The organism is Micromonospora sp. NPDC049004, assembly GCF_040649315.1.
Taxonomy (GTDB): Bacteria; Actinomycetota; Actinomycetes; order Mycobacteriales; family Micromonosporaceae; genus Micromonospora.
Genome location: NZ_JBEZFG010000009.1, coordinates 1 through 228201 on the forward strand (window position 1 = coordinate 1; position 228201 = coordinate 228201).

The window sequence follows — 228201 nt, forward strand, 5'->3', positions numbered from 1 at the left end:
GGCTTGGCGTCGACGGGGTTGGCGTGCGCGGCGATCGGGCCGGCGAAGACACCACCGGCGAACGCGAGACCGGCAACAGACAGCATGCTCTTACGCAAGATCGTGTTCATGGGGGTAGCTCCTTCGGGGGTAGGAACACCACACGCACCACCAGCGGGGGTCGGTGACGTGGGGTGTGAGCACCTCGTCCGGCGCTGCACAAAACAAGGGGAAAGATGTGGGGGGGGCCTGCGGGCTGATCGCCTCGTAGCGCCCGGGGGCGGCGGCCGGCGAGCGGGGGGCTCGTGGCGCCGGGACCGTGTGTAACGACCCGCGATCCGCGGTCATTCCCGGGGCGGCCCGCGAGGGGGCTCGCCGCGCCGGACTGTGTGTAACGGCCGGCGGTCCGGGGTCATTCCCGGGGCGGCGGCTCGCGAGCGGGGCTCGCGGGGCCCGGACCGTGTGTAACGGCCGCCGGGCTGGGGTCATTCCCGGGCCCTCGGGGCCCCGGGGGGGTCACGGGTTGTTCGGGGGTCTGCAACGACCCGGCCCGACCGGCCATTTCCCACCCGGTCGAGCGGACGGGGGCGGGCCGTGGTCCTGCAATCGTCAGGGTATGCAACGACCCCCGGCCCGCCACGATTCCGGCCCACGGATGCGACCGGTCACAACCCAACCATCGCTCAGAAAGGGACATCCCGCCTATTCGACGCAGCGGACGCGGCGGGCGGGGTGTGTCTGGGTAGTGATCGACTCGGGTTCGCCGATATCGGGGTATCCGGGACCGGTTGATACCCCGACATCGGCGAACCCGAGTCGATCACGGCAACCCGACATCCCGGCACGCCGACCGGACGCCGGCACGCCGACCGGACTGCCCCGAACGCGCCTAGCCGGGATCAGGTCAGCCGAGCGTTGCCGCGTACCGGCGGCCTGGGCGGAGTGTCGGGGTGTGGCGCGGGCTTCCGATCACGCACGTCGAGTGCCCCGCCGGGCCACTCATGACGACGTGCCACCGGAGGGATGACATGGGGCTGGCGCCCGCCGGAAGATCCGACGGGCGCCAGCCTGAGGTGCGATCCGGGCACTGCCCGGTTGGTGGTGCGCCGATTAGTGCGCGGCCCCACCGAAGCGCTGGCGACGACGCCAGGCCAGCGTCAGCAGCAGCATGATCGCGCCGGCGCCGACGAGGCCGCCGCCGAGCTTGATGGGCGTACCGAGGCTGTCACCGGTGACGGGCAGCGGCTGCTTCTTGTCCAGCACCCGCAACTGGGCGGTGGCGGTCCGGCCGGACTCCCGGCCCGTGGCGGTGAAGGTCAGCAGACCGGTCACCGACGGCTTGTAGCTCTTGGTGAAGTGACCCTGGGCGTCGGTGAACGCCGTGAACTGCAGCGGCGCGCTCGCCTGGTACGCCACAGGCGCCATGGCCACTGTGGTGCCGTCGCTGCGGCGGACCGGCGCCTTGCCGGCGGCCGGGGCCCCCAGCGGGGTGAAGGTCACCGTGTGGTCGACGGTCTCGTTGGGGCCGAAGCCCGTCCCGGTCAGGATGACCGTCTCGCCGAGGAAGATCGTCGGCCGGTTGACGGTCAGGGCCGGCGGCTGCGGCGCGTACGGCGGCGGCTGGGGTGGGTCGGTGGTCGCGCTTGGCGTCGGCTGCGGCTGTGCCGCCCCCGCTGCCGTCGGCACGGCGACCACGGCCAGGCCGACCGTGAGCGCCATGATGATGCGGGATAGCCGCATGATTGGTTCCCTCCTACTGGTCACAGCTTGGTGCGGAATGAACTTGGGTGGTCCACGGGCTGGCGGTGGGGGTCAGCCACAGCTCGGCCTGCCCGACGCCGGTCTTGGCCGTCAGGACGGTGACCTCCAGCGCCCTCTCGGCGCCGGGGCCGATGTCGACGTTGGCCGTCGCGACCTGGCGGCGGCGTTCGGTGCCGCTGCCCACTGCCGTTTCGGTCCCGTCGAGCCGGGCGTCGAGCACGGAGCCGCCAGCCGGACTGAAGATCGACACCAACGTGCGAGCGGTGTACGGATCACCAGCCAGACCGAGGCCGAGGATCGACTTACTCAGCCCCGACTTCGGCGCCGTCGAGCGCAGGGTCACCCGCAGCCGGAGCTCGCGGCGGCCGTCGGGCCGGCATTCGCCGACCGTGAGGCTCGCCGTCGGCCGCAGGTAGTAGCCGAGTTTCGCGCCGCTGCCGTCGTTGAGAAACACGCCGACAGTCGGCACGGTGTCCTGTTCCGGGAGCGTCCCGGCCATCCGGCTGTCGCCGAAGGTCCGCTGTTCTTCCGGGTGGGCACTCCAGAACAATATCCGGCGTTCCGTGATAGCACGGTCGAATGCGGACAACAACACCCTTGGGTTGACATTCTTCTTGAAGAAGGCGTCAAACACCGCAGCTGCCGAGGAGGCGAAGTACTCGTCCTGCTGCCTGGTGTCCAGCCGCTGGTAGGTCTCGTTGAGCAGGGTCTGCACGACCTTCTCGCTGGCCAGCGGCACACCGCCGGGCACCAGCACCGGGCCGGTCGCCTTGAGCAGATAGGACAGCACCACCGGGTCGACGGCGAGCACGCCGTCGACAGTGGTTCCGGTCTTGCGCCGGAACATCTCCCGGTACAGGGCGGCGGCGGTCGGGAAGTGCGGTGTGAGGTTCACGTCGGCGGGATAGATGCCCGGCAGGTCTGTCCAGACCGCCCGGGTCTCGGCGGGCAGCTTCAGCGCCGGGGTGAACTGGCCGAGGGAGGCGCTGCTGCCCTGCCTGCCCATCCGGACCCGACCGTTCTCGGCCTCGATCATCGCGTACGCGCCGAACATGCCGCCGGTGGCGCGCAGCTCGGCCAAATTCTGCGAGACGAGCAGGTAGCGCCGTGGCCCACTCGCACCGAGCAGCGGCGGCAGCAGCCGAGCGCCCTGGTCGGCCGCAGCGGTGAGACTGGCCAGCCGGTCGATCTCGCCACGTAGGTCGGTCAGCGCCTGGCGCACCTGGTTGACCAGCCGGTCGACGGGCACCGCGCTCAGGTCACGGCGGGTGCCCTGCACCGCGTCGTTCGCCCGGGTCAGCTCCGCGGAGACCGAGCTGAGCCGGGCCAGGTCCAACCGGCCCTCGGCCGGCACCAGGCTGGTCAGGTCCGTCCGCAGCAGGGTCGGGAACGCCCGCCGGGCCAGGTCGTCGATCGCGATGGCGATCAGTCGGACCGCGTCGAGGTCGTCGCCGGCGATCGGGGTACGCCGACCGACCTTCCAGCTCGGGTCGGACGTGGCGGCCCGGGCGGCGTCGGCCTGCTCCTGCAAGGCGGCGAGAGTCCGCTGGGCACGTTCGGTGTCCCCGCCGACCACCTGCGCGCTCAACTCCCGGGCCAGGCCGGCGGCGTTGAGCAGGTGGGCGCGCGCCTGCCAGCCCCGGAAACCGATCCATCCCCCGGCGGCCAGCAGGAGCGATCCGACGACCAGGGCGCCGAGCAGGGCCCGGCGCAGTCGCGCCCGCCGACGACGCCGAGATCGGCTCCGCCGTCGATGCGGCCGTTCGCTCTCCGTCACACCACACTCCCGTTTGCTGGAATCGGACAGTCCGTCGGATTCCCTGACGTTCTTAGCACGCTGCGGGGGAATCTCGTACGGTTATGGCATTTCTCGTCCCTTACGCGAGGTTTCCTCGCGGCTCGCCCGCCTCCTGCGGAACCCGGCCGGCGGCCTCGTGCAGCAACCGCTCGATGCGGTCCACCCCGGCCGGCAACGACATCTCCCGCAGGTACGTCTGTCGTCCCCGGCGGCCCATCTCCGTGCGCGCCGGCGGCGGGATGGTGGCGGCCAACCAGAACCGGTCGGCCAGCGCGGCCCAGTCCTCAGGCGGGCACGACAGCCCGGCTCGGGCGCGTTCGACCAGCTCGGCGGTGTCACCACCGGCCGACGCCACCACCGGCGCGGCGCAGGAGAGCGCGGCCTGCAGCTTGCCGGGCACCATGCCGCGAAGCTCCGGCAGGTCGCGCAGCATGATCAGCTGGTAATCGGCTGCGGCGTACAACTCGGGCATGTCGACAGGTGACCGCCGCTCAAGGAAGCGGACGTTCTCCGCCTTCAGCTCGGCGGCGAGCCCCCGCACCCGACGCTCGTCCGCTCCCGACCCGACCAGGACCAGGTCCATGGTGCGGTCCAGCGCGGCCGCGGCACGGACCGCCGTCTCCAGCCCCTGGCGGGCGCCGATGGTCCCGGCGTGCATGACCACGCACCGGCGATCGCGGCGGATCATCTGCCGGGCCGCCGCGCCGGGCGTCGCCGGGTAGAAGATGCGCTCGTCGGTCCAGTTCAGCACCAGCTGGACCCGGGCCGGGTCGGCCCCGGCGGCGACCACCAGGTCCCGCATCGACGGCGCGGCCACCGCGACGCGCGCGGCCGTCCGGTAGATGCGGGTCATCGCGGCGCCCATCCGCGCCGACCAGCGGCCGTCGCCGTCCGCGTCCGCGCCGTCGCGCGCCCAGACATCCTGTACGTGCAGCACGGCCGGCACCTTCGGCAGCAGCCGGAACAGGGCGGCGGTGGCGAACGTGGTGGCCGGCAGCTGAAAGACGTAGAGCGCGTCCACGTCGCCGAGGTACCGACGCGCCGCCAGCGACGCGCTGCCCGCGAACGACAGGTAGCTGACCATTCGCCCGCCGGTGGAAGTGGCCCCGCCGGAGTAGCGCGGCACCCGCCGGACCGCCAGCCGTTGACTGTGCGTCTCGTGGTGCCAGCGCTGCCGCCACCCTGGATAGACGTGACCGCCGGGGTAGTCCGGGAAACCGGTGAGCACCCGGACCTCGTGCCCGCGCGCGGCCAGCTCCTCCGCGAGGCTGCCGGGGATGAAGGCGGGCTCGGGTGGAAAGTGGTACGACAGGATGCCGATCTTCACCGGGGCACCGCCGAGGACCACGGATCGGCCTCGGCCGGCGCGGCAGCACGTCCGGCGGGCGGTCGGCCCGCGTACGATGCCGACAACCCCTCCCCGCGCGGCCAGCGACGTCGACGCACCACCCTCGGGGTGTGGCGACCCGCGTCCGCACCCACGAGAGGGCTCCCGATGGCCGATCGCGTGTTGTTCGTCTGCCACGCCAACCTGTGCCGCTCGCCGATGGCCGAGTTCCTGGCCCGCCGGTTGCTGGCCGGCCGGCCCGTGCTGGTGTCCAGCGCCGGCACCGACGCGATGGACGGGATGGCGATGCACCCGTACGCCGCCCAGGTCGCGGCCGAGGGTGGCGGCGATCCGGCGGCCTTCGCGAGCCGGACGCTGCGTCCCGAACACCTCGCCGACGCGACGCTCGTGCTGACCGCGACACGGCGGCAGCGTTCGATCTGCACCTCGCTGGCGCCCGGCGCGCTGCACCGGACGTTCACCCTGCGCCAGTTCGGCCGACTGGCGGCGGCCGCGGAGCCGCCCGCCGAGTCGAGCGACGACCCGCTGCGGGCCGCCATCGCCGCCGCCGCCCACGCCCGGGGGCGGTTGCAACCCGCCGCCCAGGACGCGGACGACCTGCGGGACCCGATCGGCGGCACCCCCGCCGACTTCCGTCGCTGCGCTGAGGAGATCGAACGCTCGCTACGACCCCTCGCCGCGCTCATCGGGGCAACCGGGTGAGTTCCTGGGTGCGGTCGCTGACGCCGTTGACGCCGGCGCCCTCGCTGTGCCGGGGGGCGGTGGCCCGGGCGGTCGGCACCGACGCCGAGGCCGGCGAGGTCACCACCCGGTAGGCCTCGTACTGGTACGCCTCGGCCTTGGCCACCTTGGCCATGTTCAGCACGCACCCGAGCAACCGCACCGAGACCGAGTGCAGCGAGCGGGCCGCCGCGGCCACCTGGGTCCGCGACGTACGGCCCTGCTGACTCACCAGCAGCGCGCCGTCGGCCTGCACGGCCACCACGACACCGTCGGTCACCGCGAGCAGCGGCGCGGTGTCGATGATCACGATGTCGGCGGACTCGCGCAGCGCGAGCAGCAGGTCCGCCATCGCCTTGGAGCCGAGCAGTTCGCTCGGGTTCGGCGGTGCGGAGCCGCTGGGCAGTACCAGCAGGGACTTGTCGCCCCAGCGCTGCACCACGTCACCGACCTGGACGTCGCCGACCAGCACGTCGGTGAGACCGACACCCGCGTCCAGGCCCAGGTACTCGTCGACCTTCGGGCGGCGCAGGTCCGCGTCGACCAGCAGCACCCGCCAGCCCGCCTCGGCGAGCGCGATGGCCAGGTTGCAGGAGAGCGTCGTCTTGCCCTCGCCCTGCAGGGCGCTGGTCACGGCGATGACCCGGGCCGGCTCGTGCACGTCCACGAAGCGCAGGTTGGTCCGCAACTTACGGACCGCCTCCGCACGGGCCGACGTCGCGGCTTCGCCGACGATCAGCGGAGCGGTACGGGCTGCGTTCTCGAACGGGATCTCGCCGAGCAACGGACTTCCGGTGGCGCGTTGCAGGCCGGCGGCGTCGCGCAGGCGGACGTCGGCGACGCCGCGCAGGATCGCCAGGCCGACACCGAGCGCCAGACCGAGCAGACCGCCGAGCGTGAGGTTGCGCAGCGGCTGCGGGGAGACGGGGCTGGAGCTGACCCGTGGACCGCTCACCACTTCGATCTTGATCGGCGCCTTGCCCTCGGGCGGCGTCTCGACCTTCTGGACGAGCTCGACGAACTTCGCGGCGAGGGTTTCGGTCACCCGCAGCGCCCGGGCCTGGTCGGTGTCGGTGACGGAGGCGCGCAGCAGCACGGTGCCGGTCTCCGTGGAGGTGGTCACCCGGCGCTGCACCTCGTCCGCAGTGAGCCCGACCGGGGTCTCGGCCACCACGCTCTGCGCCAGGCGGTCGCTGCTGAGCAGGTCGGCGTACGACTTGACCCGCTGCTGGAGGAACAGACCACCCTGGTAGGCGTCGGTGACGCCCTGGTTGGGGGTGGTGACGAAGAAGGTCACCGAAGCGACGTACCGGGGCTGGGCCCGTACGGTCAGGAACGCCGAGACGCCCAGGGCCACCATGACGGTGACCAGCACGACCCACCAGTGCCGACGCACGTGGCGCAATTGGCGGAGCAGGTCCATCAGGAGTGCCTCCGTGCGGGTCCGGTTACGCCAAAGAACTTCACGAAAACCCCCAAGGTCGTCTGCCAACTCGTGAAACCATTAAAGCCCCTCATAGGGCTTATGTCCGGAGTTATGCATTTTCGAGGCGAACAAGTGCGCCCGCATGACCAACCCGACAAAGGGCCATTCGGCATCGGCGACATCCGGGAAAAGTCCACGGCCGATCCGTGCCGCGCCCTCGCGGCTGCCGCGATCGCCCACGATCGACCGCCGGAAGCGCACTGCCGCTCCTTGGTGCGCCCTCGCGCTGATCTCGGCAGGGACGCCGCGCGGGGTCGTACACCCGGCTGGCTGTGGTGACGCCCCGGCCCGGCGGCGGCGCTGGCACCTCGACCTGGGCCGCTGGCCGACTTCGTCCTCGTGGCGGGGCTGAGGTCAGGCGCGAGGTCGTGGCCGGCGACCCGCGGAAGCGCGAGGCGCGGCACTCGCGGCGCTGGCCGACATCGGCGGGACGCCGCCGCCCGCGCGACCTACGCGGCGATCGTCCGGACAGCGGGCGGGGCGGGTTTGCGCGGCTGGGCCACCGCGATCGCCGCCGACATCGCCCGCACGCTGGCCGTGCTGACGGTGGTCACCGCACTCGACCGGCGGTCCGGGACGAGCTGCTGCACACAGGTCGGCGGGACGAAACGACGCCGGCGGTCGCCCCTGTGGGGCGACCGCCGGCGATGCGTGCGGAGGTCAGCGGCGACGCTCGCTGGGGCGACGCTCCTCGGTCTCGTCGGCCAACGCGTCGGTCGCCGGCGCGGTGAGATCGTCGCCCGGCACCGCCACCTCCTCCGCGAGGTCCTGCTCGTCGGGCTTGCCGCCGGGCTGGGGCTCGGGAGCGGTGGCGCCACCGGCGTAGCCGTACTCGTTCGGTTCGTCGTGCCGGGCCATGTGGTTATCCTCCCGCTTTTCCCTGTTTCGCTGCTACCGCCCACGGTAAGTGGTGATCGTCGTCCGCGCAGCGCGGCGGGGATTGTCGGCGCGACCACGGCGGCGCGAGACTCAACGCCGCCGCGAGCAGTTGGCGCAGCGCGACGATCGCCGCCGCGGCAGCGAGGGCACCCCACTGCGGATCGCCGGCCAGACGGAGCAGGCCGGCCGCCGTGAGCAGATCCAGCAGGACCCGAACCGCGACCCGGACGGCACCTGTGCACAGGGCGGTGACCACACCCACGACCAGGGCCAGCGCGGTCACCACCTCGACCAGCGCACCGATCACGGCCGTGGCTGCCCGTCGGTGACCTGCCGCTGCTCCTGCCGGATCTCCCGGCCCAGGAAGTAGTTCAGCGCCGTCCGGATCGTGGCGATCGCCGCCAGCTGGCCGATCTGGGTGAACGACGGTGACACCGCCGTACGCAGGACGTCGGCGGCCAGCTGGAACTCCAGACCGAGCGTCAGAAACCGGCCCAGGGACAGTCGGATCGGAGTGAAGACGGCGGCGGTGCGGTGCCGCAGTCCTTCGACCACGAACCGCACCGCCGCCCACACGGCACCCACGAAGATCACCAGAGCCCCGGCCACCTCCACCACGGCGACCAGCACCTCGTCGCCGTGGCGCAGCAGCTCCGCCGGCTCCACCCGGAGCCGTTACCCGCCAGCGGGGCAGCTAGTCGGTGCTCAGGTCAGCTCGTTGACGGCCTCCAGGATCAGCCAGAGGCCACTGATGGCGAAGAGCACCGCGGCGCCGTACTTGATGGTCTTTTCCGGCAGGCGGCGGCCGAGCATCCGGCCCACCAGGATGGCCAGCGCGTCCGCGGCCACCATGCCGATCGTGGAACCGAGCCAGGTGCCGAACCAGCCGTACTTGGTGGCCAGGGTGATCGTCGCGAGCATCGTCTTGTCACCCAGCTCGGCCAGGAAGAACGCGACCGACACCGCCACGATCGCGGTCTTGCTGGTCTTCTCGGCCTTGCGCTTCTCCTCCTCGGTGAGCTTGTCACCGCGCAGGGTCCACGCGCCGAAGCCGAGGAACGCCACACCGGCCACCAGGGAGATCCACTCGGTGGGCAGCACGGCGCCGAGACCCGACCCGATGGCGACCGACGCCAGGTGCACCACCGCCGTGGCGACGGTGATGCCGATCAACACCGGAATCGGCTTGAACCGCGTGGCGAACGTCAGCGCCATCAACTGGGACTTGTCTCCCAGCTCGGCCACGAAAATGACACCGAAGCTGACGACCAGCGCGGCGAGGAATCCCTCCATGACATCCTTCCCGTTCACGCCGGGAGGAGGTACGGGGGCGCCCTCGACCCGGCTGCGACAGCCTGAGTCGAAGGTCTCGCCCGCCCCGGAGACCGGGGCCGCGTGGCCGGGTGCGGAACGCACCAGTATGTCGACCACGACATTGGGGGCTACTCCCCTTCGCGCGACCAGCCTAACCGATCACCGAACGGCCCGGACGCCGCGGGTGAAGAGCCTCACCGCGCCCGGGCCGGAGATCGTGGGTGCAGCCTCACCGCGCCCGGGCCAGGGTCACGCCGAAGAGCCCGTCCGGGTCGGTCCAGAAGTTCGCCGCCGCGAAGCCCGCGTCGCGCAGCTCCGCGGCCACCCCCTCCGGACGGAACTTCGCCGACACCTCCGTGCGCAGCTCCTCCCCCGCGGCGAACTGGACCGTCAGATCCAGCACCCGGACCCGCATCGGGCGCGTCGCCCGCAGCCGCATCTCGATCCACTCGTGGTCCGGATCCCAGTGGGCGACGTGCTCGAACGCCTCCGGGTCGAAATCGGCGCCCAACTCCCGGTTGATCACGTACAGCACGTTGCGGTTGAACTCGGCCGTGACGCCGGCCGCGTCGTCGTACGCGGGCACGATCACCGACGGGTCCTTCACCAGGTCGGTGCCGAGCAGTAGCCAGTCGCCGACCTCCAGCGCGGCGCGCATCGCGGCCAGGAAGTCGGCCCGCTCGGCCGGCAGCAGGTTGCCGATCGTGCCGCCCAGGAACACCACCAGCCGCCGACCGCCGGTGGGCAGCCGGTCGAGCTGACGGGTGAAGTCACCCACGATGCCCCGGACCCGCAGCCCCGGATAGTCGGCGGCGATCTGCGCGGTCGACCCCAGCAGGGCACTTACCGACACGTCCAGCGGCACGAACGTGCCCAGCCCGCCCTGACGGGTGAGCGCGTCCAGCAGCAGCCGGGTCTTCTCCGACGAGCCGGAGCCCAGCTCGATCAGGGTCTTGGCGCCGGTCAGCGCCGCCACGTCCGGCGCGCGCTCGGCCAGCACCGCCCGCTCCGCCCGGGTCGGGTAGTACTCGGGCAGCCGGGTGATCTCCTCGAACAGCTCGCTGCCCCGCGAGTCGTAGAACCACTTCGGCGGCAGCCACTTCGCCTCGGCGGTCAACCCGGCCCGGACGTCCTCCCGCAGGCCACGCTCCAGGTCCTGCGGCTCAAGGTAGATCTCCAACGGTTCCGCGGTCATCGGTCCTGCCTCTCTCCTCGGTCACACACCTCGCGTTGCCCGACCGGTGCCGCTCACCGGATCGGCAGTGGGCACATCCGCACCTCGTCCACGGTGGCCGTGACCAGGTGCCCCTCCGGCACCGGCCGCCACCCGGGATCGTCGTCGTGTGGCTCGGAGGCCAGCAGCACCGAGCCCGCCGCCGCACGTACCGACAGCGCGTGGCCGAACGTGGTGGCCACCACGCGCCGCCCGTCGGTGAGCAGCACATTCAGCCGCGACCCCGGGGCGGCCACGGCGACCTCGGCCACCGTCCGGGCCACCGCCTCCGCCGGATCGTCGCCGCCACGCAGCCGGTGCCGCACCAGCGCCCACAGCAACGCCGAGTCGGTCGCCGCGTCCAGGGTCAGCAGGTCACGGACCGGCAGGCCGGCGGCGAGCGGCACCACCGCGTCCGGCCAGCCCCGGACCACACCGTTGTGGCTGAACAGCCACCGCCCCTCGGCGAACGGCGCGGCGGCACCGTCGAGCACCGCCATCCCGACGGTCGCCGAGCGGACCGCGGCCAGCACAGCGCCGGCCCGGGTCACCGCCGCCAGGTCGGCGATCGTCGGGTCGCTCCAGATCGGCTGGGCACGCCGGTACCGCACCGGCTCGCCGTCGCTCGGATACCAGCCGACGCCGAACCCGTCGGCGTTGATCGTGCCGCCGCCGCGCATGTCACGAGGCGCCCAGGACTGGCGTACGAGTGCGTGCGCCGGCTCGAACAGCAGCTCGGCAAGCGTGACCGGCGGCCCCAGATAGGCCAGGTGACGGCACATCAGCGCAAGCCGGCCGCCGGCGCAGCCGCCCGGCGCGACGTCACGGGTGCGACTCGTCCGGCGCGGCGTCCCGGGCGCAGCGGAAGCCGCTGAAGATCTGCCGCCGGATCGGATAGTCCCAGTTGCGGAACGTCCCCCGGCAGGCCGACCGGTCCGTGCCGAACGAGCCGCCACGCAGCACCCGGTAGTCCTCGCCGAAGAACACCTCCGAGTATTCCCGGTAGGGAAACGCGGTGAAGCCGGGATGGCCGCGGAAGGTCGTCGACGTCCACTCCCAGACGTCCCCGATGAGCTGGTGCACACCCAACGGCGACGCTCCCGCCCCGTACGCGCCCACCGGCGCCGGCCGCAGGTGACGTTGGTCGAGGTTCGCGTGCGCCTCGGTCGGGTCCTCGTCGCCCCACGGGTAACGGCGCGACCGCCCCGTCGCCGGATCCCACCGGGCGGCCTTCTCCCACTCCGCCTCGGTCGGCAGACGCTTGCCCGCCCACGCGGCGTACGCCTGCGCCTCGTAGAAGCACACGTGCACCACCGGCTCGTCGGCGCGCACCGGATCCCACCTGCCGAAGCGGCGGTACGCCCAGCCGTCACCGTCGCGACGCCAGTGCATCGGCGCGACGAGCTGCTCGGAAACCCGGTGCTCCCAACCCGCCGCGCTCCACCACCGTGGGTCGGTGTAGCCGCCGTCGGCGATGAACGCCACGTACTCGCCGTTGGTGACCGGCGCGGCGTCGATGACGTACGCGGGCAGGTCGACGCGGTGCGCGGGACGTTCGTTGTCCAGCGCCCAGGGATCGGTGTCCGTGCCCATCGTGAACTCCCCGGCCGGCACCAGCACCTCACCGCCGACGCGGGCGGTCGGCTCGGGTGGTGGCGGGGCGTGCAGAACCGCCGCACCCGCGCGCAGCTGGTGGGTCGCGAGCATCGTCTCGTCGTGCTGCTGCTCGTGCTGGACGATCATGCCGAAGGCGAACCCGTCGGCGACCAGCGGCCGGTCGGTGAAACTCACGGTGTCGAGCAGGTCGTGCACCTTGTCCCGGACCGTGCCCAGGTAGGCACGCGCCTCCGCCGGTGGCAGCAGCGGCAGCGCGGGCCGGTCGCGGCGGGGCTGCTTGAACGCGTCGTACAAATCGTCGATGTCGCAGCGGACCGGCTCGCGGCCACCCACATCACGGACCAGCCAGAGTTCCTCCTGGTTGCCGACGTGCGCCAGATCCCACACCAACGGCGACATCAACGGAGAGTGCTGGCGCATCAGGTCGGCCTCGTCGACGGCCTCGGTCAGCAGGGCCGTACGGGACCGGGCACGCGCCAACTCCGCCGCGATCCGCCCCCGCAACCGCTCCCCCTCGGGATGGTCAGTCGTGCCCACAGCCACCGTCTCGCCGTTCACCGGTCTCCCTTTCGTTCGCGACTGCGGGGCTCGCAACCCCGGCTCACTCCTCGCACTCACCCAGTCCGCCTTCCGTTCGCGACTGCGGGGCTCGCAACCCCGGCTCACTCCTCGCACTCACCCAGTCCGCCTTCCGTTCGCGACTGCCGGGCTCGCAACCCCGGCTCACTCCTCGCACTCACCGGTCTCCCCGCTGTGCGGCGGCCAGCCGCCGTCGTACGCCTCGGTGGACCTCGTCGTGGGTGCCGGCCGGCAGCTCCAGCCGGGGCAGTGCGGCCAGGGCCAGGTCGAGCAGCGCGGCCGCGGCGGCGGCCAGCGTCGGGTCGGACAGACCGTGCCGCGCGGCCGCCGACCAGCGGTGCGCCACCGGCGCACCGATCGTGTACGCCGCGCGCACGGTGTCCGCGTCGGCGAACAGCGCGCTCAACACCGCCAGCGGGAGACGCCAGTCCCGGTCCGGCTGGGCGTCCAGATAGCGCAGTTCCAGGTAGCCGCGCGGACGCACGGGCGGAAAGAGGGTGCTGACGTGATAGTCAAGATCGTCGGTGGTGGGTGGGCGGGGCAGCGCCCCGTCGAGCCAGTCGGCGAAGGTGACACCCGGCGGCGGCGCCCAGTCCGGGCCGCGTCGGCGCAGGCAGAGCAGCGGCGCGGCCAGCACGTACCGGATCCAGGTGGTCGTCGGATCCTCGTCGGCGTTGCCGGGCACCCACACCGGGCGGGTGCGGGTCGGGTCGATGGCCAGCCAGGCGGCCATCCGCGCGGACGCCCACCCGGTGCGCCGCCCGGCGTGCCGGCTGGCCGAGGCGAACGCCGCCAGCAACGGCGGCCCGACCGCGTGGGCCGCCGCCCAGCGCGGCGCGACCTGGTCCGGCTCGCCGATGTCGAGGCAGACCTGCAGACCGGCGGTGCTGTACATCATCGTCCGGCCGGCCGGTCCCCGCCTGTCGAAGGCGCGGCGCATCGCGCGGTATCGGGGGGTGTCCACCACGGGGCGGGGCCGACGGTGCGGGTCGATTCCGCTGCGGCCGAGGGTCAGCCCGGCGGCGGTCAGCAGGCCGGTGACCTGGGCGATATCGGCCTCGGTGGCCTGGATCAGCGCGCCGGCCGAGGAGCGCGGCGGGGTGGAGATCTCCAACTGGCCGCCCGGTTCGAGGGTCACCGTGCCGCCGTGTCGCAGCGGCTCGGCGGGGCTCGCCGGGTCCAGCGTGACGGGGCTGTGGCGCCCCAGCGCCGCCCGCAGCCGCACCGGGTCGACCGGTCGGGCGGGGTCGGCGGCGTCGTGCACGGTCCATTCCAGTTCGACGCCGGTGTATGTCGGGGGGCCCGTCTTGAAGCAGATGCGAGCGAGATGTCGGCCGGCGGCGGCGGACTCACGCAGGATCGCGCTGCGGTCCAGCTCGGGCGACGTCACCATCGGTGCAGCCTCCTTCGTCGTGCGCCAACTCCGGAACACTGTGCCACCGTAAACCCACCCACCGACACTGTCGGCGGCGTCGAGGGTGCCACCAACCTCTGTCTAACAGACGAATTTCCCGGGGCACGGCAGAACGAACCGCGCCGGCTGGATGCTCAGTTCGCGGCCGGCCCCGCCGGGCGCGAGGGCTTGTGCTTCGCCGATCCCGGCGGCGTCGCCGCCGCGGACGGTTCGGCGGGGGGCGGCGTCCGCTCCGGAGCGGACGGCTCCGCTGACGGGGACGTTCGCGCCGGAGCGGACGGCTTCGCCTCGGGCACCAGTCGCTGGCAGTACTCCTCGACTGCGGCGACGCCACCGGCGGCCGCCACCAGCCGCTGGAAGGCCGGGGTCCGCAACTTCTTCTCCCGCTGCTCGGGCTTCCCGGCCCGCCAGGCGCGGCACAGCCCGTGCAACTGACCCCCCGGCGTCACGCCAGCCGACGGGGTGCCGGTCACCGACGGCGAGCCAGCAGGCGTCGACCGGCTCGGAGCGGCGGACGGGGTGGCCTCGGGAGCATTGGAGGGTCGCGGCGCGCTGCTCGGCACCGGAGGCGCCGGTTCCGGCGCCGGGTCCAGGTCCAGGCTGGCCGCGGCGAACGCGGCGCCCGCGGTGGCGGTGGCCGCCAGCGCGCCGATCCAGGCCAACGCGCCGGCGGTGAGCCGGCGGCCGCGTGGTCGTCGGCCCGCCGAGGGCTCCGGGGCGGCGGCCCGGGCGGCCCGGAACGCGGCCAGCGCTGCCTCCTCGCCCGCCAGCTCCCCCGGCCGGGCCGGGCCGGCGGCGGCGGCGGCGAGCAGCCGCGCCAGCGGGTCGGTCGCCGACTGCGGGGCGGCGGACGCACGGGACCGCTCGGCCGCATCGAGGTCGAAAGCGACGGCGGTGTCGACGTGCGGGGCCGCGGCGGAGGCCGACGACGTGTCCGGGCCGAAAGGCGCCTCGGGGTCGAGGGCAGCGTCGATGCGGGTGGCGTCGAGCAGCCGCTCGGTCTCGGCACGGCCGGCGTGCCGGTCCGGCCGGTACGGGTTCATCCGGAATCCCCTCACGTCAGCCGTCCGCCTGCTCGGCGTGTGACGTCCGCCGGGATCGGCCGGTCCGTCCGCGAGGTGGCGGGACCACCTCGGCGCCGACCGACGGTGTGACGCCGTCGGCGCCGTGAGCCGGCACGGCAGGCGCGGACCGCGTCATCGGAGCGTCAGGCGTCGACACCCCGCCCTGCGCGTCGGTCGTCCCGGTCGGGACCGCACCGTTGGGCGGCGCCACGGTCACCGTCTGTCGATCCAGCAGGGTGGCTAGCCGCCGCAGCCCACGGTGGGCGGCGGTCCGGACGGCCCCGGCCCGACGCCCCAGCACCCGACCGGCCGACTCGGCGTCCAACCCGATCACGGCCCGCAACAGCACCGCCTCGGCCTCGCGCGGCGGCAGCGTGGCGATCAGTGCCAGGGCCGCCTCGGTGCTGATCGTCTCGCCGGCCCGCTCGGCGGTGTCGACGTCGCCGGCCAACTCGGTGAGCGCCTGCACCGGGACGGGCAGCGACGGTCGCCGACGCAGCCGGCGCAGATGATCCATGGCCCGGTTACGGGCGATGGTGACCGTCCAGGCGCGGAACTCACCGCCGGTGAAGGTGGGCAGGTCGCGGGAGATCTGCAACCACGTCTCCGACGCCACGTCCTCGGCGTCCGCGCCGACGAGGGCGGTCAGGTAGCGCAGCAGACCCGGCTGCAGGCTGCGGTACAGGAAGCGGAAGGCGTCCTCGTCGCCGGCCTGCGCCGCGGTGACCGCCTCGGACAACTCGCCGGTCATCCGCGGCTCACGGATCGTTCGGGACGGCGGCCCGGCCCGACGCGCCATGGCGGCGCTGTCCGCGCGCGCACCGTCGACCGCACCCGCACCGCCCTCCCCCGAATCCGCTTCGCGCCCGCGTCCGGGCCGGCCGGGGGCCTCCGCCCCGGCGCGATGGCTCTCGACTCTCGAGGCGGTCGGCCGGGCGGCCCCGAGCCGGGCTAACGCTAGGAGGGGACCATCCGAGCGACAAGTCGGGATCGCGTCACGGAAGAGTGACAATTATCAAGCCGTCCGGACGGCGTGCCGCCGTAACAGCTGGGCACCAGCGGACGCTCCCGGGGCCGGGAGACGGCCCCCGGCGGTGATCCGGCAATCGTACGCCGGGATGTGTCGCCTTTTGTCACGTGCCGTCATCATGCCGTCACAGATCTGGCCGTGTCCACTGAGGTCGGACCGGTCGGACCGGTGGGTACGACCGCCTGGCCGATCAGCCGCAGCGCGCCGTTGGCCGCCACTCTGGGTACGGTAATGCTGTGTTGTCATCGGAGGTCGTGCTCAGCGGGCGGTACCGCCTGGACGAACGTGTCGCCACCGGCGGCATGGGCGACGTCTGGCGTGCCTCGGACCTGGTCCTCGGCCGGCAGGTCGCGGTCAAGGTCCTGCTGCCGGCGCTGGTCTCCGACCCGGACTTCATCGCCCGTTTCCGGGCCGAGGCACGGATCATGGCCGCTCTGCGGCACCCCGGGATCGTGCAGGTGTACGACTGCGGCGAGGACGACCTGCCCGACGGCGGTCGGGCGGACTACCTGGTCATGGAGTTCGTCGAGGGCGAGCCGCTGTCCAAGCGGATCGAGGCGGCGGGTCGGCTCGACGTGGCCGAGACGATGTCGATCGTGGCCCAGGCGGCGCACGCGCTGAGCGCGGCACACCGCGGCGGCATCGTGCACCGCGACGTCAAGCCCAGCAACCTGCTGGTCCAGGAGGACGGCACTGTCGTCCTCGTCGACTTCGGCGTCGCCCGTTCCACAAACGTGACCAGCATCACCAGCACGAACGCGGTGCCCGGCACGGCTCTCTACATGGCGCCCGAGCAGGCCGCCGGTCGTCCGGTCAGCGGCGCCACCGACATCTACGCGCTCGGCGCGGTCGCCTACTGCTGCCTGACCGGCGGTCCACCGTTCACCGGGGACAACCCCCTCCAGGTCGCCGTCCGGCATCTCGACGACGAGCCGCCGGAGCTGCCGCACGAGATCCCCGAGGCGGTCCGCGCCCTGGTGTCGCGGGCCCTCGCCAAGGATCCGCTCGACCGTTTCACCAGCGGCTCGGCCATGGCCGAGGCCGCCCGCACGGCGGTCACCGGCGGCGAGCCGCCGACGGCGATGGCGGCGTCGGTCCCGCTGCGCGAGGCCGGACCGGGCACCCGCACCGACGTGCCGGTCGGCGCGGCGGTGGCGAGCGCGGCGGATGTCGCGCGTCAGCGACGTCGCGGGCCACTTGTCGGCGCGGCAGCCGCCATGCTGGTAGCCCTGATCGGTCTCGGGGCGGCGCTGGGTGCGGCACGCAACACCGGCGACGAGGAGCCGGCGGTCAACCTGCCGACGACCTCCGCGACGCAGGCGCCCAGCCAGCAGGCGGAGCTGCCGGCGGCGAACGAGCAGAGCACCGACGACCCGGAGCGCCCGAACCGGCCGAACGTCCCGGACGCCACCACGTCGGCGTCGGTCACCGCCACGCCGAGCACGCAGCCCTCGCAGTCGTCCAGCCCGCCGTCGGCGACGCCGAACGCGACCACCGCGCCGCCGCCCAGCGACCCGCCGAAGACCGACCCGCCGAAGACCGACCCGCCCCCGACCAGCCCGCCCCCCAGCTCGGAGGCGTCGACCGGTCCGGACGATCCGGTGGGCAACTGACCAGCCGCCTCACCAGCACCGATATCACCAAAACGGACTTACGCCGCCGATAACCACTCTAGGCTCTCCGCAGGTCATTTCCACCATCTGCCGCGGGAGCCCGGGTGAGCGCTGAGAAGCTGGTCGTGATCGGTCAGGGGTACGTCGGGCTGCCGCTGGCCATGCGCGCCGTCGAGGCGGGCCTGGACGTCGTCGGCCTCGACGTCGACGCCGACCGGGTGAAGCGGCTCGCGTCCGGTGAGTCCTTCGTCGAGGACATCCCCACCGACCGGCTGGGCCGGGCGCTGGGCAGCGGTCGGTACCGCCCCAGCACGGAGTACACCGACGCCGAGGGTTTCGACATCTGCGTCATCACCGTGCCCACCCCGCTGCGCGACGGCACCCCGGACCTGAGCTTCGTCGAGCAGGCCGGCGTCGGCATCGGCCCGTACGTGCGGCCGGGTTGCACGGTGATCCTGGAGTCGACCACCTATCCCGGCACGACGGAGGAGCTGCTTCGACCGCTGCTGGAGTCGGCCAGCGGGCTGACCAGCCCCGGCGACTTCCACCTCGGCTACAGCCCCGAGCGGATCGACCCGGGCAACCCGACCTGGCGACTGGAGAACACCCCGAAGGTGGTCTCGGGTGTCGACCCGGCGTCGCTGGCCCAGGTGCAGGGGTTCTACCAGCGCCTGGTGGAGCGCACCGTAGCGGTGGACTCCACCAGGGTCGCCGAGCTGACCAAGCTGATCGAGAACACGTTCCGCCAGGTCAACATCGCGTTGATCAACGAGCTGACGATGCTCTCGCACCATCTGGACATCGACGTCTGGCAGGCGATCGACGCCGCCGAGACCAAGCCGTTCGGGTTCCTGCCGTTCCGGCCCGGCCCCGGCGTCGGCGGGCACTGCCTGCCGATCGACCCGTGCTACCTGTCCTGGCAGGTCAAACGACGCCTCGGCCGGCAGTTCCGGTTCATCGAGCTGGCCAACGACGTCAACCACGAGATGCCCGAGCACGTCGCCCAGCGGATCATGGCGGGGCTGAACCGGTCCGGTCGGGCGGTAAGCGGCGCCCGGCTGCTGCTGCTGGGGCTCGCGTACAAGAAGAACACCGGAGACATGCGGGACTCCCCCGCCGTCGACGTGGCCCGCCGTCTGCAGGCCCTCGGCGCCGAGGTCCACGCGGTCGAGCCGTACGCCCAGGCCCACCACATTCCCGCCGGGGTCACCATCGTCGGGCTCACCGAGCGGGAGGTGCGGGCCGCGGACGCGGTGGTGGTGGTCACCGACCATGACAGCTTCGACTACGACCTGGTGGTCCGGCACGCCCGCTACGTCTTCGACACCCGCAACCGGTGCGCCGGCGAGATGGTCGAGCGCCTCTAGACCCGGCACCGCTGGCCGGTCCCGCCGCCGGGGAAGACGGCGGGACCGGCCGGCGGATGTCCGCTCGACGCCCGCGAGACGGGGCAGACCGGATCACGTGTCGGCGAGCGCCTCGACGACGGGCCGGGACAACGCCCGGCGGGCCGGGAGCACCGACGCGAGCAGGGCGGCCAGCACGGCCACGCCGAGGATCAACCCGAGCTGGCCCAGCGGCAGCACCACGTGGAAGTCCCCACCGAGACGGTCCAGCAGCGCCATCGCGGAGGCGCTGACGCCGGTGCCGAGACCGACGCCGAGCACCGCGCCGACAAGTGCCATCAGGACCGCCTCCGCCGCCAGCATGGCCCGCATCCGGGCCCGGGTCAGCCCGACCGCCCGCAGCACGGCGTTCTCCCGGGTGCGTTCGACAACCGACAGGCTCAGCGTGTTGGCCACGCCGACCAGCGCGATCACCACGGCCAGGCCGAGCAGCGCGGTGACGAAGGCCAACAGCATGTCCACAGTGCCGGTGAGCATCTTCTTGTACGCGCCCTGGTCCATCAGGTTCACCGTCGGATAGCGGGCCAGGACGGTCTCGATCGCGTCGCGGGCCTCGTCGGCGCTCACGCCGGCGGCGGGGTCGATCTCGGCCAGGAAGCCCCGCTCGCGGGGGAAGAGCACGGCGAAGTCCGCGTCGTCCAGGTCGATGACGTGCCCCTTGGGCGCCGCGCCGGCGACCATGTCCGGCGCGTCGTCGGCGACCACCGCCGCCACCCGGAACGACCGGCCCGCGATGGTGACCGGGGAACCGACCTGCCAGCCGCGCGCCTGCGCCAGCTCCCGGTGCACCAGGACCTGCCCCGGCCCGAGTAGCCCGACGTCGCCGGCCAGCACGGCGGTCAGCGTCCGGCCGACCAGCGCCGGGTGGGCGGCGCGGACCTCGATGTCGCCGGTGACGGTGCTGCGCTGCTCGTGCACCACGCCCAACTCGGGGCGCGCGGCCAGCTCACCGGCGAGCGCGGCGGGCAGGTTCTGGCCGATGCCGCTCACCACGAAGTCCGTCCCGATCTCGGCGTCGACGCTGCGTTCGATGCCGTCCTTGGTGCTGCGCGCACCGACCACGAACGCCGACACGAGTCCGATTCCGATCACCAGGGCGGTCGCCGTGGCGGCGATCCGGCGCGGATTGCGCACGGCGTTGGCCACCGCGAGACCCACCGTCATCCCGAACAGCCGCCGAGCCGGCCAGCCGATCGCCCGGACCAGCGCCGGGACGAGCACCGGCCCGAACAGGACGATCCCGAAGAACGCCAACACGCCGCCGACGGCCACGAGCAGCACCTGACCGGCGCTTGCGGCGCCAGCGAGGGCCGCGACGCCGGCACCGAGCACCACCGCGCCGACGATCAGGCGCAGCCGACCGGCGCCCCGACCGGGCTGCACCGCGGCGTCGGTGAGCGCGGCCACCGGGGCGACACTGGTCCCCCGCCAGGCGGGCAGCAGGGCGGACGCCACGGTGAGCGCGGTGCCGAGCAGCAGGCTGGTCAGCACTGTCGAGCCGGCGACGGTCAGCCCACCGGAGAACGGCACGTCCAGCCGGGTCATCAGCAGCCGCATACCGGCCGCGAGAGCGATCCCGAGCAGCACCCCGAGCACGGACGCCACGAAGCCGACCAGCGCCGACTCCAGCAGGGCGGCCCGGAAGACCTGCCCCCGCGTCGCGCCCACCAGGCGCAGCAGGGCGGTGCGCCGGGTGCGTTGCGCCAGCACGATCGCGAAGGTGTTGGCGATCACGAAGCCGGCCACCACCACCGCGACCCCGACGAAGATGAGCAGCAGCATCATGAACTGGTTCAGGTCCCGGACCGCGTCGTCGACGGCCTCGTCGAGGATCTGCTGCCGGCCCTTCACGCTGGCGTCGGCGCCCCCGACGACCGCGCGCAGCCGGTCGGTCAGCACCGTCTCGGACGTTCCCGGTCGCGCCGCCACCATGATCCGGTCATAGCCGCGCGCGCCGCTGACCGCGAGCGCGTCCGGGCCGACCAGGCCGATGAACGGCCCGCCGACGTCGCGGACGCTGCCCGCCACGTCGACGGTACCGACCAGGGTGTACGGACGGGCCGCGCCGCCGGTGCCGCCGACCTGGACCGGGGCGCCGAGGGTGAAGCCCTCCTCGGCCGCGGTGGCCGCGTCGAGCACCACCTCGCCCGCGCGGTCGGGTAGGCGGCCGGACACCACGTCGTACGAGCGCAGAGCGGCCTCGGTGGGGATGCCGGCGAGCACGGCGTAGCCGAGCACCGGCCGGCCGTCGGTGCCGAGAAGCCCCGCGGTGCCGATCAGCTCCCCGGCCGCGGCGGCCACGCCGTCGACGGCGCGGACCCGGTCGGCCAGGCTCGCCGGCAGCGCCCTGTCGCCGCTCGGGTAGACGCCGAGGTCGGTGTGCCGGTCGAAGGTCCCGGCCCGCTCGTACGCGCCGGCGCGCATCCCGTCGACGAAGATCAGCGTGCCGGCGATGAACGCGACGCCGAGCACGACTGCCAGCGCGGAGAGCAGCATGCGCAGCGCCTCGGCGCGCAGCGAGCGCAGGGTCGATCGGATCATGTGCGGGCTCCCGGTGCAGGCGCGGATCGGACGCCTTCGACGCTATGGCCGGGCCGACCCGATCGATCTCCACCTGGACGCTCGAGGTGCGTACGACCGAGGTAGCGCTCGGCCCGCCGGCCGTACGACCCGGGTCGTACGACGGGTCACCGGCCGGGCGTGACCAGACCGCTCTCGTACGCCAGCACGACCGCCTGGACCCGGTCGCGCAGGTGCAGCTTCGCCAGGATGCGCCCGACGTGGGTCTTCACCGTGGCCTCGGCCACGTGCACCTTGGCGGCGATCTCGGCGTTGGACAGGCCCTGCGCGACCAGCAGCAGCACCTCCCGCTCCCGCTCGGTGAGCTGGGCCAGCCGGGGGTCGGCGGTCGGACCGGCGCCGAGCTGACCGGCGAAGCGGTCCAGCAGCCGCCGCGTGATCGACGGGGCGACCACCGAGTCGCCTCGCGCCACCACCCGGATGGCGTCCAGCAGTTCCTCCGGCGGGACGTTCTTGAGCAGGAAGCCGCTGGCACCGGCCTGGAGCGCGGCGAACGCGTCCGCCTCGGTGTCGAAGGTGGTCAGCACGAGCACCCGGGGAGGGCCCGACGGCCGGTCGGCGCAGAGCCGGCGGGTCGCCTCCACCCCGTCCATGGTGGGCATCCGGATGTCCATCACCACCACGTCGGCCTCGGTGCGGGACAGCACCCGCAGGGCATCCGCGCCGTCGATGGCCTCCCCGACCACCTCCAGGTCGGGTTGGGAGCTGAGCACCATCCGGAATCCGGCGCGCACCAGCGCCTGGTCGTCCACGATCACCACCCGGACCGTCATGCCGCGATCACCTCCGCTGAGGGTTCCGACGGTAGCGGTAGCCGGACCTGGACCTGCCAACCCCCGGTCGGCTGGGCGCCGGCGGTGAGGCTGCCGTCGTACACCGCCACCCGCTCGCGCATGCCGAGCAGGCCGTGACCGCCCGACGGCGCCGGGCTGACCACCGGGCGGCCCCGGCCGTCGTCGACGACCCGGACCACGACGGCGTCGGCGGTGTACGCCAGGGTGACGTCGACGGCGGCCCCGACACCTGCGTGTTTGAGCGCGTTGGTCAGCGCCTCCTGCACCACGCGGTAGACGGTCAGTTCCAGGCCCGGAGGCAGGGCCGGCGGCTGACCGCTGGCGGTGTCGTGGATGCGCAGCCCGGCGTCGCGGAAGCGGGCCAGCAGGTCGGGCAGCTCGGCCAGGGCCAGCCGGCGGTGCTCCGGGTCGGCGGCCACCACCGACCCGCCGACGCCGGACGGGCCCGCGTCGCGCAGCACCCCGACCAGCCGGCGCATCTCCTCCAGGGCCGAACGGCCGGTGTCGGCGACCACCTTCACTGCCGTGCGGGCCTGCTCGGGGTCGCGGTCGAGCATGAACCGGGCCCCGTCCGCCTGGACGATCATCACCGCCATGCTGTGCGCCACCACGTCGTGCAACTCGCGGGCGATGCGGGTGCGCTCCTCGGCGACCGCCACCCGGGACTCGGCCTCCCGCTCGCGTTCCAGGGTGGCGGCCCGTTCCTCGAGGCTGAGCACGTACAGGCGGCGGGTCCGTACGTTCAGCGCGACGAGCCAGACCGCGCCGGTGACCAGCGCGTACCACAGCGCGGTCACCCACCAGTCGATGACGCCGGGGGTCTGCGCGGCGGCGAGCAGCACGCCAACGGCGGCGACCGCGCCGGCCAGCACGCCGTCGCGCAGGCGTTCGCCGTACTTCACGACGCTGTAGAGCGCGATGAGAACGGCGACGTCGAAGGCGAGCGGACCCCACTGGGCGATCACCTGGACCAGGGCGAGCGCCGCCACGACGACCGTCACCGCGCCCGGGTGGGTGCGGCGGAACAGCAGCGCCACCGCCATGCCCACGCCGACGCCGGTGGCGGCCCAACCGCCGGGCTGGGCCACCGCCGAGGCGAGGCCGACGAACGCCACAACGGCCGAGACGGCCACGTCGAAGGCGACGCCGCGCAGGGGGCGGCCGAACAGCGTGCGTCTCACGGTCACCCAGCGTACGTGTCGTGGCCGGTGGCGGGCGGCCGGTGGCTGGTCAGCGCGGGGTCAGCTCGCGCAGGCGGGTGATCTCGATGGCCTGCTCGGTGGCGAGGGAGGTGGCCAGCTCGTTGAGGGTCGCATCGACGCCTACCGACAGCAGGTCGGTGGCCATGGTGACGGCGCCCTGGTGGTGGTCGGTCATCATCGCGATGAAGAGGCGGTCGAACTCGACGCCCCGGGCGGCGGTCAGCCGGTTCATCGCCTCGGGTGACTGCATTCCCCGCATTCCGGCGTGGTCGTGGCCGGGCGCCGTCTCGGGCAGCCCGCGGGTGGCGAGCCAGCCGCGCAGGACCTTGATCTCCGGGCCCTGGCCGGCGCGGATGCGGTCGGCGTAGGCGCGGATCCGGGGGTCGGCCGCCCGCTCCTGGGCCAGCGTGCTCATCTCCAGCGCCTGCTGGTGGTGCGGGATCATCATCTGGACGTAGATGGTGTCCAGGCCGTTGTAGCGGGGTGGGCTGTCGTCGCGCAGCTCGTGCGCGGACCGGGCGACCGCCGGCTCACCCGGACGGCCGGGCACGAGCACGGGCGGGGGTGGCGAACCGGTCGGGCTGGCCGTCGGAGACGGTGACGCCGGACCGCGTTCGGCTGCCGGCCGGCCGGGGGCGCCGCCGGCACGGACCGCCAGCACCCCCAGCACCACAACGATGGCCGCCGCTATGACGACGGCCAGTAACCGGCCACGTCGGACAGTCATGTCGCACCCCCCTCAGGTCGAGGTCGCAGCGATCCTATCCATTGACGAGTCGGCGTAGATGTGACCCAGCTCACATCGATGATCTCCGTGGCTCGGTAAGGTACCGACAACGTCATCCCCCCTTTCGAAGGGCGCCGCCGATGATCAAGTTGGCCACCGCACGGCTCCGACAACTCCGCATCGTCAGCCTGGCCGCAACAGGCCTGCTGCTGACCAGCGTCGCCGTGGCGACGCCGAGCAGCGCGCAGGAGGCAGCGCCGGCCGCGGCACCACCGGCCGCCGCCGCCAGCGACATCCCGGGTGTCGACGAGATCCGCAGCAGCCCCAACCTGCGGCAGATCGCCAACCTGCCGAAGCAGGCGCCGTTCGACACGACGGCCGCGCTCAACAGCGACATGGCGTTCCAGGGCAAGTACGCCTTCGCCGGCAACTACAACGGGTTCGTCGTCTACGACATCTCCCGGCCCAGCGCGCCCAAGATCACCGCGCAGGTCAACTGCCCGGGCTCGCAGAACGACATCTCCGTCTACGGCAACCTGCTCTTCGTCTCCACCGACTCGTCACGCAGCGACGACTCGTGCGCGAGCGTGGCGCAGCCGGCGTCGGTGAAGGAGTCGTGGGAGGGCATCAAGGTCTTCGACATCAGCGACAAGGCCAACCCGCGCTACATCAAGTCCGTCGAGACCGCCTGCGGCTCGCACACCCACACGCTGGTGCCGGGCAAGGACCGCAAGAACGTCTACCTGTACGTCTCGTCGTACAGCCCGCGGGCCGAGTTCCCCGACTGCCAGCCGCCGCACGACTCCATCTCCATCATCAAGGTGCCGGTGAAGAAGCCGACCCAGGCGGCAGTCATCTCGACGCCGAACCTCTTCCCGGACGGCGGTTTCCCGGGCAGCGAGACCGGCTCGGCGACCACCGGCTGCCACGACATCACCGCGTACCCGTCGAAGGACATCGCCGCCGGCGCCTGCATGGGTGACGGCGTCCTGCTCGACATCAAGAACCGCGAAGCGCCCCGGGTGATCACCCAGGTCCGCGACACGGTCAACTTCGCCTTCTGGCACTCGGCCACCTTCAACAACGCCGGCACCAAGGTCGTCTTCACCGACGAGCTGGGCGGCGGCGGGGCGGCCACCTGCAACGAGACCGTCGGCCCCAACCGCGGTGCGGACGCCGTCTACGACATCACCGGCCGCGGTGACGCCCGGAAGCTGGAGTTCCGCAGCTACTACAAGATCCCCCGGACGAACGCCGAGACCGAGAACTGCGTGGCGCACAACGGCTCGCTGATCCCGGTGCTCGGGCGGGACATCATGGTGCAGGCGTGGTACCAGGGCGGCATCTCCGTCTGGGACTTCACCGACTCGCGCCACCCCAAGGAGATCGCGTACTGGGAGCGGGGCCCGCTGTCCGACACCCAGGCCATCACGGGCGGCGCCTGGTCGACGTACTACTACAACGGCAACATCTACTCCAACGACATCCAGAAGGGCCTGGACGTCCTGGAGCTGAACGACTGGCGGACCTGGACGGCCAACCTGACCCGGTTCCCGGAGCTGAACGTGCAGACCCAGCCCGGTTACCTGAGCTGGTAGCACGCACCGCGTGACCCGGGCCCGGCCTCCTTCTCGAAGGGGCCGGGCCCGGCCATGTCACGACGTGGATCAGGCCCGGTCCGGCGGGCCGGCGCCTCGGTCGAGGGCAGCCCGGTGGGGCCCGTCACCTGGGCGGGGGTGGCCGGGCCGCTCCGGCGGGTGATGTGCCAACGTGCTCAGCTGTGAAGTCTGCCGCCGGCACGCCGCCGGCCCCGCCCGAGCCGACCGTGCGCTGGCGTCCCCACCCGCTCGACGTGGTGGCGGTCGTCCTCGCGGTGGCCGGTGCGGCCTGCGCGCTGAGCGGGCTGCTGCCCCGCGCCGAGACGACGGCGACCCTGCACCGCATCCTGCCGCTGCTGCTCTTCCTCGGCACCGTGATCGTGCTGGCCGAGCTGACCGCCGTGGCGGGGGTCTTCGACGTGCTGGCCAGCCGGCTGGCCATCGCCTCGCGGGGCCGCTGGGCGGCGCTGTTCCTGCTCTGCGGCGGCCTCGCCACGGTGACCACGCTCGTGCTCAACCTCGACACCACAGCCGTGCTGCTCACGCCGGTGCTGCTCGCGCTGGCCCGCGGCCTGCGCGTTCCGGCCGGGCCGCTCGCGGTCACCACGGTCTGGCTGGCGAACACCGCGAGCCTGCTGCTGCCGGTGTCCAACCTGACGAACCTGCTGGCCGCCGACCGGGTCGGCCTCACGCCACTGGCGTACGCCGAGCGGATGGCGCTGCCGCAGCTCGCCGCCGTGGCGGTCACGATGGTGCTGCTCTGGTACGGCTGGTGGCGGCGTGAACGGCCGGCCGGCGGCCGTTTCGTACCGCCGGCTCGGCACGTGCCGCCCGATGCGGTGCTGCACCGCACCGCGCTCGCCGGTTGCCTGCTCTTCGTCGCCGGCATCCTCGCCGGGGTGGAGATCGGGCTCGCCTCCAGCGTCGCGCTCGCGCTGGTGCTGGTGGGCTTCGTGATCCGCTCCCCGGCGACACTGCGCCCCGCGTTGGTGCCCGTACGCCTGCTGCTCTTCGTCGTCGGCCTGTTCCTGGTGGTGCAGACCCTCGGCCGGCACGGGCTGGACGACCTGGTGGCCGGCCTGGTCGGGGCCGACGGCGAGGCGGCCGGCGCGCTGCGTGCCGGCGGCACCGGGGCGCTCCTGGCCAACGCGGTGAACAACCTGCCGGCCTACCTGGCCGGCGAGTCGGTGCTGCCGACGGCCGACCACACCCGCCTGCTGGCCCTGCTGATCGGCACGAACGTCGGCCCGCTGGCCGCGCCGTGGGCGTCGCTGGCCACCCTGCTGTGGTTCGAACGGTGCCGGGCTGCCGGTGTGACGGTGCCGGTGAAGCGGTTCGTGCTGACCAGCACCCTGCTCGCCGTCGTCGGCACGCTCGCGGCGGTCGGCGCGCTGCTGCTGGTCAGCTGAGGGCCGTCACCCGGCGGCCCGCTCCACCACGAACATGAAGCAGCCGTAGACCACGTTGCGGCTGTGCAGCTGGTGCACCTGCGGGTCGGCGAACAGCTCCGCGATCACCGCCTCCGGGTCCGTGCCGTCGTGCAGCCTGCCGCCGCAGATCCGTCCCTGCCGGTCGTACGCCCGCAGGACCTGGGGACGTCCCCGCCAGGCCGGCGGGTGGCCGCCGCGGTGGTCCGGGCCGGGGCAGGCGGAGGCGTGCGCGAAGACCGGCCCGATCTCCCGGTACGCGACGGCGGCGATCGGCGGGGCGTAGCCGAAGAGCAGCAGCGCCTCCCCGGCCTCGGCGTCGCGCAGGCAACAGCGCAGCGGCTCCCCGCCGTCGGCCGGGCGCCCTTCGACGCGATGGCCCGCGGCGTCGCGGCCGGTCCGACGGACGAGGTCCAGCGCCGCGGCCGGCACGGCGTGGACGCGGAAGGTGGCGGTGATCGTCATGCGTCCAGCCTGCGCCGGCCAGGGTGCGGGTGCTGGCGGTGATCGGACCTGGCGCTGGGACCAGCCGCCGACGCGCTCGGCGCGACGGCGAAAGCGACAGTCAGGCGCGGTCGACGGCGAGCTGAAGCTCGGTGACGCCCTGCTCCGGGGAGTCCTGACAATATTCCAGGTACACCTCACGGGCGAATCCGACGGTGCGGTAGCCGTTCTCCTCGATCCACCGGGCGAGCACCTGGATGCTCTGCTCGACGTCGTCCATGGCGCCGTGGTGGACGATCGTCGCGGCCGTGCCCACCGCGGGCAGATCCCGTACCGCCAGGTCGGACCGTGCCATCACGCCGGCGCCGACGGTCACCCCGGCGTGCACGACGACAGCGTCGCCGTCGTCATCGCCGGCGGGTTCGTACCAGGCGATGGCCGGGCCAGTCGGCGTGATCCCGGCCTCGGCCAGCCGGCGGAACAGCTCCGGGTACAGCGGTTGGATCACCGGACCGATGTCCTGGGTCTCGTAGCTGGGCGCGACAGCGGTCAGCTCCGCGACGCGCACCGGCGGGATCTGCGTGAGTACGACGTCCTGGGCGGTCATCCGACCCTCCGATTCGATCATGCGGAGCCTCGCCTCGACGGCCGTGAGCCGCGCGGTGTCGGCGGCCAGTTGCGCCGTCAGCTGGCTGCGGCGCAACCGCAGCATGCCGCGCAGCTCGGCGGTGTCGACGGCGTCGTCCAGGATCGCCCGCACCTGTTCCAGGGTGAGACCCAGGTCCTTGAGGGCGAGCACCCGGTTGAGCCGGCGCAGCTGGTCCGCCCGGTAGGAGCGGTAGCCGGTGTGCGCGTCGACGCTGGCCGGGCGGAGCAGGCCGATGCTGTCGTAGTGGCGCAGCATCCGCACCGACACGCGGCCGAGGCGGGCGAAGTCTCCGATGCTGAACATGGTCCCCTCACGCTCGTCCCTGACACGGTGTCAGAGTCAAGCGTCGGGTGGGTGCTCAGCCGACGGGTGAGCGGCGGGGCGGGCGGGGCCCGACCAGCCGACGGACCATCGGCGCGGCGTTCCACCTCGCCGCCCCGACCAGGTCGCGGGCGTGTTCCAGGACTGTGTAGTCGGGCCGGTTCATCCCGTCGGCGATGGCCCGGTCCAGGTCGTTGCCACAGCGGCTGAGCACCGTGTCGAAGTCACGGCGGACCGGTTCCAGCAGGTCGTAGCCGAACGTCCGGTGCATCCGGGCGAACAGCGGCTTGTAGAGCCGGACCCGCTCGTGCAGCCCCGAGGAGTACGACATGGGGTTCTTCGGCCGCCGCAGGACGTACTCGGGCAGCACGTCGGCGAACGCCCGACGCACGATCCACTTCTCCTGGCCGTCGCGCACCTTCAGATCCATCGGCAGACGCATCGCCAACTCCACCACGCTGAGGTCGAGGAACGGCACCCGCGCCTCCACCCCGTGTCCCATGGCGGTCCGGTCGACCCGCTGCAACTCGGTACGGCACAGGTTGCGGATGCGGTGCAGGAACAGCCGACGCGACGCGATCGGGTCGACCTGGCGGTACATGGGGTACCCGCCGAACAGCTCGTCGGAGCCGTCGCCGGTGAGTACCACCTTCACGCCGAGGTCCCGCAGCCGCCGGAAGATCGGCACCGAGACGACGGCGTTGATGATGTCGCCGTACTCGGTCAGCTCGGAGATCCGGATGGCCTCGCGGACGTCGGCCAGCCGGATGTCGCGCGGGCGCAGCTCGACGACCACGTGCGGCACGTCGAGGTCGGCGGCGAGCCGCCGGGCGTACGCCACGTCGGGGCTGTCCGGCACGCCGACAGTCACCGCCACGCAGTCCGGGTGGATGTCGCGTACCTGCCGCAGCGTCAACGAGCTGTCCAGCCCGCCGGAGAGCACCACCCCGACGGTCAGGTCGGTCTCCACCCGCATCCGGATGGCGTCGGTCAGGGCGGCCCGGACGAGCAGGGTGGCCTCGTCCGGGTCGTCGATGACCGGCAGACCCTCGCCGATGGTGAGCAGGTCGACGTACGGGCGCAGCCGCACGGGCCCGTCCGGCGCCGCCCAGCCGTGGTGTCCGGGCGGCACCTCGGCGACCGGGGCGTGGTGCCCGACGAGCGCCTTCACCTCGGAGGCGAGGTGCAGGCAGCCGGGGCGCCGGGACCAGTACAGCGGTTTCACCCCGAGCGGGTCGCGGGCCAGGTACGCCCGGCCGCTGGCGCGTTCGACGACCGCGAAGGCGTACTCGCCGCGCAGCCGGGTCACCGCCGCCTCGCCCCACTGCTGGAACGCGGCCAGCAGCACCTCGGTGTCGCTGTCGGTGCGGAACACCTGCCCGAGCCGGGTGAGCTGCGCGCGCAGCTCCCGGTGGTTGAAGATCTCGCCGTTGAAGCAGAGCAGCCAACGTTCGTCGGTCGACGTCCAGGGCTGTACGGCCCGGTCGCGGTCGACGACGCGCAGCCGGCGGGTGCCGGCGAGCAGTCCGCGCTCCGAGCGGGTCTCGGTGACCTCGCCGCGTGGGGCGAGGACGGCGAGCATCCGCCGGAAGGTCGCGGGGTCGGCCTCGGGGCCGAGGCTCAACGCGATGCCGCACATGGGCTCAGACCCCCATCTCGGCCTCGTACGCCCGGCGCAGACGACGCCGGGCGGAGGGCGCGAGGCACAGGTGCCAGGCCTGCCCCTCGTCGATGACGTTCAGCTCGCCGGCGTCCTGGCGGGCCAACAGCAGCTCCGCGAGGGTGTCGCGGGCGCCGAACCGCTCGAACCAGGCCAGCTCGACGTCGGCCGAGTAGCCGAGGCAGTGCCCGCTGGGCAGCATGGCGGCGTAGCCCAGGCGGCGCAGCCGGTACTGGTGCTCGGTGCTGCGCACGAGGCTGGTCACCCACAGCGGCGGGGTGGCCGGTGGCGCGGCGGCGGCGAACTCCCGGCCGAGTTCGTTGAGCAGGGCCACCACCTCCCGGCGGGCACGCCGGAACAGCAGTCCGGCGGTGTGCGGGCTCGCGTGGGGCCGCAGTCGCCGGCGCAGTCCGCGCGCGGCGCGGCCCAGGACGGTGGCGGGTTGCTCCTGGTACCGGAAGCGCAGCAGGTCCCGGCGGCGCAGCCATTCCAGGTCGACGAGGTCGGCGCTGCCGTTGACCTGGTCGTCGGTGACGAAGATCGGGGCGTCCTGCCACCACAGCACGTCGATGCGCGAGAGCAGGTAGATCCGCACCAGCGCGGTGAGGTCCCGCGCCGAGGTGCGTTCGTTCGGCTGGTAGCGGGCCATCTCCAGCAGCAACGTCTCGCGCGCGCCGAGCAGACCCTGCGGGGTGGCGTCGAGCACGGCCGCCAGGGCCGGCTCGCGCAGTCGCTCGTCGATGAGCACCTGACGGGCGCGGGTGCTGGTGGCGTCGGCCAGGGCGCCCACCTCGACCAGCAGGTCGGCCACGGCAGCACGGTAGGCGGCGAGGTCGGGCGCGGCGGTGGGCAGCCGGTGGGCGGCGGCGCCGGGTGGGCGGCGGCGGGCGGGGGCGGTGGGCGACGCGGGCGGTCCGGGCTGCTGCCCCGGACTACGGCTGGGCACTCGCATGACGGGGTCCCTTCTCCGGTCACGGCGCGGGATGAATCGCCCTGAAACACACCGTAATCGTCCGGACCAGGCAGCTACCGAACAATCCTCCGATCTACCCCCGAACGGACGCGACCACCACCGGCAGTCGGGCGGGGACCCTCAGTCGCCGTCCGCCGGAACCAGGTCCTGCACCTCGGCGTACGACGGCAGTCCCGCCGCGCTGCCCCCTTCAGCGCGGATGGCGTCGGCAGCGGCGACCGCAGCCCCCAGCGCGGCCCGGAACAGCAGGGAGCCGGTGCTGACCCGGGCCACCCCGGCCCGACCAAGCTCGGTCAGCCCAGGGCCGCCCGGCTGGTACAGCGCGTTCACCGGCGCGTCGAGCCGCTCGGTGAGCAGGCGCAGCGTCGCCACGTCGACGGCGCCGGGCACGAAGATGCCGTCCGCGCCGGCCGCCCGGTAGGCGTGGGCGCGGCGCAGGGCCTGCGGCAGCGGGTCGGGCACGTTCAGCCACCACGTGTCGGTGCGCGCGTTCACGAACAGGTCCGGCACCGCCGCCTTGACCGCCGCGATCTTCTCCGCGACGCACTCGGGGTCGGCGAGGGTGCCGTCACAGCGCCCGTCCTCCAGGTTGATCCCGACCACACCGAGGCCGGCCAACTCCGCCACGTACCCGGCGACCTGGGCCGGGTCGTCGCTGAACCCGGCCTCCACGTCGACGGTGAGCAGCACCGGCAACCGGGCCAGCCGGCGGGCCAGGGCCAGGGTCTCGGAGGCGGTGGCCGCCGCGCCGTCGGGAAGGCCCGCGGTCGCGGCGACCCCGAGGCTCGTGGTGCCGACCGCCCGATGGCCACGCGCGGCGAGCGCCGCCGCCGAGGCGTGGTCCCAGGCGTTGGGCAACAACAGGGGACGACCGGTGTGGTGCAGGGCATGGAACGCGGCACGGCGCTCGATCATCGGACGCTCACCTCGACTGTGGTCGGGACGCGCAGGGTCGGGTGCGGCTCGTGGCGCAGCGGAGTCGCGGTGCACCGGCAGCGTTTACGCAGCACGTCGAGCACCCCGCCGGCCAGCGCGAAGGCATGCCGGTCACCGGGGCAGCCGCGCTCCCCCGCGCCGAAGGTGAGCAGACCAGCGCCCGGTCGGCCGGGGCGGAACGCCTCCGGCTCGCCGAACGCCCGCGGGTCACGGTTGGCCGCGTCGAAGCGCAGCAGCACCGCGCTGCCGGCGGGCAGGTCCCGTCCGCCCAGTCGTACCGCGTCGACGGTGACCCGTCGGGTGGCCCGGACCGGCGGGTCCAGGCGCAGCACCTCGGCCAGCAGGTCGGCGGTCGCCGCCGTGGTCGCGACGGCCGGGTTCAGCAGGTGGTGGGCGGCGGCGCCGATCAGGCCGGCGGTCGCGTCGCACGCCTGGACCAGCAGACCGATCAGGTTGGCCCGCACCTCCGGCGGGGCCGGCGGGCAGAGCGCCAGCAGCGCCGCCACCGCCCGGTCGGCCCGCGCGGCCAGCGCCGGGTCGACCCCCGGGTGGTACGCCGCGGCGACGACCGCGACCGCCGTCCCGGCGGCTGCCGGATTGACGAGACCGAGTTGACCGGCCAGGACCCGCAGTGGCACCGGCCGGGCCAGGTCACGCATCACGTCCAGGTGGCCGTCGGCCCGGTCGAGCACTGCGACGGTCAGCCGGGCCGCCTCGTTTTGCAACTCGTCCGGGTCCAGCCCGGCCAGCGCGGTCACCCCGATCGCGCGGCGCTCGGCGTGCCGCCGGGGCGGGCTGAACCTGCTCACCGAGGCACGCAGCCAGGCGAGCGTGCCGGGCGGACCGCTGTCGACGGCGGGCACCCGCAACGCCGGGTCGGTCAGCGCCGCCCGGACGTCGGCGTGCCGGGTCACACACCACCCGCCGCCCGGCTCGAAGGTGGGCGGGCCGCACGCCGGCGTTCCCGCGGCGGGCGCGATGTCCGGCCAGATGTCGATCACCGCTCGACCGTAGGACCCGAACCGTTCGCTCCTCACCGAACAGTTCCGCGCCGCACACCACAAGATCGTGCTCGATCGGCGGGCGGCGGGCGGCGGGCGGCGGGCGGCGGGCGGCGGGCGGCGGGTCAGGCTCGGCCGCTGGACGGTGCCGCGGGCGTGTCGCGGATGAGGATGTGCTCGGGCACGCCCAGGCTCCCGGCCAGGGCGGCGCGGCCGATCGGGGTGAGGCGTACCGCCCGCCCGGTGCCCTGGGTGATCCAGCCCAGCTCGGCGAAGCGGCGGCGCAGTGCCGCGCCGAGCGCTCCGGCGAGGTGCGGCCGGCGTTCGGTCCAGTCCAGGCAGTCGCGGACCACCGGTCGGCGGGCGGCGCGCAGCACGTCCACGGGTACGCCCAGCCCGGCCGCCCAGGCCCACCCGTCGGGCGTCAGCGCCAACCCACTGGATCGGTCCAGCCGGCCGTCGGCAAGCAGCGCGTCGTACAGCAGGACGCCCAGCCGCCCGGCGAGGTGGTCGTAGCAGGTCCGGGCGTACGCCAGGGCGGCGCTGGCACCCGCCGCGCGCAGTGACGTGGTCGGCGCGGGAGGGGCTGGCGCGTGCCCGGCGAGGTCCTCGATCAGCTGGGCCACCGACGGTCCGGCCAGGCGCAGGTAACGGTGCCGGCCCTGCCGCTCCTCGACCAGCAGCCCACCCCGGACCAGCCGATTGAGGTGCTCACTGGCCGTGGACGGGGCGACCCCGGCACGTCGGGCCAACTCGCCGGCGGTCCAGGCCCGCCCGTCGAGCAGCGCCAGGCAGATGCCGGCCCGGGTGCCGTCGGCCAGCAGGGCGGCCAACTCGGCCATCCCCCCGCCGCCGACGCCACCACTCATGGCCCCATCATCGCCGATCACCGGGTGTACCGATCGGACAGGCCTGGTCGAGAAGTGCCGGTCGCCGCCCGCGTCAGCAGCGGGCCGACCCTTTACAACGTTGTATCCATCGTTGTAGAAACGAGGCACACAGCGACCTTTGTCGACACTCCCCCACACCAGAGGCAGGCCCCATGCGACACCTCCGCCGGGGCGGCGCGCTCGCCGCCGCGTTCGGTCTGATCCTGGCCGCCACCGCTTCCGCTTCCGCTGCGGCGACCGCCCCCGACCGCCCGTCGGGCTATCGCAACCCGGTCTCCGCCGACATCGGCGACACCTTCGCCGACCCGGTCGTCGTGCGCGGCGACGACGGTTTCTGGTACGCCTACGGCACCACCGACCCGCTGCGCGAGGGCGAGGGCGCGTTCCACCGGGTGCCCACCGCCCGCTCGGCCGACCTGGTCGACTGGACGTCCGTCGGTGACGCGTTCGGCCCCGACCAGCGCCCGCCCTACGCGGCGCCCGGCGCGGCGTACTGGGCCCCGGACGTCCGCCGGCTCGGCGACCGGTGGGTGATGTACGTGACGGTCACCGACACCACAGTCTCCGCCGAGGGCAGTGACTACGCGATCGGGGCGGCCACCGCCCCCAGCCCCGCCGGGCCGTGGACGTTCGCCGACCAGCCGGTCGTCGCCCCGCGCCCCGGCGGCGGTGGCGGCTGGCTGTGGACCATCGACCCGAGCCAGTTCACCGACGTCGACGGTCGCAGTTACCTCTACTACGGCAGCTACTACGGCGGCATCTCGGTCACCGAACTCAGCCCGGACGGCCTGCGCGCGATCGGCGCCCCGACGCCGGTGGCCATCGAGAACAAGTTCGAGGGCAGCTACGTGCTGCGCCACGACGACTGGTACTACCTGTTCGCGTCCACCGCGAACTGCTGCGCCGGCCCGGCCACCGGCTACTCCGTCCAGGTCGGACGCGCCCGCAGCCCACGCGGCCCGTTCACCGACCGCGACGGCGTCGCGCTGACCGCGTCCCGGGCCGGTGGTACACCGGTGCTCACCCAGAACGGCAACCGCTGGATCGGCACCGGGCACAACGGGTTCCTCACCGACCTGTCCGGTCAGGACTGGATCGTCTACCACGCCATCGACCGGGCCGACCCGTACCTCGACGAGCCGTTCGGCATCAACGAGCGCCCCATGCTCCTCGACCGGCTGGACTGGATCGACGGCTGGCCGACGGTCAACGCCGGCGCGGGCCCGTCCGAGGGCACCCGACCCGCGCCGGTCACCACCGGCCGCGTCGACGAACGCTTCGACACCGCGAGCCTCGCCGGTTGGCAGCGCGCCGGCCAGTGGCGGGTCACCGACGGCCGGCTCAGCGGCAGCGGCGCGCTCACCAGCCGTACCACAGTGGGCGGGGACGTGCGCGCAGAGGCCGACCTGCGAGTCACCGGCGCGAGCAGCGCCGGGGTCACCCTCGGCGACCGGGTCGAGGTCCGGGTGGACGCCGCCGCCGGCCGCCTGGTCGCCCGCGACGGCCTCCGCCAGGCCAGCACGCCGCTGCCCGCCGGGCTCGACGTGGGCGATCGGCACAACCTGGCCATCGAGGTACGCGGACAGCAGCTCGTCGCCGAGTTGAGCCCCGCCCGTCTCGGTGACCAGCTCGCCGTGGTGTCCCTGCGGCTGGACCGCCCGGTCGCCGGCCGACCCGGGCTGACGGCCACCGGCGGCACCGCCCAGTTCGACAACGTCAGCGTGGCGCGGCTGTACCAGCCGGCCAGGCGGGCCGTGCCCGAGCCCCGGGTCGGTGCGCCGCTGCCGGCGTACTCCGACGAGTTCGACGGCGGGCTCGACGGCGACTGGCGGTGGGTACGCGCGGACCCGGCGGCCACCGTCGCCGACGGGGCGCTGCGCTGGCCCGTGCAGGCCGCCGACCTGACCGGCACCGGCAACACGGCAGGCGTGCTGCTACGCGACGCCCCGAGGGGCGACTACGTCGTCGAGACGACTGTGACGCTGGACCTGGGCGAGGAGACGGCCCGCAACTACCAGCAGGCCGGCCTGGTCGCCTACGTGGACGACGACCGGTTCGCCCGGCTGACCCAGGTGGCGATCTGGAACACCCGCCAGGTCGAGTACGGCTACGAGCTGCCCTTCGCCGGCCAGCCGGTGTACGGCGGCAGCATCGTCGGCACGCCGGCCAGCACCACCTGGCTACGCCTCGCACACCACGTCGACCGGGCCACCGGGGAGCACGAGTTCCGGGCCGGGTCCAGCCGGGACGGGCGTACCTGGACGTGGGGTGCGGTGTGGACGTTCCCCGCCGACACGACCCCCCGGATCGGGCTGGTCGCGCACGGCGGCGCCGAGCCGGCCGTCACCGCGCGGTTCGACTACCTGCGCTTCTACCGCTGACGCGTCGCCCCTGGTCGGCACTACGCGGCGATCGGTGGCAGTTCAGCAGGACGACACTCGGCGTATCGCACTGCTGAGCTGCCACCGACCGCGCTCATCCGAGCGATGTCACCGTCCGGTCCGTACCGTCGTAGCTGCGGGCGGCCACGAACGTTCCCGCCGGCCGTTGCCCACCGGTCACGGCGCGGGCCATCCGCAGGTCCGCGTCGCGGAACCGCAGCGCCAGACTCAGGTGCGGCACCCACGCCCCCGGGGCGTGCCAGGGGCGGTGCCCGTCGGCCCGGTCGAGGACGTCCCAGACGGCGGCGTGCAGCGCGGTCAACGCCGTCGTGGGCCGCACGAGCCAGACCAGCGGGGCGCTGCCGTCGAGGACGACGACCCGGTCGAGCGTCACCGGCACCGGCAGCGCGGCGTCGAACAACTCGGCCAGGCGGTGCTCGACACCGGACGGGAACCCGTCCACGGCCGCCATGGTCAGATGCGGCCGGTTCGTCGGATGGATGTTGCGGGCCAGACTCGGCAACCCGGCGGCCGCCAACCGACCCCAGGCCGTCCGGATCGCGACGTCCAACCCGGGCGAGCAGACCAGTTCCACCGTACGCACGCAGACACGCTAGCCCGAACGCGGTGACCCGAGTGCCGGCCCTGCGGGACGGGCCCGTTGATCAACGCCCTCCCCCGGGATGGGCGCGGGTCAGAGCCAGCCGTTGTCCCTGGCGGCCCGCACCGCCTCGGCCCGGTCGGTCGCGCCGAGCTTCTGCACGGCCGCGGAGAGGTGGTTGCGCACGGTGCCGGTGGACAGGTGCACCCGGCGGGCGATCACCGCGACCGGTGCGCCGAACTCGGCCAGCCGCAGCGTCTCCAACTCCCGTGGCGTCAGCGGGCACGCCGGCAGGGTCAGCGCGTCGGCGGCGAGGGACGGGTCGACGTACCGGCCGCCGGCGTGCACCCGGCGGATCACGTCGGCCAACGCGCCGCCGGGCGAGCCCTTGGGCACGAAACCCCGCGCCCCGGCGGTCAGCGCCTGGCGCAGGTGCCCCGGCCGGCCGTGCCCGGTCAACACGACCACCGCGCACTCGGGACGCGCCCGGGCCAGCTCCGCGGCGACGGCGATGCCGTCCAGGCCGGGCATCTCCAGGTCCACGACTGCCACGTCCGGGCGGTGCGCGAGCGTCGCGGTGACCGCCGTCGGCCCGTCGGCGGCCTGGGCCACCACCTCGATGTCCGGTTCGAGGCCGAGCAGCGCGGCGACCGCGACCCGGATGAGGTCCTCGTCGTCGGCCAGCAGGACGCGGATCACGACGGCACCGGCACGGTGGCCTCGATGGTGAACACCGCGTCCTGCCGACGTACCCGCAGCTCTCCCCCGGCCGCGGCGAGCCGGTCGGCCAGACCCCGCAGGCCGTGGCTGTGCGCGTCCGGGCCGCTGTCGTCGGCCCCGTCGTTGGTGACGGTCATCCTGGCCACGTTCTCCTTTCGGTCGATGCGGATCCGGCACCAGTCGGCGCGGCTGTGCCGCAGCACGTTGGTGCCCGCCTCGCGCAACACCGCCGCCAGCTCGGTCGCGGCCGGCTGCGGCAGGTCGACGGGGGGCGACGGCACCGTGCAGCGCACCCCGCAGGACCGGAGCACCTCCGCCACGGCCTGCAACTGCTCACCGAGATCGACCGCGCGGTAGCCGTGCACGCTCTCGCGGACCTCGGTGAGCGCGGACGCGGCGAGCCGCTGCACCTCGGCGGCCTCCCGGCCGGCCCGCGCCGGGTCGACCGGGGCGAGCCGCGCGGCCAGTTCGGCCTTCAACGCGATCACGGTGAGGCTGTGCCCCAGCAGGTCGTGCACGTCGCGGGCGAAGCGCAACCGCTCCTCGGCGGCGACCAGCCGGGCCTGGGCGGCCTGACCCTGGCGGGCCTCCACCAGCAGGTCCCAGAACCAGACCTGGAACCAGTTCACCGCGGCCACGGCCACGCCGATCCCGCCCGTCACGGCCAGGGACCGCCCGACCGGGCCGCCGGTCCACCAGGCCACCGCCGCCGACACCCCGAGGGTGCCGGCGGTGACCGCCAGCGCGCCGGGGAGACGGACCACCAGCGGGGCCATCCCGACCAGGGCAGCGCCGATCCAGGCCCAGGTGGGCCAGACCCCGGCCGCGACCGGGGCCACCAGCGGCACGGTCAGCGCCGCCACGACGGCCAGCGCGAGCTGGGCGCGGCGTCGCCACCGCTGGGCGAGCCAGGGGGTGACCGCCGCGTACAGCACAGCGGTCTGGGTGGCCGCGAAGGCGAGGATCCCGACCGCGCCGAGTGCGACGCGGCCGGCGTGCGGCTCCCGGGTCAGGCCGACCGCGGGCAGCAGCACGGTCGCCCACACACCGCCGGCCAGCGACAGCAACGTGACCAGCCGGGCCCGGCGCAGCCGGCGGTCCGCCCGGGGCGTCGACACCTCGCTCGTCACGCGTCGATCGTAGGACCGCCCCGCGCCCGGTCCACCCGTGCGAGTTGTCACGGTCGGACCGCGCGCTTCGCACGGATTTCCCGTGATGGACGAACCTGCCCACCGCCCCGGACCGCCGGCAGGGTCAACGCCATGGAGAAGACACGGATGTACGCGGACCACGCTCCCTCCGTACCGCAGCCCGGATCGCTGCCGGGCGACTGCCCGGCACCCGCCGACGCGACGCCCTCGGACGCGGCGTCGGTCGGCGGCACACGACGGCTGCTGTGGCATCTCGGCGAGATGGCACTGGCGATGATCGCCGGGATGGTGTTGCTCGGCCCGCTGTGGGACGCGGCCGGGGGCGCGTCGGGGGTCGCCGGGACGCTCGACCGCCCCGAGGTGGCCGCCCTGGTGATGGCCACCAACATGAGCGTCGGGATGACGGTGTGGATGCGCTACCGGGCGCACCACTGGCGTGGGATCGGCGAGATGGTCGCCGCGATGTACGTCCCGTTCCTGCTGCTGCTCCTGCCGTTCTGGGCCGGCCTGCTGGACGGCGACGCGCTGATGGTCGGCGGGCACCTGCTGATGGTGCCGGCCATGGTGCTGGTGGCGGTGCGACACCGGCACGAGACACCGGCGGCGGTACGCCGGCACCCGGCGGCGCTGGCGCTGGCCCGCCGCTGGCCGACCGGGCTGGCGCTGCTGGTGACCGTGGACATGTGGGTCGACCCGACGGTGCTCAGCCCGTGGACGTTGCTGGTGCTGCCCGGCGGGTACCTGCTGATCGGTGTGGTGCGGCGCACGCTGCGCGGGCCGGGCGTGCTCGCCAGCCAGCTGGCCGGTCTGGCCGTCTGGGTCGCCCTGATGGTGATCACGATCCTGGCCGGTGGGCGGACGGCCGCGTGGCTGGTGGCGTTCGGTTGGCTGGCGCACGCCGGCTGGGACGTGGTGCACCACCGCAGCGGCCGGGTGGTGCCCCACGGCTACGCGGAGTTCTGCGGGGTCCTGGACACGGCACTGGCCGGCATCATGATCCTCGCGATCCTCACCACCGATGTCTGACACGCCCACGTCGCTCGTGATCCACACAAGTTCGGTGAAAGTGCTGCTTCGGGCGTCGCGGAGGCAGCACTTTCCCCGAAGTTGCGCGGATCTTGAGGGGCGCACGCGCTCTTGTGCCGGTCGGCTCAGCGCCCGCTGAGTCGTGATGAAAGGCTTGACCCCATGAGTTCCGCACCTGCACAGCACGACGCACCGACCGACACCACCCCCGCCGGCGCCGACGAGGTGAACGCCTTCACGGAGTTGGGGCTCCGCGCCGAACTGCTGGGCGCGCTGTCCGCCCTCGGCTACGAGGAGCCGACCCCCATCCAGCGCGAGGCCATCCCGCCGCTGCTCGACGGCCGGGACCTGCTCGGTCAGGCAGCCACCGGCACCGGCAAGACGGCGGCGTTCGCGCTGCCGCTGCTGCACCGGATGGAGGCGCACCGCGACGGCGGGGACCCGGTGGCGCTGGTGCTGGTGCCGACGCGGGAGCTGGCGGTGCAGGTGTCCGAGGCGTTCCACCGCTACGGCAAGGACCTGGGTGCGCGGGTGCTGCCGATCTACGGCGGGCAGCCGATCGGGCGGCAGCTGCGGGCACTGGACAGCGGCGTCGATGTGGTCGTGGCCACCCCGGGTCGGGCCCTCGACCACATCGCTCGCGGCACCCTGCGCCTCGGTGGCCTGGCCACGGTGGTGCTCGACGAGGCCGACGAGATGCTCGACATGGGCTTCGCCGAGGACATCGAGGCGATCCTGGAGCACGCCCCCGCGCAGCGCCAGACGGTGCTGTTCTCGGCCACCATGCCGTCCCGGATCGACGGGATGGCCCGCCAGCACCTGCGCGAGCCGGTCCGCATCGAGATCGGCCGGGAGCCGACGGTGGCCGGCGAGGCGCCCCGGGTGCGCCAGAGCGCGTACATCGTGACGCGGGCGCACAAGCCGGCCGCGCTGGGCCGGGTCCTGGACGTGGAGTCGCCCACGGCGGCGATCGTGTTCTGCCGCAGTCGCGAGGAGGTGGACCGGCTGACCGAGACGATGAACGGCCGGGGCTACCGCTCCGAGGCGCTGCACGGCGGGATGAGCCAAGAGCAACGCGACCGGGTGATGGGCCGGCTGCGGGCCGGCATCGCCGACCTGCTGGTCGCCACCGACGTGGCCGCGCGTGGGCTGGACGTCGAGCAGCTCACCCACGTGGTCAACTACGACGTGCCGTCGGCGCCGGAGTCGTACGTGCACCGGATCGGCCGGGTGGGCCGGGCCGGTCGGGAGGGCGTGGCGATCACCCTCGCCGAGCCGCGCGAGCACCGGATGCTCAAGACGATCGAGCGGGTGACCGGCCAGCGGATCACCATCGACAAGATCCCCACGGTGGCCGACATGCGGACCCGCCGGCTGGAGCTGACCCAGGCGGCGCTGCGGGAGAGCCTGCTGGAGGACGACCTGGACCCGTTCCGGGTCATCGTGGAGACGCTCACCGACGAGTTCGACCTGATGGAGGTCGCGCTCGCCGCGGTGAAGCTGGCGCACGAGGTGACATCGCCGGGCTCGGACGACGAGGAGGAGATCCCGCAGGCGCCGGTGCGCGGCCCGCGCGAGGGTCGGCCGGAGGCCGGTGGCCGGGGCGGCGACCGGCGCGGCGGCGGTCGTCCCCGCTCGGGCGGCGGCAACACCGTCCAGGTCTTCGTCGGTCTGGGCCGGCGCGCGGGGGTGCGCCCGCAGGATCTGGTCGGCGCGATCACCGGCGAGACCGGAATCCGCGGCCGGGACATCGGCTCGATCGAGATCGCCGACCGGTTCTCCCTGGTGGAGGTGCCGCAGGGCGTCGCCGACGAGGTGATCTCGGGGTTGCGCTCCAGCACCATCAAGGGCCGCAAGGCCACGGTTCGTCGCGACCGCGGCGGCGAGGGGCGCTGAGCACGCCGCCGGCGACCGCCGGGGTACGACGGTCGCCGGCGTGTCAGCCTCAGAAGGAGTACGGCCCGAAGCGGCCCCAGGCGACGACGGCGGCGAGGACGAGCAGCACCGCGCAGGTGATCGCGCCCTGGATCTCCGTCCGACGCTCGGCCGCCGTGTCGCGCTTGTTCCGGTCGCGCAGGTGCACCAGGATGCCGCCGACCATGACGATGACCAGCCCGAGGGCGGCCAGCGGGGTGAGCACGGTGGCGATGCCGGTGAGGGCGGGCAGCACGAGCCCGACGGCGGCCAGCACCTCGACCGCGCCGAGGGCCTTGACCTGCGACGGCGGGACCGGGTCCACCCACCGCATCATGTCGCGCAGCTTGTCCTTGGGCTGGGTCAGCTTGGCCAGGCCGGCGCCGGCGAAGACGACGGCGAGCAGGATCTGGATTATCCAGAGCACCAGGTTCACGGGGGTTACCTCCGGGGGCACCGCCTCGCGGCGGAGAGGTGATTGAGGGGTTCCAGCGAGACAGTAGCCCTCGGTGCGCGTACATCAATGGCCCCCGCCGTCGGAGAGACGGCGGGGGCCATTGGTTCGGAGTGTCAGGCCGCGAAGAGCGCCGGACCGTCCAGCGCCTGGACGTCGGCCGGGCGCAGCGCCAGGGCGAGCACGTCGGCCACGTCGGCCAGGGTGTGCACGGTCAGCGCCTCGCGCACCTCGGTCGGCAGGTCGTCCAGGTCCGGCTCGTTGCGCGCCGGGATGATCACCTCGGTGAGGCCGGCCCGGTGCGCGGCGAGGAGCTTCTGCTTCACCCCGCCGATCGGCAGCACCCGACCGGAGAGCGTCACCTCACCGGTCATCCCGAACTCGGGGCGCACCGCCCGCCCGGTGACCAGGGACGCCAGGGCCGTCACCATGGTGATGCCGGCGCTCGGGCCGTCCTTGGGCACCGCGCCCGCCGGGACGTGCAGGTGGATCCGGCGTCCCGCCAGGGCGTTCGGGTCGATGCCGAGCCGACGCCCGTTGGAGCGCAGGTACGACAGCGCGATGTGCGCCGACTCCTTCATGACGTCGCCGAGCTGGCCGGTCAGGGTCAGCCCCGGCTCGCCCTCCATGCTCGTCGCCTCGATGAAGAGCACGTCCCCGCCGGCGCCGGTGACGGCGAGGCCGGTGGCCACGCCGGGCACCGCGGTGCGCTCGGCCGACTCCGGGGTGAACTTCGGCCGCCCCAGGTAGCCGGTGAGGTTGTCGGTGTCGACGCGTACCGGCGACGGGTCGGTCGCCAGCGTCACCGCCACCTTGCGCAGGATCTTGGCCAGAGCCCGTTCGAGCTGGCGGACGCCCGCCTCCCGGGTGTACTCGCCCGCGATCAGCGCCAACGCCTCGTCGGCGACGCCTACCTCGTCGGCGGTCAGACCGGCCCGCTCCCGCTGCCGGGGCAGCAGGTGGTCGCGGGCGATGGCGACCTTCTCGTCCTCGGTGTAGCCGTCCAGGGTGACCAGCTCCATCCGGTCCAGCAGCGGGCCGGGGATGGACTCCACCACGTTGGCGGTGGCCAGGAACAGCACGTCGGACAGGTCCAGGTCGACCTCCAGGTAGTGATCCCGGAAGGTGTGGTTCTGCGCCGGGTCGAGCACCTCCAGCAGGGCGGCGGCCGGGTCACCGGCGTAGCCGGCGGCCAGCTTGTCCACCTCGTCGAGGAGCACGACCGGGTTCATCGAGCCGGCCTCGCGCAGGGCGCGCACGATCCGGCCGGGCAGGGCACCCACGTAGGTGCGCCGGTGACCGCGGATCTCCGCCTCGTCGCGGACGCCGCCGAGCGACACCCGGACGAAGTTGCGCCCGAGCGCCCGGGCCACGGACTCGCCGAGGCTGGTCTTGCCGACCCCGGGAGGACCGGCGAGGGCGAGCACCGCGCCGGAGCCGCGACCGCCGACCACGCCGAGGTTGCGCTCGGCCCGGCGGTTGCGCACCGCGAGGTACTCCAGGATGCGGTCCTTCACGTCGGCCAGGCCGGCGTGGTCGGCGTCGAGCACCGCCCGGGCCGCGGCCAGGTCGGTGTTGTCCTGGGTACGCGTACCCCACGGCATTTCCAGCACGGTGTCCAGCCAGGTGCGGATCCAGCCCGCCTCCGGGGAGGCGTCGCTGGCCCGTTCCAGCTTGCCGACCTCGCGCATCGCCGCCTCGCGGACCTTGTCCGGCAGGTCGGCGCTCTCCACGCGGGAGCGGTAGTCGGCCGAGCCGTCCGGCTCGTCCTCGCCCAGCTCCTTGCGGATCGCGGCGAGCTGCTGGCGCAGCAGGAACTCCCGCTGCGACTTCTCCAGGCCCTCGCGGACGTCGCTGTTGATCTGCTCGGTGACCTCCTGCTCGGCCAGGTACGCCTTGACCCAGCCGACCAGCAGCTCCAGCCGGGCGGTGACGTCCGGTGCGGCGAGCAGCTCGGTCTTCTCCTCCAGGGTCAACCAGGGCGCGTAGCCGGCCGAGTCGGCCAGCTCGGACAGGTCGGTCATCCGCTCCACCGCGTCGATGACCTGCCAGGCGCCGCGCTGTTGGAGCACTGAGGTCACCAGGGCGCGGTACTCGCGGGCGAGTTCCCGGGCGCGGCCGGCGGGAGCGGGTTCGTCGAGTTCGGTCGCCTCGACCCAGAGGGCGGCGCCGGGGCCGGGCACGCCGGAGCCGATCCGGGCCCGGGACAGGCCACGGACCACGGCGGCGGGCTCACCGTCGGGCAGCCGGCCGACCTTCTCGATGGTGGCGACCACGCCGACCGGTCCGTACTCGCCGTCGATGCGCGGCACGGCCAGCAGCTTGCGGTCGCCGGTCGCCCGGGCCGCGTCGATGGCGGCCTGGGTGGTCGGGTCGAGGGTCACCGGGATGACCATGCCGGGCAGCAGCACGGCGTCGGTCAGGGGAAGTACCGGAAGAGTTGCCATCGAACACCTGCTATCGCGTTGAGTTGAGCGTGTCTCACTCAAGTAACAAAGCGTTCCCCTTGTTCCGGGGTGTGACCCACACCACTGCCCGGTGCCGGCCGGCGGAGCGGCAGCAGCAGCTCGCGGACCGCCCGGACGCCGCCGGCCAGCGCCACGGCGACGGGAATGGCCAGGCTGGTCAACACCAGGGCCAGCACCACCCGGGCGGGCAGCCCGACGCCGACGGCGAGCGCCGTCAACACCGTGCAGACCACCAGCTTCACCCGGGTACGCGACAGGCTCCCGACCGTGTTCACGACGCGGCCGGGTTCGTGCCGTACAACCGGGGGTCGCCCGGCGGCAGGACCGGCTCGGGGGCGTTCGCGCGCGGATTGTCGTCGTAGCGGAACTCGCCCTTGCCGTCCGGCGCGGGCCCGGACGCCCAGCGCCCCTGGGCGGCGTCGGTGCCGGAGGAGAAGCCCAGGTAGGTGTAGCCGAACTCCTCGGTGAACTCCCCGGAATCCGGAAAGGCGTCGGGCACCGGCATGTCCTCCAGGCCGTCCTCCCGGAGCTGCTCGATGGCGGCCAGCCACATGTTCTGGTGCATGGTGTCGCGGGCCAGCAGGAAGCGCAGCATCTGCTTGACGCCGGGGTCGTCGGTCATGTTGAACAGCCGGGAGACCTGCAGGCGGCCCTGCGCCTCGGCGGTGACGTTGAGCTGGAAGTCGGCCAGCAGGTTGCCGCTGGCGGTGATGAACGCCCCGTTCCAGGGCACCCCGTTGCTGTCGGCGGGCAGCGCCCCGGCACCGCTGTGGATGAAGTGCGCCGGGTTCGACCCGGCGTAGACCGCCCCACCGCCCGGGTTGTCCGCGACGGCTTCCGAGAGCGACAGCGGGGCGTTGTCCAGCAGCCGGGCGATCATCGTGACGATCATCTCGACGTGGCCGATTTCCTCGGTGCCGACGTTGAGCAGCAGGTCCTTGTACTTGCCGGGCAGCCGGCAGTTCCACCCCTGGAACAGGTACTGGTTGGCGACGGTCATCTCGCCCCACTTGCCGCCCAGCACCTCCTGCAGGCGGCGGGCGAACGCGGCGTCCGGAGCGTCCGGCTTGGCTTCGAACTGCAGGTCCTTGACGTGGCTGAACATTCGACCTCCTCGGTGCCGGCATGCTGGCATCGAGGACGATTCCCGCCCCGCTGACCCGAGGGTGCCAACCCGTGTCCCGCCGGGGTCAGCGCAGCGGATGGACCACCGGCAGCAGCACCTCCAGCGCCACGCCCCGGGGCCGCAGCCGGTGCGCGCGCAGCACTCCCCCGTCGGCGGCCACCAGGTGTCGCGCGATCCACAGCCCCAGCCCGGACATCCCGGCCGCCGGCGCCGGACGGCGCAGCGCCACCAGCAGCGCCTCGTCCACCCGCCCCTCGTCGGTGACGACGATACTCAGGCCGGGACCGCGCAGCGCCGCGTAGATCCCGACGTGCCCCCCGGCCGGCCCGTGGCGCAGCGCGTTCTCCACGAGGTTCACCAACACCTGCCGGGTCCGGCCGGCCGGGACCGGCCAGGAACCCGCCCGCCGGGTGACGCGGGCCCGTCGCCGGCCCGCCGGCACCAGCGCGGCGGCCTCCCGCAGGAGCCCCGCCAGTGGCACTGTGGCATCCGGTGGGGCGGTCGGCGCCAACGCGCCGGCGCCGGCCGTCGCGTCCCGCAGCAGGCCCTGCAGGTGGACGGCCTGGTCACGAGCGAGTTCGATGATGGCCCGCTGGTCCGCGCCGGTCAGCGTCCGGCGCTCATCGGCCAACGCCCGGGTCAACGAGGTCAGGGCGCTGACCGGGGTACGGAACTCGTGGCACAACACGCGCAGCAGCAGGTCGGCGTCGACACCCGCGGTCGGCTCGGCGCCCGGTTCCGGCCCGGTCCGACGCAAACCTCGCAACAACCCCTGCCAGCCGTGGCGTGCCCGCATGCATCCGACTCCCCCCGTTCGGTGCGTACCCGCATGATCGGTACCCGCTGGGGAACGGCGTAGACATGCCGGACGCTCCCACCCTCAGACTCGCTGTCGTGGACGACCACCCCCTTTTCGTCCGTGGCCTTGAGCTGCTGCTTCCGGCGACCACCGACGGACGCGCCGAGGTGGTCGGCTCGACCGGCGACGCCGCCGCGGCGGCCACCCTGGTCAGCCGCTGCCACCCCGACCTGGCGCTCGTCGACCTGCACATGCCACCGCCCGGCGGCGCCCGGGCGGTGGCCGCCATCCGGCGGACCACGCCCCGCGTACGGGTGGTCGCCATGTCCGGTTCCACCGATCCGACACCCGCGCTGGAGGCGCTGCGGGCCGGCGCGGAGGGGTTCCTGCCCAAGACCAGCGAACCCGAGGAGCTGCTGCCCCCATTGCTGGCCATTCTCGACGGCTGGGCGGTGCTGCCGGCCGAGCTGCTGCGCGCCCTGCTGGGGCCCTCCCGCGCCGCGTCGGTCGACCTCGACGCCGAGGAGCGCCGCCTGCTGCGAGCGATCGCCGCCGGCCGCAGCACCGTCGACGTCGCCGAGGAACTGCACGTCTCGGAACGGACGGTGAAACGGATGACCGCCGCGCTGCTGCGCAAGCTGCGGGTCGCCAACCGCGCGGAGGCGGCGGCCGTCGCCGGCCACGCCGGCCTGCTTACCGATTGACGCGGGGTTCAACGCCCGCGATTCCGCGTCGGTTCACGGTTTTGTACGCACTCAATCGCGACGCGCCGAAATGAATGGGACGCATATTGTTGCGGATTCCCCGGGTAGTAGGTCAGACTTTGGACACATCCCGCCACACACAGGGAGTAATCGGCAATGGCGAGAAAAGTAATCACGGTGCTGACCGACGACCTCGACGGCGGGAAGGCCGACCGGACGGTCGAGTTCAGTCTCGACGGCGTGGCCTACACGATCGATGTCTCGGACGAGAATGCCGGCGTCCTGCGGAAGGCGCTGGACCCGTACATCAATGCGGGTCGGCGGATCGGTCGGGGCCCTGCGGAGAACACGCGGACAGTTCGGCGGCCGGGGCGACCCAGCGGCGCCGGAATGGACCGCGAGCAGAACCGGGCGATCCGGGAATGGGCCGCCCAGAACGGCTACAAGATTTCCGAGCGGGGCCGGATCCCGGTCGAGGTCGTCGAGGCGTACAAGAGCCGCTGACACACCGCACGACGACGGGGTCCCGCCAATACGGCGGGACCCCGTCGCTGTGTGCGCGGCCGGCCACCCGGGTGCTGTCCGCCCAGGTGGCCGGCCGCCGATCGACGATCAGTTGACGTTGATGCGGATCGAATCGAACGCGGGGGTCTGGTTGGCCCGCTCCATCATCGGCAGACGGTGCGAGCCGTCACCGGCCCAGACCGAGCACTGCGCCGTACCCGACTCCGGCAGGCCCGGAATCTGAATGGTCACCTCGTCCGGCTGGGCGCCACCGCGGCCATCCTCGGTCGCGACGAAGAACGCCGGCACCTCCTGCGGCTCCGGCGGCGCGGTCAGGCTGTCCAGCATCCGGCAGGCGGTGTGGAAGTGACCCCGGACCAGGCCCTGGTCGTTGAGCAGCGAGCTCTCCACGTAGTAGCCACCCTGACCGGCCGCGAGGAAGCGGTCACGGACCAGGTTCTTGGTGCTGACCCGCAGGGTGAAGGGCTGGTTGCGGCCGACCTGCTGCGGGAACTGGGTGATCAGCAGCGACGGGTTGTTGGCGGCGGCGCCCACCTCACCGAACTCGGTGCTCACGCACCGGTTGCCGTTCTGGAAACCGTCGTGCGCCTGCAACTGGCTCTCGTCGCAGTTGTTGGCCAGAACGCCGAGACCCGCGCCGGGGGCGGTGCCACCATTGTTTCCACCGTTGTTGCCGCCACCGTTGTTTCCACCGCCGGTGTTCCCACCGTTGTTGGTGCCACCGCCGGTGTTCCCACCGTTGTTGTTCCCACCGCCGGTGCTGCCGCCGTTGTTGTTACCGGTGGGCTGCACCTGGCACTCGGCGAGCTGCGCCAAACCCTGCGGACGCGGTCCGACCCGGTCGATAGCGGTCGTAATCCGGTCCAGCACCGCCTTCCGCTTACCGGCCAGCGGCTGCAGGATCGCATTGCGGATGAAAGCGGCGCCCTTGTTGCCCTCGGCGGCCAGCCGGCGATCGGCCTCGGCGATCTGGGTCTGCAACTGCGCGAGATTACGGTCGACCTCGGCTCGCGCCCGATCCGGCACCTGCGGCAACTTGGCCGCCACATCGGGGCAGGCGACGGCCGAGCCGGTGCCCACCGTGCCGTCCTTGCCGTCCTCGCACTCCGCCACCGACTCCTGACCGTCACCCCAGTGGTTACGCACCCACCGACCGTTCTGCCAGGTACGGCTGGTCGAGGCGCCGCTCGGCGCGGTCGAGCCGGGGCTCGGCTCCACGCACTGTCCGGCGGCGGGCCGGGGCTTGTTCGTCCGCCGGTCCTGGGCCGACGAGATCTGGGTGACGGCGACTACTCCGCCGAACACCACGAGCGTGCCGACAACGGCCAGCAGACGCTTGCTCCGCGCGATGCCGGGTGACCGGCCCGCCCGAGTGGACCTGCGCATCGAATTGCTCTCCTTCTCGATCCGGTAGTGGATTCCTGCCCTCGGCGGACCGACGGATGTGAGATGGCACGCCACGGCGGCGACCACCGCGACCTACCCGGTAACGTGTCGATGGCCGACGATGCCCTTTCCGCACCGTCTCCCGCGTCCGGTCGACGCGGTCGGGGAGATCCTCTTCGTTCGCGCAGGAGTACGGGACGGCGACGGCGAAGGTTCAACCCGCGCACAGAAAATTGCTCCGCCGCCGAGCGAATCGGCTGCGGAGCGGGGTTCAGCAGGGAAAGTGGCCGGTCAGTCAGCGCAGAGATGGTCGAACGCGAAACCACCCACCAGCTCGTCCCGCCGCCGGCTCAGCGCGACGATCTCCGTGGTGAGGTCCGCGCGCGCCAGCAGGTCCGGGCCGTCCGGCCGTACGGCGCGCAGCCGTTCGCCGATCGCGACGGTCGCGAGGTCCTCGGCCAGCCGGGCCACGTCGACGCCGCAGGAGAAGCGCTGCGCGGTCACCGAGACCCGCTCGATCAGGCACGCGTCCGGGCGCACCTGCACCCAGCTCCAGCCCTGCGCCGGGCCCTCGGTCCAGTGCACGTGCAACCCGCGCACGATCGGGTCGGCCAGGCGCCCGGCCACGTACGCCTCGACCGCCGCCGCCCGGGTCAGCGCGCCGAGGTCGTTCACCGGGCCGGTCCGGCCGTCCGGAAGCCGCCCGAGGATGTCGCGAAAGCCCACCGGAGCGGGCTCGTCCTCGGCGCCCGCCACGGTGGCACCGGCCGCGTAGGCGCGCGCGTCGAGCACGAACTCGACGAGGCGCCGGCCGTGCTCGGCGGCCCGCAACGTCGGTGACCCGACGCGCAGCACGGGCAGCCCGACGGCCGCGCTCACGGCGTCGGTGAGGCGCTCGGCGCGCTGCTCGGCCGACCCGGCCGGCGGGACCGGGCCGATCGCCACGGCGACGACCGGCCGCCCGGTGTCGGCGTCACCGACCACGAGGTCGAACGCCGTCCGGCTGGCCGACCCCCACTGGCTGCCGGTGACGCCGGGCGGACGCCCCTGCACCAGCTCGCTGAGCCGGCGCGTCCCGTACACCCGGTGGTCGGCGCGGTCGAACAGCGCGTCGCGTCCACCATCGGCGGGCATCGCCCGCAGCCAGCCGCGATCCACACTGCTCGTCATGTGCCTGATCCATCCGCCGGTCGGTCGAACCGCGCCGAGTCTAGGCGGTCGATCACCCGTCCCGGTGCTGCGGCCCGGCCGGCTGCGCAGCGCCGCTCCCGCTGCCCTAGCGGCAGACCGCCGTGACGACGACGGGGGCCTGCGGCAGGGTCGGCGGGTGGCAGGCCCCGGGCGCTGCCGGCCGCCAGGCCGCCGCGACGTTGTGGACCATGTCCTCCGGCATGTACTCGGCCCACCGGGACAGGTCGTTGCCGCCGTTCAGGCCACTGGCGAGCAGCACACCGTTGGAACCTCCCACCCGGAGCGCGGCCAGCATTTGCTGCATGCCGACCGCCGGATAGCCGAGCGCGGAACACGCCACATCACCGTCACGCCAGCACTTCCACGCGAGGGCCGGGTCGGCGATCGCCCGATCCGGGTACGGTGCCGAGAACAGGTCGAACATCACCGTCTCGCCGTAGTAGAGGGTCCGACCGACGCTCTGCCAGAAGTCGAGGGCGTACTCGAGGTCGGGTGCCGGCTTGGCGCAGACGGCACGTTCGTCCCGGCAGGTCGCCCCCGGCCCGGTGTAGCGGCCGTGGCTCCAGCCGAGAGCGAGGATGGGCGTGATGCCGGCGACCGTCAAGCGTTGCGTGTACGCGACGATCGCCTGCCGGTACGGCTCACCGCCGTAGCGAGGGTCCACGTACGACAGGCCGAGCCAGCAGGCCTCGTTGAGCGGGACGTACACCGCCTGGACGCCGCGGGCGGCGAGCCTGGCCACGGCGGTGGCGTCGACCGGGCCGTCCCAGATGCCGCGCCCCTGCACGCAGCGGGCCTCCGCGCCGGTGCGCACGAGCGGTGTCAGGCGTCGGGGGGCGGCCGCGTCGATGACCGGGGAGATGCCCCAGAGCTGGTCGCGCACCACGCTGACGTACGGCGCCTGCCGCTCCTCGCCCGGTGTCAACACGCGGACGGACGGGTTCAGGTCGGTCCACCGCGTCGCGCCCTGGTCGTCGTACGCCTGGGCGTGCAGGTAGTAGGAGCCAGCCGGCAGGTCACGCCACTGGGCGGTGTATGGCGCGGTCGTGTCGGTGCCGAGCGAGATGGTGTCGAGCCCGCTGCCCCAGCCGAAGAACTCGACGCGGGTGATCCGCCGGCCGGGCGCGGGCGTGGCGACGGCTTCCGCGTTGATGGTGGCCGGGGCGAAGAAGTGGTCACCATCTTCCGGCCTGATGATCGCGACGGACGGCCGGTTCGGGTCGGGAACGGGACTGGGTGACCCGGTCGGCTGCGGGCTCGGCGAGACCGGCGGCGGGGTCGACGGAGGCGGGCGTGGGGGCAGCACGGTCGTGCAGGTGACGCCGTTGAGCGTGAAGTTCTGCGGCAGGCCGGTCCGGACCCCGTGCGTCATGACGAAGGGAAAGAACTGCTGCTCGTCGGCCGGCAACGTGACACCGGGTAGGTTGCGGATCGTGACCTCACCGCCGTGCTGTTCCCAGCGCACACCGTCGACGTTCTTGATCTGCTCGGTCGGGTAGCGCAGCGGGAAGCTCAACGTCCACTCCGTGAGTGGCTGGCCGACGCTCAGCACCCTGAGGTCGCCGCGCAGCATCGACGGGTACTGAAAGCGGACCTGGAGCTGCGCCGCACACCCGCTGGCGGCGGATGCCGGGACGACCACGGCGAGAACACCCGAGGCGGCGGCGAGCGCGGCGACGGCCAGAGAGACGACCCGGTTCCTCATCAACGACCCCCGTCATCGATAAACGTCACTGGATCCTCGCTCCGGTCGACGCCGGAAGTCAAGGCTGGCGACGCCGGGCGCACCCCTCCGGCGCGCGAGCAGGGGTCGCCGGTGCGCCTACTCCGCAGCGCCCATGACCAGGCCCTCGATGGTGTGCTTCTGCCGGATCGGCTCCAGCTGGTCCACCACCGGGCAGGGCAGATGCTCCCGAACCGTCACGGGCAACCGCTCCCAGTAGCCCCGGGTGACAGCCAGGTCATGGTGGGCGGCGTTGCCCGCGCCGGGGGCGTCGACGCCGAGCACCAGGACCGGGCGGGCCAGGTCCGAGACGTTCGGGGTGCCGCGGTGGATGGTCAGCGCCGACCGGGCCGAGATGTCACCGCGCCGCGGGTACTTGCGCACGGCCCGCCGCTGGTAGCGGGGATAGCGCTCCCTCGGGGGGAACATCTCGTGGTCGAAGTCGGTCCCGTCGTCCCACTGGGTGCCCGGGGCGATCTCGAACGGCCCCATCTCCTCCACCGTGTCGACGGTGGTCAGGTTGAACGCCAGCGAGGTGAGCCTGCGCTGCCGGCGGGTCTCGTCCGGCATCGGGAAGTCCCGGTGCCAGGGCTGCATCGCCGCCCCGGGGAAGGGGATGTCGAAGCCCAGCTCGACGATCTCGTAGTCGTCGCCGAGGACCGCCCGGCAGACCGACATCACCCACGGATGGGTGACCAGTTCCACGAAACCGGTCAGCTGCTCCGGATGGATCTCCACGTACCACCGCTGCGGGCCGCGTCCGACCGCACCGTCGGGACGCGAACGCGCCTCCTCGAACGCGGCGGCCACGTCCCTGCCGACCTGCTCCACCCAGGCCGGGTCGAAGGCGCCCCGACAGGCGGTGATGCCGTCGCGGTAGAGGTCGCCGAGCGCCTCGACCGGGACGTCGTCGTCGGCCGCGGGGTGGGTGGCGGGTGCCGCTGACTGAGCCGGGGGTACGCGCATCGGGGCCTCCTCGGGCGGACGACGCAGGTCTTACAACGTTGTAGAAGCCTGGCAAGGGTCGGCGGGCGACGCCAGCGCTCGACCTGTTGCTGTGACCCGGATCACATCTCGTTCGCGTTCCAGAGCACCCGGCGGCGTGTATCCAGCGAGGTCGCCCGTAGCGGACCGGCTGGGAGGTCAGAGCATGTCGCGTCAGCAGTTCGGCACCCTCGCCGCGCGCGGGCCGGGTGCTCGCCGCCCCCGGAGGGACCGCCCGCGTCAGGCTCGCCAGCCGCGCCCCGCCGGGGATCCGACCATCCGCCGCCGACCGAACGCCGACCGAACCGGACGACACCACCGGCTTCCCCCGCGCCCCATCCCCACCCATTCCGCCCGGAGCGTCGCGCCGACCGGCGGGCCGCGCCCCGGCGGCGAAACCGGTGCGGCGGCGCAGATCAGGCGGATCGCGGCCGACGCGGCCGCTCGGGTGCCGGGCGTGTCCGACGTCCGCCCGGCCACGGTCCGCGTGGGCGACCGGTCGGTGGGCCTCGACCTGAACCTCGTCATCGGGTACGGCCACAGCGTGCCCGCCGTCTCCGATGCGGTCCGCCGGACGGTCGCCGAACAGGTGCTCGCCGGCACCGGTCGCGCGGTGGCCACGGTGACCATCACGGTGCGGGACGTGGTGGTCACCGGCTCGGCCGACGACGCCCCGTCGCGGCCACCGGTCGCACGCCCCGAGCTGACCACCGCGACCGTCAACCGGGTGGCGTCCGCGCTGCTGGGCCTCGCCCTGCTCGCCGGCGGCGTCCTGCTGGCCGGGCAGACGCTGCTGGTCACGCTGGGGCGCCCGACGCCGCTTCTCATCCGCCCCGGCTGGTACGACGCGCTGACCACCACCCGGTGGCACGATCCCGTCGTACAGGCGGCAGCCGGCGCCGCCGTACTGCTGGGTTTGCTCGTCCTGGTCGCCCAACTACGCCGGTGGACACCGGTCCGACTACGGGTCGACGAGCGCGACGGCTGGCACCTGCACCGGCGGTGCGTGGAGCGCCGGCTGACCGACGCGGCGGACACCGTGCCGGGCGTACGCGGGACCCGGGTGCGGGTCCGGCGCCACGGCGACCGGTGGCGGCCCCGGTTGCGCGCCACCGGCGACCCGGCGGCCCGTGCCGAGGTCGAGTTCGCCGTGCGTCAGGAACTGCGTCAGCTCGCCTCGCCACGCGCCGACCGCGTCGACGTCCGGCTGCTGCCCCACCGGCGGCCGGCATGACCGACGCCGCGCACCGCCTGCTGTGGACGATCGTCGCGCTGCTGCTGGTGGCCGGCGGGGCGACGGCGCTGGCAGCCGGTTCCGGCGCGCTGCCGTTCGGCGAACCCGACGCGGTCCTGCTCGGCAGCGGCCTGGTGGACGCCTGGCGGGTCGCTACGCCCTGGAGCACCCTGGCCGCGACGGTCGCCGGGCTGCTGACCGCCGTCGCCGGCCAGCGCCTGCTGCACCGGGCGCTACGCCGACCCGACCGGGCACTGCGGGGCACGCTGAGCCGCACCGGACGTCTGCCCGGTCGCACCCGGCTGGCCAGCGAGGTGCTCGTCCGCGCGCTGGAACGGGACCTGCTGCGCGCACCCGGGGTGCGGCGGGCCCGGGTGGTGCTCACCGGCACGCCACCGTGCCCCGACGTGTGGGTCCGGGTGGACCTGACCAGCGACGCCCGCGCCGGCGGAGTCCGCGAGCACGTCCACGACGCCGTCCGCCGCTTCGCCACGACGGCCGGCTGCCGACCGGCACACCTCGACGTGACGGCCCGGATCGAGCCGGTGCACCCCTGAGCCGGTCGTCCGGCTCCGTCGGGTCAACGGCTGGCCCGGCGGTCTGCTCCGTCGGGGAGCGCTCAGGCGACCGGCATGATCTGCCCCGGATCGACGACCGTGTCGTCGGCGTCGTAGGCGATCGCGTTGGTCACCCGCACGACGCCACTCACCTGGCCCGCCAGCCGGCCGGCGAGGTCGACGGCGGAGCGACGGTCCAACCGGCCCGCCAGGGTGACGTCACCGTGGCGGACCTCGACAGTCACCAGGCCGTCCCGCACGGCGAGCACCCGGTGCAGCACCTCCTGGACGATGTCCGCACGAATCTCCGCGTCCGAGCGCAGGTGCACCCGCAGCAGGTCGGCACGGCTGACGATGCCGACCAGCCGACCGAGGTCGTCCAGGACCGGCAACCGCTTGACCTGCTCGCGATCCATGAGCCGCGCGGCGGCGGACAGTGCCGCGTCCGGGCCGGTGGTCACCGGCGGCGCGGTCATCAGGTCGCCGGCCAGCAACGCCTCGCCCTTGCCCCGGGCGTCGCGCCGACGCCGGCTCTCGAAGACCCGCCGCTGCGCCGGCTCACCGGCTCGTTCGATCCGGTGCAGCAGGTCGGCCTCGGACACCACACCCAGCACCCGGCGGAACCCGTCGATCACCGGCACGGCACTGATGCCGCGGCGCAACAGCACATCGACGATCTCCCGGTACGGGGTCCCGGCCTCCACGGTCACGACCTCCCTGGTCATCACGTCACCCACCTGCCAGGTCCTCATCACGGCCTCCCTTTCGTACCTCCACCTCGGACGCTACGGCCGGACGGCGGCCTTGGTCAGGGTCTACGGCCCGGGCCGTCAGGGGTCCAAGGTCCCGGGCCGGTGCGGTCCGGTCGGCCCTGCCGGGGGCGCCGCCGAGAGCGTCTGATGGAGATGTCACCGGGAAGCGCGGTGCGAGGCAGAGAAGGGACGTGGACACCATGACCGCGACGATCGAGCGGACCACCGCCGAGACCACCGCTCCGGCGACCGGCACCACCCGAGAGAAGGCCACCCGCTACGTCCTGGCCGGCGTCCGGATGGCGCTCGGCTGGATCTTCCTCTGGGCGTTCCTCGACAAGCTGTTCGGCCTCGGCCACGAGACCGAGTCGAAGAACGCCTGGATCAACGGGGGCAGCCCCACCAAGGGCTTCCTCACCTTCGGGGTCGCCGGCCCGTTCAAGGACGTCTACACCGGCATCGCCGGCGCCGCCTGGGCCGACTGGCTGTTCATGGCCGGCCTCGCCGGGATCGGCATCGCCCTCCTGCTCGGCGTCGGCATGCGGGTCGCGGCCGTGGCCGGTGGGCTGCTGCTGGTCCTCATGTGGACCGCCGTCCTGCCTCCGGAGAACAACCTCTTCATGGACGACCACCTGATCTACGCCGGGGTGCTCGCGGTCCTGGCGCTGGTCAACGCCGGCGACACCTGGGGCCTCGGGAAGCTCTGGGCGAGGCTGCCGATCGTCACGCGGGTGCCCTGGCTGCGGTGAGCACCACCGCACCGTCGCACGGCGGGCGTCACCACAGGTGACGCCCGCCGAGACGTGTCCCCAGTTCGGTGATCTGGGGGTCGGTCCGGACGTGTCGGGGCAGGTGGCGGGTCCGCCGCACATCGGTGACGCGCTATCCGGCAGGATCGACGGTGACCGGACACATCACCCAACACGGCAGGAGATCCCCGCATGAACCAGGCAGCAGGCGCCCGATCGGGCAAGCCCGAGGTGGGTCCGATCGAGGGTGCGCCGCCGGCCGACCTCGTGACCGAGGACATCACCGTGGGCGACGGCCCGCAGGCCGAGCCGGGCCAGTTGGTAAGCGTTCACTACGTCGGCGTGTCCCACTCGACCGGCGGCGAGTTCGACTCGTCCTGGAACCGGGGCGAGGCTTTCGAGTTTCCGCTCGGCGGCGGTCAGGTCATCGCCGGCTGGGACCAGGGCGTGGTGGGGATGCGCGTCGGCGGCCGTCGCCGTCTCACCATCCCGCCGCACCTGGGGTACGGCGACCGCGGCGCCGCCGGCGTCATCAAGCCGGGCGAGACGCTGATCTTCGTCGTCGACCTGCTCGGCGTGCGCTGATCGAACGTGGCGGGGGTCGTTCGGCTCGATGCCGGGCGGCCCCCGGGCGCGTCCGCCGTCGGCGTCAGGCGCCGGGTGGGCGGGCGCACGTCCGAGGGTCGGGCGTGCCGCCGGCTCACGCCCCGGTCAGCCTCAGGCCGCCAGCACCAGGCCGCCGGCCGCGGCCGGCGGACGACGAGCGGCCTCGACCAGGTCGGCTGGCATCGGACGACGGGCGGCCTCGACCACCCGGGCGGGCTCGAGGATCGGCATCACCCGGTGCAGGCCGGTGGCGCGCAGCACCCGGGCCACCACCGGGGTGGGATCGACAAGGACCAGCTCGCCGCCCCGGGCCCGCACGCGCAGGTGCGCGGCGAGCAACGCGCGCACCCCGGCCGCGGAGAGCAGGCGCAGCCCGGACATCTCCAGCTGCACGACCGGTCGCGCCGGCACGGACCACAGAGCGGAGCGGAACGCGGCGACGGTGGCGATGTCGACCTCGCCGGCCACCCGCACCTGGACCACCCGGTCACCGACGTTGACCTGCACGTCGATCCGGTCGCTGCGCTCTTCCATGACGTGAAATCTATCCCCCACCACCGACAGTTTCGCCCCTCGGCGGAGTGATTCCGGGTACGCCCAGGGTCATCCCCCGGGGTGCCCCTCATCCCCCTAGGGGTGGAGGCCAGGGGCCTCGCGGTCGACCGAACGGCCGGTGCCGCGCCGCGTGCACGGCGCTCCGGGTACGCAGGGCATCGGCGGTGGACAATGACCCGATGGTGATCCCCCGGCCCCGGCCGCCACGGCTGATCCGTCCCGTCCGCGAACCGGCCACCGTCCCGCCTCCGCTCAACGGGGTGTGGGCGGCCACGGACCGGCGGCTCGACCAGGTCGACCTCCTGCCCCTCCCCGAGGGGGCCGTCGGGCCGGAGGACGTGCTCGTCGACCCGGGCGGCCGGGTCATCAGCGGCGACGAGGACGGCAACCTCTGGTGGTGGCCGGCCGACGCGCCGGCCGGCACGCGAGGACGGCTGCTGGCCGAGACCGGCGGCCGGCCGCTCGGCATCGAGACGGATCCGTCCGGGGAGGCCCTCATCGTCTGCGACGCGTACCGGGGGTTGCTGCGGGTCACGCCGGACGGGGCGGTCCGCGAGCTGACCGGCACGGCGCCGCCGGTGCACCTGGCCAACAACGCGACGGTGGCCCGCGACGGCACGGTCTACTTCACCGACTCGTCGGACCGGTTTCCGGTCTCGCACTGGAAGCGGGACCTGCTGGAGCACCGCCCCAACGGCCGCGTGCTGGCCCACCATCCGGGCAGCGGGCGCACCGAGGTGGTGGCCGAGGGGCTGTACTTCCCCAACGGGATCGCGTTGACCCCGGACGAGTCGGCGTTGATGCTGGTCGAGACCACCACCCACCGGCTGCTCCGGGTGGAGTTGCGCGGCGGGGTGCGGGTGCTCGCCGACCTGCCCGCGTACCCGGACAATCTCTCCGCCGTTGGCGACGGGACGTACTGGATCGCCCTGCCCAGCCCTCGCGTGCCCATCGCCGAACGGCTGCTGCCACACCCGCGGCTGCGTCAGCTCGCCGCGCTGCTGCCCGACGCGATGCAGCCGCAGCCGCGCCGCTACGGGCTGGTCGCGCTCGTCGACGGCGAGGGCACGGTCCGTCGTACGCTGCACGGCCCGGCCGGGAACTACTGGATGATCACCGGGGTACGACAGCACGGCGACCAGCTCTGGCTGGGCAGCCTCATCGGGCCGGGCGTGGCCCGCGTACCCCTGTAGTGCGCGCCCCACCCCGGCGCGGCCGGGGTGCGTGCACGGCGAACGGGCCGACCCACCGCGATGGTGGGTCGGCCCGGTGCCTCAGCGTCCGCTGACCGAGGGCGCCGGCGCGGGTGACCCGCCGGCCACCGCGCCCGGGTGCGCCGGGGCGACCGGCGCGGGCTTGAGCCCGGACGGCACCGGCAGGGCGCTGCCCTTGACGAACTCGTCCCAACTCACGTTCCACGCCGTCCAGCCGTTGCCGGGTTGCAGGTCGACCTCGGTGCCCTTGACGGTGACCAGGTCGCCGACCTGGGTCACCCCCATCAGCCAGTCCGCGGCCGTGGCGGAGACGTTCGCGCAGCCGTGCGAGGTGTTGGTGTAGCCCTGCTCGCCCTCCGACCAGGGGGCCGAGTGGATGAACTCGCCACCCCAGGTGAGCCGCTGGGCGTCGTCGACGTCGACCACGTAGCCGCCGTTCGGCTCACCCCGGGTGTCGAAGGTGGTCCGCTCGTGCTTCTCCATGATCACCATCTTGCCGCTGGAACTGGGCGTGCTCGGCTTGCCCAGGCTCACCGGGATACGGCGAACCAACTTTCCGTCGCGCAGCACCGTCATCTGCTTCGTGGCGTTGTCGATCTCCAGCGAGACCTGCTTGCCGATCTTCGAGGTCGCGGTCCGTTCGGCGTCCCCGACCAGGTTCTTGCCGATCGGCAAGCCCTCCAGCCCCGCCCGGACACTGATCGTCGTCCCCGGTCGCCAGAAATCGGGTGCCCGGTAATAGACCTGACTTCCGTCCTCCAGCCACGACCAGGTACCCGGCTGCGGCGGATTCGTCTTCACGAACAACCGGCGCTGCACATCCGCCCTGGCCTCTTTCGGAATTGCCGGGTCGAACGCCACGGTTACCGGCATCGCCGTGCCGTACGTCCGGTTGCCGACGAAATAGAGGGTGCTGGTGATCTGCGGCTTCGTGGACTTGGCCATCGTGGTGAACGTGGTGGTCCGTGTCGTGGTCGCACCCGAGTCACCTGTCGCGGTCACCTCCGCGGTGTACGTACGCCGAGGTTGCAGCGGCGCGCTCGGCACCCAACCGGAGCCATCCTCACGCGGTTCCGCCTTGACCTGCGCGCCCTTGTCGTCGGTGAGCCGGACGCCGGTGACGCGGCCGCCCTTGACCACCGCGCCGACCTCGGCGCTGATCGGCACGTCCCGGGTCTTGTCCCCCGGTGTCACGGTGAGCTCCGGCGCCGCGACGTGCCCCTTGGCCGGCCCGGCCGCCGAGTCCCGGTCGGCGGTGCATCCGGCCAGCACGAGCGGTGCGGCCGCGATAGTTACCGCCAACAGCGTCAATCGCCGCCTAGGTGTCATGTTCAGTCCCCCCGTTTTCGACTTCCCTCTGCCACATTCTGTCGGCCCCGACAGGAGTATCCAGGGCATTCGGAAATAATCGGCGGCGCATTTATCGGCGCATTTTCCGGCCCTGCGCCGTTGACGAGAAAAGCGCACGAGTGCCGCCTTGAGGCAACGTCCGCACTCCCGCACGTCACCAGACCCGCAACGTCCCGTCCCACCCCGACCCCGCCACGCCCGCACCTATCGCCGCCATTGCACGACTTCACCCCTCGGGTCGCGCTCGCCCGCGATGGCGTGCGCGACGGCCGCGCGGGGGTCGGGGCGGCTGCCGCACCTGCCGGGAGGACTTTTGTCAGGTGGAGCGAAGCTTCTGCTCGTCGAGACGGAGCTTTGCCTTCGTCCGGAGGCAAGGGTAAGGTCGATTTTCAGATAGAAGGTTGCCCATTCGTCGATCAGCCTGCCTGCCTCCCTTGCCCGGGTCGGCCGCGGTCCCCCTTCAGGGGCGCCGACCGCGCCCACGCGTCGTCCTCACCGTTCCGCCGGAGCACGCCTCCGGCCGGTTCAGCGCGCTCCGGCACCGGCAAGCGGTCGACGGCACACCAGCCGTCAGGAAGGGACCACCACCATGGATCGCCAGACCAACCGCTCGGAGCCGACAGCGACCGCCGAGTCGGTCAGTCGGCGCGGACTGCTCCGCGCCGCGACCGTCTCCGCCGCAGCCGTCGGCGCCGCCGGGCTTCTCGCCGGCCCGGCGAGCGCCGCGCCCGCCGGCGACACCGCCGCCCGGGGTCAGTCCCACGGCCGGCGTCGGGTGCCGGTGGACCGCATCAGCATCCAGCTCTACACCGTGCGCGACCAGCTCGCCGCCGACCTGCCCGGCACCCTGACGGCCCTGCGGCGCATCGGCTACCGGCGGGTGGAGCACGCCGGCTTCGTGGGGCGTACGGCGGCGGAGTTCCGGGCCGCGCTCGACGCGGCCGGGCTGCGCTCCACCTCCGGTCACACCGGCATCCCGCAGCCGTTCGACGCCGCCACCTGGGAACGTGCGCTCGAGGACGCCAACACGGTCGGCTGCGAGAAGATCGTCCACCCGTACTTCGGTCGGGACGCCGAGGGGCGTCCGTACCGGGACCCCGCCGTCTACCGGGCCCTGGCCCGGGATCTCAACCAGGCGGGCCGGCTGGCCCAGCGCGCCGGGCTCGATTTCGGCTACCACAACCACCAGCTGGAGTTCGTGCCGCTTACCGACGGCTCGACCGGCTTCGAGATCCTCACCGGGCAGACCGATCCCCGGCTGGTCCACTTCGAGCTCGACCTGTACTGGACCTGGCGAGGGGCGCACGACCCGGTCGACGTGATCCGGGCCAACCGCGGCCGGATCCGCCAGGTGCACGTCAAGGACCTGGACGTCGAGGGTGGCTTCGCGGACCTGGGCGACGGCGTCATCGACTTCGGCCGGATCTTCGACCACGAGCGGGAGGCGGGCATCGAGGAGTACATCGTGGAGCGGGACGACGCGGGCACCCCGCCGCGCGCCCCCGCCGACGCCCTCGACACCGCCCGGGTCGGCTTCGACTACCTCGCCGCACTCCGGTACTGACCACCTCGGGGACCACCTGACGACGAACCGGGCCGTACGCCGCCGCCGCGCGTCGCACCACAGGTGCCCACCCTGGCGACGGCCGTCGCCAGGGTGGGCGCCGTCGCCGGGTCGCTCAGGTCCAGTCGCTGTCGACGTGGTTGTCCCGCCAGCGTCCGCCCACCGGCGGGGTGTCCAGCCGCATCCCCTCGTCGGCGTTGCCGGCGAGGTCGTTGTCCTCGACCCGGCAGTCCACACAACTGCCGCGGTCGGTGATCCACAGCCCGTGCGTCTGGGTCTGGTGGTCGTGGTTGTCCCAGATCCGGTTGCCGCGAATCGTGGCCGAGTCGAACGGCGCGTCGATGGTGATACCGGCCCGCCGCTGCGGTGCGGCACCCAGTTCGTATCGACATCCCGGCGGGGGGATGTCGCCGCTCCACGCGCTGAACGCGTCCGGGCGGACCGGGGCGAGGGTGAGTTCGTCGCCGGTGTTGGAGGCGACCATGGCGACGGCGCGTCCGACCCGCAGCATCTTGCCCCGGTGCCCGTCGTGCGGCCAGGCGGCCGACCGGTCCACCAGCGACCGCTCGCCGTAGCGCACGGCGTCACCCGTCCCGCCGGTGCCTTCGGCGTACTGCTGCCCGTTGTTGCGGATCCGGTTGTTGAGCACCACCGCGTCGGTCATCTGGTGGTCGACGCGCACCGCGTCCAACCCGTTGCCCCAGAGCTCGTTGCTCTCGATCACCACGTCCCGGATCGCGCCCTGGTAGCCGCGCCCGAGGTTCCGCGTGTGATATCCGTGCTGGCCGTTGCCGCTGATCCGGTTGCCCCGGACGGTGTACGGGCCGGGGGTGTTGCCGATGCTGACCCCGTCGCGCAGGTTGCCGTCGATGACGCAGTCGGTGAGCAGCCCGCCCCGGCCCGCCACCGACGCCGTGCCCTGCGACGACACGTCGAAGCCGGTCTCCAGGTTGCCGGTCATCGTGCAGGCCGAGACGATCAGACCGTCGGCGCCCCAGTCGGAGATGCCGAACCGGTTGCCCTGGCTGTGGCAGCCGACGATGCGGTAGCCGCGTGGCGGCTCCCAGTAGTCCTTCTGCAGCTCCAGGAAGATCCCGTTGGTGCCGTTGGCCAGGGCGGTGCAGTTGGCGATGGTCAACCGCTCCACCGGCCCCCACCCGCCGATACCGACCCCGATGCCGGCGCCACCGATCTGCTCGCCGTTGTCGAGGCGACCACAGCCGACAGTCACCACGCCGTCGATCAGCGAATCCTGGAGGAAGTCGCAGCCCAACCCGGTGGCGGCGGTGTGGTGGATGTAGAGGTTGCGAAAGACGCCCCGCACCACGTACTGCAGGCCGAGGCCCTTGGCCAGGTAGTTGTACTCGGCCATCGCCACGCCGGAGCCGTCGATCTGGAAGTCGGCGAAGGTGCAGTCGGCGATGTGCCGGTCCCGGTCCGCGCCGTGCTGCACGGTGGTCCAGAAGGCCAGCGGCGTCGGATCGGCCCGGTTGCCCTCGTTGCTGAGCATGAACCGGGTCGCCGCCGGGCCGGCCCCGATCAGCGACACGCCGCTGCGCCACACCGTGCCCGCGTCCCGGATCGAGTAGATGCCCGGCGGGCAGTAGATGACGCGGGCCCGCCCGTCCGAGGCGTATCCAGCGCCGAGACGTTCCACGAGGGCTGCCAACGCCGGCTGGTCGTTGGTCGCGCCGTCACCGGTCAGCCCGTACTCCAGCGCGTCGCAGTACAGCGGTGCGCCGGCCGCGGCGGGTCGCCGCACCCGTACCGAATTCAGTAGCAGCTCGTTCGCCACGACCACGGATCGGCTCCCTTCGACGCCTGCGGTGCGTACCGGCGGGGCCGACTTCCCGATGACGGGACCGCGAAACCCCGGGACGCACGCCGGCCCTGGCGCCGCGCGGGCGGTGCCAGGGCCGGCGGTACGCCTCAGACGGCGGCGATCAGCAGCGCCGGGCGCTCCACGCAGTCGGCGACGTGCCGCAGGAAGCCACCGGCCACCCCACCGTCGCAGACCCGGTGGTCGAACGTGAGGCTCAGCTGGGTCACCTTGCGCACGGCCAACTGCCCGTCGACCACCCAGGGCTTGTCCACGATCCGGCCCACGCCGAGCAGGGCCGCCTCGGGGTGGTTGATGATCGGCGTGGAGCCGTCCACGCCGAACACCCCGTAGTTGTTCAGCGTGAAGGTGCCGCCGGTGAGCCGGGCCGGCGCGAGCGTCCCGGCCCGCGCCGCGGCGGTGGTCGCCGCCAGCTCGGCGGCCAGCTCGGCGGTGGTGAGTCGCTGGGCGTCGCGCAGCACCGGCACCAGCAGGCCCCGGTCGGTCTGCGCGGCGATGCCCAGGTGCACCCCGGCGGACTGGACGATCCGCTGACCCTCGGTGTCGACCCGGGAGTTGAGCTGCGGGAACCGGCGCAGACCGCTCAGGCAGATCCGGGCCAGCAGGGCCAGGATGCTCACCGGCGCGTCGGGCGTCGCCGCGTTGATCGCCGCACGGGTCTCCAGCAGCCCGGTGGCGTCGACGTCGACCCAGATGGTCACCTCGGGGATCTCCCGCCGGCTGCGGGAGAGCTTGTCGGCGATCACCTTGCGCACGCCGGTGAGCGGGACGATCAGGTCGCCGTCGCCCTGCGGGGTCGGCTCGGCGTGCGCGTCCGGTACGGCGGCGAGCCGGGCGACGGGGACTGCCAGCGCCGCCTCGACGTCGGCGCGGCGGATCACCCCGCCGGGCCCGCTGCCACGGACGGTGCCCAGGTCGACGCCGCGCTCCCGGGCCAGCCGCCGGACGATCGGCGAGATGACCAGGGCGCTCGCCGACCGCACCTCGGCCGAGACGCTGCCGGCGACCGGGGCCGCCTGTGCCGCCGCCGGGCCGGTGCCGCCCGCCGAAAAAGCGCCGGCCGCCGGGCCGGTGCCGCCCGTCGGGTCCGCGTCGGGCCGGACCGCGTCGGCCGGGGCGGCGTCGGCCGGTTCGGGCGCCAGCGCCAGCCGGGGCCGTCGCCGACGACGGGTCGCGCCGCCGTGCCCGGTGCCGTACCCGATCAGCACGTTGCCGGAGCCGGCCCGCTCCTCCTCGCGGTAGGTGGCGTGCCCGGCCGGTTCGTCGCCGGCGCCGTCCAGCGGCGCGATGGTGATCAGCGGCTGGCCGACCGGCCGGACCTCACCCGCCGCGCCGTGCAGGGTCACGACCCGTCCGGCGTACGGGCAGGGCACGTCCACGACCGCCTTGGCGGTCTCCACCTCGACCACGCTCTGGTCGACGGTGACGATGTCGCCCACGGCGACCCGCCACTCGACGATCTCGGCCTCGCTCAGCCCCTCGCCCAGGTCGGGCAGGAGGAAGACCTGCGTCCGCTCGACGGTGGTCATGCCGCCGCCCAACGCGCGTCCGGCTGGTCGTCCCACTGGAGGCGGGCCACCGCGTCGAGCACCCGGTCCACGCCGGGCAGGTGGGTGTGCTCCAGCATCGGCGCCGGGTACGGGATGTCCAGCCCGGCCACCCGCAGCACCGGCGCGTGCAGCGCGTGGAAGCAGCGCTCCTGCACCCGGGCGGCGATCTCCGCGCCGACGCCGGCGAACCCGGGCGCCTCCTGGATCACCACGCACCGGCCGGTACGCCGGACCGACGCGGTGATGGTGGCGTCGTCGAACGGCACGATGGTGCGCACGTCGACCACCTCCAGGTCCCAGCCCTCCTCGCGGGCGGCCTCGGCGGCCTCCAGCGCGACCGGCACCGCCGGCCCGTACGCGACCAGGGTGGCGTCGCGTCCGGTACGGCGCACGACGGCCCGGCCGAACGGCTCGGTACGCACCGGCAGCTCGGCTTCGGCGCTGCCGAAGTAGAGCTTCTTGGGCTCCATGAAGACCACCGGGTCGGGGTCGTCGATCGCCTCCCGCAGCAGCGAGTACGCGTCCTCGACGGTCGCCGGGGTGACGACCTTCAGGCCGGGGGTGTGCGCGTAGTACGCCTCGGACGAGTCGCAGTGGTGCTCCACCCCGCCGATGCCACCGGCGTACGGCACCCGGATGACGATCGGCACGCTGAGCTTGCCCCGGGTGCGGTTGCGCAGCTTCGCCACGTGCGAGGCGATCTGCTCGAACGCCGGGTACGCGAACGCGTCGAACTGCATCTCGACCACCGGCCGCAGCCCGGACATGGCCAGGCCGACGGCGAAGCCGACGATGCCGGCCTCGGCGAGCGGGGTGTCGAAGCAGCGCTTCTCGCCGAAGCGGGCCTGGAGGCCGTCGGTGATCCGGAAGACGCCGCCGAGCGCGCCGACGTCCTCGCCGAAGACGACTACCCGCTCGTCGGCCGCGAGGGCGTCGGCGAGCGCGGAGTTGAGCGCCTTCGCCATGGTGGTGGCCATCAGGCGTCACCCTCTTCGTCGTGCGCGGCGGCGAGCTCGGCGCGGACCTGCTCGCGCTGCTCGACGAGCTGGGGGGTGGGCTCGGCGTAGACGTGGTCGAAGAGGCTCAGCGGGTCGACCGTGGGCTGGGTGTTCATCCGGGTGCGCAGGTCCGCCGCGTACGCCTCGGCCTGCTCGGCGATCTCGGCGACCGCCGCGTCGTCGAGCACGCCACGGGCGCGCAGGTAGGTCTCCAGGCGGGCGAGCGGGTCGCGGTCGCGCCAGGCGTCGACCTCGGCGCCGTCGCGGTAGCGGGTGGCGTCGTCGGCGTTGGTGTGCGGCTCCATCCGGTAGGTGTGCGCCTCGACCAGGAACGGCCCCTTGCCGGCGCGGGCGTGCGCGACCGCGCGGGTCAGCACGGCGAGCACCGCGACCGGGTCGTTGCCGTCGACCTGCTCGCTGGGCACGCCGTAGCCGACGCCCTTGTACGCCAGCGACGGCGCGGCGGTCTGCCGGGACAGGGGGACGCTGATCGCGTACCTGTTGTTCTGGACGAAGTAGACGACCGGGGCTTTGAACACGGCGGCGAAGTTGATGCCCTCGTGGAAGTCGCCCTCGCTTGTCGCGCCGTCGCCGATGAAGGCCAGCGCCACTGTGTCGCGCCCCTGGTACGCCTCGCCGTGCGCGAGACCGGCGGCGTGCACGCACTGGGTCGCGAGGGGGGTGCACTGCGGCGCGGTGTGCACCTCGGTGGGGTCGTAGCCGCAGTGCCAGTCGCCGCGCAGCAGCGTGAGCACCTCGACCGGATCGATGCCCCGGGCAACCAGCGCCATCGATTCACGGTAGGTGGGGAACACCCAGTCGGTGTCGCGGACGGCGAGCACGGCGGCGACCTGGCACGCCTCCTGGCCCCGCGACGACGGGTAGACGGCGAGGCGGCCCTGCTTGGTCAGCGCGGTCGCCTGGGTGTCGAACCGGCGGCCGAGCACCATCCGGCGGTACAGCTCGCGCAGCGCCTCGACGGGCGGCTCCGGGTAGTCGGTACGGGCCGGCAGCGGCGTACCGGTCTCATCGAGCAGGCGGACCGGTTCGGTGGCCGGCAGCAGCGGGCGTGCCGGGTCGGGCGGGGTGACCGTCCGACGGGCGCGCGGGGATGCCCTGCGGACCGCCTGGGGTGTGGTCGTCACGGCGGGACCTCCTGGGACGTGTGGTGAGCCTATGCTTCCGCCTGACGGATGATTGACTCAAGATCCACGCAGAAGGCGGGACGTCTGGCATGCGGGAGGCGCATCGGTGAGCCAGGAGAACGGCGACGGAGCGAGCCGGGGAGCCGGATCGGGACGATCGGCCCGAGCCATGGACGAGGTCGACAGGCGGATCCTGGACGAGCTGGTCCGCGACGGGCGCACGTCGGTGCGCACCCTGGCCGAACGGATCCACATCTCACGCACCAACGCGTACGCCCGGGTGGAGCGCCTGCTGCGCGAAGGCGTGATCACGGGCTTCCGGGCGCAGGTGGCCCCCGAGGCCGCCGGGCTGGGCACGTCGGCGTACATGGCGTTGACGATCGAGCAGAACACCTGGCGGGAGGTGTCGGCCGAGCTGGCCCAGGTGCGCTACGTCGAGCACGTCGCGCTCCTCAGCGGCGAACACGACGTGCTGGCCCTGGTTCGGGCGCCGGACAACGCCGCCCTGCGCGACGTGGTGCTCGATCGGGTGCAGCGCATCGCCGGGGTGCTGTCGACGCGGTCGTGGCTGGTCTTCGAGGAGTTCGACGGCACGCAGAGCCCGTGGCAGTAGGCCGGGCCGCGCCGTTCACCGCTCGGGCGGCGCCTCCAGGCCCTCGGAGTCGGCCAGCTCCAGCAGGGGCTCCAGCGAATGCCGGTCACCGTCGAGGCCGGCGTGCGGGTCGCCGCGCTCGGCGAAGCGGGCCGGCATGCTGAGCACGTCGAAGTCCTCCGGCCGGGCGTCGTCCAGCTCCGCCCAGTCCAGCGGCGCCGACACCAGGGCCTGCGGTGTCGGCCGGATCGAGTACGCCGACGTCACCGTGTGGTCGCGGGCCATCTGGTTGTAGTCGACGAAGACCGGCCGGTCCCGCTGCTCCCGCCACCAGGTGGTGGTGACCAGCTCCGGCAGCCTGCGCTGCATCTGCAGGCCCAGCGCGAGCACCGCCCGGCGGCAGTCGCCGAAACTCCACCTCGGCTCGATCGACAGGTAGACGTGCAGGCCGCGCCCGCCGGTGGTCTTCGGATAGCCGGTCATGCCCAGCTCGGCGAGGAACGCCCGCACCTCGTGCGCCACCGGCACCACCTGCTCGAAGCCCACGCCGGGCATCGGGTCGAGGTCGATGCGCAGCTGGTCGGGGCGTTCCACGTCGGCGGCGGTGACCGGCCACGGGTGGAACCGCAGGGTGCCCAGGTTGGCCGCCCAGATCACCACGGCCAGTTCGCTCGGCGCGACCTCGTCGGCGGTCCGGCCGCTGGGGAAGGTGATGTGCGCGGTCCGCACCCATTCCGGGGCGCCCGCCGGCAGTCGCTTCTGATAGAAGGCGTCACCACGGTTGGTCTGCCGGGTGGCGATCGTCGCGCCCTCGAAGACGCCGCGCGGCCAGCGCTCCAGCATGGTCGGCCGGTCGCGCAGCGCCCGCAGGATGCCGTCGCCGACCGCCAGGAAGTAGCGGACCACGTCCAGCTTGGTCAGTCCGCGTTCCGGGAAGTACGGCTTGTCGGGGCTGGAGACGCGGACCAGCCGCTCCCCCACCCGGATCTCCTCCGCCGCCGTGGCCACGCCCCCGAGGGTACGACGTCCCGGCGGGCCCGGTGGGCTACCGGCCGGGGACCAGCGTGGCGCCGCGGCTGAGGCGACGAACCAGCCGTCCGGTGCCCACCCGGGCGCGGTTACCGCGCCCGGCGCCCGGGTAGGGGGTCGGCATGGCGGAAATGTCGACCCTCTGGATCATCAGGCACGGTGAGAGCACCGCGAACGTGGCGGCCACCCGGGCCGAGGAGAACGGCGCGGACGTGATCGGGCTCAGCCACCGCGACGCCGACGTGCCGCTCTCGGGCACCGGCGAGGAGCAGGCGCGGGCGACCGGCCGCTGGCTCGCCGGGCTGCCCGAGGATCGGCGGCCCGACGTGGCGGTGGTCTCGCCGTACCTGCGGGCGGTGTCCACGGCCGAGCTGGCGCTGCACGGCACCGGGGTGCCGGTGAGCCGGGACGAGCGGCTGCGCGACCGGGAGCTGGGCATCCTCGACGGCCTGACCGGGCACGGGGTCCGCCGCCGGTTCCCCGACGAGGCCGAGCGCCGCACCCGGCTGGGCAAGTTCTACTACCGGCCGCCCGGCGGTGAGGCCTGGACCGACGTGGCGCTGCGGCTGCGCACGCTCCTCGGCGACCTGCGCCGCGACCACGAGGGCCAGCGGGTGCTGCTCTTCGGCCACGACGCGCTGGTCTTCCTCCTGCGGTACCTGGTGGAGGGGCTGACCGAGCCGGAGCTGATGGCGTTGACCCGCGAACACGTCATCGCCAACTGCTCGATCACCGACTGGTCCGCCGACGACCAGGGCAGGCTGACGCTTGGCGGTTTCAACGAGGTCGGCCACCTGCACCGGCAGGGCGCCGAGTCGACCAGGGAGGACGAGATCCATGCCGAACCGGTCTGAGGTCAAGGTGATCACGCCGGGGCTGCTGCGCGACTGGGAGCTGCCGGTGCCGGCCGGCGGCAAGGAGAGCCGGGGCACCGTCCTGGTGATCGGCGGCTCCCGCTTCACGCCCGGGGCGGTCCTGCTCGCCGGGGTGGCCGCGCTGCGCGCCGGCGCCGGGGTGCTCCAGCTCGCCGCCGCCGAGTCCACCGCGGCCACGCTGAGCATCCAGGTGCCTGAGGCGCTGGTGGTCGGGCTGCCGGAGACGCCCGACGGCGCGGTCGCCGCAGACCGGGCCGGCCAGCTCGGCGAACTGGTCGGCGCGGCCGACGTGGTGGCGCTCGGCCCCGGACTGAAGGGCATCGACGAGACCACCGAGCTGCTGGGTCTCGTCCTGGAGGCGGCGGGGACGCGCACCCCGCTGGTCCTCGACGCGTACGCCCTGGGCGCGCTCAGCCACGAGCCGAAGCTGCTGGTCGGCTCGGGCCGTCCGGTGGTGCTCACCCCCAACGTGACCGAGGCCGGGCACCTGCTCGGCCGCGAACCCGGCGACGACCTGGGCGCCGAAGCCGCCGAACTGGCGCACCGGTACGAGGCGGTCGTCTCGCTCTACGGGCACGTGGCCGCTCCGGACGGGCGCGGGTGGCGGGAGGAGAGCGGCGACGCGGGCCTCGGCACGTCCGGCAGCGGAGACGTGCTCGCCGGCCTGCTCGCCGGGCTGCTCTCCCGGGGCGCCGACCCGGCGCAGGCCGCCTGCTGGGGAGCGTTCGCGCACGCCGTGAGCGGCCAACGGCTGATCCCCCGCTACGGCCGGATCGGTTTCCTGGCACGGGAACTGCTCGACGAGATCCCGCGCACACTGGCCACCGTCTGACCGGGCGAGAACGGCCACATTCGCCCGTTTCGCCACTGACCCTCGGGGTACCGGATCGACACCCAGCCGAGCTACGAAAGGGGGCACGCCGGTGTCAACCGATGCCATCGTCCTGCTCAAAGAGGACCACAAGGAGATGCGTCGCCTGTTCAAGGCCTTCCAGGACGCCGAGGAGGGGCCGGCGAGCCAGCGGCAGAAGCTGGTGAACCAGATCCTCGAGGCCCTGACGGTGCACACCTACCTGGAGAACGAGGTGATGTACCCGGAGGTCCGCCGGCTCCTGCCCGACCTGGAGGACGACATCCTCGAGTCGTACGAGGAGCACCACGTGGCCGACGTGCTCTGCCTCGAACTGGCCGCGATGGACGCCGACGACGAGCGCTTCACCGCCAAGACGACGGTGCTGATCGAGAACGTCACGCACCACGTCGAGGAGGAAGAGGAGGAGTGGTTCCCCAAGGTCCGCGAGGCGTTGAGCCGTAAGCAGCTCCAGGAGATCGGCGAGAAGATGATCGCGCTGCGCGCGGACGCGCCGCGTACCCCCACCCAGCCGAAGGCGATCAAGAAGGCGCGCGACGCGGTGACCGCCTGAGCCACCAACCGTTCGACGAGGGGCCCGGCCGGACCGGGCCCCTCGTCGTGTCCGGCCGGGCGGCAGCACCGTGCCACCACCTCGCCGGGCGCACGTCGGGAGGTCGGCCGGGTCGCCCCGGGCCGGCCCGGTAGGATCGGCGCGGGCCGTTACTGGCGCGTGGGGATGGACAACCATCGGGAAGCGGTCCCGTCACGAGGACGTTTTTGCCGAGCGCCTGGGCCTTCCGCACGTCTGTAGGAGGTCGTATGTCGCACAACGCCGAGTCCACCGCATTCCGGAGCGCCCTCGAGGTGATCCGAGCTGTCGAGCCGCGGGTGGCCGACGCCATCGGCGCCGAGCTGACCGACCAGCGGGAGTCGCTCAAGCTCATCGCCAGCGAGAACTACGCCTCCCCGGCCACCCTGCTGGCCATGGGCAACTGGTTCAGCGACAAGTACGCCGAGGGCACCGTCGGCCGTCGCTTCTACGCCGGCTGCCAGAACGTCGACACCGTCGAGGCGCTCGCCGCCGAGCACGCCCGGGAGCTGTTCGGCGCCGCCCACGCGTACGTGCAGCCGCACTCGGGAATCGACGCCAACCTGGTCGCGTTCTGGGCGGTGCTGGCCGACCGGGTGGAGTCCCCCGCCCTGAAGAAGGCCCAGGTCCGCCAGGTCAACGACCTCACCGAGGCCGACTGGTTCGCGCTGCGCCGCGAGCTGGGCAACCAGCGGATGCTCGGCATGTCGCTGGACGCGGGCGGTCACCTCACCCACGGCTTCCGGCCGAACATCTCCGGCAAGATGTTCGACCAGCGCAGCTACGGCACCGACCCGGCCACCGGCCTCATCGACTACGACCGGGTCGCCGAGGCCGCCCGCGAGTTCAAGCCGCTGATCCTGGTCGGCGGCTACTCGGCGTACCCCCGGAAAGTGAACTTCCGGATCCTGCGGGAGATCGCCGACTCGGTCGGCGCCACCTTCATGGTCGACATGGCGCACTTCGCGGGCCTGGTGGCCGGCAAGGTCTTCACCGGCGACTTCGACCCGGTGCCGCACGCGCACATCGTCACCACCACCACCCACAAGTCGCTGCGCGGCCCCCGCGGCGGCATGGTTCTCTGTCAGCCGGAGCTGGCCGACCAGGTGGACCGGGGTTGCCCGATGGTGCTCGGCGGTCCGCTGCCGCACGTGATGGCCGCGAAGGCCGTCGCTCTCGCCGAGGCCCGCCGCCCCGACTTCGCCGACTACGCCCAGCGGATCGTGGACAACGCGCAGGCCCTCGCCGACGGGCTGCTGCGCCGGGGCGCGACGCTGGTCACCGGCGGCACCGACAACCACCTGGTGCTCATCGACGTGTCCGGCTACGGGCTCACCGGCCGGCAGGCCGAGCAGGCCCTGCTCGACTCCGGCATCGTCACCAACCGCAACTCGGTCCCGCAGGACCCGAACGGCGCCTGGTACACGTCCGGCATCCGGATCGGCACCCCGGCGCTGACCACCCGCGGGCTGGGCACCGCCGAGATGGACCAGACCGCCGAGCTGATCCACACCGTGCTGACCCAGACCACGGCCGGTGCCAACGCCGACGGCACCCCGTCCAAGGCCAAGTACACCCTCGACGCCGACCTGGCCGACAAGATCGCACGCCAGGCCACCGACCTGCTGGCCCCCCACCCGCTCTACCCGGCCATCAACCTGAGCTGACGCCGGCCCGGACCCGCACGTGAGTTCCGCGTCGATCATGGAGTCGTGGTGCCCGAATCAGGGCGGGTGGCAACCTTTGTCCACCACCACAACCCCATGATCGACGCGGACGGGGGCGGGGCGCGCGGCGCGGGGCGCGGGGCGCGGGGCGCGGGGCGGGGGGTTAGTTCAGGGGGCGCTTGAGGTGGTAGCGGTGGACTTCGGTGCTGCCCTGGACGTTGTTCACGTCCTCGGCGGCCGAGACCAGCTCCCAGCCCTCCCGGCCGGCGCGGTTCAGGTGCGCGATGGCCGTGTCGCCGTAGGGGGTGATGTCCTTACGCGACCCGTCCGGGCCGTACCAGACGAACGAGACGGTGAAATTGCGGCCCTGTCCCTGATAGCGGCGGACGAGCAAGGCGTACTCCCAGGCAACCATGCGGCCCATTATGACCGTCCACGCAGGAGCTCGTCAGCGATGAGGGCGGCGAGCCGGTCCAACCCCCTGTCGATCTGCTCGGGTGTCACCGCGCTCACCGACAACCGCAGCGCGCACACCGGCGCCGTGTCGTCGTAGAAGTGCGCCATCGGCGTCCAGAGCACCCCGTAGTCACGCGCCGAGGTGTCCAGCAGCGCGTCGTCGACAGCGAACGGCACCGTCACCACCACGAAGAACCCGCCGGCCGGCACCGTCCACCGCACCGCCGCCGGCCGGTCCGGCTCATCGGGGAAACGCCGGGCCAGGCCGGCGACCAGGTGACGCAGATTGCGGGCGTACGCGGCCCGCTCCCGGGTGTTCGCGGGCACCAGGCTGCACCCGTGCTCCAGCAACCGTCCACCGATCACCGCCTGCGCGATAGGTGAGGTGTTCACCGTGACCATGCTCTTGATCATCGCGAGCTGGTCGGCGAGCGGGCCGACCCGACCGTCGGAGCCGGCCACCCGCTGGTCGGCGACCACGTAGCCGACCCTCGCCCCGGGCAGCACCGTCTTGGCGAACGAGCCGAGGTAGACCACCCGCCGGTCGGTGTCCAGCGCCTTGAGCGTGGGCGGGCGCGGCCCGTCGTCGACGGGGAACAGCCCGTACGGGTTGTCCTCCAGCAGCAGCAGGTCCTCCTCGGCGGCCAGCGCCAGCAGCCGCTGCCGGTCCGGGACGGTCATGCTGATCCCGGACGGGTTGGCGAAGTCCGGCAGCACGTAGCAGGCGCGCGGCCGAAGACCCTCCGCCCGGGCCCGACGCACCTGCGCGCGCAGGTCGGCCAGGTCCACACCGGACGGTCCACCGGCGACCGGCCACACCGGCAGGTCCACCAGCCGGGCCGCCCCGGTCAGCCCGACGTAGGTCGGGGCGACCGCCAGCAGCACGTCCTGCGGGCCGGCCCGCAACGCCCGCAGCACCAGGAACATCGCCTCCTGGCAGCCGACGGTCACCACGACGGACTCCGGGTCGACAGTGATCCCCTCGTCGACCGCGAGGTTGCGGGCGATGAGGTGGTGCACGACGCCCTTGGTCCGGCCGTACTGCAACAGCAGCCGTCGGGCCTGCTCGGGCGTGTGACCCAGGTCGTCGACGAGGTGCCGGTGGAACGTGTCCAGGTGCCGGTGCACCGCCGCGACGTCGAAGAACTCCTCGTACGGGCGTCCGGCCGCGAGCGACACCGCCGCCGGATAGCGTTCGGACACCTCATTGAGGAAGTTCATCGAGGTCAGCGCCGGGTCACCCAGCGCGGGGTGCAGGTCGGCGACGCTCAGGTCGACCGCCTCGGTCGATGTCACCGCTCAGCCCACCCCGAGCGTCCGCAGCTCGGCCGCCGCCGCCGGATCGGCGCAGCCGGCCAGGATCAGCGCGTCCCGCACCTCCGCGGCGAGCAGCGCCAGCGCGTCCTGCGCGCCGCGCCGTCCCCCGACGGCCAGCGCCCAGAGCATCGGACGGCCGACCAGGACGCCCGCCGCGCCCAACGCCAGCGCCCGCAGCACGTCGGTGCCCCCACGGATGCCGCTGTCCAGCAGCACCTGAGCACCGTCGCCGACGGCGTCGACGACCTCGGGCAGCATGGTGACGCTGGCCGGCGTTCCGTCCAACTGACGCCCGCCGTGGTTGGACACCACGACCGCGTCCGCCCCGATCCGTACCGCCTCGACCGCGTCCCGGGGATCCAGCACCCCCTTGACGACCAGCGGCAGGTCGACGTGCTCCCGCAGCCAGGCCAGGTCCGCCCAGCGCAGGGCCGACTCGAACGACGCGTCGGTGTGGGTGGCGATCGCGGACACACCGGGGGCGCCGGCGTGCGCCAGCGCGTCCCGGCCGTGCGGCAGGTTCGCGGCGACCACGTCGGCCGGGAGGCGGAACGCGTTGCGCAGGTCGCGGGGGCGTCGGCCGAGCACCGGGACGTCCACGGTGACCACCAGCGCGTGGCAGCCTGCAGCCACGACCCGGTCCAGAAGATCGCGGACCAGCGTCCGGTCGCGCAGCCAGTAGAGCTGGAACCACACGTCCGCGCCCGCTTCGGTGATCTCCTCGATCGGCGTGCTGCTCAACGTGCTCGCCAGGTACGGCACGCCCGCGGCGCCGGCCGCCGCCGCGAGACCCGGTTCCCCGTCCGGGTGCACGAGCCGCTGGTACGCCATCGGCGCGACCCCGACCGGCATCGCGTACGGCCGGCCGAGCAGCCGGGCGCCGAGGTCCACGGCGTCGTTGCCGCGCAGCACCCGGGGCAGCACGGCCACCCGGTCCAGCGCGGCCCGGTTGGCGGCCAGGGTCACCTCGGCGGCGCTGCCGCCGGCGATGTAGTCCCACACGTCCGGGGCCAGCACCGCCCGCGCCCGCTGGCCGTAGTCGGCAAACGTCACCGCCGCCGGCGGAACCGTCGGCAGGTCCGCCAGCACCGGCTCAGCCACCGCGCACCTCCAGGTCGCCTGCGGCGGAGTCCGGGCCGGCGGCGGCTGCGCCGACACCCGAGCCCGCGGCGGCCGGGTCACCGTCAGCCTGACCAGCGGCCGGTCCGTCCGGGCGGGGCGGCAGCCCGAACCGTTCCCGCAGGAAAGCCGCCGCCCGCTGCTGCGCCCGCTGGCCGTCGGTGAAGGCGCCGGGCATGGCGAAGAACCCGTGGATCATCCGCGGATAGTGGTCGAGGCGGACGGGCACGCCACAGGCGCGCAGCCGCTGCGCGTAGCGCTGCCCTTCGGCGCACAGCGGGTCCAGCTCGGCGGTGACCACCAGCGCCGGAGGCAGGCCGGACAGGTCGTCGGCGAGCAGCGGCGACGCCAGCGGATCCCGGGAGTGCGCCGGGTCGGCCAGGTAGTGCGTCCGATACCAGGCCACCGACCGGCGGTTGAACAGCGCCGGGTCGTCGTCGAGCGGGCCGGACGGCTCGCCGCTGACGTCGGTGTTCGGATAGACCAGCAGCTGCGCGGCGAGCGGGGGCCCGTCGGCGCGGCAGAGCAGCGTCACCGCCGCGGCCAGGTTCCCGCCCGCGCTGTCCCCGCCCACCGCCAGCCGGGTCGGGTCCACGCCGAACCGGTCGGCGTTCGCGGCGATCCACACGGTGGCGGCGTGACAGTCGTGCACCGCGGCCGGAAAGGGGTGCTCGGGGGCCAGTCGGTAGCCGACGGTCACCACCTGGCATCCGGCCGCGTTGGCCAGTCGCCGGCAGATGCCGTCGGCGGTGTCCACGCTGCCGAGCGTCCACCCGCCGCCGAAGAAGTACAGCAGGGTGGGCAGCGGTCCCGGCCCGGCCGGCCGGTACACCCGGATCGGCAGGTCACCGCCCGGCCCGGGGATCCGCTCGTCGCGTACCTCATCGACCTGCTCGACCACGCCGCCGCCGGCGCGGATCGCGGCCAGGTCCGCGGCGCGCGCCTCGCCGAGGGTCTGCGTGTAGAGCGGCGGCGTGCCGGCCGCGACGCGGGCGGCGCGGTAGGCCGCCACCTCCGGGTGCAGGGCCATGCGGGTCTCCTATCCGCCGGTGCTGACCAGCAGCTTGTCGATGCCGCGCAGGAAGAGACTGCCGCTGTACGTCGGGGTCTCGGTGACCGCGAGCCGGGGGAACCGGGCGAACAGGCGGGGCAGGGCGAGGCGTCCCTCCAGCCGGGACACCGCCGCGCCGAGGCAGAAGTGCAGGCCCACGCCGAAGGCCAGCGACGGCGGGCCGGAACGGGTGGGGTCGAAGACGTCCGGGTCGGCAAACCGCGCCGGGTCCCGGTTGGCGGCGCCGATGATGATGAGCACGTTGTCGTCGCGGGAGACCGGCACGCCGGCCAGCACGGTGTCCTGCGGCGCGGCCCGGGCGAGGAAGTGCACCGGGCTCTGCAGACGCAGCACCTCGTCGACGCAGCCCCGGGCGAGGTCGTCGTCGGTCGGCAGCGCGGCGACCGCCCCCGGGTGGGCCAGCAGCAGCGGCAGGCCGTTGCTGAACATGTAGACAGTGGTGACGAAGCTGGCGTTGAACAGGACGATCAGGTTGCTGATCAGCTCCTCCTCGGTCAGCTCCACCTCGCCCGAGCCGACGGCCTCGACCAGCGCGCTGATCAGATCCTCGCCGGGAGCGCGGCGGCGGTGGGCCAGCAACTCCCGGTAGAACGCCCGCAGCTGCTGCGCCGCCGTGTTCGCGGCGGCCAGCCGCTGCGGGGTCTTCCCGGCCACGTCCAGGAACTCGTCGATGCGCTCCACCTGGTCCCGGTACCACTGCAGCTCCCCCGCCGGGATGCCGATGAACTCCGCCATCACCAGGGCGGGGATCGGGTACGCGAAGTCGGCCACGAAGTCGACGACCCCGCCACCGGCGTCGGCCATCCGGTCCAGCAGCTCGTCGACGACCCGCAGGATCACCGGCTCCAGTGCGCCGAGGCGCCGTGGCGTGAAGGTACGGGAGAAGACGTGCCGCATCCGGGTGTGATCGGGCGGGTTGAGGAACATCATCGAGGTCTGGAAGGTGCGCAGGATCTCGTGCTCCTCCCAGCCCGGCGGCGGCTGTTTGGTCCACTGCGGATCGCGCAGCAGCCCGTCGATCAGGTCGTACCCGACCGCCACCGCCGCCACCGTGCGGTGCTCGGCCCGAGGTGGTACCGCGCTGACCGGCCCGAGCCGGTGCAGTTCGGCGTACCACGGGTACGGATTCTGGCGGCCCTCTTCGCTGTAGAGGCCGGTGAGCAGGTCCTGCACCGTCACGACGTTCTCCTCCCCAGGATGTCGGTGCCCGGGGGCGGCGGGATCGGCCGCCGCCCCCGGACCGGTGTCACAGGTTGAGCAGTCGCAGCGGAACGGCGTCGGCCATCGCCTGGTTGCCGGCGTCGTTCGGGTGGATGTGGTCCCCCGAGTCGTACGCGGGCAGCAACTGGCTGGGCCGGGCCGGGTCGCGCACCACCCGGTCGAAGTCGAGCAGCCCGTCGAACTCCCGGCTGCCCCGCAGGTACGCGTTCACTGCCTGCCGGGTGGCCTCCTTCTCCGGCGTCCACACACCCGGGGCGCCGTGCCCCTCGTACGGGGTCAGCGTGGCCACCAGGCTGGTCAGCCCGCGCTGCTGAAGCTGCTGGTTGATCTGCCGGAGCGTGGCAATGATCGCCTCCGGCGAGTCGTTGGACATCCAGATGTCGTTGATGCCCAGGTGCGTGACGACCGTACGGACCCCGGTCTGGGGGAAGACGTCCTCGTTGAGGCGGGCCGCCGCGTTCGGGCCGAGCTGGAAGTAGCCGGGGTAGTCGCCGGCGCCCGGCTCGGTGCCCTCGTGGTTGAGGCGGTTGCCGGCCAGGCTCAGGTTGAGCACGCCGGGGGTGCGCCGGTCCGGCCGGTCCGCGAGCAGCCGGTCGGAGAGCAGGTCCGGCCAGCGCCGGTTGGCGTTGACAGTGCTGCCGTTGCCGTCGCCGATCGAGTCACTGAGCACGACCAGCGCCCCCGGACTGCCCTTGCGCTGCACGTCCACGCCGGACAGGAAGAACCAGCAGCAGGTGGGTCGGATGGTGAACCCGCCGCCGTCGGCGGCCCCGGTCAGGTCGCCGGCGCCGATGAAGTTGCTCTGCTGGGACTGCCCGTGGAAGGTCGTCGGCCCGGTCGGCGTCGGGAAGTGCAGCGTGACCACCAGGTCGCTGTCGTCCGCGACGGTGAAGGTCAGCGGGTCGCTGAGCAGCTCGGCGCCCCGGTTCATGGTGGCCGAGGCGGCGCCGGTGAACGTCAACGCGCGCAGCGAGGCCGGGTCGATGTCGGAGACGTCGTCGACCGTCGCGGTGTTCGGCCGGGCGACCGTGGCGCGGCCCACCCGGACCGCCTGCTCGCCGTAGAGGTTGCTCAGCCGTACGCGCAACGCCGGGCCACCCACCGAGACGTGCACGACCATCCGGACGCTCTGGTCGTTCAGGCCGGTGTTGGTCAACCCGACCGAGTTGCCCCGGGTGACCGCTGCGGCCCAGCTGCCCGCCCACTCGCCCCGGTCCGGTCGGGCCGCGACGGTCGGGGATCCGCCGGCGCTGGCGACGACGGCGGGTGTTGCCGTGACCAGCAGCGCCGCGGCCGCAGCGACGACATGCCATCTCTTCGGGGTCGACATTGAACCTCCATCGTGTGGCAGCCCAGGGCCGTCCGCTGACGGCTCCCGCCTGGACGATGGTCCAGAAACCTAGCCGCCGCCGATGACGGGCGTCAATCAACCTGATCGACGCGATCAAATGTCCACCGGGCCTGCCGGATCGCCCTTCGGCCCGGTCCCGCAGCGCCCTCGCCGGCCTAGGCTCGCAGGCGGCGGCGGTGCGGTCGCCGAACGCGCGCCCACCGCCCGCGGTGTCACCGGGAAGACCGACCCGGAGACCGCCGCTTCCTTGCGACGATGGGGGTTTGCCGGATGACTGACGGGCCCGGGCACGCGACCTATGTGGACAGGGCGCTGGATCTCTTCGCCGACTTCGGCGACCGGGAGGCGCTGGTCGGCGGGGACCGCCGCATCACGTACACCGAGGCCGCCGCGCTGGTGCGGGCGATGGCGGGGGCTCTGACCCGGCACGGCGTACGGCCGGGCTCTGCGGTGCTGGTGACCGTCGCGAACGCCGTGGAGGGGCCGCTGCTCCAGCTCGCCCTGCACCTGATCGGCTGCCGGACGATGTGGGTCGCCCCGGTCACCGCCCGCCGGGAGGTCGACGAATTCATCCGGCTGGCCTGCCCCGACGCCCTCGTCTACGACGCCCGCGACCCCGCCAGCCTGGGACCGGAGCTGGCCGCCGCGCTGCCGGGCGTGCCCGTGTGCTGCCTGGGCCCCGGCGGCGCCGGCCCGGACGTCACGGCCGACACCGATCCGGCCGGTTCCATGGCGCTGCCGGCGGCCGCCCGCGCGCCGGAGTCGTTCCTGCAGACCAGCGGCACCACCGGCACACCCAAGCTGGTGCACCACACCGAGAGCTTCTACGCCCAGATCCTCACCCTCGCGGCCGACTTCCGCGCCGCCGGGTTCCCCCTGCTGCGGCACCTGTCGCACTCACCGATGTGGCTGGCCAGCGGCCAGATCACCGCCCTGATCAACCTGTTCACCGGTGGCGTGCTGTTCCTGCGCGACGACTGGGACCCGGCGGCGTTCGTGGCCACCGTGCAGCGGGAGCGGATCAACTCCACGTTCGTCACCCCGCCGATGCTCTACGAACTGCTGGACCACCCGGCGCTGGTGGGCGCCGACTTCTCGGCCATGTTCATGTTCAACGTGGGCGCCGGGCCCGCCGCGCCCGCCCGGCTGCGCCAGGCCATCGCGCGGTTCGGCCCGGTACTGCGCATCGTGTACGGCCTCAGCGAGGCCGTGGTCATCACCGCTCTGCCCGGCCTGACCGACGATCCGGAGCACCCGGAGCGGCTGCGCTCCTGCGGGCGGCCCTACGGCGACGTACGCGTCGAGATCCGCGACGACGACGGCACGGTGCTGCCGCCGGGCCGCGACGGCGAGGTGTGGGTGCACACGAAGCTGAGCTTCGCCGGCTACCACGGCGAGCCGGAACTGACCGCGCAGACGCTGGTCGACGGCTGGGTCCGCAGCCGCGACATCGGCCACCTCGACGCCGACGGCTACCTCTACCTGGTCGACCGGACCCACGACATGATCCTGACCCGCCAGCGCAGCTGGCCCATCTACAGCCGCCCGATCGAGGACGTGCTCGCCGGGCACCCGCAGGTACGCGCCGCCGCGGTGATCGGCGTGCCGGACCCCACGGCCGGCGAGGTGCCGTACGCCTACGTCGTGCCGGCGCCGGACGCGCCAGTCACCGAACGGGAGCTGATCGACCTGGTGACCGCCGAGCTCAACGAGATGTGGGCGCCCGCCGGGGTGGAGTTCGTCGACAGGTTGCCGGTGAACCGGTCGGTGAAGGTGGACAAGCAGGCGCTGCGCGCGCGGTACGCCGCCCGCCGGACGGCGGCGGTCGGGACATGACCCCCCGCCGGCAGCTGGTCGTCCTGGTCAGCGCGGACCTGATCTCCAACCTGGGCACCCGCATCTCGGTGGTAACCATCCCCTGGCTGGTGCTGGTCACCACCGGCAGCCCGACCAAGATGGGTCTGGTCGCGTTCGCCGAGACGCTGCCGTACCTGCTGTCCAGCGCCCTCGGCACGCCCTGGGCGGACCGGTTCGGCCTGCGCCGCACCTCCATCCTGTGCGACGCGGGCAGCGCGGTGGCCATGGTCGTCGTCGCGCTGACTCCGTGGCTGGGCTTCGCCCCCCTGGTGGCGCTGGTCGCGGTGGCCGGCGCGCTGCGCGGCATCGGGGACCGGGTCAAGCACGTCATGTTCCGGCCGGTCGCCGAGGCCGCCGGGGTGCCGCTGATCCGCCTGACCTCGGCGTACGACGGGTTGAGCCGGGTGGTGACGCTGTTCGGCGCCGCCGTGGGCGGTCTGTTGATCGCCGCGTTCGGGGTGAGCCAGGCGATCCTCATCGACGCGGCCAGCTTCGCGATCTGCGCCCTGCTGATCGGTCTCCTGGTCCGCCCTTCGGCCGCTCCGGCGCAGCCCGCCGCCCCGGTCGGCTACCTGCGCGCGCTGGGTGACGGGTTCGGCTACCTCGTTCGGGACCGGCCGCTGCTGGGGATGCTTGTCGTCGTCTCGGCGCTGAACATGGTCGCCAACGCCAGCGTGGCCGTCTACATCCCGTTCTGGGTCGCCCGGGAGCTGCACGGCCCGAGCGGCCTCGGTCTCGTGCTTGCGGCGTTCTCGGCTGGCGCGCTGCTGGGCAACGTGCTGTTCACGATGCTCGGCCCGCGGCTGCCGGGCCGGCTGACGTTCCTGCTCGGGGCGATGGTCGCCGGCACGCCCCGACTGATCGCACTGGCGATCAGCGACGAGTTGCCGGTCGTGCTCGTGGTGACGTTCCTGTCCGGCATCGGCATCGCGGCGGTCAACCCGCTGCTCGGGGTGGCGCTCTACGAGCGGGTGCCGCCGGATCTGCAGACCCGGGTGCTCGGCATCGCCGGATCGCTGGCCTTCGTGGGCCTGCCGGTCGGCGCGCTGCTCGGCGGCTGGTCGGTGGACGCGCTCGGGCTCACCCCGGCGCTGCTGGTCATGGCCGTGGCGTGCCTGCTCGTCACCGCGTTCCCGCTGCTGGTCAGGGCATCCAACCCGAAGACACCGACGCGACCCACACCTGCCGCCGCCGCCTGACGTCCTGCTGGCCGGCGGCTCGCGACCACCTCGCGCGCCGCCTTTGCTCTGCTTCAACGGAGGCAACAGTGCGAGGCCCCAACCGTTGCGTGGGTGGAAGCAGAGCAAAGGGGCCAGTTGTGGTACGGCCAGGCGCGCGCACCTCCCGCACGCCTGGCCCAGGCGCTGGCCCGACCGGTCACGCTTTCGGCGCATATCGGTTGCGGACGGCCGGTGGGGCCCGCAGGCTCGAGCGGATGAGCGCACAGCCCGCACCCCACGTACCGCACACCGACGAGACGACGGCCCGGCGCATCAACGTGGGCCTGGTCCGTCGACTGGTCGCCGAGCAGTTTCCCCGCTGGGCCGAGCTGCCGGTGCGCCCGGTCGAAGTCGGCGGCTGGGACAACCGCACCTTCCACCTGGGTGACGAGATGACCGTCCGGCTGCCCAGCGGCGAGGGCTACGCGTTGCAGGTCGCCAAGGAACAGCGCTGGTTACCCGTGCTCGGCGCGCGGCTCCCGCTGGACATCCCCACCCCGCTGGCCCACGGCCGGCCCGGGGCCGGCTACCCGTACCCGTGGTCGGTCTACGGCTGGATCGACGGTCGGACCGCAGCCGTCGAGCGGATCGACGACCTGACCCGCTTCGCGACCGACCTCGCGGCCTTCCTGCGGGCCCTGCAAGACGTCGACACCACCGACGGCCCGGCGGCCGGCCCGCACAGCGCCTGGCGCGGTGGCCCGCTGTCCACGTACGACGCGGAGACCCGCGCGGCCATCGGGACGCACCGCGACCGGCTGCCCGTCGACGTGGTGACCGACATCTGGCAGGCCGCGCTCGACGCCGCCTGGGACGGGCCCCCGGTCTGGTTCCACGGCGACGTCGCGGACGGCAACCTGCTGGTCCGCGACGGCCGGCTCGCCGCCGTCATCGACTTCGGCTGCTGCGGTGTCGGCGATCCCGCCTGCGACACGGTGATCGCCTGGACGCTGCTGCGCGGCGCCGCCCGGGCGGCGTTCCGCGACGCGCTCGACGTCGACGCGGCCACCTGGGCGCGCGGACGCGGGTGGGCGCTGTGGAAGGCGCTCATCACGCTTGACGCCCCGGAGCCGGCCACTGCGGCCTGGGCCCGGCGGGTGCTCGGCGAACTGCTCGCCGAGCACGCCGTGTCGCGCTGATCCCCGCGCACCGGCCCCGGCTGGGGCGTCTCGTCAGTGACCAGTTCGGACCGGGGTGGCGTGTTCGGTCCGGCAGCGCGGGCAGCGCAGCTTCGCCCCGGCGACGGCGGTCGGCACGCGCAGTCGCTGCCCGCAGCCGCAGGTGAACTCCCGGGCCGAGCGCAGGTACTCGGCGCGGTCGCGCCGTGGCCACCGGCTGTGGCAGCGGGCGCACCACTTCGGCGGGTAGCTGTTGTACCAGGCCAGCCCGAACGCTCCCCCGACCATCAGGGCACCGGGGACCAGCAGGCCCAGCGGCGCGAGCAGGGCGGGCCACAGGGCGCCGACGCCGTCGGACAGCACCGCGCCGACCACGACCACAACGACCATCGGCACGCCGAGCAGGGTGAACCCGAAGCCCCACGCGAAGGCCAGCAGCGACAGCAGGAACACCGCCCACATGCCGCCGGGGGCCCATCGCCGGACGCCGTACCCGCCGCAGCGTGGACAGTCCGGCGAGGCACGGTGCGGCACGGCCCGCAGCGCCTTCGGCGCGAGCCACTCGGTCAGTTTGCCGAGGATCGCCTCGACCAGCTTGCTCGCCAGCGCCTGCAGAAAGGCGTTGAGCACCGCCACCTCCCTCCGAGCGAGTCGCCAGCCCCACGGCGGCCGGCCCACCGTCATCGTGGCGGACCCGTGCCAGCACACCGGCCCACCGCGCCGACGCCACCGCCCCGACGACGCCAATCCGACAGGGGCAACGAACCTCGTCGTTCGTCGTCAGTTCCACCTGGCCGAGGTCAGCCTGGCCGAGGAGGCGCCTGTCGGTTAGCGTGCCGGCATGCCATCGACGCTCGACGAATCGACAGACCCGTACTGTCTCCGCCCCGGTGAGGCCACCGAGCTGCTGCGCGGGCACCCGTGGCGGCGGTTCGTGGCGATCGGCGACAGCGTCGTGGAGGGCATGTGCGAGCCGACGCCCGGCTACCCGGACGTGCAGTGGGTCGACCGGGTCGCCGCCGAACTGAGCGCCGTGCGCCCCGAGCTGGCGTACCGCAACCTGGGTCGACGCGGGCTGCGCGCGCACCAGGTGCGGGCCGCGCAGCTCGCCCCGGCGCTGGCCTTCGAGCCGGACCTGGCGCTGGTCGTCTGCGGCGGCAACGACGCCTTTCACCCGGCGTACGACGCGGACGCGGTGGACGCCGAGCTGACCGCGATGATCAGCGCGCTACGGGACGCCGGCGCGGACGTGATCACGGTAGGCATGTTCGACGTGTCGCACAGCCCGGCCGTGCCCGAGCACGTGCGGGCCGGCCTCGGGGAACGGATGCGCCGCCTCTCCGCGCGCACGGCGCGGCTGGCCGACCGCCTGGGAACTGTCCACGTGCACCTCACGGACCACCCGCTGACGGCCGACCCGACCCTCTACAGCACCGACGGCCGCCACGGCAGCGCCCGCAGCGACGCGATAGCGACTGCCGAAACCCTGCGCGCCCTCCGACGACCGCCTCCGTCCCACCGCGCCCGGTGATCATGAAGTTGTTGCCCTCGGGCGCGGTGTGGCGCGGCAACAACTTCATGGTCAACCGGAGGTTGGGGGGCCGGACAGGAGGACTCCGGTCAGGAGGACTCCGTGGGCCAGGTTGAGGATTCCGTCGCCGCCGGGGAAGCCGACCCTCGCCAGGCCGCCGGAGGCCTGGCGGCCGAACAGGTACGGGGCGAGGGAGTACGGGACGTCGGCCGTCACCGTCTCGCCGGTCTCGATCTGCACGAAGTCCATCGGCACCCGGTCGGCCGGCAGGTACTGCTGCAGGATGTTGCCGCCCCGGTCGACGGCCGCGCGCAGGCCCTCAGCCCACTCCGCCGGGCTCAGCTCGGGGCCGATCAGCACCCCGTGCCCGGCGGAGCCGTCCGCCGGCTTCGCCACCAGCTCGGCCTGCTCGGCGATCGCGCGGTCGAGCACCGCGACTGTCAACGGCACCGTGTACGGCACGTGCCGGCGGATCAGCGTCTGGTCGTCGGCGGGCAGGGCGTCCACGTCCTCCCACAGCCAGGCGAAGGTGGTCTTGTTGCCGAGCAGCCAGGCCGCCGCCGACACGAACATCGGCAGCGTGCCGGCGGCCAGCGCGCCGGCCACCGCGTCCAGGCCGGCGGTCGGGGTGACCCGGTTGGGCACGAAGAGGCGGAACAGCGCGTCGACCGGCGCACCGTCCACCACGAGCCGCTTGTCGTCCGCCAGGGTGGCGGTGGCCAGGGGCGCGATGACCAGGTCGATGCCGAAGTCGCGGGCCCGCACGGCGAGCGGGCTGAGGATGCGGATGAACGTCTCCGGGTCGTCCAGCCCCGGATAGTCGGCGTCGAAGTCCATCAGCAGCGCCAACCGGGCGCCGTCGGGCAACCCCAGCTCGTCACGGATCGCCACGAAACGCTGGTCCAGCAGCGACGGCGCGGCGCGTACCGGCAGGTCGTCGAGGATGCCGTGCTCGGCGTAGAGCTGCGCGAACCGCTGGATGACGGTGTCGGCGTCGAACCCTCCCCCGAGGCTGCTGTCGATGTTGTACTCGACGAACTTCGGCACGCCCTCGGTGAAGATCACATCCGGTCGGTACGCGGCCAGCAGCGCCTCGGTCAGCGGCTCCGACTCGTCCAGCAGCCGGGTCTCCCCCGCCGGGACGCCGAGCAGCCGGCGCAACTCGCCGGCGGTGTCCACCCGGCGCCGGCAGGTGTCCAGGATGAGGTGGGCCAGCCGGTCGCAGACCTCGTTCAGCTCCCGCCAGGCGTCGGCGGTCAGGATCGGGGGGCGGGCCAACCGCCACTCCTTGTTGTAGGTGGCCCGTCCGTGAAAGACGCGTTCCCAGGCGGCCGCGCCGCTGGCCACCATGGCCTGGCGGGCCGGCTCCGGCAGGTCGGTCCAGGCCCGGTCGGCCGGCGGCCACGAGTAGTTCGGGTCGATCATGATGAGTCCTTCATGGTCAGGTGGATGGCGGTGGCGAGCTGCTCCCGGGAGGGCTGCACGGCGCGGTCCAGGGCGGGGGCGAACGGCAGCACCGCCCCGTCCGGGCGGGTGACCCGGCGCGGCGGGGCGAGCAGTCGGACCCGCTCCACCACCGAGGCGATGATCTCGGCGGCGATGCCGCAGGAGCGGTTGGCGTCGTCGAGCACCACGAGACGCCCGGTGCGGGCCACCGACTCGGCCAACCCGTCGATGTCGAAGGGGTACAGGGTGCGCGGGTCGAACACCTCCACCGAGACCTGGTCGGCAAGCTCCGCGGCGACCGCGAGCGCGTCGTGCACGAGATGCCCGACCGCGACGACCGTGACGTCGTCGCCGAAGCGGTGGATGCGCCCCCGGCCCAGCGGCACCGGCTCCAGATCGGACACGTCGTCGCGGACGTCCATCGCGCCCGCCGGGGCGAACACCACCACCGGGTCGTCGTGCCGGATCGCGCTGACCAGCAGTCCGTACGCGTCGGCCGGGGTGGCCGGCACGACGGTGACCACCCCGACGTGGGCGAAGAGGCTGTACGGGTGGTCGGAGTGCTGCCCCGCCCAGCCGGTCCGCGACCCGGAGCCGGGCACCAGGTAGGTGACGGGCACCGCGCACTGCCCGCCGGTCATCAACGGGAACTTGTGCGCGTGGTTGACGATCTGCTCGAAGACCAGAAACAGCAGCGACGGGATCTGGAACTCGATCACCGGCCGCAGCCCGGCCAGCGCCGCCCCGGTGGCGAAGCTGGTGAACGCCTGCTCCGACAGCGGTGTGTCGCGGACCCGGTCGACGCCGAACCGTTTGGCCAGCCCGGTGGTCACCAGTGACGCGCCGACCTGGATGTCCTCGCCGAGCAGGAACACCGCCTCGTCGCGGGCCAGCTCGTCGGCGAGGGCCCGGGTCAGGGCCCGGCGGTACGACAGTCGGGGCACCTCAGCCACCTCCGGTGCGCAGGGTCATTCAGCCACCTCCGGTGCGGGCGGTCATTCCGCTGGCGTACAGGTAGGCCAGCGCGTCGGCCGGGTCGGGTTCCGGGCTGTCCAGGGCGAAGCGCACCGCCGCGTCGACTGTCGCCTCCACCTCGGCGTCCACCGCGGCGCGGTCGGCGTCGGAGAGCCGTTCGCCCTGGATGTGCACCGGGTCCCGGGCCCGGCCCCGGGTCACCTCGTCGGGCGGCCGGTAGTCGAGGCGTACCGCGTGTTCGAAGGTGTGGTGGGCGTCGAAGCGGTAGGTCCGGGCCTCGATCAGCTCGGGGCCGCCGCCGGCGCGCATCCGGTCGACGGCGGCGGCCGCGGCGTCGCGTACCGCCTCCGGGTCCTGGCCGTCGACCTCGACGGCCCGGATGCCGAAGGCGGCGGCCCGGCCACCGATGCTGCCGGCCACCGCGCCGGCGACCGGCATGGTGGTGGCGTAGCCGTTGTTCTCGCAGACGAACAGCACCGGCACCCGCCACAGCGCGGCGAGGTTGAACGCCTCCAGCAGCATCCCCTCGTTGACCGCGCCGTCGCCGAAGAAGCTCACCCCGACGGTGTCGTGGCCCTGCCGTCGACGGGCCCACACCGCGCCCGTGATGATCGCCCCGGACGCGCCGACGATGGCGTTCGCGCCGAGCACGCCGATGCTGACATCGGCGGCGTGCATCGAGCCGCCCCGCCCGGCGTTGAGGCCGGTCAGCCGGCCGCACAGCTCGGCGAGCATCCGGGCCGGGTCGGCGCCGCGGGCCAGGACGTGCCCGTGCCCGCGGTGGGTGCCGGCGAGCACGTCGTCGGCCCCGAGCGCGGCGCAGACGCCGGCGGCGATCCCCTCCTGACCGAGGTACGGGTGGATGCCGCCGACGATCTGCCCGCCGTGGACCAGCTCCACCGCACGCTGTTCGAACCGGCGGATCAGCCGGACCGTGCGGTAGAGCCGGACCGGGTCGGCGTCGGTCACGCCGGCGCCTTGATCGCCGCGAGGATGTCGTCCCAGAGCCGGGCGCGGGCGGCCAGCGCGGTGTTGACCGTGTCGGCGCACTCCTGCCACTTGGTGTCGTCGTCGCCGCACAGGTCGGCGAGCATCTGCATGGCCATCGGGGTGTGCTGTTCGCCGTCGACCTCGATGTGCCGTTCCAGGTAGTCGACGAAGGCGTGCAGCCGGTTGCTGCGCTCGTTGACCGCGACGACCTGGGTGAACATGTCCGGGATGAGGTCCTCCCGGCCGAACGCGAAGGCCGCCGCCTGGCAGTGCACCGGGGTGGACTCGATGATGTGCCAGGTGGTCGCGGCGAACCGCGCGGACGCGGCCGGCGCCCCCGCCTCGGCGAGCGCGTCGGTCACCGGCCGGCCCGCGCGCAGCAGGTCGACGAGGCTGTTCACGGCTGTGGTGTCCGCGCCGGCCTCGACCATGCCCCGCACGTACAGCTCGAAGTGGCTGATGTAGCCCTCGCCCAGCTCGTCGCTCTCCTCCACCATGACGATGTCGTTGATGAGGCGGCGGCTGCCGGTCGGGCCGGTCGGGATCCAGGGGACGTTCACGCAGGTCAACTGCCGCTGCAACGACTTGAGCAGCGACATGAAGTCCCACACCGCGAAGACGTGGTGCTCCATGAAGGTGACCAGCGACTCGTGGGTGTCGAGGTTGGCGTAGAGCGGGTGCTTGACCACGGCGTCGCGCCGCTCGGTCACCGCCTGTTCGAGCCGCTCGATGCCCGGGTGCGTCCTACCCCAGTCGTACCGTGACATTGTCAGCCTCCCTGCTGGGCGCGGTGGCGCCAGATGACCGGGCAGTAGTCGGGGTCCGCGTAGTCCGGCCGCCCGTCGTGGGTGCGGCGGACCAGCACGTCGTGGTTGTACGCGGCGAGCGTCCCGTCGGAGAGCGGATACTCCCGCCAGGCGTTGTCGCCGTCCTGCAGGTGCAGCGAGATCGCCTGCCGGGGGCGACCGCTGACGTTGGGGCCGCTGCCGTGGTAGGTGCGGCAGTGGTGGAAACTCACGTGTCCCTTGGGGATCACCATCGGGATCTTGCGGATCTCCGCGCCGTTGTACGCGGCATTCTCGGCCAGCATCTCCTCCAGCTGGCTGCGGTCCCGGTCGGCGAAGTGCCGCACGACCGTGTCGTCGGCGCCGATCTCGGACCAGCGGTGCGAGCCGTCGACCATGGTGATGGTGCCCATCTCCTGGCCGCAGTCGTGGAAGGGGATGAACGCGGTGAGCATCTTCTCCGACGACGAGGACGCCCAGTAGTGCTTGTCGAAGTGCCACGGCACGATGTTGCTCGGCTCGCCGGAGATCGGCGGCTTGTAGATCAGCGTCGACTGGAAGACGCGGATCTCGTCGGCCTCGGCGAGCCGGGCAGCGACCGCGCCGATCAGCGGCTTGCGCAGGATCGCGCCCAGCCCGTCGTGCTCGTGGTGGACGTAGTCGTTGTGCCGCTGCACCGGCCCCTTGGCGGGCTCCCAGTAGGCGAGCTTCGGTGGGCGCACCGGCAGCCGCCGGTCCCGTTCACCGTCGTAGTAGCGCTGCGCGGCGGCGGCGAGCGCGTCCACCTCGTCGTCGGTGAACAGCTTCTTCGACAGGTACCAGCCGTGCTCGGCGTAGTGCCGCACGTCGTCGTCGGACGGCAGCAGCGCCCGCTCCTGTTCGGTGAGCGTCGAGTCGTACCCGGTCGCGGTCATGCGCCCACCGCCGCGGCCGCGGCCAGTTCCCGCTCCTTGGCCTCGTACAGCGCCTTGATGTTGCCGCTGCCGAAGCCGCTCGCGCCGCGCCGCTCGATCAGCTCCAGGAACAGCGTGCGGCGCACGTGCATCGACTCGGCGAAGATCTGCAACAGCTGCCCGCCGTGATCGGAGTCGACAAGCACCCCCAGCTCGCGCAGTCGTTCCAGCGGTGCGTCCACCCGGCCGACCCGCGCCTCCAGGGCCTCGTAGTAGCTGGCGGGGGTGCCGGCGAAGCGCACCCCGCGCCGGCCCAGCGACTCCACGGCGGCCACGATGTCGTCGGTACGCAGCCCCAGGTGCTGCACTCCCCCACCGGCGTGCTGGTCGAGGAACGCGTCGATCTGCCCCGGCCGGCGGGTCCGGTCCGGCTCCAGCAGCACCACGGTGACCTGCCCGGACGGGCTCTGCACCACCTTGGAGTTCATCCCCTGCCCGTCGACCTCGATGTGCTCCTCGAAGATCTGCGCGAACTCGAACAGCCCCTCGAAGTGCCGGACCGTCTCTTCCAGCTGGCCGGGCGGCACGCAGACCGCCAGGTGGTCGACCTCGGCCAGGACCGGCTTGCCCTCGTCCGCGGTGAACGGCGTCGGTGTGATCACGCCGGGCAGGAAGTCGGCGCGGCTCCCCCGGCGCTGCACCAGGCGGTGCCGCACGTCGGCGAAGCCGTCCACCTCGGCGGTCACCACCTCGGCGTCCGCGCCGGTCAGCGTGGTCGGTGGCGTCACGCCTGTCGCGCCCCGGCCGACCAGCTCGGCGTACGCCTGCTCGACGTCGCCGACCTCGACCGCGACGACAGCGATGCCGTCGCCGTGGCGCTGCACGTACCGGGCCGCCGGATGCTCGGCGCTCAGGCCGGAGGTGAGCAGCAGGCGGATGTCGCCGTGGCAGAGCAGCAGTGAGCGCTGCCCGGCCAGGCCGGTCTCCGGGCCACCCTGGCCGCAGATCTGGAAACCGACTGCGGTGCTGAAGTAGAAGGCCGCCTGTCGGGCGTCACCTACGTAGAGTTCGATGTGGTCGATCCCACGGATGTCCATGTCTCTGTGCCCTTCCCCATGCTTCCCCCGTGTTGCCGTCCGGACGCCCCCCGTCCGGGATGCCGCGTCGCTCACCTCCTCGGCTCGGCGACCCGCGCGAGCAGCAGGCTCACGTTCTGGCCGCCGAACCCGAACGAGTTGGTCAGCGCGTACTCCGGGTCGGCCTTGCGGGGCGTGCCACGGATGTGGTCCGCCGGGCAGGCCGGGTCCGGGTCGTCGAGGTGGTACGTCGGTGGCAGCAGCCCTCGACCGAGCGCCACCGCGGTCACCGCCGCCTCCAGCACCCCGGAGGCGCCGAGCAGGTGGCCGGTGAGCGCCTTGGTGGAGCTGACCGGCACACCGCAGTCGCCGAAGACGTCCCCGAGCGCGGTGGTCTCGGCGATGTCCCCGAGCTTCGTGCCGGTGCCGTGCGCGTTGACGTAGCCGACCGCGGCCGCCGGCACGCCAGAGCTGCGCAGCGCGCCACGGATGCACGCGGCGGCGCCGGCGCCGTCGGGGCGCGGGGCCGTCGGGTGGTACGCGTCGGTGGTCGCGCCGTAGCCGGCCACCTCGGCGTACCCGGTGGCACCGCGTGCGGCGGCGTGCTCGGCACGTTCGACCACCAGCAGCGCCGCGCCCTCGGCCAGCACGAACCCGGAGCGGGACGTGTCGAACGGCCGGCTCGCCCGGGACGGGTCGTCCCCGGCGCGGGCCAGCGCCCGCGCGTTGCCGAAGGTGTCGGCGAAGGTGGGAAACAGCGGCGCCTCGCTGGCCCCGCAGAGCACCACGTCGGCCTCCCCCGCCCGGATCAACCGGACCGCGTCGGCGACCGCCTGCGCGCCGGACGCGCAGGCCGTGCCGACCGACGAGCTGTAGCCCCGGATGCCGTGCGCGATGGCGATCCGCGCCGCCGGCATGTTCGGCAGGATGCCGGTGAGCAGGTACGGGCTGACCGCCGCGCGACCCCGCGCGGCCCGGGCGAGCACCTGGGTCTCCAGGGTCGCCATCCCGCCGACCCCGCCGACGATCACGCCGATCCGGGACTCGTCGACGTCGCGGCCCACCTCGATGCCGGCGTCGGCGAGCGCGTCGGCGGCGGCGAGCAGAGCGAGCACCACGATCCGGTCCAGCACACGGCTCTCCGGCCCGGACACGACGCTGCGCGGGTCGATGTCCGGCAGCAGGCCGGCGACGTCCAGCGACTCGCGCGCCGGATGACCGGCGGGCGGCCGGGTCAGCCCGGAACGGCCGGTGGTCAGCGCGTCGAAGGTCTCCTCGACGCCCCGCCCGACCGGGGTGAACAGGCCCATCCCGGTGATCAGCGCGCTCACGCCGCCACCCCGGATCGCCCGCTCACGACGACGCCTCGGTCAGGTAGCGCTCGCGCAGGGCCACCTTGCGGACCTTGCCGGTGACGGTGACCGGGATGTCGTCCGAGCGCACCGGCACCACCCGGCGCAGCGTGGCGCCGACGTCCGCGCCGAGCGCCGCGCGGACCCGTTCGGTGCGGTCCTGCGCCTCGTCGGCGCCGGCTGCCAACTCCAGCAGCACGTCGGTGACCACACCCCCGGCCCCGGCGACGATCACCACGGTGCAGTCGGTGACGTCCGGGCAGCTGGCGAGGATCTTCTCCTCGGACAGGGCGGTGAAGAACCGCCGGCCGTCTCCGGCGTCGACCGAGTCGACCGCCCGGTCCAGGTGGTAGTAGCGGCCGTCGGCGTCGGCCCGGACCAGGTCGCCGGTGAGGTACCAGCCGCGCTGGCGGAACCGGTGGGTGGTGACCGAGTCGTTCCAGTAGCCCCGGAACAGTGACGGCGAGTCCACGCCCAGGAAACCCACCTCGCCGACCGGCACCGGCTCGCCGTCGGCGTCGAGCACCGCGACCCGGGCGAACTCGTAGGGCCGGCCGATGCAGCGGCCGTACCTGTCGGTGTCGGCGCGGTGGGTGATGTGGAACATGGAGTGCCCCATCTCGCTGGAGCCCAGCCCGTCGATGAAGACCGAGCCGGGCACCCGGGCCACGCCGTCGCGGGTGACGGTGTCCCGCCAGCCGGTCGCGACCAGCCGGCGGATGTGCGGCTCGTGCGAGCAGTCGCCGGTGTTGAACCACAGCCGCACCGAGTCCAGGTCGTAGCCGGACAGGTCGAAGCGGGCCAGCTCGGCCCAGGTGACCGAGAAACCGAACACCCCGTCGGGGCGCCAGCGTTGGATGGCGTCGAGCACCCGCTCGCCGCCCTGCTCGGACAGCAGGAACATCTCCGCGCGGTTGCCCAGCGCCTGGTTGACCATCAGCACGGTGGCGGTGTGCGGTGCGGGCAGCGCGTTGAGGATCCGGCGGGTGCCCTGCGCCTGCGGCATGGTGAGCAGGTGCCGGGTGGCGGCGAAGAGGCTCGCGTGCGAGTGCAGCACCGCCTTGGGCACCCCGGTCGTCCCGGAGGTGTGGGTGATCACGATCGGGTCGTCGCTGTGGTGCCGGTAGTGCGCCGGTGCGGCAGCCGGGTCGCCCGTGCCGGCCCGCGCGGGCGTGCCCAGCAGCGGTACGCCCAGGTCGTGCCCGGCCAGCAGCGCGGTGTGCGCGTCGTCGGCGAGCACACCGACGCCGCGCAGGCGGCGGATGTACTCGGCGGCGATCTCGGGACGGAGCTTGCCGTTCATCAGCGCCGGAATCGCACCGAGCCGGGCCAGCGCCAGGAAGCTCAGCACCATGTCGGCGGCAGCGGTGGCCCAGACGGCGACCGGGTCGCGGGGGCGTACCCCGCGCTCGTGCAGCCAGGCGGCGCGGGCGGTGACCCGCTCGTCGAGCTGGCCGAGCGTGAGCGGTTCGTCCGCCGGGTGCCCGTCGACGGCGGTGTCGAAGGTCAGGCCGGGCCCGTCCGGGTCGGCGCCGTGCGCCAGCACCCGGGCCAGCATGTTGCCCGCGCCCAGCTCGGTGTCGGCGGCCAGTGCGCCGCGCAGTCCCCGTGTCCTCATGGTCGTGCTCCTTCACCCAGCAGCACCGCGACCGCCTCGGTGGACGTGTCGGGCGCCTGTTCGATCAGGACCAGCAACACCTCGTCGGCGTCGCCGTCGTCGCGCAGCAGGGTCGCCTCGGCGGTGCCGTCGGCGTACGGGTCACCGGTCGGGCTGAGGCAGACCACCGGGCCGCGCAGCCCCCAGCGAGCCGCGATGTGCCCGGCGACGCTGTTGGGCACGGACTGGTAGAAGAACAACGGGCCGACCCGCCCGCCGGCCTCGACAGTGGCCCGCACGTGCTCGGCGCTGGCCCGGTCGCCGCTGGCGGTGACCAGCACGATCGCCGTCCGCGTCCCGGCCGGCACCGGTCCCGTGCCGTACCGTCGCCGCAGACACCGCTCGGCGACGGCCACCACGACCGGTGCGAACCCGGAGAACACGAACCCCGGCACGCCCGGCACGTCCCCGTCGCCGGCCTCGGGCCAGCAGGCCCGCGCCAGCTCCCGCATCCCCGCCTGGCGCGCTCGTGCGGTTTCGGTGGTCGTTTCGCGGGCGTCAGCGGATTCGTCGGGACAGAAGGTGCCGGACCGCGGGGAGGTCGGGGTGGTCACGGGGCGCCGACCAGAAGTGCCGTGTTGGCGCCACCGAAGGCGGCGTTGAGGGTCAGGGCGTGCGTCGCCGTCGTCCTCCGGGGACGATCCGTGATGACATCCAGCGGGCACGCCTCGTCCGGGCCCCGCCAGCCGGCGTTGACCGGCAGTTCACCGTGGCGCAGCGCCAGCGCGGTGACCACCAGTTCGAGCAGCCCGGACGCCTCCAACGCGTGCCCGTGCAGGGCCTTGGTGGAGCTGACCGGCACCTGAGCGGCGTACCCGTCGAGGGCCTGGCGCAGCGCCGCCGCCTCCGCGGCGTCGCTCTGCGCGGTGCCGGTGGCGTTGGCGTTGACGTAGCCGACGGCCTGCGGTGACAGCCCGGCCCGACGCAGCGCGGCGCGGACCGCGTGCGCCAGCCCGGTGCCGGACGGGTCCGGCTGGCAGGGGTGGAACGCGTCCCCGGCCCGCCCCCAACCGACCACTGTGGCCACCGGTCCACCGTCCCGTCGACGGGCCGCCGCGCGGGACTCGAGCACCACCGCGGCCACCCCGTCGCCGAGCAGCAACCCCCGTCGGCCGGCGCTGAACGGGCGTACCGCACCGTCGTCGGCGAGAGCCCTGCCGGCGTCGAAGAGCGCGAACTGGTCCGGTTCGACGAGGTAGCCGGCGGCCACCACCGCCCGGTCCAGGTCGCCCCGGGCGATCAGGGCGGCGGCGTCGGCCACCGCCGTGCTCGCCGACACGCAGGCGCTGGTGTAGACGCGGGTCGGCCCGGACAGTCCGGTGCGCAGCGCGAGCTGGCCGGCGAGCGCGGCCGGGGCGGGCCCCGCGCCCGGCGCCGGGCCCCCGTGCACGGCGAGCAGCAACGCGCACCCCGCCCGCCGTACGTCGGTCAGGACGGCCGCCGCGCAGGCCGCGTCGATCGCGGCGGCCAGTTCGTCGGCGAGGGTGCCGACGTCGGGCAGGGTGGCGGCCACGGCGACCCGGCGGCCTGTGGTGTCGAAGCGGCGTACCGGGCCGAACGCCGGCGCACCGGCCAGGACGCCGGCGAGCTGCGCGTCGGCGCCGCGACCGAGGGCGCTGACCGCGTACACACCGGTGAGCTGGGCGACGGGTGGCTCAGCCATCTGCGGTAGCGGTCAGCGACGCCCGGAAGACCGCCAGGGCGTCGTCGACGGTACGGATGCCGGCCAGGTCGTCGTCGGTGAGGTCGAGCCGACGCTCGTAGCGCTGCTCGATGAGGTGCACGAGCCAGGCGAGTTCCATCGAGCCGATCCGGTCGGGGACCTCGGCGGCGGGTTTCGCGGTGAGTTCGGCGAGCATGGTCAGCAGGTCAGCTCGCCCCAGGTCGGGCTGACCGGGCATCAGGCGTTGTCGCTCGTCGCCTCGGCGACACGGTCGGCGACCATCGTGGTGAACTCGCCTACCGTCATGAGGGCCAACTTCTCCGACTCGTCGTCGGCGAACGTCACGCCGTAGCGGTCCTCGACGCGGACGGACAGGTCGGCCAGTGCCAGCGATTCCAGGTCGACGCCGGACGGGCCGAGCGTGGTGTCGTCGTCGAGCCCCTCGACGTCGTAGTTCATGTCGGCGAGCTGCTCGACGACGAAGGCGCGGACCTCGGCTCTCATGGATACCCTCTCTGCGTGGACCAACTGACGGTGTCCGATCGGGACACCGCGTACGTGTGGGTCGGTCGGGACACCGGCGGTCGGCCGGGTCCCGCCGTGCGGTTGCTGCGGCAGGCGGGCGCGGCGTTGCTCGGCCGCGCCGAGGCGGAGGTGGTGCTGGCACACGGCCCCGCCGGCAACCCGGTCGTACGTATCGCCGGGCCGGAGTCCGTCGAGCTGCCGGTCAGCGTCAGCCGCGCCGGTCGGGTCGTGGTGGTCGCCGCCCGTGCGGCCGGCCCGGTCGGCGTGGACGTGGAGCAGGTCCGTGCGCTGCCCGCGCTCGCGCTGGCCCGCCGCTGGTTCCCGCCGGCCGAGCTGGCCTGGCTGGCCGATCGACCCGAGGCCGGCCGGGCGGCCGAGTTCCTGCGGCTGTGGACCGCCAAGGAGGCGGTCGGCAAGGCGCTCGGTGTCGGGCTGCGCGGCGGCGGACTGCTCCGGGAGATGCCTCCGCCCGGCCTGCCGCTGCGTCAGGTGCCCGGCGGCGAGCCCGTGCGGGTCGGTCATCCGGAGCTGGGCGGCGGTCTCGTGCTGGCCGTCGCGGTACGCGCCGAGGCGGGCGTCGAGGTCGCCGTCGAGGTGGTGCAGCGGGCCGGTCCCGCCGTCGACGTGGCGCAGGGGCCCGGTCCCGACGTCGACGTGGCGCAGGGGCCCGGTCCCGACGTCGAGGCCGACGTGGCGCAGTGGCCCGGTCCCGACGTCGAGGTGGTGCAGGGGGCCGGTCCCGACGTCGAGGTGGTGCGGGGGGCCGGTCACGGTGTCGCCGCCGACCGCAGCGCGCCGGTCGAGCGGACCAGCTTGCCGGTGGTGGTGCGGGGCAACGCGTCGAGCAGGCGCAGCACCCGGGGTCGCTTGTAGCCGGCCAACCGCTCGGCGAGGAGCTTGTCGAGCATCTCCTCCGACAGCGGGCCGTCGGGCTGGACGTACGCGGTGATGCCGTCGTCCCACACCACCACGGCGGCGGCCACGCCGGGCAGCTCGGCGACGGTGGCCTCCACCTCGGTGAGGTCGACCTTCATCCCGCCCACCGAGACCTGCGAGTCGAGCCGGCCGCGCACGGTGACCAGCCCGGAGTCGGCGTCGACGGTGCCGGCGTCGCGGGTGTGCAGCCAGCCGTCGGCCCAGCGGGTCGGGTCGCTGAGCCCGACGTACGGCGACGCCGGGCAGGACACCCACAGCTCGCCCTCGGACTCGCGGACCTCGATGCCGGGCGCCGGGGCGATCGACGGCCGGTGTGCTCCGTGCAGGTCGGTGCCGATCACCCCGACCTCGGTCATCCCGTACATGTTGCCCAGCGGCACCCCGTACCGGTCGGTGAACGCCTGTGCGACAGCGGCCGGCACCAGTTCGCCACCGGTGGTCATCCGCCGCAGCTGTGGCAGGGGGCCGGACGGCCGGGTGGAGGCGAGCAGACCGATGTGGAACGGCACACCCAGCACGGTGGCCGGTGTCGGGTCGGCGGCGATCGCGGCCAGCACGGCGTCGCCGCTGAGTCGCTGCGGTGGCACCAGTTCGACTCCGGCGTGCAGGCCGTAGAGCAGTCCGCCGACGAGCCCGAGCACGTGCACCATGGAGGGCAGCAGGATGATGCGTTCGCCGGGCAGCGGTACGCCGTCGATGCGGGTGTAGCGGCCCACCTCGGCGACCAGGTCGGCTGCGGTACGGCCGATCACCTTGGACGGGCCGGTGGAGCCGGAGCTGAGCTGGATCACGGCGTGCCCGCTGACCGCCGGACGGTCGGCGTGGCGGGTGACGCTCTCGGTGACGTCGACGAAGACCTTCAGCGCGCCGCCGGCGGTGCGCAGCGGCGCGATCACCACCTGCGGGGTGAGTCGGGTCAGCGCCCGATCCACCTCGTGGTCGGTCAGCCGGTGGTCGAGCAGGATCGCCTGTGCGCCAGCGCGCCAGGTGGCCAGCAGGTTCACCACGTACGCCAGTGACGGTGGAAGTCGTAGCGCGGCCGCGCCACCGGGGCGCAGGCCGGCAGCGATCAGGCGGTCCTGCGCGGCGGTCACCAGCCGGTGCAGGGTGACCCGGTCGATCGGTTCCGGCAGGCGGAGACAAACGTCGGTCGGATGGCCGGAGAACAGGATGTCGTCCACCCATCCAGGGTCTTCAGCCGTAAGGTTTCCTGTCGATTGATCCATCGCCCTCGCCGTTCAACCCGCAGCACAAAGTAGGGCATAGCAACCGTTTGTGAACAACTTTCTAGGTGCTGACGGAACCCTACGACAGCCGCGCGGAGCATCGCTAGATGCAAATGGCTAGATCAAACAGAGCGCCCGGACCGATTGCCACATACCGGTGCCCACCGTCACGCGGGCCGCCATCCCGGCCTACCGCGCATGATCGACTCGGGTTCCGTGAAGGCGGGGTGTCCGGGCAAGCGGGACACCCCGGCTTCCGGGAACCCGAGTCGATCATGCGCCTCGCGCCGGTACGGCAGCCGCCGTTGGGGATCCACGTCAGGGCCGGTGGACGCAGGGCGGCCACCGCGTGATCAGAGCCGCGCTGTGGGCTGCGGCCGGGGTGCTCCGTCGGGTAGGACGCGTTCGTAGCAGACCGAGTCGTCGGAGCCCACGTACGCGCCGAACAGCGGGATCTCGCGGTAGCCCTCGCGCTCGTAGAAACGGATCGCGTCCGGTTGGGCGGTCCCGGTCTCCAGCCGGACGGTCGTCCAACCACGCTCCCGTGCGGCCTCCTCCAGCCTGCGGAGCAGGTCGGTCGCCACCCCCGAGCCGCGGCTCTCCGGTACCACGTACATCCGCTTCACCTCGACCGTGACCGGGTCGAGGCGGCGCAGCGCGGCGCAGCCGAGTGGTTGGCCGGTGGCGTCGTCGACCGCTACCAGGAACAGGTCGATGTTCTCGGCCGTCGGCGGCGTGCCGGGCTCATGCTCGTCGGTACCGTAGCGGAGGTCGAGTTCGGCTTTCTGCGCCACACGCAACGCCTCGCCCACCGGGTCGGTCCACGGCCGCTGCGTGATGATCCAGGCCATGCCGCTCCTCACCGAGACTCGGTAACAAGCGTTACGGTAACATTCGTTACGACGATGGAGGGGTGAGAGCCGTGTCACCGCCGCCCGCAGACCGAGCGGCCCAGGGCGAGGCGCTGTCGCGCGCGGTCTGGGACGTGCTCGCGCAGCAGGGCCTGGAAAAGCTGACTGTGCGCGCGGTCGCCGCGGCGGCCGGCTGCACGACGGGCCTGGTCATGCACCGCTTCCCGAACCGTCGAGCGCTGCTGCTGCACGCCCGGCAACTGCTGCACGACACCACCCGGCAACGGGTCGAGGCACTCGAGGCCGCGGCCACCTCGCCGCGGGAAGCATTGCGCGCGGTGCTCCGCCAGTGCATGGCGACTGATCCGGAGACGATCACCTGGAGCGTCGTCTGGGTGGGCTTCCTGGCCGCGGCAGTGGCGGACGCCGAACTGACCGACATGCACCGCCGCAACAACCGAGCCTGGCGGCAACGGGTCGAACGACTGGTCGCCGCGGCCGCCCCGGACTGGCCGGTCGACCAGGTCGGCGCGGTCGCCCTGGGGCTGATCGCGATGACCGAGGGCGTCGCGGCTCTCGCCGCCGCGGATCCCGCTGCGTACCCGGCGGATCAGCAGGAACGCATGCTCGACGCCGCCCTGTCGGCCTACGGCCTGAGCTGCTGAGGGGCAGCAGGAACCGGACGGTGGCTGGCGTACTAGTCCGGTCTGATGCTGGCGAGCTGGACGAGCAGTTGAATGAGCCGGTAGACCTCGGCGACGTCAGCGGCGTGGAAGGCGACAGTCCGGCCGCCGCGGACGCGGGTCACACCCGGCACCAGCACCGCGAGGTCGACCATGTACGGGCCGTACAGGTCGACCTCGACGTCCAACGGCCCGGCCATCGTCCACGGGGGAATCGAGGCGCGTCGGGAGATGGCGCCGGCGGCAGCGCGGCGCAGCCGCTCGCGTGCCTCCTGCGGATGGAGGGCCACTGCGGCGGCCTGGCCCAGGGTCTGCTTGACGGCGACGGTGACCGCCGAGGGCACCAGCTCACCGAATTCCGCGCAGGCGGTGTCGTCTCCGCTGAGCAGGACGACCGGAGCGTCCAGGTGCCCAGCCATGGCGGTGTTGAGACCGATCTCGCCCAGCGTCCGCCCCGCCACGCGTACGTCGAGGATCGCGTCGCTCATCGTGTGCGCCAGTACGGCAGGCCCGGCGCCGGCCCGAGCGTGATACCCGATCAACATGACGGCATCCGTGTGCTCGTCCAGCCCCGCCAGCATGCCCAGCGGGCGGGGTTTGCCGCGCACGAGATGAGCACGTCGATCGAGGTCCTCCGGCAGAAGGTTCCGAAACGGTCCGTGCGCGTCGGCGACCCACACCACGGCGTCGGGTGCGGCATCGAGAACGCCGCCGATCACCGCGTTCGCTTCGGCCGTCATCAGGGCACGGCCGCGCTCGTAGTCGTACCGATCCGGATTCGTCTCGGTGGGATGCACGATCCCCGAGATGCCTTCCATGTCAACAGAGATCAGGACCTTCATGACCCCAGGACCCTACGCACCTCCAGCACCTGCGGCGACCCGGACGTACCGGCGCGGACGTGTCCTCTCCAAGGGTTGTCGCCGCGACGTTCGCCGATCGAACCGGTGTTGTGCAGAGGGTGATATGCGAGCGTGCCCCGATGCCGTGGGTACACTCGCCGCGCATGAACGGTTCGGCAAATCAGATCGCGTACTGGGACAGCGTCGGCGCGACCAAGACGTTCACTCATCCGGTCAATCTCACGTGGCTGTCAGGGCTACGGCCGTCCGCGCGGATCTTGGACTTTGGCTGCGGCTACGGCCGGGTCATGGGCGAGTTGGCCGAACACGGCTTCCGCGACGTGTCCGGCGTGGACCCGTCCCCCGCCCTGATCGAGCGGGGCCGTCAGGTGTGGCCCGATCTGCGGTTCGCCGTCCTGGAGTCGTCGCCGGCGCTCGCGTACCCCGCGGCGAGCTTCGATGCCGTCGTGCTGTTCGCGGTACTCACCTGCGTCCCCGACGATGACGCTCAGCGGGCACTGATCGCCGAGCTGAGCCGTGTCCTGGTGCCCGGCGGACTGCTCTACGTCAGCGATCTGCTCCTTCAGGACGACGACGCGCGAAACCGTCAGCGCTACCGCGCACACGCCCAGCGTTTCGGGGCGCCGTACGGGGTCTTCACCACGGACGACGGTGCCGTGTGCCGGCATCACGAGATAACGCACCTGCGTAGTCTGCTCGCCGACTTCGACCTGGCCGAGGAGGACCGGATCGAGGTCGCCACGATGAACGGCCACCGGTCGCAGGCGGTGCAGGTGTTGGGCCGGCGGCGGTGACGGTCACCGCCGCCGGGCGGTTCTAGCGGACCGTGACCTCATCGCGGGCCCGCTCCGGGGTCTGGGCGTGGATGTGGAACCGCAGTGAACGGGCGTCGGTGAAGCACTCCCGCATCGGGCGTACCAGGTCCCGGTGCTCTTCGGTGCGCTCCCAGTTCTCGAAGTCGGCCAGGCTCGCCCACTCGCTGGTGATCAGCCACTGCTCCGGGTCGGTCGACGAGCGGCAGACCTGGTCGACCAGATGCCCCGGTACGCCGTCCGCGACCAGATGCCGGACCTGCTCGTACGCGGCGAGGAACTCGTCGGTGCGGGGCGTCGGCACCCGGACCAGGAAGACCACTCGGGCCCGCTGCTCGCTCATGGCGTCTCTCCCGTCGTCGGCGCGGCCCCCCGCAGGACCAACGCGCTGTTGAATCCGTCGAAGCCCCGCGCGCAGACCAGCGCGAGCCGACTGCGCGGCCGGCGGTGCTCGCGCAGGAAGTCCAGCTCGCACCCGTCGGCCACCTCGTCCGGGCCGGCGGACGCGGGCAGCGTGTCGTGCGCGAACGCGAGCAGCGCGGTCGCCACGTCCAGCGCCGAGCCGCCCTGGTGTGCCCGCCCGGTCAACGGTTTCTGGGTGGTGACCGGGGGCGGCCGGTCGGCGAACACGGCGCGCAGCGCCTGGGCCTCGCTGCGGTCGTACCGGGGCACACCGAGAGCGTCCGGCAGCACCACGTCGATCCCGGCCGCCGCGACACCCGCCCGGTCCAGGGCCAGCCGCATCGCGCGGGCGTACTGGGTCGGGTCGCCGGCGCTGTCGGCAGTGGTGTGCGCGGCGTCGTGGGTCGAGCCCCAGCCGCTCACCTCGCCGTAGATCCGGGCGCCCCGCGACAGCGCGTGCCCCAGCTCCTCCACCACGAACACCGCGCCGCCCTCGGCCGGCAGGTAGCCGCTGGCCGCCGCGTCGAACGGCCGGTACGCCAGCTCCGGGTCGGCGACGTCGCTGAGCAGCCCGGAGCGCAGTTGGCAGGCCAGCGCGTACGGGCTCAGTGGACACTCGGTCGCCCCGGCGATCACCACGGGCGTGCCCCGGCGTACCGCGCGGGCGGCGTGCGCGAGGCTGTCCAGCCCGCCGGCCGTCTCGGCGACCAGCACCCCGCTCGGCCCCTTGAACTGGTGGTGGATGGAGAGCTGCCCGACGCTTGCGGCGTAGAACCAGGCGATCGACTGGTACGCCCCGACGGTGCGCGACGTGCCGCCCCACAGCCGTTGCAGCTCCCGCTGGCCGAACAGGTTGCCCCCGGACGAGCTGGCCAGGGACACCGCGTAGCCGTACGGGTCGGGTGCCCGCTCGGGCAGGCCGGCGTCGGTCAGCGCCAGCCGGGTGGCGGCGAAGCCGAGGTGCGTCCACCTGTCGGTCTGCACCAGCTGCCGGCTGTCGGCGTAGGAGTCGGCCGTGAAGTCGGGGACCTCGCCGCCGAAGCGGGTCGGGTAGCTGGCCGGGTCGAACAGGGTGATCGGCCCGGTGCGCCGGGTGCCGGCCAGCACGGTACGCCAGTGCGCGTCCACGCCGACGCCGCTCGGTGCGACCACCCCGATGCCGGTGACGACCGCCCGGGCGGTGCTCACGCCGCCACCGGGGGGAGCCGACGGAACACCATCGCCGACTGGAAGCCGCCGAACCCGCTGCCTACCGACAGGGCCACGTTGACGGGAACCTCCCGCGCCTCGTTGGGTACGTAGTCCAGATCGCACTCCGGGTCGCGGGTGCTCCAGTTGGCCGTGGGCGGCACGACGCCGAACTCGATCGCGAGGGCGCAGGCGGCCATCTCGATCGACCCGATCGCGCCGAGCGAGTGCCCCACCATCGACTTGATCGAGCTGATCGGCACCCGGTACGCGGCCTGGCCCAACGCCCGCTTGAACGCGGCCGTCTCGTGCCTGTCGTTCTGCCGCGTCCCCGAGCCGTGGGCGCTGATGTAGGAGACCTGCTCCGGGATGATCCGGCCCTGCCGCAACGCGTCGGTGACGGCGAGGCCCATCTCCAGCCCGTCCGGGCGCAGCCCGGTCATGTGGTAGCCGTTGCTGCGGCTCGCGTAGCCGGCGACCTCGCAGTAGACGTGCGCGCCGCGCCGGCGGGCGTGCCCGGCCTCCTCCAGCACCAGCACCGCCGCGCCCTCGGCCAGCACGAACCCGTGCCGGTCCGCGTCGAAGGGACGGGAGGCGTGGGCGGGGTCGTCGTTGTCGGGGCTGGTCGCCTTGATCGCGTCGAACGAGGCGACGGTCACCGGCGAGATCGGCGAGTCCGCCGCGCCGGCCAGCACGATGTCCGCCTCGCCGTCCACGATCAGCTGGTGGGCGTAGCCGATGGCGTCGATGCCCGACGTGCAGCCGGTCGAGACCACCTGCGCCGGACCGTGCAGCCCGTGCCGGCAGGCCACGTCGGCGGCCAGGCTGCTGGGCACCAGCGCCTGGTACAGGTACGGGCCGCCGAGCGCCGCGTCGACCAGCCAACGCCGGCCGTGCTCGCTGACCCGCACGTACTCCTGTTCCAGAGCCATCGTGCCGCCCACTGCGGTGCCGAGCACCACACCGGCGCGGTCCCGCTCGGCGTCGCTGAGCACCAGGCCGGCGTCGGCGATCGCCTCGGTGGAACAGGCGAGCGCGAACTGCACGTACCGGTCGGCGCGGCTCCGTTCGGCGTCGGTGAGCCCCGCGGCGATCGGGTTGAAGTCGCACTCGGCGGCGATCTGGGAGCGGAACGGCGACGGGTCGAAGAAGCTGATCCGCCGGGTGGCCGTACGTCCCTCGGTGATGGTCTTCCAGAAGCGGTCCCGGCTCGCGCCGCCGGGAGCGACCACCCCGATGCCGGTCACCACCGTGCGACGCCCGGTCATCGCGGCACCCCTGTTCGCGACTGCGGGGCTCGCAAACCCGGCCCACTCCTCGCGCTCACGACCCGCCCCGTTGCTCGACCAGCTCGGTGTCGACGTGTCCCAGCTCCGGCCGCGGGGCCAGCGGGCCCAGGTGGAAGACCACCTCGGCCGGCTCGGATCCGGTGTTGCGCAGCCGGTGTCGCACGTTGACCGGCACGAACAGCGCCTCACCCGTGGCGACCTCGGTGGGCTGGTCGTCCAGGTCGACAGTGATCGCGCCACGCGCCACGTACAGGAACTCCTCGCTGTACGGGTGGTAGTGCTCGGCGATCCGCTCCCCCGGCGCGAGGGTGGCCACCCCGAGGAAGCCGGAGGTGCTGCCGACGGTGCGGGGTCCGAGCAGCACCCGCAGTTCGCCGCCGCGCCGCCGGTCGGCAGGTACGTCCGCCGCGGCGATCGGCCGGGTGCCCAGGTCACTCATCGCGGGCCCCCGTCGGCTCGTCGCCGGCAACCGTGCTGTCCTGCGCGGTCGCCGCGCGGCTCTGCTCCTCGCGCTGGCGGGCGATCCGTTCCACCCGGTCCTTGATCACCGCGAGTTGGATGACGCTGTTGGTGTTGATCCGCTCGGTCATCCCGGCGTTGTCGACAGGCGCGGTGGGCTTCATGGCGAAGTCCTGCGTCCAGGTCATCCGGGTGCCGTCGGCCTCCTCGGTGTAGCGCCAGTGGATCCGCATGTACTCGAACGGCCCGGTCTCCACCCGGTGCGCTCGCACCTGCCGGCTGACCGGGTCGGCGGTGCGTTCGCTGACCCAGCTCCACGACACCCCGTTCTCGTCGGGGTACATGGTGAGCCGGAACCGCACGGTGTGCCCGTCGCGGTGCAGGATCTCCACCACTGCGTACTCGGTGAACAGCTCGGTCCAGTTCGCCACGTCGTTGGTGACGTCCCACACCAGCGCGAGCGGCGCGTCGATGACCACGGAGTTCTCGGTGTGCCCGGGCGGGTCGGTGCGCCGGGCGACCAGGTCGGCCACCGCCGGGATGCTCAGCTGCCCGGCCTGCTCGGGGATGCTCACCTGCCACCGGTCGGCGACGACCGCGGAGAGTTCCAGCAGCGCGAGCGAGTCCATGCCCAGTTCCTCAAGTGACGCGGCGGGCGCCCGCGCGGCGGCGTCGGCGTCCAGCCCGCAGTGCGCCACCAGGATGTCGGTGATCTCGGCGGTCATCGGGCGACCATGGGTGACGGTCATCGGGTCCTCCGGTTGGGTACGTCGGGCTCCGCGGCGGGCGCGGCGCGGGGTGTGGGGGTGGCCGTCGACCGCTGCGCGGGCACCGGCGGCGGCGTGGTGAGCAGTCGGTCGACCAGGCCGGTGGTGTAGCGGCCCTTGCGGAACGCGGCGTCGTCGAGCACCCGCCGGACGAACCCGATGGTGGTGTGCACGCCCGGCCCGGCGATGTCGAACTCCTCCAGGGCACGCTCCAGCCGATTGAGCGCCAGCTCCCGGTCGGGCGCCCAGACGATCACCTTGGCCAGCAGCGAGTCGTACCAGGGGCCGACCAGGTAGCCGGCGCTGGCGTGGGTGTCCACGCGGGTGAACGGCCCTCCGGGCGGGGTGAACCGTTCCAGGCGGCCAGGCGTGGGCGCGAAGTCACGCTCGGGGTCCTCGGTGTTGACGCGGCACTCCACGGCGACGCCGTGCAGCCGGATCTCCTCCTGCCGCCACCGCAGCGGCACGCCGGCGGCGATGTGCAGTTGCTCGTGCACCAGGTCGATCCCGGTGACCATCTCGGTGACGGGATGTTCCACCTGGATCCGACAGTTGATCTCCAGGAAGTGGAAGCGTTCCTCGGCGTCCACCAGGAACTCCAGCGTGCCCGCGCCGACGAAGCCGACCTCCAGGGCGCCCCGCAGCGCGGTCTCGGCGATGGTGTCGAGCACGGCGGCGGACAGCGCGGGAGCGGGTGCCTCCTCGACGAGTTTCTGGTGCCGGCGCTGCACCGAGCAGTCGCGGGTGCCCAGGTGCACGCCGTTGCCGTGGGAGTCGCAGAGCACCTGCACCTCGACGTGCCGGGCCTCGGTGAGGTACCGCTCGACGTACACCCGGTCGTCGCCGAAGGCGGCCTGCGCGGCGGCCCGTGTCCGCGCGTACGCCCGGGCGAGCTCGGCCGGGTGGCGCACCACTGTCATCCCCCGGCCCCCGCCACCGGCGGCGGCCTTCACGATGACCGGGTAGCCGACGGCCTCGGCGACCTCGGCCGCCGCGGCGGCGGTCGCCACCGGCGCGACGCTGCCCGCCGGCAGCGGCAGCCCGGCCCGGCTCATGAGGGCCCGGGCCGAGGACTTGTCGGCCAGCGCCGCCATCACCGCCGGCGGCGGGCCGATGAACGTCAGGCCGTTGTCCGCGCAGATCTCGGCGAAGTCGGCGTCCTCGGACAGGAAGCCGTACCCGGGGTGCACGGCCTGCGCGCCCACCTGCCGGGCCGCCTCCATGATCGCTGCGGCGTTGAGGTAGCTGCGCCGGCTCGACGCCGGTCCGATGCGCACGGCCTGGTCGGCGAGGCGTACGGCCGCCGAGTCGGCGTCGGCGGCGGAGTAGACCACCGCCGTGCGCACGCCCAGCTCCCGACACGCCCGCAGCACCCGCAGCGCGATCTCGCCACGGTTGGCGATCAGCACGGTCTCGAACATCGCTCACCCATTCCCGCCGTCAGGCCGGATCCAGCTCGACCAGTGGCTGGTCGTACTCCACCGGCTGGCCGTCCTCGACGAGGATCGCGGCCACCCGCCCGGCCCGGTCGGCGGTCACCTCGTTCATCAGCTTCATCGCCTCGACGATCGCGACCGGCTGGCCGGGGCGGACCAGGTCGCCCACCGCGACGAACGGTCTCGCGCCGGGCTCCGGCGCGCGGTAGAAGGTGCCGACGATCGGCGCCCGGACCGCCGGACGCCCGGGAACCGGCGGCCGGATCAGCGCGGCCGGCGGGCCGGGCACGCCCGCGCCCGCCAAGGGCGGGACGCCGGCCGGTGGCGGTGCCGGGGGTACGTCCGGTCGGGCGGCCGGCTCGTCCGGGTGCCACTGGACCTCCAGCACCGTCGTCCCGCTGCGCAGCCGGATCCGACGCACCGGGCCGGGGAGTTCGGCGAGCAGGTGCCGTGCCTGTCGACGCAGCCCGGCCAGCACCTCCTCGGCGTCCGCGTCGGTCCCCGGTTGCCCGTCCGCCGGCTGACGTCCGGCCGGGAGGACGGCGTCGGCGGGCTCGGGGCCGGTCTGCGCCACGCGCCCGCCGTCCGCGTCGACCCGGCCCTCGTCGGTGCGGGCCCCGGCGTCCGGCCTACCGTTCGAGCTGTCCACCGTGGAGGCCGTGGGCGTGGCGGTCATCGGGCACCCGCCCGGGCACCGGCGCGGGTGGCGCCGAACCGGCGGAACCGCTGCCGGCGCAGGCGGACCAGCATGGCGGGCGGCACGTCCAGCAGCGGCAGCAGGTTCGCCAGCAGCGCGGCGCGCAGCCGTCGGGCGGTCTCTGCAGGGTCGTCGTGGGCGGCCGTCGCCGGTTCGGGGACGATCTCGTCGACGACGCCGAGACGACACAGGTCGGGCGCCGTCAGCCGGAGCGCGCGGGCGGCCTGCGGCGCGGCGGAACGGTCCGGCCAGAGGATTGCGGCGCAGCCCTCCGGGCTGATCACCGAGTACACCGCGTGTTGGAGCATCAGCACCCGGTCGGCGACGGCGAGGGCCAGCGCGCCACCGCTGCCGCCCTCACCGGTGATCACCGCGAGGACGGGGGTGGGCAGCACGGTGAGGGTGAGGATGTTCTCCGCGATGGCGGCCGCCTGGCCCTGCTCCTCGGCGCTGATCCCCGGGTCCGCGCCGGGGGTGTCGACGAGGGTGACCACCGGCAGGCCGAGGCGCGCGGCGAGCCGCATGAGTCGCAGCGCCTTGCGGTGCCCGGCGGGGCTGGCCATCCCGAAGTTGCGGGCGACCAGGTCGGCGGTGGTGTGTCCCTTCTGGTGGCCGATGACCATGACGTGCCGGCCGGCGAACCGGGCGACACCGCCGACGATGGCGGGGCAGTCCCCGCCGAGCCGGTCGCCGTGCAGCTCGACGAACCCGTCGAAGACCGAGTCGAGATAGTCCAGGGTGGTGGGTCGACCCGGGTGGCGGGCCGTGCGCACGGTGTCCCACGCGTCGCGTACCGCAGGTGTCGGGCCGTCGTCGGCCGGCGCGGCCCCGTTGGCCTCCGCCGGCGGGACCGTCGGGGCCGCGCCGGCCAGGCGTTCGTGGTGCCGCGCCGGCTCCTGACGGGGTACGGGTGCCCGCGCCGGACGGCCGGCGCGGGCCGCGGCCAGCAGCGCCGCGAGTCGACCCCGCAGCGACCGGCGCTGCACCACCATGTCCACCTGACCGTGGCGCAGCAGGAAGTCGGCGGTCTGGAACCCCTCGGGCAACGCCCGGCCGGTGACCTGGCGGATCACCCGTGGTCCGGCGAAACCCATCCGGGCGCCGCTCTCGGCGAGCACCAGGTCGGTGTTGGTGGCGAACGACGCCGCCACCCCGCCGTAGGTCGGGTCGGTGAGCACGCTGACGGTGAGCAGACCCGCCTCGCGCAGCGCGGCGATGGCCTGGCTGACCGTGGCCATCTGCATCAGCGACAGGGCACCCTCCTGCATCCGCGCCCCACCGGACGCGGTGACCAGGATCAGTGGCAGGCGATCGTCAAGCGCTTGCTCGGCGGTTCGGGTGATGAGCTCACCCACCGCGCAGCCGAGGCTGCCGCCGAGGAAGCGGAAGTCCATCACGGCCAGGGCGGCCGGTTGTCCGCCGATGGTGGCGGTGCCGCACAGGACCGCCTCGGCCAGGCCCGTGCTGACCCGCGCGGCGCTGAGCCGGTGCGGGTAGGGCAGCACGTCGACGAAGTCGAGCGGGTCCGCCTCGCTCGGCCGGTCGGGCAGGAGGCGCAGGGAGCCCGGGTCCACGAGCTGGCGCAGTCGTTCCGGGGCGCCGAGCCGGGTGTGTTCACCGCACTCCGGGCAGACGTCCAGGTTGCGGCGCAGCCGCTTGCGGTAGAGCAGGCTCGCACAGCCGGCGCAGCGGGACCAGAGTTGCTCCGCGGGCCCGGCGGTGGCGGTCACGAGCGCCCTCCGGCGTCCGGGGCGTCGAAGCGGTAGAAGCAGTGCGCCATCGCGTCGCGCGGTGAGCGCCAGGTCGGCAGGTACGGCGAGACGTACGGCCGCAGCCGCTCGCTGACCCGGACGAACTCGGGGTGACCACGGGCGGACTCCACCGCCTCTTGCGCCGGATGCTCGGTGTCGAGCAGGTGCACGTAGAGGTCGTGCAGTCGGTACAGCGCGCGGTGCCGGACGCCGACCAGGCGCGGCAGCTCGGTCGCGTCCGACTCGGCGAAGATGTCCGCGACCTGTTCCTCGGCGGTCGGTACGACCTTCGCGACGATCAGCGATCGCTCCATGGCTGGGCCTCCCCCCACGGCGTCCGGGCCGGCCGGTGAACCTCCGGTCGCGCTGGACGACTGCCGCCACGATGCGGCAGTCGTCGTCACGGCGGCGTCACCGCGACGAACCGACCGTCGACGCTGCACGGTGACGCTGCGTTGACGCAACCTGTGTATGAGCTATGCGTCCCATGCGTGCATCCCGAGCCAAAGGAATGACGTTTTACCAGTTCAGAACCGATCTCACGGTTGCCCCCAGTCGAGGGAAGGCCAACATCGGCGTTGACTCACCGTGACCATTATTGATAATCTTCACGGTGGTCAGCCCGGCGGCTCCGGCGGGCGGTGCCGCGTCTTCACAGCCGTGGTCGCATTCCATCGACGGGGTCGACGGTGGCGAGGCGGCAGCCGATCCGGGACACAGCAGACAGTCGGGACGAGCGTTCCGCAGGGGGTGCCGCCGTGGCCGTTGAGCCGTCCGTGCCGACCGCCGCAGGTCCCGGCGAGGCCGACCTTGCACTGCATCTGCTCGGCGGCTTCCGGCTCCTGCACGCCACCGCGCACATCGTGGTGCCACGCGGCCTGCAACGGGTGATCGCGCTGATCGGGCTGCGTCCCGGCGCCACCCGCAGCCAGCTGGCCGGGCTGCTCTGGCCCGACGTGTCGGAGGAGCGGGCGCTGTCGTCGCTGCGTACCGCGCTGTGGCGGCTGCGGCAGGACCCGTGCTGCCCGATGGTCGTGGCCGGCGACACGGTCCGACTGGCCCCGGCGGTACGGCTCGACGTCGACGACCTCGTCCAGACGGCCGCCCGCGTCCGCAACGGCGACGACCCGCGGACCACCGCCGGCGCGCTCGCCGCCGGCCGGCACGACCTGCTGCCCGGCTGGTACGACGACTGGGTCCTGCTGGACCGGGAACGGTTGCGACAACTGCGCCTGCACATGCTGGAGCAGGTGGCCGCGCAGCACCTCGCGGCGGGCCGGCACGGCGAGGCGCTGGAGGCCGCGTTGGAGGCGATGGCCGCCGAGCCGCTGCGCGAGACGCCCCACCGACTGGTGGTGCGTATCCATCTCGCCGAGGGCAACGCCTTCGAGGCGGTGCACGCCTTCTACGTCTACCGCGACCTGTTGCGCCGGGAGCTGCGCCTGGAGCCCAGCCCGGCGATGAGCGCCCTGCTCGACGACACGCTCGCCCCGATCCGGGCGGCCACCCGCCCCGCGACCGTCGGCCCGGTGACCGCCGCCCGGCCGTCACCGGCCGGGCGGCCCACGTGACGGTGACGTGACACACCCTGCGGCACGGTGGGCACAACGAGCACGTGACCACCGGCCCACGGGTCGGGACCGGCCACCGGCGGAAGGGTTCCCATGAGTCGTCTACTGATCGTCAGCCGGATCATCCCGGGCGCGGAGGAGCGGGTCGCCCAGATCTTCGCCGAGTCCGACGCCACCGAACTACCGGGTCTGACCGGCGTCACGCACCGGTCCCTGTACTGCCTGCACGACGTGTTCGTGCACCTCATCGAAACCTCGGACGTCGACCCGGGCGCCCTCGCCGCAGCCCGCAACCACCCGCTCTTTGCGCAGGTGAACGAGCGGCTCGCGGCCCACACCTCGCCGTACCTGTCGACCTGGCGCTCCCCCCGCGACGCCATCGCCGACTGCTTCTACCGCTGGGACGCGGCCGACGTGGCAGCGCCCCACCCGGCCGGCTGACATGTCCGCCGCCGGACCGCACGTCCTGATCATCGGCGCCGGCACCGGAGGTCTGTGCCTCGCGCACGGGCTGCGCCGCGCCGGGATCAGCGTCGCCGTCTACGAACGCCACCGCAACAGCGCCGAAGGGCTGCTCGGTTACCGGGTGGGCATCGGCCCCACCGGCAGCCTGGCGCTGCGCGAGTGCCTGCCGCCGAAGCTGTTCGCCACGTTCCTGGCCACCTGCGCCCGACCGCCGAGCTACTTCAACGTCGTCACCCAGCGACTGCGCCAGACCGCCTCGTTCGAGTTGCGGCCGGCCGTCGACCCGGTGCACACCGAACACTCGGTGGCCCGGATGGTGCTGCGGCAGGTGCTGCTGACCGACCTGGGCGACGTGGTGCGCTTCGACAAGACCTTCGTCCGGTACGAGCAGCACGACGACGGCACGGTCACCGCGCACTTCGCCGACGGGACCAGCGCCACCGGCGACCTGCTGGTGGCGGCGGACGGCACACACTCGGCGGTCCGCCGCCAGTACCTGCCACACGCGGTGACCCGCGACGCCGGCACCATCAACATCGCCACCCGCATTCCGCTGACGGCGCAGACCCGCGACCTCGTACCCGAACGGGTCCGCAAGGGCATCTCGCTGATCTTCGGCGCCGGCGGGACCATGGGTGTGCTGCACGTGATGGAGTTCAAGTGGGACGCCGACCGGGCGATCAAGCCGGGCGTCAGCGACGACGACGCCGCCCTGCTGCGGGCCTGGTCCGGCCTGTCGGCGCAGACCAGCGCCGACTACATCAACCTGATCATCTGGAGCACGGCCCGCCGCTTCCCGGCCGACGTGCTGCAACGTCGAGGTGCGGACCTGATCCGCGTCGCCCTGGACCTCACCCCCAACTGGCATCCGCACCTGCGGGAACTGTTGCGGATGAGCGATCCGGACAGCGCCCTGCCGATCAAGGTGAGCACGTCCGAGCCGACGCCACCCTGGAAGAGCAGCACGGTCACCCTGCTCGGCGACGCCATCCACACCATGACGCCGGGGCGTGGGGTGGGCGCGAACACCGCGCTGCGCGACGCACGCCTGCTCTGCAAGCACCTCACCCGCGCCGCCGCCGGGGACAAGACGCTGGTGCAGGCGGTCGCGGACTACGAGGCCGCCATGGTGCCGTACGGCTTCGCGCGGGTCGCCGACTCGCTGCACCGCAGCGGCACCAGCGGCGACGACCGGATGTACCGGCCGGTGGTGGGCCGACTCGCGCTGCTCGGTGCGCGCGGCTACTTCGGAGTGACCAGCCGGGTGCCCCCACTGCGGCGCCGCTTCGTCGACGACTTCCACACCTACGAGGGCGACCAGGACTGAACGCGGCACCACCGACCCGGGCACGGCGACCGCGCCGGCCCGGGTCGCTTCGTGTGCGGGGTCCGGCCCTGCGTCGTCGCGCGCATCGGTGGCGTGGCCGCTGCCTGTCGCGTCCTGTCGGGGCTGCGACGCTGCGTCACCCGCCAGGCACCCCACGGGATGACCGTCCCGACGGCCGGTCCTCTCTGTCGTCGGCAAAGCGCGTGTGCAAAGCTGCGGCGAGTTTTTCTCGTGACTTATTCGACGAGCAGAGAGGGAGGTTCGCCGTGGAGTGGTCTATCGGACACTCGCTGATAGTGGTACTGGCGTTGTTGCTGGGCCTGGCCGCCGGATGGTTGCTGCGCGGCCGGCAGGACACGCGGGCCAGCGGGCGGGGTCAGTCGATCGTGGACGGTGACCCCGTCGCCGGCCTGGCCGTGATCGACGCTCCGGTGCCGCCGGCCGCCACCGACGAGTCCACCCCGGCGGCGGCCGTGGACGCTCCCCCGGCCGCGGTCAGCGAGGAGCCGGTCCCGGTCGACACGGTCAGCGCACCGGCCGCGGTGACCACGCGTGACGACTCCGCCCCGGACGCCGTCGACACAAGCGACATGGCCCTCACCGACGCGCCGCCGCCCGCCCCCGAGCGGACCGGCGCGGTCGACGAGGTGCCCGCGTTCACGACGGACCCCGAGCCGGTAGCGGTCGACGAGCAGCCCGCCCCGGCGACCGTGATCGCCCCGCGCCAGCCGATGGACGACAGCACCGACACCCTGCCGTCCGAGGCGTCCCACGCCGAGGTGACCCCGGCGGAGGTCCCGCGGGCGGAGACCGGCCCGGCCGAGACCACCGACGTCGCGACCAGCGATGTCGCGACCAGCGATGTCGCGACCAGCCCGGCCGAGACCACCGACGCCGAGACCAGCCCGGCCGCGACCAGCCCGGCGGACACCACCGACGCCGGGAACGACCCGGCGGAGGCCCCGCAGACCGAGACCACGTACGCCGAGGCCACCCCGGCCGAGGCGGCGCCGGCGGTCGCGGCGGTCGCGTCCTCGGCGGACGTCGAGGACGTCGAGCCGGTGCGGGCCGCCCCGCCGGTGCGGACGGCCGACACCACGGCGACGCAGGTCGACACCGAGCCGACGGGCCCGGCGGACGACTTCCGCCGGATCCAGGGGGTCGGGCCGAAGATGGCGGCCGCCCTGCAGGCGGCCGGCGTACGCACCTACCGCCAGCTCGGCGAGCTGGACGAGCCGGCGCTGCGCGACCTGATCCGGGCCGCCGGTCTGCGTGCGGCACCCGCACTGGCCACCTGGCCGCAGCAGGCGCGGGTGCTGGCCGGCGCCGGTGACCAGGCGACAGCGGTGTTGCCGGGCGGCAGCCAGGGCTGAGTGCCGACAGCGAACCCCCGGGACCGCCCGTCTTCTCGACGGTCGGGCCCGGGGGTTCCGTCGTTTCGGCGGAGCGGACGGGGCCCCTCCCCGGTCGGGGGACGGCTGGACGAATCCCCACTGGCGCGGCCGGCCGCCGGCTAGCGTCGGTCAAGGTGGGCCGGACGGCTCGCCGAGTCCACCGGCACCGCGGGAGCGATCGTGCAGTACTCCGCGCCGGAGCCCGGGCACCGCAAGACCCGACCGCCGGTGCGCGACCCGGACGCCCCCCGCCGGGTGACGCTGCTCGAACTCTTCTTCGACCTGGTGTTCGTGGTCGCGCTCGCCCTCATCTCGCGGGGCATGGTCAACCAGCTCGACTGGCATCGGGCCGGTCAGTCGTTGATCCTGCTGGCCGCCGTCTGGTGGACGTGGGCGATCACCACCCTCGTCACCGACCTGTACGACCCGGAACGCACCGAGATCAAGCTGCTGATCAGCGCCGTCATGTTCGGCGCCCTGCTGATGACCACCGCGATCCCGGAGGCGTTCGGCGCACGGGGAATCGTCTTCGCCGCCACGTACGTGACCATCCACCTCGGGCGCGGGCTGTTCCTGATGCCTGCCGTGCGCCGGGAACCGCAGACCCAGCGCAGGGCGGTGCGCATCTTCGTCTGGTTCGCGGTGTCGGCGATCCCCTGGATCATCGGGGCGTACGTCAGCGGCGACGCCCGGCTGGCGTGCTGGGCCATCGCGCTCGCCATCGACTACAGCGGCTTCCGGCTCGCGTACCCGGTGCCCGGGTTGGGAGCGGTGCCGGAGCCGCAGCGCAACGTCACGGCCGAGCACCTCTCCGAGCGGTACCAGCAGTTCTTCATCATCGCCCTCGGCGACTGCATCCTGACCATCGGCACCATGTTCAACCTGTCCCACTCCGAGGCGCAGAACATCGCGTCGTTCGCCGTGGCGTTCGCGACCACCCTGGTGCTCTGGCGGATCTACGTCCACAAGTCCGGCCAGCTGCTGCCGACGGCGATCAAGATGTCCGGAGCGCCGGGCCGGTTCCTGCTCACCGCGCCGTACACCCACCTGCTGATGATCGCCGGGGTGGTGGTCACGGCCTCCGGGTTCGACCTGGTGCTGCACGACGACCCCGGCCGTACGCCGCCGGCCTGGGCGGCGGTGATCCTCGGCGGCCCGGCGCTGTTCCTGGTCGGTCGGTCCTCATTCGAGTACGAAGTGTTCAGCCGGGTGTCGCCGTCGCGGGCCGGCGGTCTCCTGGCGTTGCTGACGATCGCACCGGGGGTGCTGTACCTGCCGCCGTTGTGCGCCTCCCTCGGCGCCCTGCTGGTGCTGGTCGGCGTCGCGTACGCCGACTACCGCCGCAGTCGCGGCAAACCGCCGGAAGCTCCCGCTCCGCCGCACTGAGCCCCCGCGCCGGGCACCACCCGGCCGACCCGGCGGTGGCTCACACCAGCGCTCCCGCGTACCCCCGGACCTGCAACCGTTGTCCGGCGGCGGTACCGAGGCGCACCTGAAGGCCCAGCGGTGCGGCGGCCCGGCGCACGTCGTCCAGGTGCAGCGAACCGTGCCGGTCCACGGTCAGCACCGGCGGCTCCTCCAGCTCGCACTCCGGCGCGTGGAAGGACAGCAGGGTCACCGACGTGGTGAGGTAACCGGGGTAGGCGGCACGGGCGGCCGCCTCGTCCGGGTGGGCCAGCACCAGCAGGTCGTCGAGGTGGGCGAAGTCGGCGGCGAGCGCGCCGGCCTTCCAGTGCGCCGGCTCCTCGACGGCCCCGGTGTGGTGCCGGGACCGGTTCGCCGACGTGATGTACAGGTGATCGGTGCCGGTCTCGGCGAGTGCCCGCTCGAAGAACGTGTTGGACGGGCAGGTCAGACCGGGGGCGATGACCTGGGTGGTACGCAGGCCGCGGTCGCGCTGGGTGACGTGCTCGGGCAGCCGGTCGGCGGCGGGGCCCCGGAAGCCGAACGGCCCGGCGCCGTAGAGGGCGTCCATCAGCGCCCGCACCCGGGCGATCGGCAACCGGGGCGAGACCCGGGACCAGTCGAACATTCCCGGGATCCGCCCGATGGCTGTGGTGATGCTGCCGACCTGGTGGACCGGGCGGCCCTTGGCCAGGTTGACCCGGCCGACGGTGGCCGCGTCGGGCCGGGTGACTATCGCGTAGAAGTTGGCGAACGCCACCGCGACGACCGCGCCGCCGGCGAGCGCGCGGGCCGCGACCGCGACGTCCTCGGGGCGGTCGATGTACAGGGACGGGGTCGGGGCGTTCATGGGTCCTCCTCGGCGGGGCCGTGACGCAGTTCTACGTCCGGTGGCCCGCCCGGGGGCCGGGTCGGTCGGCGATCCGATAGCCGACGGTCGGTACGCGATGCGGGCGGCCGATGCCGGTGCGGTACCGACGGCGGACGGCATCGGCCGGACGGAGGATCCGGCGGGGGTGTCGGACGCCCACCGTTAGCCGCGCGACCCGATTGGGTACAACGCCTGCACCTCAGATCCACCACATTCCTTCAGGAGGCAGCGATGCGCGGCACCTCGATACTCGGAGTCATCGTCGTGATCTGGCTGGTGATCGGCGCCATCGCCGGCGGTCAGCGGGGCTACTACAGCGGCGACGACACCAACTGCGCCGAGGCCGGCACGATCCTGGTCACCATCGTGGCCGGACCGCTGAACTACATCGGGGCCAACCCCAAGGTCGACTGCAAGCTGCCCGAGCCGTCCAAGTAGGACGCGTACGCGACCCACCGGCCCGCGCCCCTTCGAACGGGGCGCGGGCCGTCCGCTGTCCAGGGTCCGGGGGCGCCGCCACACCGCGTAGGGCGTCCTAGGAGGCTGGTTTGGACGCGGGGCGGCGTTTGTCGGTCCCGCAGGCGGGAACCGACCGGCGTCAGCGGGCGGACGGAATCGGGAGCGTGCCATGCAGATCGGCTACAAGCTGGCCTCGGAGGGCTTCGGACCGCAGGAGATCATCCGCCAGGCCGTCCGGGCCGAGCAGGCCGGTTTCGACTTCGTCGAGATGAGCGACCACTTCCACCCCTGGCTGGACGCGCAGGGCCACTCGTCCTTCACCTGGAGCGTGCTCGGCGCGATCGCGGCGCGCACCACCACGCTGGGCCTGGCCACCGGCGTGACCTGCCCGACCGTGCGCTACCACCCGGCGATCATCGCGCAGGCGGCGGCGACCATGGCGCTGATCTCCGACGGACGTTTCACCCTCGGCGTCGGGGCCGGCGAACGGCTCAACGAACACGTCGTGGGCCAGGGCTTTCCCAGCGTGCGGGGCCGGCACGAACGGCTGCGCGAGGCGCTGGAGATCATCCGGTTGCTCTGGCAGGGCGGCTACCAGTCGTACGAGGGACGACACCTGCAACTGGAGGACGCCCGGGTCTTCGACCTGCCGGACACCCCGCCGGTGATCGCGGTCGCGGCGAGCGGCGAGGCATCGGCCCGGCTCGCCGCCGAACTCGGCGACGGGCTGTTCGCCACCGATCCGGACCCCTCGATCGTCGAGCACTACCGGCGTGCCGACGGGTCGGGCCCGCGCTACGCAGAGGTGCCCCTGGCCTGGGCCGCCGACGAGCACCAGGCGGTGCAGGCGGTGTTGCAGACCAGCCGGTGGATGGTCACCGGTTGGAAGGTGATGAGCGAGCTGCCGAATCCGGTCAACTTCGACGCGGCCAGCGCGCACGTGGAGGAGAAGCACATCCGCGAGCTCTTCGCCGTCGGCCCCGACCCCGAGCCGCACGTGGCGAAGGTCCGGTCGTACGTCGACGCCGGCTTCGACCACATCGTGCTGCAGAACGCCGGTGGCGACCCCGACGGCTTCCTCGACTTCTTCGCCGCCGACCTCTCCGGCCGGCTGCGCTCGCCGAGCTGAGCCCGCCAGCTCGGACGCTGGACCGACCGCGGTCGGGGCGCGGCGTGCGACCACGCCGGCAGCGGCGCACGGAAACGCCCGCCCGCCCGGACGGCTGTCCGGGCGGGCGGGCTCAGGATGGCTGCGCTCGGGACGAGGCGCGCGGGTCGACGCCTCAGCGGAAGCAGTGCGCGATCGGCACCGCGCTGCCCTCGCAGTTGGTCGGCTCGTTCTCGACGACCACGCTCTCATCGTCGATCTTGACCTGGGCGTGCTCGGCGAAGATGCCGCCGGGCTTCACCGTGGCCGCGTTGTGGGTGACCTTGCTCGTGTAGAGCGCCACCGAGCCGGCGGTGGCGTAGATGCCGCCGCCCTTGGACGTCGCGCCGACCGCCTCGTTGCCGGTCACGTCGCTGCCGCGCACGAGCAGGTTGGACTTCTCGGCGTAGATGCCGGCCCCGATGCCGTGCGTGGTGTTGCCGGCGACCACGCTGTCGTCCAGGGGCAGCAGGCCCTTGACCGTGGAGATGGCCCCGCCGTTGACGGTGGAGGTGTTGCCGCGGATGGTCATCTTGCGCATCACCAGCACCGCGTCGGAGTTGGCGGCGCCACCGCCGACCTGTGCGGTGTTGTTCAGCAGCTCGGTGTCGTACACCTTGGTGCGGGCCGAGAAGCTGGCCAGCCCGCCGCCCTGCGCGGCGCTGTTCTCGGCGAGCGTGGTGGTGTCCACGTCCGCCGCGCCCCGGTAGTTGCCGAGCCCGCCGCCGTAGCCGTTGGCGCTGTTGTGGCGGAACTCCGAGCGCTTCAGCGTCAGCACGCCGCCGTTGAGCAGGCCCCCGCCCTTGCCCGCGGCGCCGGAGGCGCTGTTGCCGATGAAGGTGGAGTCGCTGACCACCATGTTGCCGTCGTTGAAGATCCCGCCGCCGCCGCCCTCGGGCGAGAGCGAGGTGCTCTGGGTGACAGTCACCCGCTCCACCACTGCCGTCGCGCCGTGCACGACGTGCACGCTGCCGCCCTCGATGGCCGAACGGCCATTGTGCAGCTCGACGTCGCGCAGGGTCAGCTCGCCACCGTCGCGGACGGTGAAGAAGCGGAACGGCGCGGCCTGGGCGTCACGGGCGATTGTCGCGCCGGCGCCGTCGATGGTGATGGCCTGGTAGATCACCGGCAGGCCGGACGTGTCGTCGGCCGGGTTGTGCGGCGGGGCGTCCGCGTCGCCGGGGGTTTCCGCCGCGTCGGCCTGCTCCCGAGCGTCACGGATCCCGCCGTCGTACTGGTCGGTCTCGTGGAACGCCTCGGTGAGGGTGTACCGGCACCGGGGCGCGAGCCGCAGTTCCCCGCCGCCCTCCGCGTTGGCCGCCACCAGCGCGGCCACCAGCTTCGCCGCGTCGCACGGCACCGCGACCACGCCCCGCTTGCCGGTGCCCGGGGTGTGCGGTCGGGCCCGCTCGGCGTCATCGCCGTCACGCTCCGGCCCGGACCGGTCGTCGTCCCGCCGGTCGTCGTCGCGGCTGGCCGCGCTGGTCAACCTGTCCAGGCCCGGGAGGGAGAGGTCGCGGTCGGCCGCGGCGGCGGCGCCGGCCGCTCCCACCACCAGACTCCCGGCCAGGAGCCCGCCGGCTAAGAACCATCGGGACCGCCGTCGGGGTCGTGCCGGGCGGTCTCCTCCTCGGTACGTGGACATCAGGTGCCTGCCTTCCTGGGTACGTGACGGTCCACGCCAATCGGGGCGTGGGGTGCTCGACGTGCCGTCGACCACCAAAGGTCACCATATGGCCGCAATACGGACAGGAAGGTGTGAACGTGAATAGTGCTGCCATTCATCTTTAACGACACCAGACGGTGCGTGCGGTCACCCGCCGACGTGGATGCCCGGCCGGCGCAGCGGGTCCGGCTCGGTACGGCGGATGATCTCCCGTACCACCGGCGGGGTGTCCCCCCGGCCGAGGATCAGGTAGCGCAGCAGGTGCGCGATCGGGCTGCCCTCGGACCACTCGAAGTGCGCGTGCGGGCGTACCCCGGTGGCGTCGCGCAGCGCCAGCAGGATCGCGGCGATCGCGTTCGGCGCGGCCGGACTGCTGGCCCGCAGCACCCGAAAGCCCGCCACCTCGACGCCGTGCACCCGCAGCACCTGGCTGAACCCCGACGGATCCACCACGTCGATCTCCAGGAACAGCACGTCCGCGGCCCCGGGCACCGGGTTCATGCCCCGCTGCGCCCGCTCCTTGATCGTGTACTCCTTCACCGAGCCGCTCTGGCGCTTGTTCGCGATGAGGTGCAGCTGCCCGTCATGAGCCAGCGACTCGGCGACGAACCGGCGGGCCGGCTCGTCGAACTCGATCCGCTCCGCGCGCAGCTCCGTCGTCCGGGTGACCCGGGAGATCAGCGACACCACGATGATGCCGAGGATGAACAGCGCCGAGATGGTGATCCCGTCCGGCTGCTCGACGACGTTCTCCAGCAGCGCGTACAGCAGCACCAGGGTCAGCACCGTGAAGCCGATGCCGGCGACGCGCTGGCGGTGCCGGACCGCGGAGATGGTCACCGCCACCGCGCCGGAGACCATCATCGCCAGGATGCCTGTGGCGTACGCCCCGGCCTGGGCGTTGACGTCGGCCCGGAACGCGATCGTGATGGCGACGCTGACGACGGTGTAGACGACCACCACCGGGCGTACCGCGCGCGCCCACTCCGGGGCCATGCCGTACGAGGGCAGGTAGCGCGGCACGATGTTGATCAGCCCGGCCATGGCCGACGCGCCGGCGAACCAGAGGATGAGCACGCTGCTCACGTCGTAGACGGTGCCGAACACCTCGCCGAGATAGGTGTGCGCCAGAAAGGCCAGCGCCCGACCGTTCGCGGGGCCGCCCGGGCGGAACTCGGCAGCGGGAATGAGCGCGGTGGTCACGAAGGTCGTCGAGATCAGGTACACCGACATGATCAGCGCGGCGGTGGTGAGCAGCCGGCGGGTGTTGCGGATCCGGGCGGCCAGCCGGGCCGGCCGGTCCGGGCCGTCGGCCGACACCAGCGGCATCATGCTGACACCGGTCTCGAAGCCGGACAGCCCCAGCACCAGCAGCGGGAACGCCAGCACTGCCGTGAGCAGGACGTGACCCGCCCCGCCGCCGGCGGTCAGCGCGGTCGTCCAGTCCGACACGATGGCGGGGTCCTCGACGATCCGGGTCACCGCGACCACCACGATCACCGCGTTGAGGACGAGGAAGACCGCCACCAGCGGGATGGCCACCACGACGGCCTCGCGGAAGCCGAGCAGGAACACGCCGCCGAGGACGAGCAGCAGCGCCACGGTGACCAGCACCGGCACCGCCGGGCCGTGCAGGGCGTCCGGCAGGTACGGGTTCTCCAGCAGGTGCACTGTGGCGTCGGCCGAGGACAGGGTGATCGTGATGATCCACGAGGTGGCCACGAACCCGAGCAGCACGAGCACGAAGATCTTGCCCCGCCAGAACGGCAGCAGCCGCTCCAGCATCGCCACCGAGCCCTGCCCGTGCGGGCTCTCCTGGGCCACCCGGCGATACATGGGCAACATGCCGAACAGGGTCAGCGCGACGATCAGCAGGGTCGCCAGCGGGGACAGCGCGCCGGCCGCCACCGCCGCGATGCCCGGCAGGTACGACAGGGTCGAGAAGTAGTCCACGCCGGTCAGGCACATCACCTGCCACCACGCGTGCCTGCGGTTCTGCCCCTCGGCCGTCTCCGGGCCCGGCGGCTGCACCTGGTGTTCGAAGAGCCACCGCCGCAGCGGGCTGGCCGGCGGCGCCGACCGGGCCGGGCTGTCGACCCGCTCGGGCACCACGACACCCTGACGGCCGCCGGAGTGCGGGCGGGCCGGGTCGCGGGCGGCGCGCAGCGCCGGGTCCGGTCCGGTAGGCGTATGGCGGCGTCCGCTCCAGCGTCGCGGTCTCGCCCGGTGCTCGTCAGCCATCGCCCGTCCCACCCTCGCAGGTCCTGCTCCGACGGTAGGTGGTGCGCGGCGGTCCGACCGGCGGAACCGGGTACGCGGATGGCCTACTCAGGGCAGGTCCTCATCCGGCGAGCAGCCGCGCCAGGGCCGGTGGGTCGGCGACGGTGACGGTGGCCGCCGGATGCCGGAGCCGGCCGCCGGGCGCCAGGGCCGGCACCGGTACGCCGAAGCGCAGGCAGACCCCGCCCGCCGTGCTGCTGCCGAAGCTCACGCCGCGGTCGACCATCGACAGGCGGGGGCCGATCACCCGCCACCAGCGGTACGGACCGCTCAGCTCGGCGCCGATCACGTTGTCCCGGCCGGTGCGCAGCCGCCACGGCCCGTACCGGATCACCAGGTCCTGGTCGGTGACGGTGACCCAGGCCGTCGCCGGCCGGACGCCCAGCAGCGCCAACGGTGGACGGAACGCCGGGTCGAAGCGGAACGGGAACCGGGCCGCAGCGGCGCTCATCGCGCCCCGGGCCGGACATCGGGTCGCGGCACCGGGCCGCCCGGGCGTAGCGGGCCGGGCCGCGCGGGTCGGGGTCGGGCGGCGGGGCGGCGCCGGGCCAGGACGGTCATGGCGCGGGCGTACCCCGTACGAGCCAACCGACACCCCTGGGCCGTGTCCTGTCGACCACCGAACGCCCCGCGGCCGGTTTGATCCCCCGCCACCGGCCGGCGGGCGTCCCCCGCGTGGCCGCTGGGCCGGCCGGCGACCCGTCCCGTCGCCGCCGGCCGGCCCAGCGAGCCCGGCCCGCACCGGCTCCCCCGCCGCCGGCCGGCACCCCCCGGGCCGGCCGACGGCGGCAGACGGTCGACACCCCCCGGGCCGACCGGCTGACTCCCCGCCGTCGCCGGTGAGCACCGGCCGACTCGCGGGTGGTGGAGCTGGTGGGGCGGACGCGCCCCCGCGCTCCGCCGCCCCCACGGGCGGAGCGCGGGGACCCCCCGTCCCGGCTACTGCAGGAACGCCCCGAGGGGCGAGAGCAGCAACCGGCCGAGCGCCGCGGCGTTGTCGTCCAGCCGCGTGCGCTCACACTCGCGGGCCTCCGGATCGTGCCGGCACCGCCAGATCTTCTGCGCGTTGCGCCAGGCGACATCGCGGGTGTACTCGACCAGTTCCCCCTGGTACCAGTCGTCGATGTCGCCGTTGAGCATGTCGATGAGCAGCTGCCACCGCTCCAGATAGCCTCGCCGCAGGCCGGGGATCTTGTCCGCGAAGATGTTGTTGATCTCGAGGTAGTCGTGGTGCTGGTCGGTGCCGTCGACCGGCTCCGACTCCAGGTGGTCGAACGTCGTCACCAACGCGAACGGCAGGTCGAAGTTGATGTGCGCGTTCACGCCGGCCGCCGCCGACGGCAACGGGCGGGCGTCCGGCCCGCGCATCCGCGAGAACAGACACGACCACGCCTTCGGCGTCCCGGGGCTGGAGTCGGTCCACAGCCGCAGGGCGTCGAAGTAGCGGGCCGCGAACTCGACGTCCAGCCGGGAGAGGAACACCGGGTCGACGAAACGGTCGTCGTACAGGCCGTCCAGCACGCTGCTGGTGATCGTCAGGTAGAGCTTGTTGAAGTCGGCGAGCGGGCAACTCGCCTCCAGCGGTGGCAGCCGCACCAGCATGTCCTGGAGCTTGGTGAGGTGATCGACCACCGCTGGCACGTCCGCCGGGTGGTCGGCCAACAGGTCGACGATGTCCCGGTGCACGGGCCCCCAGACGGGTTCGGTCATCTCTCCTCCATAGTGGTCGTGACGCCCCCGTGACGCCGTCGACGGGGCTCAGCCTCTCAGCCGAGGGCCGCCGCCCGGATCAGTAGAACGACGTATCCCGGCGCGCACACGCGCCGGGATACGTACCGGTGCCGTCAGCCGCGGGAGTTGCGCAACATGATCGCGCTGGCCTGGACGCGGGTGCGGACCTGGAGTTTGTCGAAGATGTGCGACACGTGCACACCGATGGTCCGCTCGCTGATGAACAGCCGCTGCCCGATCTCCTTGTTGGTCAACCCCTCGGCGACGAGCGCGAGCACCTCCCGTTCGCGCGCGGTGAGGGCCGCCAACTCGTCGTCGACCGGCTCGGCCGACGCGACGGGCCGCGCGCCGTCGGCGTCGCGCTCGGCCAGCGGCACCCGGGCCCGCCCCGCCAACTCCCGGATCTCCGAGGTCAACGGCACCGCGCCCAACCCCTGCGCCACCCGGTACGCCTCCCGCAGCAGCTTGCCCGCGGTGGCCACCCGACTGCGCCGGGCCAGCAGAGCCTCCGCCTGCCGCAGCCGGGAGTACGCTGCCGGATAGGGGTGGTTACGACGGTCCCACTCGGCGGCCGAGGTGGCCCACAGCTCCGGGTCGCTGCCGTCGAGACGACTCACCTCGGCGGCGCACAGGGCCAGAAAGCCCTCCACCACCGAGCGCACCGGTCGGGCCGCTCCGGCGCTCTTGCGCGCCATCCGGTCGGCGACGTCCCGCAGCCGGCGTACGGCCGTCGGGTCCACGGCCACCGTGCGGCTGGCGTGCGCCTCCGCCTCGGCGCGCAGCCCGTGCCAGACCAGTGCGGACAGGATCATCACGTCGTCGGAGCGGCTCTCGGTGAGGCCGCGCTGGACCGCCAGCCGCGCCACGTCGTGCCGGCCCTCCCACATCGCCAACCCGGACCGCAGGGTGAGCAGCGGGATGACGTGGCGGGCCCCACCGCCGGCGAGCAGGGTCGCCACCGCGTCGAGGTCCCGGCCGGCGGCCTCGATGTCGCCGTAGCCCACCGAGAGCCGGCATCGGGCGAGCAGCAACTCGACGGCGTCCGCGCCGGACGGTCGGTGCCGCAGGGCCACGGCGACCACCTTCTCCGCCTCGGCCCACTGGCCCACCCGGAACAGCCCGTTGATGGCGATGGCCAGCAGCCGGGTGCCCCAGGTACGCCCCAGCCCCAGCTCGGCCACCCGTTCGGCGCCGCGCCGTGCCACCACCACGCCCTCTTCGAGGATGTTCAGCGGCCCGGTCAGCAGCTCCGCCAGGTGCAGGTAGGCGCACGCCACGTCCTCGGGCTGGCCGGCGCGCTCGGCGGTGTCGAGGGCGTCGCGCATGACCGCCAGACCGGCGTCCGGGTCTTCCAGGAAGGCGTCGCTGAAGCCCAGCGCCGAGCTGGCCAGCACGACCTCGGTGGCGGAACCCTCCGCGTTCTCGGCCAGCGCCAGCGCCTCGCGCGCCCGCGCGCCGGCGTCGGCGTAGCGGCCCAGGTGCAGCAACAGCTCGGCCAGCCGCGCCGCTGCGGCGGCCCGGTCCCGCGGCGAGCAGTCCGCCGCCTCCAGCGCCCGCTCGTACTCCTCCTCGGCCAGCGCCGAGCGACCGGCGGCGGCCAGGTAACGGGCCCGGCGGATGTGCAGCGCGCAGCTCGGCTCGCCGCCCCGCAGCGCGGCCAACTCCTCCAGCAGGGCCAACGCGCGGGCGTGCTCCCCACAGTGGTGGGCCGCCTCGGCGGCGTTGCCGAGCAGCTCGATCCGGTCCACCTCCACCGAGCCGGAGTCGCCGGCCAGGTGCAACGCCGCCGTCCAGTGGCGGTGCGCCTCGGCGTAACCCTGCAGCCGCTCGGCCTCCTGCGCGGCGGCCACCGCCGCCGGCAACGCCCGCGCCGGCTCACCCGCCAGCCGCCAGTGATGCGCCAACCGGGCCTGGTGCAGCTCGCCCGGCGCGGCGGTCAGCGCCTCGGCGTAGCGGCGGTGCAGGCCGGAGCGCTCAGCCGGCAGCAGTTCGTGCGACAGCACCTCGGCGACCAGGCGGTGCCGCAGCCGGTAGCCGTCATCGGCGCCGACCAGCAGCCGGTGCGCGACCGCGGCGCGCGCGGCGTCGATCAGCTCGTCCTCCGGCAGCCGCAGCACCTCGGCCAGCAGCCAGTGCTGCACCGGCTCGACGCCCGCCGCCACGGCGTGCACCACGGCGTGCGCGTGCTGCGGCAGCGCGTCGACCCGATCGAGGAAGATCTCCCGCAGGGTCTCGGACAGCCCGTCCCGCCCGTCGCGCAGGTCGCGGGCCAACTCCTCGATGACGAACGGGTTGCCGCCGCTGCGCTGCCACACCTGCTCGGCGGCGTCGGGCGCAAGCGTCCGCCCGACCACCGCGGCGGCGAGCTGCTCGGTGCCGGCGCGGTCCAGCGGGGACAGGTCCAGCACCCGGACCGTCCGCAGCCGGCGCAGCTCGGTGAGCACCCGGCGCAGCGGGTGCGCGCCCTGCAACGACTCGGCCCGCACCGCGGCCAGCACCGACAGCTGGAGGTCACCGAGACCGGCCAGCAGATAGAGCAGCAGCTGGCGGGTGCTGCGGTCGACCCACTGGAGGTCGTCCAGGATCAGCACCAGCGGTCGCCCCTCGGCGATCAGGTGCAGGCCCCTGGAGACGCGTTCCAGCAGGGCACCGGCGCCGTCCGGGCCGCCCGTCTCGTCGGCGAACATCTGCAACAGCCCGCGCACCGCCGAGGAGGTGCGCGCCTGCGCCGCGGACAGGTCCGCGTCGAAACGCCGCAACGCCTGCAGCAACGGGTGCAGCGGCGAGGCGTCGCCGATGTCCAGGCAACTGCCGGTGAGCACCAATGCGCCCTGGTCGCGCAATCGGGCACCGATCTCACCGAGGAGGCGGGTCTTGCCCACACCGCTCTCACCGGTCAGGAAGACGGCGGCCGTCTGCCCCTGTGCCACGTCACCGAGCAACGCCGACCGAACCGTCTGCACCAGCTCGGCCCGGCCCACGAGCGGTGCGGTGTCCACATCGCTGGCCATGGGACGCAGCCTAATCACACGCCCCCGTACCGTTCTACGGCCATCTGCCGCTTGTGGTACTCCTCGCGTCGACATTGCGACTAATGGTTGCGAGTGGCCGACATACGTCGTTCTGCCGATCCCCCGTCAGCCCAGGAATGCCAATCTCCGAGGGTCGTCAGCCACCAGCGGGGGAAGGACCGGTGCGCACCCATGATCACTGTCGTCGCCGACACGCAGCGGACCGACCGCCCACACTGGCCGGTGCCCGAGGAGAGGCGGACGGTCACCGTGCTGTTCGCCGACATCGTCGGCTCCACCGCGCTTGTCGACCGGCTCGACCCGGAGGACGTCCGCGCGCTGCAGCGGGCGTACTTCGACACGGTCGCCGCCGTGCTGCGCCGCTGGCACGGCGTGGTCGAGAAGTACGTCGGCGACGCGGTGATGGCACTGTTCGGGGCGCGACACTCCGACGGCTTCGACGCGTACCGGGCGGTGCGGGCCGGGCTGGAGATCCAGGCCGCGCTGGATCGCCGGCCCATCCTCGGCGACATCACCCTGCGGCTGCGCGTCGGGGTCGCCACCGGCGAGGCGGTGGTCGACCTGGGCGGCGCGGTCAGCGGCGGCCACGGCGTGGCCAGCGGCGCGGTGATCACCACCGCGGCCCGCCTGCAGGAGTACGCCGCACCCGGCACCGTCGCGCTCTGCGCCGCCACGGCACGGGCCACCGCCGGTCTCATCGTGCAGCGTCAACTGGCGCCGGTGCCGGTCGCCGGCCGGGTGCCGCCGATGCCGGTGTGGCATGCCGCCGGCCTGGCGCGACCGGGCGCCGACCGGCACGACGGCCCGCTGATCGGGCGACGCCGCGAACTGGCCAGCGTCACCGACCAGCTGACCCGGGCGCTGCACGACCACGACCCGCGCTGGGTGTCCCTGGTCGGCCCGAGCGGCAGCGGCCGCAGCCGACTGCTGCACGAGCTGACCCGCGCGCTGCGCACGGTGGACGGGATGCCGGTGCGCTGGTGCGTGGTGAGCTGCCCGCCGTACCCCGACCAGGTGCTCGCGCCGGTCGCCGAACTGGTCCGCGGCGTCGCCGGCATCCGACACGGCGACGGCCCGGCGGCGGTCCGTGACCGCCTGACCGACGCTCTGACACCGCTGTACCCGCCGAACCGGGTCGCGGCGGCGGTGGCGGCGCTGCAATCGCTGCTGACCACGCCGGACGGTTCGGCCGGGACGCTGGCCGCCGCGGCGGTCTGCCGGGACGCGCTGCTGCGCCTGGCCGCCCACCGACCGCTTGTCGTCGCCGTGGACGACGTGGACCGCGCCGCGCCGGCCGTGAGCCACTTCCTGCACGCGCTGTTCACCGCGGCGGCGGCGCGGGGGCTGCCGCTCGCGGTGCTCACCGTGCATCAGCCGCAGTGGGCCGACACCCGACCCGGCCCGGTCCGCCGCGTGCCGATCCGTCCCCTGGCCACGGTGCAGTCCGGGCGGCTGCTGCGCCACCTGCTCACCCGGGCCGGGCAACCGGTGGCCCTGGTCGACCGGCTGCTGCCACTGGTGGCGGGCCGACCCGGCCACGCGGCGGCGTACGTGCGGTCGATCGTGGAGGGCGCCGACCGGCTGACGCTTCCGCTGCCCGACGCGGTCCGCCGGGCCGTCGGCGCGGAACTGGACCACCTCGACGGTGAACGACGAGCGGTGCTGATGGCCGCCGCCACCATCGGCGGGCCGGTCTCCCGCGACGCCGTCGACCGGACCCTCGGTTGGGTGCCCGGCCGATCCGCACCGGCCCTACGCGGACTGGTCGCGGCCGGACTGCTGCTCGCCCGCCGCACCGACGGGTACGTGTTCGCCGCGCCCGCGCTGCGCCAGGTCGCCGCCGAGCGGTTGCCCCGCGCGTTGCGGGCCGTCTTCGGCAGTCGTGCCGCCGAAGCGCCGCGCCTGGACACCGTCCGCCCGGAGGCCCTCGACCCCACCGCAGGCCGTTCCGCCGCAGCTCACCCGGTCGCGGACCGTCCCGCCGACGTGGTGCGTCTCGACGCCGTTCACCCCCGGGCAGGCCGCTCCGGCGCCGTCCTCGCGGTGGTGGCCCCGACGGTCTCAACGCGCCGCACCGCACCGCCGCGCCGACGTCTTCCTGCGGCGACGACGACCACCGCGCCGGCCGAGCCGGGTCGCGGAACCAACCACCCGGCGGGTACCCGCCGCCTGCGCGCCGTCGTTTCCGCCAGCGACGGGCCACCGACGCGAGGGTGCGCGACGGCGAGCAGCACGGCCGGGCCCCGGCCCGCGGACGTGGCCCGGACCCCGGCGACGATCCGAGCGGCGCCTACCGTGCCGGGGCCACCCGAACGCGGCGGACCGGTCGGTGTCGGCCCACCGGCCGGAGTCGTGCGCGCCGCACCCCGTCCGCCATTGATCCACTGGCCGAACGGCCTGGCCACCGCCGCCTGAGGGTCAGGTCGGCCGCCCGCCGAACTGCCAGTGGTGCACCTCGACGTCGGCGTACCGGTCCACGGTCAGGATGGCGCGCGCCGCGTCCGGGGTCGGCGCCCGCACCAGCGCGGCGGTGCCGAGCCAGGTGTCGCCGTCGTCGGACAGCAGCGGCCCGTACGCGATCAGTTCGTCCGGGTCCGGCGGCACGGCCAGGTCGACGGCCGGCCCCGCGCCGAGGCCGAGCACCAGATACCGGTTGCCGCCGGTCCGGCCGCCGGCGAAGTCCCACATCGTGCGGCCCAGCGTGTTGCGCCACCGGCGCAGCAGCACATCCCGGTACACGCCGGCCTGGTAGTTCGGCTCGTCGAAGGCGAACGCCCGCGCGGCACCCGCGTCGGGCAGGTCGACGATGTGCACGCTGCCGGTGGCCGTGTCGCCGGACAGGGTCGGGCCGCGGGCGATCATCTCCGCCGCAAACCCGTCCATGTAGGTCCAGTGCTCGGCCAGCAGCTCGTCGCGCAACGCCGCCGAGTCGGGCCGGTCGCGGTGGTAACACAGGAATTCCATGCCACCCATTCTCGACGCCGTGCCCCACCGCCTGCGGGGGCGGGCACCGCCGAGTCGTCCTACGGCACGGACGCCGAGGCCAGCAGCGCCGCGGTGGGCAGCGCGAGCCTGCCGTCCGGGTCGCGGTAGGGGGCGGTCAGCTCGTCGTACGCCGCACGGATCCGCACGATCACGTCCGCCGGTTGGGTCTCCATCAGCAGCCCCGGTCTGCTGATGCCGTTCGCCGGCCCGCTCCACCAGGCCTCGGGGTCGGTGCGGTGCACCCAGCTGATCGTCTCGCACCGCACGTCGGCGAGGCCCGCGGCGTCGAGCAACCCGGCGAACCCCTCGACGGTACGGGGAAAGTCCTTCTCCGCGTCCACCCTCGGCACCGACGTCGGACGGTCGACCCCGGCGGCGTCGAAGACCTCGCCCCAGAGGCTCTGCGCCTCGGGCGGCGGGTCGGGCCAGAGCGTCACGGCGATTCGTCCGGCCGGCCGGACGACCCGTCGGAGTTCGCCGATCGCGGCGAGCGGATCACCCACGTGGTTGATCACGAAGTTCGCCACGGCCGCGTCGAACTGCCCGGATTCGAACGGGAGGCGGGGCAGCGCCGCGAGGAGGACCTCGTCGGCCAACGGGAGCCGGCTGCGGGCCAGGTCGACCATGCTGGGCTCCGCGTCGACGGCCACCACGCTGGCGCCGCGCGCGCACGCCAGCCCGGCGACGGTCCCGGAACCGGTGCCGACGTCGAGCATCCGGGTTCCGGCCTCGACGTGGGCGGCGTCCAACAGTGCCGGGGCGGAATGGGCGCACAGCAGCGCGAAGCTGCCGTCGAACGCCGCCGCCCGCCCGGCCCAGCGCGACCGCTCGTGGTCATCGAAGGCTGTTGTCGTCATTTCCGCACCCCCGTGAGGATCATGCAAGCGCGTCCACGGCACCGCCACTCCCCCGCGCATCGGCGCCACCGCCCGCCGAACGCCCGGCGGCCCGGCGGGCGCTCAGTCGGCGGCGAGGAAGGCCAGCACCCGGGGCCAGACCTGCGCGGCGGCGTCCGGGGCGTACTCGGTGACGTCCGGGTCGGTGAACAGGTGCCCGACGCCGGGATAGCGGAACACGCTCAGGTCGGCGCCGGCGTCGGTCATCGCCCGCTGCCACTCGTCGACCTCGTCGGGCGCGTCGTACGGGTCCGGGTCGGCGACGTGCAGCTGCACCGGCAACCCGGGCCGGACCGTGTCCGGCCCGCCACCGGTGCCGTGCAGCAGGAGCAGGCCGGCGGCGTCGGGACGCTCGGCGAGCAGCGCCCCGGCGACGCCGGCACCCATCGAGAAGCCGGCCAGGACCGTCTGCGGCGGCAGGTCGCGCAGCGCCGCGCGGGCCCGGTCGAGCACCACCTCGTGGCTGATCTTGTCGAGCAGCGCGAAACCCTCCTCGACGGTGTCGGCGGCCGGGACGCCGTACAGATCGGGGGCGGTGACCCGGTGCCCGGCGGCGCGCAACCGGTCGGCGGCGGCACGAACGGCGGGCCGCAGCCCGTACACGGAGTGGAACAGCACGACGTGTCGCATCAGGCCATCCTGCCGCAGCCGGGCGCGGACCCGGCTGTGGCACGCGGGAGGGCGTCAGAGCAACGCCGTCAGCCGGGCCACCAGGGCCGCCGGCGGTGGCATCGCGGCGATCTCCTGGCTGACCTGCCCGGCGGCCGTGCGCAGGCTCTCGTCGGTGAGCAGCCGGGTCAGTGTCCGCGCGGTGATGTCGGCCGGACGCAGCGCGAGGCCGGCGCCCCGGCGGGCCACCAGCTCGGCGTTGTGCCGCCGGTCCCCCGGGCCCACGGTGGCCAGTTGCGGCAGGCCGGCGGCGAGGGCGCCGAAGGCGCTGCCCGCCCCGCCGTGGTGCACCAGCGCCGCGCTCGCCGGCAACGCCTCCGCGAGTGGGATCCAGTCGACCACCCGGACGTTGCCGGGCAGCGAACGGGCCGAGCGCTGATCGGGCCGGACCAGCACGATCTCGGCGTCCACCTGGGCCGCGGCGGCCACCACGGCGGGCATCGGGCCCCGGTCGCCGGGGCCGGTCAGGGTGCTGCGGGTGACCAGGATCCGCTGTCGCTCACCCGGCTCGCGCAACCAGGCCGGCAGCTCACCACCGCCCACGTAGGACGTGTAGCGCATCGGCCAGCCGGCCTGGGTGGCCACGCTGGGCGGGGCCACGGCGAGGGCGGCGGCGGGCGGTGGCAGCTCCGCGAGGCCGTGCCGGCGCAGCGCGGCCCCGAGTCGGGCGGTGGTCGCGGCGACCAGGTCCCGGCCGTCGAAGAGGGTGTTCTCCTGGCGTACGGCCGGCACGTCGAGCCGCGCCGCCGCGACCGCGCCGGCGACCGCGAACGGCTCGTGCACCACCAGATCCGGCCGCCACCGGGTGGCCAGCGTGACGACCGGGTCGGTGAGCTGGTCGTTGAGAGCGCCGAAGAGCAGGCCGGCGCCCCGGGTGCCGGCGGTGCCGGCCAGTTCGGCGCGCGCGATCAGCGGATGGCGGAGCAGGACCCGCCGCGCGATCCGGCCGAAGTCGAAGCCCGGCGCGACGTCGTGCACGGCCAGACCGGCGTCGGCGGCGGCCATCGCCGCACCGCCGGTGGCCACCAGCACGTCGTGGCCGGCGTCGCGCAGCGCGACCGCGAGGGGCACCAGGGGAAAGACGTGCCCGACGAGCGGGGCGGACACCACCAGCACGCGCATCTCGCGGATCCTATGTCGACGCCGCCGGGCGCGTTGCCCCGTTGACCGCGCCTCGGCGGACGGTGGTCAGCCTCGGTCGCGCTGGTCGACGATGCGGCGCATCTTGCCCATGGACCGTTCCACCGAGTCCGGGGCGAGCACGGCCACCGCGACGCTCACCCCGATGGTGTTCTTCACCAGCTCGACGAGCGTCGCGCCGGCCCGCTCGGCGGCGTCCGCGGCGACCCCGACGCGCCGCTCCACCCGTACGGTGAGGGTGTCCAGCCGGCCCCGCCGGTCCAGGACGCACTGGAAGTGCGGCGACAGCTGCGGCGTACGCAGGATCAGCTCCTCGATCTGCGTGGGGAACACGTTCACGCCGCGCACGATCATCATGTCGTCGGTTCGGCCGGTGATCTTCTCGATCCGGCGCATCGGCCGCGCGGTGCCGGGGAGCAGCCGGGTGAGGTCCCGGGTGCGGTAGCGCACCACAGGCATCGCCTCCTTGGTGAGCGAGGTGAGCACCAGCTCGCCCCGCTCGCCGTCGGGCAGCACGGCCCCGGTGACCGGGTCGATGATCTCCGGGTAGAAGTGGTCCTCCCAGAGGTGCAGGCCGTCCTTGGTCTCGACGCACTCGGTGGCCACGCCGGGGCCCATCACCTCGGAGAGCCCGTAGATGTCGACCGCGTGGATGTCCAACCGCTGTTCCATCTCGCGGCGCATGTCCTCGGTCCACGGCTCCGCGCCGAAGATGCCGACCCGCAGCGAGGTGGCGCGGGGGTCGATGCCCTGGCGCTGCATCTCGTCGACGATGGCGAGCATGTAGCTGGGCGTGACCATGATGACCTCGGGTTCGAAGTCGCGGATCAGCAGCACCTGCCGTTCGGTCATGCCGCCCGAGACCGGGATGACCGTGCAGCCGAGTTCCTCGGCCCCGTAGTGCGCGCCCAGGCCGCCGGTGAAGAGCCCGTAGCCGTACGCGACGTGCACCCGGTCGCCGGGACGGCCGCCGGAGGCGCGGATGGACCGGGCCATCAGCCGGGCCCAGGTCCGCAGGTCGTCGCGGGTGTAGCCGACGACGGTGGGCCGGCCGGTGGTGCCGGAGGAGGCGTGCAGTCGGGCGACCCGCTCCCGGGGTACGGCGAACATGCCGAACGGGTAGTTGTCGCGCAGTTCCGCCTTGCCGGTGAACGGGAAGCGGGCCAGGTCGGCGAGGTCGCGGCAGTCGTCGGGGTGCACGCCGGCGGCGTCGAACGCCCGGCGGTAGTGCGGCACGTGGTCGTACGCGTGCCGCAGCGACCAGCGCAGCCGTTCGCGTTGCAGTTCGCGCAGCTCGTCGATGTCGGCACGCTCGATCGGCTCCAGCTCGTGCGGACGAGGGGTGCGGTCCTGCATCGCCTGCCTCCTTGCGCGACGGTCCCGGTGCGGGCTGCGGGTACCGTACGCCGGCCGTCGGCCGAGGGCGCGAGGTGAGGGCGCCGGGTCGGGCGGGATGCCCGACCCGGCGTCACTCCGATCATCGCCCCGCCATCATCCTGCAATTGCAAAAGATGTGCAACAAGGCCTGGACCGGGACCGTTCGAGTAACTAGCCTGGCCATCATGAGTCCTTACATCATGGATCCGTCGGCCTGGCAGGAGAGCTGGGACCGTCAGCAGGAGGCCTACCTACCGGATCGGGAACACCGCCTCGCCGCCATGCTCGACGCGGTCGACGCGGTAGTCGAGGGCCGCCGTCCGCGCCTGCTCGACCTGGCCGGCGGCACCGGCACCATCTCGCTGCGGACGCTGGCGCGCTTCCCGGACGCCGAGGTGACCCTGGTGGACCTCGACCCGGCGCTGCTCACCATCGCCGGCGCCTCGCTGGCCGGGCGGGCCACGATCGTCACCGCCGACCTCACCACACCCGACTGGCGCGAGACGCTCCCCCACCAGGAGTACGACGCCGTCCTCACCGCCACCGCCCTGCACTGGCTGCCGGCCGACCGGCTCCGCGCGCTCTACGCCGACCTGCGCGACGTGCTGCGACCGGGCGGGATCTTCGTCAACGCCGACCACATGCCCGACGACACCCTGCCGGAGCTGACCAAACGGCTGCTGGACCGGGCGCGGGACCGGCGCGACGCCCGCTACGCCGCCGGTTCGGTGCTGTCCTGGTCCGACTGGTGGGAGCGGGCCGCCGCCGACCCGACGCTCGCCCCGCTGGTCGCCCAGCGACACGCCATCTACCCGACCGGGCACAGCCCGGAGTGGAACCCGCCGGCCTCCTGGCATCTGGCGGCGCTCACCGAGGCCGGGTTCAGCGAGGTCGGCACGGTGTGGCGCGGCGGAACGGACGCCGCCGTCGCGGCGGTACGCTGACCAGCCGTCGCGGCGTTCGTGCTGGTAGGAAGGACCCGTGTCAGAGCCGCTCGAACCGCGTACCGACCCCGACGTCGACCTGCGGGTCACCGCCGACCGCCGGGAACTCGGCGCGCGACCCGCGACGGTTCTCGCCACGATCGCGGCCGGCGGGGTGCTCGGCGCGCTGGGCCGGGCCGGCCTGCAACACCTAGTCCCGCACGCGCCCACCGCTTTCGGGTGGGCGACGTTCGGCGTCAACGTGTCCGGCTGCCTGCTGATCGGCGTGCTGATGGCGGTGCTCGGGCACCTCGGCGGCGGGCACCCGCTGGCCCGCCCGTTCCTCGGTGTCGGGGTGCTCGGCGGCTTCACCACGTTCTCCACGTACGCGGTGGACGTCCAGCAGGCCCTCGTGGCGGGCGCACCCGGCGTCGCGCTGGCGTACCTGGCCGCGACGGTGCTCGGGGCTCTCGTCGCGGTCGGGCTGGGCGACGCCGTCACCACCGGACTGCTGCGGCGCGGGGCGGTCCGATGACCGTGCTGCTCATCGCCCTGGGCGCGGCGGTCGGCGCACCGCTGCGCTACCTCACCGACCGGGCCGTGCAGTCCCGCCACGCCTCGGCGTTCCCGTGGGGCACGTTCAGCGTCAACGTGGCCGGGTCGCTGCTGCTCGGTGCCCTGGTCGGGTGGCCTGTCGACCCCGCGGTCGGCGCGCTGCTCGGCACCGGGTTCTGCGGCGCCCTGACCACCTACTCCACCTTCAGCTACGAGACCCTGCGGCTGGCCCGGCGCGGCGACCGGTTCCTCGCCCTGGCCAACGTGCTGGGCAGCGTCGCCGCCGGGCTGTCCGCGGCCGCCGTCGGCTACGCCCTGGCCCGCGCCCTGCTGGGCTGACCTTCGGAAAGTCCTTCCCGGAACAGGGGACCCATCGCGAATACTCCGAGGGTATATACGCGAGGTATACCCCCGGTGTAGTCTCCTGGGCATGAGCGTGCCACTGACCCTTCTCGGCCTCCTCGAACGAGAGCCCAGCCACGGCTACGACCTGAAGCGCGACTACGACGCGTTCTTCGGCCGGGGCAAGCCGCTGCCGTTCGGCCAGGTCTACTCCACCCTCAGCCGCCTGGCCCGCGACGGAAAGGTGGTGATCAGCGACGTCGCGCCCGGCTCCGGCCCCGACCGCAAGCGCTACGTCATCACCGATGTCGGCGCGACCGAGGTCGAGCAGTGGCTCACCCAGCCGGTCGACCCGGAGCCGCACCTGCAGACGGTGCTGTTCGCGAAGGTCGTGCTCGCGCTGATGCTCGACCGTCCCGCCGCCGAATACCTCGACACCCAGCGCAGCGCGCACCTGCACCGGATGCGCGAGCTGACCGAGATCAAGCGCGCCGGCAACCTGGTCGACGCGCTGCTCGCCGACCACGGCCTGTACCACCTGGAGGCGGACCTCCGATGGATCGAGATGACCGGCGCCCGCCTGGACGCCCTGCGGAAAGAGGTACGACCATGAGCGTGGTGCTCGAAGCACGCGACGTGACGTTCTCCTTCGGCCAGACACCCGCCCTGCGCGGCGCGAGCGTCGCCGTGGAGGCCGGCGAGATCCTCGCCGTCATGGGGCCCAGCGGCTCGGGCAAGTCCACCCTGCTGCACTGCCTCGCCGGCATCCTCGTGCCCAGCTCCGGCGAGGTCCTGTTCGACGGTGCCCGGGTCGACGCCATGCCCGAGACCCAACGCAGCAGCCTGCGCCGCGACCGGTTCGGCTTCGTGTTCCAGTTCGGCCAGCTCGTCCCCGAGCTGACCGCTGTGGAGAACGTCGCGCTGCCGCTACTGCTCAACGGCGTACACCGCAAGCAGGCACTGCCCAGGGCGAGCGCCTGGTTCGCGCGCCTCGGCCTGGACGGCCTGGAGCAGCGCCGCTCGGGCGAGCTCTCCGGCGGGCAGGCGCAACGCGTCGCCCTGGCCCGGGGCCTGGTCGCCGAGCCGCAGGTGCTCTTCGCCGACGAGCCGACCGGCGCGCTCGACTCGCTCACCGGCGAGCACGTCATGGACCTGCTGGTCAGCGCGGCCCGCGAGCAGGGCACCACTGTCATCCTGGTGACCCACGAGGCCAGGATCGCCGCGTACGCCGACCGCGAGGTCATGGTCCGCGACGGGCGCGTCAACGCGCCGGACCGGATCGCCTCATGATCCGCTTCGGGCTCCGCCTCGCCCTGGCCGGCGGCCGGGAGGCACTCACCCGCCTGCTCGTCATCGCCGCCGCCGTCGCGATCGGCAGCGGGCTGCTGCTGACCACCCTGGCCGGGGTCAACGCGGTCGACGCCCAGCTCACCCGGTACGCGTCGATCTATCCCCAGGCCTCCACCGCCGGCGCAGCCGATCCACTGTGGTGGTCGACCAGGGACGACTTCTTCCACGGCAAGCCGATCCTCCGGATCGACGTCGCCGCCACCGGGCCGAGCGCGCCGATCCCGGCCGGCATCCCGGCCACCCCGGGCCCCGGTGAGTTCTACGTCTCGCCGGCGCTGCGGAAGCTGTTCGCGGCACAGCCGGCCGACCAGCTGGCCGACCGGTACCCGGGACGGGACCTCGGCACCGTCGGACCGTCCGGGTTGACCTCACCGGACACGCTGCTCGCCATCGTGGGCGGCACGCCGGACAGCGTGGGCAAGCTGCCCAACTCCCGGCAGGTCGACACCATCGATGACAAGCCCGCCCTCCCCGAGACCACGGTGAACCTGATCCTGGGCGTGATCGCCGGCGGGCTGCTCTTCCCGGTGCTGATCTTCATCGGCACCGCCACCCGGCTCAGCGCCGCCCGCCGGGAGCAGCGTTTCGCCGCGATGCGCCTGGTCGGCGCGACACCCCGGCAGATCTCGACGGTCGCCGCGGTGGAGGCGGCGGCCGCCGCCGTCGCCGGCACCGCCGTCGGCTTCGCCCTGTTCTACGCCTTCCGCGAGCCGCTCGCGGGTATCCCGTTCACCGGCATGCCGTTCTTCCCCGGCGACATGTCCCTGGGCCTGCTGAACATACTGCTCGTGGCGCTCGGCGTCCCGGCCGGCGCGGCGCTGGCCGCCCAGATCTCGCTCCGCAAGGTCCGGATCTCGCCGCTGGGCGTCACCCGGCGGGTCACCCCCCGCGCGCCGCGCGCGTACCGGCTGATCCCGATGCTGCTCGGCGTCGCCGTGCTGGTGTTCGCCCTCGGATACCGGCCCGAGACGTCCGACGGTCAGACCGCGATCTTCCTGCCCGGCCTGCTGCTCATCATGGCCGGTCTCGTCTTCGCCGGCCCGTGGTTGACGATGGTGGGCGCCCGGGTCATGGCCCGGTACGCCAACCGTCCGGCCACGCTCATCGCCGCGCGACGCCTCGCCGACAACCCCAAGGCCGGCTTCCGGGCGATCAGCGGCATCATGCTCGCGCTCTTCGTGACCAGTGTCGCCGTCGGTGTGATCACCACGATCGTCGACGAACGTGGCCCGGCCCCGATCGGCTCGACCGACGCGGGCACTGTCACCACAGTCTTCGACGAGAAGACGACGTCGGTGCCCGACACGCTCTTCGCCGAACTGCACGCGATCACCGGCGTGCGGTCCGCGACCGCCATCCGGGAAGCCCCGGACATCAACACCGGCGGCGAGGGCGGGGTGATCGCCTGCGCCGACCTGCCGAGCGCGTACGGCAGGTGCGCCCAGGGCGCCGTCGTCATCGAGGTGCCGACGGGTCTGAGCCGTTGGGAGGAGTCTGCGTCGTCCACAACGGAGTGGCGCGCGGCGTCGATCACGCTCGACGAGCTCCAGCGGCTGCCGGTGAGCTCGGTCGTCGTGGGCACGGACGGCTCGGCTGCGGCCATCGAACGCGTCCGCACCGTGCTGGAGGTCGCCTTCCCGACCTTCTGGGTGGGGCCGAACGTGCCCGGCGACTTCGAGTCGGACTTCGCCGACACACTGCGCGGCTGGGAACAACTGGCCAACGTCATCATCATCGCCAGCCTGGCGCTCGGCGGGTGCAGCCTCGCGGTAAGCGTCATCGGTGGCCTTACCGAACGCCGCCGTCCGTTCAGCCTGCTGCGCCTCAGCGGCGCTCCGGTGCGGGTCCTGCGTCGGGTGGTGGCGCTGGAGAGCGCCGTACCGATGCTGGCCGTCGCCGCCGTCGCCATCGGCATGGGTCTGCTCGCCGCGCACCTGTTCCTGCGGGCGCAGATGCACTACACGCTGGTCGCGCCGGAGCCGCGCTTCTACGTGATCGTCGTCGTCGGGCTGGTCGCCTGCCTCGGCGTCATCGCCTCCACGATGCCGCTGCTGGAACGCGTCACCGGCCCGGAGACCGCCCGCAGCGAGTAGCCGTCAGGCGCTCGGCCCGGTGGCGGCGACGCCGACCACCGGGCCGAGCACGAAGACGGCGGGCGGGCCGATGCCCTCGGCGGCGGCGACCGCGCCGATCTCGTCCAACCGGGCGGGCACCGACCGCTGGCCGGGCAGCCCCGCGTCCTGCACGGCGAGCACCGGGGTCTCCGGGGGGCGACCATGCTCGACAAGCACCGCAGCGATCTTGGCGATGGTGTCCACGGCCATCAGCAGCACGACGGTGCCCCGGGCACGGGCCAACGCGGCCCAGTCGACGAGCGAGTCGGGATGCCCGGGCGGCAGATGCCCGGAGACCACTGTGACGTCGTGCGCCACGCCCCGGTGCGTGACCGGCACGCCGGCGAGGGCCGGCGCGGCGAGGGCGCTGCTGACCCCCGGGACCACCGTCACCGGCACACCGGCCGCCCGGCAGGCCAGCACCTCCTCGTGGCCGCGTCCGAAGACGTACGGGTCGCCGCCCTTGAGGCGTACCACCCGACGGCCGGCGCGGGCGTGCGACACCAGGGCCGCGTTGATCGCGTCCTGGGCCATCGAGGGGCCGCGGGGCACCTTCGCGGCGTCGATGACCAGGACGTCGGGGCGCAGCCCGGCGAGGAGCCCCTGCGGGGCGAGCCGGTCGACAACGACGACGTCCGCGGCGTCGAGCAGGGCCTGCGCGCGTACCGTGATCAGGTCGTCGGGCCCCGGCCCGCCGCCGACGACGGCGACCGAACCGTGGTCGTGGTGGTCGTGCCCGTCGTGGCCGTGGTGATGGTGGTGGCCGACCGGGTCGTCGGGGTGGTCGTGCGGGCGTTGCGGGCGACCCACCTTGTCCGCGAAGCCGGGCATCGACACCCGGTACGCGCAGGTGTCGCAGTTCATCCGGATGTCCCCGCCCAGCGCCTCGGCGTGGCGTTCGAGCACCAGCTCCGCGAGGGCGTCACAGTCGCCGATCACCTCGGCCACCCGGACGTCGAGGTCGGGGTGGGCGGCCGCGAACTCCGCAGACTGGGCGACGATCCGGTCGGGCAGCACCCCGGCGAACAGGAAGTACGGCGCGACGACGATCCTCCGCGCGCCGAGCCGGCGCAACCGGTCCAGCACCTCCGGCACCGACGGCTGCGCCAGGGAGATGAAGCCCGGCTCGACACCCGCGTAGCCGCGTCCCTCCCAGAGCAGCCGGGCGACCTTGGCCACCTCGGCGTTGGCATCCGGGTCGGTGGAGCCCCGCCCGATCAACGCCACCCACGTACCGGCCCGGTCGGCAGCAGCCAGCTCGGTGCCGGCCCGGTCGGCGCCCGCCGGCACGGCGCCGGCCCGCGTGTGACCCAGCGCGGCGTCGATGCGCTGTTCCAGGGCGTCGTGCAGCAGCGGGTGCGGGCCGAGCGGGCGTCCGTAGCGGTAGGTCAGCCCGGGGTGGCGCTGCTGCTCGCGTCCCATGGCGGCGGGAATGTCGCCCTTGCCGTGCCCGGCGGCGGTGAGCACCAGCGGCAACGCGACGAGGGCCCGGTGCCCGCGGGCGACGAGCGCGCCGACCGCGTCGGTCAGCGGCGGGCGGGACAGCTCGATGAAGCCGCCCTCGACGTCCGCGACGGCACCGCGACGGCGGACCCGCTCGACGAGCGCGGCGAACTGGTCGACCCCGGCAGCGCTGCGCGTGCCGTGCCCGACGATGACCAGACCGGTCATGACTTCTCCTCGATGTAGAGCAGGGCGTTGAGGGCGGCGGCGGCGACCGCCGAGCCACCCTTCTCGCCCACGTTGGACACCCCGGGCAGGCCGCTGGCCCGCAACGCCGCCTTCGACTCGGCGGCACCGACGAAGCCGACCGGCAGGCCGACGACCAGCGCGGGCGCGGCGTCCACTGTGAGCAGTTCGACGAGCGCGGTGGGTGCGCAGCCGACCACCCACACCGCGCCGGGGCCGACCCGGTCCCGCGCGATCCGCACGGCCGCCGCCGAGCGGGTGATGCCGGCCGCACGGCCCAGTTCGGCGGCGGCCGGCTCGGCGACCGGGCAGACCAGCTCCAGGCCCGCGCGGGTGATGCCGGCGGCGACCATCGCCACGTCGGTGACCACCGGCACGCCGGCGCGCAGCGCGGCCAGCCCCCTCTCCAGGGCGGCCTCGTCGCAGACCAGCTCGTCGACGTACGCGAGGTCGGCACTGGCGTGCACGACCCGCTCGGTCACCGCCCGGCTCAACGGCGGCAGGTGCGACAGGTCGACCCGCTCGCGCAGGATGCGGTACGACTCGACCTCGATCGGATGCACCACCCGGCTCATCGGTCTCCTTCCCAGGGCTCGGCCACGCGGATCGCGTCGACCGGGCAGATCTCCAGGCACTCCAGGCAGCCGGTGCAGCGGTCGGCGCGTACCGTCAGGCCACCGGCGACCGGCCGGATCGCGTGCGTGGGGCAGGTCAGCAGGCAGGCGCCGCAGCCCTGGCAGGCGTCGATGGTCACGATCGCCACCGGTACCCCCGGGGCGTGACCATCCGGCCGGCGACCAGCCTGGTGTCGCTGTTACCGACCACCACCACGCTGTACATGTCGACGATGCCCGGGTCGAGCGTGGCCAGCGTCGCCAGGTGCACCCGCTCGCCGGGGCGGCTGGCGTTGCGCACCACGCCGACCGGGGTGGCCGGTGGCCGGTGCGCGGCGAGGATGCCGAGCGCCTTGCCGAGCTGCCAGTCACGCGCGCGGCTGCGCGGGTTGTAGAACAGCGTCACGAAGTCGCCCTCGGCGGCGGCGGTCACCCGCCGCTCGATGACCTCCCACGGGGTGTGCAGGTCGGACAGGCTCACGTAGGCGTGGTCGTGGCCGAGCGGCGCCCCGAGCAGCGCCCCGGCGGCGAGCGCGGCGGTCACCCCGGGCACACCGACCACGTCGATCCGCTCGTCGGCGTACTCCAGGGCGGGGCTCGCCATCGCGTACACCCCGGCGTCGCCGGAGCCGATCAGCGCGACCGCCCGGCCGGCGGTGGCCTCGGCGACGGCCGCGCGGGCCCGGGCCTCCTCCGCGCCCAGCCCGCTGGACAGCACCCGGGTGCCCGGCCGCAGCACGTCCCGCACCTGGTCGAGGTACTGGTCCAGGCCGACCACCACCGCCGCGCGGCGCAGCTCCGCGACCGCGCGGGGGGTCCGCAGGTCGGCGGCGCCCGGCCCGAGCCCCACGACCGCGAGCCGGCCGCGCGGCGCGTGCCGCGCCACCGCGACGGTGGCCATCGCCGTCGCGGTCTTGCCCACGAGCAGCGTCGCGTCGTCGGACCGGCCGTCCGTGCCGAGCAGCGCCGCGGCCTCCGCGACGCTCGGCGTGCCGACCGCGGCGCGGACCACCTCGCTGGGATGCGGCACGTCGACAGTCGCCAGCCGCGTCGCCGGCCAGGTCACCAGGTGTACGCCGAGCGCGTCGGCGGTGCTGCGGATGCCCGCCTCGTCGGCTTTGACGTCGGCGCTGGCCAGGCAGCGCAGGCTCGCCGGGTCGAGGCCGGCCTCGGCCAGCACCCGGTGCAGCAGCTCCGCCACCTCGGCGGCCGGTACGCCCCGACTCGCGCCCACCCCGGCGACCAGCGACGGTGGCCGCAGCACGGCGGTCCGCCCGTCGGGCGGCACCACCCGGTCGGTGACCAGCACCCGGTACCCGTCGTCGTCGGCCGCTTCCTCGTTGGCGGGGTCGTTGTTGGCGGGGTCGCCGGGGGCGGCGACATCGCCGGCCGGGTCGTGGTGGCCGGCCGGATCGTCGGAGGCTGCCCCGGGGGTGATGACGCGCACGTTCGGGGGCAGGGCGGGCAGCGGCCAGGTGGCGTCGGCGATCAGCCGGACCGGTTCGCCGTCCAGGATGGCCCGGGACACCGCGGCGACCGCGCCCTGCACCGGCCAACCGAGGGTGTCCAGTCCGGGCAGGCCTACCGCGTCGGTGGCGGTGGTGATCACCGGTCGGGCGTCCAGCAGCGCGCCGACGGCTTCCGCGAGGTCGTTGCCGCCGCCGGCGTGGCCGCCGAGCAGCGCCACCGCGTGCCGGGCAGCCTCGTCGACGACCACCACGGCCGGGTCGGTGCGCTTGTCCCCGAGCAGCGGCGCGAGGATGCGCACCACCGCGCCGGTGGCCAGGAACGCCACCACGGCGTCGCAACGCGCCCAGGCGGTCCGCAGCGCGTCGGCGACGCTCTCCCCCTCGACGACCCGCGCGTGCGGCCAGGCGGCGGCGACGGTGTCGGCGTGTCGTCGGCCGGCGGCGGTTGCCGCGACCAGGCCGACGCGGGTGGTGACGGTCAGGTCGGGCACGGGCGCTCCCCGGTGAGGACGACCACCGGGTTGGTGGACGCGAGGCGGATCGACCCGCCGGGCAGGTCGGCGAGGCGGGCGGCGGAGAGCTGGCTGCCCTCGACCGTGTAGCCGGCGGCGCGCAGCAGACCCACGGCCGGCGCGACGCGGTCCAGCGCGGCCAGGGTGAGCACCACCCGCGCGGGTCGGCGAGCCACCACTGCCGCAAGGACGTCGGCGCCGCCACCGCCGACGAAGACCGCGTCCGGCTCGGGCAACCCGGCCAGCGCCGCCGGGGCCCGCCCGACGACGACCCGCACGTCGACGGCGTGCACGGCGGCGTTGTCCCGGATCATCGCGGCACCGGCGACGTCCTGCTCCACGGCGAGCACTGCGGCGCCGAGCAGCGCGCACTCGATGCCGACCGAGCCGCTGCCCGCGCCGACGTCCCAGACCAACCTGCCCAGGCGAGGCCGCAGCCGGGCGACGACGAGGGCCCGCACCTCGGACTTGGTGATCATGGAGTCGCGGTGGGCGTACCGGTCCTCCGGCAGCGCCCAGCCGCCGGCCGGCGCGGCGGCCGGCTGGTTGTCCACCCGCATCCCAGCCGGCCTGACCAGGCCCGGCACGGCGGGCACGGGCACGGCGGGCACGGGCACGGCGGGCACGGGCACGGCGTTCACGGGCCCGGCGGGCACGGGCACGGCGGGCACGGGCACGGCGGGCACGGGCACGGGCACGGGCACGGCGATGCTGAGCAGGACGTGCGGGTCGGACCAGGCTCCGGCGGCGGCCTGATCGGGGGTCACCGCCCGGACGCGTTCGGCGTCGGTGCCGAGGTGTTCGGCGACCACCAGACGGCGGGACCAGCCGATCAGTCCGGCGCCCAGTTCGGCGGCGCCGACGCCCGGCGCGGTGAGCACCGCGACCAGTGGCAGCGCCCGGCAGGCGTTCAGGGCCGGTCGCGGGTCGCGGCCGTGCGCGGTGACCACGGCTGCGCCGTCCCAGGGCAGCCCGGCACGGGCGAACGCGGCGGCCACACTGGACACCGCCGGCACCACCCGCAGCGGCAGCCCGGCCGCGCGCAGCCGCCGGACGATGCCGAACAGTCCGGGATCGCCGCTGGCCAGCACCACCGCCGGCACGCCGGCGGCCACGGCGGCGCTCAGCCGCCGTACGGCCGGGGCGAGCGGCCCGAGGACGACGGTGTCCACGCCCTGCGGCACGGAGACGGTGGCCAGGTGCCGGGCCGCTCCGACGACCAGCCCGGCCACGGCCAGCGCGGGAACGACTGCGGGGTGCGGTGGCGCACCGGCCGCGTCCACCCCGACCACTGTCACCAGCGGGTCCGGGGACGCCACGGTCACCACCGGGTCCGTAGCGGCCACGGTCGCCGGCCGGTCGGCGGGCGCCGCGGTCGGCCGGCTCATCGCGGCCACCGGCCCGACGAGGCGACCACCCGCGCGCCGGCGAAGTCGACCATCGCCACGTCCACGGTGACCGTCGGCCCGGCGAAGCGCCGCAGCACCTGCCCGACCCGCTGGCAGAGCAGGTCCCCGGCCGGGCCGAGCAGCCCGGCGGCCTCCCACAGCTCGTACGCGTGCCGCCCGGTGTTCGCCTCGGTCACCGCGTCGACCAGTGCGGGATCGCCGCCGGCGTCGGCGGTCACCGCGCCGAGCAGCGACAGGTCCACCTTCGAGCGGGTGTAGTGGGTCATCAGGATCCCGGCGGCGAGCTTGGCGAGCTTGCCGGCCATGCCGACGAAGACCACACCGGTCATCGCGTCGCCCACGGCGGCGGTGACGGCCGCGCCGGTGAAGTCGCCCACCTCGACGAAGCACACCTCGGGCAGCTCGGGCAGCAGCGCGCGGGCGGCCCGCTCGGTACGCCCGCCGGTGCACAGCACCACCGTCCGCTCCCCCTGGGCGGCCATCACGTGCACGGCCTGCACGACGCTGGCCCGCCAGGAGGCGGTGGAGAAGGGACGGACGATCCCGGTGGTGCCGAGGATCGAGATGCCGCCGAGGATGCCGAGCCGCCGGTTGGTGGTCTTGCGGGCCATGATCTCGCCCCGGGGCACGCTGATGACCACGCGGACACCGACCTCGGTGAGGTCGACGACCTCGGCCACCGCGTCGCCGATCATCCGGCGTGGGGTGTCGTTGATGGCCGGGCCACCGACCGCGAGGCCGAGGCCCGGCTTGGTGACGGTGCCGACCCCGGGCCCGCCGGCCAGGCGCAGCCCGGGGACGTCGGTCCAGTCCACGGTGGCGGTCAGCTCGGCGCCGTGGGTGACGTCCGGGTCGTCACCGGCGTCCTTCACGACCACCGCCTCGGCGTGCACCGGTGGGCTGCCGGTCACCTCGCAGCGTTCGACCGGGAATCGCACCCGGCGACCGGCGGGCAGCCCGATCTCCACGTCCGGTTGGATCTCGCCGGTGACCAGGGCGGTCACCGCCGCCTTCGCCGCCGCCGTCGCGCACGCGCCGGTGGTCCAGCCGGTCCGCAGCGCGGTGGGCCGGACCTTCGCCGTACGCGGCAGGTCCGGTTCGCGCAGCGGCGGCTCGGCGTACGTCATGGTGTGCCTGTTCCCCCGGCGCGGACGCCGGACTGGCGGCGCAGCTCGGCACGTGCGACCGGCTCGGCGCGACGGAAGGTGTGGAAGTGCCCGGGGTGGTACAGGTGCGAGCGGGTGCCCTCGGCGGCCAGCGCCGGCCCGACCAGAAAGAGCGTGTGCTTCCACAGCTTGTGCTGCTTGACAGTGGCCTCCAGCGTGCCGACCGTGCAGCGCACGACCAGCTCGTCGGGCCAGGTCGCCTGGTACGCCACGACGGCCGGGGTGTCCGCCGGGTAGCCGCCGGCCAGCAGCTCGGCCTGCACCTGACCGGAGCGGGCGGCGGAGAGGAACAGCGCCATGGTGGTGCCGTGCCGGGCGAAGTCGCGGACCCGCTCGCCGGGCGGCATCGGGGTCTTGCCGCCTTCGAGGCGGGTGAGGATCACCGACTGGGCGACCTCGGGCACTGTCAACTCCCGCCCGACGAGCGCCGCGACGGCGGTGAACGACGACACTCCGGGCACGATCTCGACGGCGAGGTCGAGCGTCCGGCACAGGTCCAGTTGTTCCTGCACGGCGCCCCAGAGCGCCGGGTCGCCGGAGTGGATGCGGGCCACTGTCAGCCCCTGCTCGGCGGCGCGCTGGTAGAGCGGGAGCACGCCCTCGATGGGTAGCTGCGACGAGTCGACGATCTCCGCGTCGGGGCGGGCGTGGTGCAGGACGTCGGCGTGCACCAGGCTGGCCGCCCAGATCACGATGTCCGCCGCGGCGATCACCCGGGCGGCCCGCAGGGTCAGCAGGTCCGCCGCACCGGGGCCGGCCCCGACGAACCACACCTTGCCGTTGCTGGTCACAGCTTTCCTCCTCGGTGGTCGCGGCGGGCGGGCACCAGCAGCGTCGACAGGTACGGCAGGTCGTGCGCGGTGTCGTCGACTGCGCCGACGTGTTCGCCGGGCAGGCCGAGGTTGCGCCCGAGGACCGCGTCGTGGAGGCGGCCCTGTCGGCGCAGTTCGGCGAGCAGCTCCGGGTGCCGCCGCCAGCCCTTGTAGGCGACAACGGTGCCCGGCCCGGCGAGGGCGTCGGCGAACAGCGCCAGACCGGCGGTGGCCGGCAGCAGCGTCAGCGGTTCGCGTCCCTCGCACAGCGCGACACCGCTGCGGGCGGCCAACTCCTGCATGGCGGTCACGCCGGGCACTGTCGCCACCCGCACGGCGGGACGCAGCGCGCGGACGCTCTGCGCCAGGTAGCCGAAGGTGGAGTAGACGTTGGGATCGCCGATGGTGGCGAACGCGACGGACCGCGCGCCCCCGTCGAGGGCGTCGACCACGCTCCGGGCGGCGTCGTCCCAGGCCGCCGCCCGGCGGGCGGTCACCCCACCCCGGTCGTCGAGGGCGAACGGCAGCCGACGCAGCCGGTCCGCCGGCACGTACTCCCGGACCGTCGCCTCGGCCCGCCCGGCCTGCGCGCCCGGCGGTGTCACACCGCCGGTCGCGGTCGGCGCGACCCGGTCCGCCATCACGGGTACGAAGACGACGTCGGCCTCGCGCAGGATCCGCACGGCCCTCACGGTGAGCAGTTCCGGGTCACCCGGCCCGACACCGACACCGGTCAGCGTGGCATCGGTGGGACCCGCGTCGATGGTCGGCCGCGCGTCGGCGCGCTGCGCGCTCATCGGCACGCCTCGACCAGCCGGCGGGCGGCCCCGGGGTGGCCGGCCCAGTGGGTGTGCAGGTAGGAGGCGTGCACGCGGCCGGCGACGAAGCCGTGGTCGGTGCCATTCCAGCGCCACGCCGGCGCCTCGCCGTGCGCGGGGTCGGTGGTGGTGCGGTGGAACTCGTGGCCGCGTACCGGCTCGCCCGCGCGGGCCACCGGGGAGCCGGTGACGGCCCGGGCCTCGCGGTAGCCGAGGGTGAGCCGGCCGGTCATCCGGGCGGTGAGGTCCAGCCGACCGCACATCGGTACGCCGTCCAGTGCCCGCCCGAGGTAGAGCAGTCCCGCGCACTCGGCCACGATCGGCCCGTCGAAATCGGCCAGCTCGGCCCGGAGTGTGCCGTTGCCGGCGAGGGCCTCCGCGTACGCCTCGGGGAAACCGCCGCCGATCACGACCGCGCGGGTGCCGGCGGGCAGGGCCTGGTCGCGCAGCGGGTCGACGGTGACGACGTCGGCGCCGGCGGCGGTGAGCAGTTCGGCGGTCTCCGCGTACGAGAAGGTGAAGGCCGGACCACCGGCGAGCGCGACGAGCGGGCGGTCGTCGCCGGCCGGACCGCCGACGGCGACGGCCGGGTCCCAGGCCGCGGCGGTCAGCGGCGCGGCGGTGCGGGCCAGGTCGAGGACGGCGTCGAGGTCCACGGTGGCCTCCACCAGCTCGGCGAGGGCGGTGACGATCGCGAGGGACTCGGGAGCCCGCTCGGCCACCGGGACCAGCCCGAGGTGCCGGGCCGGCGCGGCGACCTCGGCAGCGCGGGTGACCGCTCCGAGCACCGGTACGCCCACCTCGGCGAGCGCGTCGCGCAGCAGCGTCTCGTGCCGGGGCGAGCCGACCCGGTTGAGGATCACCCCGCCGATGCGCACGGCCGGATCGAAGGCGGCCATGCCGAGGGTCAGCGCGGCTGCCGAGCGGCCCTGCGCGGTGGTGTCCAGCACCAGCAGCACCGGCGCGTCGAGGAGGCGGGCGACGTGCGCGGTGGAGGCGAAGTCGCGGCGGCCCACCGCGCCGTCGTGCAGGCCCATCACACCCTCCACCACGGCGATGTCGGCGGGCGTCGGCACGCTCGCGCCGTGGCGCAGCAGACCGGCGATCCGCTCGGCCCCGACCAGGAACGGATCGAGGTTGCGGCCGGGCCGCCCGGCGGCGAGGGCGTGGTAGCCGGGATCGATGTAGTCCGGGCCGACCTTGTGCGGGCTGACCGTCAGGCCGCGACGGCGCAGCGCGGCGAGCAGCCCGGTGGCGACAGTGGTCTTGCCGTGGCCGCTGGCCGGCGCGGCGACCACCACTCGGGGCAGCGCCCAGGGAGCGCTCACCACTCGATGCCCTTCTGGCCCTTCTGGCCGGCGTCCATCGGGTGCTTGACCTTGGTCAGCTCGGCCACCAGGTCCGCGGCGGCGACCAGGCGCGGGTCGGCGTCCCGGCCGGTGATGACGACGTGCTGGAAGCCGGGGCGGTCGGTCAGGGTGGCGACCACCTCGTCGACGTCCACCCAGCCCCACTTCATCGGGTAGGTGAACTCGTCCAGCACGTACAACCCGTACCGCTGCGCGGCCAGGTCGCGCTGGATCTGCCGCCAGCCCTCCAGGGCGTCGGCGGCGTGGTCGGCCTCGCCGCCGCGCTGGATCCAGGACCAGCCCTCGCCCATCTTGTGCCAGGCGACAGGTGCGCCCTGGCCGGTACGCTCGTGCACCTCGCCGAGCGCCCGGAAGGCGTTCTCCTCCCCCACCCGCCACTTGGCGCTCTTGACGAACTGGAACACCCCGACCGGCAGGCCGGCGGTCCACGCCCGCAGCGCCAACCCGAAGGCGGCCGTCGACTTCCCCTTCATCTGTCCGGTGTGGACGATCAGCAGTGGCCGGTGCCGTCGCTGCCGGGTCGTCAACCCGTCAGCGGGCACCACGCTCGGCTGTCCCTGCGGCATCAGCCGTCCTCCCTCGTCTGCGCGATCGTGCAGTTTCGGTTGCTCATCTGCGTAGCTCGTCCCCTCATGTCGGCACCTAACGTGCAAGATCGCGGGGGTGGGTGAGGGTGGTCAGGGGTTGCAGTGGGGCGTTGAGCTGGGTGGCCAGGCGGCGGGCGAGGTTCAGGCGGACCGGGCCGGACTCGCAGTCCACGACGACGCAGGGGGCGCCCGTTGCCGCGAGGACCGCCGCCGCTCCTGCCGTCCGGTCCAGGGGACGCTGCCCGGCGGTCGCTCTGCCGTCGGTCACCACGAGGACCAGGGGGCGGCGCTTCGGGTCGCGCAGGCGCTCCACCCGCAGCAGGTCGGCGGCGACGAGCAGGCCCTCGGCCAGCGGCGTCCGACCACCGGTGGGCAGCTCGGCCAGCCGCGTCGAGGCGGCCAGCACCGACGAGGTGGCCGGCAACAGCGTCCGCGCACCGCTGCCCCGGAAGGCGATCACCGCGACCTTGTCCCGCCGCTGGTAGGCATCGGTGAGCAGGGCGAGGACCGCGTCCTTCACGGCGGTCATCCGCTGCCGGGCGCCCATCGACCCACTGGCGTCCACCACGAACAGCACGAGGTTGCCCTCCCGCCCCTCCCGGACCGCCTCCCGCACGTCGTCCGGGCGCAGTCGCAGCGGGCCGGTCACCCTCCCCCGGGCCGCCTGGTGGGGCGCGGCGGCGCGAATCGTGGCCGGCAGGTGCAGCGCGCCGACCCGAGCGGCCGGCACCCGGGCGCCGGTGGTGCGTCCCCGCCCGGTGCGGGCGCGCGACCGCCGCCCGGGCACGCCGTCACCGACGCCGGGCGCGGTGAGCAACCGGGCCCGCAGGCCACCCTGGGGTACGGCCACCGGCTGACCCTGCCCACCGGAGCCCCGCTGCCGGGTCGGATCGTCGTCGCCGACCTGCGCCCCCGCGCTCCGACGGCGCCCGCCCGGGTCGTCGGTGGGGGGCCATCCGTCGTCCCGCCCGTTCGGCGACTCGGCGCGTCCGTCCGGGCCGGCGTCGGCACCTGCCCCCGCGCGCTCGGCCGCGCCGGATGCAGCCTGGTCAACGGGCGTGCTGCCGCCGTCGGGGCCGCCGCCGTCGGCACCGCTCCGCGGGTCGCCGCCGTCCAGGCCGCGACTGTCGGAGCTGCCGTCGTCCGGGCCGCCGTGCCCGCCGGAGCCACCGCCGTCGGGGTCCGGCCCCTCGGGACGCGGTCCGGCGGGGCCACCGTCGTGCGGGCCGTCCTCGTCGTCCGGCTCGTCGGGGTGGGCGTCCTGGGCGCGCTGCAACGCCTCGTCGAGGCGCTTCTCATCCAGGCCCGGCGTGTCGAACGGATCACGGCGGCGGCGGTGCGGCAGGGCGAGGCGGGCGGCGACCCGTACGTCGTCGATGGTGACCCGGTCCCGGCCGTGCCAGGCGGCGTGGGCGAGAGCGGCACGGGCGGTGACGATGTCGGCGCGCATGCCGTCCACGTCGAAGGCGGCGCACACCTCGGCGATCTGCCGCAGCGCGGCGTCCGGAAGGCGTACCCCGGGAAGCCGGCGGCGGGCGGCGGCCACCTGGGCGGCGACCTGGGCGTCGGCGTCGGCCCACCGGGCGGCGAAGCCCGCCGGGTCGGCGTCGGCGGCGAGCCGGCGACGCACCACCTCGACCCGCACCTCCGGATCGCGGCTGGCACCCACCTCGACGGTCAGCCCGAAGCGGTCCAGCAGCTGCGGGCGCAGCTCCCCCTCCTCCGGGTTCATGGTGCCGACCAGCAGGAAACGGGCCGCGTGGCTGACCGACACACCCTCGCGCTCGACGTGGCTGCGGCCCATCGCCGCCGCGTCGAGCAGCAGGTCGACGAGGTGGTCGTGCAGCAGGTTGACCTCGTCGACATAGAGGACGCCCCGGTGCGCGGCGGCGAGCAGGCCCGGTTCGAAGGCGCGTACGCCCGCACCGAGGGCCTTCTCCAGGTCGAGCGAGCCGACGACCCGGTCCTCGGCGGCGCCGACCGGCAGCTCCACGAGACGGGCCGGACCGGTCTCGGCGGTGGCGTCGGCCGGGTGCGGCCCGTCCGGGCAGCCCGGGTCGGGATCGGCGGGGTCGCAGCCGAAGCGGCAGCCGGCGACGCGGAGCACCGGGGGCAGCAGCGCGGCGAGCGCCCGCACGGCGGTGGACTTGGCGGTGCCCTTCTCGCCGCGCACGAGGACCCCGCCGATCGCCGGGGAGACAGCGTTGAGCAGCAGCGCCAACCGCATGTCTGCCATGCCGAGCACCGCGCTGAACGGGTACGTGATCACTGGGCCCTCTTTCGTTCGCGACTGCGGGGCTCGCAAAACCGGCTCACTCCTCGCGCTCACACCCGGTCCTCCAGGTCGCCCTCACTGGCCAGGTACGTGTCGCGGAGTCGGTCCAGGGTGGCCGGCTCCGGCTTGGCCCACAGCCCCCGGTCGGCGGCCTCCAGCAACCGCTCGGTGATGCCACGCAGCGCCCACGGGTTGGACCGCTCCAGGAACTCCCGGGTCGTGTCGTCGAACAGGTACGCGGCGGCCAGGTGCTCGTACATCCAGTCGTCGACCACGCCGGCCGTGGCGTCGTAGCCGAAGAGGTAGTCCACTGTGGCCGCCAGCTCGAACGCACCCTTGTAGCCGTGCCGGCGCATCGCGGCGATCCACTTCGGGTTGACCACCCGGGCCCGGAACACCCGCCGGGTCTCCTCGCCCAGCGTGCGGGTGCGCACGTCGTGCGGCATCGCCGAGTCACCCACGTACGCCGCCGGTGACGTGCCGGTGAGGTGACGGACCATCGCCACCATCCCGCCGTGGTACTGGAAGTAGTCGTCCGAGTCGACGATGTCGTGCTCGCGGGTGTCCTGGTTCTTCACCGCCACCGCGATCCGGGCGAAGGAGCGTTCCATGTCGGCGCGCGCCTCCCGCCCGTCCAGGCCCCGGCCGTACGCGTAGCCGCCCCACACCGCGTACACCTCGGCCAGGTCGGCGTCGCTGCGCCACGTCCGGGCGTCGATCAGGGGCAGCAGGCCCGCGCCGTACGCCCCGGGCTTGGAGCCGAAGATCCGGGCGGTGGCCCGGCGCTCGTCACCGTGCTCGGCCAGGTCGGCGGCGACGTGCGCCCGCAGGTAGTTCTCCTCGTCCGGCTCGTCGAGCGCGGCGACCCGCCGCACGGCGTCGTCGAGCAGCGCCACGACGTGCGGGAACGCGTCGCGGAAGAAGCCGGAGATGCGCACTGTCACGTCGACGCGGGGCCGGCCCAGTTCGGCGGTCGGCACCACCTCGACGCCGGTGACCCGCCGGGACCGTTCGTCCCACACCGGACGGCAGCCCAGCAGCGCGAGCACCTCGGCGATGTCGTCGCCCTGGGTGCGCATGGCGCTGGTGCCCCACACGGTCAACCCCACCGAGCGGGGGTACGCGCCGGTGTCGGCGAGGTGCCGGGCCAGCAGCGAGTCGGCGAGGGCCACCCCGACGTCCCAGGCGTTGCGGCTGGGGATGGCCTTCGGGTCGACGGAGTAGAAGTTGCGGCCGGTGGGCAGCACGTTGACCAGGCCCCGGGTCGGTGAACCGGACGGGCCGGGCGGCACGAACCGCCCGTCCAGCGCCCCGAGGGTGTGGGTCAGCTCGTCGGTGGTGCGCGCCAGCCGGGGCACCAGTTCGGTGGCCGCGAACCGCAGCACCGCGGCGGCGTCCGGGATGGGTTGGCCGGTCACCTCCGCGACCACCGCGTCGACCGCGTCCACGGCCCAGTCCAGGGTCTCCATGCCGACGACCAGCCGCCGGGCGAGCGCCTCGATCAGGTCGACGGCGTCGGCGGCCGTGCCGGCGGGCCCGTCCACCGCGTCGGTCAGCGCCGTGGGCACCGCGATCCGCTGTCCGGGCGACGCGAGCAGCTCCTGCTCGTCGAGGCCGTACGCGGCGGCGAGCGCCTGCCGCAGGCCGGGCAGGGCGTGGGCGCCGCCCCAGATCTGCGGGGCGCGTAGGACGGCGAGCACCAGGTTGACCCGGGGTTCGCCGGTCGGCGCGTCGGCGAGGATGTGCAGCCCGTCGCGGATCTGCACGTCCTTGACCTCGCAGAGGTACCCGTCGAGGTGCAGCACGAAGTCGTCGAAGTCGTCGGCGTCGGGCATCGCCTCGGCGTGCAGGTCGTGGTGCAGTTCGGCGGCGCGCACCAGGTCCCAGATCTGGGCCCGCACGGTGGGCACCTTGGCCGGGTCGAGGGCCTGCACGGTTGCGTACTCGTCGAGCAGTTGTTCCAGCTTGGCCAGGTCGCCGTAGGTCTCGGCGCGGGCCATCGGCGGCACCAGATGGTCGATCACCACGGCGTGCGCGCGGCGCTTGGCCTGGGTGCCCTCGCCGGGGTCGTTGACGATGAACGGGTAGACCAGCGGCAGGTCACCGAGGACCGCGTCGGGGGCGCAGTCGGCGGCCAGGCCGAGGCCCTTGCCGGGCAGCCACTCCAGGGTGCCGTGCTTGCCCAGGTGCACCACGGCGTCCGCGCCGAACCCGCCGTCCGCGACGGGCGTGGCAAGCCAGCGGTACGCGGCCAGGTAGTGGTGGCTGGGCGGCAGGTCCGGGTCGTGGTAGATGGCGATCGGGTTCTCCCCGAAGCCGCGCGGCGGCTGGATGAGCAGCACCACGTTGCCGAAGCGCAGTCCGGCGAGCACGATGTCGCCGCCGTCGGTGTACAACTCGCCGGGCGGCTCACCCCAGTGCTCCCGCATCCGCTCGCGCAGCCCGGCCGGCACCTGATCGAACCACCGCCGGTAGGTCTCGCCGGGCACCCGCGCCTCGGCGGCGGCCAACTGCTCCGGGGTGAGCCACTCCACGTCGTGCCCGCCCGCGGCGATCAGGGCGTGGATCAGCGCGTCGCCGTCGTCGGGCGGCGGCGCGTCCCCAAGGTGGTAACCCGCCTCGGCCAGCGCGGCGAGCAGTCGGACCGCCGAGACGGGGGTGTCCAGCCCGACGGCGTTGCCGACCCGGGAGTGCTTGGTGGGGTACGAGCTGAGCACCACGGCGACCCGCTTGTCCGCGTTGGGCACGTACCGCAGCCGGGCGTGACGCACCGCGATGCCGGCCACCCGGGCGGCCCGCTCCGGGTCGGCGGCGTAGACCGAGAGGCCGTCCGCGTCGATGCGCTTGAACGAGAACGGCACGGTGACGATCCGGCCGTCGAACTCGGGGATGGCCACCTGCATCGCCGCGTCCAACGGGGACAGCCCGGCGTCGCTGGCGGCCCACTGCTCCCGGGTGCTGGTCAGGCAGAGTGCCTGGATGACTGGCACGTCCAGGGCGGCGAGCGCGCCGACGTCCCACGCGTCCTCGTCACCGCCCCCGGACGCGTCGGCGGCGACCGCGCCGCCGGCCGCGAGCACGGTGACCAGCAGCGCGTCACAGCTGGCGAACAGCCCGAGCGGGCCCGCGCCCGTGGTCAGGCCCCGCAGCGAGCCGCAGAAGATCGGCAGCGGGTTGCCGCCGGCCTCCCGCACGGCCTCGGCCAGGACGTCGACGAAGGCGGTGTTGCCGGCGAGGGCGTGCGCCCGGTAGAAGACGATCCCCACTGTGGGCCGCCGCGGGTCCATCGGGTGGTCGCCGTGGACGCCGTACGCCGGGGTGGGCGCGGGCGGGGCGAACCCCTCGCCGGTGAGCAACACGGTGTCGCAAAGGAACCGGGCCAGGTGTCCGAGGTTGTCCGGCCCGCCCTCCACAAGGTAGGCGAGGGCCTGGGTGACCACTCCGGACGGCACGGTGGAGACCGCCATCAGCTCCGCGTCGGGCACCGCCTCCCCGCCGAGCACGACAGTCGGCACGCCGCCGGCGAGGACCGCGGCGAGGCCGTCCGGCCACGCCTGCCGACCCCCGAGCAGGCGTACGACGGCGAGGTCGACGCCGTCGAGCAGGGCGGGCACCTCGTCGGCCGCCACCCGCGCCGGGTTGGCGAGCCGGTAGTCGGCGTCACTGGCGCGGGCGGCCAGCAGGTCGGTGTCGGCGGTGGAGAGCAGCAGAACGCGCACGGCAGGCTCCGGAGGGTAACGTCGGCACGCTCGTGAGAGCGGCCTGGCGACGTGGGATGGGCGCAGGGTTCAGCGGACGCCGCGATCCGGCCGGCTCAGCGGCCTGCGGCCGGGAGCGACGGGCGGGGCGGTCCGGAACTCAGCGGTGAACGGAGTCGATGCCGATCGCGGCGACGGCACGGCCGCGGTGCGCAAGACGGCAGCAGCCGTCGATGATGATGGAGACGCCAAGCGTCATCGGGTCCTCCTCGGGTGTCCACGCCCTGGGGTACGTCCCGACGGCCGAAGTATCCTGGCTTCCGGATCGACGCTCTCCCCCGGCCTTCCAACCGCAGACACACGGCCGTGACTCACGAGGGGGGATCGCTCCCCGGTGACAGTGGCGGGACCGCGTCGGATTCGCACCGACTTCCTTCACTGCCGTCAGGCCGCGAATGCTGCCACACCCGTGCGCTGCGGGTCAACGCCGCTCCGGCCCGACGAACGGGCGTGCGTCACCGAGCTTCAGCCGTCGACACGACCGCGGATCACCCGACCTCGATGCCCCGGATCAATGCCCGACATCCTTTGCTCTGCTTCCCCATAAGCAACAGAAAGGGAGCGTCACTGTCGCGTATGGGTAAGCAGAGCAAAGGATGGGCAGAGCACTCTGGCTCGCGCCGCTGGCCGGCGGCGGGGGCTTCTGGGCAAAGGAGTCTCAGCGGGCGTGGCGCTCGGGGTGGGCCCGGTTCCACACCCGCATCCGCTCCGGGTAGCCGGTGCGGGCCGCCTCGTACAGCGGCACCGCGTGTTTGCGGGCGATGGCGCCCGCCGCGCGGGGTGTGCCGGTGCGGCGACGGATCCATTCGCCGTCGTGGGCGATCGCCACCACCGTGGTGTCGGTCGCGGTGGTCTCCGGTTCCAGGTAGAACTCCACTCCCCGCCGGCTGGCGACGAACGACTCCAGCGCGGCGAGATCGTCCCGGGTGGCCTCGCGGTCCAGCTTCGTCGGGGTCGCCTCGGTGCCCCGTGACCGCCGGTTGAACCAGCCCATGCTCAGCCCCTCTCCTCGGACGCCTCTCCAGTTCAGCACCGATTCCTGGCAATACGCTGCACGCCGGGTGGGAGAAATCTGACTCGGCGGGGCGCCGACGGAACCTGGCGCGTGTGCGCGGTGTCACAGGTGTGATCGAACCGGAGGTTCCCCTGGACGACGACGTGCTCGTCACCCGCGCCCGGGCCGGTGACCTGGAGGCGTACGACCTCCTGGTCGCCCGGCACACCGCGTCCGCGCACCGGACGGCGGTGCTACTCGGCGCGGGCTCGGACTCCGAGGACGTCATCCAGGAGGCGTTCGTGAAGGGGTACCGCAAGCTGTCCCGCTATCGGGGAGAGTCGTCCTTCCGATCCTGGCTGCTGGCGATCGTCGCCAACGAGACCCGCAACCTGCACCGCTCCCGCACGCGCCGCGACGGCCTGGTCCTGCGAGCGGCGGCGATCCCGACCGCGGAGGCAGGCGAGGACGACGCGGTCGGCGCGGTCCTGGCCGGTGAGCGCCGCGCCGCGCTGGTGGCGGCCCTGCGCCAACTTCCGGTACGCGACCGTGAGGTGATCGTCTGCCGGTTCTTCCTCGACCTCAGCGAGGAGGAGACCGTGGCGACCCTGGGTTGGCCCCGGGGCACCGTGAAGTCGCGCACGTCGCGGGCACTGGCGAAGCTGCGCGCCCTGCTCGCCGACGAGGAGGTGCGCCATGGGTGACCTCGACCGGGACGCGGGCGACCTGGAAGCCGAGCTGCGCGACCTGTCCGCGTGGCTGGCGACGCCCGACGCGCCGGACGTGACAGCGGGCGTACGGGACCGGCTCGTCAGGGGCGTACGGCGGCGTCGCCGGTGGCGGTCCTCCGTCGCGGCGGCGCTCGCGGCCCTGCTGGTCGCGGTGCTGCCGCCGACGCGTACCGCAATCGCCGGCGCTCTCGGGGAGGTGCTGCGCTTCGCCGGCGTCAGCATCGCCACCTCGCCCACGCCGTCGCTGCCCACCGGCGAGCCGTCGCCGTTGCCGTCGCAGCGGACTGTCGGGCTGGCTGAGGCGCGACGGGCGGTGCGCTTTCCGATCCGGATGCCGTCCACGCTGGGTCCACCCGAGCGGGCGTTGGTCGCCGACCCGGACGGCACCGGCGCCTGTCGGGTGGCGACGCTGCTCTACGACGGCGGCAGGCTGCGCCTCGACGCGTTCGACGGTCGCCTCGACCTGACCTTCCACAAGCAGACCGACCGACCGGAAGCGAAGTGGACGCAGGTCAAGGGCAACTTCGCCATCTGGGTCGACGGTCCCCACGTCGTGTCGTACGTGGACCGGTCGGGGCTGGTCCGTAAGGAGACCGCACGGCTCTCCGCCGCGACGCTCATCTGGGAGGAGGCCGACGTGACCTACCGACTGGAGGGTGAACTCAGCGAGACCGAGGCGCTCGACATCGCCCGGTCACTCCCCTAGGAACCCGGCCGGCGCGACAGGTGTCTCTCCGGTGCGAGGGCACACGTCTTGCATGGAGGGAGCGCAAATGGCCACCTGGGGCAGGTTTCTGCTGGGGTCGGTTCTCCTGCTGGCGGGCTGCGCGGCCGCCGACCCGACCACCACCGCGGCCGGCGACGCGTCCACGCCGGCGGCCGGTGGCACGGCAGCAACGCCGGCCGCCACGGCATCGGTGCGGACGGCGACCGGCTGCGCGTCGCGGGTCGAGACGGGGTCGCTGCCCGACTGGGCGGACGCCGGGTTCCACGGCGACACCCGCATGCCGCACGTCTTCGGCGCGAGGGGCGACATCGTGGCGGTGCTGTTCGCTCACCCGCTGGCGCTGGCCCGGCCGGACGGGTCTAACAACAAGATCCTGTGGGTGGCCCGCTCCGCCACGACGTCACCCGACCCGACCGCGCCGGCCACGCTGGTGATCACCGCGACGCTGGACGGCACCGACACCACTGTGACGAGGGAGGTCGCCGGGGGGCCGGGCCCGTCGATCATCGACATGCCGCGCGCGGGTTGCTGGCACCTCGAACTCCGCTGGGGCGGGCGAACCGACACGATGGATCTCGTCTACGTCGAGCGGAAGCCCTGAGGACGGGGAACACTCTCCCCGCCATATCCAACATATACCGCATGGGGGGACTTGCGGCAAGGCCCCCGGTGTACCGCAGAATTGCCCGTCCAAGGCCAGGACCTGCGGAAACGGGAGCCAGTACATGCACACGTCGTCGGCGGCGGCCAGCGTTTTCGATCTTCCCGACAACCTCGCCGCCAAGGCCGATCCGGCGTTGATCGCCCGCGACGAGCAGCACTTCGCGGTCATCGCGGCGAGCCTGGAGCGGTCGATCGCCGACCTGTCCGACCGCCTCGACGTCGAGCGCCGGGCGCCGGCCGGCAAGGGCCGCCAGGCGGTCGTCCGGGACGAGGAGATCCGCCGGTTGACCAATCGCCTGCGTGCCCTGCGTCGTTTCGGTCTGGACCTGTGCCTCGGGCGCATCGTCAGCGCGGACGACCCCGAGCCCGTCTACATCGGACGCTTCGGCCTCACCGACGGCAACGGCCGGCGGTTGCTGCTCGACTGGCGCTCCCCGGCGGCCGAGCCGTTCTTCGGTGCGACCCACGCCAACCCGATGGGCCTGGTGAGCCGGCGTCGGTACCGCTGGACGCTCGGCCGCATCAGCGACTACTGGGACGAGGTGTTCACCCCGGACGGATTCGAGGGGCACGCGGCGCTCGACGACCAGTCCGCGTTCATCGCCAGCCTCGGCGGCAACCGGTCGGCCCGGATGCGCGACGTGCTCGGCACCATCCAGGCCGACCAGGACGCCATCATCCGGGCCGGATCGCGGGGCGCTCTCGTCGTGGACGGCGGGCCGGGCACCGGCAAGACCGTCGTGGCGCTGCACCGCACCGCGTACCTGCTCTACTCCGACCCCCGCCTCGGGCACCGCCGCGGCGGGGTGCTGTTCGTCGGCCCGCACGAGCCCTACCTGGCGTACGTCGCCGACGTGCTGCCCAGCCTCGGCGAGGACGACGTGCAGACCTGCACCCTGCGTGACCTCGTACCCGAGGGTGCCGCGGCGACGGTCGAGGCCGACCCGGATGTGGCCCGCCTGAAGTCCTCCGCGGACCTGGTGCGGGCGATCGAGGCGGCCGTGCGGTTCTACGAGGAGCCGCCGACCACGGCGATGACGATCACGGCCGGCGACACCGACGTGCGGCTGAGCGCGGACGACTGGGCCCAGGCGTTCGAGGCGCCCGGACCCGGCACGCCGCACAACGAGGCGCGTGACGAGATCTTTCAGGAGCTGCTGGCGATCCTGCTCGGGAGGTACGACGGCGACGAGTCGGACGACCTGGTGCGCGGGTCGCTGGTGCGCAACCGGGAGCTGCGCACGGCGTTCAACCGCGCCTGGCCGCTGCTCGAAGCGACGGACATCGTCGCCGACCTGTGGTCGGTGCCCGCCTATCTGCGCAGGTGTGCCCCCTGGCTCGGCCCCGAGGACATCCGCCGGCTCCAGCGCGTCGACGCCCGCGCCTGGACGGTGTCCGACCTGCCGCTGCTGGACGCGGCACGGCAGCGCCTCGGCGACCCGGAGGCGTCGGGGCGTACCCGCCGCCGCGAGGCCACCATCGCCGCCGAACGCGCGCGCATGGCGACTGTCGTTGACGAGCTGATCGAGGCCCACGCCTACGACGACGGCGAGGGTGTGCTGTCGAGCCTGCGCCAACTGGACCTGCAGGACGCGCTGGTCGACGAGGCCGTGCTCCCCAGCGCGGACGCGGATCTGCTGGCCGGCCCGTTCGCGCACATCGTCGTGGACGAGGCGCAGGAGCTGACCGACGCGCAGTGGCAGATGCTGCTGTCGCGCTGCCCGTCGCGCAGCTTCACCATCGTCGGGGACCGCGCCCAGGCCCGTCACGGGTTCACGGAGTCGTGGCAGGAACGACTGCGGCGCGTCGGCCTCGACCGGGTGAGGATGACCTCGCTGAGCATCAACTACCGGACGCCACGGGAGGTCATGGCCGAGGCCGAGCCGGTCATCCGGACCGTGCTCCCGGACGCGAACGTGCCGACCTCGATCCGCGGCAACGGGATTCCGGTGACCCACGGATCGGTACGCGAGCTGGACACGATCGTCGACGGCTGGCTCGCCGAGCACGCCGACGGGATCGCCTGCGTCATCGGCGACCCCACGTTCGGGCCGACGACGAACCGCGTCCGATCGCTGACCCCGGAACTGTCCAAGGGGCTGGAGTTCGACCTGGTCGTCCTCGTCGACCCGGAGGCGTTCGGCGAGGGCGTCCAGGGGGCTGTCGACAGGTACGTCGCGATGACCCGCGCGACCCAGAAACTCGTCGTCCTCACCGGGTCCTGACCTCGTAGGCTGCCGGGCGTGACGACGGATCTGCGGGAGGCGGCGGCGCACGACAACGCGCGATGGTGCGACGCCGTGTGCGCCAGCCACGGGCTGGCCGGCCGGTTCGACGCCGACGCGTGGTCGGTGCCCCGCCGCTCTCCACAGTGGTATCCGGACGCGGTTACCCTGCGCCCCGGCGTCGACCCCGAGGCGCTGCTGGCACGGATCGACGTCGGGCCCGGCGCGTCGGTGAAGGACAGCTTCGCCGACCTCGACCTCTCGGCGTACGGATTCCGGGTGCTCTTCGACGCGCAGTGGATCCACCGCCCGCCGACCGGCACGCCGACCGGCACGCCGCTCACCCCGGTCACCACCGGGCAGGGGTTGGCGGCCTGGGCGCGCGCCCACGGCGGTGGGGAGCTGTTCCGCCCGGCGCTGCTGGCCGACAGGCGCATCCGGGTGCTGGCCCGTCACGACGAGCGGGGCGCTGTCGTCGGCGGGGCGGTCGTCAGCGGCGACGACCCGGCCGGCGTCTCCAACGTGTTCAGCCACGGCGACGACCCGGACGAGATCTGGCACGCGATCGTGGCCACCCTGCCCGGCGTGCCCCTGGTCGGTTACGAAACCATCCCCGACCTGGCACCTGCCCGCCGAGCCGGCTTCCTCCCCGTGGGCCCCCTCCGGGTCTGGCTCCGGTGAGGGTCAGGCCAGGCGGGTCAGGTCCTCGGGGGTCAGGCGCAGGGAGGCGGCGGCGATGTTCTCCCGCAGGTGAGCCGGGTCGCCGGTGCCGGGGATCGCGAGGACGTGCGGGCCCTGGTGCAGCGTCCAGGCCAGGCGTACCTGCTGGGGGGTGACGCCGTGGGCCCGGGCGACCGCCTCGACTGCCGCGCCCTGCGCGGCGCGCGCACCCGCCTCCCGATTCGTGCCGGCCAGCGCGAAGAACGGCACGTAGGCGATGCCCCGCTCGCCGCAGGCGCGGACGAAGGCGTCCTGCTCCCGGTACGCGTCCACGCCGTAGTTGTTCTGCACGCAGACCACGGGCGCGATGCCCGCCACCTCGTCCACCTGCTCGGGCCGGACGTTGGACAGCCCGAGATGCCGGATCAGCCCGGCGGCGCGCAGCTCGGCTAGCGCGCCGAACCGCTCGGCCAGCGGCACCGCGCCCGGCCCCCGGCCGAGCCGCAGGTTCACCACGTCCAGCCGCTCGCGGCCGAGGCGGCGCAGGTTCTCCTCGACCTGGGCGCGCAGCTGCGCGGGGGTCTCCGCCTCGGTGAATCCGGCCACCGGGTCGTAGCCGAAGCCGACCTTGGTGGCGATGACCAGATCCTCGGGGTACGGGGCGAGCGCCGCGCGGATCAGCTCGGTGGCGTAGCGGGCGGGGCCGGTGCCCACCCGCAGGGTCCCTCCGGGCGAGACGTAGAACGCGGCCGTGTCGATGTGGTTGACGCCCAGCTCCACGGCGGTGCGCAGCAGCGCGATCGCACGGTCGCGGTCGGGGTTCGCGGTGATCCGCATCGAGCCGAAGCCCATCCGGTGCACGGTGCGGTCGCCCAGGGTCCAGCTGCCCGCCGCGGCGGCGGTGATCTCGTCGGTTGGCATCGGGCGACCGTAGCCAGCGCGGGCGCGCGACGCACTCGGCCGCGCACCCGATACCGCCACGGGGCGATCTGGGTTAGTTTTTCTGTGCTGCCGGAGCCTGCTCGTCGGCCCGCTCCGGAGCCGACCCACCGGCCCGCGGCGGGCGCAGCGCCGGCACCAGCGCCAGCGTCGGCAGGAGCAGCAGCGGCACCACCAGCAGCGCCCGCAGGATGCCGACGTGGTCACCGAGCAGGCCCAGCAGCGGCGGCCCGCCCAGGAAGGCCGTGTAGCCGATCACCGCGACGACGCTGACCCGCACCGCCGCGTGCGCCTCCTCGTCGGCGGCCGCGCTCATGCCGACCGGGAAGCCCAGCGACGCGCCGAGCCCCCACAGCGCCACGCCGACGATGGCCACCGGCCCCGAGCCGGCCAGCACGGCCAGAGCGGCGCCGGCGGCGGCGAGCAGGACGGTGCCGCAGAGCACCGGCACCCGACCCCACCGGTCCAGGGCGAGCGTGCCCGCGGTGCGCCCGAGGGTCATGCCGACGACGAAGACCCCGAAGACCGCCGCGCCGGCCGCCTCGCTCAGGTCCCGGCCGTCGACGAACGCGACCGCCAACCAGTCGTTGGCGCTGCCCTCGGTGAACGCGGCCACCAGCACGAACAGCCCGATCAGCAGGGTGCGCGGCTCCCGCCACGCGGCGAGCTGGGCCCGGCGGCGGCCGGCCGGGCTGGTGTCGGTCGACCCGTCGACCGCGTCGTCGACGACCGGCAGGAACAGCCGGCTGCCGAGCACGGTGCCGACGAGCACCACCACGGCCACGGCGGCGAGGTGCGCGCCGACCGGCACGTCCAGGCGGGCGGCACCCGCGCCGAGGCCGGCGCCGGCCACCGACCCGAGGCTCCAGGCCGCGTGGAAACGGGGCATGATCGTCCGCCCCAACCGCCGCTCCACGGCTGCGGCTTCCACGTTCATCGCCACGTCGCAGGCGCCGGAGCCGTAGCCGAAGGCGACCAGCCCGACCGCGACGACGACGACCGACCCGGCGACCGTCGCGCCCACCCCGGCCACGATCAGGCCCACCGCGACCAGCACGGTGGCGATGGTCACGGTGCGGGTCGAGCCGAGGCGCTGGGCGAGCAGCCCGGAGGTCGGCATGGCCAGCAGCGCACCGACGCTCATCGCCAGCAGCAGGAGGCCGAGGCGCCCGGCGGACAGGTCCAGCGCCTCCCGGACGGCCGGCACCCGGGAGAACCAGCTGCCGACGGCCAGGCCGTTCAGGGTGAAGGTGACGGCGACGCCGTTGCGGGCGAGCCGGACGATCCGTTCGGGAACGGTGGCGTCCGGGACGACGGCCGGGCTGGTGGGGGCGCTCACAGCTGTGGGTCCTCTTCCTCTCAGGTGATCTCCTGGCACGATCGCACACCTGAGAGCGCTACCACCACAAGCGGGTTGGCCCCTTACCGGGGACGCGCGGGCCGGAGGATGATTCCTGGCAGGCGTACGCCCGCCCCGGGCGGGCGCCGGGGGAGGGCACGATGACGGCAGCGGCACACCGGCCGGCGACTCTGGAGGACGTCGCCCGGGCCGCCGGGGTGTCCCGGTCCACGGCCTCGCGGGTGATCGCCGGGACGGGGTTCGCCTCGCCGGACGCCCGGGAGCGCGTGGTGACGGCCGCCGACCAGCTGGGATACGTGCCCAACCCGGCCGCCCGGGCGCTGGTGCGCGGCGGCGGCGTACGGCTGGTGGTGGCCGCCGCCGGGGCCAGCGCGGCGGTGCTGGACGACCCGTACGTCCACCGGGTCGTCGGCTCGGCCGCCCGGGTGTGCGCGCCGGCCGGCGTCGGGGTGGCGCTGCACTGGCTGCCGCTGGGCGACCCACGCGGCCTGGACCAGCTCGCCGCCGACCGCAGCGTGTGCGGCGTCGTGCTGGTCAACACCACCGAGGCCCTCCTGGACGCCGTACCCCGGTCGCTGCACGGACGGATCGCCTCGATCGGCATCGGCTCGGCCGAGGTCCCGTCGTTCGACGTCGACAACACCGCTGGCGCCGGCGCGGTGCTGCGCCACCTGTACGCGACGGGCCGCCGCCGGATCGCCATGGTGACCGGCCCGGCGTGGCTGCCGTGCTCGCGGCGCCCCGTGCAGGCGTACCGCCAACTGATGGGCCAGGCCGGCCTGCCGGAGCGGGTGGTGGACGGCGACTTCACGGCGGCGCGTGGCCGCGCGGCGGCCGGCGAGGCGCTGCGCCGCTGGCCCGACGTGGACGCGATCTTCGCGATCAGCGACGAGACCGCGTTCGGGGTGATCGCGGCGCTGCGCGACGGCGGTGTGCGGGTGCCCGGTGACGTCGCGGTGGCCGGCTTCGACGACATCCCGCTGGCCGGCATGACCGCGCCGGCGTTGACCACCGCGAGTCACCCCGTGGGCCGGATCGCCACCGCGGCGGCCACCGCCGTGCTGGCCGGCCGCCCGGCCGCGCCGGTGACGCTCTTCCCGTCCGCCCTCGTGACCCGCGACAGCGCCTGAGCGGGCCGGCCGGTTAACCGGCGGACGGTCGGGTAAGCGCCTCGCACCGTTCGCCGACCGCGAGGAGTGGTGGTCCGTGTCCGACTCCGCGCCGCCGACCGGAGCGTCCGCGCAGGGTCCCCGGCACGGCCGGTTGACCACCCGTGCGCACCCGCCGGTGGTGTCGGGTCCGACCGGTCTCGTACCGCTGCCCGGCGGTGACGGCGGCCGGCCGGCGATGGCGTACGTGCCGGAGCCGGCGGCCGACGGGGTCGCGTACCGGCTGGTGGTGCTGCTGCACGGGGCGGGCGGCGTCGCACGGCAGGGCCTGGACCTGCTGCTGTCGGTGGCGGACGCGCAGCACCTGCTGCTGGTCGCCCCGCAGTCGTCGGGAACCAGTTGGGACCTGATCGCCGGCGGCTTCGGGGTGGACGTGCAGCACGTCGACGCGCTGCTGGCCAGCGCGTTCGACGGCTACCCCGTCAGTGGTGTGACGCTTGGCGGCTTCTCCGACGGGGCTTCGTACGCCCTCTCGTTGGGCCTGGCCAACGGCGACCTGGTGGACGCGGTGCTGGCCTTCTCCCCCGGCTTCGCCGCGCCGCCGCTCGTCCGCGGCCGGCCGCGGATCTTCGTCTCGCACGGGGTGGACGACCGCGTCCTGCCGATCGACGTGTGCAGCCGCCGCTTCGTGCCGCACCTGCGCGGCCTCGGCTACGACGTCACGTACGAGGAGTTCCCCGGCGGCCACGACGTCCCCGACCCGATCTGCGCGAGCGCCGTCGAGTGGCTCACCGGATGACGGGGTCGCCGGTCACACGGCGGGCAGGCCGAGGGCCTCGTCCACGCGCGCGAGGACGGCGGCGTCGTCGTCGGGGTGCACGCCCCGCAGCAGGTCGATGGCCGTCGCCCGGATCTGACCGATGATCATGGCGAGTGGGAGGGTCTGGGTCGACCCGAAGAGCTGCCCGGCGGTGTGGACGGCGGCCAGCGCCGCCTCGTCCGCCCGGGCGGCGTGCCGGTCGGCGGCCTCCTCCCGCCCGTCCAGGTCGGCGGCGAGCGCCTCGCCGGCCTCCCGGATCGCGTCGACCAGGCAGCGCAGCGCCTCGCCCAACTCCGGCGGTGTGGGGGTCCGCAGTCGACTGAGCGTCACCCCGGCGCGGGCCAGCACCCGGACGTTGCGGACCACGTAGTCGGTCTGCCGGATCGACTCGTCCACCGATCGCAGCCGGCCGATGTGCCGGCGCCGGCGCACGTTGAGCCGCAGCGCCTCCCCGGCGGCGAGCACGCCCTCGCGCAGCCCGCCGACCCGCGCGTCCATGCCCCGGGCCCGCGTCAGCGCGGCCATCGCCGCCGACTCGTCGCGACCGTCCAGCGCGTCGGCGATCCCGCCCACCAGACCGGCCAGTTCGTCGAAGGTCCGCCGCACCTCGGCGACGAGCGGGGCGAGCGGGTGCCGGGCGTCGACGAGGAGGCTGACGGCGAGCGCCACCGCGCCGCCGACCAGCGCGTCGACGAAGCGGAACGGCACCAGCGACCCGTCCGGTGGTGCGACCACCACCAGGTAGAGCGCGGAGACCGCGGCCTGGACCAGGGTCACGCCGGTGGCGCCGAAGGCGACCGCGAGCAGGACGGTGAGCAGGATGACGGTGCCGACGGTCCACGTGCTGCCCGGGCCGAGCGCCTGCACGACCAGGTCCGCGACGAGCACGCCGGCGGCCACCCCGAGCACCACCTCGACGGCCCGCCGGATCCGCTGCCCGCGAGCCTGACCGAGCACGATCAGCGCGGCGGCCGGCGCGAAGAAGGGCTGCGGATGCCCGAGCAGGCGGGTGGCGAGCAGCCAGGCCACGGTCGCCGCGACTGTCGCCTCCAGCACCGGCCGCCAGCCCTGCCGCAGCCGGTGACCGGCGACCCGCAGGCCCCCGAACCACGCCATCGTCCACCTCCGCCACCTCGACCGCACGCAGGCCCGCCCATGGTCATCGGCGCCCGTGCGGCAGCCCGGAGCGCGCCTCGCGATCGTCCACCATCGCGCGCCGGACCTGCTCACCGGGCTGCTCGACGGCCTCCGCGCCGTCCTGGCGCGCTCGGTGGTCGACCCGCCGCACGCGCCGCCGATCGAGGGCCGGACCGGCGCACCGGCCTGCCGGTCACCGGCCCGAGGCTCAGCTCCCGGTCAGGGCGCGCAGCAGCGTGCGGACGGCGCCCGCGAGATCGGCGCGGCTGGCCGGGCCGCCGGGGTCCGGGGCGGTGAGCGCGCCAGCACCGACCAGACGGTCGAAGAGCAGCCCGTCGACGAAGGCGACGAACTGGTCGCCCTGCCGGTCGGGATCGGTGGCTCCGGCCCGGGACAGCAGGTCCCGTGCCTGCACCCGCAGCCCGGTGCCGTGGTGCAGGATGCCGCGCAGTTCGGGGCGGTGGACCGCCTCCAGCAGGCAGGCGTAGCGGGCCAGCGTCCGGCTGCGTCCGGTGCTCAGCCAGCTGTCGAGGACCTCGGCCACCCCGGCGGCGAGCCGGTCGAGGTCGTCGCCGTCGAGCCGGGGACCCGGCGCTGCCGAGGGCGGCCCGGTCGGCAGGTCGTACGCGGCCAGGTCGACCCGGTCGCGCTCGGCGAGGCGTTCCACCACCGCCTCGATCAGTGCCTGCCGGGTGCGCAGGTACGCGGAGGTGGTGCCGGCGGGCAGCCCGGCGCGACCGTCGACGGCCCGGTGGGTCAGCGCCCGCATCCCGCCGTCGGCGATCAGCTCGATGGCGGCGTCGGTCAGCAGCGCGATCCGGTTGGCGCGGGCCGTCACGGGTCTCCTTCGGCGTTGGGGTCCGCAGGTAGTATCACTCTTCTACGGGTGTAGAAGGGCGGGCGACATGGGTGAGCCACACGCGGTGGTGGTCGGCGGCGGCATCGGCGGGCTGAGCGCGGCGCTCGCCCTGCACCGGCACGGATGGCGGGTGACGGTGCTGGAACGCGCCCCCGAACTGCGCGAGGTGGGCGCCGGGCTGACCCTGATGGCCAACTCGCTGCGCGCCCTGGACGCCCTCGGTCTGAGCCCGGCGCTGCGGTCCAGCCCGCACGCTGAGGCCCCCGGCGGGATCCGCGACCGGCGGGGCCGGTGGCTGTCCCGGCTGGACGCGGCGGAGATGATCCGGCAGCTCGGCACCAGCGCGCTCGGCATCCACCGGGCCACCCTGCACCGCATCCTGCGCGAGGCGCTGCCCGCGTCGTCGCTGCACACCGGCGCCGAGGTCGAGCACGTCGAGTCCGAACCCGACCGGGCCACCGTGCGCTACCGCCGCCCCGACGGCCCGCGAACCCTCGACGCCGACCTGGTCGTCGGCGCCGACGGCCTGCACAGCCGACTGCGCACCCACCTCTGGCCGGAGATCCCGGCCCCGGTGTACGCGGGCTCGACGGCCTGGCGGGCCGCCGTCGCGTTCCCCGACCCGATCCCGACGGCGATCACCTGGGGCCCCGGCGCCGAGTTCGGCATGGTGCCGCTCGGCGAGGGCCAGGTCTACTGGTACGCGGCACTCACCGCTCCGCCGGGTGGTCATGCCCCGGACGAGCTGGCGGCCGTACGGGAGGACTTCGGCGCCTGGCACGAGCCCATTCCCGCGCTCCTGGCGGCAACCCCGCCCGGGGTGGTGCTGCGCAACGACATCCACCACCTGGCCACACCGCTGCCCTCGTACGTGCGGGGACGGGTGGCGCTGCTCGGCGACGCGGCCCACGCGATGACGCCGAACCTCGGACAGGGCGCCGGGCAGGCGATCGAGGACGCGGTAGTGCTCGGGGTTGCCTGCTCCGGCGGCGCGCAGGGACTGCCGGCCGCCCTGGCGGCGTACGACCAGCAGCGTCGCCCCCGCAGCCAGGCCATCGCCCGTGCCTCGCTGCGCGCCGGCAGGTACGGCCAACAACTGCGCAACCCGCTCGCCCTCGCCGTACGCGGTGCCGCGCTGCGCCTGATCCCGGCCGGCACCGTCCTGCGCGGCATGACCCGGCAGGTCGACTGGCGACCACCGGCGGACTGAGCGGCCACTCAATCGGCCACGATCATCGGCTCGGCCCGGGGGTCACCCCCACCCGGACGCAAAACTCCAGTTTATTCTTTCGCGCCGCTTTCCACAGCGGGCGAATACGACAGCGCGCCGGTACAATCGGCGACTGCCTTGTGACCGATCGCTGACTGCTCATGGTGAAAGCGATCACACACACTGAGCGCATGAACAGGAGAGTCAACCGCGGTAGGGCACTCCGCGTCGCGGTGTGCCTCCTGCTTCTCGCCGCGTTGAGCGGCTGCATGCAACTCAACATCGGGCTCACCGTCAACGCCGACGACACGGTGGACGGGCAGTTGCTGCTGACCGCCCAGAAGTCCCTGCTCAGCTCCCGGAACAAGAACATCCCGGCGGCCTTCGCCGAGCTGCGGCAGAACATTCCGGCGCTGCCGCCGGGCGAGGAGACCAGCTACGAGGACAGCAAACTCTTCGGCACCCAGATCAATTACCGCAGGGCACCGCTGGCGAGCTTCGACAGCGAGAGTGTCAAACTGGTCCGAGACGGCGAACTCTACCGTTTCACGTTGCCGCTGGACCCGGCGAAATACGGCGGGAAAATTGCCCAGCAGAATCCCCAACAACAGCAGGCTTTCCTCAAGCTGATGTCGTTCGAGATCTCGGTGACGTTTCCCGGCCGCGTGATCGACACCAATGGCACAGTCAACGGCCGATCGGTCACCTGGAAGGTCGACTCCAACCAGGACAAGCCGATGGAACTGCGGGCCGTCGCCGAGGCGCCGCCCCGCCCCTCGGCCGCACCGGCAGCCGCCGACGCCGACTCCGGCGGCTTCCCGTGGCTGCTGGTCGGCGGCGGCGTACTCCTGCTGCTGGTGCTCGCCGCGGTGGGCGTACTCCTGCTGCGCCGCCGTCGCCCGACGGCGCCGGCCGCACCCGGCGCGACCCCACCGGGACCTCCCGCACCGGGACCGACCTCGCCGGGCCCGCCCGCCGGCGCTCCCGGGCCCGGCTGATCCATCCGGTGGCCGGCCCCGCCGGCCACGTCCGGCCCCGGCCGCCCGCGACGACGGCGACCGGCGCCGGTGCTCCCCAGCGGGAGCACCGGACCTCACCACCACCACATCCCGGTCGCACCATCGCAGAAAAGGGGGATCGCCGTGAACGATCTCTTCACCTGGGCCGCCCTGGGGACCATCGCCGGCGCGAGCGCCGCCACCCTGCTGGCCACCAACGTCATCGGCGGGCTCCTCGGCCCGAGCGGCGACAAGCTCCGCAAGTGGATCGCCATCGTCATCGCGCTGCTGCTGTCCTACCTGACCGCCGCCTTCGCCGACGAGGCCGGCGGCGAGAAGTGGGTCATCGCGTTCTTCAACGCGCTGGTGATCTTCTCCGCCGCGCTCGGCGTCAACCAGTTCCCGCCCGGCAACCGGCAGGCGACGCCCACCCAGCTCGCGAGCGGTCGCGAGCCCCGTGTCTTCCGCTCCTGGGTCTGAGGGGTGACGTCATGATCTTCGGAATTCTCAGCGCGGCGATCCAGGTCGCTGTCGGCGCCGTCCTCGGCCTGCTGGCCGGCGGCCCGGTCGGCCTGCTCATCGGCGCCGTCGTGGGCCTGGTGGTCGGCGTGGTGTTCGGCTGGGCGGTCACCTCCGCCGGGGTGTACGCGCCAGACGCCCGCGGCATCTTCCTCTTCGTCGTCGACCACACGTGGAGCCTGCTCAACACTGTCGTCGGGGCCATCTACCTGGCCGTGCACCTGATCTTCGGGCACTCGCTGGACCGGCCCACCTCGGCCGGCAGCGGCCGGGTCAGCGTGGTGGAGGGCGTCTCACCCCGCTACGCCACCACCATCGGCACCGTCTGCGCCGGCTCCAGCTCGGGCATCCAGCGCCACGAGGACGTGCACATCTTCCAGGCGCGACTGCTCGGCCCGCTCTACATCCCGCTGGTGCTGGCGAACTACGTGCTGTTCACCATCGCGCCGGTCTGGCTGCTCTACCACGACCACACCAACGCGCCGATCAACCGGTTCACCCGCTACTTCGAGATCGGCGTCTACCCGCACGTGTGGAACGAGGCCATCGCGTACCGGATCCAGGGGACGCCGCCGCGATGACCACCGACGGGCGCGGACCGATCGAGACGGCCACCGCCGAGCTGGCCGCATGGCTGACCGGCGTGGCGGGGGAACCCGTCCCGACCGGCCCGCCCCACGCGGGCGTCGATGCCGACGGGCTGACCCTGTGGCCCCTCGAACTGCGCCCGGCCCGACAGACGCGCTCGGGCGGCGCGGTCCGCGAGCCGTACCGGTTCACGGTCCGCTACCTGCTCTGCGTGGCCGGGCCCGCCGGGCTGGCCGTCCTGGACCGGGTGCTCACCGCCGCCACCAGCGACGGCAGCTACCCGGTGGTGCTGGAGGCTGGCGACGCCGCGCTGTGGAGCGCGTTCGACGCCCCGCCCCGACCGGCGCTGCTGATCGACGTGCCGACGCAGGTGGACCACCCGACGCCGGCCGCGCCGCCGGTCCTGCAACCGCTGCGGCTGCGCCAACTGTCGATGCGCACCCTCGCCGGTCGCGTCGTCGGCCCCGAGGACCAACCGCTCGCCGCCATGCGCGTCGAGCTGCCCGGCACCGCCTCCGCGACCCGCACCGGCCCCGACGGCCGGTTCCTGATCGCCGGGGTCCCGCACGACCCCGACCACCCCGGCCCGGTACGGCTGCGGCTGCGTGGGCGCGGTCTCGTGCTCACCGCCGACGTCGACGCGGACGAGGACGACATCGTCATCGTCTGCGCGCCACCGACCCACTGACGCCCACCCGTACAGGAGGACCGATGCCCAGCTACTTCTCCCCCGGCATCTACGTCGAGGAGGTCCCCAGCGGCGCCCGACCGATCGGACCGGCGAGCACCAGCATCGCCGCGTTCGTCGGCGTCGCCCCGAACCGCGGCGCCCACGTGGGCAAGGCCGTACCGGTCAACAACTGGACCGAGTTCCTGCGGCTGTTCGCCGACGGGAACCAGGTCGAGAGCACCCCGCTGGCCCGGGCCGTGTTCGGATTCCTCGACAACGGGGGTGCCCGCTGCTGGGTGGTGAACGTCGGCGAGGGCGGCGCCATCACCGGCGCCGGTCAGCGCCGCGGCGGCCTGCAACTGCTGGAGGCCATCGACGAGATCTCCATCATCGCCGCTCCGGGCTTTCACGACGTGGTGTCCCACGAGGCGCTGCTCAGCATGGCCGAGCGCACCCGCACCATGGTGGCGATCTGCGACCCGGCACCGGACATCGACGACATCTCCGCGCTGACCCGGGTCGCCACCCCGTCCTCCGGCAAGCCGGCCAAGCCCGCCGAGGGCGCGGCCGCCAGCGCCGGACCCGGTGGGTCCGGCGGCGGCGAGGGACCTGCGTACCGGCCCCGGCAGTCCGAGTTCGGCGCGTTCTACTACCCGTGGATCGAGGTACGCGACCCGATCAGCGGGGAGTTGGAACTCACCCCGCCGAGCGGGCACCTCGCCGGCATCTGGGCCCGCACCGACGCCCTGCGGGGCGTGCACAAGGCGCCGGCCAACGAACCCGTGCGCGGCGCGGTCAACCTGGGCTACCTGGTCACCCGCCCGGAGCACGACGTGCTCAACCCCAAGGGCGTCAACGTGATCCGCTACTTCGCCGGCGAGGGCATCCGCGTCTGGGGCGCCCGTACGCTCGCCGCCGAGGCCAGCGAGTGGCGCTACCTCAACGTACGGCGGCTCAGCATCGCCATCGAGCAGGCCATCGCCAACGGCACCCGCTGGATGGTCTTCGAGCCGAACGACTTCACCCTCTGGCGTTCGATCCGGCGCGACATCGGGGCGTTCCTGACCCGCGTGTGGCGTGACGGCGCGCTGCTCGGGCGCACCCCCGAGGAGGCGTTCTTCGTCAAGTGCGACGAGGAGACCAACCCGGTGGACGTCCGCGACGCCGGCATGGTGATCGCCCACATCGGCATCGCCGTCGTCAAGCCCGCCGAGTTCGTGGTGTTCAAGTTGAGCCAGTGGGCCGGCGGCACCGAGACCGAGACGATCGGAGGCTGACACATGCCCACCACAGCCACCCCGCAGCCGGGCGCCCCGGTCGACCCGTACCGGGCGTACAACTTCCGGCTCCTCATCAACGGCGTCACCAACGGCCACTTCACCGAGATGAGCGGGCTGGAGGTGAACATCCCCGGGCAGCCGTACCGCGAGCACGGCCCCGGACCGACGCGGATGGTCCCCGGCCAGGCCGAGTACGAGCCGGTGACCCTGCACTTCGGCCTCACCGCGTCCCGCGAGCTGTGGGACTGGGTGAACGCCACCGCCCAGGGCACCCTCAACCGCCGCAACGTGTCGGTGGTGCTGCTGGACTCCGCGGGCACCGCCGAGGTGCTGCGCTGGAACCTGATCGACGCGTGGCCCACCCGGTGGCGCGGGGCGCACCTCAACACGGTCGGCCACGAGATCGCCATCGCGTCGCTGACGCTGCGCTACGAGGGCCTGGAGTTGGAGACCGGCGGTGCCGCCGCGCCGACGCCCGCGTAGCTGGCTGGCCGGTCGGCTCCGCTCGGCGGCCGGCGCGGTGCACCGCCTCGCCGGCCTGGTGGAGAACACCGGCGCACCTGCGGCGCCTCCGGCGGAGGTGCCGCGCCGTCTCGGGGAGCCGCCCGCGCACTGGCTGAACCTGGTCGCGGCACACGCCCCCGGCCTGCTGCGCGAACTGGACCTCGACGCGACCCCCACCGGCGTCGAGCGGACGCCGGGCGGCGACGACAGGCGAGACGGTGGCCTGCCTCCGTCCACTCCGGCTCACGGGATCGACGAAGGATCCGGCACTGCCGGGAAGACGTACCGGCGCGTCGCCGGGCGGACCGGTCGCCGCGTTCGCGGCCCGGCCGCCCAGCCCGACGACGCTGCCGGCAGCCGGGCAGCCGATACGGCGGACGACCGCGGGGCGACGGACGACCCGAGGACGGTGGGCGGTCCCGGCGCACCCGAGGGCCACGGCCTCAGCAGGGCCGCCGGCCTCGGCCGGACAGATGGCCCCGGCGGGACGGGTGCCCGCGGCCGGGCGGGTGCGGTGGGGCCGGACGGATCGCGGCAACCGGGCCGGGCCGGTAGGTCGGGTCGAGTGCCCGACGTCTCCGGGCCGGGCGCTCGACCCGGCGGCTCGGGGATCGGCCGCGCCGGCACGAGTGGCGGTTCCGACGCCACCCACCTGCCGGGCGGGCACGACGCGCCGACGGCGTCCCCACCGGCGAACCGGCGCCTGTCCGGCCGGATCCTGGAGGCGTGGCCCGCGCGTCAGCCATCCTGGCCGGGCGCGGCCACAACGGCCACGCCCGCCGCACCGGTAGGACCGCTAGGACGGGACACCACGACCACCGACGCACCCGACCCGACCCGGGCAGGCGTGCCCGCCGCCCCGCCCACCCGGCGCGGCTCCCCGCCCGGGATCGCGACGGACCTCGGCCCCTCCAGGGGCACCTTCCCACCACGGATCACCACCGCGCCCACCGCCGTTGACGGGGTGACGGCGGGCGGCGCGGGCAGCGGGTTGTGGCCCGCCCTCCCGGACGAACGCGCACCGCTGGGCGGCGTACGGGCCACGCAGCGCGGCGAGCCCGACCACCGGCACGACGACCGCGGCCACCGCGATCAGCGCGAGCCGAGTGCCGCGCAACTGCCGGTCGGCCCGGCGTCCACGGCCGTCGACCCGTGGCCGGAGCTACCGGACGACACTCCGCTGTGGACGGTCCCCCCGGCGGCGCTCGACGCCCGCCACGTGGACCGCCTGGATCGGGAACAGGCGGGCGGCTGATGGAACGTGTCGCCTTCCTCATCGACTCCTCCGGGGAGCGGGTGGACTGCCTGCTCAACCCGGAGACCGTGCAGGTGACCCGGCTCGCCGGGGTACGCCATCGGGGCGCGGGCGGCGGGCAGCTCACCGGGGCCGGACTGGCCGACGACCCGCTGGTCTTCACCGGCGGCGGCCGTACGGAGCTGGTGCTCGACCTGCTGTTCGACGTCGACTTCGTCCAGGCCCAGGTCCGCCCCACCGACGTCCGCGTGCTCACCCGGCCGCTGTGGATGCTCGCCGAGAACTCCACCGCCGAGCACGGGTGGCTGCGCCCGCCGCTGGTCCGGCTGGTCTGGGGCAAGACCTGGAACGTGCCCGGCGTGATCATCGCGGTGGCCGAACGGTTCGACGCGTTCACCGGTACGGGCTCGCCCCGGCGCTCGTGGCTGCGGCTGAAGCTGGTCCGGGCCGCCGAAACCGCCGACCAGGCACAGGCGGGATTCGCCGAGGAGCTGGCCGCGGTGAGCACCCCGACCGCCTCCCCGGGCAGCGCCGTAGTCGCCGCCGGTGACGGCGCCGCCGAGCCGGGCAACTCCGGGGTGCGCTTCGACCTGCTGGCCAACGACGCGCTCGGGTCGCCGCTGCGGTGGCGGTTGCTGGCCGAGCACAACCGGATCACCGACCCCCTCCAGGTGCCCGCCGGCACGACGCTCGCGGTCCCCAGCAGCGCGCCGGGCAGTGGCGGATCGGAGTCGACGCTGGCCTCGATGGCGCGAGCGGTGGCCGGCGCGGTGGGCGCCGGCGCGTCGTACGTGGGCGCCTCGATCGCCACCGCGAGCTGGGCCACGCCGACCGGCACGGCGACCGCCAGCACCAACCCGGACGGCACGCCGCCCGGCACCGGCCCGGGGAGTACGCCATGACCAGCGTCGCGCCCCGCGCGCTGACAGTTCTGCTGGACGGCGTGGAACTGGACCCCACGGCCCGCCAGCGGATCCGCTCGCTGCGGGTGGCCGCCCGGCTCGACCAGCCGACCCAGGCCGAGCTGGTGCTCGCCACCGCCGCAGGGGTCGGCGCTCTCGACCCGGCGGCGCGGCCCGGCACGACCCTCGACGTACGGCTCGCCGACCACCCCGACGCGCTGTTCACCGGCGAGGTCACCGCCGTGGAGGTCGAGTACGCCGCCGACGGCGCGGCAGTGCTGCGCCTGCGGGCGTACGACGCGCTGCACCGCCTGCGCAAGCGCCAGGACCTGCGGGTCTTCACCTCGGTGACGGCGGCCGAGTTGGCCCGTGAGCTGTGCGGCGCGGTGGGCCTGACCGTGACGGCGGACAGCGACGGACCGCGACTGGAACGGCTGCTCCAGCACCGGCACAGCGACCTGGAGCTGCTCCGGGAGGTCACCGGCCGGGCCGGGCTGCACCTGGCCGCCGACGGCGACGACGTCCGGCTGATCACCCTCGCCGGCTACGGGGAGCCCGTCGCGTTGGCCCTGGGCGCGGGTGTGCACACCCTGCGGCTGTCCACCAACGCGGACCAGGCCAGCGGTGCCAGCGCCGCGCTGGGTTGGCATCCGCAGCGGGCCGAGCCGATCAGCCAGCAGGCCGACGAGGCGCGCTGCGGTCGACCGGCCGGCGACCGGCCGGACCCGGCCGACGTCGGGGCGGACGGGGTACGCACCGCCGTCGACCAGCCCGGACGCAGCGACGACGAGTTGGCGGCCCTGGCCCAGGCACGACTGGACCTGCGCGCCGCCGCGCTGGCCACCGCCGAAGGGCTGGCCGAGGGTGATCCGGCGCTGCGGCCCGGCCGGCGGATCGATTTAACCGGTGTGCCCGACCCCCTCGCGGGGGCGTACGTGCTGACCGAGGTGGTGCACACCGTGGACGGCGACGGGCACCTGACCCGGTTCTCCACAGTGCCACCGGCTCCCGCCCCCACGGCGGCGGGCCCGGCGGTGGTCACCCTGGGCACCGTCACCGACGTGACCGACCCCGACGGGTTGGGTCGGGTGCGGCTCACCCTGCCGGCGTACGGGGATCTGGACGCCGGCTGGCTCGGTGTGCTCTGTCCCGGTGCCGGCCGCGGCAAGGGCCTGGTGGCGCTCCCCGATCCAGACGACACAGTGCTCGTGGTGCTGCCCGGCGGCGAGCCCGCCTCGGGCATCGTGCTCGGCTCGCTGTTCGGCGCCGTCGAGCCGTACGACGCGGGTGTCGACGACGGGAGGTCCCGCCGCTGGTCGCTGCGCACCGCCGGCGGGCAGTCGATAGTCGTCGACGACGTCCAGCGCAGCCTGCGCCTCGCCACCGAGGGCGGCAGTTGGCTGGAGCTCACCCCCGACCTGGCCACCCTGCACGCGGCGAGCGACCTGGTGATCTCCGCGCCGGGCCGGGCCATGGTGATCCGCGCCCGCAGCGTGGACTTCCTGCACGCCGACGCGCCCGAGGACGCGAGCACCGCGGCGCAGCAGGCCCGTTCGCTCGCCCGCGCCCATCACGAAGGAGGCGGCTGATGCGCTGGATCCACCGCGACTCGGTGATCACCTGCGACCACGACGGCCGGGTCGAGAACCAGCCCTCGCAGCTCTGGGTGACCGTCACGGCCGTGCCGGTGCTGGTGGACGACGACCCGCAGGGCCGCACCATCAAGGCCTGTCCGAACTACGGCCCGACCGTCAAGCCGTGCACGAACACGTTGACCGTCCGGGTCGGCTACAGCGACTGGCTGCGCGTCGACGGCCACCGGGTGGTGCTGTCACACCTCGAGGGGTTCACCGACGGCACACCACCGGGGATGGTCCACCACACCGTCCGCGATCCCCGGCAGCGGTTCCTGGGGGCGGACCGATGAGGGCGTTCCGTTTCGTCGGCGCGGGCTTCGACGCCGGTCGGGGCGGCGGGCTGGCGCTCACCGCTGCCGGCGGCCTGGCCATGACCGAGGGCGACGAGAGCGTACGCCAGGCGCTGTTTCTGTTGTTGTCCACGACGCCTGGCGAACGGCTGATGCGACCCGGGTACGGCTCCCGGCTGCACCGGCTGGTCTTCGCGCCCAACGACGACACGACGGCCGGGCTGGCCATCCACTACGTCCGGCAGGCCATCGCCCGCTGGGAGCCCCGGGTCGAGGTGATCGATGTGGACGCCGGACCGGACCCGGACGACGCGTGGCGGCTGGTGATCCGGCTGGACTACCGGGTGCGGGCCAGCCTGACGCCCGGGCAGCTGGTGTTCTCCGTGGATCTGCTCCCCGCCGACGACGAACCGGGAGAACAGTCATGACCCTGCCCGTGCCGCACCTGGACGACCGTGGGTTCCTCGACCTCGTCACCGAGGCCCGCGAGCAGATCCGACAATCCTGCCCCGCCTGGACCGACCTGTCGGCGCACGACCCGGGCATGGCACTGGTGGAGGCGTTCGCACACCTCACCGAGGTGATGATCTACCGGCTGAACCAGTTGCCGGAGAAGGCGTACGTCTCGTTTCTGAACCTGCTCGGGGTGGCGCGGCACGCGCCCACCGCGGCCTGGGCGGACGTCGTGTTCACCCGCGCCGGCACCGACCGGGGCGCGGTGCGGATCCCGGCCGGCCTGCGGGTCGCGGCGGCGCGCGGCGCCGATCCCCGACCGGTCCTGTTCGTCACCACCGAACCGGCAGTGCTGGCCGCCGGGGAGACGTCGGTGACGGTCCGGATGCACCACTGCGAGCCCGTCGAGGCGGAGCTGCTGGGTGTCGGCACCGGCCAGCCGGGCCAGGTGCTCCGGGCGGCGCACGCTCCCCTGGCCCACACCGGCGAGCCGCTGGACCTGCTGCTCGGGGTGGAGGTGCCGGCCGGCTCGGTGGAGCTGGGGGTGGCAGCCCGCGAGCACGACGGCCGCACGTTCGAGATCTGGCAGCCGGTGGACAGCTTCGCCGGGCTCGGCCCGCAGGCCAAGTCGTACCTCGTCGACCGCTGCTCGGGGACCCTCACCTTCGCTCCGGCCCTCGACCTGCGGCCGCCCGCTGGCGCGGACGACGCCGCCGGGGCGGGCGGTGTGGTGACGGTGGCGGCGGTGCCCCCGGCCGGGCGACAGGTCCGGCTCTGGTACCGCTCCGGCGGCGGTCCCACCGGCAACGTGGCGGCCGGCACCCTCACCAGCCTGCGCGATCCACTGCCCGGGGTACGGGTCGACAACCCCGCGCCCGCGGCCGGCGGCCGGGACATGGAGGCGCTGGAATCGGTGCTGCTGCGCGGCCCGTACGAGTTCTTCGCCCAGCAGCGCGCCGTCACCGCCCGCGACTTCGAGGTGCTGGCCACCAGCTCCGGCGCGGTGGCGCGGGCCCGCGCATTCACCCGCTCGGCCGTCTACAGCTTCGCCCGACCCGGTGAGGTCGAGGTGGTGCTGGTGCCGTACGTGCCGCCGACGGCTCGCCCGGGCGGCCGACTGCCGGTGGCGGTGCTGCGCGAGCACGAGGTGCCCGAGGCCCGCCACCGCGTCGAGACGGACCTGGAACAGCGCCGGATGGTCGGCACCCGCTCGCGGGCCACCTGGGCCCGGTTCAAGGCGGTGTCGGTGCGGGCCCGGGTGGTGGTGCGCCGGGAGGAGGACGTGGACGCGGTCCGGCGACGCATCCACGACCGGCTGCACCAGACGCTCAGCCCGCTGCCCACCGCGCTCAACCCGACCGGCTGGCCGTTCGGTGAGCCGCTGCGCGCGTCCAACGTGTACCGGTTGCTGGAGCACGCCGAGCCGGGCGTGCGCTACGTCGAGTCGGTGCGGTTCGTCGTCGACGAGGCCCCCGACGCCGACGTGCGCGCGCTCGCCGTCGATGCGTACCAGCCGCGCACCTGGTACGCCGGACGCGGCCCGGTGCTGTTCCGCTCCAGCAACTCCGGCGCCGGCTGGGAGCCGGCCGGCCGGTTCGACGACGAGACGGTGCTGCGGGTGGCGCCCGCTCCCGCGCCGGTGCGACCGGGCATCGTCGCGCGGCCCGGATCGGTGGCCGTGGTGACGCTGCGCGCCTCGGGCGGCTCCCGGGTGCACCTGAGCACCGACCTGGGTGAGACGTGGTCGCTGCTGACCGACCTGGACTCGCGCATCTCCGACGTGGCGTGGCTGGACCGCGACGGCGCCGGCGCGCTGCTGGTGGCGACCGACACCGGCCTGTACGAGGTGTCGCTGCTGCCCGGCGCGGTGCCGCTGCAGATCCTCGTCGATCCGTCCGACGCCGACCGGGGCTTCTACGCCGTACGCGCGTTCGTCTCCGAGCGGGGCGCCCCCGGTGTGGCGGTCGCCGCGCAGGCCGGCTTCGGGGTGTACCTGTCCACCGCCGGTGGCCGCCCGGGCAGCTTCGCGCACGTCGGCCTCTCCAACGTGGACAACCGGGTCCTCGCGGTGCAGTACGACGGCCCGGCCACCCTGCTGTGGAGCGGCGCCGGCGAGCCGGACCCGAAGAAGCCCGGCCAGGGCTGCCACCGCACCCGGCTGTTCGAGTCCGACGTGCAGTGGCAGACCGTGCAGAGCGGCTGGATCGGCGGGACCTGCCGGGACCTGGCGTTCGCCGGATCGCAGGTCCTCGCCGCCACGCAGAGCGGTGGGGTGCTGCGGCTGGACACCCTCGCGGCCCAGCCGCAGTGGCAGTCGGTGTCGGTCAACTGCGGGCTGCCGCTGCGCGACCGGACCCGGTTCGTGCCGGTGGACGCCGTCGCCGTGAGCGGCCCGGCGACCCTCGGCGCGAACGGTCCCACGGCGGACGACCGACTGGTCCTGGCCTGCGGTGAACGCGGCGTGTACCGCAGTGCCGACGCCGTCAACTGGACCGCCAGCGCCAACCAGGCCACCGCCGACGTGGTGACCGTCCCGGACACGTGGCTGCTCTGCTCCGGCGAGCACGACATCGAGGTGGTGCGCCAGGATGCGACGCTCGGCGATTGAGCGGCTGCTGCCCGCCGCCTACCAGCGGGCGTGCGTGCCGGGCAGCGTGCTCTGGGCGCTGCTGGACGTCATGGAGGGGCTGCACGCCCCGGACGAGGCGATCCTCGCCGAGGTGGACGCCCTGTTCGACCCGTACCGGGCGCCCGACCACCTGGTCGTGCGGTTGACCCGTTGGGTGGCGATGGACCACGTGGTGGCCTCGCCCCGACCGGACGCCCCACTGCCGCTGCCGGTGGGCCGGCTGCGCGACCTGGTGGCCAACGGCGCGTTGCTGGCCCGGTGGCGCGGCACCCCGTACGGGATGCGCCGAGCCCTGGAGCTGGCCACCGGGTTGCCGGGATTCGTCATCGACGAACCCGACGAGCGGCCCTTTCACATCGTGGTGCGGGTGCCGGCGGCCGCCGCCGGTCAACTCGCCGTGATCACCCGAATCGTCGAGGCGGAGAAGCCCGCGTCGACCACCGCCGAGATCGTCGTCGCCGCTTCGTCGCCACCGACCCCGCCGAGCGCGGCACCGTCCGCAGAGGAGCCGTCATGACCACCGAATGGGCCGTCGTCGCCGCCGCGTCGCAGTTCACCCTGGATGCCGCCAACCACGGCGAGTTGACCTTCACCGTCTCCAACCCGGGCCTGGCGCCGGACACCGTCGTCTTCGACGTGGCACCCGGCGAGGGCAGCCAGCGGGCCTGGTTCACGGTCACCGAGCCGCAGCGGGTGGTCCCCGGGCAGGGCTCGGTGTCCTTCCTGGTCCGACTCGCCGTACCGGCGGGCACCGCGCCGCGCCGCTACGACATGACCGGGTTCGCGTACTCGGCGAACACCGCGCCGGAGGAGAGCTCGCGCTCCAGCGGCCGGGTGACGTACGAGGTCCGGGCGGTCGCCGCGCCGAAGCGGACGCCGTGGCCGTGGATCGCCGCCGCTGCGGCGCTGGTCCTCGTGGTCGCCGGCGTGGTCGGCTACCTGCTGACCCGACCCGACGGCACACCCGCGCCGGGCACGCCACGGGTCGTGACGGTGGAGGCCGAGAGTCTGGTCGACGGCGCTCGGATCGACTCCCCGGCGAAGACGGCCGCGGCGGTCGGGGCGCAGCCGAACTGCTGCGACGTGACCTGGTCGGGCGACAAGCAGCTGTTCTTCACCGGCCTGGCGCCCGGTGACCGGGTGAACGTCACCGTCGAGCTGCCGGCCGACGCCCTCTGGCGGTTCTCCACCACGCGCACCACCTCGTTCGACTACGCCAACACGATCTGGCAGGTCGACGGCGCGCAGCTCGGCGGCACCTTCTTCGGCTTCACGCCGAAGGTCGTCCTGCAGGACTTCACCGACGTGGGCACCGTCCGGCTCGGGCCGGGTCGGCACACGCTCACGCTGGTGGCGGTGGGCAAGACGCAGGGCTTCGACAGGTACTTCGCGGGCGTGGACCAGATCCGGTTCACCGAGGTGACCGGGGCGGTCGCGCAGCGATGAGCGGTCGGCAGAAGGTGCTGCTGGTGACCGTGGCGGCGCTGCTGGTGGCGTTCTTCGTCCTCGCCGTCGGCGCCTTGGGCGGCGAGCAGGGCCGCGCGGACGACCCGCCGGGGGTCGTCGAGCGGCTGGGCCGCCTCGCCGGCGCGAGCACGGGCGTCGACCCGGCGACAGTGCAGGCCGACTGCGACCGCACCGGCGACGTGCTCAGCTTCGTCGGCGGCTGCGCGGTGCGCGTCGCCGACCCGGGCGAGCTGCGGACGCTGGTGCTGCGCAGCGGTCGCCCGTTCGTGGTGCGCGCTCCGGCGCCCGGCGACGCCGACCTCACCGTGCGCTCCGAGGTCGAGCCGGACGACGGCGGCGACGCGGTCGCCCGGATCGCCGTCGACCGTGCGGTCACCGTGCTGCTGAGCTGCCCGGGAGGTGTCGGATGCACGGTCACCGTCGCCGCCGACTGACCCGCCCACCGGCCGGGCCCGATCCCGCGCCGGCCGCCCCGCACGACCGCGAGGAGGCTCGACATGGGTGACCTGCGCAAGCCCTTCCTGCTGCTCGCGCTTGTCGCGGTCACGCTTGTGGTCCTCGTCGAGGTCGGCTCGTCACTGCTCACCGGGGGTGGGGACGCCACCGGCGCGCTGCTGGCCGGCGCGGCGGACCTCGGCGTGGAGGTGGACGCCGGCGGGATCAGCGAGCCCTCCGGGCGGGGTACGAGCTACCTGGCGCTGATCGACGTGGTGGCGCTGTGGACCACCGGCCTGTTCTGCCTGAGCCTGGTCGTGCCCGAACGGGTGCAGGGCCGCATCCAGGGTGTGGCGACGCTGATCTTCTCGATCCTGCTCATCCTGGGCTCGCTCGTGCTGCTGATCATCGCCTTCGTGGAGCTGACCATCATGGTGTCGCTGTTCCTGGCCGTGCCGTTCGGCACCCTGGCGTACCTGGCGCTGTGGGGCTTCTTCCCGGTCGGCGACGCGAGCCTGCTGCTGGGCCTGGCGCTGCTGCTGAAGCTGGTCTGGGCGGTGCTGCTGCTGCTCGCCCAGCCACGCTTCGCCCAGAACAAGGGCCTCGTGCTGCTGGCGCTCACCACACTGCTCTGCACCGTCGTGCTGGAGTTCCTGCACCGGCTCGTCCCGGTCATCGTGGTGAGCATCCTCGACGACGTGGGGGCGCTGATCTTCGCCATCGTGGCCATCGTCTGGGGTCTGGTCCTGCTGATCGGCTCCATCCCCGCCATCGTCAAGTCCGTGCGGGTGACCGCCGCCCTGCCCACCCGCTGACGTTCGCGGTATCGCCAGCGCGCCGGTGAATTGTCTGTGACCCTGACGGCGTGGATCCGACGCCGGCGCGCGACGCGGTGGAGCTGCGCGTGCACGGCATCTCCGGGGTGAGCGCGGAACGGATCCTCGACCACCCGATGGTGGTCCGCGTCGCAGGGGACCGGCACGCGGGCTTCTTCCGACCACGCAGCGGCAGCGGCGCCGCCGGGGGCGCCGCCGCCGGGGTTGCCGTCGAGGCGTACCGCTGGGGGTCCCTGACCGCCGGCGCCGCCGTCCGGACGGCCTCGATGCTGCTGTTGCTGCCGTTCATGCTGAGCAACCTGGCGATCTGGATGCGGCCGCCCGGCCGGGACCGGTGGGGACTGCTCGGCATACTGTGCCGCCTGCTCGCCGGCACCCTCACCGCCACCTTCGTGTTGGCGATCGTCGGCGTCACCCTGGATCTGGTCGGCTGGCAGTGCGTCCCGTACCCCGGTTGCCGCGCCGGCCGTCCCTACCTGGCCTGGCTCTACGCGCTGCCGTCCGGCCCGCGGCTGGCCCTGCTGTCGGTCGTCCCACTGATCGCGCTGCAGGTCGTCTGGGCGATCGGCACCCGGTCCACGCGGGCGTTCGAGGGATTCGGCCCGTCGTCCGCCCAGCACCCCACCAGCGGGACCGACGACCTCGACGACGCCGGTTTCTGGAACGACGAGCGGACGATCGGATGGCTGCGTCAGATCCACATCGCGCTCGGCGTCGGCACCCTGGACGTCAGCCTGCTCGCGGGCATCTCGCCAGGCGGCCCCGGCGCACCCGGGCACGTCGTGCAGTTCGTCGCCGCCGTCGGGCTGCTCGTGCTCTGCGTCGTCCTGCTCGGCCGGCCCGTGCCCACGAGCACGGCACAGAGCCGGCGCCTGCTGCGGCCGCTGTGGGCGATCGTCGTGGCGGTGACCGCGCTGTGCCTCGGTACGGCCGTGCTCGCCGGCGCGCGGCCGTCCGGTTCCGGCAAACTGCCCGGCTACGAGGGCGCCGCCGCCGGGGTGGTCGCGGTGCAGGGTGTCCTGCTCATCGTCCTGACGGCCGTCACGTACGCCCGCCAACGCGGCGGCCGCCACCGCGCCTTCCTCCGCGGGCTCGGCACCCCGATCCTGGCAGCGGCGGCGGTGAGCATCGGCGCGGCCTTCACCGCCAGCCTGGTCTACCGGACCGCCGACATCCTCGACCACGGTGACATCCCCGACCCGCTGCGACCCAACGCGCCGGTCGTCGGCCCGCTGGAGCCGCCGGTCGCCTACTGGTGGGCGGCGCTCGCCGGGCTCGCGGCGCTGCTGATCGGGGCGGCGGCCGCCTCGGCCACCCTCCTGCTGAGCCGTCGGCGGCGGCACGGGTTGGCCGCGAGCATCATCGAACGGGACTACCCGGACGCGTCGCCCGAGGACGCCCATCGGCTGCGGCTGGTCCGGGAGACCATCGCCCGGTCCCAGATCACCGAGGAGCTGGGACCGGTGCTGCTCGCGTTTCTGGTGATCGCGACACTCGGCCTGGCCACCGTCGCCCTCGACGTGATCGGGATCGGTCCCACCCAGCTCGCCGCCCACGTCGGTGCAGAGGGCGGTGCGGCGGGGCTCGTCGTGGCGTATCTGACCGATGCCGGTGTCTGGGTGATCAGCCTGCTGGTGATCTGCCTCCTGATCCTCGGTTTTCGCGCGTACCGGTCGTCCCAGACCCGGCGGCTGGTGGCGGTGCTGTGGGACCTCGGCACCTTCTGGCCGCGTACGGTGCACCCCTTCGCGCCGCCCTGCTACGCCGCCCGCGCCGTCCCGGAGCTGGCGAAACGGGTCACCGGGCTGGCCCGGGCCGGCCCGGTGGTCCTCTCGGGGCACAGCCACGGCTCGGTGCTCGCCGCCGCCACGATCCTGCAGCTACCGCCCGCCGTGCTGGCCAGGGTCTCGTTGCTGACCTACGGATCGCCGCTGGGGCGCACGTACGCCCGGCTCTATCCCGCGTACCTGGGACCGCCGACGCTCGTCGACCTGGGTGAGCGGATCGGGTGGCGGTGGCGCAACCTGTGGCGGGACACCGATCCCATCGGTGGGCCGATCTTCGACGACGCACCACCGGTGCGCGTCGACCCGGCGGCGGGCGACGTCGACATCCGGCTCCGCGATCCCCGAAGCCTGACCATCGACCCGGCGGACACCGTGCCGCCCCCGATCGAGCGGCACTGGCCGTACCACACGCAGGCCGCGTACCAGGTGGCGGTCGCCGAGCTGGCCGGCCGGTCCTGACCACGCGGCTGCCTACCGAACGCGGTGACCCCCGGCCGATCGGACCAGGGCACCGGCGGTGGCGACGTCCAGGGCACCGTCGGCGACGACGACCCGGTGTCGGCCGCGCCGTGTCGCGCCGGCCGCGATGGTCACCTGTCGCTCGAACGCGAAGGCCACCCCCACCCCCGGATACATCGCGGTCCGCACGAACCATCGGTCGCCGTCGCCGAGACCGTCGAAGACGAGGGTGTACGCCCCACCGCCCGCCCCGACGCCGACGAGGGCGACCCACGGCTCGGCGGAACCGTTGACGGCCTCCTCCCCCGTCGCGCCGGCGCTGAACACTCTGGCGGGCTCGGCCGAGACCGCCCGCCAGAAGAACCCGCCGTACCCGGCCCCGCCGGGGCGACCGTTGGTGGCCGGGCTGCCCAGCCGCACGTCCTGCCCAGCAGGGGCACTGAGCGTGTAGTCCACCTCCAGCCGCCAGGCCGGCAGCTCCCCCGCCGGCCCCGTGCCGGTCAGGCCGACGGCGGCGAGGTGGCGGCGCTCGTCGAGCAGCACCGCCCCGCCCGGGTCGCGCCATTGCAGCCGGTGGGCCAGCCGGTCCGCGGACCGCTGCGACCAGCCGGTGTGCGCGATCCGCCCGTGGTCCTCGCGCCACGTGTAGCCGACGTCGCGCACGTACGTGCGCCCGCCCCAGAGGTTGGTGCCGTTGACGTCCTGCACGGCGAGGGACGCGCCGAGGTGCCACACGTGGTCGGCGGGGAGCGCGTCGGTCACCACAGTGCCGCCGAGGGTGCGTACCGGGTGCAGGTACGGCCGGGGTCCGTGCCGCGCGTCCAGCGCCGGGTCCACCACGTACCGGGCCACCTCCGTCCCGCCCACCAGCAGCCGCGCCGGCTCCTCGGCGGGGTCGGTGCCGGTGCGGGCCGCCGCGCCGCCGCCGGCGGCGGGGTCGGCGCTCACGGCAGCTCCGGCGGCGCGGAGACCGGCCGGGGCCCGACGGCACCGACGAGGGCCCGACGGCCGCAGTCCCGGCCGCCGACCGACCGGGCGCTGGCGGCACCGGCGGGGGCCGGCCGGGCGCCGTCGACACCGGCGGGGGCCGGTCGGCGGCCGGCGACGGCGTGCAGGGCGGCCACGGTGTAGCCGGCGAGGATCGGCACCGCGACCGGCGTGACGAGGACGGCGAGCAGCCCGGCCAGCGCGGTCACCCCGGTGAGGGCGGCCCAGCGGATCGGCGCGTCGAGGCAGGCGCGGGCGGCCCGGCGGGCCGCGACCCGCCACCGCCCGCCCCCGTCGCCGCCCACCTCGACGACGACCAGCCCGGCGTACCCGGCCAGACCGGCCGCGATCAGCGCGGTCACCGCCAGCGTCGGCGGGCCGCCCGGCACCCGGCCGGCGGCCAGCGCCGCCAGGTCGGCGGCGAGCAGCCCGGCCACGGTGAGCGCGAGCAGACCGACCGGCACGCCGGGCAGCACCGCGCGGCCGAACCGGCGCGCGGTGGTCCGCGCCGACGGCCAGCTGCCGGTACGCGTCAGGTCGTGCACGGCCGCGCTGGCCGTGCCGACGGCCGCGGCGGCGGTGAGCACCGGCGCCGCCGCCAGGGTCAGCAGGATGCCGAGCAGCGCGAGGTCGGCGGCGTCGCGGGCGACGTCGCGCCAGTCCCGCCGCCCGACGGCGTCGACCGGTTCAGCCCTTGATGCCACTGGTGTTGATCCCCTCGACGAGCATCCGCTGGAAGGCGACGAAGAACAGGAAGACCGGCAGCAGCGACAGCACCGACATGGCGAACATCGGCCCGACCGCGCTCTGGCTGGTCGAGTCGATGAACAGGGTCAGCGCTACCGGCACGGTGTAGTCCTGGAGCTGGGACAGGAAGACCAGCTGGCGGAAGAAGTCGTTCCAGGTCCAGATGAACGAGAAGATCGCGGTCGTGACCAGCGCGGGACGGCTCAGCGGCAGGATGATGTGCCGGAAGATGCCGTACGGACCGGCGCCGTCGATCCGGGCCGCCTCGTCCAGCTCGCGCGGGACGCCGCGCATGAACTGCACCATGAGGAAGACGAAGAACGCCTCGGTGGCCAGGAACTGCGGGATGAGCAGCGGCAGGTACGGCCAGTCGCCGCCGACCAGCCCGAGCGTCCGGAACAGGATGTACTGCGGCACGATCAGCACGTGCTGGGGCAGCAGCAGCGTGCCGATCATGACGGCGAACCACATGCCACGCAGTCGGAACCGCAGCCGGGCGAAGGCGTACGCGGCGAGCAGGCAGGACAGCCCGTTGCCGACGACGGTGAGCAGGCTGACCATCGCGCTGTTGAGGAAGAACCGGCCGAAGCTGACGTCGAAGTTGGACCACCCGGCGGTGTAGTTGCCCGGGGTGAAGCGCTCGGGCAGCAGCCCGATGTTGTTGACGATCTCCTCCTGGGACTTCACCGATGTGCCGACCATCCAGATCAGCGGGTAGAGCACCGCGGCGACGATCACCACCAGGATCAGCAGCCGCAGCAGGGACCGGCCGCCGGGCCGCCGGCGGACTGTCGGCGGCGCGGTAGGCGTCGGTACGTCGGCCGCCGGATTCACCGCCACCATCACCGGTCCTCCCCGTCGGAGTAGTGCACCCAGAACCGTCCGGTGCTGAAGAAGATCGCGGTGATGACCGCGATGGCGAGCAGGAACACCCAGGCCATCGCCGAGGCGTAGCCCATGTTGAGGTCGGTGAAGCCGGTGATGTAGAGGTTCAGCGTGTACATGAGGGTGGAGTCGACCGGGCCGCCGGTGCCGTTGCTGAGCACGAACGCGGCGGTGAAGCCCTGAAAGCCGTTGATCGTCTCCAGCACCAGGTTGAAGAAGATGACCGGGGAGAGCATCGGCAGCGTGACGTTGCGGAACTGGCGGAACCTGCCGGCGCCGTCGACCGAGGCGGCCTCGTACAGCTCGGTGGGCACCTGCTTGAGCCCGGCCAGGAAGATCACCATCGGTGCGCCGAACTGCCAGATGGCGAGCACCATCAGCGTCTGAAGGGCCCAGTCGGGGTCGTTGACCCACGGTCTGCCGGTGATGCCGACGAGGCTCAGCAGCGAGTTGAACGCGCCGTCGCGGTTGAACATGTTGACCCAGACGATGGCCAGCGCGACGCTGCCGCCGAGCAGCGACGGCAGGTAGAACAGCCCGCGGAACAGGCCGACGCCGCGCCAGGCACGGTTGAGCAGCAACGCCACGCCGAGCGCCGCGGCCAGCTTCAGCGGCACCGCGACCAGCGCGAACGTCAGGGTGACCCGCACCGCGTGCCAGTACGACGGGTCGGCGGTGAACATCCGCTCGTAGTTGGCGAACCCCACCCACTCCACCTCGGAGAACGGGGTGAGGATGTCGTAGTTGGTGAAGCTCAGGTAGAGCGACAGCAGCATGGGAACCGCCGTGACACCCATCAGGCCGATGAGCCACGGCGACAGGAAGACGTACCCCGCCAGACCTTCGCTGTGCCGGATGCTGCCGGGCCCACGCCGCGAGGCGTGGGCCCGGTCGGATCCGGGGCCGCGTCGGGTCGGGTCGGGCGCCGTGGTCAACGCCACGAACAGCTCCTCTCCTCGCCTCGTGCGGCGGTCAGGCGATGGCGGACTTGCACGCCTCGACGAACTGGGCGGCGGCCTGCGCGGAGGTGGCCCGGCCGTACTGCACGTTCTCGGCAGCCTTGACCAGCTCGGACTTGACCTTGCTGTGTCCCTTGATCGGCACCTGCGGGGACTGGCCGAACTTCTGCGCCAGCTCGGTCTCGACAGCGATGGACTGCTTCATCGCCGGGTCGGTGGTGTCGTCGCTGACCACCCGGCGCAGGTCCAGGTTGGACGGCAGGCCGCGGTCGGTGCCGAGCAGCTTGACCGCCTCCTGGTCGTTGTTCAAGAAGTCGATCACGTCGACCGCGACGTCCTTGTTCTTGCTGCCCTTGAACACCGACCAGTACATGGAGGCCCGGGCCCACTGCGCGCTGGGGTCACCGGGATAGGCGACGACCCCCAGCTCGTCCTTGGTGTTCTTCTTCAGGTCGGGCATCTGGTTGGCCCAGACCCAACTGGTGCCGGCCTTGCCGGTGACCACCAGCTGCTTGGTGACGTCACTGGAGTTGCCCTCGTGGATGACGTCGGCGCTCGGGGTGGCCTTGCGGTCCCGGGCGCCCTTCCACAGGTCGAACCACGCGGTCACGTCCTCGGCCGCGAAGCCCAGCTCGTTGCCCTTGTAGAGGTCCTTGCCCTGCTGGCGCAGCCAGATCCAGTACGCCTTGTAGTCGGCGCTGGGGTCCTGCGTGCCGGGCACACCGGTCTTCTCCGACACCTGGGCGGCCCAGGCGATGTGCTGCTCCCAGGTCATCCCGGTGGTGGGCTCGGGCAGGTTGTGCTTGGTCAGCAGGGTCTTGTTGTAGACCAGGCCCTGGGTGTTCTCCCCAGCGGCCACCCCGGCCAGTTTGCCGTCGACCACGCCGTACTCCAGCAGGCTCTTGGGGAACTTGGTGACGTCGAGCTTGCCGGAGTCCTGGTAGCTCTTCAGGTCGAGTGTGGTGCTGCGGGCCGCATACTCGGCGAGGTAGTTGTCGTCGATCTGGAACAGGTCCGGCGGATTGCCGCCGGCGGTGAGCGTGGCGAGCTTGTCGAAGTAGCCCTGGTTGGCCTGCCAGGTCTTCTCGAAGGTCACGTTCGGGTGCTTCTTGGTGTAGAGGGCCAGGGCGTCCTCGGTCAGCTTGGCGCGGGCGTCGCCGCCCCACCAGAAGATCGAGAGCTTGACCGGGGCGTTCGGATCGGCGGCGCCGTCATCGTCGCCGCAGGCCGCGGCGCCGAACATCAGCGGCGCGGCGACGGTCGCGGCGAGCAGGCCGCGCAGGAGTCGCCGCCGGGGCACCGGGGTACCGTGATGGCGCCCGACGGACGTGTCGGTGGTGGGGGGCGTTGCGGGGTGCATGTGCGCTCACTCCTCGGCATTAGGAGGCGACGGCGTCACCGGTGGCCGCGGTCGGGACGCCCGGGCCCGCAGGGCAATGCGGGTCCGGGCCAGGCGGCGCGGCCAGGGGACGTGCCGGTCGGGCGTGCGGGCCCGGGCCGGTCGAGTCGCGGATGACCAGGTCGGTCTGGAGCATTACCTGTGCGGTGGTACGACGGACGCCGAGCGCCGTGCCGGCACCGGGCCCCCGCGCGCCGCGCGGTGACTCGATGTCCTGTTGCAGCAGCATGTCGACGGCCGTCCGGCCAGCGGCCCCGGTGGGTGTGGCCACCGTCGTCAATTTGGGGCGGGTGAGCCGACTCAGGGCGATGTCGTCGACCCCGACGACACTCACCTCCTGCGGCACCCGGACCCCGAGCGCGTCCAGCCCCTCGATGAGGCCGATCGCCATCAGGTCGTTGTAGGCGAGCACTGCCGTCACGCCGCTGCGCCGCACCTGGTCGGCGACGGCGAGGCCGCCGGTCTCGGTGGGCGCGTTGGGGCCGAGCACGGTCAGCTCCACGCCGCCGCTGCGGGCGGCGGTGGTTGCGGCGCGGCGCATCTCCCGGTTGGTCCACGAGCTGCGGGGGCCGCCGAGCAACGCGATGCCGCGGTGACCGAGACCGATCAGGTGCTCGATCGCCGCCCGGGCGCCCTGCCCGACGTCCATCAGGACGCACGGCAGGCCGGTGACCTGGCGGTTCACCACCACCAGCGGCACCTCCCGGCTGAGCTGCTCGATCAGGCTGTTGCTCATCCGCGGACTGCACAGCAGCACCCCGTCGACCTGCTTGGCGAGCGCGTGGACCAGCTCCTCCTCGGCGGTCGGGTCCTCGTTGGTGTCGGCCACGAAGACGTGGTAGTCGCGATGGCGGGCCTGGCTCTCCGCCGCCTTGATCAGCGGCGGGAAGAACGGGTTCGCGATGTCCGCGATGATCAGGCCGATGTTGTGCGTCCGCCCGGTGATCAGGGCCCGGGCGGCGCGGTTCGGCCGGTAGCCCAGGTCCTCGGCGCAGGCCAGCACCCGGACCCGGGTCTCGGGGTTGACCAGGTGCGGGGCCGAGAAGGTGCGGGACACGGTGGAGATGTGCACCCCGGAGGCGCGGGCGACGTCCCGGATGGTGACTGGCACGGCGGGCCCTTCGTCCGATGTGGCGACGGTCACGTGGGTGCCGCCAATTAATGCAAACGGTTGCGCCAGTGTCAACGGTCAATGGTTGCGGTTCTGTTGCGTCGACGCTTCCCGTGGTGACATACAACGCCGCATACACGGACATTTATCGCCGATTGCGGCGTCGCCGTTGACGCCATCGCATTGATCGTGGTTACTTCACTGCAAACCTTTGCAGGGATCACCTGGGGGCGATCGCATGTCACCGAGATCCGACGGCCGCGTCCGCCACGCCGTCGTGGGCACCGGCGCACGGGCCGAGATGTTCGTCCGTGCCCTGGTGCTCGACCACGCCGACACCACCGAGCTGGTCGCCTTCGCCGACGTCAACCAGGCCCGGATGGACGCGCACAACCGCTGGCTCGCCGAGCTGGGTCACCGTCCGGTGCCGACGTACCCGGCCGGTGAGTTCCGGGCCATGCTGGACAAGGAGCGGGTCGACGTCGTGCTGGTGACCAGTGTGGACGTCACCCACGACGAGTACGTGGTGGCCGCGCTGCGCGCCGGCCGGGACGTCGTCACCGAGAAGCCGATGACCGTCGACGCCGCGCGCTGCCGGCGCATCCTGGACGCGGTTTCCGAGACCGGCGGCCGGGTGACTGTCGCCTTCAACTACCGCTACAACCCGCTGCACGAGCAGGTCCGGCGCCTGCTCGCCGACGGCGCCGTCGGTGAGATCGGCTCGGTGCACTTCGAGTGGCTGCTCGACGTGCGGCACGGCGCCGACTACTTCCGCCGCTGGCACCGCGACAAGGCCACCTCCGGCGGGCTGATGGTGCACAAGGCCAGCCACCACTTCGACCTGATCAACTGGTGGCTGGGGGCCACCCCGGTCGAGGTGTACGCCGCCGGCCGCCTGTTCTTCTACGGTGAGGACGGCCGCCGGCACGGCTACGCCCGCGACTACGAGCGGGCGTACGGCTCCCCCGCCGCGGTCGACGACCCGTTCGCGTTGCGGCTGGACGCCCACCCCCGGCTGCGGGAGCTGTACCTCGACGCCGAGGCCGAGGACGGCTACCAGCGCGACCGCAACGTGTTCGCCCCGGGCGTGAGCATCGAGGACGACATGGCCGTGCTCGCCCGCTACTCCACCGGCGCCACGATGACCTACCACCTCACGGCGTACGCCCCCTGGGAGGGTTACCGGGTGATGGTCAACGGCAGCCGGGGGCGCCTCGAACTGGAGGTGACCGAGAACGACTTCGTCGACCGGGGCACGGCGGGCGCGGTCAAGGGCGCCGCGCTGCACGGCGTCGAGGCGCCGGCCGAAGGGGGCGGCGCGACGCTCACCCTGCGCCAGTTCTGGGAACCACCCCGGCAGATCCCCGTCGAGGGTCGTACCCGCCACGGGCACGGCGGCGCGGACGCCCGGATGACCGCGGTGCTCCTGGGCGGCCAGCCCGATCCGCTGGGCCGCGCCGCGACGGCCGACGACGGCGCGCTGGCCCTGCTCACCGGCCTGGCCGCCAACCGGTCCTTCGAGACCGGGCAACCGGTGCGGGTCGCCGATCTGCTCACCCCCCGCTGACCATCGACGAGGAGCCCAGCCCCGTGCCGACGTCCGACCACACCGACCTGCTCCTGCCCACCGAGCCCGGGCAGCGCGCGATCGCCCGGGAGCTGTACGCCCTCGCGGCGCAGCAGCCGATCATCTCGCCGCACGGGCACGTCGACCCGGCCCTGCTCGCGCAGGACCAGCCGTTTCCCGACCCGGCGCGGCTGCTCATCGTGCCCGACCACTACCTGACGAGGATGCTGCTCAGCCAGGGCGTCCCCCCGTCGGACCTGGGCGTGCCGACCCGCGACGGCAGCCCGACCGAGACCGACGGCCGGACGATCTGGCGGCGCTTCGCCGCGCACTGGCACCTGTTCCGGGGCACCCCGTCGCGGCTCTGGCTGGAGCAGACCTTCCGCACCGTGTTCGGGGTGCACACCCCGCTCGGCACGGCCACCGCCGACACCGTCTACGACGAGATCGCGGCCCGCCTCGCCGAGCCGGACTTCCGGCCCCGGGCGCTGTTCGAGCGGTTCGGAATCGAGGTGCTCGCGACCACCGAGTCGCCGCTGGACGACCTCGCGCAGCACGCCAAGCTCGCCGCCGACGGGTGGGGCGGGCCGGGCGGCCGGGTGGTCACCACGTTCCGCCCGGACGACGTGGTGGACATGGAGTACGAGGGCTGGTCGTCCAACGTGGCGCGTCTCGGCGCGTTGACCGGCGAGGACACCGGCACGTACACCGGTTATCTGGCCGCGCTGCGGGCCCGGCGAGCCGCGTTCATCGCGGCCGGGGCGACCTCGTCGGACCACGGCCACCCCACCGCCCGCACCCTGGACCTGACCCCGGCCGAGGCCGCCCGCCTCTACGACCGGGGCCTGCGCGGCGAGGCCGACGCGGCCGACGCGGAGGCGTTCCGGGCGCACATGCTGATGGAGTTCGCCCGGATGTCGCTCGACGACGGCCTGGTCATGCAGCTGCACCCCGGCGCGGTGCGCAACCACAACCGCTGGCTGTACGAGCGGCACGGCCGCGACGTGGGCGGGGACGTTCCGCAGGCCACCGAGTACGTGCACGCGCTCGCGCCGCTGCTGGAGCGCCACGGCAACGATCCTCGGCTGCGGGTGGTGCTCTACACGCTCGACGAGGACACCTTCACCCGCGAGCTGGCGCCCCTCGCGGGCGGCTACGCCGCGCTGCTGCTCGGCGCACCCTGGTGGTTCCTGGACTCCCCCGAGGTGCTGCGCCGGTTCCGGGAGACGGTCACCGAGAGCGCCGGCTTCTACAACACCACCGGGTTCGTCGACGACACCCGGGCGTTCTGCTCCATCCCGGTACGCCACGACGTGGCCCGCCGGGTCGACGCCGGTTTCCTGGCCCGGCTGGTCGCCGAGCACCGGCTGCCGCTGGACGAGGCCGCCGAGACGATCGTCGACCTGGCGTACCGGCTGCCCAAGCGGGTCTTCAACTTCGAAGGGGTTGGCCATTGAGTGTCACCATCACGTCCGTCGAGGTGCACGACGTGCGGTTCCCGACCGCCGCTCGGGGCGACGGGTCCGACGCGATCAACCGGGGTGACTACTCGGCGACGTACGTCGAGCTGGGCACCGACGCCGGGCCGGTCGGCGCGGGGTTCACCTTCACCAACGGCCGGGGCAACGAGATCACCTGCGCGGCGGTGCGGGCGCTGGCCCACCACGTGAAGGGGCGGACGGTCGAGGAGATCGCGGCCGAGCCCGTGGCGTTCTGGCGTTCGCTCAGCGCCGACGTGCAGTTGCGCTGGCTGGGGCCGGAGAAGGGCGTCATCCACATGGCGACCGGCGCGCTCGTCAACGCCGTGTGGGACCTGCGGGCCAGGATCGCCGGCAAGCCGATGTGGCGGTTCCTCGCCGAACTGCCGACCGGCGAGCTGGTCGCCAGCGTCGACTTCAAGCACATCACCGACGCGCTCACCCCCGACGACGCCGCCGCCATCCTTGACAAGGGACGTGACGGCCTGGCCGACCGGTTGGCCACCCTCGAACGCGACGGCTTTCCGTCGTACACCACCTCGGTGGGTTGGCTCGGCTACCCCGACGACAAGGTGCGGGCGTTGACGCGGCAGGCGTACGACGACGGGTGGCGGGCGATGAAGATGAAGGTGGGCGGCCCGCTGGCCGACGACATACGCCGGGCCCGGATCATCCGCTCCGAGATCGGCCCGGACGCACTGCTGATGATGGACGCCAACCAGGTGTGGGACGTCGACGAGGCGATCACGGCGATGACCGCCCTCGCGGAGGTGGACCCGTACTGGATCGAGGAGCCGACCCACGCCGACGACATCCTCGGGCACGCCCGGATCGCGCGCGCCGTCGACGAGCTGACCGGCGGCCGGTGCCGGGTCGCCACCGGCGAGGTCGCCGCCAACCGGGTGATCTTCAAGCAGCTGCTCCAGGCCGAGGCGATCGGCGTGATGCAGATCGACGCGTGCCGGGTCGGCGGCGTCAACGAGGTGCTGGCCGAGCTGCTGCTGGCGGCGAAGTTCGGGGTGCCGGTCTGCCCGCACGCCGGCGGTGTCGGTCTCTGCGAGTACGTCCAGCACCTGGCGATCTTCGACTACCTGCGGGTGGGCACCGCCCTGGACGGTCGGATGATCGAGTACGTCGACCACCTGCACGAGCACTTCGTCGACCCGGTCCGCACCCGCGGCGGCCGCTATCTGCTGCCCGATCAGCCCGGCTACAGCGCCACCATGAAACAGTCGTCGATCGCCGAGTTCCGCTTCCCGGACGGTCCGGCATGGCGGTGACCGTCGGCGCGTCCCGCCTCGGCCTGGGGGTGCTGCGCCACCTGCCCGTCGAGTCCCGTCCCCTCATCCGGCCGGGCACCGTACCGACGGGCGTCGTACACCTGGGCCTGGGCGCGTTCCACCGGGCGCACCAGGCCGTCTACACCGAGGCGGCGGTCGGCGCGGCCGGCGGCGACTGGGGCATCGTGGCCGTCGCCCCGCGCAGCACCGCAGTGGTCGAGGCGCTCGCCGCCCAGGACAACCTGTTCAGCGTCAGCGCCCTGTCCGCCGCCGGCACCGCCACCCGGGTGGTGGGCGCGCTCAGCGGCGTACGACATGCTCCCAGCGACCCGGACGCCGTGGTGGCGTTGCTGGCCGACCCGGCGGTGCGCGTCGTGACGCTCACCGTCACCGAGAAGGCGTACCAGCTCGATCCGGTGACCGGCCGCCTGTCCCCGGACGCCGCGCTCGCTGCGGACCTCGCCGGTCAGCAGGCCCCGACGACCGTGCCGGGGCTGCTGCTGCGCGGGCTGGCCGCCCGCGCCGCCGCCGACGCCGGGCCGCTGGCGCTGGTGAGCTGCGACAACCTGCCGGCCAACGGCCGGCGGCTGCGCGGCCTGGTCGACCAGGCGGTCGAACGGGCCGAGGGGGTGCCCGCCGGGCTCGTCGACTGGGTGGTCGCCAACGTGACCTGCCCCGGCACCATGGTGGACCGCATCGTGCCGGCCAGCACCCCGGAGACCATCGACGCGGCCCGCCGGGCGCTCGGCGTGACCGACCTGGCCGCGGTGGCCGCCGAACCGTACGCGCAGTGGGTGATCGAGGACGACTTCCCCGGCGGGCGGCCGGGCTGGGAGCACGCCGGGGCGGTGCTCACCGGCGACGCCGGACCGTGGGAACGGTTGAAGCTGCGCACCCTCAACGGCGTGCACTCGGCAGTGGCGTACCTCGGCGCGCTGGCCGGCCGGGAGACCATCGCCGACGCCCTGGAGATCCCACACCTGACCGACGTGCTGCGCCGGCTGATCGCCGAGGACGTCGCGGCCAGCTTCACGCCACCGGACGGGGTGCGCGTGATCGACTACGGCGAGCAGGTCCTCGCCCGGTTCGCCAACCCGGCGATCCGGCACCGCACCCTCCAGGTCGCGGTGGACGGCTCGCAGAAGCTGCCGCAGCGCATCCTGCACACCATCGCCGACCTACGCGCGGCCGGACGGTCCGCGCGCTGGGGCGCGCTGGTCGTGGCGTCCTGGTTGCGCTTCGCCCTGGGGTACGCCGACGACGGCGGACCGCTGCCGTTGCAGGACCCCCTCGCGGGACCGATCCGGGCCGCCCTGGACGCCGGCGCGCAGAGCCCGGCCGGCGCGGTGGACGCCGTCTTTGCGCTGCGCGAGGTCATCCCGGCCGAGGTGGCCGAGGACGACGAGGTACGCGCCGACGTGACCGCCTGGCTGACCGCGCTCGGACGACACGGCGTCGAGGCGACCCTGGCCGGCGCCCGGTGAGCGGGTCGGCATTCGCTGGTGGCTCGTGAACGGGTCGGTGCCGCCGCCGACGGTGGCGGTGATCGGGGCCAACGGGCACGGCCACTGGCACCGGCGGGTGATCGCGCCGCTGCACGCCGGTGGCCGGCTGCGGCTGGTCGCCCTGGTCGACGTCCAACCGGTGCGCGACGAACGCGAGGCGCCGGTGCCGCCCGGGGTCGGGGTGTTCACCGACCACCGGGCGATGCTCGCCGCCACCCGACCGGAGGTGGTGGTGATCTGCACCCCGCCGCACACGCACCTGCCGATCGCCCGGGACGCCCTGGAGGCCGGCGCGGACCTGCTGCTGGAGAAGCCGCCGGTGCTGTCGCTGGCCGAGCACGACGAGCTGACCGGCGCGCTGGCGGCGACCGGCCGGGTCGCCCAGGTCGGTTTCCAGGCGCTCGGTTCGGCGGCGCTGACCGCGCTGACCGACGCGCTGGCCGCCGGCCGCCTCGGCGCGGTCACCGGCATCGCGACAGTCGCCGCGTGGCAACGGCCGGACGCCTACTACGCCCGATCCCCTTGGGCCGGTCGCCGCAGCGTGGACGGCCGGCCGGTGCTGGACGGCGCGCTGGCCAACCCGCTCGCGCACGCGGTGATGCAGTGCCTGGCCGTCGCCGAGGCGCTCGGCGGGGCGCCACCGTGGCCGGTCGCCATCGAGGTGGAGCGCTACCGGGTGCGGCCGATCGAGGTGGAGGACACGGCGGTGCTGCGGGTGCGGTTCCGCGCCGGCCCACCGGTGCTGGCGGCGGTCACCCTGGCAGCCGAGGAGTTCGTGGCCGGCGAGGTGGTGGTGACCGGCACGTCGGGACGGGCCGTGCTGGAGTACCCCACGGACCGGTTGCGCCTGCCCGGTGACGTGGTGACCCGCCGCGTCCCCGGTCGACAGGGCCTGCTGGAGAACCTGCTCGCCCACCGCGTCGACCCGGCCGGAGTGCCGCTGATCGCCCCGCTGGCCCGTACCGCGCCGTTCACCGCCCTGCTCGACGCGTTGCGGGCCGCGCCCGACCCTCGACTGCTCGACGGGGAGCTGGTCGACGTGGTGGGCGACGGTGACGAGCGGGTGGTGCGGATCCGTGGCGTGGTCGAGGTACTGCGTCGGGCGGCCGAGCAGGGCGCGCTGCCCAGCGAGCAGGGCGTGCCGTGGGCCGTACCGGCGTACCGCGCGCACCTGGCGTAGTGGTGGCGCCCTGCGGTGGCGAGGGTGCTGCTGTTGTCCTTTGCTCTGCTTCAACCGAGGCAACACTTTTGCCCCGCAGGTGTTGCCTGGGTTGAAGCAGAGCAAAGGAGGCGACGGGTCAGTGTCCGCCCCTCCTGCGGCATTCGGGGCAGAGCACCGACGTCAGGAGAGACGGCCCTCGGAGCGACTGTCCGTGCGCTAACGTATGTCCACATGGGAGCAGTTGACCTGGCCCTGGCCGTCGCGGCCGGCGTGGCCAACCTGGTCGTCGCCGCCGTGCTGCTCGCCAGGAGCCGCGGTGGCACCGTGGCACCCCGGATTTTCGGCCGCCCGCAGCCGCTCCCCCGCCTGCGGGCCGCGATGCACGCCTGCCTGGGGCTGGGGCTGGGGGTCGGCTGGCTCGTCAAGGACATCTTCCCGCCCCACTCCACGGGCGACGCGGTGCTGTTCATCGTCGTCAGGGTCCTGCTGGTGGCTGCTCTCGCCACCGCAGTGCTGGTCGCCTTCGGGGCACGTGCGACTCGCGCGGAATGAGACCGCCCACTGGCGGCCGGCACCACTGCAACATTCCTGCAAACAATTTATATTGACCGATACAAAACCGCGAACCTACCGTTCCTGGTGAATGCCGAACCACCACCAGCGAATGGAAAAATCAATGCGCGCACCCCTCATCGGGGCGATGGTGATCGCCGTCCTGGTCGGTGCCACACCGGCCGCCGCCGCTCCCCGCCCCGACACGTCCGCCGCCGATCGGCTGTCCTGGTCGGCCCGTCACCTCGGTCGGCAGGCCCTGCCCGAGCGCGACGGCTGGGCGGCCGAGGGCACCGGCACCACCGGCGGTTCGGCCGCGACGCCCGAGCGGACAAGGGTGGTCCACGATCGGGCGGAACTGGTCGACGCCCTCGGCGGTGACAACGCCGGCAACGCCACCGACGCCACCCCCAAACTGATCTACGTGGACGGCGCTGTCGACGGCTTCACCGGGCCCGGGGGCACGCCGCTGAGCTGCGCCGACCTGGCCGACCCGGCGTACCAACTGGACGCCTATCTGGCCGCGTACGACCCGGCGGTGTGGGGTCGGGTGGCGCCGGCCGGGCCGCTGGAGGAGGCCCGGGTGCGCTCGGTGGCCAACCAGACCCGCCAGACCCAGATCAACGTCGGGCCGAACACCACGATCGTGGGGCTGCGCGGCGCTCGACTGACCGGGCTCACCCTCATGATCGACCGGGCGTCCAACGTCATCGTGCGCAACCTGACCTTCGTCGACGCCCGGGACTGCTTCCCCGCGTGGTCGCCCACCGACGGCGACACCGGCAACTGGAACAGCCAGTACGACCAGATCTCGGTACGCCGCAGCGAGCACGTCTGGGTCGACCACAACACGTTCACCGACGGCGACAACCCGGACAGCGCCCAGCCGAGCTACTTCGGCCGGCCGTACCAGGTGCACGACGGCTCGCTGGACGTCACGCACACCGCCAGCTTCGTCACCGCCTCGTGGAACCGCTTCACGGGACGGGACAAGCTGATGCTGATCGGCTCGTCCAACACCGTCGGCCCGGACGTGGGTCGGCTCAAGGTCACTCTGCACCACAACCTCTTCGACGGGGATCTGCAACGGCTGCCCCGGGTGCGGTTCGGTCAGGTCGACGTCTACAACAACCTGTACCGGCTGGGCGGCGACGGCTTCCAGTACGCGCTGGGCGTCGGCGTGCAGTCGGCGATCTACGCGCAGAACAACTTCTTCTCCCTCGACGCGGGTCTCGACCCGGCCGACCTGCTCTACGACTGGGGCGGCACCGCGCTCACCGAGCGGGGCTCCTGGGTGCGCCAGGGCGCCGGCCCGGCCCGGCCGGTCGACCTGCTGGCGGCGTACAACGCGGCGCACGAGCCCGACCTCGGCGCCGACGCCGGCTGGACACCGACCCTGCGCCGCGACCCGGTCCTGCCGGCGGCGCTGCTCCCGCTGCTGGTGGGTCCGCTCGCGGGCGCCGACCGGCTGCCGCTGTGACGACTCGCCGTGGTCGGGTCGACGACGCACGGGCCCATCGATGTGGGGAAGATCGGCTATAAGTGACGCATGGACTTCCCGCCGCACCTGGGCAGTATGCCGATGCACGCGATCACCGAGATCCACGGCGAACCGGGCCTGCTGGAGCGCTTCCGGCTGGAGGTCGAACGCTTCGACGACGGCGAACGCGCCCGCCTGTCCGCCGCGCTCGACCTCGCCGCCGAGCTGCACCGCGACGACCGGCGGGTCCGCGAGCCGTACCTCAACCACCTGCTGCGGGTCGCCATCCGGCTCATGCACCACTACCAGGTCCGCGACGTGGACGTGATCGTCGCGGGCCTGCTGCACGACGCGGTGGAGGACCACCCGGCCGAGCTGGCCGAGGGCGGTGGCGACCCGAGGGCCGCGGCGCTGGCCACGCTCGCCGCGCGGTTCGGGTCGCGGGTGGCCACCCTGGTCGCCGCGGTCACCAATCCGGTGTACGACCCGCAGCGTGACCGCAACGACCAGTACCGGGAGCACCTGGCGGTCAGCCTGGACCGGGAGCCCTGGGCGCGGGTGATCAAGGTGTCGGACTTCACCGACAACGGCGTCGGGGTGATCCACACCGTCGGGCCGAAGGTCGTCTCGTCGGCCCGCAAGTACCGGCCGTTGGTGCCGCTCTTCCGGGACCTGATCGGTCGTGCGGACACCCCGCTCTCGCCGGCGGTGAAGGCCCACATCTTCGGCCAGATGGACCTTGCCGAGGAGCGGTTCAGCGCCATCCTGGACCGGCCGGCCCACACGCACTGAGCCGCTGGGCGGGCCGTCAGACGCCGGCGCCTGGGGCGGGCGCGAACCCGTCCCGGCGCAGGCCCTCGCGCACCAGGTGCTCCAGCCAGGAGGTCGGGGCGACGCCCAGCTCCCGGCCCAGGTCGGCACGGAACAGCTCCAGCCGGCGCACCGCCTCGTTGATGTTGCGTTCGGCCAGGTGCACGGCGATCAGCACGCGGGTGGCGCTCTCGCGCAACGGCTCCAACTGCACGGCGGCCAACGCCACCTGCACCGCCTCGCTGAAGCGCCCCTGCGCGGTGAGCCGTTCGGCGAGCGCCTCCAGCGCGTACAGCTGCATCTGACGCAGCCGCTCCCGCTCGGTCAGCACCCAGTCGTCGTACCAGCCGGGCAGCAGCTCGCCCGTCGCCAGCGCCGGCACACCCGCGCCGACACCCGCCGGCGCCCCGCCGGCCAGCAGCGCCGCGGACGCCGCGCCCAGCGTGGCGACGTCGCTCGTCACACCGGCGGCCAGGGCCAGCCGGTCGTCCTCCTCGACGAGGGGCTCGGGAGTGATCCGGTGCAGCCGCCAGAGCATGGTGCGCAGGTTGGCGCGGGCCCGCTCCTCGTGCGAGCCGGGCCAGAGCGTGCCGGCAGCCTCCCAGCGGGCGCACCGCTGGCGTACGCCGAGATAGGCGAGCAGCCGGCGTGCGCCCTGCGGCACCACGACGGACCGGCCCTCGCGTTCCAGCCCGAACCCGCCGAGCAGACGCAGCGTGTACCGGGTTGGTCGCGCCACACCGGCCTCCTGCGCCCCGGAGCGGAGGTCCTGCGTCGCCTCGTGAACTGCCATCCCTGCGCCCTTCGCACCCGATCACCGGTGTGGGAGTTCCACGCTCGGGGGTGGACGTTCGGCACGCCAGCGCAGTGTCGTCACACCGACCCGGCGAACGGCGGGGATCAGCCGTTCGCCGGAGCGATGGCCGACCGTTCAGCGCAGCTTGCTCAGCGTCCGGGCGTAGCCGGTCCACTCGGCGGCGTCGCCGACGTCGGCGCGTACGCCGGCCTCCTTCATGATGCCGAGCACCCGCTCGGCCGGCGCCTCGGCCAGCTTGCCGAGCGTGCTGATCCCGGCGCGGGTCAGCGCCGCGCGGGCCTTGGTGGGCACCCCGGCGAGCATGGCGATGTCGGCGTCGGCGACGTTCTCCAGTTCCGCGTCGATGCCGAGCGCGGCGGAGACCGCCGACTGGGCGCCCGCGGTGGTCCGGACGATGGCGGCCTCCCGTTCGCTGACCTCGGCGACCATCGCGTCCAGGCTCGGGTAGCTGCTGTCGGCCGGCAGCACCTTGAGCACGTCGCGGATCGTCCGGCCGTCGGCCACCTGGTCCTCGCCGAAGGTACGGATGAACTCCACCACCTTCACCTCGCGCGGGAAGCGCTGCCGGACGTCGGCGTTCTCGACGGCGTACCTGTCGAGGTAGGCGGCACCCCGGACCTTCGGGCCGGCGACCACGTCCACGCCGAGGGTCTCGACGGCCGGCAGCACGATCGTGCCGGCCTTGGTCTGCCAGATGCTGACCTTCTTGTCCATGAACATCGTGGTGCCCATGTACCTGCCGAAGTCGAGCGTGCCGATGTAGTTGGGGATCTGCTCGATCTGGTACGGGCCGGGGCTGACCTTCGTCTCGTGCACCGTGGAGTGCAGCCGGTTGATCTCGGCGCGGATCTCGTCGAGCAGCCGGCGCAGGCTCACCCGCATCGCCGCCATGCAGGAGAACGCCTTGGCCAGGTCGGTGCCGAGGTGGTCCAGGTCGTGCTCGATGCGGTGGAACCGCTCGTTGAAGCCCTGCTCGCCGGGCGTCTGCCCGGCCTGCACGACGTCCTCGCCGTCGACCCAGTCGGTGTGGGCGAAGGTGCGGGCGAACGGTGGTGGCGCGCAGCCCGGCTCCACCGCCGCGAACGGCTCGGCGTAGCTGAACACCCGCTTCGCGGTGCCCACGTTCTCGTAGATCCAGGAGGAGACCAGCACGCTGGCGTCCGAGGCCGGGATGCCGTGCTTGGTGAACGCCTCGTACAGCTCGGTGACGGTCACCCCGTCGTAGTTGATCTCGCTCGCCATTGTGGTGTCCCTCTCAGAGCTGGTCGTACACGCCGCGGTGCCGGCGCTGCTGGAAGGTGCGGAAGGTGCGGGCCACCGCGGGGCGCAGCGGCTCGGCGTCGCCGTCGGCGTCGAGGTCGACGTGGTCACGCCGGATACCGAAGGTGTTGATCTCCACGCCGAGTGGGCAGACCCGCGTCAGCGTGTTCATCAGCCGCTCGTACTGGGCCAGGGTCAACGCCACCCCGTCGGGCAGCTCCACCCGGAACTCGTACGGGTCGGTCAGTCCGGTCCGCACGTAGGACAGCGCCACCACCGCGACCAGACCGGCGTGGGTGGGGCGCAGCGTGGTCCGCGCGCCGACCGCCTTGATGTCCGCGGTGCCGCCGCCGAGCCCCACGGTGTACCAGCGAAAGCCGGTGGCCCGCCGCTCGGCCAGGTTGAGCCCGGCCTGGGGCAGCCCGACCACGCTGCACACCAGCAGCACCCGGTTGCCGGTGTCGACAAGCGGCAGCGCGGCGGCGAGGTGCTGGTCGCGCAGCAGGCCGACCAGCCGGGCCAGCCGGTCGGCGGCGGCCGGCTGCCCGGCGATCAGCGCGGACGCCAGCGCCGCCGGCAGCTCGATGGTCTCCACCAGCTCGTCGGGGAGGCGGTTCAGCGCGGCCACCACGGGCGCCGGGTCGCGCACGGCGGGCAGGCCGGCGGCGGCCAGGACCGCGTCGACCGGCTGCCCGGCCGGCCGGGTCGGTACGGCCGCCCACCGGGTCCGGGCCGCCGCGTCGGTCATCGGCGTCCACGCCGACTCCCCCGCGCCCGTCCAGGCCGTCGCGGCGGCGGTCAGGCCGGCCAGCAGCAGCGCGTTGCCACCCGGGTCGCCGGGCGCGTGGAACTGCGCCTCGACGGCCACGTCGGCGCCGACCGGGGCGGTCGTGGGCGCGGTCACGGCCAGCCCACGCGTGGGCAGGTGCGACAGGTACATCCTGGTGGTGCTGATCCGGTGCGTGGTCTGCACCCCGCACACGCGCCACAGCCAGGCCACCTCGCCGTCGGCCCCGACCGTGGGCACACCGGCGGCGCGGGCCGCGGCGATCAGGGCCTCGGCGGTCCGGTCGCCGGTGACCGCGCGGCCGGTGTCCAGCACCCGGTTGCGCAGGTCGGTGGCCTGCGCGGGGGTCGGCCAGCTCACGTCCACGCCGAGACCCAGCTCGTAGCGGCTGCCACCGGCGTCGTCCTGGGCCCGGGTCACCTGCCACACGATCGTCGAGCCGAGCGCCCGGCAGACCCGCCCGGCCCGGTCCAGCGCGGCGGCCAGCGGCGGCGCGATGGCGTGCCCGCTGTCGAAGGCGTACGACTGCCGCAGGCTGGCGCGCAGCGCGGTGACCTCGGCCAGCCGGCCGGACGGCAGCGCCCGGGCGGCGTGCGTGGTGTTGTTCGGCGGGGTGTTGGCGGGCAGCACGAGGCGGTCGCGGCGCAGTTGGGCGAGGAAGTTCGTGCGGTGCTGCGGGTCACCGGCGGCGACCAGCCGGATCGCCACCGCGAACCGGTCGTCGTCCTCGCGCAGCGTGAACCGGGCGCCGCCGGGCAGGTCGGCGAAGAGCCCCGCGTTCGGGTCGGTGTCCGCGCCGGGGCCGTTGAGCAACCGGCGGATCGCGCCCGGAGTGGGCAGCAGGAACCGCCGGTAGAGCCCCAACCGGTGGGCGTACGCGGCGTCCGGCTCGCGGGCCGGTGGGGCCAGCCGGCGGGCGTACACGTCGCCGCTGGTCGGCTCGTGCACCAGCTCGTCGACGAACCGGGCCACCCCGACGTCCGCGCCGATCCGGTCCAGCGCGTCGCGGCGGGCGTGCGCGAGGGTCCGGTACGCGTGCACCTCCCGCGCCGCGCGGCGCAGCCGGTGCTTCTCGTACGACACCAGGTACAGCAGCCGGCCCAGGTTGCCCTCGACGACGGCCAGCTCGACCACTGCGGTGAGCGCCGCACCGGTGAGCGCCGTGGCGGCCGCCCCGTCGACGGCCCGCTCGGCCGTCACGGCGACGGTGAACGGCGCGACAAGCGGCTCGTCGGCGGTGTCCGGCGCGTACGCCGGCACCGACGCGCCCGCGGCGGACCAGGGCGCGAAGACCACCGGCGGCAGCACCCGCTCGTGCGCGCCGCCCGGGTCGACGGTGACCGTCACCCGGACCGACTCCTCGACCAGGTCGCCGCGCAGCACGACGGTGAGCACAGGGTGTCGGCTGGTCCAGTCCACCGCGGCGGCCCCGGTGGTGGCCAGCGGCACGACGACCCGGCGGACGGTTCCCGGGTAGGGGCCCTCCAACTGGTCGACGAGGTTGCGTTCGACGGACGGGTCGGCGCCGTCCACAGGCACCCGGATGTCGGTCATCGCGCCCCCGCTCAGACGATCCGGAACGGCCGGGGATCGTCCCGGTCGACGTAGACGGGCACCTGGTTGGCGGCGAGCACCGCGTTGTCGCCGACCGGTAACCGCTGCACGCCGTCGCCGGTGGGCGCGCTGCCGGTCACCACCACCGCCGAGTCGGCCGGGAAGCGCACGAGGCGCAGTCCGCGTACGTCGGCGACGCCCGGCTCGTTCATCAGCGTCCAGATCACCTCGGCGGCCCGGACCGGCTCGCCGAAGGGCAGCTCGTCGACGTAGCGGCGCAGCCGCGCGTGCAGCCGGGCGCGCAGCTCGGTGGCGGCGGTGGACGCGTTCACCGTCTCCTTCGAGCCGGTGGGCAGCGGCAGGCCGCGGATCACCAGGTCCGCCTCGACGCCGATGCCGACCTCGTCGGCCCGGTCCACCGAGGCGAAGATGCCCACCGGGCGCAGGTCCTCGATGACCGACTCGACGGCGGCGTGCAGCCCGTCCGGCCCGTCCCAGATCGCGGCGGCGGTGGGCGCGACGAGCACCGTGACGTAGTACGGGTTGCCCAGGTCGCGTTCGGTGCTGAAGACCCGCTCGATGAAGTTGAAGTTGCCGAAGATCGACTGGTTGAGGTCCAGCCCGCCCCGGCCGTCGAAGACCTGCACCTGACGTACGCCGGGCACGGTGGCCACGGCCAGGCCGATCGCCTCGGCCGTCCAGATCGAGCGGGGCGCGGCCAGCAGCAGTTGCCGGTAGCGGGCGTCGGAGACCTGCTGTTCACCCCCGGTCAGCGCGACGGTGTGGGTGATCTCGACCAGTTCCTTGCCGGCGGCCTGCTCGGCGTCGTCGAGGTCGGCCAGCAGGGTGTCGGCCCGGTTCCAGCGGTCGATCTTCTGGTTGGCCTGCGTCGGGTCGAGGTTGTGCGCCGGGCCGGGATAGAAGGCGGCGACGGCCGGTTCGCGCTCGGCGACGGCGGCGGAGAGCACCACTGTCTCGTCGAGGGCCACGTGGTGCCCGCCGGCGGTGGACAGCCGGGCGCCCCGGGGCAGCGTGAGTGGGGTGTGGCCGGTGGGCAGAGCCGCCTTCAGCTTCAGCTTCACCGTGCCTCGCGCCGGTAGGTACGGCCGGGCGATGCCGAGTTCCTCGCCGAGTCGGGTCAGCGCGTCGGCGGTCGCCGACACGACGAAGGAGTTGTCGTAGACCGCGCCGAGCGCCGCCCACAGCCGGGCGTCCTCCAGGGCGGCCAGTTCGAGGACCTTGCGCAGCACCGCGCCGCTGGTCAGGTCGACGTCCTCGCCGAAGAGCAGTCGGGCGGTGGCCAGCTTCTCGGCGAGCAGCCGGGCGAAGGACTTGGGCACGAAGCCGGTCTCGACGATGCCGAAGCCGGTCGAGCCGGTGGCCCGCAGCGCGGCGGCGTCGACGGCGAGGACGTCGGCCAGCTCGGCCGGGAGGGTCGGGTCAGACACTGGGCAGCTCCCCGAGGCGCACCGAGAGCCGGTCGTCGGTGATGGTTTCGAACTGGACCTGCACCTGCAGGGTGCGTGCGGCGCGCAGCGCGGCGGCCGACGCGTCGTCGGCGCGGCCCGCGCCGAGTCGACCGTCGTCGAGGTTCACGTCGACGATCTTGCGGACGCGGGGGTCGCGGTCGAGCAGCGTGATGATGCCGATGCGGACCTGCTCGCGGATGAGGTTCGGCTCGATCTGCTCGGCGAGGGCGTTGAGCCCGTCGAAGCCGAAGGTGGCGTCGAAGACGTTCGAGCCGCGCAGCGTGGTCAGCGCCACCGCGAGGCTCTGCGCCACGTTGCCGGTTCCTTCGACGAGGGCCAGCGCCCGGCCGTTCGGGCCGTCGTCGAAGACGATGTCGCGGGCCAGGTCGACGCCGGGCATTGTGGGTTCGAAGGCGAGGCCCCAGCCGAGGTAGCGGCGTTGGGCGGCCTGCCGTTCGCGTTCGGTGCGGTCCATCTCAGACCGCCTTCAGCTTGCTCTGCCCGGCGCTGGCCGACAGGCCGGGGCTGGAGCCGTCGGTGGCGCCGCTGAGGGTGTCCAGTGCCACCCCGGCCCCGCCGACCTTGAGCTTGCCGGCGGAGCCGGTAGCCGTGGTCACCGTGGCGCACTGCTTGGTGGAGTTGCTGGTGGTGATGGTGCACCCGGCCACCGATTTTCCGCTGATCCCGTCCGGCCGGGTCACCGCGACGTGATCGACAGTGAGCTTGCTCTGCCCGGTCGGGGAGACCTTCCCCTGGTTGGGGCAGTGCACGTCGCTGGACGTGGTGAGCACGAATGCCATCTCGCTCTCCTCAGTGGACGTTCATCGCGTTGTCGACCTGGACGTCGACGTCGTCGGCGGCGATGCTCACCGTGCCGCCGCTGATGTTCACCGCGCCGTCGCCGGCGTCCAGGTCGATCCGGGTGGCGGTGATGGTGATCGAGCCGTCCTGCTTCATGACGATCGACGAGCCGCCGGCGGCGTGCTCGATGGTGATGCTGTCGGCCTCGTCGGCGCGGGCCGGGCGCTGCCCGCGCCCCTGCAACTGGGCGCGGCCCACCCGCACGGTCAGCTCGCCCAGCTCGATGACCCGGTTGCCGTCGCCGTCGGTGAGGTCGTGCGTGACCTTGCCGTCGTGGTCGGCGGGCACCACCGTGTCGCCGATCGACGAGCGGCTGTTCGTGGCCACCCCGACCGGAAGCGACAGCCACCAGTCCCCCGGCTGCGACACCGGGGCGTGCCCGGTGGGCCAGAGCGCGCCCACCTCGACCGGGTCGTCGGGGGCGCCGTTGCGGTAGGCCAGCGCCACCCGGGTGCCCGGGTAGCGGGGCAGGATGAGCCCGCAGCCACCCCACGCGAACGGGGTCAGGTAGGTCACCCCGGGCAGCGGCGCGGGCTGCTCCCGGCGTACCGGCAGGCGGCGGGCGGCGTTGGGCCGGCCGTCCGGGCGGACCAGGCCCTCCCACACCGTCTCGGTCTGCGCGGGCGGCTCGACCGCGCCGCTGGCGTTGGTGGCGGCGGCGCGCACCTCGCCGATCTCCAGGCCGCGCGTCTCGCCCCGGGCGGCCCGGGCCGCGCGGCGCACCGCCTCGGCGGCGGCCACCCCTGGCGACGACGCCGGGCCGGCCGGCTCGGCGGTGGCCACACCTGACGAGTCGCTCCAGGTGTCCCACGCGCTCGCGCCCGAGGTGACCTCGACGCCCTGCACGACAGTGACGAACCCGGCGGTACGCGAGAGGGTGTGCCGGGCCGCGCTGAGGTAGAGCACCTTCGCCCCCGCGCCCAGCTCCCCCGTCGACGGGGCGAACGGCGCGGCGAACGAGCCCAGCAGCGCCGCGCCGACGCTGCCCAGCGTGGTGGCCTCGTCGGTCGCCGGCGGATCGAAGCGCACCAGGTCGCCGGGCTTCAGGTCGGGGCGGCCCTTGAGGGTCAGCGTCCACGCCCTGCGCCGCGGCGCGGCCGTGCCGCCGGCCTCGGTGGCCGCGTACGGGTCGGTGTCCTGGGTGCCGTTCTCGGTGCACTCCAGCAGGCCGGTGGCGAGGGTCAGCGGCTTCGGCTCCCCCTGCGGGTACGGGATCGGCCGCTTCCCGACGTGCACGGTGCCGTCGCGGATCAGCAGCATCCCCCGCCCGTACGCGTTGAGCGACTGCTGCAACGCGCCGCCGATGCGTTCCAGCGCGGCGCGGTAGAGCAGCCCCGCCCCGAAGGCGACCCGCTCGTCGCCGGCCGCCTCGGTGGCGCCGGTGGTCATCGTACCGTCGGGGTTGGCGCCCCACCCGGTCACGTCGACCCGGGTCCGCTCGCCGATGGCCTGGATCGCGGCGGTGAAGGTGGCCGCCTCGAACCGTTCGGCGACGCGCTGCCCGAGCCGGGCGTACGCCTGCTCGACGAGGGTCAGCTCGGTGTCGTACGTCCGCTCCCCGGTGAGCCGGCGCACCTTGGTGACCCGCAGCACGGCGACCAGTGCCTGGGTCAACTCGGCCGGGGTCGGGCCGGCGTTGACGCCGACCAGGTTGGTGAAGAACGCGCCGACGGAGGTGTTGGCGTCGCGCCAGTACAGGTGCAGTTTCGCCACCAGCGGCGGCTGCCCCTCGGCGGTGCGCAGCGCGGCGAAGTGCTCGTCGATCAGCCCCTGCACGGTGATCGTGTACGCGCCGGGGCCCAGCCCGTCGGGCAGCGCGGCGTCGATGGCCGCGTAGTAGTCGGCGCTGGACAGGGTGAGCGCGACGTCGGGGCTGAGCCCGGTCGACGTCTCCCGGTGGAACGTGATGGTCCAGCCGGCGTCGTTGCCGACCGCGCCCTGGCGCACCTGGCCGGTCTGGAACGGCGTGAGCGTCACCGCAGCACCCTCCGCATCTTCTTGTCGAGCAGGTAGCGGTAGCGCAGCCTGCCGGGGCCCAGCTCGGACTCGACGCGCTGCGCGGGTGGGCGGCGACGCCAGACGAACTCGTTGATGGGCGGCGGCCCGAAGGTGTCGACCGCCCGGTCGGCGGGCCGCCAGGCCACCGTCAGCGTGGAGCCGTAGTCGCCGGAGCCGCGTACCGTGCCGGCGTGCAGCAGCCAGGCGAGCACGACCACCTCGACGGCGACCGGGGCGGGCCCGGCGGAGTCGACGGGTGTGCCGGCGTCGGGGCAGACCCGGCGCAGGCCCGCGGCGAGCGGCACCGAGCCGAGGATCCGGGTGCCCTGGCGGACGACCAGGCGCAGCGGCACCCGGCCGACCAGTGCCGGCGCCCGGGGCGTGGCGGGCGGCGCGGGTCGGGGCGTCAGGTCGTCGGCGGAGGTGCTCACCACCGCGAGGGGGTCGGTGGTCAGCCACTGCCGGGCCAGCCCGGTGGGCAGGATCAGCACCCCGTGCACACCGGCGCCCAGCTCGACGCGGTGCGGCAGGCCGGCGGTGAGGCTCTGTCGGACCTCGGTGAATCCGTCGGGCACCTCGATGGGCGTCTCCGGCAGCAGGTAGCGGTCGATCGGAAACTGTGGCATCAGTTGCCCAACCCGTCGGCGAGCGCGCCGACTCCGATGCTGGCCACGTCGAGCAGCTTGCCGAGCAGGCTGGGACGGGGCACGTGGACGAGGGTGATGGTGGTGTCCAGGACGTCGCGGCGGGCGGCCGAGGCGTTGAAGGTCAGCGACTGCACCTGCATGTCGGTGCGGATGGTCATCGACGTGACGAGGATGAGCCCGCCGAACTTGCCCCCGGAGTACGCCGCGAGGGCGGTGCCGCGCTTACTGGCCTCGGCCATCGTCTCCAGGGCGAACTTCCAGGCGTAGCGTTCCGCGCCGACCAGCACGCCGGTCAGGGTGATGGTGTCGTCGTGGGTGGCCACGATGGCCTTGTGCGCCGTCGAGCCGATCGGCGGCAGGTGGTAGGTCTGGGCGAGGGAGATGGCGGTGACCGCCCAGAGTGGGATCGGCAGCACCCCGTCGCTGATGATCGCCGACGGGACCGTGCCGTAGCGCATGAAGCTGCTGGTGATGGCCATGCTCAACGCCCTCCGGTAGGTGGCAGCGGCACCGGCGTACCGGTGGGCTCGACGGCCAGGCCCAGGTCGCGCAGCGCCTGGGTGATCTCGCGGACCTCGCCCGCGGCGCTGGTGACCCGCAGCCGCAGCCGTCGTTCCTCCAACGCCGCGCTGATGCGGGCGGGTCGGGTGGACGCGGAGCCGCGCCGGTTGATCCGGTCGATCTCGGCGGCGGCGTCCTCCATCCGGGAGATCGCGTCGAGGATGCGCGGGTCGGGGGTGAAGCCCGGGTCGTCGCGTTGCAGCCGCGCGATGGCGTCACGGAAGTCGGCGGCGTCGCGGCGCAGGTTGACCGCCAGGTTGTCGGTGAGCGCGCTGACCCCGGCGACGCTGCTCGCCCGGTGCGACTTGTCGTCGAGGAGCCACACCCAGCCGTCGTGGCCGATGCCGACCAGGTCGGTGCCGGCGACCTTGACGTTGGCGTCCGGTCCCTTGAGGAACAGCTCGATGCTGCTCAGGGAGAACGCGGCGCTGTACTCACCCAGGACGCCCCGGCCGTAGGTGACCATGTCGTGGCGCAGGTAGGCGCGGAAACCGGGGCCGTCGTCGGCGCGTCCGCCCCGCTCGCGAAAGCGCCGCCACAGGGTAGCCAGGGCCTCCGGGTTGTGCACGGCGAGTTGCTGGGTGAGCCAGACGTCACCGCCGGCCACCACAGCCCGCAGGTCCGGATCGCCGATGCGGGCCAGCGCGTCGGCGAGGCGGGCGTCGCTCATCTGCAGGCCGCGCGAGCGGGCCCGGCCGAGGTCGTCGACGGCGGTGCGCAGCCGGGCCAGCTCGTCGGGGGTGAGCCGGCCGCCGAGGCGCGTCTCCAGGGCGGCGACTGCGGCCCGCTTGCCACCCTCGCTCTCGGCGGCGACCGCGCGCCACAGCGCGGCCGGTTCCAGCTCGGCGGCGCGGCGCAGCGCCGCCTGCCGGTCCGCCGGCATGGCCCGGAACGCGTCGCCGACGATCGCGGCCGGTTCGACGTGCCGACCGGCCGCGCCGCCGCCGTCGAACTCGCGCAGCAGCGAGTCGGCGTACGCGCCGGCGTCGTCGGCCAACCGCAGCGGCGCGTCGCCGACGATGCCTTCGCGAGGTCGGCTCAGCTCGCGCATCTCGGTGCTGAGCTGGTCGAAGTACTCCCCGAGGGTGGCCACCCGCACCCCGTCGGGCAGGGTGCCGCCCTCCAGCACGTGGTCGAGGATCGCGGCGATGTTGTCCCGCAGGACGGCGATGCGTTCCAGCCGGTTCAGCGCATTGCCCAGGTGCAGGTCACCCACGTCGTCGACGATGCGGCGGATGAGGTGCTCCAGCAGCCGCCGGGACCGCACCTCGCCGGCCTCGCTGTGTTCGGCGATCGTCCGCATGAACCGGCGCAGCCGGGGGTTCGCGTCGGCGGCGGCGTGCACGGCGGCGGCGTCGAGGAACCGGCCGGCGCGGAACCGGCGGGGCCCGGTCACTGCCGCACCACAGGCACGCGCGGGCCGGCCCCGGCAGCGTGTTGCGAGTCGAGCACCATGAGGATGAACCGGGCGCCCTCCGGGCCGCCGACCGCGCCGCTGAGCATCGCCTCGCGCTCCACGTACGCGAGGATCGGCTCCATCAGTTTCTGCACGACCCGTTCCAGCACCTCGTTGAGCAGGATCTCGGTGAGGAACCCCTGGAGCAGATCGCGGGAGGCGGCTTCGACGATCTGCCGGGTGACCCGGCGTACCACGTACCCCCGGGCGGCGCGCAGCCCCGCGCGGACGCCGAAGCGCAGCGCGACCCGGCCGCCGCGCACGGCCGCGCCGCCGATGGTGCCGGCCTCCGGGATCAGCGACAGGGCCAGCCCGAGGTACGCGGCGAACAGTTCGACCTCGACCTCGGTACGGGTGAGCACCAGCTCCGGGTCGAGCATGGAGGAGTAGAGGCGGGCCCGCTGGTGGGCGTGCGCCACGTCGACGGCGGCGACTGCCACCCCGACCACGAAGCCCAGCGGCGGGCAGAGCAGCGACAGCGCGATGATCCCCACCATGATGGCGAACGCGCTCAGCGCCTCCCGGCCCAGCTCGGTGCTGAACAGGCTGTCGACGCCCGTGGCGTAGTAGAGGTTGCCGCCGAAGAACTCGCCGAGCTGCTGGTGCGTGACCAGGTGGATGCCCTGCAACGCGAACCGTCCGCCGGCGATGGTGGCCGACGGGATGTGCTCGCTGATCCGGCTGGACCGGAAGGCGAAGTGCGCGTCGGTGCGGGCGCGGCCCAGCATCTCGGTGTTGTTGCGCCGCATGTCCTGCAGCACCCGCCACAACTCGTCGCGGATCGCCGACCGGTTCCCGGCGAAGCGTTCCAGCACGTCGGGCAGGTCGGTGATCTGCTTGACCAGCGGGTCGACGCCCTCGGCCTCGCCGCGCTGGATGACAAGCGCCTGTTCGATCTCGGCGAGGGTCCACAGCACCGCGTGGGAGTCGCGGATGCGGGTGACGCCGTCGCGTTCGACGATCTCACCGGCCGCGCCGGGGCTGGTCAGGGCGGCCTCGGTGGCCAGGAACGCGGTGGAGATGGCGCGGGCCGCGCCGTACCAGGCGGTGGACGGGTTGGCCATGCTCACCGTGGCGAGGACGCCGCCGCCGGCGTCGGTGTGCTGGGCCGTCCACCGGGCCGCCTCGTGCCGGCGCAGCCGCTCGCGCAGCCCCTGCAGTTCGGCGTAGTCGGTGAGCTGGGAGACCATCAACCGCTCGAAGATCGGCGCGTACCTGTCGAAGTTGGTGATCCGCGCGTTGATGCCGCTCTGCGAGCTGAGCAGCAGTTGCACGAGCATGGCCTGGCTGCCGACGACGAACAGCTGCCCCACCGCGGCCTTGACGGCCGGGCTGAGCGCCTGGACGAAGTGCAGGTTCCAGGAGGCGGACGTGTCGATCCAGCCGCCCTGGACGCGGGCGAAGTGCTCGGGCTGGCTGTAACGGCGCATGACCAGTTGGGCGAGGTGGTCCAGGCGGGGCACCACGCCGGCCAGGTGGCGCAGGAACTGCACGGCCGGCGAGGCGACCGGCCGGAAGTCCAGCGGACCGAGGCGGCCGGAGCCCTCGGGGACGGGTCGGGTGAACGCCTCGCGTTCGGCCGCTCCGACGAGCAGGCTGATCGCCGCGGCCCGGCCGCGCAGCACGGCGGCGGCCTGGAGGCAGAAGTTCGCCGGGTAGCGGCACGGCTCACCCATCTGCAGCCGGAACGCGATGTCGTCCATCAGCCGACGCAGCTCGTCGCCGTCCGGCCCGAGGGCGGCCAGCTCCGGCTCCCCGTTGAACGACGCACACGCGGGCATCGTCGAGTGCCCGGCGCCGACGACGGGGAACCGGCTGCCCTCGGCGCCGGCCGGCGCGCTCGGGCTGCTCGGGTCGAAGACGAACCCGCCCCGCCGGCCACTGCCGCTGCCGTCCCCGGTGCCGCCGGCGCCACCGCCCGTACCCGGGCCGCCGGGGCCGCCCGACCCAGTGCCGGTGCCAGTGCCCGCGCCCGTACCCGCGCCCGCGCCCGCGCCCGTACCCGTACCCGCGCCCGTACCCGTGCCGGTGCCGCCGCCGGGTGGCGCGTTCGGGTCCGGCGGGGCCGCCGGGTGCTGCTCGACGGTGATCGGCAGCAGGTTTGCCGTACCGGTCCAGTGCAGGGTGGCGTCGGTCTCCTCGGTGCCGACCAGCAGCAGGGACACCCCGCCGATGCTGACCACCACCAGGCACGTCGGCGTCGCCCCGCCCACCGAGGCGAGGATCGCGTCGACCCGCCGGGTCACCTCCGCGTCGACGGCCCGCTCGATCTGCGCCTGGTACTCCTCGGCGCTGGTGGTCTCGCCGCGCGGCGAGGCGGTCCGCAGCCGCTGCCGGATGTCGGCGCTCAGCTCCTCGTCCACCATGGCGACCAGGGCGCTCCGGTCGGCGACCGGCCGTCGCTGCACCGTTCCGGGCTGCGGGCTGGGCACCCGCTCCTCCACCTCGAAGTGCGGCTGCGGCGTCGCCCGGAACACCGTCTCGCCGAACCGCTCGAAGGTCAGGACCGACAGTGGCGTGGTGGTCACCATGATCGCCCAGACCGGGCGGCCGTCGGGGCCGACCACCCGCGCGATGATCCCCTGTGGTGCGCCCGACGGCAGGCCGCCGTGCTGGCGTACCGCCTCGCGGGCCAGCTCGGCGAAGTGATCGGCCAGGTAGGTGGCTGGTCGCAACAGCCACTGGTAGGTCACCGGAGGCGACTCGTCGCCGTCCACCGGCACCTCGGCCGCGTCACCACCGTCGTCGTAGGACGGCACCCGGTAGACCGCGAGGAGGTGCCGCATCCGCTGCGGGTCGAACAGCTCGGTAGCCGGTCGGCTCAGCGGCGCGGCCACCCCGGCGGGCAGCCCCGGGTCCAACCGCGCCGCGCCGACCACCTCGTCGATGCGCCGGCGCAGCCGGGCCTCGAAGGCCCGCCGATCGTCCGGCGACACCCGCTCGGCTGCCGCGCCGGTCCACCGGAAGTCCGGCGCCGCGGCGCGTACCTCCAGATAGCCGCCGCGCGGCGCGACCACCTCCTGCCGGGAGCGTTCCAGGGCGCGGGCCAGGGCCGCGGCGAGCGCGTGGGTCACGACCGTCGGCCGCTCGGTCACCGACCGGGCGTCCAGCCGGATCCGCACCGGCACGTGCACCGAGATGGCCACCGTCAAAACCGCCCGTCCAGGTGCTCGGCGAGGCGGGCCAGCGCGAGGTCGGCGAGCGCGTCGGCGTCGAGGGCGCCGCCGGCCGCGACCACCTCGATCTCCACCGGGAAGTGGTACGCGATGACCGCACGGTCGTCCTCGGCCACCTGCTCGGCCTCCGCCTCGCTGCCGGCCGCCGGCAGCACCAGCTCACCCGCGTGCACCAGGGCCAGCCCGGTACGGGTGACCCGCGCGGCGCGGCCAGCTCCGGTCGCCATCTGCTACCTCCGGTTCCTCGTCGGTCGGTTACGGCAGGACGGACGGGTCGCCGGTCTTCGGGTCGACCGAGGCGGCCAGGCTGAAACCGCTGAAGGTCGCCGCCGGGGCGCCGGAGATGGTGGCGGTGGTGGGTGTCGCGCTGGTGATCAGGCAGTCCCGCAGCACGAACGACGAGAACGCCCAGTCGTCGCCGGTGTGCTCCAGCAGGGCGATGTCGAACAGCTCGCCGTCGAGCGCCAGCTTGGTGAGCCGGCCGGCCACGTCCCCGATCGCCTTGACGGTCATCGTGAAGTTCATCGACACCGGCGCGTGGATGACGCCCATGTGGGTCACCTCGCACGAGTGCAGCGCCTCGACGTTGAGCGAGAAGGACGGGCTGAACGAGTCGATCGGGCTGATCAACACCGTCTCGGTGCCCTTGGTGTACTGCACCGCGAGGCGGGTCTTCCACTCCATGGTCTGGTTCCTCCGGTCAGAACTTGGCCACGAGCGTGACCAGCAGGCGGCTCACGGCCGGGCCGTACGTGACGGTGACGACCAGGTCGACGGTGCGGTCGGCCCGGGCGGCGGTGACGATCGAGGTGTCGGTGGCGGTACGGGCCACCTCGGGGATGGTGAGGATGTCGAGCACCGGGATCTCGACGCGGTAGTCGTCGATCACCGCCTGCCGCTTGAGCGGGCCGAGGATGCCGTCCACCTGGGTCTTGAGCAGGGTCATGCCCGGCTTGGTGATGCGGGCGTCGCCGACCAGGCCGATGAGACCGGCGCGGAGCATGAACTCGATCGCATCGAGGGTGCGGACCAGATCGACGTGCAGCAGGCTCGCGTCGGTGGTGAACAGCCGCCCGTCGGCGAAGTGCAGGCTCTCGCCGGTGATCAGCGTCGGGTCGATGATCGGGGTGAGGTTGGCCTCGGAGAGGCCCTTGATCTCGGCCGGGCTGTACTGCTTGGCAACCGGGATGGCCACCCCACGGATCTTCTTCAGCACGATGCTGTGGTGCACCGGCAGGCCGGCCACGGCCGCCATCGCGGCGGTGGCGGCGTCGCCGTCGGCGCCCCGGGCGGCGATCATCACCATCCGGCTGGTGCTGCTCTTGAGCGGGTTCGCCGCGGTGGTGATGTCGGCGACGTAGCCGGGGCTCTTCTCGGTGGCCGGGTTGACCATGGCGAAGCCGATCCGCCGCTGGCCGGCGGCCGACATCGTCTCGACGTGCGCCTTGAGCGCCTGCAACCCGGTGGGCGCTCCGGCTCCGGCCGGGTTGCCGACTGTCGACTCGTTGGCCAGCGACACCATTGTCACGTCGTCGGCGGCCTCCAGACCGCCGAGCGCGGCGGCGTAGTCGTCGCCGGCCACCTTGACCCCGTACACCTTCGCCGGCCGTGGGTCCTGCAGGAACGCCAGTTCCAGCGAGTTGTAGAGGGCGTTGCGGACCACGTTGCCGGCCTGCCGGCGGGCGAAGTTGGTGACCGCGTCGTCCAGGGTCTCGATCCGGACCGGCGTGTTCGCCGCTGCGGAGCCGCCGTCGGCCGTGGACGGCGCCTTGCCCACCACGGCGATGACGCCCGGCGAGCGCTGGGCCAGCGGCGCCGGTGGCGGCACGATCCGGACCTCGATGAACGGGAATGCTGCTGTCGGTGCCACGGGTCCTCCCGGACGAAGTTGCTGCTGGTCTGGGTTCTCAGGTCGGCACGGCGGCCAGTCCGATGCCGCTGCGGGCGAGCCACTGGCCGGCGCGGGCGAACCGGGTGGCCCGCTTCTGCGCGGCGGTCCCGGCGTCACCGCCGGGCCAACCGTCGTCGTCGAACGTCTCGATGGGGACCACCCAGACGGCGACCACCCGGTGCCGCCGCCGGACGTCGTCGGGTGCGGGCACGTCCAGGCCCAACTCCTCGGCGCGGGCCCGGACCAGCCGCGTCTCGACGAGCAGGTCGGCGAGGGAGAAGCCCCGGTCGCGGATCAGCACGGCGGCGGCGAACGGCAGTGGACGGGGTGTGGGCGGCGCGGCCGGCGGCGCCGCGTAGCGCAGCCGTACGGTGGCGCCGGCGGTCTGCCCGCGCATCCGCGCCACCAGGTCACCCGCGTTCGCGGCGCCGACGCCGGCGAGCAGCCGGTCCAGGTGCGCGTCGGTGAACGCGGCCGGCTGGTGCAGGCCGGCGCGCAGCCGGGCCACCAGTCGGGTGCGCCGCTCGGTCTCCAGCAGCGCCGGGTCGGTCGGCAACGCGCCGAGGTCGGCGATGATCTGCGGGTCGACGTCGAAGGCCGGCACCGCCACGTCGAGGTCCTCGACCCGGTCCCGGGCGAGGCTCGTACGCACCACCAGGCTGCCCCGCCAGAGCGCGTCGATGCGCAGCGCCGACCCGCCGAGTCCGTGCAGCCGGACGCGCAGCTCGGTACGGGTGGTGCCGCCGGAGCCCAGCCACTCCCCCTCGGCCAGCGTCGCGGGCGCGGCGGCGAAGCCGAGGGTCAGCTCGTCGAAGACCGCCGCGTACGGGGGCGCGACAGGCATCGCCTCGGTGTCGTACGCGGCCTCGACCAGGTGGGCCAGCGACGCGTCGTCGAAGACGGCGGCGCGGGTGCCCGGATCGGCCAACCGCACCAGCACCCCGTCGACGAAGTCCACCGCACCGGCCTCCCCGCTGCCCCGGCCAGGGCACGCCGCCCGGCTGGGCACGAGGATCCCGAAGGGGCCGTCACCCGAGCGTCACCACCAGCGTCACCGGGCACGGACGCGGCCCGGACTGTCGGGAACTGAGCACCCGCACAGTCGGGGCCGGCTGTTTGCGCCCAGGGCGTCCTCGGGCTGGCGTGGTCCCCGCGGGAGGCGACCCGGCGCTGTCCAGCCCCGGTCACTCCTGCGAGCGGGCCGTCACCGAGCGCGCCGATCCGCCGGGGCGACGACTCGAGGGCCGGCCGACCGCGACCGGCCGGCCCTCGGGTCGGTCAGAGCCGGTAGAAGTCGGTGTAGTGGTTGGGCGAGAACCAGGTGACGCCGCTGCTGCGGTTCACCACGATGCGGTACGCGTCGCGGGCGGCACCCTGGGTACGCGGGTACACGTCGTACTCGTAGTAGGTGGCGTTGGCGGGCAGTTGACCCTCGTTGTTGTAGAACCGGCCGCCGGCGAAGTTGGACAGTCCGCCACTCCAGGAGTACCAGCCGCGGCTGGTCGGGAAGCCCTTGGCGGACCAGCCGGAGCGGGCGGTACGCGCGTCCGCGCAGCGGCTGACGGTGCAGGAGCTGTAGACCGCCGCCGACGCGGAGTCGGTCAACCGTGGGGCCACCACGGACGGGCCGACCAGCGCGGCGGCGATCATGGTGAGGAGCAGGGCGAGGGTGGTGGTACGCCGGCGGATCGCGCCGAGCGTGGCCAGCGGGGACACGAGGGTGGACACAGGCTGCCTCCAGACCATCCGATCCATCGATCCGCGTGATTGGCGGACCGGACTCAGTCTCGCCCGTGCGGGCCGTCAGCGACAGCCCGCGCCACCTCAACTGCTCCACAATGATCGGTGAACCCCGGACGACGGCCCCGCGGACGCACCCCGCCCAGACCAGTGCCGACCCAACCGGGGCCATCGGCGCGGCTACGGGCATATCGGTCATTGGTTGTTAGCGTGGCAAGCGGATCGGTGACCGTGAAGGGGTGCCATGACGGACGCTCCCGAGGAGAGGCCGAGGCCCGCGGACCTGTGGCGTCGGCGGGGCGTACGTGGGCTGACCATCGTCCGGGACGTGAGTGCCCGGGGTTGGCGGTGGTGGGCGCGGACGTGGGATCGGCTGGTGGCGGCGCTCCAGGACGAGGCGCCCGTCGGCGCGGGGGCCGGACCGTCCCCACCGGGTCCGCTCATCGAACAGCGCGACGCGCCCCGGCCGATCGCGGTCCCCGCGCGGGGATACGTCTACTCGTTCTACGTCCGGGCCACGTTCGCCTGGTCCTCACCGGCCAGCCTGCGCGCCGAGGTGTTGAGCTGGTACGTGCAGTACTTCCAACCGAACGCCGTCCAACGGCTGACCCGGCTCGCCGCCGACGCCGCCCGGGACCTGCCGCCGCACCGGGCAGCCGACCTGGAGGTGGCGTTGCAGCGGGCGCTCGCCGACGAGCCCGAGTGGCGCTACCAGCGCGGTGACGTCGTCATCACCTGCCGACCGGACGCCGCCGTCCGGCTCGACGAACGGATCATGCCGGCGCTGCGGCCGCACGTCGACCGGATGGTGAAACTGGAGTACCAGTTCGACGAGCAGTTGCGCCGGGCGACGTACGCCGAGGAACTGAGCCGACGGTGGACGACGCTGCTGGGCGACCACCTCGACGCGGACGCCGACCAGGAGGTGGTCGACGCCCGCCAGCACCTGCTCACCGCCCAGCGGGAGGCCGCGCGGTGGATAGGCGAACTTCTTCATCTCCGCGCTACCAAATCTTGATCGGGTTGGCATCGACCTTCGTGCCGATTGTTCCTGATCCGCGCGTTCTGCCATGATCGCCAACGCCGGCCCGGCTGGCTAGCATCCTCCCGTCCTTCCGCTCGGGGGAGGCACGGGGGAGGAACACACGATGGAACTCGAACGGAATTGGAAGCCGTACGCCAAGGGCCCCGCACTGCTCGTGCTGGCGGTCGTCCTGGTGTTCTCGCCGGAGATCCTGGCGGCGATGGGCCGGGAGTTCACCTTCGGCAGCTGGGTCGGCTACGTGATGGCGCTGCTCGCCCTGATCGGCGGGCTGGGCGCGGTGCGGGAGAGCCGCCAGGCGTTCGCCGTCCGCATCGGTGCGCAGGGCATCACCTGGACCAGGGGCGAGGCGACAGTGGACTTCGCCTGGTCGGACGTGAGCCGGGTGGCGATCGAGAAGAGGCCCAACGCCGGCAAGCTGGAGAAGCCGAGCATCCTGACCGTCTGGGTCGGCGACCAGACCGAGCGCGCGCTGGCGCCCGACGTCGAGCTGACCGGCCTGCGCGGCTACCGCATCGCCGACCTGAAGAGCACCAGGCAGTCGCGCGACCAGGTCGCGGCGGCCCTGCGCCAGTACGGCGGCGACCGCTACCCCACACCGGCCGGCTGACGACACTCGCAGCAACTCCTGCACTCGCCAGCTCTTTCACCCGCCAGCCCTCTCGCCAGCCGGAGCGACCCGTGACGACAATGCCCGCGCCCGTACCGCCGCCTGCCCTACGCCCACCCGCCGACGGGGAATGTCAGTTCTGCGGCAGCCACCCCGCCGCCCACGTCTCCTTCCAGTCGATGACGAGCATCGTCATCCTGTACGTCGTCTCCTCCCAGCGCGGGTGGATGTGCCGCAGCTGCGGTCTCGCGATGTTCCGTCACTACACGAACAAGACCCTGCTCGCCGGCTGGTGGGGAGTCGGTGTCATCGGCATTCCGATCTTCCTCGGCGTCGACCGCTTCCGGCTGCGTCGCATCCTGCGCCTCGCCCCGCCCCAGCCCACGCCGGGTGTCGCGGCGTCACTGCCGGCGCCGCTCGACCCCGGCAAGCCGCTGATCCAGCGTCCGGGCGCCATCCTGAGCATCGTCCTGGTGACGGTGCTCGTACTGGTGATCGGCTGCGGAGCCCTCGCCTTCGCCACCACCTAGCCCCCCATGATCAAGTGACGAGAAGTAGGTCCGGAGAGCTTCTGAGACCTACTTCTCATCGCCTGATCATGGAGAGATGACGGCGGGCGGCGAGGATCGCGCGGGTCTCCTCGCGGACCTGGGCGGGACTCGTCACAAGGCGACGGTGGCTGAAGCGGACGACGAGGATTCCGACGGTGGCCAGCAGGGCATCGCGGCGGAGGTCGATCTCGCGTTCGGCCGGATCGCCATGGGTGGTGGCACCGTCCAGTTCGACGTTGACCCGCTCCACCTCGGCGAACATGTCGAGGTAGATGGTCCGGGCTCCGACCCGCACCCGCGCCTGCCGGGTGAACGCCGGCATGCCCGGACCGGTGAAGACATGGTCGTGGCCCCAGATCTCCAGTGCGCTTCGGCAACCGGCGGCGAGCCGATCCAGCAGCCCGCGCAGCGCCGCTCGATCGGTCGACCGGCGCAGGTCGGCCAGGGCGACGACGAGCCGCTGTGGCGTGGTGAGTCGGTCATCGACCGCCCTGATGAGGGGCCCAGGCCGGCCGACCGGTGGCAGCAGCGACCAACAGTCCACAAGGGTCCTGTCGAGTCGCGTCACAGGCATCCCACCCCGTACCACCACCTGCGGCGGCGCAATCGCGAACCCGACGCGGTGGCGCACCACGAGATGCGGTCGACTACGCAGGCCCGACCCGGTGGGCAGGTCGAGATGCACCGGCTCACCGGGTGGTTGCCGGCGCAGGCCCCACGCGTCGAGCGCGGTCAGCCGACTGAGCGCGTCACGCCCATTGACGTACGCGAGTGCCGCCCGGCGGGCCATTTCGGGCTCGACCCGGGCCAGAGGCGGCAGGTCGGACGTGCGGTCCCGGATCAGCGCGGCGTCAACGTAGACCCCGGGCAGCAGTCGCACGATCCGCCCCGCGCGCCAGGCGGTCTGGATCGTCCACGCCGGCGCCACGCGCGCCACGTCCCGACGAACGAGGAGCCCGCCGCCACGCACGAGCCTGTCGCACAGCCTCGGGTCCATGGCACCGACCCTGCCCCGACCTGCCGCCGACAGGTGTTCGCCCGGAGGCCCCTGTGGACAGCGACAACACCTGTGGACGACGACCCACGTCGCATCCGATTGTGGTAGGCGGTGGTCAGGGCCGCGTTGCGGCGTGGAAAAGAGCATGAATGAAGAAAGACGTACGTCGGACGGGATGAGATCGTGGCTGCGCGGCGCCTGTCACGCCGCCCCGCTCGGGCAGTCGTACGCCGGCTGAGGTGTCCTCCCGGTCGGGCCGCGGTTCACGGTTGGAGGGCGGATCACCATGGCGCACATCGATCTCGGGATCGACGAGAAGGAGTTTCCCGGCGTCACCGGCCCGATGCGGTACCGTCCGGAAACGGCGAAGCCGCTCAACGAGTTGGCCGAGGTGCTGCTGCGCGCCCCGCACACGCTCCCGCCCGGCGAGCGCGAGCTGATCGCCGCGTACGTTTCCGGGCGCAACGAGTGCACCTTCTGCTGCGCGTCGCACTCGGCGTTCGCGGCCGCCCAGCTCGACGAGGGCATGACCCTCGTCGACCAGGTACGCGCGGACCTCGACAGCGCGCCCATCTCGGCCAAGCTGCGGGCGCTGCTGCGCATCGCCGGCGCGGTGCAGATCAGTGGCCGCGACGTCACCACCGAGCTGGTCGCCGACGCCCGCGCCGAGGGCGCCACCGACCTGGAGATCCACGACACCGTCCTGATCGCCGCCGCGTTCTGCATGTTCAACAGGTACGTCGACGGGCTCGGCACGTTCGCACCCGAGGGCCAGGAGGCGTACGCGCAGATGGCACAGCGGATCGTCGACGTCGGCTACGGGTCGGCGGCCGCGACACCGACGGTCTGAGCACAACCACGGGTGACCGCACCCCGATCCCCCTGCGATTGTCGATGGGCACGCCTGATGAAGCCCGTCGGCCGTGCGGTAGGAGGGATCGATGGACCGTCCCCGCTTCCTGCTCGACGCCGCCCACCGGCTCCGAGCCGACATGGTCGACCGGCTGAGCACACTCGTCGCCTGCGAGTCGGCGCCGGGCTCGCTGCCGGAGCTGGAGTCCTGCGCCAACCTGCTCGCCGACTGGGGAAAGGACGTGCTCGGCCGGCCCGCCCAGCGGGTCGTGATCGACGGCCTGCCGCACCTGCTGTGGCCGGCCGTCGATCAGCGCGTGCTGCTGCTCGGCCATTTCGACACCGTCTTCCCGGTCGGCACGATCCGGTCCCGGCCGTTCACCGTCCGCGGGGACGTGGCGACGGGGCCCGGCGTGTGCGACATGAAGGCCGGCATCGTGCAGATGTTCACGGCCCTGGGCCTGATCGAGGACACCTCGTCGGTAGGCGTGCTGCTGACCTGCGACGAGGAAAGCGGGTCCGGCTCGTCGCGGCAGCTGATCGAGCGCGAGGCGCGGCGCTCGGGCGCGGTCCTCGTCTGCGAGGCGGCCACCCCGGACGGGCACCTGAAGGTGGCCCGCAAGGGTGGCTCGGTCTACCGCCTCACCGTCTCCGGTCGGGCGGCCCACGCCGGCGTCGAACCCCAGCGCGGTGTCAACGCAACGGTCGAGGTCGCCCACCAGGTGCTCACCCTGGGCACGCTCGGCGCGGCCGACAGCGGCGGCACCTCCGTCACACCTACCCTGCTCTCCGCCGGCACCACGACGAACACGGTGCCCGAACGCGCCAGCCTGGCCGTCGACGTCCGGGCCTGGACGAGGGACGAACTGGAACGCGTCGATCACGCCATCCGCGGGCTCGTCCCGTTCCTGCCCGAGGCGACGCTGGCCGTGCAGGGTGGAATCAACCGCTACCCGATGGCCCCGGAGCTCGCGCGGCCACTGCTGGAGGTGGCCCAGTCGATCGCCCGCCGGCTAGGCATCCCGCGCCTCACCGGCGCGTACGCGGCCGGCGCGTCCGACGGCAACTTCACCGCCGCGCTGGGCGTACCGACCCTCGACGGCCTGGGCGCGGTCGGCGGCGGGGCGCACGCCGCCGACGAGTACGTCTGCCTCGACCGGATGCCCGAACGGACGGCGCTGCTCGCCGGACTCGTCGACGCGCTGTCCACGATGGAAGATGGCAGGGTGCGACCCATCGACGACATCCCGTAACGTGCTTCTCGCCGGTGCGTGACCGGCAGCGAGGGGTCGGCTTCGGCATGCCTACGGGACAGCACTCGGAATCGCTCATTCCCCCACTCGGCGTCGAGGAGGAATTCCTCGTCGTCGACGCCGACCGGGGCGAGGTCGTACCGGAGGCGGCCACCGTCGTCGACGGCGCGCGCCCGACGCTCGGTGCCCGGGTGGGCGGTGAGATCACCAAGCTCCAGCTCGAAACCCGCACCGACCCGTGCCAGAGTGTCGACGATCTCGCCGCGCAGCTCGTCGAGGGACGGGCCGCCGTACAGACCGCGGCCCGTTCGGCGGGTCTGCGGGTGATCGCCAGCGGCTCGCCGGTGCTGGGCCGTGCCGTGCCGCCGCCGCTGACCGAGGGGCCACGGCAGGATCGGGGCACCGCCACCTTCCGTGGGCTGCACGACGAGCTGGCGATCTGCGCCGTGCACGTCCACGTGCAGCAGCCCGACCGGGACCGGGCCGTGCTGATCGGCAACCACCTGCGCGCGCACCTGCCGGTGCTCATCGCCCTTACCGCCAACTCGCCCTACTGGGCGGAACGCGACACCGGCTACGCGAGTTGGCGCAGCATCACGTGGGGGCGCTGGCCGGTGGCCGGCCCGCCGCCGTACCTGACGTCCGCGCGGCAGTACGACGACCACGTGGACATGCTCCTGGACGCGGGCGCGCTGGTCGACCACGGCACGATCTTCTGGGATCTGCGCCTGTCCGCACACCACCCCACGCTCGAGGTACGGGTGGCCGACGTTCCCGTGACCGCCGCCGAGTCCGCGGCGCTCGCCGCCCTGGTGCGGGCCCTGGTCGTCGTCGCCGGGGAGGCCGTCGATGAGGGCGACGAGGGGCCCCGACTGGTTCCCGACCTGCTGCGGCTCGCGTACTGGCGGGCCGCCCGCGACGGGATGGGCGGCCACGGCGTCGACGTCGGCACGGGCCGGCTGCTGCCCGCGTCCGCCCTGGCCGAGCGGCTCGTCGAGCGCGCCCGGCCGGCGTTGGACGCGGCCGGTGACCGCGAACGGGTGCAGGGCTGGCTGAAGTGGCTCGCCGCGGACGGCGACGGCGCGACCCGTCAGCGTGCCGCCCGGGCGGTGCGCGGCCGTCTGACCGACGTGGTCGACGATCTCGTCAGCCGGACCGCCCCCGACGTGCCCGCCCGTGAAGAGGGCACGCCTGCGTAACGACAGGCGGCGTCGGCTCCGAGATGCTGGACGAACCGGAAGGCCGGCACACGTCAGCACGGAGGCCACAGGTGAACGACACCGACCTGGTACCCAGGGTGCCCATCCAGCATCACCGCCGACCGGCGGCCGAGATGGTGCGCGAGGCGGAGGCGTTCGCACAGCGGATGGCGCAGCGCCGGTCGGTGCGGGACTTCGCCAGCGACCCGCTGCCCGACGGGGTCGTCGAGGCCGCGATCCGGGCGGCGTCGACCGCGCCCAGCGGCGCCAACGTGCAGCCGTGGCGGTTCGTCGTCCTGACCGACCCGGCCCGCAAACGCCGGCTGCGCGAGGCCGCCGAGGCCGAGGAACGGGCGTTCTACGACCGCCGTGCCTCGCCGGAGTGGCTGGGTGCGATCGCCGGGCTCGGCACCGACTGGCGCAAACCGTTCCTGGAGACCGCACCGGCCGTCATCGTCGTGTTCGAGGTGCATCAGGGGCCGCGCAGCCCGAAGCCGTACTACGTCAAGGAGTCCGTCGGCATCGCGGTGGGCCTGCTGATCACCGCGCTGCACCACGCCGGCCTGGTCACCCTGACCCACACGCCCAGCCCGATGCGGTTCCTCAACGAGGTGTGCGAGCGACCCGCGGAGGAGCGCCCGTACGTCGTGATGCCCGTGGGTTATCCCACAGCGGACGCCCACGTCCCCGATCTGGCCCGCAAACCCCTCGACGAGATCATGATCCGCTGGTGAGGTCCCCGGTCAGGAACTCGACCAACGGCTCGACGTGCCGGTCCGGGCGCCGCCACTCGGCCAGCAGATCCTCCAGCAGGTGCTGTTCGTGGACGAGTTCCGAGCCGCGGTAACGCCGGATCACCGGATGGATGAAGGCGCTCTCCCGGGCCCGGTCGGGCGTCGGGTGCCGGTCGATGGCGAAGACGTCGCCGTAGTCGTCACGGCCCCACCGCAACGCGAGCG

206 protein-coding genes, 4 pseudogenes and 2 riboswitches (1 of these 212 only partly in view) are annotated in these 228201 nt (G+C 73.6%); of the genes and pseudogenes, 82 read left to right on the forward strand and 128 right to left on the reverse strand.

Going from position 1 to position 228201, the window contains the following annotated elements; genetic code table 11:
- Positions 1-1089: 1089 nt before the first annotated feature.
- From AB0B97_RS24825 to AB0B97_RS24835, 3 genes are all read right to left on the reverse strand, one after another.
- On the reverse strand, positions 1090-1719 hold the full coding sequence (locus tag AB0B97_RS24825; protein ID WP_357496824.1) for a hypothetical protein: 630 nt from the start codon (positions 1717-1719) through the stop codon (positions 1090-1092).
- A 13-nt stretch (positions 1720-1732) separates the two neighbouring features.
- Positions 1733-3517, reverse strand: coding sequence for a DUF4012 domain-containing protein (locus tag AB0B97_RS24830; RefSeq protein ID WP_357496826.1), 1785 nt, complete (start codon positions 3515-3517; stop codon positions 1733-1735).
- A 100-nt stretch (positions 3518-3617) separates the two neighbouring features.
- Positions 3618-4865 (reverse strand): glycosyltransferase family 4 protein, encoded by a 1248-nt coding sequence (locus tag AB0B97_RS24835; RefSeq protein WP_357496828.1) that lies wholly within the window; start codon positions 4863-4865, stop codon positions 3618-3620.
- A gap of 168 nt (positions 4866-5033) precedes the next feature.
- Here AB0B97_RS24835 and AB0B97_RS24840 point away from each other — a divergent pair, with 168 nt between their 5' ends.
- Positions 5034-5588 carry a low molecular weight phosphatase family protein gene (locus tag AB0B97_RS24840; protein WP_357496830.1) on the forward strand — a complete coding sequence of 185 codons (555 nt, stop codon included), beginning with the start codon at positions 5034-5036 and terminating at the stop codon, positions 5586-5588.
- On the opposite strand, the gene AB0B97_RS24845 is transcribed toward AB0B97_RS24840, so the two are convergent.
- The 11 genes and pseudogenes from AB0B97_RS24845 to AB0B97_RS24895 all read right to left on the reverse strand — a co-directional run.
- Entirely contained in the window at positions 5569-7029 is a 1461-nt protein-coding gene (locus AB0B97_RS24845; RefSeq protein WP_234591214.1) for a polysaccharide biosynthesis tyrosine autokinase, read from the reverse strand. The genes AB0B97_RS24840 and AB0B97_RS24845 overlap by 20 nt on opposite strands.
- Positions 7030-7752: 723 nt before the next feature.
- Positions 7753-7950, reverse strand: coding sequence for a hypothetical protein (locus tag AB0B97_RS24850; RefSeq protein WP_234591216.1), 198 nt, complete (start codon positions 7948-7950; stop codon positions 7753-7755).
- 4 nt (positions 7951-7954) lie between these two features.
- Positions 7955-8278: a hypothetical protein gene (locus AB0B97_RS24855; protein ID WP_357496832.1), complete on the reverse strand. Its 324-nt coding sequence runs from the start codon at positions 8276-8278 to the stop codon at positions 7955-7957.
- Positions 8275-8637, reverse strand: a complete 363-nt coding sequence (locus tag AB0B97_RS24860; RefSeq protein ID WP_234591220.1) for a DUF1622 domain-containing protein — start codon at positions 8635-8637, stop codon at positions 8275-8277. The genes AB0B97_RS24855 and AB0B97_RS24860 overlap by 4 nt, the downstream gene beginning before the upstream one ends.
- Positions 8638-8676: 39 nt before the next feature.
- Positions 8677-9264: a TMEM165/GDT1 family protein gene (locus tag AB0B97_RS24865; RefSeq protein ID WP_234591222.1), complete on the reverse strand. Its 588-nt coding sequence runs from the start codon at positions 9262-9264 to the stop codon at positions 8677-8679.
- 250 nt (positions 9265-9514) lie between these two features.
- A complete protein-coding gene (gene egtD, locus AB0B97_RS24870) occupies positions 9515-10480 on the reverse strand; it encodes an L-histidine N(alpha)-methyltransferase (protein WP_234591224.1) in 966 nt (321 codons plus the stop codon).
- Positions 10481-10533: 53 nt separating this feature from the next.
- A complete protein-coding gene (egtC, locus tag AB0B97_RS24875; protein WP_357496835.1) occupies positions 10534-11280 on the reverse strand; it encodes an ergothioneine biosynthesis protein EgtC in 747 nt (248 codons plus the stop codon).
- 40 nt (positions 11281-11320) lie between these two features.
- Positions 11321-12673, reverse strand: coding sequence for an ergothioneine biosynthesis protein EgtB (egtB, locus tag AB0B97_RS24880; protein WP_357496837.1), 1353 nt, complete (start codon positions 12671-12673; stop codon positions 11321-11323).
- A gap of 178 nt (positions 12674-12851) precedes the next feature.
- Positions 12852-14087, reverse strand: a complete 1236-nt coding sequence (gene egtA, locus AB0B97_RS24885; RefSeq protein ID WP_357496839.1) for an ergothioneine biosynthesis glutamate--cysteine ligase EgtA — start codon at positions 14085-14087, stop codon at positions 12852-12854.
- Positions 14088-14242: 155 nt separating this feature from the next.
- Entirely contained in the window at positions 14243-15151 is a 909-nt protein-coding gene (locus tag AB0B97_RS24890) for a hypothetical protein (protein ID WP_357496841.1), read from the reverse strand.
- A 244-nt stretch (positions 15152-15395) separates the two neighbouring features.
- Positions 15396-15923, reverse strand: a pseudogene (locus AB0B97_RS24895) (RNA polymerase sigma factor); the annotation flags it as partial.
- Between the two features lie 515 nt (positions 15924-16438).
- Between AB0B97_RS24895 and AB0B97_RS24900 the strand changes: the two are divergent.
- A complete protein-coding gene (locus AB0B97_RS24900; protein WP_357496843.1) occupies positions 16439-17815 on the forward strand; it encodes a serine/threonine-protein kinase in 1377 nt (458 codons plus the stop codon).
- Between the two features lie 104 nt (positions 17816-17919).
- Complete coding sequence (locus AB0B97_RS24905) at positions 17920-19182, forward strand: nucleotide sugar dehydrogenase (protein WP_357496845.1); 1263 nt, start codon at positions 17920-17922, stop codon at positions 19180-19182.
- 93 nt (positions 19183-19275) lie between these two features.
- Here AB0B97_RS24905 and AB0B97_RS24910 read toward each other — a convergent pair whose 3' ends face one another.
- The 4 genes from AB0B97_RS24910 to AB0B97_RS24925 all read right to left on the reverse strand — a co-directional run bounded on the left by AB0B97_RS24910 (position 19276) and on the right by AB0B97_RS24925 (position 24524).
- A complete protein-coding gene (locus AB0B97_RS24910; RefSeq protein WP_357496847.1) occupies positions 19276-21762 on the reverse strand; it encodes an ABC transporter permease in 2487 nt (828 codons plus the stop codon).
- Between the two features lie 146 nt (positions 21763-21908).
- Positions 21909-22574: a response regulator transcription factor gene (locus AB0B97_RS24915; protein ID WP_357496849.1), complete on the reverse strand. Its 666-nt coding sequence runs from the start codon at positions 22572-22574 to the stop codon at positions 21909-21911.
- The gene (locus AB0B97_RS24920; RefSeq protein WP_357496851.1) at positions 22571-23782 is read right to left on the reverse strand and encodes a histidine kinase; all 1212 of its coding nucleotides are present in this window, start codon (positions 23780-23782) and stop codon (positions 22571-22573) included. Before AB0B97_RS24920 ends, AB0B97_RS24915 begins: the two co-directional genes overlap by 4 nt.
- A 43-nt stretch (positions 23783-23825) precedes the next feature.
- Positions 23826-24524 (reverse strand): DUF305 domain-containing protein, encoded by a 699-nt coding sequence (locus tag AB0B97_RS24925; RefSeq protein ID WP_357496853.1) that lies wholly within the window; start codon positions 24522-24524, stop codon positions 23826-23828.
- Positions 24525-24664: 140 nt separating this feature from the next.
- Here AB0B97_RS24925 and AB0B97_RS24930 point away from each other — a divergent pair, with 140 nt between their 5' ends.
- Positions 24665-26122 carry a hypothetical protein gene (locus tag AB0B97_RS24930; RefSeq protein ID WP_234582829.1) on the forward strand — a complete coding sequence of 486 codons (1458 nt, stop codon included), beginning with the start codon at positions 24665-24667 and terminating at the stop codon, positions 26120-26122.
- 182 nt (positions 26123-26304) lie between these two features.
- Entirely contained in the window at positions 26305-27531 is a 1227-nt protein-coding gene (locus AB0B97_RS24935) for an SLC13 family permease (RefSeq protein WP_357496855.1), read from the forward strand.
- Positions 27532-27537: 6 nt separating this feature from the next.
- On the opposite strand, the gene AB0B97_RS24940 is transcribed toward AB0B97_RS24935, so the two are convergent.
- From AB0B97_RS24940 to AB0B97_RS24970, 7 genes are all read right to left on the reverse strand, one after another.
- A complete protein-coding gene (locus tag AB0B97_RS24940; protein ID WP_357496857.1) occupies positions 27538-28014 on the reverse strand; it encodes a DUF1203 domain-containing protein in 477 nt (158 codons plus the stop codon).
- A gap of 100 nt (positions 28015-28114) precedes the next feature.
- Complete coding sequence (locus tag AB0B97_RS24945; RefSeq protein ID WP_357496859.1) at positions 28115-28945, reverse strand: MerR family transcriptional regulator; 831 nt, start codon at positions 28943-28945, stop codon at positions 28115-28117.
- 55 nt (positions 28946-29000) lie between these two features.
- Positions 29001-30602, reverse strand: a complete 1602-nt coding sequence (locus AB0B97_RS24950) for an asparagine synthase-related protein (protein WP_357496861.1) — start codon at positions 30600-30602, stop codon at positions 29001-29003.
- A gap of 4 nt (positions 30603-30606) precedes the next feature.
- Positions 30607-31575 (reverse strand): hypothetical protein, encoded by a 969-nt coding sequence (locus tag AB0B97_RS24955; protein WP_357496863.1) that lies wholly within the window; start codon positions 31573-31575, stop codon positions 30607-30609.
- A 141-nt stretch (positions 31576-31716) separates the two neighbouring features.
- On the reverse strand, positions 31717-32511 hold the full coding sequence (locus AB0B97_RS24960; RefSeq protein ID WP_357496865.1) for an isocitrate lyase/phosphoenolpyruvate mutase family protein: 795 nt from the start codon (positions 32509-32511) through the stop codon (positions 31717-31719).
- Positions 32508-33533: a cytochrome P450 gene (locus AB0B97_RS24965; protein ID WP_357496867.1), complete on the reverse strand. Its 1026-nt coding sequence runs from the start codon at positions 33531-33533 to the stop codon at positions 32508-32510. The genes AB0B97_RS24960 and AB0B97_RS24965 overlap by 4 nt, the downstream gene beginning before the upstream one ends.
- Positions 33534-33658: 125 nt before the next feature.
- Positions 33659-34402 carry a winged helix-turn-helix domain-containing protein gene (locus AB0B97_RS24970; RefSeq protein WP_357496869.1) on the reverse strand — a complete coding sequence of 248 codons (744 nt, stop codon included), beginning with the start codon at positions 34400-34402 and terminating at the stop codon, positions 33659-33661.
- Positions 34403-34575: 173 nt separating this feature from the next.
- On the opposite strand from AB0B97_RS24970, the gene AB0B97_RS24975 reads away from it, so the two are divergent.
- Positions 34576-36804, forward strand: coding sequence for a family 43 glycosylhydrolase (locus AB0B97_RS24975; protein WP_357496871.1), 2229 nt, complete (start codon positions 34576-34578; stop codon positions 36802-36804).
- Between the two features lie 94 nt (positions 36805-36898).
- On the opposite strand, the gene AB0B97_RS24980 is transcribed toward AB0B97_RS24975, so the two are convergent.
- The 3 genes from AB0B97_RS24980 to AB0B97_RS24990 form a co-directional block, all read right to left on the reverse strand.
- The gene (locus AB0B97_RS24980) at positions 36899-37408 is read right to left on the reverse strand and encodes a 2'-5' RNA ligase family protein (RefSeq protein WP_357496873.1); all 510 of its coding nucleotides are present in this window, start codon (positions 37406-37408) and stop codon (positions 36899-36901) included.
- Between the two features lie 90 nt (positions 37409-37498).
- Complete coding sequence (locus tag AB0B97_RS24985; protein ID WP_234588753.1) at positions 37499-38104, reverse strand: response regulator transcription factor; 606 nt, start codon at positions 38102-38104, stop codon at positions 37499-37501.
- Positions 38101-39255 carry a histidine kinase gene (locus AB0B97_RS24990; RefSeq protein ID WP_357496876.1) on the reverse strand — a complete coding sequence of 385 codons (1155 nt, stop codon included), beginning with the start codon at positions 39253-39255 and terminating at the stop codon, positions 38101-38103. Before AB0B97_RS24990 ends, AB0B97_RS24985 begins: the two co-directional genes overlap by 4 nt.
- Positions 39256-39387: 132 nt before the next feature.
- On the opposite strand from AB0B97_RS24990, the gene AB0B97_RS24995 reads away from it, so the two are divergent.
- Both AB0B97_RS24995 and AB0B97_RS25000 read left to right on the forward strand, forming a co-directional pair.
- Positions 39388-40302 (forward strand): hypothetical protein, encoded by a 915-nt coding sequence (locus tag AB0B97_RS24995; protein WP_357496878.1) that lies wholly within the window; start codon positions 39388-39390, stop codon positions 40300-40302.
- 162 nt (positions 40303-40464) lie between these two features.
- Complete coding sequence (locus AB0B97_RS25000; RefSeq protein WP_357496880.1) at positions 40465-42198, forward strand: DEAD/DEAH box helicase; 1734 nt, start codon at positions 40465-40467, stop codon at positions 42196-42198.
- A gap of 49 nt (positions 42199-42247) precedes the next feature.
- Here AB0B97_RS25000 and AB0B97_RS25005 read toward each other — a convergent pair whose 3' ends face one another.
- From AB0B97_RS25005 to AB0B97_RS25025, 5 genes are all read right to left on the reverse strand, one after another.
- Complete coding sequence (locus AB0B97_RS25005) at positions 42248-42652, reverse strand: DoxX family protein (RefSeq protein WP_234588757.1); 405 nt, start codon at positions 42650-42652, stop codon at positions 42248-42250.
- A gap of 134 nt (positions 42653-42786) precedes the next feature.
- Positions 42787-45117 carry an endopeptidase La gene (gene lon / locus AB0B97_RS25010; protein ID WP_357496882.1) on the reverse strand — a complete coding sequence of 777 codons (2331 nt, stop codon included), beginning with the start codon at positions 45115-45117 and terminating at the stop codon, positions 42787-42789.
- Between the two features lie 38 nt (positions 45118-45155).
- Positions 45156-45413, reverse strand: a complete 258-nt coding sequence (locus tag AB0B97_RS25015; RefSeq protein ID WP_357496884.1) for a hypothetical protein — start codon at positions 45411-45413, stop codon at positions 45156-45158.
- Entirely contained in the window at positions 45410-46243 is an 834-nt protein-coding gene (locus AB0B97_RS25020; protein ID WP_357496886.1) for a manganese catalase family protein, read from the reverse strand. The genes AB0B97_RS25015 and AB0B97_RS25020 overlap by 4 nt, the downstream gene beginning before the upstream one ends.
- A gap of 85 nt (positions 46244-46328) precedes the next feature.
- Positions 46329-47060, reverse strand: a complete 732-nt coding sequence (locus AB0B97_RS25025) for a HAMP domain-containing sensor histidine kinase (protein WP_357496888.1) — start codon at positions 47058-47060, stop codon at positions 46329-46331.
- Positions 47061-47158: 98 nt separating this feature from the next.
- Here AB0B97_RS25025 and AB0B97_RS25030 point away from each other — a divergent pair, with 98 nt between their 5' ends.
- Both AB0B97_RS25030 and AB0B97_RS25035 read left to right on the forward strand, forming a co-directional pair.
- On the forward strand, positions 47159-47767 hold the full coding sequence (locus AB0B97_RS25030) for a response regulator transcription factor (RefSeq protein WP_357496890.1): 609 nt from the start codon (positions 47159-47161) through the stop codon (positions 47765-47767).
- A gap of 156 nt (positions 47768-47923) precedes the next feature.
- Entirely contained in the window at positions 47924-48271 is a 348-nt protein-coding gene (locus tag AB0B97_RS25035; protein ID WP_357496892.1) for an Lsr2 family protein, read from the forward strand.
- Positions 48272-48379: 108 nt separating this feature from the next.
- Here AB0B97_RS25035 and AB0B97_RS25040 read toward each other — a convergent pair whose 3' ends face one another.
- From AB0B97_RS25040 to AB0B97_RS25055, 4 genes are all read right to left on the reverse strand, one after another.
- Positions 48380-49678, reverse strand: a complete 1299-nt coding sequence (locus AB0B97_RS25040) for a hypothetical protein (RefSeq protein ID WP_357496894.1) — start codon at positions 49676-49678, stop codon at positions 48380-48382.
- Between the two features lie 291 nt (positions 49679-49969).
- Positions 49970-50848, reverse strand: a complete 879-nt coding sequence (locus AB0B97_RS25045) for a hypothetical protein (RefSeq protein ID WP_357496896.1) — start codon at positions 50846-50848, stop codon at positions 49970-49972.
- A 106-nt stretch (positions 50849-50954) separates the two neighbouring features.
- The gene (locus tag AB0B97_RS25050) at positions 50955-52574 is read right to left on the reverse strand and encodes an Ig-like domain-containing protein (protein ID WP_357496898.1); all 1620 of its coding nucleotides are present in this window, start codon (positions 52572-52574) and stop codon (positions 50955-50957) included.
- Between the two features lie 117 nt (positions 52575-52691).
- Positions 52692-53558 (reverse strand): phytanoyl-CoA dioxygenase family protein, encoded by an 867-nt coding sequence (locus AB0B97_RS25055; RefSeq protein WP_357496900.1) that lies wholly within the window; start codon positions 53556-53558, stop codon positions 52692-52694.
- A 475-nt stretch (positions 53559-54033) separates the two neighbouring features.
- On the opposite strand from AB0B97_RS25055, the gene AB0B97_RS25060 reads away from it, so the two are divergent.
- The gene (locus AB0B97_RS25060; RefSeq protein ID WP_357496902.1) at positions 54034-54810 is read left to right on the forward strand and encodes an Asp23/Gls24 family envelope stress response protein; all 777 of its coding nucleotides are present in this window, start codon (positions 54034-54036) and stop codon (positions 54808-54810) included.
- Positions 54807-55367 carry a hypothetical protein gene (locus AB0B97_RS25065; protein WP_357496904.1) on the forward strand — a complete coding sequence of 187 codons (561 nt, stop codon included), beginning with the start codon at positions 54807-54809 and terminating at the stop codon, positions 55365-55367. Before AB0B97_RS25060 ends, AB0B97_RS25065 begins: the two co-directional genes overlap by 4 nt.
- 62 nt (positions 55368-55429) lie before the next feature.
- Here AB0B97_RS25065 and AB0B97_RS25070 read toward each other — a convergent pair whose 3' ends face one another.
- Positions 55430-56119: a CBS domain-containing protein gene (locus AB0B97_RS25070; RefSeq protein ID WP_357496906.1), complete on the reverse strand. Its 690-nt coding sequence runs from the start codon at positions 56117-56119 to the stop codon at positions 55430-55432.
- A gap of 191 nt (positions 56120-56310) precedes the next feature.
- Here AB0B97_RS25070 and AB0B97_RS25075 point away from each other — a divergent pair, with 191 nt between their 5' ends.
- Positions 56311-56868, forward strand: a complete 558-nt coding sequence (locus AB0B97_RS25075; RefSeq protein ID WP_357496908.1) for a hypothetical protein — start codon at positions 56311-56313, stop codon at positions 56866-56868.
- Positions 56869-57060: 192 nt separating this feature from the next.
- Entirely contained in the window at positions 57061-57453 is a 393-nt protein-coding gene (locus AB0B97_RS25080; RefSeq protein WP_234588781.1) for an FKBP-type peptidyl-prolyl cis-trans isomerase, read from the forward strand.
- A 132-nt stretch (positions 57454-57585) separates the two neighbouring features.
- Here the strand turns inward: AB0B97_RS25080 and AB0B97_RS25085 are convergent, their stop codons facing one another.
- Positions 57586-58008, reverse strand: coding sequence for an STAS domain-containing protein (locus AB0B97_RS25085; protein WP_234588782.1), 423 nt, complete (start codon positions 58006-58008; stop codon positions 57586-57588).
- 200 nt (positions 58009-58208) lie between these two features.
- Here AB0B97_RS25085 and AB0B97_RS25090 point away from each other — a divergent pair, with 200 nt between their 5' ends.
- Positions 58209-59222, forward strand: coding sequence for an SMP-30/gluconolactonase/LRE family protein (locus AB0B97_RS25090; RefSeq protein ID WP_357496910.1), 1014 nt, complete (start codon positions 58209-58211; stop codon positions 59220-59222).
- 81 nt (positions 59223-59303) lie between these two features.
- Here the strand turns inward: AB0B97_RS25090 and AB0B97_RS25095 are convergent, their stop codons facing one another.
- Positions 59304-60572 (reverse strand): Ig-like domain-containing protein, encoded by a 1269-nt coding sequence (locus AB0B97_RS25095; protein WP_357496912.1) that lies wholly within the window; start codon positions 60570-60572, stop codon positions 59304-59306.
- 610 nt (positions 60573-61182) lie between these two features.
- On the opposite strand from AB0B97_RS25095, the gene AB0B97_RS25100 reads away from it, so the two are divergent.
- Positions 61183-62157: a sugar phosphate isomerase/epimerase gene (locus tag AB0B97_RS25100; protein ID WP_357496914.1), complete on the forward strand. Its 975-nt coding sequence runs from the start codon at positions 61183-61185 to the stop codon at positions 62155-62157.
- A gap of 115 nt (positions 62158-62272) precedes the next feature.
- Here AB0B97_RS25100 and AB0B97_RS25105 read toward each other — a convergent pair whose 3' ends face one another.
- The 4 genes from AB0B97_RS25105 to pdhA form a co-directional block, all read right to left on the reverse strand.
- The gene (locus AB0B97_RS25105) at positions 62273-63952 is read right to left on the reverse strand and encodes a right-handed parallel beta-helix repeat-containing protein (protein WP_357497334.1); all 1680 of its coding nucleotides are present in this window, start codon (positions 63950-63952) and stop codon (positions 62273-62275) included.
- A gap of 134 nt (positions 63953-64086) precedes the next feature.
- On the reverse strand, positions 64087-65538 hold the full coding sequence (locus tag AB0B97_RS25110; protein WP_357497336.1) for a dihydrolipoamide acetyltransferase family protein: 1452 nt from the start codon (positions 65536-65538) through the stop codon (positions 64087-64089).
- A complete protein-coding gene (locus tag AB0B97_RS25115; RefSeq protein ID WP_234587160.1) occupies positions 65523-66527 on the reverse strand; it encodes an alpha-ketoacid dehydrogenase subunit beta in 1005 nt (334 codons plus the stop codon). The genes AB0B97_RS25110 and AB0B97_RS25115 overlap by 16 nt, the downstream gene beginning before the upstream one ends.
- Positions 66524-67723, reverse strand: a complete 1200-nt coding sequence (gene pdhA, locus AB0B97_RS25120; RefSeq protein WP_357497339.1) for a pyruvate dehydrogenase (acetyl-transferring) E1 component subunit alpha — start codon at positions 67721-67723, stop codon at positions 66524-66526. Before pdhA ends, AB0B97_RS25115 begins: the two co-directional genes overlap by 4 nt.
- Before the next feature lie 136 nt (positions 67724-67859).
- Between pdhA and AB0B97_RS25125 the strand changes: the two genes are divergently transcribed.
- Positions 67860-68303 (forward strand): Lrp/AsnC family transcriptional regulator, encoded by a 444-nt coding sequence (locus tag AB0B97_RS25125; protein WP_234587152.1) that lies wholly within the window; start codon positions 67860-67862, stop codon positions 68301-68303.
- Positions 68304-68318: 15 nt separating this feature from the next.
- Here the strand turns inward: AB0B97_RS25125 and AB0B97_RS25130 are convergent, their stop codons facing one another.
- Positions 68319-69290, reverse strand: a complete 972-nt coding sequence (locus AB0B97_RS25130; protein ID WP_357496916.1) for a DNA primase small subunit domain-containing protein — start codon at positions 69288-69290, stop codon at positions 68319-68321.
- Between the two features lie 143 nt (positions 69291-69433).
- Between AB0B97_RS25130 and AB0B97_RS25135 the strand changes: the two genes are divergently transcribed.
- From AB0B97_RS25135 to AB0B97_RS25150, 4 genes are all read left to right on the forward strand, one after another.
- A complete protein-coding gene (locus AB0B97_RS25135) occupies positions 69434-70165 on the forward strand; it encodes a histidine phosphatase family protein (protein ID WP_234587147.1) in 732 nt (243 codons plus the stop codon).
- Positions 70149-71018: an NAD(P)H-hydrate dehydratase gene (locus AB0B97_RS25140; RefSeq protein WP_357496918.1), complete on the forward strand. Its 870-nt coding sequence runs from the start codon at positions 70149-70151 to the stop codon at positions 71016-71018. The genes AB0B97_RS25135 and AB0B97_RS25140 overlap by 17 nt, the downstream gene beginning before the upstream one ends.
- A 91-nt stretch (positions 71019-71109) precedes the next feature.
- Positions 71110-71610 (forward strand): hemerythrin domain-containing protein, encoded by a 501-nt coding sequence (locus AB0B97_RS25145; protein ID WP_357496920.1) that lies wholly within the window; start codon positions 71110-71112, stop codon positions 71608-71610.
- A 138-nt stretch (positions 71611-71748) separates the two neighbouring features.
- Positions 71749-71840: riboswitch (ZMP/ZTP riboswitch) on the forward strand.
- A gap of 18 nt (positions 71841-71858) precedes the next feature.
- On the forward strand, positions 71859-73295 hold the full coding sequence (locus AB0B97_RS25150) for a glycine hydroxymethyltransferase (protein WP_357496922.1): 1437 nt from the start codon (positions 71859-71861) through the stop codon (positions 73293-73295).
- Between the two features lie 163 nt (positions 73296-73458).
- Here the strand turns inward: AB0B97_RS25150 and AB0B97_RS25155 are convergent, their stop codons facing one another.
- From AB0B97_RS25155 to AB0B97_RS25180, 6 genes and pseudogenes are all read right to left on the reverse strand, one after another.
- Positions 73459-73719 (reverse strand): hypothetical protein, encoded by a 261-nt coding sequence (locus tag AB0B97_RS25155; protein WP_234587138.1) that lies wholly within the window; start codon positions 73717-73719, stop codon positions 73459-73461.
- The gene (locus AB0B97_RS25160; RefSeq protein ID WP_357497341.1) at positions 73719-74972 is read right to left on the reverse strand and encodes a PLP-dependent aminotransferase family protein; all 1254 of its coding nucleotides are present in this window, start codon (positions 74970-74972) and stop codon (positions 73719-73721) included. Before AB0B97_RS25160 ends, AB0B97_RS25155 begins: the two co-directional genes overlap by 1 nt.
- Before the next feature lie 78 nt (positions 74973-75050).
- A complete protein-coding gene (locus AB0B97_RS25165) occupies positions 75051-76169 on the reverse strand; it encodes an alpha-hydroxy acid oxidase (RefSeq protein ID WP_357496924.1) in 1119 nt (372 codons plus the stop codon).
- A 127-nt stretch (positions 76170-76296) separates the two neighbouring features.
- Positions 76297-77217: pseudogene (locus AB0B97_RS25170) on the reverse strand (alpha/beta hydrolase); the annotation flags it as partial.
- A gap of 9 nt (positions 77218-77226) precedes the next feature.
- Complete coding sequence (locus AB0B97_RS25175) at positions 77227-78438, reverse strand: cytochrome P450 (protein WP_357496926.1); 1212 nt, start codon at positions 78436-78438, stop codon at positions 77227-77229.
- A gap of 67 nt (positions 78439-78505) precedes the next feature.
- The gene (locus tag AB0B97_RS25180) at positions 78506-79810 is read right to left on the reverse strand and encodes an SGNH/GDSL hydrolase family protein (RefSeq protein WP_357496928.1); all 1305 of its coding nucleotides are present in this window, start codon (positions 79808-79810) and stop codon (positions 78506-78508) included.
- A 291-nt stretch (positions 79811-80101) separates the two neighbouring features.
- Between AB0B97_RS25180 and AB0B97_RS25185 the strand changes: the two genes are divergently transcribed.
- The 3 genes from AB0B97_RS25185 (at position 80102) to AB0B97_RS25195 (ending at position 84047) form a co-directional block, all read left to right on the forward strand.
- Positions 80102-81667 (forward strand): AMP-binding protein, encoded by a 1566-nt coding sequence (locus AB0B97_RS25185; RefSeq protein ID WP_357496930.1) that lies wholly within the window; start codon positions 80102-80104, stop codon positions 81665-81667.
- The gene (locus tag AB0B97_RS25190) at positions 81664-82887 is read left to right on the forward strand and encodes an MFS transporter (protein WP_357496932.1); all 1224 of its coding nucleotides are present in this window, start codon (positions 81664-81666) and stop codon (positions 82885-82887) included. The genes AB0B97_RS25185 and AB0B97_RS25190 overlap by 4 nt, the downstream gene beginning before the upstream one ends.
- Before the next feature lie 236 nt (positions 82888-83123).
- Entirely contained in the window at positions 83124-84047 is a 924-nt protein-coding gene (locus tag AB0B97_RS25195) for an aminoglycoside phosphotransferase family protein (RefSeq protein ID WP_357496934.1), read from the forward strand.
- 33 nt (positions 84048-84080) lie between these two features.
- On the opposite strand, the gene AB0B97_RS25200 is transcribed toward AB0B97_RS25195, so the two are convergent.
- Positions 84081-84656 (reverse strand): hypothetical protein, encoded by a 576-nt coding sequence (locus tag AB0B97_RS25200; protein ID WP_357496936.1) that lies wholly within the window; start codon positions 84654-84656, stop codon positions 84081-84083.
- Between the two features lie 211 nt (positions 84657-84867).
- Between AB0B97_RS25200 and AB0B97_RS25205 the strand changes: the two genes are divergently transcribed.
- Positions 84868-85557, forward strand: coding sequence for an SGNH/GDSL hydrolase family protein (locus AB0B97_RS25205; protein ID WP_357496938.1), 690 nt, complete (start codon positions 84868-84870; stop codon positions 85555-85557).
- Positions 85558-85608: 51 nt separating this feature from the next.
- On the opposite strand, the gene AB0B97_RS25210 is transcribed toward AB0B97_RS25205, so the two are convergent.
- The 12 genes from AB0B97_RS25210 to AB0B97_RS25265 all read right to left on the reverse strand — a co-directional run bounded on the left by AB0B97_RS25210 (position 85609) and on the right by AB0B97_RS25265 (position 96898).
- The gene (locus AB0B97_RS25210) at positions 85609-86982 is read right to left on the reverse strand and encodes a hypothetical protein (RefSeq protein ID WP_357496940.1); all 1374 of its coding nucleotides are present in this window, start codon (positions 86980-86982) and stop codon (positions 85609-85611) included.
- Positions 86979-87947 (reverse strand): transketolase C-terminal domain-containing protein, encoded by a 969-nt coding sequence (locus tag AB0B97_RS25215; RefSeq protein WP_357496942.1) that lies wholly within the window; start codon positions 87945-87947, stop codon positions 86979-86981. Before AB0B97_RS25215 ends, AB0B97_RS25210 begins: the two co-directional genes overlap by 4 nt.
- A 28-nt stretch (positions 87948-87975) precedes the next feature.
- Complete coding sequence (locus AB0B97_RS25220) at positions 87976-88947, reverse strand: thiamine pyrophosphate-dependent dehydrogenase E1 component subunit alpha (RefSeq protein ID WP_357496944.1); 972 nt, start codon at positions 88945-88947, stop codon at positions 87976-87978.
- Positions 88944-89735, reverse strand: a complete 792-nt coding sequence (locus tag AB0B97_RS25225) for a DUF3050 domain-containing protein (protein WP_357496946.1) — start codon at positions 89733-89735, stop codon at positions 88944-88946. The genes AB0B97_RS25220 and AB0B97_RS25225 overlap by 4 nt, the downstream gene beginning before the upstream one ends.
- Before the next feature lie 2 nt (positions 89736-89737).
- A complete protein-coding gene (locus AB0B97_RS25230; RefSeq protein ID WP_357496948.1) occupies positions 89738-90667 on the reverse strand; it encodes a phytanoyl-CoA dioxygenase family protein in 930 nt (309 codons plus the stop codon).
- Positions 90664-91743 carry a 4-hydroxyphenylpyruvate dioxygenase gene (gene hppD / locus AB0B97_RS25235; protein ID WP_357496950.1) on the reverse strand — a complete coding sequence of 360 codons (1080 nt, stop codon included), beginning with the start codon at positions 91741-91743 and terminating at the stop codon, positions 90664-90666. The genes AB0B97_RS25230 and hppD overlap by 4 nt, the downstream gene beginning before the upstream one ends.
- Before the next feature lie 71 nt (positions 91744-91814).
- On the reverse strand, positions 91815-93053 hold the full coding sequence (locus AB0B97_RS25240; RefSeq protein WP_357496952.1) for a beta-ketoacyl-[acyl-carrier-protein] synthase family protein: 1239 nt from the start codon (positions 93051-93053) through the stop codon (positions 91815-91817).
- 22 nt (positions 93054-93075) lie between these two features.
- Positions 93076-94692, reverse strand: coding sequence for a class I adenylate-forming enzyme family protein (locus AB0B97_RS25245; protein ID WP_357496954.1), 1617 nt, complete (start codon positions 94690-94692; stop codon positions 93076-93078).
- Positions 94689-95183, reverse strand: coding sequence for a beta-ketoacyl synthase chain length factor (locus tag AB0B97_RS25250; RefSeq protein WP_357496956.1), 495 nt, complete (start codon positions 95181-95183; stop codon positions 94689-94691). Before AB0B97_RS25250 ends, AB0B97_RS25245 begins: the two co-directional genes overlap by 4 nt.
- 98 nt (positions 95184-95281) lie before the next feature.
- A complete protein-coding gene (locus tag AB0B97_RS25255) occupies positions 95282-96394 on the reverse strand; it encodes a beta-ketoacyl synthase N-terminal-like domain-containing protein (RefSeq protein ID WP_357496958.1) in 1113 nt (370 codons plus the stop codon).
- Positions 96387-96632: an acyl carrier protein gene (locus AB0B97_RS25260; RefSeq protein WP_357496960.1), complete on the reverse strand. Its 246-nt coding sequence runs from the start codon at positions 96630-96632 to the stop codon at positions 96387-96389. Before AB0B97_RS25260 ends, AB0B97_RS25255 begins: the two co-directional genes overlap by 8 nt.
- Positions 96632-96898: an acyl carrier protein gene (locus tag AB0B97_RS25265; protein ID WP_354862635.1), complete on the reverse strand. Its 267-nt coding sequence runs from the start codon at positions 96896-96898 to the stop codon at positions 96632-96634. The genes AB0B97_RS25260 and AB0B97_RS25265 overlap by 1 nt, the downstream gene beginning before the upstream one ends.
- 15 nt (positions 96899-96913) lie before the next feature.
- On the opposite strand from AB0B97_RS25265, the gene AB0B97_RS25270 reads away from it, so the two are divergent.
- The gene (locus AB0B97_RS25270; RefSeq protein ID WP_357496962.1) at positions 96914-97792 is read left to right on the forward strand and encodes a 4'-phosphopantetheinyl transferase superfamily protein; all 879 of its coding nucleotides are present in this window, start codon (positions 96914-96916) and stop codon (positions 97790-97792) included.
- On the opposite strand, the gene AB0B97_RS25275 is transcribed toward AB0B97_RS25270, so the two are convergent.
- Positions 97687-99081: a class I adenylate-forming enzyme family protein gene (locus AB0B97_RS25275; RefSeq protein ID WP_357496964.1), complete on the reverse strand. Its 1395-nt coding sequence runs from the start codon at positions 99079-99081 to the stop codon at positions 97687-97689. The two genes, AB0B97_RS25270 and AB0B97_RS25275, sit on opposite strands and share 106 nt — an antisense overlap.
- Positions 99082-99434: 353 nt before the next feature.
- Positions 99435-99932, reverse strand: coding sequence for a GNAT family N-acetyltransferase (locus tag AB0B97_RS25280; protein WP_357496966.1), 498 nt, complete (start codon positions 99930-99932; stop codon positions 99435-99437).
- 62 nt (positions 99933-99994) lie between these two features.
- Between AB0B97_RS25280 and AB0B97_RS25285 the strand changes: the two genes are divergently transcribed.
- Positions 99995-100597, forward strand: a complete 603-nt coding sequence (locus tag AB0B97_RS25285; RefSeq protein WP_234587085.1) for a TetR/AcrR family transcriptional regulator — start codon at positions 99995-99997, stop codon at positions 100595-100597.
- Positions 100598-100629: 32 nt separating this feature from the next.
- Here AB0B97_RS25285 and AB0B97_RS25290 read toward each other — a convergent pair whose 3' ends face one another.
- Positions 100630-101457, reverse strand: a complete 828-nt coding sequence (locus tag AB0B97_RS25290) for a M55 family metallopeptidase (RefSeq protein ID WP_357496968.1) — start codon at positions 101455-101457, stop codon at positions 100630-100632.
- Positions 101458-101621: 164 nt separating this feature from the next.
- Here AB0B97_RS25290 and AB0B97_RS25295 point away from each other — a divergent pair, with 164 nt between their 5' ends.
- Entirely contained in the window at positions 101622-102272 is a 651-nt protein-coding gene (locus AB0B97_RS25295) for a class I SAM-dependent methyltransferase (RefSeq protein ID WP_357496970.1), read from the forward strand.
- A gap of 22 nt (positions 102273-102294) precedes the next feature.
- Here the strand turns inward: AB0B97_RS25295 and AB0B97_RS25300 are convergent, their stop codons facing one another.
- The 9 genes from AB0B97_RS25300 to AB0B97_RS25340 form a co-directional block, all read right to left on the reverse strand.
- Positions 102295-102633, reverse strand: coding sequence for an antibiotic biosynthesis monooxygenase family protein (locus AB0B97_RS25300; RefSeq protein ID WP_357496972.1), 339 nt, complete (start codon positions 102631-102633; stop codon positions 102295-102297).
- A complete protein-coding gene (locus AB0B97_RS25305; RefSeq protein WP_357496974.1) occupies positions 102630-103880 on the reverse strand; it encodes a beta-ketoacyl synthase N-terminal-like domain-containing protein in 1251 nt (416 codons plus the stop codon). Before AB0B97_RS25305 ends, AB0B97_RS25300 begins: the two co-directional genes overlap by 4 nt.
- Positions 103877-105148, reverse strand: a complete 1272-nt coding sequence (locus AB0B97_RS25310) for a beta-ketoacyl-[acyl-carrier-protein] synthase family protein (RefSeq protein ID WP_357496976.1) — start codon at positions 105146-105148, stop codon at positions 103877-103879. Before AB0B97_RS25310 ends, AB0B97_RS25305 begins: the two co-directional genes overlap by 4 nt.
- 55 nt (positions 105149-105203) lie before the next feature.
- Positions 105204-105608 (reverse strand): cupin domain-containing protein, encoded by a 405-nt coding sequence (locus AB0B97_RS25315; protein ID WP_357496978.1) that lies wholly within the window; start codon positions 105606-105608, stop codon positions 105204-105206.
- Positions 105601-106377 carry an SRPBCC family protein gene (locus tag AB0B97_RS25320; RefSeq protein WP_357496980.1) on the reverse strand — a complete coding sequence of 259 codons (777 nt, stop codon included), beginning with the start codon at positions 106375-106377 and terminating at the stop codon, positions 105601-105603. Before AB0B97_RS25320 ends, AB0B97_RS25315 begins: the two co-directional genes overlap by 8 nt.
- On the reverse strand, positions 106374-107816 hold the full coding sequence (locus tag AB0B97_RS25325) for an acetyl-CoA carboxylase biotin carboxylase subunit (RefSeq protein WP_357496982.1): 1443 nt from the start codon (positions 107814-107816) through the stop codon (positions 106374-106376). The genes AB0B97_RS25320 and AB0B97_RS25325 overlap by 4 nt, the downstream gene beginning before the upstream one ends.
- Positions 107817-107835: 19 nt before the next feature.
- Positions 107836-108309 (reverse strand): biotin/lipoyl-containing protein, encoded by a 474-nt coding sequence (locus AB0B97_RS25330; protein WP_357497343.1) that lies wholly within the window; start codon positions 108307-108309, stop codon positions 107836-107838.
- Between the two features lie 194 nt (positions 108310-108503).
- Entirely contained in the window at positions 108504-110258 is a 1755-nt protein-coding gene (locus tag AB0B97_RS25335) for an acetyl-CoA carboxylase carboxyltransferase subunit alpha (protein WP_357496984.1), read from the reverse strand.
- Positions 110255-110593 (reverse strand): TcmI family type II polyketide cyclase, encoded by a 339-nt coding sequence (locus AB0B97_RS25340; protein WP_234587057.1) that lies wholly within the window; start codon positions 110591-110593, stop codon positions 110255-110257. Before AB0B97_RS25340 ends, AB0B97_RS25335 begins: the two co-directional genes overlap by 4 nt.
- 444 nt (positions 110594-111037) lie before the next feature.
- On the opposite strand from AB0B97_RS25340, the gene AB0B97_RS25345 reads away from it, so the two are divergent.
- The 5 genes and pseudogenes from AB0B97_RS25345 to AB0B97_RS25365 all read left to right on the forward strand — a co-directional run bounded on the left by AB0B97_RS25345 (position 111038) and on the right by AB0B97_RS25365 (position 116422).
- The gene (locus AB0B97_RS25345) at positions 111038-111850 is read left to right on the forward strand and encodes a BTAD domain-containing putative transcriptional regulator (protein WP_234587055.1); all 813 of its coding nucleotides are present in this window, start codon (positions 111038-111040) and stop codon (positions 111848-111850) included.
- 93 nt (positions 111851-111943) lie between these two features.
- Positions 111944-112291, forward strand: coding sequence for a TcmI family type II polyketide cyclase (locus tag AB0B97_RS25350; protein WP_357496987.1), 348 nt, complete (start codon positions 111944-111946; stop codon positions 112289-112291).
- Between the two features lies 1 nt (position 112292).
- Positions 112293-113642 carry an NAD(P)/FAD-dependent oxidoreductase gene (locus tag AB0B97_RS25355; RefSeq protein WP_357496989.1) on the forward strand — a complete coding sequence of 450 codons (1350 nt, stop codon included), beginning with the start codon at positions 112293-112295 and terminating at the stop codon, positions 113640-113642.
- A gap of 1136 nt (positions 113643-114778) precedes the next feature.
- Positions 114779-115015 (forward strand): annotated as a pseudogene (locus AB0B97_RS25360) (hypothetical protein); the annotation flags it as partial.
- 201 nt (positions 115016-115216) lie between these two features.
- A complete protein-coding gene (locus tag AB0B97_RS25365) occupies positions 115217-116422 on the forward strand; it encodes a low temperature requirement protein A (RefSeq protein WP_357496991.1) in 1206 nt (401 codons plus the stop codon).
- A 40-nt stretch (positions 116423-116462) separates the two neighbouring features.
- Here AB0B97_RS25365 and AB0B97_RS25370 read toward each other — a convergent pair whose 3' ends face one another.
- Entirely contained in the window at positions 116463-117290 is an 828-nt protein-coding gene (locus AB0B97_RS25370) for a hypothetical protein (protein WP_357496993.1), read from the reverse strand.
- Between the two features lie 252 nt (positions 117291-117542).
- Here AB0B97_RS25370 and AB0B97_RS25375 point away from each other — a divergent pair, with 252 nt between their 5' ends.
- Together AB0B97_RS25375 and AB0B97_RS25380 are read left to right on the forward strand one after the other, a co-directional pair.
- Positions 117543-117749, forward strand: coding sequence for a hypothetical protein (locus tag AB0B97_RS25375; RefSeq protein WP_007460667.1), 207 nt, complete (start codon positions 117543-117545; stop codon positions 117747-117749).
- Positions 117750-117939: 190 nt separating this feature from the next.
- The gene (locus AB0B97_RS25380) at positions 117940-118899 is read left to right on the forward strand and encodes a TIGR03557 family F420-dependent LLM class oxidoreductase (protein WP_357496995.1); all 960 of its coding nucleotides are present in this window, start codon (positions 117940-117942) and stop codon (positions 118897-118899) included.
- 154 nt (positions 118900-119053) lie between these two features.
- Here AB0B97_RS25380 and AB0B97_RS25385 read toward each other — a convergent pair whose 3' ends face one another.
- The 5 genes from AB0B97_RS25385 to AB0B97_RS25405 all read right to left on the reverse strand — a co-directional run bounded on the left by AB0B97_RS25385 (position 119054) and on the right by AB0B97_RS25405 (position 127605).
- Positions 119054-120562: a hypothetical protein gene (locus tag AB0B97_RS25385; RefSeq protein WP_357496997.1), complete on the reverse strand. Its 1509-nt coding sequence runs from the start codon at positions 120560-120562 to the stop codon at positions 119054-119056.
- Between the two features lie 168 nt (positions 120563-120730).
- The gene (locus tag AB0B97_RS25390) at positions 120731-122824 is read right to left on the reverse strand and encodes an amino acid transporter (RefSeq protein WP_357496999.1); all 2094 of its coding nucleotides are present in this window, start codon (positions 122822-122824) and stop codon (positions 120731-120733) included.
- Positions 122825-122924: 100 nt separating this feature from the next.
- Positions 122925-123314 carry a hypothetical protein gene (locus AB0B97_RS25395; protein ID WP_234587034.1) on the reverse strand — a complete coding sequence of 130 codons (390 nt, stop codon included), beginning with the start codon at positions 123312-123314 and terminating at the stop codon, positions 122925-122927.
- 488 nt (positions 123315-123802) lie between these two features.
- Complete coding sequence (locus AB0B97_RS25400; protein WP_234590474.1) at positions 123803-124573, reverse strand: DUF5995 family protein; 771 nt, start codon at positions 124571-124573, stop codon at positions 123803-123805.
- 134 nt (positions 124574-124707) lie between these two features.
- Positions 124708-127605: an AAA family ATPase gene (locus AB0B97_RS25405; RefSeq protein ID WP_357497002.1), complete on the reverse strand. Its 2898-nt coding sequence runs from the start codon at positions 127603-127605 to the stop codon at positions 124708-124710.
- A gap of 192 nt (positions 127606-127797) precedes the next feature.
- Between AB0B97_RS25405 and AB0B97_RS25410 the strand changes: the two genes are divergently transcribed.
- On the forward strand, positions 127798-130041 hold the full coding sequence (locus tag AB0B97_RS25410; protein WP_357497004.1) for an adenylate/guanylate cyclase domain-containing protein: 2244 nt from the start codon (positions 127798-127800) through the stop codon (positions 130039-130041).
- 3 nt (positions 130042-130044) lie between these two features.
- Here AB0B97_RS25410 and AB0B97_RS25415 read toward each other — a convergent pair whose 3' ends face one another.
- The 5 genes from AB0B97_RS25415 to paaK all read right to left on the reverse strand — a co-directional run bounded on the left by AB0B97_RS25415 (position 130045) and on the right by paaK (position 134672).
- Positions 130045-130590, reverse strand: a complete 546-nt coding sequence (locus tag AB0B97_RS25415; RefSeq protein WP_357497006.1) for a YciI family protein — start codon at positions 130588-130590, stop codon at positions 130045-130047.
- A gap of 59 nt (positions 130591-130649) precedes the next feature.
- Positions 130650-131468 carry a methyltransferase domain-containing protein gene (locus AB0B97_RS25420; RefSeq protein WP_357497008.1) on the reverse strand — a complete coding sequence of 273 codons (819 nt, stop codon included), beginning with the start codon at positions 131466-131468 and terminating at the stop codon, positions 130650-130652.
- A 102-nt stretch (positions 131469-131570) separates the two neighbouring features.
- Positions 131571-132137 carry a dienelactone hydrolase family protein gene (locus tag AB0B97_RS25425; RefSeq protein ID WP_357497010.1) on the reverse strand — a complete coding sequence of 189 codons (567 nt, stop codon included), beginning with the start codon at positions 132135-132137 and terminating at the stop codon, positions 131571-131573.
- Between the two features lie 54 nt (positions 132138-132191).
- Positions 132192-133298 (reverse strand): nucleotide disphospho-sugar-binding domain-containing protein, encoded by a 1107-nt coding sequence (locus tag AB0B97_RS25430; RefSeq protein ID WP_357497012.1) that lies wholly within the window; start codon positions 133296-133298, stop codon positions 132192-132194.
- Positions 133299-133364: 66 nt separating this feature from the next.
- Positions 133365-134672 carry a phenylacetate--CoA ligase PaaK gene (paaK, locus tag AB0B97_RS25435; protein ID WP_357497014.1) on the reverse strand — a complete coding sequence of 436 codons (1308 nt, stop codon included), beginning with the start codon at positions 134670-134672 and terminating at the stop codon, positions 133365-133367.
- A 206-nt stretch (positions 134673-134878) separates the two neighbouring features.
- Between paaK and AB0B97_RS25440 the strand changes: the two genes are divergently transcribed.
- The 6 genes from AB0B97_RS25440 to AB0B97_RS25465 all read left to right on the forward strand — a co-directional run bounded on the left by AB0B97_RS25440 (position 134879) and on the right by AB0B97_RS25465 (position 139956).
- Complete coding sequence (locus AB0B97_RS25440) at positions 134879-135637, forward strand: class I SAM-dependent methyltransferase (protein WP_357497016.1); 759 nt, start codon at positions 134879-134881, stop codon at positions 135635-135637.
- A gap of 37 nt (positions 135638-135674) precedes the next feature.
- On the forward strand, positions 135675-136151 hold the full coding sequence (locus tag AB0B97_RS25445; RefSeq protein WP_234590440.1) for a CrcB family protein: 477 nt from the start codon (positions 135675-135677) through the stop codon (positions 136149-136151).
- Positions 136148-136510, forward strand: coding sequence for a fluoride efflux transporter CrcB (gene crcB / locus AB0B97_RS25450; protein WP_234590438.1), 363 nt, complete (start codon positions 136148-136150; stop codon positions 136508-136510). The genes AB0B97_RS25445 and crcB overlap by 4 nt, the downstream gene beginning before the upstream one ends.
- A 91-nt stretch (positions 136511-136601) precedes the next feature.
- Positions 136602-137126, forward strand: a complete 525-nt coding sequence (locus tag AB0B97_RS25455; RefSeq protein ID WP_234590435.1) for a PadR family transcriptional regulator — start codon at positions 136602-136604, stop codon at positions 137124-137126.
- The gene (locus AB0B97_RS25460; protein WP_357497019.1) at positions 137123-137803 is read left to right on the forward strand and encodes an ABC transporter ATP-binding protein; all 681 of its coding nucleotides are present in this window, start codon (positions 137123-137125) and stop codon (positions 137801-137803) included. Before AB0B97_RS25455 ends, AB0B97_RS25460 begins: the two co-directional genes overlap by 4 nt.
- Positions 137800-139956, forward strand: a complete 2157-nt coding sequence (locus tag AB0B97_RS25465) for an FtsX-like permease family protein (RefSeq protein ID WP_357497021.1) — start codon at positions 137800-137802, stop codon at positions 139954-139956. The genes AB0B97_RS25460 and AB0B97_RS25465 overlap by 4 nt, the downstream gene beginning before the upstream one ends.
- A gap of 3 nt (positions 139957-139959) precedes the next feature.
- On the opposite strand, the gene cobA is transcribed toward AB0B97_RS25465, so the two are convergent.
- The 13 genes and pseudogenes from cobA to AB0B97_RS25530 all read right to left on the reverse strand — a co-directional run bounded on the left by cobA (position 139960) and on the right by AB0B97_RS25530 (position 157450).
- Positions 139960-141648 (reverse strand): uroporphyrinogen-III C-methyltransferase, encoded by a 1689-nt coding sequence (gene cobA, locus AB0B97_RS25470; protein WP_357497023.1) that lies wholly within the window; start codon positions 141646-141648, stop codon positions 139960-139962.
- Positions 141645-142241 carry a precorrin-8X methylmutase gene (locus AB0B97_RS25475; RefSeq protein WP_357497025.1) on the reverse strand — a complete coding sequence of 199 codons (597 nt, stop codon included), beginning with the start codon at positions 142239-142241 and terminating at the stop codon, positions 141645-141647. Before AB0B97_RS25475 ends, cobA begins: the two co-directional genes overlap by 4 nt.
- Positions 142238-142429, reverse strand: coding sequence for a 4Fe-4S binding protein (locus AB0B97_RS25480; RefSeq protein WP_357497027.1), 192 nt, complete (start codon positions 142427-142429; stop codon positions 142238-142240). Before AB0B97_RS25480 ends, AB0B97_RS25475 begins: the two co-directional genes overlap by 4 nt.
- Positions 142417-144240 (reverse strand): precorrin-3B C(17)-methyltransferase, encoded by a 1824-nt coding sequence (gene cobJ, locus AB0B97_RS25485; protein WP_357497029.1) that lies wholly within the window; start codon positions 144238-144240, stop codon positions 142417-142419. Before cobJ ends, AB0B97_RS25480 begins: the two co-directional genes overlap by 13 nt.
- Positions 144241-144965: 725 nt before the next feature.
- Positions 144966-145559 (reverse strand): annotated as a pseudogene (gene cbiE, locus AB0B97_RS25490) (precorrin-6y C5,15-methyltransferase (decarboxylating) subunit CbiE); the annotation flags it as partial.
- Between the two features lie 86 nt (positions 145560-145645).
- Positions 145646-146797 (reverse strand): cobalt-precorrin-5B (C(1))-methyltransferase, encoded by a 1152-nt coding sequence (locus AB0B97_RS25495; protein WP_357497031.1) that lies wholly within the window; start codon positions 146795-146797, stop codon positions 145646-145648.
- The gene (gene cobM, locus AB0B97_RS25500) at positions 146794-147627 is read right to left on the reverse strand and encodes a precorrin-4 C(11)-methyltransferase (RefSeq protein WP_357497033.1); all 834 of its coding nucleotides are present in this window, start codon (positions 147625-147627) and stop codon (positions 146794-146796) included. The genes AB0B97_RS25495 and cobM overlap by 4 nt, the downstream gene beginning before the upstream one ends.
- Positions 147624-148445 (reverse strand): precorrin-2 C(20)-methyltransferase, encoded by an 822-nt coding sequence (gene cobI / locus AB0B97_RS25505; RefSeq protein ID WP_357497035.1) that lies wholly within the window; start codon positions 148443-148445, stop codon positions 147624-147626. Before cobI ends, cobM begins: the two co-directional genes overlap by 4 nt.
- Positions 148442-149797, reverse strand: a complete 1356-nt coding sequence (locus AB0B97_RS25510; RefSeq protein ID WP_357497037.1) for a cobyrinate a,c-diamide synthase — start codon at positions 149795-149797, stop codon at positions 148442-148444. Before AB0B97_RS25510 ends, cobI begins: the two co-directional genes overlap by 4 nt.
- Complete coding sequence (gene cobO, locus AB0B97_RS25515; protein ID WP_357497039.1) at positions 149791-150402, reverse strand: cob(I)yrinic acid a,c-diamide adenosyltransferase; 612 nt, start codon at positions 150400-150402, stop codon at positions 149791-149793. Before cobO ends, AB0B97_RS25510 begins: the two co-directional genes overlap by 7 nt.
- Positions 150403-150478: 76 nt before the next feature.
- Complete coding sequence (locus AB0B97_RS25520; RefSeq protein ID WP_357497345.1) at positions 150479-152659, reverse strand: VWA domain-containing protein; 2181 nt, start codon at positions 152657-152659, stop codon at positions 150479-150481.
- 89 nt (positions 152660-152748) lie between these two features.
- Positions 152749-156417: a cobaltochelatase subunit CobN gene (gene cobN, locus AB0B97_RS25525; RefSeq protein ID WP_357497041.1), complete on the reverse strand. Its 3669-nt coding sequence runs from the start codon at positions 156415-156417 to the stop codon at positions 152749-152751.
- A gap of 285 nt (positions 156418-156702) precedes the next feature.
- Positions 156703-156832, reverse strand: a riboswitch (cobalamin riboswitch).
- 282 nt (positions 156833-157114) lie between these two features.
- Positions 157115-157450, reverse strand: a complete 336-nt coding sequence (locus AB0B97_RS25530) for a hypothetical protein (protein ID WP_234589536.1) — start codon at positions 157448-157450, stop codon at positions 157115-157117.
- A 134-nt stretch (positions 157451-157584) separates the two neighbouring features.
- Here AB0B97_RS25530 and AB0B97_RS25535 point away from each other — a divergent pair, with 134 nt between their 5' ends.
- The 5 genes from AB0B97_RS25535 to AB0B97_RS25555 all read left to right on the forward strand — a co-directional run bounded on the left by AB0B97_RS25535 (position 157585) and on the right by AB0B97_RS25555 (position 162477).
- On the forward strand, positions 157585-158154 hold the full coding sequence (locus tag AB0B97_RS25535) for an RNA polymerase sigma factor (RefSeq protein WP_357497347.1): 570 nt from the start codon (positions 157585-157587) through the stop codon (positions 158152-158154).
- The gene (locus AB0B97_RS25540; RefSeq protein ID WP_357497043.1) at positions 158147-158887 is read left to right on the forward strand and encodes a hypothetical protein; all 741 of its coding nucleotides are present in this window, start codon (positions 158147-158149) and stop codon (positions 158885-158887) included. Before AB0B97_RS25535 ends, AB0B97_RS25540 begins: the two co-directional genes overlap by 8 nt.
- 67 nt (positions 158888-158954) lie before the next feature.
- Positions 158955-159509, forward strand: a complete 555-nt coding sequence (locus AB0B97_RS25545) for a hypothetical protein (protein WP_357497045.1) — start codon at positions 158955-158957, stop codon at positions 159507-159509.
- 124 nt (positions 159510-159633) lie between these two features.
- Entirely contained in the window at positions 159634-161796 is a 2163-nt protein-coding gene (gene helR, locus AB0B97_RS25550; RefSeq protein WP_357497047.1) for an RNA polymerase recycling motor ATPase HelR, read from the forward strand.
- 18 nt (positions 161797-161814) lie between these two features.
- Positions 161815-162477 carry a hypothetical protein gene (locus AB0B97_RS25555; RefSeq protein ID WP_357497049.1) on the forward strand — a complete coding sequence of 221 codons (663 nt, stop codon included), beginning with the start codon at positions 161815-161817 and terminating at the stop codon, positions 162475-162477.
- Between the two features lie 3 nt (positions 162478-162480).
- On the opposite strand, the gene AB0B97_RS25560 is transcribed toward AB0B97_RS25555, so the two are convergent.
- Together AB0B97_RS25560 and AB0B97_RS25565 are read right to left on the reverse strand one after the other, a co-directional pair.
- Positions 162481-163377 carry an aldo/keto reductase gene (locus AB0B97_RS25560; protein ID WP_357497051.1) on the reverse strand — a complete coding sequence of 299 codons (897 nt, stop codon included), beginning with the start codon at positions 163375-163377 and terminating at the stop codon, positions 162481-162483.
- A 73-nt stretch (positions 163378-163450) separates the two neighbouring features.
- Positions 163451-164734 (reverse strand): MFS transporter, encoded by a 1284-nt coding sequence (locus tag AB0B97_RS25565; protein WP_357497053.1) that lies wholly within the window; start codon positions 164732-164734, stop codon positions 163451-163453.
- A gap of 161 nt (positions 164735-164895) precedes the next feature.
- On the opposite strand from AB0B97_RS25565, the gene AB0B97_RS25570 reads away from it, so the two are divergent.
- Together AB0B97_RS25570 and AB0B97_RS25575 are read left to right on the forward strand one after the other, a co-directional pair.
- Positions 164896-165885 (forward strand): LacI family DNA-binding transcriptional regulator, encoded by a 990-nt coding sequence (locus AB0B97_RS25570; protein ID WP_357497055.1) that lies wholly within the window; start codon positions 164896-164898, stop codon positions 165883-165885.
- 76 nt (positions 165886-165961) lie between these two features.
- Positions 165962-166663 (forward strand): phospholipase, encoded by a 702-nt coding sequence (locus AB0B97_RS25575; protein WP_357497057.1) that lies wholly within the window; start codon positions 165962-165964, stop codon positions 166661-166663.
- A gap of 12 nt (positions 166664-166675) precedes the next feature.
- Here the strand turns inward: AB0B97_RS25575 and AB0B97_RS25580 are convergent, their stop codons facing one another.
- On the reverse strand, positions 166676-167800 hold the full coding sequence (locus AB0B97_RS25580; RefSeq protein WP_357497059.1) for an FUSC family protein: 1125 nt from the start codon (positions 167798-167800) through the stop codon (positions 166676-166678).
- A gap of 229 nt (positions 167801-168029) precedes the next feature.
- Positions 168030-168659: a TetR/AcrR family transcriptional regulator gene (locus tag AB0B97_RS25585; RefSeq protein WP_357497061.1), complete on the reverse strand. Its 630-nt coding sequence runs from the start codon at positions 168657-168659 to the stop codon at positions 168030-168032.
- A 67-nt stretch (positions 168660-168726) separates the two neighbouring features.
- Here AB0B97_RS25585 and AB0B97_RS25590 point away from each other — a divergent pair, with 67 nt between their 5' ends.
- The 18 genes from AB0B97_RS25590 (at position 168727) to AB0B97_RS25675 (ending at position 186599) form a co-directional block, all read left to right on the forward strand.
- The gene (locus tag AB0B97_RS25590; protein WP_357497063.1) at positions 168727-169890 is read left to right on the forward strand and encodes an FAD-dependent oxidoreductase; all 1164 of its coding nucleotides are present in this window, start codon (positions 168727-168729) and stop codon (positions 169888-169890) included.
- Positions 169891-170081: 191 nt separating this feature from the next.
- Positions 170082-170888: a DUF3153 domain-containing protein gene (locus tag AB0B97_RS25595; RefSeq protein WP_357497065.1), complete on the forward strand. Its 807-nt coding sequence runs from the start codon at positions 170082-170084 to the stop codon at positions 170886-170888.
- A gap of 144 nt (positions 170889-171032) precedes the next feature.
- The gene (locus AB0B97_RS25600) at positions 171033-171368 is read left to right on the forward strand and encodes a hypothetical protein (RefSeq protein WP_357497067.1); all 336 of its coding nucleotides are present in this window, start codon (positions 171033-171035) and stop codon (positions 171366-171368) included.
- An 11-nt stretch (positions 171369-171379) separates the two neighbouring features.
- Positions 171380-171988 (forward strand): glycine zipper family protein, encoded by a 609-nt coding sequence (locus AB0B97_RS25605; RefSeq protein ID WP_234589458.1) that lies wholly within the window; start codon positions 171380-171382, stop codon positions 171986-171988.
- Entirely contained in the window at positions 171985-172683 is a 699-nt protein-coding gene (locus tag AB0B97_RS25610) for a carboxypeptidase-like regulatory domain-containing protein (protein ID WP_357497069.1), read from the forward strand. Before AB0B97_RS25605 ends, AB0B97_RS25610 begins: the two co-directional genes overlap by 4 nt.
- A 23-nt stretch (positions 172684-172706) precedes the next feature.
- On the forward strand, positions 172707-173942 hold the full coding sequence (locus AB0B97_RS25615) for a phage tail sheath subtilisin-like domain-containing protein (RefSeq protein ID WP_357497071.1): 1236 nt from the start codon (positions 172707-172709) through the stop codon (positions 173940-173942).
- 3 nt (positions 173943-173945) lie between these two features.
- Positions 173946-174428, forward strand: coding sequence for a phage tail protein (locus tag AB0B97_RS25620; protein WP_234589447.1), 483 nt, complete (start codon positions 173946-173948; stop codon positions 174426-174428).
- Positions 174403-175704 carry a hypothetical protein gene (locus AB0B97_RS25625; RefSeq protein ID WP_357497073.1) on the forward strand — a complete coding sequence of 434 codons (1302 nt, stop codon included), beginning with the start codon at positions 174403-174405 and terminating at the stop codon, positions 175702-175704. The genes AB0B97_RS25620 and AB0B97_RS25625 overlap by 26 nt, the downstream gene beginning before the upstream one ends.
- On the forward strand, positions 175704-176606 hold the full coding sequence (locus AB0B97_RS25630) for a hypothetical protein (RefSeq protein WP_357497075.1): 903 nt from the start codon (positions 175704-175706) through the stop codon (positions 176604-176606). The genes AB0B97_RS25625 and AB0B97_RS25630 overlap by 1 nt, the downstream gene beginning before the upstream one ends.
- Positions 176603-178195: a contractile injection system protein, VgrG/Pvc8 family gene (locus AB0B97_RS25635; protein WP_357497077.1), complete on the forward strand. Its 1593-nt coding sequence runs from the start codon at positions 176603-176605 to the stop codon at positions 178193-178195. The genes AB0B97_RS25630 and AB0B97_RS25635 overlap by 4 nt, the downstream gene beginning before the upstream one ends.
- Entirely contained in the window at positions 178195-178533 is a 339-nt protein-coding gene (locus tag AB0B97_RS25640) for a hypothetical protein (protein WP_357497079.1), read from the forward strand. Before AB0B97_RS25635 ends, AB0B97_RS25640 begins: the two co-directional genes overlap by 1 nt.
- Positions 178530-178961, forward strand: a complete 432-nt coding sequence (locus AB0B97_RS25645) for a GPW/gp25 family protein (protein ID WP_357497081.1) — start codon at positions 178530-178532, stop codon at positions 178959-178961. Before AB0B97_RS25640 ends, AB0B97_RS25645 begins: the two co-directional genes overlap by 4 nt.
- Positions 178958-181594: a putative baseplate assembly protein gene (locus AB0B97_RS25650; protein ID WP_357497083.1), complete on the forward strand. Its 2637-nt coding sequence runs from the start codon at positions 178958-178960 to the stop codon at positions 181592-181594. The genes AB0B97_RS25645 and AB0B97_RS25650 overlap by 4 nt, the downstream gene beginning before the upstream one ends.
- Positions 181575-182132 (forward strand): phage tail protein, encoded by a 558-nt coding sequence (locus tag AB0B97_RS25655; protein ID WP_357497085.1) that lies wholly within the window; start codon positions 181575-181577, stop codon positions 182130-182132. The genes AB0B97_RS25650 and AB0B97_RS25655 overlap by 20 nt, the downstream gene beginning before the upstream one ends.
- Entirely contained in the window at positions 182129-183061 is a 933-nt protein-coding gene (locus tag AB0B97_RS25660) for a hypothetical protein (protein ID WP_357497087.1), read from the forward strand. The genes AB0B97_RS25655 and AB0B97_RS25660 overlap by 4 nt, the downstream gene beginning before the upstream one ends.
- Positions 183058-183516 (forward strand): hypothetical protein, encoded by a 459-nt coding sequence (locus tag AB0B97_RS25665; RefSeq protein WP_357497089.1) that lies wholly within the window; start codon positions 183058-183060, stop codon positions 183514-183516. The genes AB0B97_RS25660 and AB0B97_RS25665 overlap by 4 nt, the downstream gene beginning before the upstream one ends.
- A 63-nt stretch (positions 183517-183579) precedes the next feature.
- Positions 183580-184332, forward strand: coding sequence for a hypothetical protein (locus AB0B97_RS25670; protein WP_357497090.1), 753 nt, complete (start codon positions 183580-183582; stop codon positions 184330-184332).
- A 50-nt stretch (positions 184333-184382) separates the two neighbouring features.
- Positions 184383-186599, forward strand: coding sequence for a hypothetical protein (locus AB0B97_RS25675; protein WP_357497092.1), 2217 nt, complete (start codon positions 184383-184385; stop codon positions 186597-186599).
- A 12-nt stretch (positions 186600-186611) separates the two neighbouring features.
- Here the strand turns inward: AB0B97_RS25675 and AB0B97_RS25680 are convergent, their stop codons facing one another.
- Genes AB0B97_RS25680 through AB0B97_RS25705 form a run of 6 tightly spaced genes read right to left on the reverse strand, consistent with a single transcriptional unit; the run spans position 186612 to position 192687 of the window.
- Positions 186612-187547 (reverse strand): PmoA family protein, encoded by a 936-nt coding sequence (locus AB0B97_RS25680; protein WP_357497094.1) that lies wholly within the window; start codon positions 187545-187547, stop codon positions 186612-186614.
- Entirely contained in the window at positions 187544-188290 is a 747-nt protein-coding gene (locus tag AB0B97_RS25685; RefSeq protein WP_357497096.1) for a hypothetical protein, read from the reverse strand. Before AB0B97_RS25685 ends, AB0B97_RS25680 begins: the two co-directional genes overlap by 4 nt.
- On the reverse strand, positions 188274-189176 hold the full coding sequence (locus AB0B97_RS25690) for a carbohydrate ABC transporter permease (protein ID WP_357497098.1): 903 nt from the start codon (positions 189174-189176) through the stop codon (positions 188274-188276). The genes AB0B97_RS25685 and AB0B97_RS25690 overlap by 17 nt, the downstream gene beginning before the upstream one ends.
- Positions 189176-190159 (reverse strand): sugar ABC transporter permease, encoded by a 984-nt coding sequence (locus AB0B97_RS25695; protein WP_357497100.1) that lies wholly within the window; start codon positions 190157-190159, stop codon positions 189176-189178. Before AB0B97_RS25695 ends, AB0B97_RS25690 begins: the two co-directional genes overlap by 1 nt.
- A gap of 31 nt (positions 190160-190190) precedes the next feature.
- The gene (locus AB0B97_RS25700) at positions 190191-191537 is read right to left on the reverse strand and encodes an extracellular solute-binding protein (RefSeq protein WP_234590843.1); all 1347 of its coding nucleotides are present in this window, start codon (positions 191535-191537) and stop codon (positions 190191-190193) included.
- Between the two features lie 19 nt (positions 191538-191556).
- Entirely contained in the window at positions 191557-192687 is a 1131-nt protein-coding gene (locus AB0B97_RS25705; protein WP_357497102.1) for a LacI family DNA-binding transcriptional regulator, read from the reverse strand.
- A 238-nt stretch (positions 192688-192925) separates the two neighbouring features.
- Between AB0B97_RS25705 and AB0B97_RS25710 the strand changes: the two genes are divergently transcribed.
- From AB0B97_RS25710 to AB0B97_RS25745, 8 genes are all read left to right on the forward strand, one after another.
- Positions 192926-194254, forward strand: a complete 1329-nt coding sequence (locus AB0B97_RS25710; RefSeq protein ID WP_357497104.1) for a Gfo/Idh/MocA family oxidoreductase — start codon at positions 192926-192928, stop codon at positions 194252-194254.
- 23 nt (positions 194255-194277) lie between these two features.
- Positions 194278-195711 (forward strand): glucuronate isomerase, encoded by a 1434-nt coding sequence (gene uxaC / locus AB0B97_RS25715; RefSeq protein WP_357497106.1) that lies wholly within the window; start codon positions 194278-194280, stop codon positions 195709-195711.
- Complete coding sequence (locus tag AB0B97_RS25720; RefSeq protein WP_357497108.1) at positions 195708-197012, forward strand: enolase C-terminal domain-like protein; 1305 nt, start codon at positions 195708-195710, stop codon at positions 197010-197012. Before uxaC ends, AB0B97_RS25720 begins: the two co-directional genes overlap by 4 nt.
- Positions 197003-198496: a mannitol dehydrogenase family protein gene (locus AB0B97_RS25725; protein ID WP_234590864.1), complete on the forward strand. Its 1494-nt coding sequence runs from the start codon at positions 197003-197005 to the stop codon at positions 198494-198496. The genes AB0B97_RS25720 and AB0B97_RS25725 overlap by 10 nt, the downstream gene beginning before the upstream one ends.
- Before the next feature lie 25 nt (positions 198497-198521).
- Positions 198522-199697, forward strand: a complete 1176-nt coding sequence (locus tag AB0B97_RS25730) for a Gfo/Idh/MocA family oxidoreductase (RefSeq protein WP_357497110.1) — start codon at positions 198522-198524, stop codon at positions 199695-199697.
- Between the two features lie 213 nt (positions 199698-199910).
- Positions 199911-200231, forward strand: a complete 321-nt coding sequence (locus tag AB0B97_RS25735) for a hypothetical protein (protein ID WP_357497112.1) — start codon at positions 199911-199913, stop codon at positions 200229-200231.
- Positions 200232-200355: 124 nt separating this feature from the next.
- Positions 200356-201711: a polysaccharide lyase family 1 protein gene (locus tag AB0B97_RS25740; RefSeq protein ID WP_357497114.1), complete on the forward strand. Its 1356-nt coding sequence runs from the start codon at positions 200356-200358 to the stop codon at positions 201709-201711.
- 69 nt (positions 201712-201780) lie between these two features.
- Positions 201781-202503, forward strand: a complete 723-nt coding sequence (locus AB0B97_RS25745) for an HD domain-containing protein (protein WP_357497116.1) — start codon at positions 201781-201783, stop codon at positions 202501-202503.
- A 16-nt stretch (positions 202504-202519) separates the two neighbouring features.
- Here the strand turns inward: AB0B97_RS25745 and AB0B97_RS25750 are convergent, their stop codons facing one another.
- The 16 genes from AB0B97_RS25750 to AB0B97_RS25825 form a co-directional block, all read right to left on the reverse strand.
- A complete protein-coding gene (locus AB0B97_RS25750; RefSeq protein ID WP_357497118.1) occupies positions 202520-203314 on the reverse strand; it encodes a BTAD domain-containing putative transcriptional regulator in 795 nt (264 codons plus the stop codon).
- Positions 203315-203452: 138 nt separating this feature from the next.
- Entirely contained in the window at positions 203453-204580 is a 1128-nt protein-coding gene (locus tag AB0B97_RS25755) for a hypothetical protein (RefSeq protein WP_357497120.1), read from the reverse strand.
- A 13-nt stretch (positions 204581-204593) separates the two neighbouring features.
- Positions 204594-206939, reverse strand: a complete 2346-nt coding sequence (locus AB0B97_RS25760; RefSeq protein WP_357497122.1) for a hypothetical protein — start codon at positions 206937-206939, stop codon at positions 204594-204596.
- Between the two features lie 11 nt (positions 206940-206950).
- Positions 206951-208387 carry a baseplate J/gp47 family protein gene (locus tag AB0B97_RS25765; protein WP_357497124.1) on the reverse strand — a complete coding sequence of 479 codons (1437 nt, stop codon included), beginning with the start codon at positions 208385-208387 and terminating at the stop codon, positions 206951-206953.
- Complete coding sequence (locus AB0B97_RS25770; RefSeq protein ID WP_357497126.1) at positions 208380-208883, reverse strand: hypothetical protein; 504 nt, start codon at positions 208881-208883, stop codon at positions 208380-208382. The genes AB0B97_RS25765 and AB0B97_RS25770 overlap by 8 nt, the downstream gene beginning before the upstream one ends.
- 1 nt (position 208884) lies before the next feature.
- Positions 208885-209208, reverse strand: a complete 324-nt coding sequence (locus tag AB0B97_RS25775) for a hypothetical protein (RefSeq protein WP_357497128.1) — start codon at positions 209206-209208, stop codon at positions 208885-208887.
- A gap of 10 nt (positions 209209-209218) precedes the next feature.
- The gene (locus AB0B97_RS25780) at positions 209219-211246 is read right to left on the reverse strand and encodes a hypothetical protein (RefSeq protein WP_357497130.1); all 2028 of its coding nucleotides are present in this window, start codon (positions 211244-211246) and stop codon (positions 209219-209221) included.
- On the reverse strand, positions 211243-211893 hold the full coding sequence (locus AB0B97_RS25785) for a hypothetical protein (RefSeq protein ID WP_357497132.1): 651 nt from the start codon (positions 211891-211893) through the stop codon (positions 211243-211245). The genes AB0B97_RS25780 and AB0B97_RS25785 overlap by 4 nt, the downstream gene beginning before the upstream one ends.
- Entirely contained in the window at positions 211893-212393 is a 501-nt protein-coding gene (locus AB0B97_RS25790; RefSeq protein ID WP_053659787.1) for a hypothetical protein, read from the reverse strand. The genes AB0B97_RS25785 and AB0B97_RS25790 overlap by 1 nt, the downstream gene beginning before the upstream one ends.
- 2 nt (positions 212394-212395) lie before the next feature.
- Positions 212396-213871 (reverse strand): hypothetical protein, encoded by a 1476-nt coding sequence (locus AB0B97_RS25795; protein WP_357497134.1) that lies wholly within the window; start codon positions 213869-213871, stop codon positions 212396-212398.
- Positions 213868-217077 (reverse strand): hypothetical protein, encoded by a 3210-nt coding sequence (locus tag AB0B97_RS25800; protein WP_357497136.1) that lies wholly within the window; start codon positions 217075-217077, stop codon positions 213868-213870. Before AB0B97_RS25800 ends, AB0B97_RS25795 begins: the two co-directional genes overlap by 4 nt.
- A gap of 2 nt (positions 217078-217079) precedes the next feature.
- A complete protein-coding gene (locus AB0B97_RS25805; RefSeq protein ID WP_088989350.1) occupies positions 217080-217334 on the reverse strand; it encodes a hypothetical protein in 255 nt (84 codons plus the stop codon).
- Positions 217335-217362: 28 nt separating this feature from the next.
- Entirely contained in the window at positions 217363-217791 is a 429-nt protein-coding gene (locus AB0B97_RS25810; RefSeq protein ID WP_234582446.1) for a hypothetical protein, read from the reverse strand.
- Between the two features lie 16 nt (positions 217792-217807).
- Positions 217808-218977 carry a hypothetical protein gene (locus AB0B97_RS25815; RefSeq protein WP_234582447.1) on the reverse strand — a complete coding sequence of 390 codons (1170 nt, stop codon included), beginning with the start codon at positions 218975-218977 and terminating at the stop codon, positions 217808-217810.
- A gap of 37 nt (positions 218978-219014) precedes the next feature.
- The gene (locus tag AB0B97_RS25820; RefSeq protein WP_357497139.1) at positions 219015-219956 is read right to left on the reverse strand and encodes a hypothetical protein; all 942 of its coding nucleotides are present in this window, start codon (positions 219954-219956) and stop codon (positions 219015-219017) included.
- Positions 219957-220276: 320 nt separating this feature from the next.
- On the reverse strand, positions 220277-220726 hold the full coding sequence (locus AB0B97_RS25825) for a ribonuclease domain-containing protein (RefSeq protein ID WP_234582449.1): 450 nt from the start codon (positions 220724-220726) through the stop codon (positions 220277-220279).
- A gap of 256 nt (positions 220727-220982) precedes the next feature.
- Here AB0B97_RS25825 and AB0B97_RS25830 point away from each other — a divergent pair, with 256 nt between their 5' ends.
- The 3 genes from AB0B97_RS25830 (at position 220983) to AB0B97_RS25840 (ending at position 222920) form a co-directional block, all read left to right on the forward strand.
- Positions 220983-221756, forward strand: a complete 774-nt coding sequence (locus AB0B97_RS25830) for a hypothetical protein (protein ID WP_357497141.1) — start codon at positions 220983-220985, stop codon at positions 221754-221756.
- Positions 221757-221886: 130 nt separating this feature from the next.
- On the forward strand, positions 221887-222390 hold the full coding sequence (locus AB0B97_RS25835; RefSeq protein WP_357497143.1) for a hypothetical protein: 504 nt from the start codon (positions 221887-221889) through the stop codon (positions 222388-222390).
- A gap of 179 nt (positions 222391-222569) precedes the next feature.
- A complete protein-coding gene (locus AB0B97_RS25840; protein WP_357497145.1) occupies positions 222570-222920 on the forward strand; it encodes a hypothetical protein in 351 nt (116 codons plus the stop codon).
- A gap of 55 nt (positions 222921-222975) precedes the next feature.
- Here AB0B97_RS25840 and AB0B97_RS25845 read toward each other — a convergent pair whose 3' ends face one another.
- Positions 222976-223938, reverse strand: a complete 963-nt coding sequence (locus AB0B97_RS25845; RefSeq protein ID WP_357497147.1) for a DUF559 domain-containing protein — start codon at positions 223936-223938, stop codon at positions 222976-222978.
- Positions 223939-224224: 286 nt separating this feature from the next.
- On the opposite strand from AB0B97_RS25845, the gene AB0B97_RS25850 reads away from it, so the two are divergent.
- The 4 genes from AB0B97_RS25850 (at position 224225) to AB0B97_RS25865 (ending at position 227976) form a co-directional block, all read left to right on the forward strand.
- Positions 224225-224788 (forward strand): carboxymuconolactone decarboxylase family protein, encoded by a 564-nt coding sequence (locus AB0B97_RS25850; protein WP_357497149.1) that lies wholly within the window; start codon positions 224225-224227, stop codon positions 224786-224788.
- 91 nt (positions 224789-224879) lie between these two features.
- Positions 224880-226043 (forward strand): M20/M25/M40 family metallo-hydrolase, encoded by a 1164-nt coding sequence (locus tag AB0B97_RS25855; RefSeq protein ID WP_357497151.1) that lies wholly within the window; start codon positions 224880-224882, stop codon positions 226041-226043.
- 47 nt (positions 226044-226090) lie between these two features.
- Positions 226091-227242: a glutamate--cysteine ligase gene (locus AB0B97_RS25860; RefSeq protein ID WP_357497153.1), complete on the forward strand. Its 1152-nt coding sequence runs from the start codon at positions 226091-226093 to the stop codon at positions 227240-227242.
- 134 nt (positions 227243-227376) lie between these two features.
- Positions 227377-227976: a nitroreductase family protein gene (locus tag AB0B97_RS25865; RefSeq protein WP_357497349.1), complete on the forward strand. Its 600-nt coding sequence runs from the start codon at positions 227377-227379 to the stop codon at positions 227974-227976.
- Here the strand turns inward: AB0B97_RS25865 and AB0B97_RS25870 are convergent.
- On the reverse strand, positions 227960-228201 hold the end of the coding sequence (locus tag AB0B97_RS25870) for an NAD(P)-binding domain-containing protein (protein WP_357497155.1). 1303 nt of this gene lie beyond the right edge of the window; the window shows 242 of its 1545 coding nt (coding positions 1304-1545); its start codon lies off the right edge, out of view; the stop codon is at positions 227960-227962. The genes AB0B97_RS25865 and AB0B97_RS25870 overlap by 17 nt on opposite strands.

Bases quoted from the DNA above. Each gene is read 5' to 3' on its own strand.
- AB0B97_RS25245 (WP_357496954.1), bottom strand. From the start codon at position 94,692: ATGAGGACACGGGGACTGCGCGGCGCACTGGCCGCCGACACCGAGCTG.
- AB0B97_RS25635 (WP_357497077.1), top strand. From the start codon at position 176,603: ATGACCAGCGTCGCGCCCCGCGCGCTGACAGTTCTGCTGGACGGCGTG.
- AB0B97_RS25725 (WP_234590864.1), top strand. From the start codon at position 197,003: ATGGCGGTGACCGTCGGCGCGTCCCGCCTCGGCCTGGGGGTGCTGCGC.
- AB0B97_RS25610 (WP_357497069.1), top strand. From the start codon at position 171,985: ATGACCACCGACGGGCGCGGACCGATCGAGACGGCCACCGCCGAGCTG.
- AB0B97_RS25150 (WP_357496922.1), top strand. From the start codon at position 71,859: ATGTCGCACAACGCCGAGTCCACCGCATTCCGGAGCGCCCTCGAGGTG.
- AB0B97_RS25280 (WP_357496966.1), bottom strand. From the start codon at position 99,932: ATGGCCTGGATCATCACGCAGCGGCCGTGGACCGACCCGGTGGGCGAG.
- AB0B97_RS25300 (WP_357496972.1), bottom strand. From the start codon at position 102,633: ATGAGCGAGCAGCGGGCCCGAGTGGTCTTCCTGGTCCGGGTGCCGACG.
- AB0B97_RS25845 (WP_357497147.1), bottom strand. From the start codon at position 223,938: ATGGACCCGAGGCTGTGCGACAGGCTCGTGCGTGGCGGCGGGCTCCTC.
- AB0B97_RS25180 (WP_357496928.1), bottom strand. From the start codon at position 79,810: ATGTCGACCCCGAAGAGATGGCATGTCGTCGCTGCGGCCGCGGCGCTG.
- AB0B97_RS25295 (WP_357496970.1), top strand. From the start codon at position 101,622: ATGAACGGTTCGGCAAATCAGATCGCGTACTGGGACAGCGTCGGCGCG.
- AB0B97_RS24940 (WP_357496857.1), bottom strand. From the start codon at position 28,014: ATGACGATCACCGCCACCTTCCGCGTCCACGCCGTGCCGGCCGCGGCG.
- AB0B97_RS25475 (WP_357497025.1), bottom strand. From the start codon at position 142,241: ATGAGCCGGGTGGTGCATCCGATCGAGGTCGAGTCGTACCGCATCCTG.
- AB0B97_RS25760 (WP_357497122.1), bottom strand. From the start codon at position 206,939: ATGACCGACATCCGGGTGCCTGTGGACGGCGCCGACCCGTCCGTCGAA.
- AB0B97_RS25805 (WP_088989350.1), bottom strand. From the start codon at position 217,334: ATGGCGACCGGAGCTGGCCGCGCCGCGCGGGTCACCCGTACCGGGCTG.
- AB0B97_RS25340 (WP_234587057.1), bottom strand. From the start codon at position 110,593: ATGGAGCGATCGCTGATCGTCGCGAAGGTCGTACCGACCGCCGAGGAA.
- AB0B97_RS25405 (WP_357497002.1), bottom strand. From the start codon at position 127,605: ATGGCCAGCGATGTGGACACCGCACCGCTCGTGGGCCGGGCCGAGCTG.
- paaK (WP_357497014.1), bottom strand. From the start codon at position 134,672: ATGCAGGACCGCACCCCTCGTCCGCACGAGCTGGAGCCGATCGAGCGT.
- AB0B97_RS25775 (WP_357497128.1), bottom strand. From the start codon at position 209,208: ATGGCATTCGTGCTCACCACGTCCAGCGACGTGCACTGCCCCAACCAG.
- AB0B97_RS25195 (WP_357496934.1), top strand. From the start codon at position 83,124: ATGAGCGCACAGCCCGCACCCCACGTACCGCACACCGACGAGACGACG.
- egtA (WP_357496839.1), bottom strand. From the start codon at position 14,087: ATGGTGACGTCGCCCGAGCTGGACCGCAGCGCGATCCTGCGTGAGTCC.
- AB0B97_RS25095 (WP_357496912.1), bottom strand. From the start codon at position 60,572: ATGACACCTAGGCGGCGATTGACGCTGTTGGCGGTAACTATCGCGGCC.
- AB0B97_RS25425 (WP_357497010.1), bottom strand. From the start codon at position 132,137: ATGCGACACGTCGTGCTGTTCCACTCCGTGTACGGGCTGCGGCCCGCC.
- AB0B97_RS25055 (WP_357496900.1), bottom strand. From the start codon at position 53,558: ATGCGCGTACCCCCGGCTCAGTCAGCGGCACCCGCCACCCACCCCGCG.
- AB0B97_RS25035 (WP_357496892.1), top strand. From the start codon at position 47,924: ATGGCGAGAAAAGTAATCACGGTGCTGACCGACGACCTCGACGGCGGG.
- AB0B97_RS24850 (WP_234591216.1), bottom strand. From the start codon at position 7,950: ATGGCCCGGCACGACGAACCGAACGAGTACGGCTACGCCGGTGGCGCC.
- AB0B97_RS25830 (WP_357497141.1), top strand. From the start codon at position 220,983: ATGACGGACGCTCCCGAGGAGAGGCCGAGGCCCGCGGACCTGTGGCGT.
- AB0B97_RS25570 (WP_357497055.1), top strand. From the start codon at position 164,896: ATGACGGCAGCGGCACACCGGCCGGCGACTCTGGAGGACGTCGCCCGG.
- AB0B97_RS24945 (WP_357496859.1), bottom strand. From the start codon at position 28,945: ATGTTCAGCATCGGAGACTTCGCCCGCCTCGGCCGCGTGTCGGTGCGG.
- AB0B97_RS25375 (WP_007460667.1), top strand. From the start codon at position 117,543: ATGCGCGGCACCTCGATACTCGGAGTCATCGTCGTGATCTGGCTGGTG.
- AB0B97_RS25855 (WP_357497151.1), top strand. From the start codon at position 224,880: ATGGACCGTCCCCGCTTCCTGCTCGACGCCGCCCACCGGCTCCGAGCC.
- AB0B97_RS25230 (WP_357496948.1), bottom strand. From the start codon at position 90,667: ATGACCGCGACCGGGTACGACTCGACGCTCACCGAACAGGAGCGGGCG.
- AB0B97_RS25400 (WP_234590474.1), bottom strand. From the start codon at position 124,573: ATGACCGAACCCGTCTGGGGGCCCGTGCACCGGGACATCGTCGACCTG.
- AB0B97_RS25025 (WP_357496888.1), bottom strand. From the start codon at position 47,060: ATGCGGGCACGCCACGGCTGGCAGGGGTTGTTGCGAGGTTTGCGTCGG.
- AB0B97_RS24910 (WP_357496847.1), bottom strand. From the start codon at position 21,762: ATGATCCGATCGACCCTGCGCTCGCTGCGCGCCGAGGCGCTGCGCATG.
- AB0B97_RS25260 (WP_357496960.1), bottom strand. From the start codon at position 96,632: ATGCCCGGTCAGCCCGACCTGGGGCGAGCTGACCTGCTGACCATGCTC.
- AB0B97_RS25265 (WP_354862635.1), bottom strand. From the start codon at position 96,898: ATGAGAGCCGAGGTCCGCGCCTTCGTCGTCGAGCAGCTCGCCGACATG.
- cobA (WP_357497023.1), bottom strand. From the start codon at position 141,648: ATGACCGGTCTGGTCATCGTCGGGCACGGCACGCGCAGCGCTGCCGGG.
- AB0B97_RS25290 (WP_357496968.1), bottom strand. From the start codon at position 101,457: ATGAAGGTCCTGATCTCTGTTGACATGGAAGGCATCTCGGGGATCGTG.
- AB0B97_RS25560 (WP_357497051.1), bottom strand. From the start codon at position 163,377: ATGCCAACCGACGAGATCACCGCCGCCGCGGCGGGCAGCTGGACCCTG.
- AB0B97_RS25085 (WP_234588782.1), bottom strand. From the start codon at position 58,008: ATGGAAGAGCGCAGCGACCGGATCGACGTGCAGGTCAACGTCGGTGAC.
- AB0B97_RS25520 (WP_357497345.1), bottom strand. From the start codon at position 152,659: ATGGCAGACATGCGGTTGGCGCTGCTGCTCAACGCTGTCTCCCCGGCG.
- AB0B97_RS25310 (WP_357496976.1), bottom strand. From the start codon at position 105,148: ATGACCGGGCGTCGCACGGTGGTGACCGGCATCGGGGTGGTCGCTCCC.
- AB0B97_RS25590 (WP_357497063.1), top strand. From the start codon at position 168,727: ATGGGTGAGCCACACGCGGTGGTGGTCGGCGGCGGCATCGGCGGGCTG.
- AB0B97_RS24915 (WP_357496849.1), bottom strand. From the start codon at position 22,574: ATGACGGTCCGGGTGGTGATCGTGGACGACCAGGCGCTGGTGCGCGCC.
- AB0B97_RS25020 (WP_357496886.1), bottom strand. From the start codon at position 46,243: ATGTTCAGCCACGTCAAGGACCTGCAGTTCGAAGCCAAGCCGGACGCT.
- AB0B97_RS25655 (WP_357497085.1), top strand. From the start codon at position 181,575: ATGCGACGCTCGGCGATTGAGCGGCTGCTGCCCGCCGCCTACCAGCGG.
- AB0B97_RS25070 (WP_357496906.1), bottom strand. From the start codon at position 56,119: ATGAGGACCTGGCAGGTGGGTGACGTGATGACCAGGGAGGTCGTGACC.
- AB0B97_RS25580 (WP_357497059.1), bottom strand. From the start codon at position 167,800: ATGGCGTGGTTCGGGGGCCTGCGGGTCGCCGGTCACCGGCTGCGGCAG.
- AB0B97_RS24995 (WP_357496878.1), top strand. From the start codon at position 39,388: ATGGAGAAGACACGGATGTACGCGGACCACGCTCCCTCCGTACCGCAG.
- AB0B97_RS25355 (WP_357496989.1), top strand. From the start codon at position 112,293: ATGTCCGCCGCCGGACCGCACGTCCTGATCATCGGCGCCGGCACCGGA.
- AB0B97_RS25155 (WP_234587138.1), bottom strand. From the start codon at position 73,719: ATGGGCCGCATGGTTGCCTGGGAGTACGCCTTGCTCGTCCGCCGCTAT.
- AB0B97_RS25135 (WP_234587147.1), top strand. From the start codon at position 69,434: ATGGCGGAAATGTCGACCCTCTGGATCATCAGGCACGGTGAGAGCACC.
- AB0B97_RS25460 (WP_357497019.1), top strand. From the start codon at position 137,123: ATGAGCGTGGTGCTCGAAGCACGCGACGTGACGTTCTCCTTCGGCCAG.
- AB0B97_RS25325 (WP_357496982.1), bottom strand. From the start codon at position 107,816: ATGTTCGAGACCGTGCTGATCGCCAACCGTGGCGAGATCGCGCTGCGG.
- AB0B97_RS25620 (WP_234589447.1), top strand. From the start codon at position 173,946: ATGCCCACCACAGCCACCCCGCAGCCGGGCGCCCCGGTCGACCCGTAC.
- AB0B97_RS25770 (WP_357497126.1), bottom strand. From the start codon at position 208,883: ATGGACCGCACCGAACGCGAACGGCAGGCCGCCCAACGCCGCTACCTC.
- lon (WP_357496882.1), bottom strand. From the start codon at position 45,117: ATGGCAACTCTTCCGGTACTTCCCCTGACCGACGCCGTGCTGCTGCCC.
- AB0B97_RS25040 (WP_357496894.1), bottom strand. From the start codon at position 49,678: ATGCGCAGGTCCACTCGGGCGGGCCGGTCACCCGGCATCGCGCGGAGC.
- AB0B97_RS25495 (WP_357497031.1), bottom strand. From the start codon at position 146,797: ATGACGTACGCCGAGCCGCCGCTGCGCGAACCGGACCTGCCGCGTACG.
- AB0B97_RS25190 (WP_357496932.1), top strand. From the start codon at position 81,664: ATGACCCCCCGCCGGCAGCTGGTCGTCCTGGTCAGCGCGGACCTGATC.
- AB0B97_RS25810 (WP_234582446.1), bottom strand. From the start codon at position 217,791: ATGGAGTGGAAGACCCGCCTCGCGGTGCAGTACACCAAGGGCACCGAG.
- AB0B97_RS24845 (WP_234591214.1), bottom strand. From the start codon at position 7,029: ATGGACCTGCTCCGCCAATTGCGCCACGTGCGTCGGCACTGGTGGGTC.
- AB0B97_RS25745 (WP_357497116.1), top strand. From the start codon at position 201,781: ATGGACTTCCCGCCGCACCTGGGCAGTATGCCGATGCACGCGATCACC.
- AB0B97_RS24960 (WP_357496865.1), bottom strand. From the start codon at position 32,511: ATGATCGAGCGCCGTGCCGCGTTCCATGCCCTGCACCACACCGGTCGT.
- AB0B97_RS25000 (WP_357496880.1), top strand. From the start codon at position 40,465: ATGAGTTCCGCACCTGCACAGCACGACGCACCGACCGACACCACCCCC.
- cobI (WP_357497035.1), bottom strand. From the start codon at position 148,445: ATGAGCGCGCAGCGCGCCGACGCGCGGCCGACCATCGACGCGGGTCCC.
- AB0B97_RS25840 (WP_357497145.1), top strand. From the start codon at position 222,570: ATGACGAGCATCGTCATCCTGTACGTCGTCTCCTCCCAGCGCGGGTGG.
- AB0B97_RS24825 (WP_357496824.1), bottom strand. From the start codon at position 1,719: ATGCGGCTATCCCGCATCATCATGGCGCTCACGGTCGGCCTGGCCGTG.
- AB0B97_RS25850 (WP_357497149.1), top strand. From the start codon at position 224,225: ATGGCGCACATCGATCTCGGGATCGACGAGAAGGAGTTTCCCGGCGTC.
- AB0B97_RS25440 (WP_357497016.1), top strand. From the start codon at position 134,879: ATGAGTCCTTACATCATGGATCCGTCGGCCTGGCAGGAGAGCTGGGAC.
- AB0B97_RS25615 (WP_357497071.1), top strand. From the start codon at position 172,707: ATGCCCAGCTACTTCTCCCCCGGCATCTACGTCGAGGAGGTCCCCAGC.
- AB0B97_RS24970 (WP_357496869.1), bottom strand. From the start codon at position 34,402: ATGAGTGGTGGCGTCGGCGGCGGGGGGATGGCCGAGTTGGCCGCCCTG.
- AB0B97_RS25735 (WP_357497112.1), top strand. From the start codon at position 199,911: ATGGGAGCAGTTGACCTGGCCCTGGCCGTCGCGGCCGGCGTGGCCAAC.
- AB0B97_RS25125 (WP_234587152.1), top strand. From the start codon at position 67,860: ATGGACGAGGTCGACAGGCGGATCCTGGACGAGCTGGTCCGCGACGGG.
- AB0B97_RS25420 (WP_357497008.1), bottom strand. From the start codon at position 131,468: ATGACGACAACAGCCTTCGATGACCACGAGCGGTCGCGCTGGGCCGGG.
- AB0B97_RS25275 (WP_357496964.1), bottom strand. From the start codon at position 99,081: ATGGATCAATCGACAGGAAACCTTACGGCTGAAGACCCTGGATGGGTG.
- AB0B97_RS25385 (WP_357496997.1), bottom strand. From the start codon at position 120,562: ATGTCCACGTACCGAGGAGGAGACCGCCCGGCACGACCCCGACGGCGG.
- AB0B97_RS25755 (WP_357497120.1), bottom strand. From the start codon at position 204,580: ATGGCGAGCGAGATCAACTACGACGGGGTGACCGTCACCGAGCTGTAC.
- AB0B97_RS25320 (WP_357496980.1), bottom strand. From the start codon at position 106,377: ATGACCGTCACCCATGGTCGCCCGATGACCGCCGAGATCACCGACATC.
- AB0B97_RS25700 (WP_234590843.1), bottom strand. From the start codon at position 191,537: ATGCACCCCGCAACGCCCCCCACCACCGACACGTCCGTCGGGCGCCAT.
- AB0B97_RS25545 (WP_357497045.1), top strand. From the start codon at position 158,955: ATGGCCACCTGGGGCAGGTTTCTGCTGGGGTCGGTTCTCCTGCTGGCG.
- AB0B97_RS25080 (WP_234588781.1), top strand. From the start codon at position 57,061: ATGAACCAGGCAGCAGGCGCCCGATCGGGCAAGCCCGAGGTGGGTCCG.
- AB0B97_RS25640 (WP_357497079.1), top strand. From the start codon at position 178,195: ATGCGCTGGATCCACCGCGACTCGGTGATCACCTGCGACCACGACGGC.
- AB0B97_RS25350 (WP_357496987.1), top strand. From the start codon at position 111,944: ATGAGTCGTCTACTGATCGTCAGCCGGATCATCCCGGGCGCGGAGGAG.
- AB0B97_RS25255 (WP_357496958.1), bottom strand. From the start codon at position 96,394: ATGGCTGAGCCACCCGTCGCCCAGCTCACCGGTGTGTACGCGGTCAGC.
- AB0B97_RS25595 (WP_357497065.1), top strand. From the start codon at position 170,082: ATGAACAGGAGAGTCAACCGCGGTAGGGCACTCCGCGTCGCGGTGTGC.
- AB0B97_RS25865 (WP_357497349.1), top strand. From the start codon at position 227,377: ATGGTGCGCGAGGCGGAGGCGTTCGCACAGCGGATGGCGCAGCGCCGG.
- AB0B97_RS24865 (WP_234591222.1), bottom strand. From the start codon at position 9,264: ATGGAGGGATTCCTCGCCGCGCTGGTCGTCAGCTTCGGTGTCATTTTC.
- AB0B97_RS25860 (WP_357497153.1), top strand. From the start codon at position 226,091: ATGCCTACGGGACAGCACTCGGAATCGCTCATTCCCCCACTCGGCGTC.
- AB0B97_RS25185 (WP_357496930.1), top strand. From the start codon at position 80,102: ATGACTGACGGGCCCGGGCACGCGACCTATGTGGACAGGGCGCTGGAT.
- AB0B97_RS25650 (WP_357497083.1), top strand. From the start codon at position 178,958: ATGACCCTGCCCGTGCCGCACCTGGACGACCGTGGGTTCCTCGACCTC.
- AB0B97_RS25540 (WP_357497043.1), top strand. From the start codon at position 158,147: ATGGGTGACCTCGACCGGGACGCGGGCGACCTGGAAGCCGAGCTGCGC.
- AB0B97_RS25225 (WP_357496946.1), bottom strand. From the start codon at position 89,735: ATGTCACGGTACGACTGGGGTAGGACGCACCCGGGCATCGAGCGGCTC.
- AB0B97_RS25750 (WP_357497118.1), bottom strand. From the start codon at position 203,314: ATGGCAGTTCACGAGGCGACGCAGGACCTCCGCTCCGGGGCGCAGGAG.
- AB0B97_RS25045 (WP_357496896.1), bottom strand. From the start codon at position 50,848: ATGACGAGCAGTGTGGATCGCGGCTGGCTGCGGGCGATGCCCGCCGAT.
- AB0B97_RS25710 (WP_357497104.1), top strand. From the start codon at position 192,926: ATGTCACCGAGATCCGACGGCCGCGTCCGCCACGCCGTCGTGGGCACC.
- AB0B97_RS24975 (WP_357496871.1), top strand. From the start codon at position 34,576: ATGCGACACCTCCGCCGGGGCGGCGCGCTCGCCGCCGCGTTCGGTCTG.
- AB0B97_RS25415 (WP_357497006.1), bottom strand. From the start codon at position 130,590: ATGGAATTCCTGTGTTACCACCGCGACCGGCCCGACTCGGCGGCGTTG.
- AB0B97_RS25645 (WP_357497081.1), top strand. From the start codon at position 178,530: ATGAGGGCGTTCCGTTTCGTCGGCGCGGGCTTCGACGCCGGTCGGGGC.
- AB0B97_RS25690 (WP_357497098.1), bottom strand. From the start codon at position 189,176: ATGGTGGCGGTGAATCCGGCGGCCGACGTACCGACGCCTACCGCGCCG.
- AB0B97_RS24890 (WP_357496841.1), bottom strand. From the start codon at position 15,151: ATGAACCCGTACCGGCCGGACCGGCACGCCGGCCGTGCCGAGACCGAG.
- hppD (WP_357496950.1), bottom strand. From the start codon at position 91,743: ATGGACATCCGTGGGATCGACCACATCGAACTCTACGTAGGTGACGCC.
- crcB (WP_234590438.1), top strand. From the start codon at position 136,148: ATGACCGTGCTGCTCATCGCCCTGGGCGCGGCGGTCGGCGCACCGCTG.
- AB0B97_RS25210 (WP_357496940.1), bottom strand. From the start codon at position 86,982: ATGATCGACCCGAACTACTCGTGGCCGCCGGCCGACCGGGCCTGGACC.
- egtC (WP_357496835.1), bottom strand. From the start codon at position 11,280: ATGTGCCGTCACCTGGCCTATCTGGGGCCGCCGGTCACGCTTGCCGAG.
- AB0B97_RS24950 (WP_357496861.1), bottom strand. From the start codon at position 30,602: ATGTGCGGCATCGCGTTGAGCCTCGGCCCCGAGGCCGACCCCGCGACC.
- AB0B97_RS25670 (WP_357497090.1), top strand. From the start codon at position 183,580: ATGGGTGACCTGCGCAAGCCCTTCCTGCTGCTCGCGCTTGTCGCGGTC.
- AB0B97_RS25660 (WP_357497087.1), top strand. From the start codon at position 182,129: ATGACCACCGAATGGGCCGTCGTCGCCGCCGCGTCGCAGTTCACCCTG.
- AB0B97_RS25380 (WP_357496995.1), top strand. From the start codon at position 117,940: ATGCAGATCGGCTACAAGCTGGCCTCGGAGGGCTTCGGACCGCAGGAG.
- AB0B97_RS25065 (WP_357496904.1), top strand. From the start codon at position 54,807: ATGACCGACGCCGCGCACCGCCTGCTGTGGACGATCGTCGCGCTGCTG.
- AB0B97_RS24930 (WP_234582829.1), top strand. From the start codon at position 24,665: ATGATCAAGTTGGCCACCGCACGGCTCCGACAACTCCGCATCGTCAGC.
- AB0B97_RS25390 (WP_357496999.1), bottom strand. From the start codon at position 122,824: ATGGCTGACGAGCACCGGGCGAGACCGCGACGCTGGAGCGGACGCCGC.
- AB0B97_RS25785 (WP_357497132.1), bottom strand. From the start codon at position 211,893: ATGCCACAGTTTCCGATCGACCGCTACCTGCTGCCGGAGACGCCCATC.
- AB0B97_RS25100 (WP_357496914.1), top strand. From the start codon at position 61,183: ATGGATCGCCAGACCAACCGCTCGGAGCCGACAGCGACCGCCGAGTCG.
- AB0B97_RS24925 (WP_357496853.1), bottom strand. From the start codon at position 24,524: ATGACTGTCCGACGTGGCCGGTTACTGGCCGTCGTCATAGCGGCGGCC.
- AB0B97_RS25250 (WP_357496956.1), bottom strand. From the start codon at position 95,183: ATGCGGGAGCTGGCGCGGGCCTGCTGGCCCGAGGCCGGCGACGGGGAC.
- AB0B97_RS25835 (WP_357497143.1), top strand. From the start codon at position 221,887: ATGGAACTCGAACGGAATTGGAAGCCGTACGCCAAGGGCCCCGCACTG.
- AB0B97_RS25205 (WP_357496938.1), top strand. From the start codon at position 84,868: ATGCCATCGACGCTCGACGAATCGACAGACCCGTACTGTCTCCGCCCC.
- AB0B97_RS25160 (WP_357497341.1), bottom strand. From the start codon at position 74,972: ATGAACTTCCTCAATGAGGTGTCCGAACGCTATCCGGCGGCGGTGTCG.
- AB0B97_RS25370 (WP_357496993.1), bottom strand. From the start codon at position 117,290: ATGAACGCCCCGACCCCGTCCCTGTACATCGACCGCCCCGAGGACGTC.
- AB0B97_RS25630 (WP_357497075.1), top strand. From the start codon at position 175,704: ATGGAACGTGTCGCCTTCCTCATCGACTCCTCCGGGGAGCGGGTGGAC.
- AB0B97_RS24840 (WP_357496830.1), top strand. From the start codon at position 5,034: ATGGCCGATCGCGTGTTGTTCGTCTGCCACGCCAACCTGTGCCGCTCG.
- AB0B97_RS25430 (WP_357497012.1), bottom strand. From the start codon at position 133,298: ATGCGCGTGCTGGTGGTGTCCGCCCCGCTCGTCGGGCACGTCTTTCCC.
- AB0B97_RS25410 (WP_357497004.1), top strand. From the start codon at position 127,798: ATGATCACTGTCGTCGCCGACACGCAGCGGACCGACCGCCCACACTGG.
- egtD (WP_234591224.1), bottom strand. From the start codon at position 10,480: ATGACCGCGGAACCGTTGGAGATCTACCTTGAGCCGCAGGACCTGGAG.
- AB0B97_RS25395 (WP_234587034.1), bottom strand. From the start codon at position 123,314: ATGAGCGCCGCTGCGGCCCGGTTCCCGTTCCGCTTCGACCCGGCGTTC.
- AB0B97_RS25790 (WP_053659787.1), bottom strand. From the start codon at position 212,393: ATGGCCATCACCAGCAGCTTCATGCGCTACGGCACGGTCCCGTCGGCG.
- AB0B97_RS25090 (WP_357496910.1), top strand. From the start codon at position 58,209: ATGGTGATCCCCCGGCCCCGGCCGCCACGGCTGATCCGTCCCGTCCGC.
- cobO (WP_357497039.1), bottom strand. From the start codon at position 150,402: ATGCCGCAGGGACAGCCGAGCGTGGTGCCCGCTGACGGGTTGACGACC.
- AB0B97_RS25740 (WP_357497114.1), top strand. From the start codon at position 200,356: ATGCGCGCACCCCTCATCGGGGCGATGGTGATCGCCGTCCTGGTCGGT.
- helR (WP_357497047.1), top strand. From the start codon at position 159,634: ATGCACACGTCGTCGGCGGCGGCCAGCGTTTTCGATCTTCCCGACAAC.
- AB0B97_RS25140 (WP_357496918.1), top strand. From the start codon at position 70,149: ATGCCGAACCGGTCTGAGGTCAAGGTGATCACGCCGGGGCTGCTGCGC.
- AB0B97_RS25465 (WP_357497021.1), top strand. From the start codon at position 137,800: ATGATCCGCTTCGGGCTCCGCCTCGCCCTGGCCGGCGGCCGGGAGGCA.
- AB0B97_RS24955 (WP_357496863.1), bottom strand. From the start codon at position 31,575: ATGCGAGTGCCCAGCCGTAGTCCGGGGCAGCAGCCCGGACCGCCCGCG.
- AB0B97_RS25665 (WP_357497089.1), top strand. From the start codon at position 183,058: ATGAGCGGTCGGCAGAAGGTGCTGCTGGTGACCGTGGCGGCGCTGCTG.
- AB0B97_RS25530 (WP_234589536.1), bottom strand. From the start codon at position 157,450: ATGGGCTGGTTCAACCGGCGGTCACGGGGCACCGAGGCGACCCCGACG.
- AB0B97_RS25605 (WP_234589458.1), top strand. From the start codon at position 171,380: ATGATCTTCGGAATTCTCAGCGCGGCGATCCAGGTCGCTGTCGGCGCC.
- AB0B97_RS25455 (WP_234590435.1), top strand. From the start codon at position 136,602: ATGAGCGTGCCACTGACCCTTCTCGGCCTCCTCGAACGAGAGCCCAGC.
- AB0B97_RS25315 (WP_357496978.1), bottom strand. From the start codon at position 105,608: ATGAGTGACCTGGGCACCCGGCCGATCGCCGCGGCGGACGTACCTGCC.
- AB0B97_RS25050 (WP_357496898.1), bottom strand. From the start codon at position 52,574: ATGAGGAACCGGGTCGTCTCTCTGGCCGTCGCCGCGCTCGCCGCCGCC.